Genomic DNA, 230,686 nt, shown 5'->3' with positions numbered 1-230,686 from the left:
CCATCAGCGCGTCCGCGTCCGCCATCTGCGGTACGCGGGCCGGGTTGACGAAGCTGGTCACCTCGACCCGCCGGGCTCCCGCGCGTACCGCCCGCCCGATGAGCTCGATCTTGTCGGCGGTGCCGAGCAGCGTCGCCTCGTTCTGCAGGCCGTCGCGGGGCGAGACCTCGACGATGTCGATCATGGGTGTCATCAGATGACGCCGGCGGTACGCAGCGACGCGATCGCGGCGTCGTCGAGTCCCAGCAGGTCGCGGTAGACGTCCTTGTTGTGCTCACCGAGCTCGGGGCCGACGTGCCGCACCCGGCCCGGGCTGTCAGAAAGCCTGGGTACGACGTTGTGCATGGCGAACTCGCCCAGGTCGGGGTGGGTCAGCCGGACGATCGCCTCGCGCGCGGCGAAGTGCGGGTCCTCGAGCATGTCCCTGGCCCGGAAGATGCGGCCCGCCGGAACGCCGTGGGTGTGCAGCCGCTCGAGCAGCTCGTCGGAGGCGTGCGTGGAGCTCCATTCGGCGACCAGGCCGTCGAGCTGCTCCATCCAGCGTCCCCGGGCGCCGTGGGTGGCGTACCTCTCGTCGGTGGCCAGCTCCACCTGCCCCATCGCCTCGGCGAGCCGGCGGAACACCGTGTCCTGGTTCGCCGCGATCAGCACCATCTCGCCGTCGGCCGTCGGGTAGACGTTGCTCGGGGACACGTTGGGAAGGGTCGTTCCGGTCCGCTCCCGCTGGTAGCCGGCGATCTGGTATTCGGGGACGAGGGACTCCATCATCGCCAGCACGGCCTCGTAGATGGCCGAGTCCACCACCTGGCCCCGGCCGGTGCGTCCGCGCTGGTGCAGCGCCACCAGGGTGCCCAGGCAGGCGAACGTCGCCGCCAGCGAGTCGCCCAGGGAGACGCCGGCGCGGGCCGGGGGGCGGTCGGGGTCGCCGGTCACGTAGCGGATTCCGCCCATCGCCTCACCGATCGAGCCGTATCCGGCGCGTGACGCGTACGGGCCCGTCTGCCCGTAGCCGGTGACGCGGGTGACGATCAGGCCGGGGTTGATCTCCCACAGCCGCTCCGGGGCCAACCCCCAGCGTTCCAGGGTGCCGGGGCGGAAGTTCTCGATCAGCACGTCCGCCCGGGCGATGAGCCGGCGGGCCAGGTCCTGGCCCCGCTCGGTCCGCAGGTCCGCGGTCACGGACTTCTTGTTCCGCGCCACCACCGGCCACCAGAGCGACTTTCCGTACGGCTTCTCGCGCCCCCATTGCCGCATGGGGTCACCCTGACCCGGGTCCTCGACCTTGATCACCTCGGCGCCGAAGTCGCCGAGGAGTTGACCACAGAACGGCCCCGCCAGCAGTTGGCCGAGCTCGATGACCCGGATGTCGTCAAGCGGCAGCGCGGTGCTCATACCGTCCCCCAGTCAGCCTCTGTTTGCATGCAATCGGTCAGCCCCGGATGGGGTTGCCGTGTGCTGTGCTGGGAAAATAGGCTTCGTCCCGCCCGGTGTCAATGCTCGGCAGGGTAATTGCATACAACCTGCCGCGTTGCTACGGTGCCGGGCATCATGAGTGACCCCACGCCGCCGCGGGAGGCCGACAACGGCCACGCCGCCGCCGATGCCTACCGGCGGATCCGCGAACAGATCCTGTCCGGGCGACGGGCGGCCGGCGAGTGGCTCCGTGAGGGCGAGCTGGCCGACTCGATCGGGGTGAGCCGGACGCCCGTGCGGGAGGCGCTCAGACGGCTGACGGCCGAGGGGCTGGTCCGCCACGAACGCAACCGTGGCGTGCAGGTCCAGACATGGAGCAGCCGCGATCTCGACGAGATCTTCAGCCTGCGGTCCGTGCTGGAGCCGTGGGGCTGCCGGCTGGCGGCGAGCGCCGGCACGGTCGACGTCGACGCGCTCGACGCGCTGGCCCACCGGATGGACGAGGTCGCGCCGGGCGGACGACCGAGCGACGTGGACGAGCTCACCGCGTTGAACAACCGGTTCCACCGGATGATCCTCGAGGCGTCCGGCAACAGCCGACTGGCCGGCGTCGTCTCCTCGGTGATCGAGATGCCGCTGGTCTGGCGGACCTTCTCCCGGTACAGCCCGGACGCGCTGCGCCGTAGCCTGGCGCACCACCACGAACTGGTGGCGGCCCTGGCCGCGCCCGACCCCGACTGGGCGGAGTCCGTCATGCTCAGCCACGTACGCGCGGCATGGCACTCCATTCGACTGCGAGACGGCTGCGACCAGGCACCTGGGCCCGAACTGCCGGACTAGCGCCAGCGACACGTCGGCCGAGTCGGTGACCGTGACGATCGCCTCGCCGGATCTGACGGCCGTGGGCGTGCCGGACAGTACGCCGGTCGACACCTCAGGCTCACGCTGGACGGCAGGCTGAGATACGTCGTACTAGTCTTCGCCGCATGGCCTTGAGACCGGACGAGTTCTACGACCACGCAGTCAGCGTCGCGGACGGCGAGCGCCGGCTTCCGTTGGCACGCATGACGGGGTGGGAGATAAGCCCGTTCGACCCGGACGGACTGCGCGTGGCGCCGTTGCGCCCGCCGGTGCTCCCGGAGCCCGCGCGACACGGCGAGGATCCGTCGGATTGCGGCTCCTGCCGGGACCGGGACGAAGGGATCTGGTTCAACGATCGCTGGCGGCTGGTCCGGATAGCGGGCGTGGGGGTGCCGTTGGCGCTCATGCTGCATCCGCGAGATCACTACGACATGGCGGATCTGCCTGACGACCTGGCCGCCGAACTGGGGCTGTTGAGCACCCGCATCGTCCGCCACATGCAGGCACTGCCGCACATCGCGCGGGCCCACGTCTACCGCGTCGGAGATGGTGGCGCCCACCTGCACGTCTGGTTCTTCGCCCGGCCCGAGGGACAGACCCAGTTGTACGGGTCGTGGCTGGTGATCTGGGACGACCTGCTGCCGGAGTATCCAGCGGACGTCGCAGAAGCCGACGCTGAAATCGTGGCAGACGCGTTGGTCGCGTGCCACGGCGGCCGGCGGTCGCCCACCGGCAGACCGGACCAGCTCCGCGGTGATCTCGATCCCGACATGGGTTTTGCAGGGCGACAGTAGTCGCGGACGCACCGGCTCACCCGGAGCCGGTGCACCCAAAGCGTGCCGCGGTGCCGGGGTCGGCTGTGGTTCTCGTGAACCGGCGGGCGAGGTGGGCGAAGGCGTTGGTGAGTTCGTCGGGGCCGATGACTTCGATGTCGGCGTCGTATCGGGCGATGGCGGCGGCCAGGCTGGGCCAGGACCAGGACCCGAGGGTGAGCCGGCAGCGGTCGGGGTCGATCTCCTCGACGAGCCCGTCGCGGGTGTGGCGGGCCACGGTGGTGGCGGGCAGGTCGAGGATCACCGTGCCCTGGCAGGGCCAGTTTCCCGAGGCGTCGCCGGAGCCGCGGAACGTGCTGGTGACGAACGTGGCGACGTCGCCTCCGGGCAGCGCGCGTGGGGTGAAGCGGGGCCCGTTGGGGCTGCGCAGGTCGATCCGGTCGGCGCGGAAGGTGCGCCAGTCCTCGCGGTCGAGGTCCCACGCGATGAGGTACCAGCGCCCGTCCCAGGTGATGACGTGGTGGGGTTCGGCGCGGCGCGGTGGTCTGTCCGCGCCGCCGGAACCGTAGCCGAAACGCACGATCTCGTGGGCGTGGACGGCGGCGCTGAGCGCCAGCAGCAGCTCGCCTTGGGCCGGTGCGGGTGGCCGGGTGGCGGGCCGTTCCACGGCGGTGACCCGCAGCGCGTCGACGCGGTGCCGTAGCCGGGCGGGCATGACCTGCCGGATGGTGTTGAGGGCCCGCTCGGCGGCTTCGGCGAGGCCGTTGCCGGGGGTGGTGGCGGAGATCTGCAGGGCGACGGTGAGGGCGACGGCCTGTTCGTCGTCGAACAGCAGCGGGGGTAGTTCGGTGCCGGCGCCGAGGCGGTAGCCGCCGTCGGGTCCCTTGACGGCGGCGATGGGGTAGCCGAGCTCGCGCAGCCGGTCGACGTCGCGGCGCACGGTGCGCAGGCTGATGCCGAGGCGGCCGGCCAGCACCGTGCCGGACCAGTCCCGGCGGGTCTGCAACAGAGACAGCAGGGTCAGCAGCCGGGCGGAGGTCTTCGGCACGATTCCGATCCTGCCAGCAGTAGGTGACACAACCTGGCACCTACTGCTGCGAATCTTGGTCCCGCACCGGCCACCACGGCGTAGCTACCACGTCACCGGCAGGCTGACATCAACGAGGAGTCGACACATGGCCATCTCCACGACCACCCACCTGAACTTCCGCGGCGACGCCCGCCAGGCGCTGGAGTTCTATCAATCCGTGTTCGGCGGCCAGCTCACGGCCATCGCGTACGGCGACTTCGGCATGCCGAAGGACCTGCCCGACGCCGACAAGATCGTCTTCGGTCAGGTCACGGCCGACAACGGCTTCAGCGTCATGGCCTACGACGTACCCGGCCAGGCGACCCCCGCCGCCGCGCCGGCCACCACCACCCGCGAGAACGGCATGACCCTGACCGGCGAGCGGTTCTTCGTGTCCGTGCGCGGCGACAGCACCGAGGAGGTCGGCGCGCTGTGGGACAAGCTCGCCGAGGGCGCCGACCTCATCGAGAAGTACGGCCCGTCGCAGTGGGCCCCGGGGTTCGGGATGCTGACCGACCGCTTCGGCGTCACCTGGATCCTCGACGTCGCCACCCCGTACGCCGGCTGACCGCACCGCGCCGGTCCGGTCCGAGGCGTCCGTCCAGGCCGCCTCGGACCACCCCTACGGCGTCAGCCCCCGCACGATCACTGCCTCGCCAGTCGGTCCGACTGGCGAGGCGATGATCGCGGGATGCGGGCTACTTCTTGACGATCTTGATCGTCGCCGTACGGTAGTTGTTGCGCTTGTTCTTCTTCGTCGGGTCGTAGTTGTTCTCGATGTTGCCGGCGCTGTCCACCGAGAACCAGCGGAACGTCGTCGTCTCGGTCACGTGGAACACCTGCCCCGGCTCGCGGAACGCGGTCGCCGCGTAGCGCGGCGACTGGAGGGTGGGCCGGCTGCCGTCCGTCGTGTAGTAGATGGTGGCCGGCTCGCTCGTCTCGAAGCGCACGTCGACGGGCCCGGAGTATCTCCCGGCGCCGGGGACGAGCCGGGCCGTCGGGTCCTTCTTGTCCTGGCCCCAGTCCGCCGCGACCCGGAACATCTCCATGATCCCGTTGGCGTACTCCATCGTCTCGGCGTGGCCGCTGACGAGCTCAGGATTTCCCACCCAGTCCGGCTGGAACGAACCGCCCTGCCAGTTTCCGGTGGCCGGGTTGTAGACGGAACCGCCGACCTCCCAGCCGTACGCGTAGATCCCGTAGGTGTGGTAAAGGTCCTCGCGCACGTTGCCGGCGGAGGAGTAGAGGACGTCGGACGAGCCGCCGACGTTCTCCGGCGTGACGACGGTCTCCCGGTGTGCCTTGACCTGCGACAGGATCCTGGCGGCCGACTGCCAGTAGAACGCCTCGTCACCGAGCGGCGGGCGCGGCGTGGTGATCCGGCCGTCCGCGATGTAGGCGCCGGGCTGCCAGAACAGCTGGCCGCCGTTGGAGTGCACCGACATCATGAACTTGATGTTCTTGTACTTCTCGACCAGCCAGATGATGTTCTTCGACTCGGGCTCGGAGAGCTTCTCCGGGCCCTGGTAGGTGCCGCTGGTGCACACCGTCGAGCCGCCGGCGTAGCCGTCGTGGCCCGACCCGACCCGGTAGTTGCGGTTCAGGTCGACGCCCCAGGAATTCCGCTGGCCCGGATCGGCGCTCGCGTCCGGGCAGTGGTTCGTCAGGTTCTTACGCTGCGAGGCGAAGTTGTAGAAGCTGTAGTTGGCGCCATCGGGGTTGTTGGAGAGGATGAAGAAGACGTCGGTGTTGTCGACGATCCGCTTCGTCTCCCGGTCCGACCTGTAGTTGTGCACCAGCCGCTCGGCCGACTCCAGGCTGGTCGTCGCCGGCACCCACTCGCGGGCGTGGTCCTGCGCCTGGATCAGGACACCGGGCTTCTTGCCGTCGCGGTGCTTGCCGATCCGCAGGACGGGGATCGTGGCCGGGCCCCGGGGCACCTCGCCCTCCGGTGCGCCGACACGCTTCTGGTCGAGGAAGTCCGTCAGCGCGACCGGGCCGGACGTCGGTGCGACGATGCCGGTGCCCGCGTTGGTGCGGTACGGGTGTGCCCGGTCGATGAGGCCCTGGGACCGCGTCCGCAGCGCCTGGGCCACCTGGGTGGCCGTGCTCGCCAGCGCACCGGAGGCGTCCTTGGCGAGCATGACGCGGACCGCCTTGCCCCCGACCTGCACCCCGAGCGGGAGGTTCGCCCCCGGCCGCTCCACGAACTCGACCGTGACGTCGTTGCCGCCCTGGTGACCCCAGGCCGCGGAGGTGACGACGACCGCCTCCTGCCCCGTGCCGCCGATTGTGGCCTGCGCCTTGCGCTGGTAGCCGTTCGTCTGGTTCGGCAGGTAGACGATCTCGGCGATGCTCGGGTACTGGCGGGCGATCTCCTTGGCGCGGCTGTAGAGCTGCTGCGGGTGCCGGTAGCCGTCGACGAAGTTCCACTTGTAGGACGGCTTCGCCGTCAGCGGCGGCGCGCCGTCCTCCAGCCAGTCGGAGACGCGGCCGGTGGTGACCCCGCCGGTGGAACTGGTGACCCGGATCTCGTGGGGACGCTTGTCGAGCTTGAACAGGTTCCGGTGGAACATGTACTGCCCGGAGTCCACGAACCGGCTCATCGTCCGCGCGTCGCCGAACGACGTTCCCTTGCCCCCGTCGTTTTCGAGCTGCATCCCGACGATCGGGTCCGCCTGCTGTCCCTCGGTGGTCCGTGCCTCGACGTAGAGGAAACCCTGGCCCTTCGTGGTGAACCAGTCGGCGCGGGCGATCCGTACCGTCGCGGCGTGGCTCGCCGGCTGGGCCGCCCGCGCGGCAGCGCCCTTGATGCCGCCGTCGGCCTGGTCGCTCCACTCGAAGCCCGCGTCGTCGCCGAGGACCTCGACGCCCAGCGCCTTCAGCTCGGTGATCTGCTCGGCGGTGACCACCGCCTCGCCTTCGATGCCGGTCGGCACTCGCTTGAGGCCGTGCTCGAGGTCGAAGCCGGCGGCGACCACCTTGTCCAGCATGTCGGCGCCGGCAAGCTTGATGTGTACGAGGCGTACCCGGTTCCGATCCTCCAGCGGGGACCGTCCGGAGCCGGCCGTGGCGGTCGACTCCGTGGGATCCGCGCCCGCGGGCCCGGTCCCCACGAGGACGCCCGCCACCAGGGCGGGCAGCGCGAGAAGCGCGATGCGCCCTTGTATGCGTCGCATTTCTCCCCTCCTTCTGCTTGCTACGTGTGATGGATGTGCTGGCCGGCCCTCGTGGAGGTCGCTGCCCGGTCGACGGCAGGCGGTCGGAGTTCGCGTACGTCGTGCCTGCGTACGGCGATGGTTGTCGTTACGAGAAGGGGTCGGAAGGGCCGCGCACGAGCTGAGTGCGGTGAGCGTATGGGGGGGTCCGGCAGCAGTGGATCGGTTGTCCTGAATTTGAGCATTCCTTGAGGCGGCGGCACCCGGCTCGACCTGGCTTTCGCCGTGTTCGAGGAGAACTTCGCGCAACCCGAGGCGGTCGCCGCCGGGCCGGACGCGGGCGCGTTCGGCCGGCTCTGGGACCGCCTGATCCAGATGACCGTGGAGTCCGCCGCGTTCGTGGAGATGGCGGTGGACGCCCGGCGCAACATGCCGGAGTACGCCGGCGCCACGCGTCTGCACTCCCTGGTGCGCGACACCCTCCCGCGCGCGCAGGCGGCCGGGCTGGTCGACCGCCGCATCACCGTGGACGACGTGCTGCTCGCGCATCGGATGATCTACGGCGTCATCGTCACCGCTGTGGATCCGGCCGAGGTCGGGCAGGCCGTGGGTCGGGCCTCGTGCCTGCTCCGGCAGAGTGCGTGAGACGGGGCCGACGCGGTCGCCCGACCACCTGGCGTGCGCGCCTACTGGCGTCGCCAACCTGATGCCGGCAAACGTCTTGACGGTTATGGATGTGAGCGTTAACACTAGGGTCCGTCAACGGTGGAGGTGGACGTGAACCCTGCGGACGGAGCCGGCGAGCACTACGTCGTCGGGGTCGACTTCGGGACCTTGTCCGGGCGGGCGCTGGTGGTCCGGGTCGGTGACGGCGCGGAGCTGGCGACCGCCGTGCACGAGTACCGCGACGGGGTCATCAGCGCGGCGCTCCCCGGAGGCCGGGCACTGCCGCCCGACTGGGCCCTGCAGAATCCCGACGACTACCGCGACGTGCTGCGCCACGCCGTGCCGGTGGCCGTCTCCGCCGCCGGGGTCGATCCTGCCGCGATCGTCGGCATCGGCATCGACTTCACCGCCTGCACGGTGCTGCCGACGTTGATCGACGGCACCCCGCTGTGTGAGGTGCCGCAGTTGCGCGACCGCCCGCACTCCTGGGTCAAGCTGTGGAAGCACCACGCCGCCCAGCCGCAGGCCGACCGGATCAACGCCCTGGCCCAGGCGCGTGCAGAGCCGTGGATCGGCCGCTACGGCGGCAGGATCTCCGCCGAGTGGCAGTTCGCCAAGGGCCTGCAGATCCTGGCGGAGGACCCCGAGGTCTACCACCGGGCCGAGCGGTTCATCGAGGCCGCGGACTGGATCGTCTGGCAGCTCAGCGGCGCCGAGACCCGCAACGCCAGCACTGCCGGATACAAGGGGATCCGGCAGGACGGCCGTTACCCGTCGGCGGATTTCCTGACCGCGCTCCACCCGGGCTTCGGCGACTTCGTGGCCAAGCTGGACGGCCCACTGCTGCCCCTCGGCGCCCGGGCCGGCACGCTCACCGCACGCGCGGCGGCCTGGACCGGCCTGCCGGCGGGGATCGCGGTGGCCGCCGGCAACATCGACGCGCACGTCACGGCCGCCGCCGCGCAGGCCGTGGAGCCCGGCCGGCTCGTGGTGATCATGGGTACCTCGACCTGCCACGTGGTCAACGCCGCGCACCCCGCCGAGGTGGCCGGGATGTGCGGCGTCGTCGACGGTGGCATCAGCCCCGGCGCGTGGGGTCACGAGGCCGGGCAGAGCGCGGTCGGCGACATCTTCGGCTGGTTCGTCGAGCACGCCGCCCCGGCGGGGGCGGACTCGCACGAACGCCTCACGGAGTTGGCCGCCCGCCAGCCGGTCGGCGCGCACGGACTTGTCGCGCTGGACTGGTGGAACGGCAACCGCTCGCCGCTGGTCAACCACGACCTCAGCGGGATGATCGTCGGGATGACCCTGGCGACCCGGCCGCAGGACGTCTACCGGGCACTGCTGGAGTCCACGGCGTACGGCACGCGAATGATCATCGACGCGTTCGACGAGGCCGGCGTGGCCGTGCACGACCTGGTGGTCGCCGGCGGTCTGACCCGCAACGAACTGCTGATGCAGATCTACGCCGACGTGACCAACCGGCCGTTGAGCATCATCGGCTCCGCGCAGGGGCCGGCGCTCGGGTCGGCGATCCACGCCGCCGTCGCCGCCGGCGCGTACCCCTCGATCCACGAGGCGTCGCGGGCGATGGGCCGGGTGCACGAGGCCGTCCACCGGCCGGATCCCGACCGGGCACGGGCGTACGACGCCCTCTACGCCGAATACCGGACGCTGCACGACCACTTCGGTCGCGGTGGCGACGACGTCATGCTCCGCCTGCGCGCGATCCGCAACGCCGCCCTGGAGGCCGGTGCCGCCAGCCACGAGACCGCTCTGGAGGTGCCCGCGTGAGCGCCGAGGTGACCCGGCTGATCGGCGAGCTGCGCGAAACGGTCGCCCGCCTGCACGCCGAACTGACCCGGTACCGCCTGGTGGCCTGGACGGCCGGCAACATCTCCGCGCGGGTCCCCGGCCGGGACCTCATGGTCATCAAGCCGAGCGGGGTCGGCTACGACGAACTCTCGGCGGACGCCATGGTGGTCTGCGACCTCGACGGCGTCCTCGTCGAGGGCGACCTCGCCCCGTCCAGCGACACCGCCGCCCACGCCTACGTCTACCGGGCGATGCCGCAGGTCGGCGGGGTCGTGCACACCCACAGCACCTACGCCACCGCCTGGGCGGCCCGGGGGGAGGCGATCCCGTGCCACCTGACCGCGCAGGCCGACGAGTTCGGCGGCGAGATTCCGGTGGGACCGTTCGCCCTGATCGGCGGCGACGACATCGGCAAGGGCATCGTCGCCACGCTCGCCGGGCACCGCTCGCCCGCGGTGCTGATGCGCAACCACGGCGTCTTCACCGTCGGTCGTGACGCCCGGGCGGCGGTCAAGGCCGCCGTCATGTGCGAGGACGTCGCCCGCACCGCGCACCTGGCCCACGCGCTCGGGCCGCCGGTGCCGATCGCGCAGGCCGACGTCGACGCCCTTCACCACCGCTACCAGGACGTCTACGGTCAGCGACCGGTCCGCCCGGCGGGTTCCTGACCGACCACCGGCCACCGGCCGCGCCCCGGCCGGCGGCACCACCGGGACACCGGTACGCACCACCCGCGTACGCCGCTCCGCGCACGTCGGCGGTTGGCGCGGTCACCCACCACCCCGAGCCAAGGAGATCCCGATGCGAAAGATGCGACCGCCCACCGCCGCGTGGCGCGCCACCGCGGTCCTCGCCAGCGTGTTGCTCGTCGGCAGCGTGGCAGCCTGCGGCAACAGCGACACCGGCGGGGCCGCCGACGGCAAGCTCACCCTGGGCTTCTCCCAGGTCGGTGCGGAGAGCGGCTGGCGTACCGCGAACACCACCTCCATCAAGGACTCCGCCGCCGCGGCCGGCATCGAGCTCAAGTTCGACGACGCGCAGCAGAAGCAGGAAAACCAGATCAAGGCGATCCGCAACTACATCCAGCAGAAGGTCGACGTGATCGCCTTCTCGCCGGTGGTGGAGTCCGGCTGGGACACCGTGCTCAAGGAGGCCAGGGACGCCGGCATCCCGGTGATCCTGACGGACCGCTCGGTCGACTCGGCCGACAGGTCCCTCTACAAGAGCTTCATCGGTTCGGACTTCGTCAAGGAGGGCCGGCTCGCCGGTGAGTGGCTGGTCGAGCAGAAGAAGACCGCGCCCGGTCCGGTGAGCATCGTCGAGTTGCAGGGCACCACCGGCGCGGCACCGGCCAACGACCGCAAGAAGGGCTTCGCCGAGGCGATCGCCGCCAACCCGAACCTGAAGATCGTCGCTTCCCAGTCGGGCGACTTCACCCGGGCCGGCGGCAAGCAGGTCATGGAGCAGTTCCTCAAGGCCAACCCGAAGATCGACGTGCTGTTCGCGCACAACGACGACATGGGCCTGGGTGCGCTCGAGGCGATCACGGCCGCCGGCAAGGTGCCCGGCCGGGACATCACCATCATCACCGTCGACGCCGTCAAGGACGGCATGCAGGCCCTCGCCGACGGCAAGTTCAACTTCATCGCGGAGTGCAGCCCACTGCTCGGCCCGCAGCTGATGGACCTGGCGAAGAAGGTCCACGCCGGCGAGGAGGTGCCGGCCCGCATCGAGACCGAGGAGACCACCTTCACGTCCGAGCAGGCCAAGGCGGCCCTGCCCAACCGCAAGTACTGACCGACGCCGGGGTCGCCGCGCTCGCGTGGCGGCCCCGGCCTGTCGCCCAGGGCACTTCCGCGTCGACAACCAGAAGAGGTCTGATGGGATGACGGGTAGCCGTCCGGTCCTGACGATGACCGGGATCAGCAAGTCCTTCCCCGGGGTGCGCGCACTCCACGACGTCGACTTCCGGCTCTTCCCCGGCGAGGTGCACGCCCTGATGGGCGAGAACGGCGCCGGCAAGTCGACCCTCATCAAGGTCCTGACCGGCGTCCACGGCACCGACGAGGGTGTGATCACCCTCGGCGACGAGCCGGTCTCCTTCACCGGGCCGATGCGGGCCACGGCCGCCGGGGTGAGCACCGTCTACCAGGAGGTCAACCTCTGCCCCAACCTGTCGGTGGCGGAGAACGTCTTCATCGGGCGCGAGCCCCGCCGGCTCGGCGCCGTACGCTGGGGCGAGGTGCGCCGCCGGGCGCGTACGCTCCTGGCCCGACTCGACCTCGACCTCGACGTCAGCGCGCCGCTCGGGACGTACTCCCTCGCCATCCAGCAGATGGTCGCCATCGCCCGCGCGATCGACATCCGGGCCCGGGTGCTGATCCTGGACGAGCCGACCTCCAGCCTCGACGCCGGTGAGGTCGCGCGGCTCTTCCGCATCATGCGCCAGCTACGCGACCAGGGCATCGCGATCCTCTTCGTGACCCACTTCCTCGATCAGGTCTACGGCATCGCCGACCGCGTCACGGTGCTGCGCAACGGCGGGCTCGTCGGCGAGTACCCGATCGCCGAGCTACCCCAGCTCACGCTCGTCGAGAAGATGATCGGCAAGGAACTCGACGTGCTCGACGGGATCGAGGAGCAATCCCGGCGGGACGGGACGGCCCCCGGACAGGGCGCCCCGCTGCTCGCCGTGTCGAACCTCGGCCGCTCGGGGGCCGTCGAGCCGTTCAGCCTCACCATCCACGCCGGGGAAGTGGTCGGCCTGGCCGGCCTGCTGGGCTCCGGGCGTACCGAGGTGGCCCGGCTGTTGTTCGGCGCCGACCGGGCCGACGGCGGGCAGGTCAGTGTGGACGGCGTCGCGACCGGCCTCCGCAACCCCGCCCAGGCCGTCGGCCACGGCATCGGTTTCTGCTCCGAGAACCGCCGCGCGGAGGGCATCGTCGCCGACCTGTCGGTACGCGAGAACATGATCCTCGCCATGCAGGCCGCGCGCGGCTGGCTGCGGCCCGTCCCACGCCGCCGCCAGGACGAGCTGGTCGAGAGATACATCAGGGCCCTCAGCATCCGGCCGTCCGACCCGGACGTGCCGGTGCGCAATCTCTCCGGCGGCAACCAGCAGAAGGTGCTCCTGGCCCGGTGGCTGATCACCGAGCCGCGGCTGCTGATCCTCGACGAACCCACCCGGGGCATCGACATCGGCGCGAAGACCGAGATCCAGAAGCTCGTGACGCGGTTGTCCGACGGCGGGACGGCCGTGCTGTTCATCTCCGCGGAACTGGAGGAGGTGCTGCGCCTCAGCCACCGGGTGGTCGTCATGCGTGACCGCCAACTGGTCGCGCAGCTCGCCAACGACGACAGCCTCGACGCCGACCGCGTCATGCGGACCATCGCCAGCGGGTCACACCGGGAGGAGGCAGCGCGATGAACGACACCATGGGCCGCTACCGGACGCTGCGCGCACACCGGCTGTTCTGGCCCGCCGCCGTGCTCGTCGCCCTGCTGGCCGCGAACACCGTCCACCGGCCCGGGTTCCTGTCCGTCGAGGTCGCCGACGGGCACCTGTACGGCACGCCGATCGACATCCTGCGGCTGAGCGCACCGCTGATCCTCGTGGCGCTGGGCATGACCGTGGTCATCTCGACCGGCGGCATCGACCTCTCGGTCGGCTCGTTGTGCGCGATCAGTGGCGCGATCGCCTGCTCGTACATCAGTCAGCAGCCCGACCAGAACAGCCCCCAGGTGGTGCTGACCGCGCTCGCGGCGGCGCTCGGGGTGGCGCTCGTGCTCGGCGCCTGGAACGGGGTGCTGGTCGCGGTGATCGGCATCCAGCCGATCATCGCCACGCTGATCCTGATGGTGGCCGGCCGGGGGCTCGCCCAGCTCATCACCGAGGGGCAGATCATCACGATCAACTCCGGCCCGTACCGGGCGATCGGGCTGGGTCACGTGTTGACCCTGCCGCTGGCCATCCTCATCGCCCTCGCCGCGGCCCTGCTCGTCGGCGCGTTCACGCGCCGCACCGCGCTCGGCATGATCATCGAGTCGGTGGGCGGTAACGCCGAGGCCAGCCGGCTGGCCGGCATCCGCTCCGGCCGGGTCGTCTTCCTCGCGTACGTGCTCAGCGCCGGCTGCGCCGCGGTCGCCGGCTTCATGATGACGGCCAACGTCTCCAGCGCCGACGGCAACGCCGCCGGCCTCTGGGTGGAGCTGGACGCCATCCTCGCGGTCGTCATCGGCGGCACGTCCCTCGCGGGTGGCCGGTTCTTCCTCGGCGGAACCATTCTCGGCGCGTTGATCATCCAGACCCTGACCACCACGGTGTACGCCATGAACATCTCACCGCAGACGGCGCTGTTGTTCAAAGCGGTCGTCGTGATCGCCGTCTGCCTCATCCAGGCCCCGGCCTTCCGGGCCCGCCTCACCCGTCGAGGCGGCGGTGCCCGGCCGCGCGGCGCCGCCGACAAGCCGAAGGCACAGGTGCCGGCATGACGACTGGACCGCTCACCGCCCGCCGTGGCGGGTTCCGGCTGCCCCGGCGGCAGGTGCCGGTGCTGGCCACGCTCGCGCTGCTCCTGGTCATGTACGGCGTCGGGGTGTCCCAGTACCAGGCGTTCTCCAACGTGCAGGTCATCTTCAACGTCTTCATCGACAACGGCTTCCTGCTCGTCGTGGCGGTGGGGATGACCTTCGTGATCCTCACCGGCGGCATCGACCTGTCGGTCGGCTCCGTCGTCGCCATGACGGCGATGGTGTCGGCCGCACTGCTCCAACAGGGCCTGCCGGCGGCGCTCGTGCTCGTCGTCGCGCTGCTCATCGGCCCGACGCTCGGCCTGCTGATGGGCTGCGCCATCCACTTCTTCGACATCCAGCCGTTCATCGTCACGCTCGCCGGGATGTTCTTCGCCCGGGGGATGTGCACGTTCATCTCCGGGTCGTCGATCCCGATCACCGACGGGTTCTGGACCAGGATGTCGCAGGAGCGGATCGGCGATCCCCGCGGCAACTTCGTCTCGATCAGCGTGCTCATCGCCTTCGTCGTGGTCGCCGTCGCCGCCTACACGCTCGCGTACACCCGGCTCGGGCGTGGCGTGTACGCCATCGGCGGCAACCCGCAGTCGGCGCTGCTGATGGGCCTGCCGGTGGGGCGTACCCGGATCGCCGTCTACACGATCAGTGGCCTCTGCTCCGCGATCGGCGGGATCCTGCTGTCGTTCTACACCCTCTCCGGTGCGCCCCTGATCGCCGTCGGCATGGAGCTGGACGTCATCGCCGCGGTCGTGATCGGGGGCACCGTCCTGACCGGTGGCGCCGGCTACGTCTTCGGCACGGTGCTCGGGGTGCTGGTCCTGGGTGTGATCCAGACGCTCATCACCTTCGACGGGAGCCTCAACTCCTGGTGGACCAGGATCGTGATCGGGGGCCTGCTCTTCGCGTTCATCCTCCTTCAGCGCCTCGTCGGAATCCGCTACACGTGACCGCCCCTCTCGCGGAAGGCATCCCCATGACAGCACGCACCGAACCCGAGATCTGGTTCCTCACCGGCAGCCAGGGCATGTACGGCGAGGAGACCCTGCGGCAGGTGGCCGAGCAGTCCCGTGTGATCGCGGGCGTGCTCGACGACTCACCGCAGATTCCCGCCCGGGTCCGTTGGAAGCCGGTGCTGACCAACAGCGGGGAGATCCTGCGGGTCTGCCGCGACGCCGCCGCACAGGGCGCGGTCGGGGTCGTCGCGTGGATGCACACCTTCTCCCCGGCGAAGATGTGGATCGCCGGCCTGGACGCGCTGCGTACGCCCCTGCTGCACCTGCACACCCAGGCCAACGTCCTGCTGCCGTGGGACGAGATCGACATGGACTTCATGAACCTCAACCAGGCCGCGCACGGCGACCGCGAGTTCGGGTACGTCCAGACCCGCCTCGGTGTCGCCCGCAAGACCGTCGCGGGGCACGTGCGGGACCCGCGCGTGATCTCCCGCGTCGGCGCCTGGTCGCGGGCCGCGCTCGGCTGGTCGGCGATGCGGTCGTTGCGGCTGGCCCGCTTCGGCGACAACATGCGCGACGTGGCGGTGACCGAGGGCGACAAGGTCGAGGCGGAGCTGCGCTACGGGGTCTCGGTCAACACCTACGGCGTCAACGACCTGGTCCAGGTGGTCGACGCGATAGCCGACGCGCAGGTCGACGACCTGGTCAAGGAGTACGACGACACCTACCGCGTCGTCGGCGAGCTACGTGCCGGGGGCGCGCGGCACGACTCGCTGCGGTACGCCGCCCGCCTGGAGCTCGGCATGCGGGCCTTCCTGGACGAGGGCGGGTTCCGGGCGTTCACCACGAACTTCGAGGATCTCGGCGGCCTGCGTCAATTGCCCGGCATCGCCGTGCAGCGGTTGATGGCGGACGGCTACGGCTTCGGCGGCGAGGGCGACTGGAAGACCTCCGTGCTGGTCCACACCCTCAAGGCGATGTCCGTGGGCGTCGACGGCGGGACGTCGTTCATGGAGGACTACACCTACGACCTCACCCCGGGTGAGGAGCTGGTGCTCGGCGCCCACATGCTCGAGGTCTGCCCGACGATCGCGGCGGGCGTGCCCGCGGTGGAGATCCACGCCCTGGACATCGGCGGGCGGGAGGACCCGGTCCGGCTCGTGTTCGACGCCGCACCCGGGCCGGCGGTGGTGCTCGGACTGGCCGACATGGGGGAGCGCTTCCGGCTCGTGGCCAACGAGATCGACGTGGTGCCGCCACCGCAGCCGCTGCGGCGGCTGCCGGTGGCCCGGGCCGTCTGGCGTCCACGACCGCACCTGCCCGGTTCGGCCGAGGCGTGGATCACCGCGGGTGCGCCGCACCACACCGTCCTGTCGCAGGCGGTGGGCGTGGCGGAGTTGCACGACCTGGCCGAGATGAGCCGGACCGAACTGGTCGTCATCGACGCCGACACCGAGCCCCGCCGTTTCGCCGACGAGATCCGCTGGAACCAGGCCTACTACCGGCTGGCCCGCGGATTCTGACCGCGTACGTCCCGGGCGTCCACGACGGGTGGCCCTGGCCGCCGCCCGCCCGCGCGTCGTCCGGTCGGCGGGCCGCTGCGTCGTCCCCGCACGGCCGTGCCGGGTTCGGCGCGGCGTAGACTGGCGGCGATCCAGCGCTGGTCACCTGGGATTCGGCCCGGCGCGGTGGCTGAACGAGAGGGATCGGCCCGGGCCGCTCCCGTCGACGTCGAGGGGCGCGCGGGCCCGAGATGTAGCGGGGGAGTGAAATGGCTGTCCACGGTCCGGCGATGACGGACGTCGCCCGGCTGGCCGGCGTCTCCCACCAGACGGTGTCGCGGGTGCTCAACGGGCACCCCAATGTGCGTGAGCAGACCCGGTTGCGGGTACGGGCGGCGATCGCCGAACTCGGCTACCGGCCCAACGGCGCGGCGCGGGCGTTGGTGACCGGCAGGTCGCAGGTCATCGGCGTGGTCGCGCAGAACACCACGCTGTACGGCCCGGCGTCGTTGCTGGCCGCGTTGGAGCAGACCGCCGCGGAGGAGGGCTTCGCGGTCAGTGTGGGCAGTGTGCGGGACCTGGACCATCGTTCCATCTCGGCCGCCGTGGAGCGGCACCTGTCGCACCGGGTCGCCGGCATCGTCGTCATCGCGCCGGTCGAGTCGGCCGGCGAGGCGCTGGAACGCCTGCCCAAGGACGTCCCGCTGGTCACCGTCGACGGCGATCCGCGCCGGCCGGTGCCCCTGGTGACGGTCGACCAGGCGGCTGGTGCCCGGGCGGCGACGCAGCACCTGCTGGATGCCGGGCACCGCACGGTCTGGCACGTGTCGGGGCCGGCCGACTGGTTTGACAGCGTCGGCCGGATCGAGGGCTGGCGGGAGGCGTTGTCGGCCGCCGGGGCGGAGCTTCCACCGCTGATGCCGGGGGACTGGTCCGCAGCCTCGGGATACCGGTGCGGGCAGATGTTGGCGCGGATGCCGGAGGTCACCGCGATCTTCACTGCCAACGACCATCTCGCGCTGGGCGTGCTGCGGGCGTTGCACGAGCTCGGTCGGCGCGTGCCGGACGAGATCAGCGTGGTCGGCTTCGACGACGTGCCGGAGGCGGCATACTTCATCCCGCCGCTGACCACCGTCCGACCGGACTTCGACGCGGTGGCCCGGGCGAGCCTTCAGCTGCTGCTGGCCCAGATCGAGACGGGCACCGCGGGGGCGCTGCGGCAGACCATCGCCCCGACCCTGGTCGCCCGCGACAGCGTCGCCCCGCCGCCCGGCCACTGACGGCTGCCGTCCCCGCCACTGACGGCTGCCGTCCCCGCCGCCCCGCTGCTGACGGCTGCCGTCCCGCCGCCCCGCCCGCCTCGCCGCGCGGCCCCGGTCCGCAGTGGAGGAGGCGCTCGCAGCTTCGCTCGCCGGGGGTTTCCGATACGAGACTGCGGCGCCGGTATTTCGGAGTAGGTGTTGACGTGCTCGGTGTGAGCGCTAACACTACCCGAAAAGGTGACAGCTGGCCCCGGCAGTCGACGGGGAGTCCGGAGAGGAGAAACCCGTGCGCAGGAAATTCCTGGCTGCTCTCGGCGGCGCGGTGCTGGCGCTGAGCCTGGCGGCGTGCAGTGGCGAGGGTGCAGGCAGTGGCGGTGACACCAGCGGAGAGAAGCCCGGCGATCTGACCATCGGTGTCGCGATGCCGACCCAGACCTCCGAGCGGTGGATCGCCGACGGCAAAGCGGTGAAGGAGAAGCTGGAGGCGAAGGGCTACAAGGTCGACCTCCAGTACGCGGGCGACGACATCCCGACGCAGTCCCAACAGGTCGACCAGATGATCACCCAGGGCGCGGACGTCCTGGTCATCGCGGCGATCGACGGCACGGCGCTCAGCGGCCAGTTGCAGGCCGCAGCCGACGCGAAGATCCCGGTCATCGCGTACGACCGGCTGATCCGCGGCAGCAAGAACGTCGACTTCTACGTCAGCTTCGACAACTACAAGGTCGGCGTCGCCCAGGGCACCGGGCTGCTGGTCGGTCTCGGCCTGCTGAACAAGGACGGCTCGAAGGGCGCCGCGAAGGGCCCGTTCAACGTCGAGCTCTTCGCCGGGTCGCTCGACGACAACAACACCCAGTACTTCTTCGGCGGCGCCATGGACACGCTGAAGCCGTTCGTCGACGCCGGAACCGTGAAGGTGAAGTCGCGACAGACCACCATCGAGCAGGTGGCGACCCTGCGGTGGCAGCAGGAGACCGCGCAGAAGCGGATGGAGGACCTGCTCACCTCCAGCTACAACGACGGCGCGCGGGTCGACGGGGTTCTGTCGCCGTACGACGGCATCTCCCGGGGCATCATCACCGCCCTGCAGAACGCCGGCTACGGCAAGGCGGGCAAGAAGCTCCCTGCGGTGACCGGCCAGGACGCCGAAATCGCCTCGATCAAGCTGATCAACGACGGCGTGCAGACCTGCACCGTCTTCAAGGACACCCGGCTGCTGGCCGAGCAGGCCGTGAACGCCTCCGAGGCGTTCCTGCAGGACAAGCAGCCGCAGGCCAACGACACGCAGACGTACAACAACGGGGTCAAGGTGGTGCCGTCGTACCTGCTGCCGATCGTGACCGTCTACAAGGACGAGATCAAGTCCGCACTGGTCGACTCGGGCTACTGGACGGCGGAAGAGGTCGCCGCCGGTCAGGCCAAGAACTGACCCGTCCGCCGGGCTCGGCACCACCGCCGGGCCCGGCGCCATGGGCACCGCGTCCGTACCTGACAGAGGACAGTGAGCATGGACGACACCATCCTCGAGATGCGTCGCATCACGATGACCTTCCCCGGGGTCACCGCGCTGGAGGACGTCACCCTCGCGGTGCGCCGGGGCGAGATCCACGCCATCTGTGGTGAGAACGGCGCCGGCAAGTCCACCCTGATGAAGGTGCTGTCCGGCGTCCACCCGTCCGGCTCGTACGGCGGCGAGATCCTGTTCGACGGCAGGCCGATGCAGTTTCGCGGCATCCGCGACAGCGAGGCCAACGGCATCGTCATCATCCATCAGGAACTCGCCCTGGTGCCGTACCTGTCGATCGCCGAGAACCTCTTCCTCGGCAACGAGCGTCGTGGCCGCAGCGGGCTGATCGACTGGAACCGGGCCAACGCCGACGCGGCCGACCTGCTGGCGTCCGTCGGGTTGCACGAGAACCCGGTCACCCCGGTCATCCAGCTGGGCGTGGGCAAGCAACAGCTCGTGGAGATCGCCAAGGCGCTGTCGAAGAAGGTGCGCCTGCTCATCCTGGACGAGCCGACCGCCGCCCTCAACGACGTCGACTCGGCTCACCTGCTCGACCTGTTGCGACAGCTCAAGGCCCGGGGGATCACCTGCATCATGATCTCCCACAAGCTCAACGAGATCACCGCCATCGCCGACTCGACCACGGTCATCCGGGACGGGCGTGCGGTGGAGACGCTCGACATGCGAGCCGACGACGTCACCCAGCAGCGCATCATCCGGGGGATGGTCGGGCGCGACCTGGACAGCTTCTACCCCGACCGGGTGTCGTCACCCGGCGAGGAGGTGCTCCGGATCGAGGACTGGTCGGTCCGGCACCCGACCCAGAACCGGCTGGTCGTCGAGGGCGTCGGCCTCCGCGTACGGGCCGGCGAGGTCGTCGGCATCGCGGGGCTGATGGGGGCCGGTCGGACCGAGCTGGCGATGAGCGTCTTCGGCCGGTCCTACGGCCGCGACATCGCTGGCCGGATGTTCGTGCACGGGCGGGAGGTCACCGCCCGTACCGTCGCCGAGGCGATCGACCACGGCATCGCCTACGTCACCGAGGACCGCAAGCGGTTCGGCCTCAACCTCATCGACGACGTCCGGCGCAACGTCTCCGCCGCCGCCCTGAGCCGGCTGGCCCGGTGGGGCTGGGTGAACGGCAACGAGGAGATCAGGGTCGCCGAGGCCAGCCGGCGGGAGATGAACATCAAGGCGCCCAGCGTCATGGCCCTGGTCGGCAAGCTCTCCGGCGGCAACCAGCAGAAGGTCGTGCTGTCGAAGTGGCTCTTCACCGACCCGGACGCGCTGATCCTGGACGAACCGACACGCGGGATCGACGTCGGGGCGAAGTACGAGATCTACACGATCATCAATCGGCTGGTGGCCGACGGTAAGGCGGTGATCATCATCTCTTCGGAACTGCCGGAGCTGCTCGGGATGTGTGACCGCATCTACACCCTCGCCGCGGGCCGGATCACCGGCGAGAAGCCGGTGGGCGAGGCGACCCAGGAGAGCCTCATGGAGCTGATGACCAAGGACAAGGAGCTCGTCGGATGACCAGCATCAAGACCCGCCCGACGACCCCGGACGGCGCGCCGGCCGCCGCTCTGCGCACCGGGACGAGCGACCTGCGGGCCCTGGTGCTCGACAACCTGCGGCAGAGCGGGATCTACGTCGCCCTGGTCGTCATCGTGGCGCTCTTCGCGATCCTGACCGACGGGGTGTCGCTGAGCCCCGGGAACATCACCAACATCGTCCTGCAGTACTCGTACATCCTGGTGCTCGCGATCGGGATGGTCATCCTGATCATCGGCGGGCACATCGACCTGTCGGTGGGGTCGGTGGTCGCGCTGACCGGCGCGGTCTCCGCCGTCCTGGTGATCCAGCAGGGCTACCCGTGGTGGGTCGGCATCCTGGCCGCACTGGCCGTCGGCGTCGCGGTCGGGGCCTGGCACGGCTTCTGGGTGGCGTACGCCGGCATCCCGGCCTTCATCGTGACCCTGGCCGGGATGCTGCTCTTCCGTGGCCTCACCCTGCGGGTGCTCGACAACATCTCGCTGTCGCCGTTCCCGGCCGAATACCAGCTCGTCGCGGCGGGATTCCTCAACGGACTGCTCGGCGGGCAGGGCTTCGACGCCTTCACGCTGCTGATCGGCGCCGTCGCCGTGGCCGGGTACGCGGTCAGCGGATTCCGTACCCGTGTCGCGCGTATCCGCTACCAGCAGCCCGTCGAGTCGTTCCCGCTCTTCGTCGCCCGGGTCGCCGTGGTCGGCGCGGTCATCATGTACTTCGCGTGGCAGTTGGCGCACGCCCGTGGGCTCCCGATCGTGCTGATCGTCCTGGCGGTCCTCGTCCTGGTCTACGGCCTGCTCACCCGGCGTACCGTCTTCGGCCGCCAGGTCTACGCAATCGGCGGCAACCTGTCGGCGGCGGCGCTGTCGGGGGTGAAGGTCCGCACCGTCAACTTCTGGATGTTCGTCAACATGGGTCTCCTGGCGGCGGTCGCCGGCGTCATCTACTCCTCGCGGTCCAACGGCGCGCAGCCCGCCGCCGGCAACATGTTCGAGCTGGACGCGATCGCTGCGGCCTTCATCGGCGGCGCGGCGGTCACCGGCGGGGTGGGCACGGTGGTGGGCGCGATGGTCGGTGGTCTGATCATGGCGGTGATGAGCAACGGCATGCAGTTGATGGGCGTCGACCAGTCGACACAGTCGGTGGTGAAGGGGCTCGTCCTGCTGGTCGCCGTGGCGTTCGATGTCTACAACAAGCGCCGTGCCGGCGCGGCGCGCTGAGCCGGCGGCCGCCCCGACGGTAGGGAGAAGTCGGGACACGGCTCGGTGGTCGGTCAGGGCAAGATCTCGACGTACCCGTCGGTTCCGTGCAGGCGAATTCGCTGCCCGTCCCGGATCAGCGTGGTCGCCTGCTGCACACCGACGACGGCGGGCAAGCCATACTCCCGGGCGAAAACCGCCCCGTGGGTCATGAGGCCACCGACCTCCGTCACCAGTCCGTCGACCGCGACGAAGAGGGGAGACCAGCTCGGGTCGGTGTACGTGGTGACCAGGATGTCGCCTGGTGCGAGATCGGCTGCGGCCAGGTCCAGGATGACGCGTGCTCGTCCCTCGACGATTCCGCCGGAGACCGGGAGACCGACCAGCGCGCCGGTCGGCACATCGTCGCGCCGGTACGCCCCGGCGACGCCCTCACCTTCCGACGTGAGCACCCGGGGCGGTGTGAGCGACTGATGCGACCTGAACGCGTCCTTCCGCCGGTGGATGAGCTGATCATCCGCCTGGTGCGTGCGCACGACGTCGTGAAGCTCCTGGAACGTGAGGTAGAAGATGTCCTCCTTCTCCGGGAGCACGTCGGCCTGCACGAGGCGCTCGGGTGGCCCGGGAGCCGTAGTGGCCGGTCACCACGTAGGTGCGGGTCGGCGACGTCTCCCCGCGCAGGGTCGCCACCACGTTGGTGATCACGGTCGGGACCGGGATCCGCGACGCCGGCTGCTGGAGGTACGACTGGAGTTCGACCGTCATCCGGCCGCCGGAGGCGGCGGCGTACGTCCGCATCCGTTCGTGGATCCAGTCCCGGGCCGCGCCGATGCCGCGCTCGGGGTCGTCCTGGCTGGAGAGGGTGTGCCGGGTGCCGAACGCGGCCAGCCGGCGGACGATCGCCTCGATCCGACGCTGGTCGACCGCGCCGAGCAGGTCGCGCAGCTCGCGGCCCGGAGGCTGCGGGCGGACGGGACGGCCGGGGCCGGGCGGGGTGGTGCCGCCGGCCACGGCCGGGTCGGCGAGCGCGGGTGCGGCAACGGCGGCGGGTACGGCAACGGTGGCGGCGGTGAGAAGGGTGCGGCGGGTGGGCCTCGTGGGCCGGGCGCCGCTGTCGTCAGTTCCCATGACCGCATCCTTGCCATCGACGATCGTGTTTGTCTATATCGTCCGACATGGATCCTGTATGGCTCTCGCCCTGCCCCTCACACCACGTCGGCCACCCGCGTCAGGTTGGTCCACTGCCACCCGCCGTCGCCGACGGGACGCGACAGCAGCTGGACGTTGCCGTTCGCCGCCGTGTAGGCGATGTGCCGCCGGGTGCCGCTCAGCCACGCCGACAGCAGGCTCCGACCCACCGGCGGCATACCGTCGACCCACACCTGCTGGGCCTGCCAGGTGTCACCGTCGCCGTGCAGTTCCCACAGCCCGCCGTCGAAGTCGGCGAAGACGACCAGCCAGGTCTCCGTGGCCCCTGGCGCGCCGGGCAGCCGCTGCACCGTCGACGCGCTGCACTCCGGCAGGCCGAGTTCCGCGGTGAGGGAGCGGGTGTGCCAGGCGTCGTCGTCGCCGACGGCGTACATCCGGATGTCCTGCCGGTGGTCGATGCCGAACACCCTGTGCCGTTCGCCGGCCCGGTGCATGCCCCACAGTGGGGACATCGTCAACGGCAACGGGTTCTCCGCCTGGGTGGCCCAGGTGAGGGAGATCTGCCCCCAGCCGTCCGGGCCCTCCCACAGCATCCGCAGGTGCTCCTCGGCGTCCCGGTAGACGATCACGTCGAGGCCGGTGACACCGTCGACGTACCCGAACGGGCTGCCGTCGGGGACGGCCGCCCCGGGGACCGACACGTCCTCCCAGATCCAGCCCTGGCCGGGCGCCTGGGACAGCCGCACCACCCGACCGTCGGTGGCGCCGTAGACGACCCGCTGGGTGTCGCCGTTGCGGTAGGCGTGCGGGTAGTACCGGATGGCGGGCGCGCCGCCGCTCTCCGTGGTGAGGTCGGCCCACCACCACTGGCCCTGGTCGTACCAGATCTGGAGCACATGGCCGTTGTCACCCGCGTAGACGTACGACGGGATGCCGTCGTGGGCGAAGAACGCCGACGGGGCCGTGCCCCGGCTCATCCGGGGCGCGCCCACCTCGGCGGTGAGCCGGCTCCACGTCCAGCCGTCGCCCCGTGGATGGTGCACCACGAGGTGCCGTTCGCAGTCGGAGTAGGCGACGTGGTCCACACCCGGGAGCACCTGCAGGCCGACGCCGTCGGTGAAGGGCAGCCGCCCGTACATGCTGAAGAAGCCGTTGCGGTCGTCGGACTTGGGCACCCGGTACCAGCTCGCGTTGCGGTGCATCACGTTGCCGCGCTTGCCGTGGTTGAGCCCGAACGCGTGGCCGATCTCGTGGGTGGCGACGTGCCGGAAGTCGGGCCCGTACCGGTCGACGTCGAAGTACCCGTGCGCGTCCCAACCGATCTTGCGGTTGAAGATGATCGGCAGTTGGCCGCCCTGCTCCGGCCAGCCGGGGGCGGCCCCCCATTTGGTCACGGCGTAGACCGTTCGGAACCAACCGGTGTCGTGGAAGACCGGGTCGTCGCCGACGGAGAAGAGGATGTCCGCCTCGGCCGGGTCGAGGACCGGGGTGAACTCGAACGGCCCGTGCCAGTTCTCGCCGACCACCGCGCGCCACTCGTCGAACGACACCTTGATCAGCTCGTGCTTCAGCTCGTCGGTGAAGTCGTCCCGGGCGAACGGCATCGCCATGTTGCCGAGGTGGTAGGTCAGGTTCGTGTGCCTGAAGTGGTGGCCCTCCAACACGAAACCCGCCGTGGTCGGCCGGTCCGGATTGCCGCAGCCGGGCGCGGTCAGGTGGGCGGCGGTGACGGCGTCGGGCCGCCCGGTCACCGGCAACTCGTGGAACGTCTGGTAGGCCCGCAGCGCCGCCCCCAGCCCGGCCGTGGGGGCGAAGCCCGCCTCGGTGAGCAGCGTGGACACCGCGTCCAGGGGCAGGTCCGCGACGTCCGGCCGGATCAGCGACACCGTGCCGTCCACCACGTCGCCCACGTACGCCGTGCCGTCGGTGGTCACGGCCACCGCGTACGGGGCGTGGCCGGTGGTGATCGGGTCCAGCGTCTGCGGCGCGTACGGGTTGACGGTGTCGATGAGCTGCACGCCCTTGTCGGTCGCCGCCCAGGCCCGGGACAGCCCCGGGACGGTCGCGAGATCGCGGACGCCGGCCGCGGTGCGTACGGAGCCGAGGCGCTGACCGGTGTCGGGGTCGTGCACACCGGCGAGCGGGTGGACCGTGCCGCCGCCGAGCGCGCCGACGTGGACCATCCCGTCGTGGGCGACGGCCACGGCGCCCGGTTGCAGGTGCGCGGGCACGATCGGCGCCACGGTCACCGTGCCGTCGGGACGGACCACCGCCAGCGCGTCGTCGGCCGGCACGAGACCCTTGACGTACAGCGTCGCGTAGACGGTGCCGTCGAGAGCGACCGCGAGGCGGATCGGTGCGGACGGCAGCGGCACGGTGCGCCGCTGCGTCGGGTCCGCCAACTCGATCACGTGCAGCCGCTTGTGTGCCCAGTCGGCGGTGTAGAGCAGGTCGGCCGCCGGATCCACGGCGATCGCGATCAGCCCGAAGCCGATCGGGATGTCGGTGACCGTCCCGGTGCGCAGGTCGCACCGGGAGACGCTGTAGCTCTGCACCCCCCGGTTCATCACGTACGCCTGTTCGCGTCCCGGGTGCCAGGCCACCGCCCGGGGCTCGTGGCCGACCGGCAGCGACGGGCGAACCGGGGCGAGGGTGCGCGGGTCGAGCACGTGCAGCCGACCGGCGCCGGACGCCGGGTAGTGGGTGACGAGCAGCGCCGTGCCGGTGCCCGTGAGGGCGTGCACCGAGCCGGGGTCCCCGGCGGTGCCCAGACCGACCTGGAGCTGTGGTGGTGGCGTGGGGCCGGGAAGCGTCATGACCGTCTCTCCACTGCGAGGAACTGTTTCGTAACCGACGGTAGACCACGTCCGTGACCTGCGGGTTCTTCGTCGTTGATCCGCCAGTACCGGCCTGCTGCCGGTTCGGGGTCAGCTCGGGGTGCCGCCGTGCCTCCGGGTCGTTGAGCACCGCCTCGCCCCTTGCCGAGACCCATTCGCGAGCGTAGGAAGAACACCACGCTCCATCACCACCGTTGAACCCGCACCGAACAACCGTCCAGTGTCGAAGGAGACGCGCGTGACCACACCCAGACGGCTCCGTCTCGCCGTGTCCGCGCTGGTGACCGCAGGCGCCGTCCTGCTCGGCGCGACCGCTTACGCGGCACCGCCCGCGGGTTCCGCACCCGGCGGGCAGGGGTCCTGCGACCCGATCGACCCGACGGCCTGCCTGCTGCCGTTCCCGAACGACTACTTCACCGTGCCGGACCGGAGCAGCCCTACCGGCAAGCGGGTGCGGTTCGCGGCCTCCGCGATGCCCGCCAACGTGACGGGAGCCCGGATCGACCCGACGGAATGGAACCGGCAGGACGGGTTCAGCCCCGGCTCGCCGATCCTGGTGCGCGTGCCCCGCCTCGACGCCGCAGCGACCGGGATCGCGCCGGTCACGGACATCGGCCGCTCGCTGGCGCCGGACGCGCCGATCGTGCTGCTCGACGCGCGGACCGGCAGGCGGACGCCGTACTGGGCCGAGCTCGACGCGCGCGCGGCCGACCAGCCGGAGCGGCAACTGCTGATCATCCGGCCGGCGGTGGCGCTGACCGAGGGCACCCGGTACGTCGTCGGCCTGCGCGGCCTGCGCGACGGCAACCGGGCGCTGATCCGGGCGCCGAAGACGTTCACGGCGTACGTGACCGGCGCCGGCCTGGACCGTCGGGACGCTCGCGTTCCACAGATGAAGCGGATCCTGGCCGACCTGGGCCGGGCCGGCGTCAAGCGGCACAGCCTCTACCTGGCCTGGGACTTCACCGTGGCCAGTCGGCACGGCCTGACCGGGCGGACGCTGGCGATGCGGGACGGCGCGTTCGCCGCCCTCGGGCGGGCCGCGCCGTCGTTCACCGTCACCCAGGTGACCGACTACGCACCGGAGCAGGATCCGCTTATCGCCCGGCAGGTGACCGGCACCATCGGCGTACCGTCCTATCTGACCGGCGACGGCCTGCCCGGCTCCCGGCTGCACTACGGGCCCGCTGACGGCGACGGGACACCACCGACGCCGGACGCCCTGCCCACGCCGTCCGGCGCGACGGTGGCGGCGGACTTCGTCTGCAACATCCCGCGCAGCGCCTCCGCCGCGAAACCGGCGCATCTCTCGCTCTACGGGCACGGCCTGCTCGGTCGGCCAACCGAGATCAACGCCGGCAACGTCAAGACGATGTCGCACACGTACGACTTCACCTTCTGCGCGACCAGCTGGATCGGCATGGCCGCCGCCGACATCTCCTACGTGGCCGGCGCCTTCACCGACCTTCGTGCCTTCCCCGCGGTGGTCGACCGGTTGCAGCAGAGCTACCTGAACTTCCTCTTCCTGGGCCGGACGATGATCCACCCGGGCGGGTTCGCCGCCCATCCGGCGTTCCGGGACGCCACCGGACGGTCGCTGATCGATGTGGCCGGCGGGCTGCACTACGACGGCAACAGCCAGGGCGGCATCAACGGTGGCGCACTCACGGCCATCGCCCAGGACTGGACCCGGTCGGTGCTCGGCGTGCCGGCGATGAACTACTCCACGCTGCTGCAACGCAGCGTCGCCTTCACCCCGTTCCAGGCGACCCTGGACCGCTACTACCGCGACAAGACCGACCAGCAACTGATTCTCGCGCTGCTGCAGATGCTGTGGGACCGGTCCGAGGCCAACGGGTACGCCCAGCACATGACCGACCGGCCGTTGCCTGGCACCCCGGCACACCAGGTGCTGATGCACGTGGCCTTCGGCGATCAGCAGGTTTCCCCCGCCGCGGCGGAGGTCCAGGCCCGCACCATCGGCGCCCGCCTGCACACTCCCGCGCTTGCCGACGGCTGGTCACCGGACGTGCGGCCGTACTGGGGCATCACGCCGATCCGCAGGTACCCGTACACCGGCTCGGCGATGGTGATCTGGAACAGCGGCGCGGCGTACGCGCCACCGCCGACCAACCTCGCCCCGGCCGGGCCGGAGTACGGCGACGATTCGCACGAGTTCCCGCGCGCCCAGGCCGGCGCCCAGAAACAGAAGGCGGTGTTCCTGCTCACCGGCAGGGTCATCGATGTCTGCGGGCGGGCGCCCTGCCCGTGACGCGGTAACCCGTCACGCGGAGCCCGCCGACCGCATTCTCGGAGGTGGTGACGAGCCATGGGATCAGCAGATCTGTGAGCATGGCCGACCCGACCACGTCGTCGACTGGCCGGACGACGAGGACGACGGCGGTCGGCTGCACTGGAAGACGCGCCGCCTCGCCGAGTGGGCCGCAGGGCGGCCGTTCGGTTCGCCGAGCTCGGGTTGCGCGACCGGGTGCAGGCGGTGGTGGTCGCCTACGAGACGGGCCTGGTCAGCCCCGGCTCGCCGGAGGACTGACCCGATCTCCCGGCGGGATGGCCCGATCCCGGAGGACCGCCCAATCCCCGGCCAGACGGCCCGGCCTCCGGCGCGATGGGTCGCGCCCTTCGCCTCCGCCCGCCCGGGACCTTCGGCCCTGCGGGCCGCGGCCTCCTGCGAGCAGGATGGGAAGCGGAGGCTCCCGTAGGGACATGGGCAGACAAGTCCGCCGCGGGGGCCGGGGATGGAGAACGATCATGAGCGAGCAGCGCTTCGCCGGACGGGTCGCGATCGTGACCGGAGCGGGATCGGGGATCGGCCAGGCGGTCGCCCGCCAGCTCGCGGTGGAGAGTGCCACAGTCATCGGCTGTGACGTCGACGCCGAGGGTCTCGCCACGACCGCCAAGCTGGTGGAGGAGGACGGCCACACCGCGACGATGGTCGTCGCCGACATCACGGCGCAGGCCGACATCGACCGGATCGTCGCCGCGCTGCCCGAGCAGCGCCTCGACCTGCTGGCCAACGTGGCGGGGGTGATGGACCACTTCCTGCCCGTCACGGAGCTGGACGACGCCACCTGGGACCGGGTCCTGGCGGTGAACCTCACCGGTCCGATGCGGCTCTGCCGGGCGGTGCTGCCGCTGATGACGGCGCGGGGCCGGGGCGCGATCGTCAACGTCGCCTCCATCGGTGGCCTCACCGGGGCGGTCGCCGGCAGCGCGTACGTCTCCTCTAAGCACGGGCTCGTCGGCCTGACCCGCTCGATCGCGAACCTGTACGCCGAGGACGGCATCCGGGCCAACGCGGTCTGCCCGGGCGGCGTCCAGACCAACATCGGCCGCAGCGCCGCGCCGATGGTGCCGTGGGCGTACCAGCGGCTGGAGCGCTCGTTCGGCCGGGTCACCCGGACGGCCACGCCTGCCGCGATCTCCACGCTCGTCTGCTGGCTGGGCTCCGACGAGGCGGTCAACGTCAACGGGGCGATCGTCGCCTCCGACGGGGGCTGGACCTCCTGATGCGGGGCCGCAGCGGACGCCGGCCGGACGCGCGGTGTCCGCTGCGCCCGGGTGAGCCGTGCACGCTGTGCCAGATCGACGTCACCGGCCCGCAGGACTGCCCCCTCGTCTACCTCGTCATGACCGACGACGAGCTGCGCCAGGGGGTCCAGGACGCCCGACGCGGGCCAGGGTCGACCCGGAGGACGACGACTACGCCGGACACGACCCGAAGCACAGCAGGGGCGACCAGGTCGGATCCGGCCTTCGACTCGCGTGCAGATGGGGCTGCCCGGACCGGCTTCCCGCAAGCAGGCCGCGACGAAGGGCGGCAAGCCGGCGGCCACCGGCGTGGCCGGATGGCTGGATACGCTGCCGGCCACGGCCGGGCGGCCGGGCGGCCGCCTTCGACACCGTCACCGGCACCGGGTTCTTCTCCGGCTCCGCCGCCAAGGGCATCCAGAAGCGGCTGCGCCGCCACCAGGTGGAGGTGGTCGCGTCTTCGTGGCGGACTTCAGGGCAGGCCAACTTCATCGAGACGGTGCCCGAACGCATCGAGGGCACGACGGCGACGGTGTCGGTGCTCGGGCGGCAGCTCACCGTCGAGGCGCACCCGAAGGTCGCGTCGGGCAGCACCGGCGCGTATCTCATGGTGCGACCCGAGACGATGCGGCTGAGCGCGGTGACCGACGGCGGTACCGGGCTCGGCGTGGTGCTGCGCTCGACGTTCCACGGGCCGAGCATCGACTACGAGGTGGAGACGACCGGCGGCACCATCACCGTGACGGAGCAGGGCATCGACCCGCGCGACGCGGTGGCCGAGGGCGCCGCCGTCGACGTCACGTTCGATCCGGGGCGGGCGTACCTGCTGACCCGGGACTGACCGGGCGGGGAACTGCCGGATTGGCGCGCTCAGGCGAATGGAAAACGCCGGAGCGCGCCAATCATCTTGTGTCGATATATGTCCTTGGCGGGCGTCGACTAGCGCCGTCCGCACCCCACGTCTCCGGGTCGAGGAAGGGCCGGGCCGTCAGGTCGGGGGCCTGCGGCTGGCGGCCGGAGGAATCGATCGAAGTAAGCGTCTTCACAGGACCGTGGCGAGCGCGTAGCCTTCCTGAAACGATTCATATTCGAGGACGCCTGCTCCACCCGGCGGGGACCCCCAAGAGGATGAGGACCAGGAATGATGCGCATGACGCGGCGTCGCGCCGCACCCTCCGCGCTTCTCGTGCTGCTGCTCGGCCTGACGCCGACGGTGGCGCCGGGCCCGGCCGCCGCCGCGCCGGCCGCCCCCGCGCTGGTGGTGACCGGGCTGAGCACCGAGCGGGCCGCCGAGCCGATCGGGCTGGACGTGGCACGACCCCGCCTCGGCTGGCGGATCGAGTCCACCGCCCGGGGCGTGGTCCAGGAGTCGTACCAGGTGCGCGTCGCCACCAGCGCGGACCGGCTGGGCGACGCCGACGTCTGGGACAGCGGCCGGGTCCGGTCCCGGGAGAACACCCTCGTCGCGTACGCCGGCCCGCAGGTGAGACCGCGCACCCGCTACGCCTGGCAGGTGCGGGTGTGGGACACCGCCGGGCGTGACTCCGGGTGGAGTGCCCCGGCGTCCTGGGAGACCGGCGTGGGCGGCGGCGCCGGCTGGGAGGCCGACTGGATCGGCATGCCCTCACCAACCGAGTCCTGGACCGACTACACGGTGCAGACGACGGTACGGCTGGAACGCGACGCCGCCGGGATCTTCCTGCGCGCCCGCGGGCCGGGCAACTCGTACATGTGGCAGTTCTCCATCGCCGGCGGCCGCGCCACGCTGCGCCCGCACGTGCGCGTCGGCGGCGCCTGGACCCTGCTCAAGGAGGTGCCGCTCGGCGCGGTCGTACCGGCCGACAAGCTGACCGCGCCGCACACCCTGCGCATCAGCGCGGCCGGTGACGCCATCACCACCTGGGTCGACGGCATCCAGGTCGACGTCACCCGCAGCACCGCGCACCGGGCCGGCTCGGTCGGCCTGCGCACCAACGGGGCGGAGACCGGCGTCTTCTCCGACTTCTCCGTGACCAGCGGCGGCGACACCCTCTTCGCGGCCCCGCTGACCGACGGCACGAACCCGTTCGGGGCGGGCACGGCCACCGCCGCCGGCCTGCGGATCGGTGGCGACACCGAGGCGATGCTCACCGCGCTCAACGCGAACCCGCTGCTGCGCCGGGGCTTCCGGGTCGACGGCACGGTCGCCCGGGCGCGGATCTACGCCACCGCGCTCGGTGTCTACGAGCTGTCGCTCAATGGTCAGCGGGTCGGCGACCACGAGCTGGCACCCGGCTGGACCGACTACGCCAAGCGGGTGCAGTACCAGACGTACGACGTGACCCGTCAGCTCCGCGCGGGCGACAACGCCATCGGCGCGCAGCTCGGCGACGGCTGGTACGCCGGCAGCATCGGCTGGTTCGGCAGCGGCATCTACGGCTCCCGCCCGCACCTGAGCGCCCAGCTCCGCATCGACTACACCGACGGGCGCAGCGCGACGGTCGACACCGACGGCTCGTGGCGCGTCACGCCCGGCCCGTTCCTGCAGAGCGACCTCATCCACGGCGAGACCTACGACGCGCGGCGGCTGCCGGCCGGCTGGGACCAGCCCGGCTTCGACGACTCCGGCTGGTCACCCGCCACCGTCGACGACGTCGGCGCCACCGACCGGATCGTCGCCCAGGTCGACCCGCCGGTGCGGGTCACCCAGGAGCTGCCGGCGAAGGCGCTGACCCAGCCCACCCCCGGGACCTGGATCTTCGACCTCGGCCAGAACATGGTGGGCAAGGCACGGCTGACCGTCGACGGGCCGGCCGGCAGCACGGTCCGCCTCCGGCACGCCGAGGTGCTCAACCCGGACGGCACCGCCTACACCGCCAACCTGCGCTCGGCGCGGGCCACCGACCACTACACGCTGCGCGGCGGCGGCGAGGTCTACGAGCCGAGCTTCACCTTCCACGGCTTCCGTTACGTCGAGCTGACCGGATACCCGGGCACGCCCGACCTCTCCACCGTCACCGGCCTGGTCATGCACACCGACGGCGAGCTGACCAGCGAGTTCGAGACCTCCAACGCGATGGTGAACAAGCTGCACAGCAACATCACCTGGGGGCAGCGCGGCAACTTCCTCTCCATCCCGACCGACACCCCGGCGCGGGACGAACGGCTCGGCTGGACCGGCGACATCAACGTCTTCGCCAACACCGCGACGTTCAACATGGAGAGCCTGACGTTCCTCACCAAGTGGCTGCAGGACCTGCGCGACGCCCAGGCCGCCAACGGCGCCTATCCCGACGTCGCACCCCGCGCCTGCTGCGGGGACGGCGCGACCGGCTGGGCCGACGCCGGCATCACCGTGCCGCACGCGCTCTGGCAGCGCTACGGCGACACCCGCGTGGTCGAGGAGCACTACCCGTCGATGGTGCGCTACGCGTCCTGGTTGGAGAGCGTCAGCTCGGGCCACCTGCGCACCAACGCCGGCCCGTACCTGGACTGGCTTAACCTCGACGACCCGACGCCCGCCGGCGTCGTCGGCACCGCGTACTACGCGTACAGCATCCGGTTGCTGGGCGAGATGGCCGCCGCCATCGGCAGGGACGCCGACGCGGCCCGCTACGCCGCGCTGTCGAAGGACATCGCGCAGGCGTTCGTCCGGGCGTACGTCTCGGCCGACGGCACGGTGCAGGGCGACAGCCAGACCGGGTACGTGCTGGCCATCGGCATGGGTCTGCTGCCGGACACCCTGCGGGGCAAGGCCGCCGACCAACTCGTCGACACCGTGCGACGGCGCGACTGGCACCTCTCCACCGGCTTCCTCGGCACCCCCGACCTGCTGCCCGCGCTGAGCGCCACCGGGCACCTGGACGTGGCCTACCGGCTGCTGCTCAACGACACCTACCCGTCGTGGGGCTACGAGATCGCCAAGGGCGCGACGACGATCTGGGAACGCTGGGACTCGATCAAGCCCGACGGCAGCTTCGGTGACGTGGGGATGAACTCCTTCAACCACTACGCCTACGGCGCGGTGGGTGACTGGATGTACCGGACGGTGGCCGGCATCCAACCCGACGCAGGCAACCCCGGCTACGCGCACCTCACCTTCGCCCCCCAGCCGGGCGGCGACCTGACCTCGGCCAAGGCGTCGTACCGCTCGGCCTACGGGACGATCGGCAGCGACTGGGACCTCGACGTGCGCGGGGACATGCGGCTGCGGCTCACCCTGCCGGCGAACACCACGGCGACGGTGCGCCTGCCGGCGCCCGGCCGCCACGCGGTCACCGAGGGCGGCCGGCCGGCCGAGCAGGCCGACGGGGTGCGGTTCGTCCGGATGGACGGCGCCGTCGCCGTCTACGAGATCGGCTCCGGTTCCTACTCCTTCGCCGTCGACCGGGTGCTCGGCGACCTGGGCGACGCCGACCAGGCCGTACGCGAGCTGGTGGCGCTCACCGGCGAACTCGCCGGTGCGGTGGGTCGGCCGGTGACCGAGTACCTGCGGGCGCGGCTCGCCCTGCTCGGCGCGCAGACGAGCGGGGCACGGACGGCGTACCTGGCGGGCAACTCCCGCTCCGCTGCCGGCGACGCGCACCGGGCTCTGGCGATCGCGGCCGACACCGCACGGTGGCTGCGGACCCAGGTGGCGGCGGGGCGCCTCGAACAGGCCCACGCCGAGAAGTTCACGGCGCTGCTCACCCGGATCGACAAGCGGCTCTCCACGGCGTCGTCGGCCCTGGTCGGCGCGGTGGTCACCCTCGACCTGCCGGTGGGGGAGCGGCTGCCCGGCGACGTCGTACGCGCTACGGTCCGGGTGGCCAACGGTGGCTCGTACCCGCTCACCGGCGTGACCTCCGACCTGCGGGCACCCGCCGGCTGGTCGGTGACACCGGTCGGCGGGCGGGCCACCACGGTCGCACCGGGCGGCACCGTCAGCCACCGCTACGACCTGCGGATCCCCGCCGGTCAGGCGCCGGCGACCGGGTCCGTCGACGGCTCGGTCAGCTACCGCCACCGGGGCGGCGTCGCCACGTTGCCGGTCGCGGGGACGCTCGTCGTGGCACCGGCCGTGCAGGTCGTGTCGGCGGCGCCGGTACCGGCCGACGTCGCGCCCGGCGCCGCGACGACCATCGGCACGGTGCTGCGCAACCGGGCCACCGTGCGGATGGCGGGGCAGCTCACCGTCACCGCGCCGGACGGCTGGCGGGTGACGCCGCCGACCAGCGGGTACGACCTGGCGCCGGGCGCGCAGGTCACCGTGTCGACAGTCCTCACCGCTCCGGTGTCGGTGACGCAGGCGCCGGTGGAGGTCACGGTCGCGACCGGCGACACGCCGGCCGAGCGGCGCACGGTCGCGGTCCCGGTGCGGTTCGACAACCCGCCGGCGGGCGCGTACGACCACGTCGACCTCGGTGATCCGGCGTCGGAGCAGGCGCACCGGCTCGCCGCCTCGCCCTATTCGGCGACCAGCGTCGAGGCGGGCCTCACCCGCCGGTACACCGACGTGACCCGTCCCGGCGGTTGGTTCGAGTTCGATCTCGCGGTGCGGCCCGGCGAACCCTTCGTGCTGCGCGCTCGTGAGACGTACGACCGGCCGCAGCTGAAGGACTACGAGGTGGTCGTGGACGGGGTGGTGGCACACACCCGCTCGTGGCGACGTACGGCGGAGGGGGCCGGCGCGGTCAGCCACCAGTTCGTCGTCGACCTGCCGGACGCCACCCGTGACGGGGTGGTGCGGGTACGGTTCCGCGACACCGGTGACGGCTACGACCCGTCGATCGCGGACGTCTGGTCCACGGCCGTCCCGGCGGCCTGATCCGTTCGCGTACCGACGAGGGGCCGGGCGGGCGACCGTCCGGCCCCTCGTCGCCGGGAGGCCGGTCGGTCAGCGCCGGGTCTGGTCGCTGGAGCGGCGGACGACCAGTTCCGGCTGGAACACCACGTGCCGGTGCTCGTGCGTGTCGCCGGCGTCGGCCTCCTCCAGCAGCAGCTTCGCCGCGGTGCGGCCGAGCTGGTCGCGGGGCTGGCGCACGGACGACAGCGGCACCGCGGCCGCGCCGGCGAACTCGATGTCGTCGTAGCCGACGATCGCCACGTCCGCCGGTACGCGCAGCCCGCGCGCCGTCAACTCCTGCAGGACGCCGAGGGCGATCAGGTCGTTGGCGCAGAAGACGGCGGTGGGGCGCTGCCGGGCGGGCAGCGCCAGCAGTTCCCCGGCGGCGCGCCGGCCGGCGGCGACGGTCAGGCCGGTGGTCACCGCCACCCGGAGGTCACCGCCGCCCCGTTCCTCCAGCGCCGCGGCGGCACCGGCGTGCCGATCGGCGACCTGGGGGATGGAGAGCGGGCCACCGAGGTAGGCGATGCGGTGGTGACCCTGGTCCAGCAGGTGGTCCATGGCGAGCCGGCCGCCGAGGACGTCGTCGACCGCCACCGAGCAGCGGTTGACCCGGCCCGTGCCCCGGTCCACCAGCACCACGGGAATGCCGCGGTCGATGAGCCTGTCCAGGTCGGGCTGGGGGCCGTGGTCGACCGGGGTGACGAGCACGCCGCGGACCCGCTGCTCCTCCAGCAGCTCCAGGTGGCGGCGCTCGCGCGCGCCGTTCCCGCCGCTGTTGCAGACCACGAGCATGGCGCCGGCGTCCTCGATCACCTGTTCCGCGCCGCGCACGACGTCGGTGAAGAACGGGTTGGCCACGTCCAGGACGACGATGGCGACCGTACGGCTGTGCCCGGCGCGCAGTTGCCGCGCGGAGTCGTTGCGGACGTAGCCGAGCGTGGTGATGGCGTCGAGCACCCGCTGGCGGGTGGCGGGGGCGACCATGTCGGGCCGGTTGAGCACGTTGCTCACCGTGCCGAGGGAGACGCCCGCGTGCCGGGCGACCTCCTTGATGTTCGCCGCTGCCATGGCCCCCTCGACGTTTCGTGCGACGGTCGCTTCCCCGCGCCCGGCGCGGTGCTCCCGTCGAGCCCGATACGCGGGGCGCGGGACGCTCGACCGGGCGCCCCCGGCAGTGTATAGCTGCTAAAACGTTTCATCCAGCCGATCAGTGCGCGCCTCGGCCACCGGCCCTGGCTTCGCGCCGGTCCCGGCCCCGGTGCGGCCCCGCCACTGGCCGCGGTGGTCTGGTTGCAAGATCGGTTGACGAATAGCCGGGCCGCGAGGCCCTGCCGGACCGGTGGCACGTCAACTGGTCACGGTCGGTGGTGCGCGGCGGCCGGGGCCCGCGCGGGACGCGGGATCGCATCGGTAACAGGTGAGAAATCGCGGCGGAACCCTTGACGCTCACGAAGGCCTGCCCCTACCGTCCATGCACGACTCATGAAACGATTCAGGAGGGGGTCGGATGGCCGCCGACGCACCGGGCACGCACGGCGCTCCGCTGCTGGCCCTCGACGGCGTGACGAAGTCCTTCGGGGCCGTCGCCGCGCTGCGCGGGGTGCGCCTGGCCCTGCACACCGGCGAGGCGCACGCCCTGGTCGGCGAGAACGGGGCGGGCAAGTCCACCCTGGTGAAGATCCTGGCCGGGGCCCACGCACCGGACTCCGGTGAGCTGACCCTGGACGGGCGACCGCTGCGGCTGCGCGGCCCCGCCGACGCCCGGGCCGCCGGCATCGCGGTCATCTACCAGGAGCCGACGCTCTTTCCGGACCTGTCCGTGGCGGAGAACATCTTCATGGGCCGGCAACCGCTGCGCGGCCTGCGACGCATCGACACCGCCACCATGAACCGCGACGCCGAAGGGCTGTTCCAGCGGCTGGGGGTCCGCATCGACCCGACCCGCCCCGCCCGTGGGCTCTCGATCGCCGACCAGCAGCTCGTCGAGATCGCCAAGGCGATCTCCTTCGACGCGCGCGTCCTGGTCATGGACGAGCCGACCGCCGCGCTCTCCGGTGTGGAGGTCGAGCGGCTCTTCGCGGTCGCCCGCTCACTCTGCGAGCGGGGTGCGGCCGTGCTGTTCATCTCGCACCGGTTCAACGAGGTCTTCGACCTGTGCCACCGGGTCACCGTGCTGCGCGACGGCGCCTGGGTCTCCAGCGACCGGGCCGACGACCTCACGGTCGACGAGGTGGTGCGGCGCATGGTGGGCCGCGACGTCTCCGCGCTCTACCCCAAGCGGCCCGCCGAGCTGCGGGAGACCCTGCTCGAGGTCCGTGGGCTGACCCGGGCCGGCGTCTTCGCCGACGTGTCGTTCTCGGTGCGGGGCGGGGAGATCGTCTCGCTCGCCGGGCTGGTCGGCGCCGGTCGCAGCGAGGTCGCCCGCGCCGTCTTCGGCGTCGACCGCTACGACGCGGGCGAGGTGCTGGTGGCCGGCCGGGCCGTCCCGGGGGGCAACCCGGGCCGCGCGATCGCCGCCGGCATGGCGCTGGTCCCCGAGGACCGGCGGCAGCAGGGGCTGGTCATGGAGCTGTCAGTGGAGCGCAACGCCACCCTGGCCCGCCGCCGGGCACTGAGCCGGCTGGGTCTGCTGCTGGGCGGGGCGGAGCGCGCCGAGGCCCGCCGCTGGACGCGGCGACTACAGGTGAAGGCCTCCCGGCTGGGCGCGCCCGTGGCGACCCTCTCCGGCGGCAACCAGCAGAAGGTCGTACTCGCCAAGTGGCTCGCCACCGAACCACGGGTCCTGATCATCGACGAGCCGACGCGCGGCATCGACGTCGGCACCAAGTCCGAGGTGCACCGGTTGCTCTCTGAGCTGGCCGGTGAGGGCCTGGCCATCCTCATGATCAGCAGCGAACTCCCCGAGGTGCTCGGCATGGCCGACCGGGTCCTGGTCATGCACGAGGGGCGGCTGGTCCGCGAGCTGTCCCGGGCCGAGGCGGACGAGACCGCCATCATGTTCGCCGCCACCGGCCAGGAAGCGATCGCATGAGCCGCACCGACGCCGACGCGCCCGGGCGGGCGCCCGCGACGGCACCGACCGAACCCGGCGGGCGCCGCCGTGGCCTCCTCGAGCGGCTGCTCGCCGTACGCGAGCTGAGCCTGCTGATCGCGCTCGGCCTGCTGGTCGCCGTGACCACCGTGCGCAACGACCGGTTCCTCAGCGGCCAGAGCGTCAAGGACCTGCTGCTGGGCTGCGCGATCCTGGTGATCCTGGCGGTCGGCCAGACCCTGGTCATCGTCACCCGCAACGTCGACCTCTCCGTCGGCTCGATCCTGGGCCTGGTCGCCTTCGCCACCGGCTCGCTGTTCCTCTCCGCACCCGGCACCCCGTGGCCCGTGGCGCTCGTGCTGGGTGTCGCGCTGGGCGCCCTGTGCGGGGCCGTCAACGGCGGCCTGATCGCGGTGGCCCGGGTGCCCGCCCTGGTCATCACCCTGGGCACCCTGTACGCCTTCCGAGGCGTCGACTACTACTGGGCGTCCGGCCGGCAGATCAACGCCGCCGACATGCCCCCGTCGTTCCTGCGACTGGGCAACCAGACGGTGCTCGGTGTGCCCGTGCTGTTCCTCGTCGCGCTCGTCGTCGTCGCCGCCGTCGGTTTCTACCTGCGCTCGTACCGCAGCGGCCGGGAGCTGTACGCGATCGGCTCCGAACCGGCCGCCGCCCGGCTCTCCGGCATCCCGGTCGGGCGGCGGGTCTTCGCCGTGTTCGTCGCCAACGGCGCCCTCGCCGGCCTCGCCGGCGTGCTGTACGCGGCCCGGTTCGGCACCCTCGACGCCGCCGCCGGCACCGGGCTGGAACTCCAGGTCGTTGCCGCGGCCGTGGTCGGCGGCGTGGCGATCTTCGGGGGCAGCGGCAGCGCCTGGGGCGCGGCGCTCGGCGCCGTGCTGCTGACCACGATCGGCAGCTCGCTCGCCGTCCTGCGCATCGACCCGTTCTGGCAGCAGGCCGCGGTCGGCGCACTCATCCTCGCCGCCATCGGGCTGGACCGGCTCCTGGCCCTGCGCGCGGCGGCCCGGCTCCGAGGGAGAAGCGCACATGGCGCATGACAGCCTGTACGCGGCGCCACCCGTCGCCGAGGCCGAGACCGGCCCGGGCCGCCTCGCCAACCTGCGCGGGCTGCTCGGTTCCTGGGACGCGGTGATCGTCGCCGCCCTCGTGGCGGTCGTGCTGGTCGCCAGCCTGGCCGTGGAGAACTTCGCCACCGGCCGCAACGCCCAGTTCCTGCTGCTCGATCTGGTGCCGATGGCGCTCATCGCGCTGCCGATGACCCTCATCGTGATCACCGGCGAGATCGACCTCTCGGTGGCCAGCATGGTCGGCCTGTGCAGCACCCTGATGGGGCAGCTCTGGCTCTCCAGTGGGCTCTCCCTGGAGCTGATCTGCGTCCTCGTGGTGGTGCTCGGCGCCGTGCTCGGCGCGGTGAACGGGCTCTTCGTCACCGGCTTCGGCCTGCCGTCGCTGGCGGTGACCATCGGCACGCTCGCCCTCTACCGGGGGCTGTCCTTCGTGGTGCTCGGCGACCAGGCGGTGGCGGACTTCCCGGCCGACTGGACCGCCGCCGTGGTGCGGAACATCCCCGGCACCCCGATCCCGGTCATGGTGGTCCCGCTGCTGCTGCTCGCGGTGATCTTCGGGGTCGTGCTGCACGCCACCGGGGCCGGTCGGGCGCTCTACGCCATGGGCAACAACGACCAGGCCGCGACCTTCACCGGCGTCTCGGTGGCCCGGACGAAGTTCTGGCTCTTCGTGGCCTCCGGTGCGGTGTGCGGGCTGGTCGGCATCTTCTGGACCCTGCGGTACGCCAGCGCCCGCGGCGACAACGCCACCGGGCTGGAACTGACAGTGGTGACCGCCGTGCTGCTCGGCGGCGTCTCGATCTTCGGCGGTCGGGGTGCGCTGCTCGGTGTGCTGGCCGGCGTCCTGCTCCTCGGTGTGCTGCGCAACTCGCTGCAACTCGCCGACGTCGACGCCAACGCGCTGACGATCGTGACCGGCACCCTGCTCATCGCGTCCGTCGTGCTGCCCAACGCCGTCGCGGACCTCCGCGCCCGGCTGCACCGCCGACGACAGCGGTACCGGCGTCGCTCAGTGACGTCCCCCGCGTCTCAACCACCCCCGGAAGGATGACGATGTCCGCGTACCGCAGAGGCCTCCGTGTCGGGGCCACCAGCCTCGCCGTCGCCGCACTGCTGCTCAGCGCCGCCTGCGGCGGCACCACCCGGGACGACGCCGGCGACGACGCCGGCGCCGGTGACCAGGCGAGCGGCGCCGCCAACCCCGATGCCGCCCTGAAGGAAGGGCTCAAGATCGCCTTCCTGCCCAAGGCGCTGAACAACCCCTACTTCACCGTCTCCGACAACGGCGGCAAGGAGGCGGTCACCGAGATCAAGGGCGAGTTCAAGGAGGTCGGCCCCTCCGAGGCCAGCGCCTCGTCCCAGGTCAGCTACATCAACACCCTGTCGCAGCAGGGCATGGACGTGATCGTCACCTCGGCCAACGACCCGAACGCGATCTGCGGTGCCCTGAACCAGGCGAAGGCGGCCGGCGCGAAGATCGTCACCTTCGACTCCGACACCAAGCCGGAGTGCCGCCAGATCTTCGTCAACCAGGTGACCGCCGAGGGCATCGCGGAGAACCAGGTCAAGCTCATCTCGCAGCAGATCGGCGGAGAGGGCGAGATCGCCATCCTCTCCGCGACCGCCAACGCGACCAACCAGAACGCCTGGATCGCGCTGATGAAGGAGCAGCTCAAGAAGCCCGAGTACAGCAAGATCAAGCTGGTCACCGTGGCGTACGGCAACGACGACGACCAGAAGTCGTTCCAGGAGACCCAGGGTCTGCTCCAGTCGTACCCCAACCTCAAGGGCATCGTCTCGCCCACCACTGTCGGCGTCGCGGCGGCCGGGCGCTACCTCAGCGGCTCCCAGTACAAGGGCAAGGTCAAGCTGACCGGGCTGGGCACCCCGAACCAGATGCGGCAGTACGTCAAGGACGGCACCGTCGACGCGTTCGCCCTGTGGAGCCCGGCCGACCTCGGCTACCTCGCGGCGTACGCCGGAGCGGCACTGGCCTCCGGCCAGATCACCGGCGCCGAGGGCGACAAGTTCAAGGCCGGCAAGCTCGGCGAGTACACCGTCGGCAAGGACGGGGTGGTCGTCCTCGGCCCGCCCACCGTCTTCGACAAGAACAACATCGACCAGTTCCAGTTCTGACCGCCCTCCCGGTCGGTGCCGGCGCGCGTCGCGCCGCACCGGCCGGGGGAGCCGACGGGAGAAACACCATGACGCAGCCCGACGCGCAGACCCTCGAGCGGGTCACGCGAGCCCTGCGCGGCCAGCGCATCGAGACCCCGTCCTGGGCGTACGCCAACTCCGGAACCCGGTTCAAGGTGTTCCCGCAGGAGGGTGTGCCACGCAATCCGTACGAGAAGATCGCCGACGCGGCGGTCGTGCACCAGCTCACCGGCATCGCGCCGACGGTGGCCCTGCACATCCCGTGGGACCGCGTCGCCGACTACGCCGACCTGGCCGCCTATGCCCGGGACCAGGGAGTCGGCCTGGGTGTGATCAACGCCAACGTCTTCCAGGACGACGACTACAAGCTGGGCAGCGTCACCAACCCGGATCCGAGCGTGCGCCGCAAGGCGGTGGACCACCTGCTCGAGTGTGTGGACATCATGGACCGCACCGGCTCGCGTGATCTGAAGCTCTGGTTCTCCGACGGCACGAACTACCCCGGCCAGGACGACATCCGCGCCCGGCAGGACCGGCTCGCGGTGGCCCTGCGGGAGGTCTACGACCGGCTCGGTGAGCACCAGCGGATGCTGCTGGAGTACAAGCTGTTCGAGCCGGCCTTCTACGCCACGGACGTGCCGGACTGGGGCACCGCGTACGCGCACTGCCTGGAGCTGGGCCGCAAGGCGCAGGTGGTCATCGACACGGGACACCACGCGCCGGGCACGAACATCGAGTTCATCGTGGCGATCCTGCTGCGCGCCGGCAAGCTCGGCGCCTTCGACTTCAACTCACGCTTCTACGCCGACGACGACCTGATGGTCGGCTCCGCCGACCCGTTCCAACTGTTCCGGATCATGCACGAGATCGTCCGCGGTGACGCGTTGGCACCGGAGGCCGGCATCGCGTTCATGCTCGACCAGTGCCACAACATCGAGCCGAAGATCCCGGCCATCATCCGCTCCGTGCTCAACGTGCAGGAGGCGACGGCCAAGGCACTGCTCGTCGACGCGGACGCGCTCGCCGCCGCGCAGCGGGCCGGCGACGTGCTGGCCGCCAACGCCGCGCTGATGGACGCGTACAACACCGACGTCCGGCCGTTGCTCGCCGAACTCCGTACGGACCTGGGCCTGGACCCGGATCCGATGGCCGCGTACGCCCGCTCCGGGTACTTCGACAAGATCCGGGCCGAACGCGCCGACGGCCAGCAGGCCGGCTGGGGCGCCTGAGCACCACCGAGAACCAGACTGAGGACGTGAAGACGATGCAACCCGAGGTTCAGGCGCTGATCGCGCGCAGCAACCGGCTCGGTGCCGACCCGACGACGACGAACTACGCGGGGGGCAACACCTCCGCCAAGGGTTCGGACACCGACCCCGTCACCGGCGGCCCCGTCGAGCTGCTCTGGGTCAAGGGCTCCGGCGGCGACCTCGGCACCCTCACCCCCTCGGGTCTGGCCGCGTTGCGGCTGGACCGGCTCCGCGCCCTCGTCGACGTCTATCCCGGCGTCGAGCGCGAGGACGAGATGGTCGCCGCGTTCGACTACTGCCTGCACGGTCGGGGCGGGGCCGCGCCGTCCATCGACACCGCGATGCATGCGCTCGTCGACGCCGCCCACGTCGACCACCTGCACCCCGACGCCGGCATCGCGATCGCCGCCGCCGCCGACGGACCGGAGCTGACCAAGGAGATCTTCGGCGACCGGGTGCTGTGGGTCGGTTGGCGGCGGCCCGGCTTCCAGCTCGGCCTGGACATCGCCGCCGTGGCGCGGGCGAACCCGCAGGCGATCGGCGTGATCCTCGGCGGGCACGGCGTCACCGCGTGGGGCGCGAGCGCCGACGAGTGCGAACGCCACTCGCTGGAGATCATCCGCTCGGCGCAGGCGTTCCTCGACGAGCGGGGCAGGGCGGAGCCGTTCGGCCCCGTCGTCAGCGGCTACGAGCCGCTGCCGGCCGACGAGCGGCGGAGCCGGGCGGCGGCGCTGTTCCCGGTGCTGCGTGGCCTCGCGTCCACCGACCGACCGCAGGTGGGTCACTTCACCGACAGCGACGTGGTGCTCGACTTCGTCGCGCGGGAGAAGCACCCCGCGCTCGCCGCCCTCGGCACCTCCTGCCCGGACCACTTCCTGCGCACCAAGGTCCGCCCGATGGTGCTCGACCTGCCGCCCAGCGCCCCGCTCGACGACGTGACCACCCGGCTCAGGGAGCTGCACGCCTCCTACCGGGACGACTACCGTGCCTACTACGAGCGACACGCCGGCCCGGACAGCCCACCGATGCGCGGCGCCGATCCGGCCGTCGTCCTGGTGCCGGGCGTGGGCATGTTCAGCTTCGGGCCCGACAAGCAGACCGCCCGCGTCGCCGGTGAGTTCTACGTCAACGCCGTCAATGTCATGCGCGGCGCGGAATCGGTGTCGAGGTACGCCCCGATCGACGAGGCCGAGAAGTTCCGGATCGAATACTGGGCCCTGGAGGAGGCGAAGCTCCAGCGCAGGCCGAAGCCGAAGCCCCTCGCCACCCGGATCGCCTTCGTCACCGGCGGTGGGTCCGGCATCGGCCGGGCGATCGCCCACCGGCTCGCCGCTGAGGGCGCCTGCGTCGTGGTCGCCGACCGCGACGCGCAGGCCGCCGCCGCCGTCGCCGCCCAGATCGGCACCACCGACGTGGCGGTCGCCGTCACCGCCGACGTCAGCGACGGTGCCGCCGTGGCCGCCGCCCTGCGCGCCGCGGTGCTCGCCTTCGGCGGTGTGGACCTGGTCGTGAACAACGCCGGGCTGTCACTGTCGAAGTCGCTGCTGGAGACGACCGAGGCGGACTGGGACGTCCAGCACGACGTGATGGCCAAGGGCTCCTTCCTCGTCTCGCGGGAGGCCGTGCGGGTGCTGCTGGCGCAGGGGATGGGTGGGGACATCGTCTACATCTCCAGCAAGAACTCCCTCTTCGCCGGCCCGAACAACGTGGCGTACGGCGCGGCCAAGGCCGACCAGGCGCACCAGGTCCGGCTGCTCGCCGCCGAACTGGGCGGCCACGGCATCCGGGTCAACGGCGTCAACCCGGACGGGGTGGTCCGGGGTTCCGGCATCTTCGCCGGCGGCTGGGGTGCCCGGCGGGCCGCCGTCTACGGCGTGCCGGAGGAGAAGCTAGGGGAGTTCTACGCCCAGCGCACGCTGCTCAAGCGCGAGGTGCTGCCGGAGCACGTGGCCAACGCCGTGTTCGTGCTGACCGGCGGCGAGCTGTCGCACACGACGGGGCTGCACGTGCCGGTGGACGCGGGCGTCGCCGCGGCCTTCCTCCGCTGAGCACGGCCGACCGACGATGAGGAGGACCTGGTGAGCGGGGCCGCGCACCTCGCCGCCGTGGACCTCGGCGCGTCCAGCGGCCGGGTCATGCTGGCCCGCGTCGAGCCGGGGCGACTGGAGCTGGCGCAGGCGCACCGGTTCGGCAACGAACCGGTGCGGGTGGCGGGCACCCTGCACTGGGACGTCCTGGCGCTGTACCGGGGCGTCCTCGACGGCCTGCGCGCCGCCGGCCCGGTCGCCAGCATCGGCATCGACACCTGGGCGGTGGACTACGGGCTGCTCGACGCGACGGGCGCGCTGCTCGGCAACCCGGTGCACTACCGCGACGGGCGTACCGACGGCGTCGGCGACCGGGTCGCCGAGCGACTGGGCCGCCAGCGGCTGTACGCCACGACCGGGGTGCAGCACCTGCCGTTCAACACCCTCTACCAGCTCGCCGCCGCCGCCGGCACGCCGCAACTGGACCTGGCGCACCGGCTGCTGCTGATCCCGGACCTCATCGCGTACTGGCTCACCGGCGAGATCGGCGCGGAGAGCACCAACGCCTCCACCACCCAGCTCTACGACCTGCGTCGCCGCGCGTGGGCGACCGACCTGATGGTCGATGCCGGAATCCGCCCCGAGTTGTTCGCGCCGCTGCGCGAGCCGGGCACCCGGATCGGCCCGGTCCGGCCCGAGCTGGGCCTGCCCGGCGAGCCCGCCGTGGTGGCGGTGGGGTCCCACGACACCGCCTCCGCCGTGGTGGGCGTGCCGGCGCAGGGCGAGCACTTCGCCTACATCTCCTGCGGCACCTGGTCGCTCGTCGGTGTCGAACTCGCCGCACCGGTGCTCAGCGAGGCGAGCCGGCGGGCGAACTTCACCAACGAGTCCGGCGTCGACGGCACGATCCGCTACCTGCGCAACGTGATGGGCCTGTGGCCACTGCAGGAGTCGTTGCGCACGTGGGGCACCGACGACCTGGCCACCCTGCTGCGCCACGCCGCCCGGGAGCCGGCCTTCCGCTCGGTCGTGGACCTGGACGACCCCGTGTTCCTGCCCCCCGGCGACCTGCCCGCGCGCATCGCGGACGCCTGCCGCCGTACCGGCGAGCCGGTGCCGGACACCCCCGCGGCCACGGTGCGGTGCATCCTCGACAGCCTCGCGTTGGCGCACCGGCGCGCGGTGCGACAGGCGCAGCTGCTGGCCGGCCGGCACGTCGACGCCGTGCATGTCGTCGGCGGCGGCGCCCGCAACGAACTCCTGTGCCAGCTCACCGCCGACGCCTGCGGCCTGCCGGTGCTCGCCGGGCCGGTCGAGGCCACCGCGTTGGGTAACGTTCTGGTGCAGGCCCGCGCCCTCGGTGTCGTCGGCGGCGACCTGCCGGCGCTGCGGGCCGTGCTGCGCGGGACCCAGCGGATCGTGCGCTACGAGCCACGGGGGGCCGAGACGGCGTGGCGGGCCGCCGACCGGCGGCTCGGACGGGAGGACCGAGGATGCGGATAGCCCTTTTCGTCACCTGCCTGGCCGACACCCTGTTCCCCGAGGCGGCCAAGGCGACGGTGCGGCTGCTGGAACGGCTCGGCCACGAGGTCGTCTTTCCGCGCGACCAGACCTGCTGCGGGCAGATGCACATCAACACCGGCTACCCGGACGAGGCGCTGCCGCTGGTGCGCCGGCACGTGCGGACCTTCGCACCGTACGACGTGGTGGTCGCCCCCTCCGGCTCGTGCGTCGGCGCCGTGCGCCACCAGCACGCGGCGGTGGCCCGTTCCGCCGGCGACGAGCGGCTGGCCAGCCGGGCCGACGAGGTCGCCCGGCGCACGTACGAGCTGTCGGAGCTGCTCGTCGACGTGCTCGGGGTGACCGACGTCGGCGCCTTCTATCCGCACCGGGTGACCTACCACCCGACCTGTCACTCGCTGCGGATGATCCGGGTGGGGGACAAGCCGCTGCGGCTGCTGCGGCAGGTCCGCGGCCTGGACCTGGTGGAGCTGCCGCAGGCCGAGGAGTGCTGCGGCTTCGGCGGCACGTTCGCCCTGAAGAACGCGGACACCTCGACGGCGATGCTGGCCGACAAGATGCGCCACGTGCTGGGCACCCGGGCCGACGTCTGCACCGCCGGCGACGCCTCCTGCCTGATGCACATCGGCGGCGGGCTGTCCCGCCTGCGGGCCGGGGTACGCACGGTGCACCTCGCGGAGATCCTGGCCAGCACCGAGCCGACCGGGGAACCGGTCGGGCCGGCACCGCGGCGGAGCGGTCGGGTGCGGGCGTGACGCGTACCTTCCTCGGCATGCCCGCCACCGCGCCGCGCGGCGTCGGGCACCTGCGCGGCGACGAGCCCTTCCCCGTCGCGGCCCGGCGGGGCCTGGCCGACGCCCAACTGCGCCGCAACCTCGGCCACGCCACCGCCACCATCCGCGCCAAGTCGGCGGCGGTCATCGGAGAGGTCCCCGACTGGCAGGAGCTGCGTGAGGCCGGCCGGGCCATCAAGGCCGACACGATGGCCCGGCTGCCCGAGCTGCTCGTGCAACTGGAGGCGGCGGTCACCGCCGCCGGCGGCACCGTGCACTGGGCCACCGACGCCGTCGAGGCCAACCGGATCGTCACCGACCTGGTCCGGGCCACCGGCAGCGACCGGGTCATGAAGGTCAAGTCGATGGCCACCCAGGAGATCGGCCTCAACGAGGCGCTGACGGCGGCGGGCATCGAACCGGTGGAGACCGACCTCGCCGAGCTGATCGTCCAGCTCGGGCGGGACAAGCCCAGCCACATCCTGGTGCCCGCCATCCACCGCAACCGCGCGGAGATCCGCGAGATATTCCTGCGCGAGATGCCCGGCGTCGACCCGGCGCTGACCGACGAGCCGGCCGTCCTGGCCGCCGCCGCCCGCCGTCACCTGCGCCGCACGTTCCTCAGCACCCGCGTCGCGGTCTCCGGGGCGAACTTCGCGGTGGCCGAGACCGGCACCCTGGCGGTGGTGGAGTCCGAGGGCAACGGCCGGATGTGCCTCACCCTGCCCGACACCCTGATCACGGTGATGGGCGTCGAGAAGGTCATCCCCACCTGGGCGGACCTCGAGGTCTTCCTGCAACTGCTGCCCCGGGCCTCCACCGGCGAGCGGATGAACCCCTACACCTCCATGTGGACCGGGGTCACGCCCGGCGACGGGCCGCGGGACTTCCACCTGGTGCTGCTGGACAACGGTCGCAGCGCCGTGCTCGCCGACGAGGTCGGTCGGCAGGCGCTGCACTGCATCCGCTGCTCCGCCTGCCTCAACGTCTGCCCCGTCTACGAGCGCACCGGCGGGCACGCGTACGGCTCGGTCTATCCCGGCCCGATCGGTGCCGTGCTGTCACCGCAGCTGACCGGCGTGGCGGACAACGCCTCGCTGCCCTTCGCCTCCTCGCTCTGCGGCGCGTGCTTCGACGCCTGCCCGGTGCTGATCGACATCCCGTCGATCCTGGTGCACCTGCGCGCCCGGGAGGTGGCGGCGTACCGCAGCGAACACCGGCTGCCGAGCGCCGAAGCGGTCGCCATGGCCGCCGCCGCGTACACCATGGACCACCGGCCGTTGTACGAGGCCGCGCAGCGCGCCTCGCGGGCCGCCCGCCTCGCCGGCAGGCGCGGCGGCGGACTTCCCCCGCCGCTGTCCGGCTGGACGGTCGGGCGCGACCTGCCGCAGCCGCCGCCGCAGACCTTCCGGGAATGGTGGGCGCGACGGTGACCTCCCGCGACGTGGTCCTCGGGCGCCTGCGCGCCGCTCTCGGCCCCGCCCCGGCCGCCCCCGCCGAGGTGGCGCGCGACTACCGTCCGGCCGGCGGCGGCGTCGACCTCGACGTGCTGGTGCGCCGGCTCACCGACTACCGGGCCACGGTGCACCGGTGCGCCGACGCCGAGGTGGCGCGGGTCGTCGACACGATCCTCGGCGGCCGGCGGGTCGTGGTCCCGCCGGGGCTGCCCCGGCACTGGCTGCCCGGGACCGTGGCGGCGCTCACCGACGACGACCTGCCGAGGCAGCAGCTCGCCGCGGTCGACGGGGTGGTCACCGCGGCGGCGGTGGCCGTCGTCGAGACCGGGACCGTCATCCTCGACGCGGGCGCGGACCAGGGGCGGCGGGTCATCACGCTCCTGCCCGACGTGCACGTGTGCGTGCTGCGTACCGACCAGGTCGTCGCCGGGGTTCCGGACGCCCTCGCGCGACTCGCCCCGGGCCGCCCGCTCACCTGGATCAGTGGCCCGTCCGCCACCAGCGACATCGAACTCGACCGGGTCGAGGGCGTGCACGGCCCACGGCACCTGCACGTGGTGCTCGTGCCCCGGTGAACCGCCGCGCGGGCGTCGGATCGAACCTCGCCGCTGCCGGGCGTCGGGGGAGCACCGGGTGGCCGACGGCGGCGGCTACCAAACAGGTCACGACGGCTTGACGTGATCTAGTTACTGACCTTCCGATCAGGTAGCGTCCCGTGTCACACCGTCTTCGCACCAATCCTGGCTGCCCACCACGACGGGGGGCGCCGAACCGGAGGGACACAGCCGTGAGGTTCCACAGCGCAGCCCGCAGGGCCGGCCTCATCGTGGCGATCACCGCCCTGTCGCTGAGCGCCGGATGCGCCAAGAAGGATGAGGGCGAGGTCCAGACGAGCGGGGTCAAGCTGGTCCAGGCGGGCAAGCTGACCGTCTGCACCCACCTGCCGTACCCGCCGTTCCAGTCGAAGGACGCCAGCGGCAAGGTGGTCGGGTTCGACGTCGACCTGATGGACCTGGTCGCCAAGGAACTGGGCGTCGAGCAGACGATCGTCGACACGCCGTTCGAGGGGATCAAGTCGGGCCAGGACCTCAACACGGGTAAGTGCGACGCGGCCGCCGCGGGCATGACGATCACCGAGGAACGGCAGAAGGTGATGGACTTCTCCGATCCCTACTTCGACGCCACGCAGGCGATGCTGGTCAAGACCGGCAAGCCCTACAAGTCGCTCGACGACCTCAAGGGCAAGAAGCTCGGCGTCCAGGCGGCTACCACGGGCCGTGACTACGCCCGCAAGTTCGAGAAGGAGAAGGGCCTCCAGCTCGTCGAGTTCGAGGACCTGGCCGCCCTTCAGCAGGCCGTCTCCAACGGCCAGGTGGAGGCCGCCATCAACGACCTGCCGGTCTGGACCGAATACCTCAAGGAGAACCCGGGCGGCTTCGTGGTCGCGGCCGAGTTCGACACCGGCGAGCAGTACGGGTTCTCGGTGAAGAAGGACGGCAACCCGGAGCTGCTGAAGAAGGCCAACGAGGCGCTGACCAAGGCCAAGCAGGACGGCACGTACGACACGATCTACGAGAAGTGGATCGGTAAGCGGCCGGCCGCGTGATTCACGGCGTATGACCGGAGGGCGCGCGCCGTGCGCCCTCCGGGTTGGCAACCTCGTGTAGCAAGGAGCACCGAACCCCGTGAAGCTGCGACGCCGCCAGCGAGAGCGGCTGTCCCTCTGGCTCCAGTACCTGGCCTTCATCGCCGTCATCGCGGTGGCGATCTACGCCGCGGACTGGGGCAGGCTGAGGGCGGCGTTCCTCCGCGTCGACATCATCGAGTCGATGTTCCCGACGATCATCACGGTCGCGCTGCGTAACACGGTGCTCTACACGCTGGGCGCCTTCGCCTTCGGCCTCGTCTTCGGCACCATCCTGGCGCTGATGCGGCTGTCCCGGGTGGCGCCGTACCGCTGGGTGGCGACGGCGTACATCGAGTTGTTCCGGGGCCTGCCCGCGCTGCTGGTGCTCTTCCTCGTCGGCTACGGCATCCCCATCGCCTTCCCGGAGCGGGAGATCCCGGGCGGCGTGTTCGGTTCGATCGCGATCGGTCTGGGGCTGACCGCCGCCGCCTACATGGCCGAGACCATCCGCGCCGGGATCCAGGCCGTGCCGAAGGGACAGCTCGAGGCGGCCCGCACGCTGGGCATGTCGCATTTCACGGCGATGCGCACCATCGTCATCCCGCAGGCGTTCCGGATCGTCATCCCGCCGCTGACGAACGAACTCATCCTGCTCACCAAGGACTCGTCGCTCGCCTACGTGCTCGGCGTGACGGCACAGACCATCGAGATCACGAAGTTCGGCCGGGACATGCTCAACGACCGGGTCAACGCCACCCCGCTGCTGGTGGCCGGCCTCGCCTACCTGGTCATCACGCTGCCCCTGTCCCAGGTGGTACGACGCCTCGAACTCCGCTACGCCAAGGCCCGGTGACCCAGATGAGCACGCCACCCCGACCCGCCGTCGAGATCCGCGACCTGCACAAGTCGTTCGGTCCGCTCGAAGTGCTCAGGGGCATCGACTTCGAGGTCGGCCACGGCGAGGTGGTCTGCGTGATCGGCCCGTCCGGGTCCGGCAAGTCCACGCTGCTGCGCTGCGTCAACCTGCTGGAGGAGCCGACCGCCGGCAGGATCTGGGTGGACGGCATCGAGATGACCGACCCGGACGTGGAGATCGACTCCGTACGGCGCGGTATCGGCATGGTCTTCCAGTCGTTCAACCTCTTCCCGCACCTGACCGTGCTGGACAACCTCACCATCGCCCAGCGTCGGGTGCTGCGCCGTGGCCGGGGCGAGGCGGAGCGGATCGCGCGCGACAACCTGGAGCGGGTCGGCCTGACCGACAAGGCCGCGGCGTTTCCCGCGCAGCTCTCCGGGGGGCAGCAGCAGCGGGCGGCGATCGCCCGGTCGCTGTCGATGGAGCCCAAGCTGATGCTCTTCGACGAGCCCACCTCCGCCCTCGACCCGGAGCTGGTCGGCGACGTCCTCACGGTCATGCGCAAACTGGCCGAGGACGGCATGACGATGATGGTGGTCACCCACGAGATGGCGTTCGCGCGGGACGTGGCCGACCGGGTCGTGTTCATGGACGGCGGCGTGGTGGTCGAGCAGGGCCCGCCGCAGGAGGTGCTCGGCGACCCGCAGCACGAGCGCACCCGCTCGTTCCTCTCCAGGGTGCTCGACCCGACCCATGTCGCGCAGCTCGGGCAGCCGGGCGAGCCCGCGCGGCCACCGGAGCCGCAGCGGTTGCCGGTCGACGACCGTCACCAGCTCTGACCCGGTCCGGTAGGGACGCCGCGCACGCACCGCACCACGGACCTGGTCCGTCGCGGGCTCGGCTAGCATGGCGGAGATCTGTGGCGGCTGAGACGAGGCGACATGCGGTGGCTCCAGCGGGTGCTGGGTAGGAAGCAGACCCAGCAGCAGGATCCGGGCCGGCAGGACGCGCTGCTCCACGACGTCCGGCACAGCTTCGGCACGGGCGCGCGGGCCGGCATCCCCGACCAGGTGGAGGCCGCCACGCGGCTGTTGGACAGCGACGACGGCCTGGTCGTGGCGGCGAGAATCGTTCACCAGTTCGCCGACGAGGCACACGCGGAACTCCTCGCCCAGGCGTTCGACCTCTACCAGCGCACCGGCGTCCGGGTCGTCGTCGACCGCCGGCACTATCGGCCTTCGTGGGAGTCGGCCGGGTCGGCGCTGCGCTGGCCGCTGTTCGCGTTGCCCTGCGGTTTCCACCCGTACGCGCAGGTGGCCGCCGCGGTCTCGGTGGTCGGCCTCCGGGCGTCCCGGTTCGTGCGGGTCACCGACCCGCGCCCGTTGCTGGCCCATGTGTTCGAGCTGCTCGACCTCACCGCCGTCGGCTGGCAGTTCGGTGGTGTCCGGGTGGACACCGACGCCGCGCTCCTGGCCGGCCGGCTGATCTCGACCGCCCGGGAGGTCCGCGTGGCCATGGAGGACCCGCCTCCGCTGCCGCCGTCGGCCCGGGACCTGATGCGGCGCAACAACACCCTCGACGTGCACGACCCCGGCAGCGGCCGGGTGGTCGGCGCGATCAACCTGGGCGCGGAGATGAGACCGGCCCTGTTGATCTGAGCGCAGGGCGGTCGGGCGCCTGCTCACGCTCCCCGCCCCCGGTGTCGGTAGCCGGGGAGGGAGGTCCTACGTGGTGGGCAGGGCCGCCAAGGGCTCGGCCACGTTGAGCCGCAGGGCGGCCGCGACGGCACCCAGGGCGCCGCCCTCGTCGCCGAACTGGGCCGTCACGACGTCCAGGAGACGCGGGTGGCGGGGGATCGCCAACTGGCCGATCGCCGCCCGCACCGGATCGAGGACCGTTTCGCCGGCATGGGCGAGGACGCCGCCGATGGCCACCTTGCCCGGGTCCAACTGCACCACCATCCCGGACAGGACCCGGCCGAGCAGCGTGGCGGCGTGCCGCACCACGGCCTCGACGGTCGGCTCCCCGGCGCGTGCCCGGGCCACCAGGTCGGACGGGTCCACGACGGTGACGCCACGGCGGGCGCACTGCTCGATGAGGGCCGAGGGGCGGATCAGCAGCTCGAGGCAGCCCCGACCGCCGCACGGGCAGGGGTCGCCGTCGGGTTCGACGCTGACGTGCCCGATCTCGCCGGCGGCGCCGTGCGCGCCGCGCGCGAGCCGGCCGTCGACGATGAGCCCGCCACCCACGCCGTCGCTCCAGCGGACGTAGATGGCGTCCCGCACGTCGCGGGTCGAGCCCCAGGTGCCTTCGGCCAGCGCGGCCAGGCGTGAGTTGTTGTCGGTGACGACGGCGACGCCGTACCGGTCCTGGATCCGGGTGCTGACCTGCTTCGCGGCCACCGAGGGGCTGCCGCCGGCCGGACCGCCCCGGCCGGCCACCAGGCCGGGCAGGCCGAGGCCGATCGCCTCCAGCGCGCGCAGGTCGATGTCGTGCTCGTGCACGAGGTCGTCGATCAGCTTGATCGCGGCGTTGGCGCGCCGGATTGGACCCGCGCTCAGCGTGACCGCGCGGCTGCCGCGGGCCAGGATGTCGTGGCTCAGGGTGGCGACGATGACGGTGATCGTCGCTCGGCCGAGGTCGATGCCGATGATCCGGCCGGCGGACGGGTTGAGGCTGACGGTGGTGGAGGGCCGCCCCCGGCCACGGTGGCCGGAGAGCGCCGGCTCGCGCTCGACCACCACACCGCGGGCGATGAGATCGCCGATGATGTCGAACAGCGTGGTGCGCGACAGCCCGGTGAGCCGGATCAGCTCGGCCCGGCTGAGCGGGCCGGCGCTGCGGAGCTGGGCCAGCAGGGCCTCGGTGTGCGCGAGCCGCACGCGTTGCATGGCATCCGGGCGTTCGATCACCGCACCATCATGACCGATCCCCGCCTTCCTGCCGCGTCGCGGCACGACGTACGGCGCCGGCCCGCGGTCAGGCGGCGCGGACGGTGACGGTCAGCGGTGCCTCGACCGGGGGCAGCCCGGCCGAGCGCACCGAGAGCGTCCCGGTGTACGTGCCCGGCGTGCCGAACGTGCGCCGGGACAGCACGGTGAACGCGCTGTTGACCCGCATCGCCGGGATGCTCGGCTCGTGGGTGGCGGTCGGCGTCAGCGTCTCCACCCGCCCGTCACTCCAGGTGACCGTGGCGGTCAGGTCGGCGGAACCGGCCCCGGGGGCGGTGACCGTCCAGGCGGCGCCGGCCGGTGCGCCGACGGTGGCGGTGGCCGACCGGCCGATCGCCTGCCGACGCCACGCCACGTCGGCGGTGGGGAAGAAGTTGACGCCCTGCAGCGTCAACCGGCCCCCGGCCACCGACAGGCGCGTGGTGAAGTCGGCGTAGTCCCGCTGCGCCTGCGGCGTCCAGCCCACCTCGGCGGTGGCGATCAGGCGCGGAAGGCTGTAGTACTGCGCCTGGCCGAGGCGGCGGATGAACTCGCCCCAGAGCGCCGATTCGACGCCGAGCACGCTGGTCTCGGCGATGTGGGGGATGAAGGTGCCAGGGTCCCAGTTGTAGTGCCGGTCCAGCCCGCAGGGCCCGCCGCAGGCCCAGGTGCCGCCGAGCGGCTGGCGGGAGTCCTGCTTCTGCGGCACGTACGTGTGGGAGGCGGGGGAGAGGACGACCTTGGCGCCGCGCCCGGTCACCGCGTTGGCCACCGCGGTGCGGTCGCCGTTCCAGTACTGCACCACGGCCCTGTCCTGTGGCAGGGCGGTGCCGGCGTACTCGTTCCAGCCGACCACGGTCTTGCCGAGCGAGGCGACCGTGGCGTTGAAGGCGTCGACCATCGTGGTGTAGTTCGCGTGGCTGGTGACATGGGCCTCGTCGCCGCCGATGTGCAGGTAGGGGCCGGGGGTCATGGCGGCGATCTGGGTCAGGACCTGCGTGACGAACTCGTACGTCGCCGGGCTGGCGGCGTCGAGCGTGGAGTAGCCGACGTTGCCGGTGCCGTTGGCCGGGGCGGTGCGCGCTCCGGCCGTCGGCTTCGGCGCGGCACCGGCGGTGTTCAACTGGGGGATGGCGTGCAGCGCCGCGTTTGTGTGCCCCGGCATGTCGATCTCCGGCACGACCGTCATGCCGTTCAGGCCGGCGTAGCGCACGATCTCGGCGTAGTCGGCCTTGGTGTAGAAGCCGGTGACGCCCAGTTCGGTGCCCATCAGTTGGCCGTTGTCGTCGTAGGTCATGGCGGTGCGTCCGCTGACCGAGGTGAGCAGGCCGTAGTCGATGCCCGCCGGGTTGTCCGCCGGGTTGTCGAGGGCGATCCGCCAGCCCTGGTCGTCGGTCAGGTGCAGGTGCAGGCGATTGATCTTGTACTGTGCCGCGGCGTCGATGTACGCCTTGACCTCGTGCACGGGGTAGAAGCTGCGGGCGACGTCGAGCATCATCCCGCGGTGGGCGAAGCGTGGGTGGTCGGAGACGGTCACCGCCGGCACTGTCCACGCGGCGTCGACGACGGTGTCGGATTCCACCCACTGGGGGAGGAGCTGCCGCAGTGTCTGCACCCCGTTGAGGGCCCCGTTCGCCGTGTCGGCGCTGATCTGGATCTTCGCGGTGGTGACGACCAGCCGGTACCCCTCGGCGGCCTGTCCGGCGGGTCCCTTGCCGGCGCCGACCTCGACGACGATGGGCGCGGGCGCGGAGCTGCTGGTCAGCACCGGCAGCGCGTACCCGGTGGCCGGCCGTAGCAGGCCGGCGAGGTAGGTCGCGGGCGCGGTCGCCTGCGGCCCGACCGTGACGACGGGCGTGTTCCGGTTCAGGGTGTACGGCGTGCCGCCGGTCTCCGTCAGCGACACCGGTCTGGGCAGTAGGCCCCGCGAGGGCGCGGGTGCCGGCGCGTTCCAGATCTCGAACTCGGAGATCGAGTAGCCGTAGGTCGCCCACCGTTGGTGCCCCTGCATGCGTACGTGGGACACCGGCTGCGCCGAGTTCACGGCGATGACGTCGGTACGGGGGCAGGTGTCGCGCTGGACGCGGGCGACGTCGGTCCAGGTGGTGCCGTTGGCGGAGGTCTGCAGGGTGAAGTCACGGGCGCACGCGTTGGGCCAGGCGAGCACGACGTGGTCGACCGTGGCGGGGGTCGCCAGCCGCACCTGCACCCAGTTGTCGTCCTGGTACTTCGACGACCATCGGGTGCCGCGGTCACCGTCGTTGACCCGCGCGGCGACGAAGTCGGCCCGATCGAGTTCCACGCTCGACGCGGTGGCGGTGCCGGTGCGGGCCAGGTTCACCGGCGCGGTTGCGGCGGCGGCCGGGGCGCGGGAGGGGACGGGGGCGACGAGCGTCGCGGCGATCAGCACGGCGACGTGCGCCGCGACGGTCCGGCGTTTCGATCGGGGGCGGGAGCGCGGAACCGGCATGGGACTCCTTCGTCCGTCGCCCGGTTCGCCGGGGCGACTGGGTTGCTCGATACGCCGCAGTCTGGCCGCGCCCTCCAATGCCGTCAATGGGTCGCACAAAAATTGCCGGGCCGGCGCCCGTGGGGCGGGGCGTTGTCCGCCCCGCCCCGGCTCGTAGGCTGTCGGAGTCGAGAGGTCCGACGTCTTACGAGCGCACTGCGACGACGGGGCAGTTCGGCTGGCTCGGCAAATTTAGTCCGAAGGGTTGACATGAATGGCCGGGTGCCGAAAGATTCCCTTACCTTGAGCGCCGCCTGCCGGGAAAGGGAGGCGCCCTATCCGACCTGGGCTACGGAGGGCCACCGTGCCGATAGACGTTCAGCCACCCCGGACCCGCGGGCCGGAAACCACCCGCGCGGCGTCGCCGCCGCGCCGCCACGTACCGCTGCCGGTGTGGAACGTGCTCGCCGTCGTGTTCGGCCTCGGCATCTGGACGGTGCTCGCCCGGGTCGGCGTCTCGGGCCTGCCCGGGCCGCAGGCGGTGGCCGTCCGCTTCGGTGAACTCGCGGCGGACGGCACCCTGCTCGACGACAGCCTCGCCAGCCTGCGCCGGGTGCTCATCGGATTCGCGCTCGGCAGCGCCCTCGCGGTGCCGGTCGGCTTCCTGATGGGCTGGTACCGCACGGCACGCGGCCTGATCGAGCCCTACGTGCAGTTCTTCCGCACGATTCCGCCCCTGGCCGTCATCCCGCTGGCCATCCTGCTCATGGGCATCGGGGAGACCCCGAAGATCTTCGTCATCTTCCTGGCCGCGTTCCTGTCCTGCGTCGTGTCGACGTTCCAGGGCGTGGTGAGCGTCGACTCCACGATGATCAACGCCGCCCGGGTGCTCGGCGCCAACGACGCCGTGGTGTTCCGCCGGGTCGTCGTCCCCGCCTCCACCCCGTTCATCCTGGTCGGCATGCGCGTCGGCCTCGGCGCGGCGTGGGCGACCCTGGTCGCGGCCGAGCTGATCGCCGCGCAGGAGGGCCTCGGCTACCGGATGCAGCAGGCACAGATCTACTACGACCTGCCGAGCATCTTCGTCGGCCTGATCACCATCGGCGTGCTCGGCCTGATCATGGACCGGCTGCTGCTCGCCACGGAGAAGCGCCTCACCGGATGGCAGGAACGCCGATGACCGAGAAGATCTCCTTCCGCTCGATCAGCCGCACCTTCGAGGTGGGCGGCAAGCCGTTCCACGCGCTGGAGAGCGTCGACCTGGACATCGCCGACCGCGAGTTCGTCACCGTGGTCGGGCCGTCCGGGTGCGGCAAGTCGACCCTGATGAACATCGCGGCCGGCCTGGTCGAACCCACCGGCGGTGAGGTGCTCGTCGACTCGCGGCCAGTACACGGGCCCAGCCCGGAGCGCGGCGTCATCTTCCAGCAGTACGCGCTCTTCCCCTGGCTGACCGTGCGCCAGAACGTCGAGTTCGGCCTCCGGATCGCCAAGGTCAACCGGGCCGAGCGGCGCCGCCGGGCACAGCACTTCATCGACCTGGTGGGCCTCACCGACTTCGCCGACGCGCTGCCCCGGATGCTCTCCGGCGGAATGCGGCAGCGCTGCGCGATCGCCCGCGCCTACGCCGTCGACCCGGGCATCCTGCTGATGGACGAACCCTTCGGCGCGCTCGACGCCCTCACCCGGGTGCAGTTGCAGGATCAACTGCTGGCCACCTGGGGCTCCGAGAAACGCACGGTCATGTTCATCACCCACGACGTCGACGAGGCGGTCTACCTCGCCAACCGCGTCGTCGTCATGGCGGCCAGGCCCGGCCGGGTGTACGAGGTCATCGACGTCGACCTGCCGTACCCGCGTACCGAGGCCGTCCGCCTCTCGCCGGAATTCTCCCAGATCCGCAACCGGGTCTGGCGCGCCGTCTACCACCAGACCTCTCCGGAAGGTGCATCGCTGTGAGCCCTCTGTCCCGTCGTACCCTGCTGGCCGGCCTCGTCGGCCTCGGCACCACCGCCGCGCTCACCGCCTGCGGCGACGACGAGCAGTCCGGAGCCGGCGGCTCCGGCGGCGGCGAAGCGGTGAAGCTGGGCTACATCGCCGACTTCACCGGCGCCAGCCTCATGGCGATCGCCGAGGACAAGAAGCTGTGGGCCCAGCACGGCCTGAAGCCGGACCTGAAGGTCTTCACCAACGGGCCCCTGCAGGTGCAGGCGCTCGGCGCCGGCGACCTCGACTTCGGCTACCTGGGTCCGGGCGCGATGTGGCTGCCCGCCTCCGGCAAGGCCCGGGTCATCGCCATCAACTCGCTCGGTTTCGCCGACCGGGTCATCGCGCAGCCGGGCATCACCTCCATCGCGGCGCTCAAGGGCAAGAAGGTCGGGGTGCCGGAGGGCACCTCCGGCGACATGATGGTGCGGCTGGCCCTGCGCCGCGCCGGGCTCTCCATCGATGACGTCCAGAAGGTCGCGATGGACGCCAGCACCGTGGTGACCGCGTTCGGTTCCGGTCAGATCGACGCGGCCGGCATCTGGTACCCGCTGATCGGCACCATCAAGAAGCGGGTGCCGGACCTGGCGGAGCTGGCCAGGAACGAGGACTTCTACCCGGACATCAGCTTCCCGTCCGCCTACGTCGGGCGCAGCGACGTGGTGACCGGCAAGCCGGACCTGGTGAAGAAGGTGCTGGCGGTGCTGCGGGCCGCCAACGACGAGCGGGCGGCCGACGTCGACCGGACGGTCGAGGTCACCGCGAAGTTCCTCAAGTCGGCGCCGGTCGACCAACTGCGCGCCGAGGCCACCAACGCCCGGTTCCTGCCGTCCGCCGAGCTCGCCGCCAAGTCCACCGACGGTACGGTCGCGGGCTGGCTGACCGGCCTGAACACCCTGTTCAAGGACCTCGGAAAGCTGCCGGACGTGGTCGATCCGAGCACCTACTACGACGCCGCCGCGTACGCGTCCTGAGCACCAGCCGTTCGAGAGAGGACCAACCCGTGCGGCCCAACATCGTCTTCATCATGGCCGACGACCACGCCGCGCACGCGGTGGGCGCCTACGGCAGCAAGATCAACGAGACGCCCCACATCGACCGCATCGCGGCCGGTGGCGCCCTGCTGGAGAACTGCTTCTGCACCAACTCGCTGTGCGCGCCCAGCCGGGCCACCATCCTGACCGGCACCTACAACCACGTCAACGGCGTGCAGACGTTGTCGACCGAGTTCGACAACCGGCAGCTCGTCTTCCCGGAACTGCTGCGCCGCGCGGGCTACCAGACGGCCCTGGTCGGCAAGTGGCACCTCGGGCACGGCCGGGCGCACGACCCCCGGGGCTTCGACTACTGGGAGGTCGTGCCCGGCCAGGGCCGCTACCGCGATCCCGTCTTCATCGGCATGGACGGCGCCGAGCGGGTCCGCCCGGGCTACTGCACCGACATCATCACCGACCTGGCCGTCGACTGGCTCGACCAGCGGGACCCGCAGCGCCCCTTCTGCCTGCTGGTCCACCACAAGGCACCGCACCGCAACTGGGAACCCGACGACAAGCACCGCGACATGTACGTCGACGACGTACCCGTGCCGGGCTCCTTCGACGACGACCACAGCGGGCACGCCGCCGCCGCCCGCGCCGCCCGGATGCGGGTGGACCGGGACCTGACCGCCGACGACATCAAGCAGATGCTGCCGCCGGACCTGGATCCCGACGAGGCGGCGCTCTGGACCTACCAGCGCTACATCAAGGACTACCTGCGCTGTGTCGCCAGCGTCGACGACAACGTCGGCCGCCTGCTCGACTACCTCGACGAGCACGGGCTGACCGACGACACCATCGTCGTGTACACGTCCGACCAGGGCTTCTTCCTCGGTGACCACGGCTGGTACGACAAGCGGTTCATGTACGAGGAGTCGCTGCGCATGCCGTTCCTGATCCGCTACCCGGCGGAGATCCCGGCCGGCCGCACCGCCGACGCGCTCGCCATGAACGTCGACTTCGCCCAGACGTTCCTCGACTACGCCGGTGTGCCGGCCGACCCGCGGATGCAGGGGCGCTCGCTGCGCCCGCTGCTGCGCGGCGAGGACGTCGGCGACTGGCGGCAGTCGGTGTACTACCGCTACTGGGAACACGACGACGACGAACACCACGTGTGGGCGCACTACGGCGTACGCACCCACGAGCACAAGCTGGTCTACTACTACGCCGACGGGCTCGGACTGCCCGGCACCTCCGCCACCGCGCAGGAGCCGGAGTGGGAGCTGTTCGACCTGCGCGCCGACCCGTGGGAGATGCGCAGCGTCTACGACGACCCGGCGTACGCGGGGGTCCGGGCGGCGCTCACCGAGGAACTCGCCCGGGTCCAGCGGGAATGCGGCGACGCCCCGTGGCAGCCCGCGACGCCGGTCTCCGGATGACGGACGGGCCACGGTCGGCGGCGGCCGGCGGCGACGAACGGCCGGGGCCGGCCGACCGCCGCTGGCCGCGCCGGGTCTACGGGGTGGGCACGGAACCGGACCCGAGGTTCAGCCTCGCCAACGAACGCACCTTCCTCGCGTGGCTGCGGACCGCGCTGGGCCTCATGGTGGCCGCCGCGGCGGTCAGGGCCTTCGGTGCGGACGGCTCGCGGTGGACGGCGGTCGTGCTGGCGGTGCTCGCCGTCGGGGTGGCCGTCGAGGCGTTCCCCCGCTGGGCCCGTAACGAGCGGGCCCTGCGCCTGCAACAGCCGTTGCCGTCCACCCCCGTCGCGGTCGTGTCGGCGGCGGGGGTGGTCGCGGCCGGCGTGACGATCGCCGTCGTGGTGCTGATCTGATGGCCGTGCCGCAGCCCGCCGACCGGGGCGCGCAGGCCGAACGCACCCTGCTCGCCTGGCTGCGTACCGCGCTGGCGACGGCGACCGTGCTGGTCGCCGTCGGTCGTGAGCTGGTGGCGCATCATCCGGTCGCGGCGGGCCTCGTGCTGGCCTGCACCCCGGTGGCCGCCGTGGTGGCGGCGCTGGCCCGACGCCGGTACCGCGCCGTCCGGCTGGACAACCACCTCGGCCACTGCGGGGGCGCCGGGCTGCTGGCCGCCGGCGGCGCGCTGGTCGTGGCGGGCGGCGCGGCGGTCCTCGCCTACGTTCTCACCGGCTAGCTAGCGGTCGCGCGCCCCGACCGGCGGCGCCGCAGCCGAAGGCCCTGGTGCCCGGCGGCGCCGCCGGGCCGGTGAGTCGGCCACGACATCAGCTCGAAAGCGTCGCGTGGGCGTCGCCTCCGCCGGCCCGGCGCCAATTCGGGTGGACTGAGGGCTTTCGCCGGGAACCCGCGCCAGTTCGTGGTAATACTTGATTGATTCCAGAACAGTGGTTAGGTTGATCACATGCCGCCGGACTTCGAGACCCAGCTCCGGGCGGCCTCGTTACGCGTGACGCGGCCCCGGTTGGCGGTGCTCGCCGCGCTGCGCGACCATCCGCACGTCGACACCGACACGGTGATCGCGCTGGTGCGGGCGGCGCAACCCACCGTCTCCCACCAGGCGGTCTACGACGTGCTGCGGGCGCTCACCGACGCCGGTCTGGTGCGGCGCATCCAGCCCTCCGGTGCGACCGCCCGCTACGAGACCCGGGTGGGGGACAACCACCACCATGTCGTGTGCCGCTCCTGTGGCGCGATCGCCGACGTCGACTGCGCCGTCGGCCACGCTCCCTGTCTCACCGCCTCCGACGACCAGGGCTTCGTGGTCGACGAGGCGGAGGTCGTCTACTGGGCCACCTGCGCCGACTGTGCGACCGCACGCAACTCCCAGTGATCCGCCAGTTCGAGAGGATTTAGATGAGCGACACCCAGGACAACGCCTTCTCCAGCGCCCAGGGCGTGGACAAGAAGGCGGCGGCCGGCTGCCCGGTAGCGCACGACTCCGTGACCGCGCACGGCAGCGAGAGCGAGAACCCGGCGATCGACTCGCCGACCCCGAAGACCGGAGGTCGTCCGCGCACCAACCGGGACTGGTGGCCCAACCAGATCGACCTCTCGGTGTTGCACGCCCACTCGTCGAAGGCCAATCCGCTGGGGGAGGGCTTCAGCTACGCCAGGGAGTTCGCCAAGCTCGACGTCGAGGCCCTCAAGCGGGACATCGTCGAGGTCCTGACCACCTCGCAGGACTGGTGGCCGGCCGACTTCGGCCACTACGGCGGCCTCATGATCCGGATGAGCTGGCACTCCGCCGGCACCTACCGCATCCACGACGGGCGCGGTGGCGCCGGCGACGGCGGGCAGCGCTTCGCCCCGCTCAACAGCTGGCCGGACAACGCCAACCTCGACAAGGCCCGCCGGCTGCTGTGGCCGGTCAAGCAGAAGTACGGCCAGCAGATCTCGTGGGCCGACCTGATCGTGCTCGCCGGCAACGTCTCCCTGGAGTCGATGGGCTTCAAGACCTTCGGCTTCGGCTTCGGTCGGGAGGACGTCTGGGAGCCCGAGGAGATCTTCTGGGGCCCGGAGGACACCTGGCTCGGCGACGAGCGTTACGTCTCCGAGAAGGAGATGGCGCCGGAGGTCGGCGCGACCGAGATGGGCCTGATCTACGTCAACCCGGAGGGCCCCAACGGTAATGCGGACCCGCTCGCGGCGGCCCACTTCATCCGCGAGACCTTCGCCCGGATGGCGATGAACGACGAGGAGACCGTCGCCCTCATCGCCGGTGGCCACACCTTCGGCAAGACCCACGGCGCCGGCGTCGCCGACAACCACGTGGGCCCCGAGCCCGAGGCCGCCCCGCTGGAGGCGCAGGGCCTGGGCTGGTTGAGCACCTACGGCAGCGGCAGGGGCGGGGACACGATCACCAGCGGTCTCGAGGTGACGTGGACCGACGTGCCGACGCAGTGGAGCAACCGCTTCTTCGAGATCCTCTTCGGCCACGAGTGGGAACTCGCCACGAGCCCCGGTGGTGCCAAGCAGTGGGTCGCCAAGGACGCCGAGGCGATCATCCCGGACGCCCACGACCCGTCGAAGAAGCACAAGCCGACGATGCTCACGACCGACCTGTCGCTGCGCGTCGACCCGGCGTACGAGAAGATCTCGCGGCGCTTCCTCGAGCACCCCGACGAGTTCGCGCTGGCGTTCGCGAAGGCCTGGTACAAGCTGCTGCACCGCGACATGGGTCCGGTCAGCCGCTTCCTCGGGCCGTGGGTCGCGGAGCCCCAGCTGTGGCAGGACCCGGTGCCGGCCGTCGACCACCCGCTCGTGGGTGACGCCGACGTCGCCGCCCTCAAGGCGAAGGTCCTCGAGACCGGCCTGACGACCGCGCAGCTCGTCTCCACCGCCTGGGCCTCGGCTGCCAGCTACCGCTCGACCGACAAGCGGGGGGGCGCCAACGGCGCGCGGATCCGGCTGGAGCCGCAGCGCGGCTGGGAGGTCAACCAGCCCGAGCAGCTCGCGACGGTCCTGGAGACCCTCGAGGGCATCCAGCGGGAGTTCAACGCCGCCGGCGGCGCGAAGATCTCGCTCGCGGACCTGATCGTGCTGGCCGGCTCGGCCGCCGTCGAGAAGGCGGCGCGCGACGCCGGCGTCGAGGTGAGCGTGCCGTTCCACCCGGGTCGCACGGACGCCAGCCAGGAGCAGACCGACGTCGAGTCCTTCCGGGTCCTCGAGCCGCGCGCCGACGGGTTCCGCAACTACCTGCGGGCGGGCGACAAGACCCAGCCGGAGGTGCTGCTCCTCGACCGGGCCTACATGCTCAACCTGACCGCGCCCGAGATGACCGTGCTCGTCGGCGGCCTGCGTTCCCTCGGGGCCAACGTCGGCGGTACGCCCCACGGCGTGCTCACCGACCGGCCCGGCGTGCTCACCAACGACTTCTTCGCCAACCTGCTCTCCCCGGGCACGCGGTGGAAGGCGTCGGAGTCCGACGAGCACGTGTACGAGATCCGGGACCTGGCCACCGACGAGGTGAAGTGGACGGCCACCGCGGTCGACCTGATCTTCGGCTCCAACTCCCAGCTCCGGGCCGTCGCGGAGGTCTACGCCAGCCAGGACGCGCGGGGCAGGTTCGTGGCCGACTTCGTCGCGGCCTGGACCAAGGTCATGGAACTCGACCGGTTCGATCTCGCCTGATCCGACGACGCACGACGGGCCCCGGTCGATCCGCCAGCGATCGACCGGGGCCCGTCGCGTGATCGGCGCCGACGCGGCCCGGCGAGCCGGCCCGCGCCGGCGCCCCGTACGGGCTGATTTCCCCCCAAGAGCCCGTGCGATGATTGCCCGATGGGGAAGCAGCAGGACGTCGGCGGGCCCGACCGTCACACCGGGTCAGGTGCCACCGCCCACCGCGCGAGCGGTGACGGCGTCGAGGCGAGGCTCGCCCTCGCGCTGGATCCCGCGACGCCACAGATGACCCTCATCGACCTGGCGTCCGACGCGTCGGTCGAGGTCCGTAAGGCGGTCGCGGCCCGGGCCGACGCACCCGCGCAGGCGCTGCGACCGCTGGCGCGCGACCACGATCGTCAGGTCCGGGAGGTCGTCGCGCGAAACCCCTCGACCTCCGTCGGCAACCTGCTGCGTCTGGTGAAGGACGCCGACCGGTGGGTCCGGTGGGCGGTCGCCGGCAACCCGGCCTGCGACGAGTCGGTCCGCCTGGTGATGGCGGAGACGACCGACAAGGAACTGCGCGGCCTGCTCGCGGAGTCGCGGGACCTGGAGCCGGAGCTGGCCGCCAGGCTGATCGAGGACGTCTCGCCCGAGGTGCGGGAGCGACTCGCCACCCACACCCACGACCCCGACGTGATCACCGCCCTGATGGCCGACCGCACCGCGCGCGTCCGCAAGGGGCTCGCCCGCAACCCGCGTACGACCGACGAGCAGCGCAGCGCGTTGTCGGAGGACCCGGTGGTCGACGTCCGGGTCGCGCTGGTCCGCGCGGTCGAGCTGGACGAGGCGGATCTGGAGCGCCTGCTGGACGACCGTTCGGTGCAGGTCCGACTGGCGATGGCGACGTCCGAGCACGTCCCGGAGCACATCCGGCAGGCCCTCGGGCGCGATTCCGACGAGATGGTCGCCGACGCGGCACGGGACCCCCGCCCCGGGTCCGGCAACTCCCCGGCGCGCCGGGCCTCGCACGTCGGTCACCGCCGGCCGGGGGCCGGCCCGGGTCGACCGGGCGGCCCCGCGCGCTGAGGCCGGCGGCACGCCTGCCATAGCCGGTCATCGACCGGGTGGTCCCGGCCCGGTGCCGCGGTGCGGCATCCGGACCGGGGACGCACGGTCTGCTCAGGCTGCCTTGACCCAGTCGAGGGTGAAGCGGGCGAAGTGGATGCCCCCGGCGTTGCCGACCTCGTACAGGTTGCCGATCTTTCCGTCGGAGAGCACGGCCATCGTCGAGTAGCCCGCGCCGCCCGGCTTGAGCAGTGCCCGGGCCGGCCAGCTTGCGCCGTCGTCGGTGGAGAGCCGGACGGTCAGGTCGTTGCGCGCGGTCGGGTGCGCGTTGTTGCTGAACAGCGCCGTACGGGTGCGCACCGGCGCCCCGTTAGCGCCCACCTGCGACGGGCGCAGGTAGGACAGCTCGTCGGCGTTGCAGAGCGGATCGGTCAGTGCCGCGCTGGCCGTCGCCGCGCCGAACGTGGCGCCGCCGTCGGTGGACGTGGCGTAGAACCGGCTGCGGGTGCCGTTGTGGCGCATGTTCTGCACGACCGCTCCGGTCCCGCGCTCGATCGCCTTGCTCTCGTTGATGTTTCCGCCGGCGGATCCGCCGCGTCGCCACGTCACGCCGTGGTCGTCGCTGTAGATGTTGCCGGCGTGGCTGGTGCCCGCCGCGTCCCGGTAGGCGATCGGCTGGACCAGGCGTCCGGTGCTGGTCTGGATGCCGTGACCGGAGGAGAAGAACACCTGCCGCCAGGCCGGATCCTTGATCGCCGGGTTCAGCTCCACCGGGGCGCTCCAGGTGGCGCCGTCGTCCCTGCTGGTGATGTACCGCAGGTGCATGCTGTTCGGGTCGTCCGCGGTGTTGAGACCGGAGCCGCCCGACCAGAAGCTGATGCCGGGCCTGGGGGAGTAGGTGAAGAAGCAGTAGAGGGTCCCGGTGGCGCGGTCCACCAGCATGCTGGGATCGCCCACCCCCTCGCTGGTGGTGGCGGGGGCGTGGATGACGCGAGGCTGTTCGAAGCTGCGCCCGCCGTCGGTGCTGCGGATCATGACGATCTGGATGTTGTTGGTGCCGCCGCCGAGGTCGTAGGAGCCGTCGATCCGTGCGTCGGCGACGGCGACGACGGTGCCGTTGTTGGTGACGGCCATGCCCGGGATGCGGACCGAGGCGGCGGTGCCGTCGTAGCGGCCACCTGCCCCGTTGAGGTTGCGGATGACGGTCTGCGTGCTCAGCAGCGTCGTGACGGTCATCTGCGGCGTCCCGGCGGCCATGTCGCACGAGGTGGTGCCCCGCAGCGTGGTGTCGAAGCCCGCGGCGGTGACCCGCAGGGTGTACGGGGTGCCGGCGCCGACCGTCCAGTAGTGCAGGAAGTTGCCGCCGGCGGCGACCGTGCGGGTCCACGGGGAACCGGTGCGTCCGGGCCACGCGACGGTGAAGTCCCGGGCGGCCGTCGTGCGGTTCTCCAGCGCGAGCTGGAGGCGACCGGCGGTGCAGTCGAAGCTGGTGAGGGCGCTCATGCCCGTGCCGCAGTGGAAGATCCCGGCGGAGGTGTCGTCCAGTCCGGTCGGGGTGGTCGTCCGGAGCGTGTACGGCGTGCCGGCCGTCAGGGTCCAGTACAGCTCGGTGCTGCCGCCGGCGGCGACCGTCCGGGTCCACGGGGAGTTGGTCCGGCCGGGCCAGGTGACCGTGAACGTCTGTGTCGTGGTGCTGCGGTTGTCGAGCTGCAGGTTGAGCCGGCCGGTCGTGCAGTCGGCGCCGACCGTCGCGCTCACACCGGCGGGGGCGGCGTGGGCCGGCGTGGCGGGCAGGAGCGTGGCCAGGCCGAGGACGGCCGCCACGGCGGCCAGCATTCGGCGCGGTATTGCTCGGGCAGAAGACACGGGGTTCCTTCCGGGGGGCGGGGCGGGGGATCGACATCCGACGCAGCCATAAGACGTCGGATGTCCGATCTCTCGACGCTAGGGCGTGCCGCGCCGGCCGTCAAGAGATCGATGGGTGGTCACGCGCCAACGCCGTCGCGGGTCGCGCGGAACGGTCCGGACGCGAGGGGCGTCGGCCCGGTGAATGGTCCGGGCCGCGGGAGGGACGGTCGCGATGGTCCGTGCCGCGGGAGGGACGGTCGCGATGGTCCGGGCCACGGGAGGGATCGGTCACGGGGGACGGTCACGGGTCGTCAGGCGCAAAGTGCGGCAGGCGCGGGGCGTCGACGCGACACAAAGGACGGCCTGCGCGCGAGGCGCGGTTGCGACACAAGGTGCGGCCTGGGCGCGGGACGCGATCGGGACACAAGGGACCGTCGGCGCGCGGGGCGTGGTCGGGACGCGAGTGGCGGTCTAGCGCGAGGAGAGGTCTGGCCTGGGGGCAAGTTCTGCCCAGGAGGTCCGGTCGCGGGGGATCCGACACAAAGGACGGTCCGGACCCGCGGGATGGCCCGGACACGCGGGACGGCGGACGCGAGGGACGGTCCGGCGAGCGGGGCGGGTGTCGGGGGCGGCCGGGCCGAGGGTCGGCGAGAGGGCCTCGACCGGTGGGCGGCGTGGCGTCGTCGAGGCCGAACCCCGTCGCCGGGGGGCGTACTCCTAAACGGGTGGACCCCCGTGCGGCGTCGGGCTCGGGCCGGCCTCGCGGCCGGCTCAGGGGCGTGCGACGCGTGCGATGCTCGCCCGGATGGGCGCGTAGTGATCGGCGATGGCGGAGCGCAGTTCCCCCGCGTCGCCGGCGACGACGGCGTCCACGATGGTCCGGTGTCGCTGGGCGGTGATCACCCGGTCCTCCGGCTCGGTGCGCAGCGTGGGGGCCACGATGGCCTGGACCTGCCAGAACGCCTCGGTCAGTTGGAGGATCAGGTCGTTGCCCAGCGGCTCCATCAGCTTCAGGTGGAACGCCCGGTCGACCTCGAGGAAGTCCTTGCCCTGGGCGGCCAGGTTCTCCATCTCGTCGGCGAGCGCGGAGAGCTGCGCCCGGTGCTCGTCGTCGAGGGCGCCGATGGCCTCGGCCGCGAGCCCCTGCTCCAGGGTCTGCCGGACGTCGACGACCTGCCCCAGCACGTGGTGGTCCTCCTCGCCGCTCAGCAGGCCGCGGAAGGTCAGGCTCTCCACGAGGGCGTTGAGGGACATGCGGCCGACGAAGGTCCCGTGGCCGTGTCGTACCTCGACGATGTCGAGGGCGGAGAGGATCTTGACCGCCTCGCGGACGCTGGAGCGGCTGGCACCCACCGCCTCGCACAGCTCCAGCTCGGTGGGCAGGAGATTGCCCGGCTTGAGGCGGTTGCGCAGGATGTATTCCTTGATCCGGGTCGCGACCTCCTGCCGGCGGGGACCTGGGCGCTCCGTGCCGCGTAGCGGACTCGCGTCAATGGTCGTCATCTGCCCCTTGCCCTTCCCTCACGGATCTGCGACGCTCAGCCTATCGCCATCAGACGTCAGACGTCATACCCGTAACATCGATTCCCCGGCGCGAGCGGTCACGCGAGCGCATCAAGAGCCTATGGAGGCATCTCCGTGAGCACCACCGGTAAGCCGTTGCGGAGCCGGCGCGTCCCCCCGCGCCGGGTCCGCTCTCTAGCCATCGCTTCCGCCGCAGTGAGCCTGACGCTCGGGCTGACGGCTTGCAGTGGCGGCCCCGCCTCGACCAACGCTGTCGGAGACGGTAAGGGAGGGAAATCGATCGAGACCACGTTGGCGTTCACCCTCTCCAGCGGGTTCGATCCCGCGAACGCCTCCTCGGCGGTCGCGACGGCGGTCAACCAGCACATCTTCGAAGGTCTCGTGGATCTTGACCCGGTTACCCGGGAACCCTACCGCGCGTTGGCCAAGGAAGACCCGACGGCCAGCGCCGACGGGCTCACGTACACCGTGTCGCTGCGCGACGGCGCGAAGTTCTCCGACGGCACCCCGGTCACCGCCGAGGACGTCGCCTGGTCCTTCACCCGGGTCCTCGAGCCGGCGGATCCCAAGGCCCCGCCGCTGATGCAGGGCTTCGTCTCGTTCATCGACTCGGTCAGCGCCAAGGACGCGGCGACCGTCGAGTTCAAGCTGAAGTACCCGTTCGCCCTGTTCGCCGAGCGGATCTCGGTCATCAAGATCCTGCCCAAGGCGAAGACCGCGGACGCTGCGGCGGCGAAGGCCTTCGACACGGCGCCGATCGGCTCCGGCCCGTTCAAGATGGACAGCGCGTCCAAGGAATCGGGCATCAAGCTCAGCAAGAACCCGAACTACGCCGGTCCCCGCCCCGCAAAGGTGGAGACGATGACGTGGAACACCACGAGCGAGGCGTCGGCCCGGGTGTCGGATCTGCAGGGCGGCCGGGTGCAGGCCATCGAGTCGGTGCCGTACCTGAACGTCGACTCGCTCAAGGACAAGTACACCGTCGACGTGAAGCAGGCCTTCAACCAGGTCTTCCTCATGTTCAACAACGCGGCGGCGCCGTTCGACGACACCCGGGTGCGGCAGGCGCTGCACTACGGCATCGACAAGGACGCGGTCATCAAGACGGCGCTCAACGGCTACGGCAGCCCGGCGACGAGCTACCTCGACGAGGGCAACAAGGACTACCAGAAGGCCGCCACGGTCTACGACTACAACCCCGAGAAGGCCAGGACGCTGCTCGCCGAGGCCGGGGTGAAGAACCTGACGTTCCAGCTCGACACCACGGACAACTCCGTGGTCAAGGACGTCGCGCCGCTGGTCATCGAGCAGTGGAAGAAGATCGGCGTCACCGCCAGCCTCAACACGGTGCCCTCCTCGGCCATCTACGGCGACATCGTTCCGAAGGACACCTTCCGGGTGCTGATGGCCACCGGGGATCCCAGCGTCTTCGGCGTCGACACCGACCTGCTGATGCGTTGGTTCTACTACGGCGAAACCTGGCCGGGGCAGCGTTACCGGTGGAGCGCGGCGGACCGCAAGGCCATGGGCGACCTGCTCGACAAGGCGGCGAAGACCTCCGACGAGGCGACCCGCAAGACGCTGTGGAAGCAGGCCCTGGACAAGGTGGCCGGCGAGGTTCCCCTGTACCCGATCCTGCACACCAAGGTCGTCACCGCGTACGACCCCGCGAAGCTCTCCGACTTCTCGGGCGCGGGGACCACCGGCCTGTACTTCCTGGGCTCCAGCCGAAAGGGCTGAGCCCCGCCTCGGGGGCCCCGGACCCCGGCCCCTACACGTCCCGCCCAGCCCTCCGTCCCTCGGGCCGGGCGGGACGTCCCGGCGCCCTCGACGAAAGAAAGACACCATGCTGAGCGTTCTGAGCCTGGTCGCGCGACGACTCCTGACCCTGATACCCCTCGTGCTGGGTATCACGATCTTCGTCTTCGTGATCATGCAGTTCTCACCGATCGATCCCGCGCTGTCCGTCCTCGGCGACCAGGCGACCCCCGGGCAGGTGGCCGCGTTCAAGGCCGCCAACGGGCTCGACGACCCGCTGCCCCTGCGGTACCTGCACTTCCTGGGCGACCTGCTCCGGGGCGATCTGGGGATGACCTTCCCGCCGTCCGTCCCGGTCGCCGACAAGATCGCCACCGCGCTGCCGCTGACGATCCAGCTGACGACCCTCGGAATCGTCGGCGCGCTGGTCATCGCGTTGGCCCTCGGCATCACCGCGGCGCTGTACCGGGACCGCTGGCCCGACCAGGTCATCCGGTTCGTGTCGATGGCCGGGATCGCCATGCCGTCGTTCTGGCTGGCCCTCCTGCTCATCCAGGAGCTGTCGGTCCGCCGCCCCGTCTTCCCGACCGGCGGGTACGTCAACCCCGGCGACTCGTTCTCGCTCTGGCTGCAGTCCCTCGCCATGCCCGCGCTGGCGCTCGCCGTGCCGGTCGGCTGCTCGCTGGCCCGAATCGTGCGGACATCGATGGTCGAGGAACTCGACAAGGACTACGTACGCACCGCCATCGGCGCCGGGCTGCCGCCCCGCGTGGTGGTCGGACGTAACGTGCTGCGCAACGCGCTCGTCAACCCGCTCACCGTGCTGGGCCTGCGGATCGGCTACCTGCTGGGGGGCACGGTCGTCATCGAGGCCATCTTCTCGCTGCCCGGTATGGGCACCCAGATCATGAGCGCGGTGCAGCAGAACGACACCGCCCTCGCACAGGGGACCGTGCTGACGATCGCCATCTGCTTCGTCTTCGTGAACATGGTCGTCGACATCCTCTACCTCTTCGCCAACCCTCGACTGCGCGGAGCACACTGATGCGTCGAACACTCACCGCCCGGCTGTCGGCTCCCGGCATCGCCTTCAAACGGCTCGGTGTCACGGCCCGGATCGCACTGAGCTTCGTCCTGCTCATCGTCCTGGTGGGCATCCTCGCGCCCCTGCTCCTGCGGCACGACCCCGCGCAGGCCGGGCTCGGTCCCGCGCTCACCGGCCCCAACGGCGACTACTGGTTCGGCCTGGACAAGCTCGGACGCGACGTGTTCTCGCGGCTGGTCGCCGGAACCCGACGCTCGTTGATCGTGGGCTTCGGCAGCGCCGGCATCGCCCTGGTGGTCGGCGCGATCCTGGGCGCGCTGGCGGGAACCAGCCGGCCCGCGGTCGACGAGGTGGTGATGCGTGGCCTCGACGTCGTCATGGCGTTCCCCACCATCGTGCTCTCCGCCCTGCTGATCATCTCCTTCGGCAAGAACAGCCTGCTGGTCCTCGTCGTCGCGATCGGCTTCGTCTTCGTCCCCTCGATCGCGCGTGTCGTCCGTGCCAACGTGCTCTCGCAGTACCGGGAGGACTACGTCGCCGCCGAACGGATCATCGGCGCCCGACGACCGCACATCCTCTGGCGGCACGTCCTGCGCAACTGCGCCGCCCCGATCCTCGTCTTCGTCACCGTCATGGTGGCCGACGCGATCGTGTTCGAGGCGTCCCTCTCCTTCATCGGGGGCGGGCTGGCCCCTCAGGAGGCGGCCTCCTCGTGGGGCTCGGTCATCGCCTTCGGCAAGGAGATGGTCCAGATCGGTGGCTGGTGGGCCACGTTCTTCCCCGGCCTGCTGATCCTGCTGACCGTGCTCGCCCTGAACGTGCTCTCCGAGGGCATGTCCGACGCCTGGGCCGCCCCGGCGGCGCGGCGCGCCACCGCGACGAAGGCCGGCGACGCACAGGAGGAGGCTCAGCCCGGCTCCGGTGAAATGGTGCAGCTGCCCGGCCTGGCCGAGGCCGCGCAGCGACTGCGCGAGCGCGCCCGTCCGCTCCCGCAGGGTGCGCCCGTCCTCGAGGTCCGGAACCTGTCGATCGGTTTCGAGGGACGCCACCGGGGCGTCGACATCGTCGACGACCTGACCTTCGATGTCCGCCCCGGTGAGGTGCTGGGCCTGGTGGGCGAGTCCGGCTCGGGCAAGTCCCTGACCTCACTCGCGGTGATGGGCCTGCTGCCGCAGGGCGCCCGGGTCCGCGGCGAGGTTCGCTTCGCGGGCACCGACCTGCTGACGGTGGGCACCAAACGTCGTCGTGCCCTGATGGGGCGCGAGATCGCGATGGTCTACCAGGACGCGCTCTCGGCCCTGAACCCCTCACTGCGCATCGGCCCTCAGCTCGCCCAGATGATCAGCCGTGGTGGCACCCGGTCCGCCGAGGAGCTGATGGAACTGGTGGGCCTGGACGCGCGGCGCACCCTGTCCGCGTACCCGCATGAGCTCTCCGGCGGGCAGCGGCAGCGTGTGGTGATCGCGATGGCGCTGTCCCGGGACCCGCGCCTGATCATCGCCGACGAGCCGACCACCGCCCTCGACGTCACGGTCCAGGCGCAGGTCATGGAGCTGCTGCTGCGGCTGCGCGGCCAGCTCGGCTTCGCCCTGATCCTGGTCAGCCACGACCTGGCACTTGTCAGCGACGTCGCGGACCGCGTCGTGGTGATGTACGGCGGGCAGATCGTCGAGAGCGGTGTCACCGCCGACGTGGTCGGGGCGCCGGCGCACCACTACGCCCGGGGTCTCCTCGGCTCCGTCCTCTCCCTCGAAGCCGGCGCGGAGCGGCTCACCCAGATCCGTGGTGTGGTGCCGTCACCGGCCGACTTCCCGGCGGGATGCCGGTTCGCTGACCGCTGCCCCATGGTGACCGAGGTGTGCCGGACGGAAACGCCCCGCCTGGAGGGCGTCGCCGCCCACCGGCACGCCTGTCACCACCCGGCCGTCACCGTCAGGGAAGAGGAGTTGGCCCGATGAGTGCGACAGCCCCGCGCGACCCGATCGTCGAGCTGCGCGACGTCCACGTGGTCCACCGCGCCCGCGGGGGCGGCATGTTCGGCCGCGAGCGGGTCTACGCCCTCACCGGCACGGACCTGACCGTGTGTGCCGGCGAGACCATCGGGGTCGTCGGTGAGTCCGGCTGCGGCAAGTCCACCATGGCCAAGGTGCTGGTGGGCCTGCAACGGCCGACGAGCGGCACGGTCGCCTTCGGCGGCAAGGACGTCTGGTCGATGAACGCGTCGGAACGACGGCAGCACATCGGTGCCGGCGTCGGCATGATCTTCCAGGATCCGGCCACCTCGCTGAACCGGCGGATGCCGGTCCGCGACATCCTGCGTGATCCGCTCGACGTGCACCGCCGCGGCACCCGCGAGGAGCGTGAGGAGCGGATCCAGGAGCTGATGGCCCTGGTGGGGCTGCCCCGGTCGGTCGCCGACGTGCTGCCGAGCCAGCTCTCCGGCGGCCAACGTCAGCGGGTGTCCATCGCGCGTGCCCTGGCCCTGGAACCGGGTCTGGTCATCGCCGACGAGCCCACCAGCGCCCTCGACGTGTCGGTGCGGGCGCAGATCCTCAACCTGCTCCTGGATCTCAAGGAGCGCCTGAACCTGGCCATGGTCTTCGTCTCACACGACATCCAGACGGTCAAGCGGATCAGTGACCGCGTGGTCACGATGTACCTCGGCCGGATCGTGGAGCAGACACCCGCCGCCGGGCTCCCCGAGGTCGCACAGCACCCGTACACCCGGGCGCTGTTCTCCGCCACGCCGGGGCTGCTCTCGCCGCTCGACCCGATCCCGCTCGTCGGCCCCGTGCCCCTTGCCACCCGGCCGCCCAGTGGCTGCCCGTTCCGTACGCGGTGCTGGAAGGCCACCGACGTGTGCGCCACCGAGATGCCGTCAGCCGAGGCGGGCGCCGGCGGTGCCGGCTCCCACGAGTTCCGGTGCCACCACCCCGTGCCGGCCGGATCCAGCAACGCAGAGCTGGTCGAACTGGCCAAGGCGGCGACGGGCCGTACCACCCCCCTACATGTCGAGGAGACAGCGTGACCACCCCAGCCCCGCCGATCACCGGAGTCGTGCCGCCGGTCGTCACCCCCCTGACCGAGGAGGGCACGGTCGACGTCCGCTCCCTGGAGCGGCTCGTCGAGCGGCTGCTGGCCGCCGGCGTCGACGGCATCTTCGCGCTCGGCAGCTCGGGCGAGACCGTCTTCCTCACCGACAGCCAGCGGGACCAGGCTCTCGAGACGATCGTGAAGACGGTCGGGGGCAGCGTGCCCGTCATCGCCGGCTGCATCGAGCCGACCACCGGTCGGGTCCTCGACCGCGCCGAGGCGTCGACGAAACTCGGCGCCGAGGGCCTGGTGGCGACCGCCCCCTTCTACGCCATCGTCGGCCCGCACGAGACCGAGCGGCACTTCCGGTCGATCGCCGCCGCCGTCCAGCTTCCCCTCTTCGCGTACGACATTCCCGTCTGCGTGCACACCAAGCTCTCCACGGACCTGCTGACCCGACTGGCGGTGGAGGGGGTCCTCGCGGGCGTCAAGGATTCCAGCGGGGACGACGTCGCCTTCCGTCAGCTGGCGTTGGCGATCGCGGAACGCGCGCCGGGCACCGGCTTCAGCCTGCTGACCGGGCACGAGGTGGTCGTGGACGCGATGATGCTCGCCGGCGCCGCCGGCTGCGTGCCCGGTCTGGGCAACGTGGACCCGGCGGGCTACGTGCGACTGCACCGGGCCTGCGTCGACGGCGACTGGGACACCGCCCGGCGCGAGCAGGACCGCCTGACCCGGCTGTTCCGCATCGTGGACGCGGCCGATCCCGCGACGGCGGCCGGAGCGACCAGGGGCGTGGGCGCGTTCAAGACCGCCCTGGCCCTGCTCGGTGTCATCGACAGCAACGCCGTGTCACTTCCGCTGCGGCCCCTCGACGCCGACGAGACGGCCCGCGTGCGTACCCACCTGGAAACGGCGGGGCTGCTCTGAGCATGGCCGAGGCAGACACGCCCCGAGCCGACGCCGACGAGACGGTCGCCGCGCTCGACATCGGGGGCACCAAGACGACCGCCGCCCTGGTGACACGGCGGGGGGTGGTGCTCGACCGGGTCACCGCCCCGACCCCCGGCCGGGCCGGCGCGACCGCCGTCCTCGACACCGCCGCCGACCTCGTGCGCCAACTGAGGGCGCGGGCGGCGGGAACGCGCGTCCGGGCCCTCGGGGTCGGCAGCGCCGGGGTCGTCGACAGCCGGACGGGCCGGGTGCTCTCGGCCACCGACGTGCTGACCGGCTGGGCCGGCACCGACCTGACCGGGCGGCTGCGACAACTGCTGGGTCTGCCCGTCGCCGTCGTCAACGACGTGCACGCGCACGCCCTCGGCGAGGCGCGCCACGGCGCCGCGACCGGGCACGACACGGTGCTCTACGTCGCCGTGGGCACCGGCGTCGGCGCCTCGTTCGTCGCCGGCGACCGCGTGCTCGCCGGCGCCCACAGCGCGGCCGGGCACGCCGGGCACCAGCCCTCCCCGTACGCCGGGTCGCTGCCCTGCACCTGCGGGGGACGGGGGCATCTCGAAGCGATCGCCGCCGGACCCGCCCTCGCCGGCGAGTACGCGCGCCGCAGCGGCCAGCCGGTCGCCGACCTGCGGGCCGTGGCCGCGCGCGCCGACGGCGGCGACGAGACGGCCAGGGAGGTCGTCCTGCTGGGCGGGGCCGCCGTCGGTTCGGCCGTCGGCGGGCTGGTCAACGTGCTCGACCCCCACGCCGTGGTGATCGGCGGCGGGGTCACCGGCCTCGGCGGGCCCTGGTGGGGGGCCCTCCGGGACGCCGTGCGCCGGGAGGCGTTGCCCGTCCTGGCCGACGTGCCCGTCCTGGCCTCGGCCCTCGGTGCGGACGCCCCACTGCTCGGCGCCGCCTCACTCGCCTGGAAGGACGCGGAATGAACGCGCTGATCGAGCGGCTCCGGCACCGCCTGGTGGTCTCCTGCCAGGCCTACCCCGGTGAGCCGATGCGCGACCCCGACACGATGCGTCGGGTCGCCCTCGCGGCCGTCGAGGGGGGAGCCGCCGGCATCCGCGCCCAGGGGCTGGCGGACATCGCGGCCATCCGGGACGCGGTCGACCTGCCGCTGATCGGGCTCTGGAAGGACGGGGACGACGACGTCTTCATCACCCCCACGCTCGAGCACGCGCTGGCCGTGGCCCGGGCCGGCGCGCACATCGTGGCGCTGGACGGCACCTGCCGACCGCGACCCGACGGCCGGAGCCTCGGCGACACCGTCGCCGCCGTCCACGAGCAGACCGGTGCCCTGGTGATGGCCGACTGCGCCACCCTGGAGGAGGGGATCGCCGCCGCCGGGGCCGGCGCCGACCTCGTCGGCACCACCCTGGCCGGCTACACGGCGTACACCAGCAAGCAACCCGGCCCGGACCTGGACCTGGTCGCGCGGCTCGCCCGCGCCGTCGACGTGCCGGTGGTCGCGGAGGGCCGGATCCACACCCCCGCGCAGGCGGCGCAGGCGCTGCGGGCCGGCGCGTTCGCGGTCGTGGTGGGCACCGCCATCACCCACCCCACTACCATCACCGGCTGGTTCGCCTCGGCGATGGCCGACGCCGGCTAGCCGGCGAGGCGGCCCCGGTGCCGCGGCGATCCGCTCCTGGGTCGCCGCGCCACCCGACCCACCGACACCCGACCATCCTGTTGTCACGGAGGCCATGCTGTGGCTCTGAGCGATCTCACCCTCGCCGACTGCTGGGCGTACCGGCCCGACCTGGCCGTCCCCGCCGACCTGGGTGCCTTCTGGGCGCGGACGCTGGGCGCCGACGAACCCGGCCCGGCGGTGTACGAGCCCGTCGACACCGGGCTCACCCAGATCCGCACCCACTCGGTCACCGTCCCCGGCTACGGCGGCGAGCCCGTGCACGGCTGGTTGCACCTGCCCGCGAACGCCACCGGCCCGCTGCCCTGCGTGGTCGAGTACCTCGGCTACGGCCGTGGTCGAGGGCTGCCCCACGAGAAGCTGTTCTGGGCCGCGGCGGGCTTCGCCCACCTAGTCATGGACACCCGGGGCCAGGGCTGGAGCGCGGCGCCCGGCGCCACCGCCGACCCGCACCGCTATCCGGCGGGCACCGTGCCCGGCTTCCTCACCCGCGGCGTCACCGACCCGGAGGACTTCTACTACCGCAGGCTGATCGCCGACGCCGTGCGCTTCGCCGGTGCCGCGCGGGAGCATCCCGCCGTCGACGCGCAGCGGGTCGCCGTCACCGGCGTCAGCCAGGGCGGCGGGCTCGCCCTGGCGGTGGCGGCGCTGTTCCCGGGCGTGGCGGCGGCCATGCCCGACGTGCCCTTCCTGTGCGACTTCCGGCGCGGCGTACAGGTCGCCTCCCGTGGCCCCTACGGCGAGATCGTCCAGTACCTCAAGCTGCACCGCGACCGGGTCGACCGGGTGTTCGACACGTTGTCCTACTTCGACGCCGCCGTGCTCGCGCCCCGCGCGAGCGCACCCGCGCTGTTCTCCATCGCGATGATGGACCAGGTCTGCCCGCCCTCGACCTGCTTCGCCGCCTACCACCGCTACGGCGGCGACAAGGAACTGCGGGTGTACGAGTTCAACGACCACGAGGGCGGCGAGGCCGAGCAGCAGCTCGAACAGCTGGCCTGGCTGCGTAAGGTCCTGGGCTGAGCCACGCGGCGCGAGCCGTGGCGGTGGACCCGGCCGCCGCGCGACTACGTGGCCGGGGCCTGCGTGACCCGGAACTGGCTGGCCGGCGCGGCGTCCCTCCCCGTGATGGGATGCCCGACGTCGCGCCGACCGGCACCGGCTTCACCCGGTGTCGAAGTCCGACGGGTCGTACGGCCGGTCGTAGAGATCAGGGAACGGGTCGTGGTCGACCGACAGCGGTGCCCGGGCCGCCCGCAGCAGCTGCGTGACCGCCTCGTCCGACACGCCGTGCACGCCGCCGGTCATGCTGACGTGCTCGAGCCTCGGCAGGCCGTGCAGGCCCGAGATGTCGGTAAGCGAGGTGCACCGGTCGAGCGTGACCCGGCGCAGGTGTCGTGCCCCCTCGAGGAAGTCGAGGTTCCAGATGCCGGCCCCGCTGAGGTCCAGCGTCTCGAGCGACCGGCACTCCCGCAGGGCGGCAGCCGTCCGCAGGTTGGTGGCACCGGTGACGCGCAGCTCGGCGAGGCGGGGCAGCGAGCCGATCAGCGCGATCGAGTCCAGCTCCGTCGCGCCGTCGACCGCGAGGTGCCGCAGGTCGCGCAGCGCAGCCAGCCGGGCGAGAGCCGCTGTGGTCGTACGGCCGGACAGGCGCACCGACGTCAGGCCCGGCGGTAGCTGCGGCAGCGCCGCGCCGTCGGCCAGCCGCAGTTCGAGGCGCCGCAGCCCGCCGCAGGTGGCGAGCCCGGTCGCGTCGGCGACCCCCGGGGCGGTCCGCGCCCGCAGGGTGCGCAGTTCCGGCAGATTGGTGCAGATGTCGAGCGAGGCGAGGTCGCAGTCCGTGACCGACAGGGTGGTGAGGGCCGACAGCCCGGCGAGCACGGCGAAGTCCGCCACCGCGAGGGCGCCGTCGAGGCAGAGGACCCGCAGCCCGGCGAGCCCGCCGACCGGCGTGAGGTCGGCGATCTCCGGGCACTCGTCGAGGTACAGCTCGCGCAGCGCCGGCAGGCCGGCGACGGCGGAGACCTCGGCGAGGTGCGGATTGCGGCTGAGGTTGAGCCGGCGGAGCCGGGTCAGGGTCGCGACGCCGGCCGCGGAGCGCAGACTCGGCAGCCGCTGGGCGTCGAGGTCGCGCAGTCCGCGCAGCGGCGAGATGAACGACAGATCGGGCCGGCCGAGGTCGGTCGTCACCCGGGCCGCACGCAGGGTGGGCACGGATGCGGCGGCGGTCACCTGCTCCTGGGTGCCCAGCGGCACCAGCCGTTGGGAGAGGTCGATCCTGCCCAGCACCCGGGCGGCGTAGGCGGACGGTTCGAAGTAGCCCCAGCTGTCGACGAACACCTGGGTGACCTCGCGACCGCGCGCCGACTGGCTGTGCCGCGCGATCGTGGCCAACGCCTCCGGCCCGCCGATCTGCGCCGCCGCGGCGACGCACGCCTCGACCACCGCCGCAGACATCCCGTCGTGGACGTCGAGCCACGGCAGCAGCGCCTCCCCGAGGCCGGGCAGCAGTTCGGCTTCCGCCACCGAGCGCGGTGGCAGCACCGCCGACACCGCCTGGCGTGCCGCGGCCGCGACGTCGGGATCGACCTGCCCGGCGGCGGTGACGCACTCCGCGACCAGCAGGAGGATCTCGCGGTGCGAGGCGGTGCCCGGCTCGGCCGCCGCCAGCAGCCGCCGGACCAGCCGCGTCGCGAAGTTTCGTTGCCCGGCCGTGCCGGCGGCGAAGGCGAGCACCCGGCGCCAGTCCTGGGACTCGACGTTGCGCAGCAGCCCTTCGACGTCGCCGCGGTAGCCGAACGCCCGGCCGGTCAGGAACTCCTGGATCGACCGGTGCACGAAGTGGCCCTGATTGTGACCGACGCGCTGGAACACCACGCTGCGGTCGAGGAAGTGGTCGAGCACCTCACCGCCCGACATGCGGACGGCGACCATGCCCCTCAGCTCGGCGTCGAGCACCTCCAGCGCCGTCGGCTCGGTGATGTTGGCGGCGATCCCCGTGTCGAACCCGCCGCGCAGCTCGATCAGCCGCGCCAACGGCCGGAGGCGGACCGTCGCCTTCGACCGGACGGTCATGAAGGCGGCGAGCGACTGCAACAGCAGCAGCTTCTCCCGGGCGGCGAGCTGGAACTCGCCCTGCGGCACCTGCTTGCCGCGCTCGCGGAGATCGACGAGGGTCGTGACCACCTGGTCGTACAGGTCGACGCGGCTGTCCGGCGCCGCGCCGGAGAGCCGGTTGGCGTACAGGGCGCTCAGCATCGCGCAGAGCAGCGGGGTCCTGCTCAGGTCGATGACGTTGCGGTTGGTGCGCAGGTCGGCCAGGAGGTGGTCGCGGCGCTCGACGTACTTGGCCCGGTCCTCGGGCGAGCTCGCGCTGAGCAACGCCGTGAACCACCGGCGTACGCACTCCCGGGCCTCGTCCGGCGTGGTCTCGAGAAGGCTGAGCTGCTGGAACCCGTGCGCCGCGAACCGCGCGTAGTCGATGTTGTCGGGTCGGGACGTGACGACGTAGTGGGCGGCGGGATGGGCGGCGACGACCTTCTCCATCCACGCCATGGTCGGGCTGACGTCGTGCGGCGCCAACTCGTCGAGCCCGTCGAAGACGACGAGGGCGCGGCCGGTGTCGAGCTTCTTCTGGATCCAACCGACCAGCTCCGCCCGGCCGCGGTGCGCCGAGGCCCGCACCATGCTCCCGTACGACGGGCCGGCGCCCCCGCTGTGCACGTGGCGCAGCTGGACGACGACCGGCACGCAGTCCTGCAGGTGCGAGAGCGTCGCGGGGAGCCGCTGCTCGGCCAGTGTGATCGCGAGCCACTGGGTGATCGTCGTCTTGCCCGATCCCGCGACGCCGGTGAGCAGGAGGCGGACGCCGTCGGTGCCGCGTGCCAGGGCGGCCTTGACGGCGCGGCCCAGCGTCGCGTCGACCTTCAGGGGGTCCCGGTCGGCGCTCTCGGGGCCGCCGGGGGTGCCCGACGGCGCGCGCGGCGGCGTCGACCGCAGCCGCATGTACGCGACGCGTACCGGCTGCCGACGCAGTTCGGCCGGCAGGTTGAGGCCGATCAGCTCGGAGTACTTGTATTCGGTGACGATGTCCGTGCGGTATGCGGCCTCCAGCCGGCTCTCCTCCGGCAACGCGTCGGCGCGGTACTGCGGCAGGACGATGTTGGCGATCGCCGCCTCGAGCATGAAGTCGAGCTTGCGAGTGGTGATGTAGGTTTCCCAGACCACCTCGCTGTCGAACCCGGGCAGGTCGCGGACCATGCCGACGACGTACGCGCACGCCTCGCGGAGGAAGATCTCGCCGTACCGGACGGCGGCGTCGCCGAGCTGCGCCCGCCGCCACGCGTGTCGTGCCGCCGGGCGGAGCTGGTCGTACAGGACCTCCTCGGTGACCGCGTCCCGGACGAATCCCTCCACTGTGGGATCGGCCGCCTTCAACGCCGCGACGACGCCCTCCACCGCGAGGTCGCGCTCCGCCTCGTCGAGCGAGGGGAACTCGACCGCCTCGATCCGTTCGAGGCGCAACGCTATGTGGTCGGCCGCCTCCTCGAGGCGTCGCGGCAGGGCCCGGGCGGCCCGGCTGTTCTGGTCGAGGCCCGTGATGGCGGAACTGATGTCGCGGATCGCGTCGATCCGGTCGGCCGAACTCGGAAACAGCAGCTTGAACGCGGAGAAGACGATCGAGTTCGCGAGACCGTCCTGACGCGGTGTGGTCACCAGTTCCCCCTCGCCGGATGGCGGCGTCTCCGTTGTACCAACCGGCCGCCACGCGGACAATCGGGCGACCGGCCCCGCGGTGCGCACACACCCGGTGCGGGAGATCGCCGGGCCTGTTGCGCCGTCTGGTGGCGCTGCGGTGGCGGGCCCCCGGGCGCAGGTCGAGATCGCGGGCCGCCCTGGAATACTCGCCCCATGCGCGGTCGACTCTCCAACCTGGTCCGAAGGCCGCGCCCGTCCGGCGGCAGGCGGGTGCGCTGGCTGCGCCGCATCGTCGGCGCGGCCGTCGTCGGCGCGGTGCTGCTGACCGGTGGCGTCGTGGTCAGCGTGCAGTGGATCCGTGGCGGCGCGCAGGGGCACGTCTTCGCCGAGCACGACGTTCCCGAGGCCCCCGTCGCACTGGTGCTGGGCACCAAGGTCCACCCCGACGGGACCCCCTCGCCGTTTCTCACCGCCCGTCTGGAGATCGCCCGCCGGCTGCTCGCCGCCGGCAAGGTGCGCGCGATCCTGCTCTCCGGCGACAACATGGACCCGGAGTACGACGAGCCGGGCGCGATGCGGCGCTGGCTGGTCGACAACGGCGTGCCGGCGCAGCGGGTGGTGCTGGACCACGCCGGCTTCGACACGTACGACTCGTGCGCCCGGGCGAAGCGGGTCTTCGGGGTGGACCGGGCGACCGTGGTGACCCAGTCCTTCCACCTGCCCCGGGCCGTGGCGGTGTGCCGGCGGCTCGGCGTGGACGCCAGCGGGGTCGGCGACGAGACGGCCCGCCGGTACGACAGGACGTGGCGGATCAGCTCCACCCGGGAGTACGGCGCCTGTGTGAAGGCCGCCGCGGACCTCCTGTCCGGTCGCGATCCGGCGCACCTCGGCCGCCGCGAGACCGGTGTGCGGGACGCGCTACTCGGCGCGTGAGGCCGGGCGGCAGCGGCTCCGATCGACGGCCGGCCGGCCGGTCCCGCACCCGCCGGCCGGTCCCGCACCCGCCGGCCGGTCCCGCACCCGCCGCAAGGGTGACCTGGGTCACTCGAAGCCGCCGCTGCGGGTCGGGTCCGACGCCTCGCGGCGCGTGCGGGCCGGCGCGGACCTGCGGCTCCGTCGGGTCTCGTCCCTTTCGTCCGGCCGCCTGGGTGCGGTGCCCCTGCGGAGCGGCCCCTGTCGTGTCGGTCACTACTGTTAGCGTGCCTCACGTTGGTCGATCGCGGCCGGTTTCTCACGAAATCTGGCTGATTCGCCGTTGCGGAGGGTGTTCCTGATGGGCTGGCTACCGGTGGGAGACTCCTACGAGATCTCCCTTGTGGACGGAAAGGTGGCGGCCCGGTCCGTCGGCCCGCGCGCCGGCGGCCGTCCACTCAAGACCCTGCCGAAGGCGCTGCGCGACGATCCCGAGGTGGACCGGCTGCGCCAGCTCGCCCAGTGGCTGGACCGGCACGCCGCCGAATGCCTGGCCCGGGTCGACGCCTGGGTGATGTCCTCGCTGCCGGTGCCGACCGGGCTGCTGGCCCGGATCTGGCCGGACCCGGCCTGGCGGGACGCGCTGCGCGACCTGGTGGTGCTCGGGGACGACCCGGCCGAGCCGGGCCTGCTGCGCGACGTCACCGACGCCGGCGACCTGCGCGTGGTCAACCTCGACGGGGAGACCGTCCGGCTCTCGCCGGCCACCGCCACGCTGCCCCACCCGGTACGCCTGCCCCACCTGGCCGACCTGCGCGAGTTCGCCGACGAGCTCGACGTCGCCCAGCGGGTCGAGCAACTGCACCGGGGCACCTGGGGCAAGCCCGCCGAGCTGAGGGACCGGGACACCACGGTCACCGACTTCCGTGGCACCACGGTCCCCAACCGGCTGGCCGCGCGGGCCGCCACCTTCGGCTTCCGGGTCTCCGGCTCTCAGGTCAGGTGCCGGGTGTGGGAGGGCGGCCACACGGTGGAGGCAGCCCTGTGGTTCAGCGAGGACTACTGGGACTCGGAGGCGACCCTCGGCGCGCTCTCCTGGTCGGTCGTGGAGGGGCCGACGCTGAGGTTGGCCGAGGTCGGGCCGGTGGCCTGGTCGGAAGGCATGCGAATGGCGACGGCCCTGTCCGGCGCCCTGACCGGCAAGGGGGAGAAGGCGTGACCGGGATGACGACGTCGGCGGGCGAGGAATCGGCCGAGAGCCTGCTGGCCGCCGGCGCGGTCCTGCCGACCGGCACGGCCGGGGCCGGGGACCGGGCGGTGCCCCTCACCGCCCGCACCTACCGGCACCCGGCCCTCGACGACCGGCCCGTGGTCCGCCTGGTCGATGCCGCACTGGGCGAGGGCGAGGACATCGCCGTCGGGTTCCTCGGCCTGGCGCCGGCTGCCGAGCCGGCCGTCGTCGGGCTGGGCCCGCGCCGCCCGCTGGCCTTCCCGGAGTGGGTGCTGGTGCACCATCCGGCCGACGGTCGGCACGCCCTGGTGGTGGTGCCGGAGCTGCAGAAGCTCGCCAAGCAGGTGCGGTCGCGGCCGAAGACCGCCCTGGACGGGCACCAGAGCGTCGCGGACCGGTTCGCCCGTACGCTGCCGCACTTCCTGCCGACGTTCTTCGAGCAGGCGGCGCGGGTGTTCCTGGCCGCCGGGCAGGACGCCTACGCGACGCAGCTGTTCAACAAGGCCCGCAAGGCGGAGGCGCAGCACGGCCTGCCGGTCGACCTGGAGCGGCTGGACGAGGTCTACGTGGAGTTCGCGGCGGCCAGGGTGGTCTCCGCGACCGCGCTGGCCGGCCACGCGAAGGAGTTGGCCGCCCAGCTGCCGGCCGACGAGGCGCTGGAGCGGTTCTGCCGGCTGGCGCTGCGGGCCGCGGCGGCCGGCGTGGTGCCGTCCACCCAGTCGGCCAACGCGGTGACCCGGCTGGTCAAGGCCGCCACCAAGGCCACCAAGGCCACCGGCGCCGCCGCCGTCGCCGACCGCGAGGCGGCCTACCTGACCGCGCTGCTCCGGCTGCCGGTGGCCGCCGAGGCGCCGGCCGGCTGGTGGAAGGCGCACCTGCCGGCGGTGACGGCGCTGGCCGGCCGCGACCCGGCGATCCGGGGCAGCCTGCTCGACCTGATGCCCACCGATCGGGACAACCTCGTCGCGTGGCTGGCCCTGCTGACCGACACCGGCGCGCTCGCCGGGCTGTCCGACCCGGACGTGCCGGAGCCGGCCCGCCCGCAGGACGGCTCCGTCGGCTGGCTGCGGCGCTTCCTGAGCCGGGCCAACTCGGGGCGCGGTCATGGGCGACTGCCGGAGCTGTACCCGCTCGTCGAGCGGATGGCCGACCGGCTGCGCGCGGAACTGACCGACAGCGGCGGGACCCTCACCGCCGACGGCGACCTGGACCTGCTCGACCTGCTGCTCGCCCTCGGCCTGCCGGTCGCCGCGCCGAAGGAGGACGACGTCCTGGATCTGGTGCACTGGGCCCGCGTCGAGGGGCAGCGGGATCTGCTCGCCGTCGCCGGCGACGACCGGTTCGCCAGGGCCCTGCGCCGGGGCCTCGACCAGCTCGACGACCAGCAGCAGGCCCAGCGCCGGCTGGTCGTGACGCCGGGCATCCGGCCACTGCTGAGCGACTGGCTGCGGGCCCGCATCCGGAACCGGTTCGCCGCCGGGCTGCCGTACCTGCCGGCGTCGGTGACCTGGCTGGGCAGGATCTCGGTCGAGGCGCTGCGCCTGGTGTCCGACAGCCTCGACGGGGCCGGGGACCCCGCTGGAGGTGGCGAGCTCAGGGCGGCTCTCGACACCGACCTCACCGAGCATGTCACCCGCAGCCTGCGCGGCGGGATCATCGAGGAGCTGGGCTGGCCGGACTGGGAGCAGGCCTGGCTGGAGGTGACCGGCGGTGACCGCCGGGTCGAGCTGACCAGGCAGGAGGCCTGGCCGTACCTGATCCTGGCCGGGCCGACGACGGTGCGTGTGCTCGGCGCCGAGGGCATCGTGCTCCGCCACGACCTGCGCATCCCGGCCCGCGACATGTGGGGCACGCCCGGCTACCACTACGTCGATGGCCAACTGCTGGTCTTCTGGCGTTCCCGGGAGTGCGACTACAACCTGCGCGGCTACTGGCACTCGTCGCCCGGCGAGCCGCAGCCCCTGCGCGGCCCTCACCACGGCGGCCAGGCGCGCGGCAACCGCATCACCCTGCCGCTGTCCGGCGGCGGACGGACCACCGGCGACGGCGTCCTGCACGCCGGCGACACCGCCGTCCCTGAGCAACTGCCGGTCATCACCGACGGGACCTCCCACTGGGTCTACCGTTCCGGCGAGGAGGGCGGCGGCCCCGCCTGGCGCGAGTACGACCCGCTGCGCAACACCCACGGCCGGTGCAGCCTGCCCCGGTTCCTGGCCGACCTCCCGGTCGGCGGCAGCCGCCTCCACGAGTCGGCGAGCTGGCTGCGGCCGGCCCTGTCCGACCGGGTCACCCCCGCCGCCGCGCCGGTGGACGGCCTGCTCGGCTGGCGGGTGGCGACCCTGCCGGACGGCTCGGTACGCGGCGAGGACCTGGCCGGCCGTGGCGTCACCGTGGGCCCGGGACAGGAGCCCATCGCGGCGGTGGTGCTGCCCGGCGACGACCGGCCGCGGGCCGTCCTCAGGGGGTTCGTCCTGGTCCACCCGGACGGTTCGGCGTCGGCCGCCGCCGAGGCGTCGGCCGATCGGGACCGGACCCCCACCGCGGTGCCGCTGCCGGGGCCGGAGTTCCTCGGCAACATGCTGCCCCGGGACCCGGCCGGCTCCACCGCCCTGCGCGGGACGGACCGGGCCACGGCCGCCGCGCTCTTCACGGCCGCCCTCGACGAGCGCCGCGCCGCCCTGGCCGAAGCGGCCGCCCAGGCGGCGTCGCGCTCCGGGCTGACGGCGGCCACGCAGGCCAGTACCGGCCTTCCCGCCACCGTCGCGGCAACCACGGGCGGCGCACGACCCGGCGTGGGGGCGTCCGCCACCGTCGACGAGGACGACAAGGACGCGCTGGTCGAGCTGATCCGCTCGACGTTGCCGGCGGTCAGCCACGACGCCGTGCTGACCGGGGTGGCCGGGGTGCTGCGGATGGCCGCCCGGGTGCGCACCGACCTGGACGCGGTGACCGAGCGGCTCACCAGGACGATGTCCGCCCCGAAGGCGGAGGCGCCGGCGGCCGTCGTGGCCGGGCCCACCGACGAGCAGCTCAAACTGGCGCTGAACGGGCTGCACCCGGCCTACGTGGCGAGCAGCTCGACCTACGTGTTCACCCAGCTGCACGCGCTCGCCGCCCAGCGCCGCGCCGCCACCGCGAGCGGACCCGCCGCCCGGCTGCACCTCGACGGGCCGTCGCTGCCGTCCGCCCTGGACTGGTGGCGCCTGCTCGGCTCCGTCTCCGCCGTCGCCTACCGGGCCGTCACGGCGGTCACCCCGGACGAACACCGGGAGACGCTGTGCGCCCTGCTCACCGAACTGGACCGGCTCGGCCTGAGCGCGCTGACCGAACCGGCGCGGTGGCGCCGGCTCACCCTGGACCTGCTCGACGGCGACCTGGTTAACCCCGACGGCACACGCCGGTACCCCCGGCCCGGGATCCTGCCGCTGCCCGACGGGGCGTTCATCGCCGTGTTCAACTCCATCAGCACGCCTACCGGCTACTCCTTCGAGGCGCTGCACCACGACCCGGCCGGCGTGTTCGCCGTGCCCGAGCCGTACACGGTTCGGTCCTCGGCGCCGGTCGGCGACGAACGGCCCGCCGGCTGGCTGGCCGCCTTCCTCACCGAGCGGGCCGAGCGCGGCCCGCTGCCCTGGCGGCCGGAGGCGGCCGACCAGTTCGCCGAGCTGACCGGCCTCACCCCCACCGCCGCGAAGCTGGTGCTGGCCGGCCTGCTGTCCGGCGACTCGATGAAGGCCGGGCCGGCCGAGGTGCGCAAGGCGCTCGGCATCAGGAAGGTCAGCGAGGTCAAACTGGCCTACGAGATGCTGTACGAGGCCAGCCCGGCGGTCCGGTTGGCAGCGGTCTCGGCGCTGCTGCCCGACGACCCGGCCCGGCTGTGGACCGATGGCCCGGACGTGGCCGCCGCCGCGGCGGTCTGGACCGCGGCCGTGGGACGCCGGGTGGCGGTGCCCGAGGAGCTGCTCGCCGAGGCGGTGCGCGCGGTCCGCACCGGCTGGGGGCCCACGAAGGCCCTGCCGGCGCTGCTCGACCCCGCCCGTTCGGCCGAGCTGACCACCGATCTGGCCTTCGAGGTCAAGGGCGACCGGGCCCGGCAGACCGACGGCCGGGCAACGGGTTTCACCGGTGTGGTGCTGCTCTCCACGGTCGCCCTGGCGGCCTGGGTCGCCCACCACACGCCGGCCGGCGACCCGTGCCGGGCGGCGCTGCCGGCCGCGCTGGCCGTGATCCGCGACCGGCTGACCAACCCCAACCTGCTGCTCGACCTCCACCACTACGTCTCCCTGGCCGCGTTCCGCCAGGTGGCGGGCACCGCCTCGGAGACCGGGCCGGGCTGGGAACGCTACGGCGCCATCGTCCTGGCCACCCAGTACAGCCAACCGTGGCCCGCGTTGCGCCCGGACCTGCTCGACGCCGACGGCACGGACCCGTACCTGCCGGCGTTGCGGTCGGACGCGGCCAAGCCGTACCCGATGGAGGTGGCGCTGCGCCTGGTCCGCGACGCGCGGTTCGCGGCGCTGCTCGGCGATCCGGGCGATCCGGCCGGCGGGGCTCGGTCCCCGGACGGGACCTGGTGGCCGCAGGACCCGACCCGGTCGGTGCCGGACCTGGTCGCGCAGGTGGCCGGGGAACACGGCCTGGGCGCCGACGCGGCGGCGGTGTACCTGATGCTGCTGGCCATGCCGGACCCGACCGACCGCGACACGGCGACGTGGACCGGCTGGAAGCCGGCCCGGCTGAAGGCGGCCCGCGCCGAACTGGCCGGCACCGAACTGGTCGTCGAGGCCAGCCGGTCCCGGGCCGGCCGGTCACTGTTCCTGCCCGGGCCGTGGCTGGAACGCGGCAGCGGGCAGGCGCCGATCGAGGGTTGGAAGACCGCCCTGTTCGACCTCGCACCCGACGGTACGGCCGGACTCGGTGTGACCGTGCCGTTCGCACCGGCCGCCGAGCTCTACCGGCGCGCCTGGCGACGCGTACGCGACGGCGACCGGCCCCGATTCGACAACCTGCCCACCCGCGGCACCCGCCGCTGACCCCCCCCCGAACCAGAGAGAGATCGAGGAACACCAGTGACCGTGACGGAACACGTCGGCCCCACCGTGGCGCCGGAGACCGCCGCCCAGGTCCTCTCCGCCGAACAGCGGTACGCCGACGAACTGGCCTTCCTGGCCGCGTACGACGACGGGGCCCGGCCGCCGGGCTGGGCGTTGACCCCGCGCGCCGTGGTCACCTTCATCCGGGGCAGCGACGGCGAGGCGTTGAAGCTGCCCGCCGACCGGCGCACCGGGGCCGGACTACCGGCCAGCATGACCATCCCGGCGAAGTTCGTCGGCGAACGGAGCCTGGTCGAGCGGTGCGTGGTCACCCTGGCCGGTGAGCGGGGGCTGCTGCTGGTCGGCGAGCCCGGCACCGCCAAGTCCATGCTGTCCGAGTTGCTGGCCGCCGCGGTCAGCGGCACCAGCGCGCTGACCGTGCAGGGCACCGCCGGCACCACCGAGGAGGCCCTGCGGTACGGCTGGAACTACGCGCTGCTGCTCGCCCAGGGGCCGACCCCGCAGGCCCTGGTCGACTCGCCGGTGCTGACCGCGATGCGCACCGGCCGGGTGGTCCGGGTCGAGGAGGTCACCCGCTGCCTGCCCGAGGTGCAGGACGCGCTGGTGTCCATCCTGTCCGACCGGCGGATGAACGTGCCGGAGCTGAGCGGCACGGAGGGCGACCTGATCCGCGCGGCGCCCGGGTTCACCGTGATCGCCACCGCCAACCTGCGGGACCGGGGCGTGTCGGAGATGTCCTCGGCCCTCAAGCGCCGGTTCAACTTCGAGACCGTCCACCCGATCGCGGACGCGCAGACCGAGACCGACCTGGTCCGCCGGCAGGCCACCGCCGCCGTGCAGCGCGCCGGTGCGGCGTACACGGTGGACGACGCGGTGCTCGACGCCCTGGTCACGGTGTTCCGTGACCTGCGTTCCGGCCGCTCGGGCGAGGGCTGGGACGTGGAACGGCCCGGCACGGTCATGTCCACCGCCGAGGCCGTGCAGGTGGCGGCGTCGCTCGGCCTGTCCGCCGCGTACCTGCCCGGTGGGGACGCGCTCGACCTGGTGCCCGGGCACCTGCTCGGCGTGGTCCGCAAGGACGACAAGGACGACCACGCCCGGCTGCTCGGCTACTGGGACGGCCCGGTGCGCCGCCGGGCCGAGGACGGCTCGGCGATGTGGCGCCGGCTCTGGGACCTGCGGGAGAGCCTGCGTTGATGACCTCCGCCAACACGTCGACCGAGGCGGTCCCGTCGGCCGTCGGCCCGTCGACTGTCGACCCGCGGGCCGTCGTCGACGCGCTCGCCGGTTGCCTCCGGCCGTACCTGATCGGGGTGCGGCACCACAGCCCGGCCCTGGCGGCGGCGGTACCGGCCCTGCTGGACGCCGCCGGGGCCGAGGTGGTCTGCGTCGAGCTGCCGGCCGATTTCCAGCGCTGGCTGCCGTACCTGTCGGACCCGGCCGCCCGGGCCCCGCTGGCCCTGGTCGGCAGTCACGGCGCCGACGGGCCGATGGGCTTCTACCCGTTCGCGGACTTCTCGCCCGAGCTGGCCGCCATCCGCTGGGCCCGGCAGCGCGGCGTCGAGGTGCTCTGCTGCGACCTGCCGCTGGCCGACCCCGGCTGGACCGCCGACCCGGTCGCCGGTGGCAAGCCCGAACCGGTCGCCGGTGACGAGCCCCGCCTGGACGCCGCCGGGCGGGGCCGGTCGGGCTACGCCGCCGCGCTTGGCGCCAGCGGCACCGGCCGCGACGGCGACGACCTGTGGGACCGGGTCGTCGAGGTACGTGCCCCGGGCTGCCCGCCCGAGGCGATCCGCCGGGCCGCCCTCGGCGTCGGCTGGGCGATGCGCGCCGACAGCGCTGGCGACGGCGTACCGGCCCGGGACCTGGCCCGCGAGCGGCACATGCGCCGGGTGCTGGCCGAGGCCGGCGCGGACGGTCGGCGGGTCGCCGCCGTCATCGGCGCCTTCCATGCCCCGGCCCTGCTCGACGCCCCGCCGACCGCCGACGTCGCCGCCGCGCCCGCGCGGCCCGGGACCGCTGCGGTCCGCTCCGCCACGACCCGGCCCGGAGCGCCCACCACCGGCGACGGGGGCGGTACGGCGGTCACCTCCCTGGTGCCGTACGCGTTCGACCTGCTCGACTCCCGGTCCGGCTACCCGGCCGGCATCCGCGACCCGCGCTGGCAGCAGTGCGTCTTCACCGCCGCCGGCGACCCGGAACAGATCAGGGCCGCCGCCGCCCGGGCCGTCACCGACCTGTGCCGGGAACTCCGGGCGGCCGGTCACACCGCCGGCACCGGCGAGGCCGCCGAGACGGTACGCCTGGCCGGCGACCTGGCCCGGCTGCGCAACCTGCCCGCCCCCGGCCGGGGCGAGGTGCTGGAGGCGGTGACCAGCGTGCTCGGCCAGGGCGAACTGCTCGGTCGCGGTCGGGCGCTGGCCAGGGCGCTGGAGACCGTGCTGGTCGGCGCCGAGCGGGGCCGGACCGCCCCCGGCACGCCCCGCTCCGGGCTCGGCCCGGCGGTCGAGGCGGAACTCGCCGCGCTGCGGCTGCCCGGCCCGGACAGCCCGAAGGCCCGCGAGGTCCGGCTGGACCCGCTGCGCACCGACCTGGACGGGCGGCGGGAGACCCTGCTGCAACGCCTGCAGGTCTGCGGCGTCGGCTACGGTGAGCCGATCGCGGTCGCCGGCACCGGCGACGGCGCCGCCCTGACCACCCGCTGGCAACTGGCCTGGACGCCGTCCGTGGCGGCCCGGCTGGACCTGGTCGGCGTGCGCGGCGTGACCGGGGCGCTGGCGGCGGCCGGCACCCTGCGGGAGCGGTTCCGGCGGGAGGCCGCCGACGGTGGGCCCACGGCCGCGCAGTTGCTCGCCGGGCTGCGCGACGCCGCCCGTTGCGACCTGCCCGAGCTGGTCACCGACCGGCTCGAGTCGGCCGCCGCGGTGCTGCCGGGCACCGGCACGCTGCCCGAACTGCTGGCCGCACTGGACCTGCTGGAGGCGCTGCGCCGGCAACACCTGCCCGGCACCACCCCCGACGGCCGGGTCCGGGCGGCCGAACTGGCCGTCGTGCTGCTCGACGCGGCGGTACGCGGGCTGCCCGGCCTGGCCGGCAGCGACGCCGCAGCCGACGCCGCCGCGCTGGTCGACCTCGCGGTGCGCGCCGGCGAGGATCGGATCGGCCTGCGCCTGGACGAGGCCCTCGGCCACCTGGCCCGGGCCGGCTCGCCGCTGATCCAGGGCGCCGCCCTGGCCGCCCAGGTGCTGCTCGACCTGACCGGGGTGGACGGTCTGGGCACCCGGGTGGCCGGGTGGATCGACGCGGCGACCGGGCCGGGCACCCGGCGGCACCTGCACCGGCTGCTCGGTGGCCTGCTCACCGCGGCGCACCCGCTGCTGCAGTCCGCCCCGGCCGCGCTGGACCCGCTGCTGGAGCGGATCGAGGGGCTCGCCGACACCGACTTCCTGGACCGGCTGCCGGCGTTGCGCGGCGGCTTCGACGTGCTCACCCCGGCGGCCCGGGACCGGCTGCTGCACACCGTCGCCGACCGGCTGGGCGACCGGGTCGATCTGGCCCTGTCCGCCCCGCCCGAGCTGCTGGCCCGCTGGACCGCCGCCGACCTGGCCGGCCGGGCGGCCCTGGTCGCCCGCAACATACCGCTCCCGGGCCCGCCGACCGGCGCCGCCCACGTCGAGGTGGGGTCGGGCCCGCCGACCGGCGCCGCCGACGCCGGATCCGGGCCGGCGACCGGGCTCACCCCCACGGACCGGTGGCGGCTGCTGCTCGGCCGTCAACCCGACCGGCTGCCGGCCGACGCCCGCCGCTACGCCCGTGCCCTCGACGAGCTGTACGGGGCGGGCCGGGGCGAGGGCGCCACCGACTTCGGCCAGGCGGCCGGCGGGGGGCAGGAAGCCTCCTTCCCGACCGCGCGCGAGTGGGCTGACGAACTCGAGGCGCTGTTCGGCACGGCGGTACGCGAGGAGGTCATCGCCCGGGCCGCCGAGAGCGGCCGTGCCGACGTGCTCGCCGAGCTGGACCCGGCCGCGGTGCGCCCCTCGATGGAGTTGCTGACCTCGGTGCTGTCACTGGCCGGTGGCCTGCCCGAGGAGCAGCTCCTCAGGCTGCGGCCACTGGTCCGTCGCCTGGTCGAGGAGCTGACCAGGCAGTTGGCCACGCAGGTGCGTCCGGCGCTCACCGGGCTGAGCAACCCGCGTCCGTCCCGCCGTCCCGGCGGTCGGATCAACCTCGCCCGTACGCTGCGGGCCAACCTGCGGCACACCCAGCGCCTCGACGACGGCCGGACGGTGGTGGTGCCGCAACGCCCGGTCTTCCACACCCGCACCCGTCGGGAGGCCGACTGGCGGCTGGTGCTGGTGGTCGACGTGTCCGGCTCGATGGAGGCGTCGGTGGCGTGGTCGGCGTTGACGGCCGCCGTACTGGCCGGGGTGCCCACCCTGTCCACCCACTTCCTGGCCTTCTCCACCCAGGTGGTCGACCTGACCGACCGGGTCGACGACCCGCTGTCGTTGCTGCTGGAGGTACGCGTCGGCGGCGGTACGCACATCGCCGCCGGGCTGGCCCACGCCCGCTCACTGGTGACCGTGCCGAGCCGCACCATCGTGGCGGTGGTCAGCGACTTCGAGGAGGGCTACCCGCTGGCCGGGCTGCTCGGCGAGGTCCGCACGCTGGCCGGTTCCGGGGTGCACCTGCTGGGTTGCGCCGCGTTGAACGACAGGGGAGTGCCCTGCTATTCGGTGCCGGTGGCCCAGCAGCTCGTCGCGGCGGGGATGCCGGTCGCCGCTCTCAGTCCGCTCGAACTCGCCCGCTGGGTGGGCGACCGCATCCGCGGAGGATCACGTTGACGGACAGCACACCCGCCGCCACGCACACCGACCGGCTGCCGCCGGTGCTGGCGGGAGTCGCCGCCGCGGCGGTGGCGGCCCTGCCACCCCGACTGCACCGGCGGCTGGACGCCACCGTCGAACGGGTGGCCGGCGTGCCGGTCGGCCGGGTCGACGGCGGGGCGTCGGTGGACTGCGGTGCCGAGGCTCTCGTCACCCTGGCGCCCGGCCCGACCGGCGCGGTCACCGACGGGGACCAGGCACGTTGTAGCTGCCTGTTGGCGCCCCGCTGCCTGCACCGGACCGCGGTCCTGCTCGCCTGCCCGGTCGCCGACCCGGCCATCCACGGCGCTCCGGCGGCGTCCACCGCCGCGTCGCCCACCCCGGGGGCTTCCGGGGGGCGGGGCCGTCGGAGCGGGAAGTCCGCGGCGACCGCCGGCGGCACGGCACCGACCAAGGCGCAACTGGCCGCGGCCGGCGCGCTGTGGCGGGCCGCCGCCGCGGTGCTCGCGGCCGGCGTGCCGGCCGCCGGCGCGGTCCTCCAGGCCGAGTTGCTGCGCGCGGCGCACAGCGCCCGGCTCGCCGGTCTGCCGAGGGCCGAGAGCGCCGCGCTGCGCGCGGTGCGTGGCCTGCGCGCGGACCGGGCACGACAGGCCGGCCACCGCCTGGCCGAGCTGGTCGAGGTGCTGCACGAACTGCTGTACGTGGCCGGTCGGCTCTCCGCCGCCGACTCCGACCCCGCGCTGGTGGGCGTCCTCCGGCGGCCCTACCAGCCGGACGGCGCGCTGGAGGTCCACGGCATCTGCCGGGAACCGGTGATCAGCGCGACCGGGTACGCCGGGGTGGTCACCCACCTGGTCGCCGCCGACGGGCGCCGGCTCTCCTTCGGCGACGTGAAGCCGGGCGGCCCGGAGCGGGCCCGGGACTGTGCCCGGGCGGTCACCGAGATGGGCGCGGTCGCGGTCAGTCACGCGGTGCTGGCCCGTGGCGGCCTGCGGATCAGCGGCACCACCGTCTCCCCGGACGGGCGGCTGGGTGCCGGCAAGGGGGTCCGGGCCACCCCGATCACCGGGTCGGGCTGGGCCGGCGGAACGTTGGCGGAATTGTTCGCGCGGCCGCTCGCCGAGGTGGTGACCGCCCAACTGGCCGCCGACGACCCGCAGGAACCGGGCCGGGCCGGGGCCGCGCTGGTCGGCGGTGACCTGATGGTCGTGGGTGCCGTCGGCGACCAGGTGCTGGCCCGTGAGCTGGCGCCCGCCGCCGACGCCGCGGCGGAGCGGGTGCCGGTGCCGGACGGTCCGGTGATCCGGCTGGCGCCGGCCGACTCCCACCCGATGCTGTCCCACGTGGCCAACCTGCGGCGGCTGGCCTCCTGGCCGGGCCTGCGGATCCGGGTGGTCGGCCGGCTGGACCCGGACCGGGCGGGCACGCTGCGCCCGCTCGCGGTCGGTCCGGTGCCCGGTGCCGCCGCGACGCTCCGGCTGCCGGCTGACTGGCACGGCCGGGCGGATCTCGGCTACGACGAGATCCAGGGCGGTCACCTGCCGCCGCGCGATCCGGGCGCGATGGTCGAGCCGATGCTCGCCGTCGGCGCCGACGCGGTGGCGGGCTCCCCGCTGTGGCGGGTCCGTCGGCTGGTGGAGCTGGCCGTCTCCGGCGGTCGTCGCGCCGTCGCCGAGGCGGCCCGCGGCGACGGCGCGGGGCTGGCCGGTCCGTTGCGTCGCGCCGGCTTCGCCACCGCCGCCGCGGTGGCCACCGCGCTCGCCGACGAGTCCGACCGGCGTGGCCGGGACGCGTTCGGCCGGCTGGCCGATCCCGACCCGGACCGGTACGCCTGGGCCTGGCTCGCCGTGACCGCCCACCTCGCCGCCGCCGAGCGGGAATTGGTCCGGTCGTCCTGGACCACCCCGTCCGTCGGCTGAGCCGCCGGCGGTCGCGCTGCGGGGCCGGCGGGCGACCGTGGCCGTCGCGCGGACCGCCCGCGTCGGCGCCCGTCCCGGGAATTCGGGTGGGCGCCGACGCGCGGGCCAGAGAACAGGGATGGGCGTGGCGCGATTTCGGCGCGTGGCGAGAGCGCGTGCCCGTTCGGGTATTCGAAGCCCGAATTCCCGAACGCTTTTCGACGCGCCATCGCGGAAAGATAAATCCGAAGTGGGATCGACAGCGGTGCTGGTTTGCGCTGATGTCCACAAAGGGACCGCGTCGCCGTGCGCGAGTCGGCTTCGCGCCGGCGGCTGCGCCGCGCCGATGGGCCCTCCGGCGTCGCCGCCCGGGTCTGTTCCACCCGATTGCACTGGTCGACGTGGTTGCCCGGTGATCTTGCGGCGGCGGGGCCGTTGTCGGGCACGGTCGCTGTGAGCGCGCCGCAATCGACGGTGGGGCGGCGTCGAAGGCCAGCGCGAGTTGCCTGCGGCCCCGGGGCCGGGGAGTTTCGCGGCGACGCCGTCCGGAAATCGAGGCAGCGCACGGAAGTCAATGGGCAAGCGGGCCTGATCGCGCCGCCCCGCCCCCTGTCATCGCCTGAATCGCCGGCGGCAGCCCCTATTCGACCCCTGTCTCCTGGTCGTGCGGCCTCCGGCGAGAAAGAGTGCGCGCGCGAGGGCGGCGACCGGCAGAGCCGGGCCGGTCGCACCTCGCACCTCGGCCGGCGCGCTCGTTCCTGTGGTATCCGAGGCCCACCGGCGACTCTCGCCTGAACCCTCGGCCCCGGGGGCGGTGTCGGTTCCGGACGGTCGCGCGGTCCGTCGCCCTGTCGGGCCCGGCCGGGTAGGTGGTCCGCCCGCGGGCGCGACACCGTGCCGGCGCCCGGTCCGACGTGCCGGGGTGCAGGTGGGGGAGCGTCGCGCGGCACCGGCCGCCGGCCCGACCCGTCCGGCCACCGGTGGGGCGTACGCGAACATTGCCGGATTGTTACGCCTTGACCGGCCGGAGCACTTGCGGATCATCTTCATATCGAAATAGGTTGCCGCCAACAACAAAAGCAGGTGAAGGTCCACGCTCCTCTTCCGGAGGCATTGATGACGTTGGCGAGGTGGTACGCATCATGAGCGACGTGCCGGTCCTCCTGGAGATGCACGCCATCACGAAGGAGTTTCCCGGCGTCAAGGCGCTTTCCGACGTCAACCTGGTGGTGCGCGCCGGCGAGATCCACGCCATCTGTGGCGAGAACGGTGCCGGCAAGTCCACGCTGATGAAGGTCCTCAGTGGGGTCTATCCGTACGGCACCTACGACGGCGAGATCATCTACCAGGGCGCGGAGACCCGCTTCTCCGACATCCGCGCGAGCGAGCAGGCCGGGATCGTGATCATCCACCAGGAGCTCGCGCTCATCCCGGGCATGTCGATCGCGGAGAACATCTTCCTCGGCAACGAGCCGCGCAAGCGGGGTGCGATCGACTGGAAGGCAGCGAACCGCAAGGCGCTGGACCTGATGGCCCGGGTCGGCCTCCGGGAGAACCCGGACACCCTGATCAAGGACATCGGGGTCGGCAAGCAGCAGCTCGTGGAGATCGCCAAGGCCTTCGCCAAGGACGTGAAGCTGCTCATCCTCGACGAGCCGACCGCGGCGCTGAACGAGGCCGACTCCCGGCACCTGCTGGACCTGCTGCGCGGCTTCCGGTCCCGGGGCATCACCTCGATCATGATCTCGCACAAGCTGAACGAGATCGCGGCGATCGCCGACCAGATCACCATCCTGCGCGACGGGCGCACGGTCGAGACCCTGGACGTGCAGTCGGACGGGGTCGACGAGGACCGCATCGTGCGGGGCATGGTCGGCCGCGAGTTGAGCAGCCGGTTCCCGGACCACACCCCGAAGATCGGCGAGGTCTTCTTCGAGGTGCGCGACTGGAACGTCCGGCACCCGATCTCCGCCGAGCGGCAGGTCTGCAAGAACGAGAGCTTCGTGGTGCGCCGCGGCGAGATCGTCGGCTTCGCCGGCCTGATGGGCGCGGGCCGCACGGAGCTGGCGATGAGCGTGTTCGGCCGCTCCTACGGGGTGTACGAGTCGGGCACGATCGTCAAGGACGGCAAGGAGATCGTGCTCAGGTCGGTGGCGGACGCGATCCGGCACGGGCTCGCGTACGTCAGTGAGGACCGCAAGGCGATCGGCCTCAACCTGCTCGACGACATCAAGGCGTCCACCGTGGCCGCCAAGCTGTCCAAGATCTCCCGTCGGGGCGTCCTCGACCAGGTCGCGGAGCACCGGGCCGCCGAGGCGTACCGCAAGGAGCTGCGGACCAAGGCCCCGACGGTCGACGAGAGCGTCTCCAAGCTCTCCGGCGGCAACCAGCAGAAGGTCGTCCTGGCGAAGTGGATGTTCACCGACCCCGACCTGCTGATCCTCGACGAGCCGACGCGCGGCATCGACGTGGGTGCCAAGTACGAGATCTACGGCATCATCCAGCGCCTCGCCGACCAGGGAAAGGGTGTCGTCGTCATCTCCTCGGAGCTGCCTGAGCTGATCGGGCTCTGCGACCGCATCTACACCGTGTTCGAAGGTGCCATCACGGGCGAGATCCCGCGCGCGGACGCGGACCCGGAAACCCTCATGAAGCAGATGACCTCGACGAAGAAGATGTTGACGCGATGAGTCGATTGAAGGACCTCCAGAAGAACCTGTTCGGGGGCACCACCTCCAACGCCCGCCAGTTCGGAATGATCTTCACGCTGGTGGCGATCGTCGTGCTGTTCCAGATCCTCACGGACGGCCTGACCCTGCGATCGGACAACCTGATCGCGCTGTTCCAGCAGAACTCGTACATCCTCATCCTGGCCATCGGCATGCTGATGGTGATCGTCGCCGGGCACATCGACCTGTCGGTCGGCTCGGTCGCGGCGTTCGCCGGCATCCTGGTGGCCAAGGCGATGGCCGACTGGTCGTTGCCCTGGCCCGTCGCCATCCTCTTCGGCCTCGCGATCGGCGCGGCCATCGGCGCCTGGCAGGGCTTCTGGGTGGCCTACGTCGGGGTGCCCGCGTTCATCGTCACCCTGGCGGGCATGCTGCTCTTCCGCGGCGGCAACCAGTTCATCGGCAACGCCGACACCATCCCGGTGCCCGAGGGGTTCCGGGTGATCGGCTCGGGGTTCCTGCCCGAGGTGGGCCCGAGCACCAGCTACAACAACCTGACGCTGCTGCTCGGCCTCGCGGCGTGCGCGGCGGTGGTGTGGCGTGAGCTGCAGGCGCGCCGGACGCGCCGGGAGATGGACGCCGCCCCGGCGCCGATGTGGATCTCGGTGCTGCGGATGGCCGTCATGGTCGGCGTGATCGTCTTCGCCTCGCTGCGCTTCGCCAGCGGCCGTGTCGGCACCAGTTTCCCGGTGTCGGGCGTCATCCTGGTCGCGCTGGTCCTGGCATACTCCTTCTACACCCGCAACACGGCCGGCGGCCGGCACATCTACGCGGTGGGCGGCAACTCGCGGGCCGCCGAGCTGTCCGGCGTGAAGCTCAAGCGGGTCAACTTCCTCGTCATGATGAACATGTCCGTGCTGGCCGCGCTGGCCGGCATGATCTTCGTGGCCCGCTCGGCGGCCTCCGGACCGCAGGACGGCAACGGCTGGGAGTTGGACGCGATCGCCGCCGTCTTCATCGGCGGCGCGGCCGTCTCCGGCGGCATCGGCACCATCAGCGGCTCGATCGTCGGTGGTCTCGTCATGGCCGTGCTCAACAACGGCCTGCAACTGCTGGGCGTCGGCACCGACCGCGTCCAGATCATCAAGGGCCTGGTCCTGCTGCTGGCCGTCGCGCTCGACGTCTACAACAAGAGCCAGGGGCGCTTCTCGGTCATCGGCAGCCTCACCCGTGCCGTCCGCCGGGACTCCGGTGCACCGCCCGGGGCGGGCGGCGGGCCCGCGACGACCTCGGTGCCCGGCCCACGGGGCGCCGACCTCACCTCCGTGTCATCTCACCAGAAGGGCAAGTAGCTCCCATGCGTAGTTTCCTCGGCAAGTCGATGGCCATCGGTGCCGTCGCGATGCTGGCTCTGACCGCGTGCGGCTCCGGCCGCGAGGAGGAGTCCGGCGGCTCCAGCGGCGACACCAAGGGTTTCGCGGCGAACTCCCTGATCGGCGTGGCGCTGCCGGCCAAGACCTCGGAGAACTGGGTCCTCGCCGGTGACCTCTTCACCAACGGCCTCAAGGAGGCCGGCTTCACCAGCGACGTGCAGTACGCCGGCGCGTCCACCACGGTCGCCGACCAGCAGGCGCAGATCACCGCGATGACCACCAAGGGTGCCAAGGTCATCATCATCGGCGCGACGGACGCCGCGCAGCTGTCGACCCAGGTCGCCGCGGCGCACGCGGCCGGCGCGAAGGTCATCGCGTACGACCGGCTGATCACCAACACGCCGGACCTCGACTACTACGTCGCGTTCGACAACTTCAAGGTCGGCCAGCTCCAGGGCCAGGCCCTGCTGGACGGCATGAAGGCCAAGAAGCCGACCGGCCCGTACAACATCGAGCTCTTCTCCGGCTCGCCGGACGACAACAACGCCGGCGTCTTCTTCAACGGCGCGATGGACGTGCTCAAGCCGGAGATCGACAAGGGCAACGTCGTCGTCGCCTCGAAGCAGACCGAGGTCAAGCAGACCGCCATCCAGGGTTGGAAGGCCGAGGGGGCGCAGGCCCGCATGGACCAGCTGCTGACCTCGACCTACGGCAGCAAGGAGCTGGACGGCGTCCTCTCCCCGAACGACACGCTGGCCCGCGCGATCATCACCTCGATCAAGGGCGCCGGCAAGCCGATCCCGGTCGTCACCGGCCAGGACTCCGAGGTCGAGTCGGTCAAGTCCATCATGGCCGGCGAGCAGTACATGACGATCAACAAGGACACCCGGAACCTGGTCAAGGAGACCATCAACATGGTCAAGGCGCTCCAGACCGGCGCCACCCCGCAGGTGAACGACAAGGAGTCCTACAACAACGGCAGCAAGGTCGTCGAGACGTACCTGCTCCCGCCGGTCGCCGTCACCAAGGCCAACGCCGCCGAAGCGTACGCGAACGACCCGAAGCTGTCGCCGCTCACCAAGTAGGTGCCGGTGCGGTAGTCGTTGACGACGGTGGGGTCTCGGAGAGCGCTTCCGGGACCCTTCGTCGTCGGGACGCCCCGTACGACGCGCGACCGACCCGGGAGGAGACCAGGCCGTGGCGACACCCGTGCGGTCCGCGACCTCCCGGGCCGGGCGCGACCCTGATCTCCCCCTGCCCCAGGCGCCCGGCGCCAGCCGCGAGGAGACCCGCCGGCAGAATCTCGGTGCCGTGCTGCGTTACGTGCACGTGCACGGCCCGACGTCCCGGGCCGAGCTGACCAGCCGGCTGGGCCTCAACCGCAGCACCATCGGCGCCCTCGCGGCCGACCTCGCCGCGGCCGGTCTCGTCACCGAAGAGGCACCCACCGGCACCCGTCGCGCCGGCCGGCCGTCACTCGTGGTGAGCCCCCGCTCCGGCGGGGTCTACGCGCACGCGCTGAGCATCGAGGCGTACCGGCTGCGGGCCGCCCGCATCGGCCTCGGTGGCCGCATCCTCGACCTGCGCGAGGCCTGCCGCCCCTGCGGCATGTCCGCGACCGACGCCGTCGCCCCGCTGGGTGGCCTCGTGCGCGACATGCGCCGCGCGGCCCGCGCGGACGCGCTGTTCGTCGGCGGCGCGGTCGCCGTCGCCGACACCACCCGCGAGCCCGATGGGAAGATCCGTGTCGGCGGCGCCGACCCGGTGTTCCGCGCGGCGCTCGCCACCGAGTTCGCCGGCGGCCCCGGCTTCGTCGCCGGCGACCTGGCCGACATCGCCGCCCTCGCCGAACACGTCCGGGGCGTCGCGGCCGGCGTCAACGACCTGATCTACCTGCACGGCGACCTGGGTGTCAGCGCCGGCATCATCATCGGTGGCCGGCTGTTCGCGGGCCACCGGGGGCACAGCGGCAAGGTCGGCCACATGGTGGTCAGGCCGGACGGGCTGCCCTGTGGGTGCGGCTCGCGCGGCTGCTGGGAGACCGAGATCGGCGAGGCCGCCCTGCTGCGGCACGCCGGCCGGGAGCCGGGGGAGCCTGGCGCGGTCGAGGAGGTCCTGCGCGCGGCGGCGCGCGGCGACCGGCGGGCCGTGGCGGCGGTGGAGCAGGTCGCCGGCTGGCTCGGCTTCGGCGTGGCGAACCTCGTCAACGTCATCGACCCGGCCACCGTCGTGTTCGGCGGTGCGCTGCGCGAGGTGTACGCCGCTGGCGCGGACATCGTCCACCGTCGCCTGCACGAACTGGCGCTGCCCACCTCCCGCGAACACGTGCGGCTGCGGGCGGCGGCGCTCGGCCGCGACGCCGCCCTGATCGGCGCCGCCGAACTCGCCTTCGACCGGTTGCTCGCCGACCCGCTCAACGCCGGGGCCGCCGGTTAGCCGGGTCGTGTCGGCGACTGCGCCCCACGGCCGGGCGGAGTCGCGGGTCGGCCCGCGTGGCGATAGCCTCATACGATCATTTTCCGGTCATCGCACCGGTGGTGACCGAGGACCGAGGAGTCGATCAGCGTGAACCCGCCGTCTCGTGCCATTCCTGTCCTTCGCGCCGCCGCGGTGGCGCTGACCGTGGGTGTCGTCGCGGCCGCGTCGGCCTGCACCACGTCGACGCCGCAGGCCGGGGACCCGACCGCTTCGTCGACGGCCCCGACGCGCGCCGACGGCACCGGCCCGACCACCGGCACGCCCACCGGCCCGGCAACGGGCGACGGGTCGTCGCCGAGCGCCCCACCCGCCGGCGCGAACCCGATCCTGCGGGGCGAGCGGCAGGTCGTGTTGCGGCCGATCGCCTCGTTCGAGTCGATCCTGGCGGTCGACGCCAAGGGCCGGCTGAACCTGACCGACGGCGGGAGCGACACCAGCCTGTTCGTGCTGGTGCCCGCCGCCGGCGACAGGCACCAGATCCGGACCGCGAAGGCGCAGCAGGACGGCGAGCCCGACTGCCTTGGCCTGCGCGACAACGGCAGCGCCCCGACGACGGTCGTGGCGACCGCCTGCGACGCCGGCCGGGCCGGTCAGTTGTTCGCCATCGCGCAGACGAAGAAGCGGGACGAGGGCCGCCCGACCTACACCATCGAGGGGGAGGGCGGGCTCTTCCTGCGCGCGACGGACCGGCAGGGCCTGACCGCCCAGCGGGTCGGCGGGAGCGACACCGGTGCCGCGCTCACCTTCGACTTCGTCGACAACGGCGTCGCCCCCGCCGGCCCCGGCGACTGAGCTCCGGCCGGCGGGCCGTCGGCGTCCTCCGGCGAGCGCTCAGCGCCGGAACAGCATCTCCGCCGGCCAGGCGTCGCCCGACGGGCACCGCAGCGTCCGCGGGGTCCTTTCCGAGCTGGACATGCTGAGGCACTTGCCGGTGGCCAGGTTGCGGTAGGCGACCACCGTGCCGGCCGGCGCCGGCCCGACGGCCGGGCGTGGCTGCGACACCCGCTGCCAGAGCTGGTGGTCGTTGGGGTTCAGGCACGGCAGGGTGTAGACTGCGCCCCCGTCGTTGCTGTCGAGGCAGAAAGCGGTCTGCTGGTCGACCAACCGGTACCACTCGGCGCTCGGCACGCTGTCCTCCGACAGCGGCTTGCCCTCGCGCCACTTCTGGCCGGACGCGCCGGTGCAGGCGGTGCCGAAGGCGTGTCCGCCCATGGGCGTGCCGTTCAGCGCCATCACCGGCTCGGTGTCGCTGTCCAGGCAGAGGCCGGTGGCCACGCTGCGCAGCGCGCTGGTGCCGGGACCGGAGGGCTTGGCCGGCGTGGACGCGGACGGCGTCGCGCTCCGGCTGGCCCGGCTCTGCGACTTTGCGGCGGTCGCGGTGGGGCTGGCGGCGGTGGCGGCGCGGGTGGTGGGGGCGGGCGCCGTCGGGCTCGGGCTCGGGCTCGCCGGGTCGCTGGTGCCGGAGAGCGCGACGTTCGTGGCCGGGCCGGTGGTGTAGACGTGGACGTCCCAGATCGAGTAGCCGTAGTCGCCCGCCCGGCTCGTGCCGTGCACGCGCAGGTACCGGCCGGTGCCGGAAACGGTGAGGTCCTGCGCCCCGCCCCGACCGGTAGTGGTGGACCAGACGCTGGTCCAGCTCGTGCCGTCGGCGGAGAGCTCGACCTGGAACGCCGTCGCGTGGGCGTTCTCCCACTCGATCGACACGCCACACACGTCGACCTGGTTGCCCAGGTCGACGCGGAGCCACTGCGGATCCCCGGCGGCACTGCTCCAACGGCTGGTGCTGTCGCCGTCGACCGCATTGGTCGCCGTGAAGCCGGCACCCACTTCGGAGGATGCGGTCACCGGACGGTTCAGCGCCGCGTCGGCGGTGCCGCAGACGGGCGGGTCGGCGGGCCAGAGTTTCGGCGCGACCAGGAACGCCACGACCAGCAGCGCGGCGAGCACCAGGAGCGCGGGCAGCAGGACGTAGCGCGACCCCGCTCGGCGGCGTACCGGAGCTGTCGCCGCCGGCGCCCGCCCGGACCCGTCCGCGGCGTCGCCCGGCGCACCGGACGGCGGCGCCGCCGAGGCCGCCACGACGGGCCCGGGGGCGGTCGGCCCGACCGGGGCGGATGCGGCCCCGGCCACGCCCGCTGCGGTCGCGCCGGTTGCGGCCGGGCCGGTTGTGGCCGCGCCGGCCCCGGCGGCGTTCGGCGGGAGCGCGGCGCTGACGGCCGGGCGCCGCGCGGAGCGGGCGGCGGCCGAGGTGGTCCGCGACCTCAGGGCGTCCGCGCTGAGCATGGCGGCGCCCAGCGCCACCGCGTGCTTCGGATGGGCATTGATCAGGATCGGCCGCCGCAGCGTGTCCCGCAGTACCTCGGTGACCCGTGGAATCTGCGACGAGCCGCCGACGAGCAGGACCGCGGTGAGGTCCTGCGGGGTGATGTCGGCGGACGTCAGGGCCCGCCGGAACGCCTCGACCGTGGCGTCGAGGGACGGGGTGATCGTCTTCTCGAACATGTCCCGGGTGACGGTCACGTGCCGAACGCCGTCGGGCAGGGGCACCGTGACCTCCGCCTGCAGGCGCGTGGACAGTGCCTCCTTCGCCAGGACGCACTCGCGCAGTATCGCGGCCAGCAGCGCGGCGGTACCGGGGTCGGCCGGATCCAGCCTGGTCACGGCCCCGCCCAGTTGGCGGTTGACGTTCTCCAGGATCGCCTGGTCGAAGTCTGCGCCGCCGAGCCATTCGATGCCCTCCGGGGTGCCGACGATCTCGAGCCCGTCGGCGCCGTTGCGCACGATCGCGCTGTCGAACGTCCCCCCACCCAGGTCGTAGACGGCGAGCAGACCGTCCGGGGGCAGCGGCTTGGTGGAACAGTAGTAGGTCGCCGCGGCCACCGGCTCCGTGACGGTGTCGACCGTCGTGCCGCCGGTGTGCGGGGCCGCCTCGCCGGCGTGCGGGTCACGCGGTCGGGGCAGGCCCGCCAGGGGCGCGACGGCGGCGAACTGCTCGCGCCGGTAGGGGCCCCACACGGCCGGGTGGGTCAGCACGACGTGATCCGGCGGCCCGCCCCGCGCCTTGCTCACGGTGTCCGTGATCGAGCGGAGCAGGGCGGCCATCAGAGCCGTGGGGGAGTGGGGCGCGCCGGCGAGCAACACCGGGGTGGGGTCGCCGAGGCGCCGCTTGAACTCCCGCGCGACCCGGCTGGAGTCCCGCAGACCGAGGCGGTCGGCGACCTCCCCGGTCAGCAGCACGCCGTTCTCGTCGAGGTACGCGGCCGAGGGGGTAACCACCGCCTGCCCACCGAGTCGTACCATGTCCAGGGCGCCGGCTTGCGCCACCGCCGCGGCGGCGAAACTCGTGCCCAAGTCGACGCCGACGCCGTACATCCGATCCTCCTCGTCCCGACCGTCACGGTCGGCCATTGCGGTCGAGGACACAATGGAAGCCTCCCCAGGGAGCACATTACGTCGGCGCGGCGGCGGTTCGGAACGACGGGTGCTGTTGTATGGGAGGCCGGCCATGGGGACGACGCCGGCCGACATGGCGATGATGAATGTCCGGCTGCCAGCGGGCGCGGACGGCGGGTCGGTGCCGGCCGGGCCGTTCACCGTCCTGGCCAGATCGCTGTCCTCGGGTGCGCCGCCCGCCGCTGACCGGCCGGACGACCGCCTGGGCGGGTACCGGCCGGTCGTGCGGGAGCTGCTGCGCGACCTCGGCGGTGCCCACGGGGCGCGGTACGCGGCGTTGTGGCTGCCCGGGACCGGTGATGCCCGATGGACCCCCGTCGTCGCCTGGCAGGCGCCGGGGCGGGCCCCGGCGGTAACGGCACCGGCCCGGGTCGACGACCCCGAGCTGCTGCTGACCCTGCCCGGCGTCGCCGCGGCGGTGGACGTGACCGACGGCGGGGTGCGGTACGGCGTGCTGGTGCTGGCCGACCGGGAACAGCCCGGTCACCGTCCGGCGCCGGTGACCCTGCTGGGCGAGACCGCGCTCTGCATCGGGCTGCTGCTGCGGCTGGCCCGGTCCCGCGCCGCGGAAGCCGCCGCGCGGGACCGGGCTGATCGGGCGCTCCGGCAGGCGGACATGGTCCGGCTGGAGCTGTCCGCGGTGCAGGCCGTGGAACGCGACCGGCTCGCCACGGCCGTGACGGCGACGCCGGGGCGGCAGATCCAGGTGCTCCTGGCCCACACCCGCGCCCTGGCGGACGCGCTGGCCGACGACCCGGCCGAGGCCGCGCCGATCGCCGCCACGATCCGGGCCCGCCTGCAGGAGCTGATCGAGGGCTTCCGGGCGGTGGTCCGCGGCGTGTACCCGCAGGTCCTGCGCGGTAGCGGGGTCGCCGCCGCGTTGGCGGAGGTGGTCGCGTCGCTGCCGGTGCCGGTGGTCTTCCACGGGCAGCTCGGCCGGCGTCAGGGCTGGGAGATCGAGTCCAGCCTGTACCAGGCGACGGCCTCGGCCGTGACGGCGCTCAGCGTGGGAGGCGCCGGCCCCGTCGGCGTCGAGCTGTCCCGGGAGGGCGACGTGCTGGTGATCCGGGCGCGGCGGGCCGAGGCCGACGCGGTCCGCGTCGCCACACTCCTACGGCACGACTCCCGGCGCCTGGCCGCGCTCGGCGGGCGGCTCACGGTCGGCCGGGCACCGGAGCGCGCGACGACAGTGGTGGACATCCGGTTGCCGGAGCGGCTCGGCGCGGACTGGCCGAAGCCGGCCCACCCCGCGACGCCGGCACCGCCCGATCCGCCCGATCCGCCCGATCCGTCCGCAGGTGATGCCGTGGCCGGTGTCCCGGTACGCCGCCTGCTCGGCCGGCTCGCCGGCCGCCGGGACGCGTCCGCGTACGGCGTGCCGGTGCGGGCCGCCCTCGAACGGCAGGACCACAGTGCCCGCGTGCTGGTGCTGGGGGCGCAGGCGGCGCAGTTGGTGCGGGTGCTGTGCGCGCTGCCGGAGGAACCCGGCTGGACGCCCCCGGCCGCGCTGGACGCGGTACCCACCTGCTACGAGCACGGGCCGCACCGGCGGATCACGCTGGAGCCGGTGCGCGGTGCCCCGCCCTGGCGGCCGGTACGGATCCCCGACTGGTCCGGCACCGCGTGGCCAGACGTGGCGGCCGGCCTCCACCGGCTCCTGGTCGAGACCCCGGCGGACGCGCTGCGCGGACTGCGGCTGTTGCCCTGCCGTGACCGTGTCGACGTCGGCCTCGCGGTGCGGTTGCGCCGCTGGTCGGACGAGGCGCACGGGCTGCCGGACGCGGTCCTGCTCGCGCTGGGCGGCCCGGCCAGCGCCGCGGAGTCGGAGTTCCTCACGGTGCTGCGGGGCCCGGGCCGGGGCGACGAGTTCGCTCCGGTGGTGGTCTGCGCGATGCGCGAGGGCACCGCCGCGAGCCGTGGGTCGCGAGAGTGGCTGGGCGCGATGAGCGACGCGGTCGTGGACTGGCATCCCGCCGCCGGCGGCGGTCACGGCGCCGCCGAGGCGCTGCGGACCCGGCTGCCGGCGTCGACGGGGGTGCTGGCCGCCCGATGGGCGCTGCGGGCCCTGCTGGCCTGCCAGGCCGCCGGGCAGGTGGACGACGAGATCGCGCACGCGGTGGAGGCTGCCGCGGCGGGCGCCTACCAGGTGGCGGAGCTGGATCTGTCGCAGGCGTTGTGGGGCCGGCGGATCAGGCTGCCCCGGGGGCACGACGAGGCCCTGCGGCTGCTCGGCGCGCACGAACCGGACGTCCGGTCCCGGGTCGGTCTGGCCGGTGACGCCGACGCCGGGCAGGTGAGGCGGGCCGTCGGCCGGGCGCTCGCGTTCTGGCGGGCGCAGTCCCTGTCGCCCGGCGCGGGACCGGAGGCGCGCGGCGCGTACGCGTTGCTCGTCCGCACCTGCGAGCGGCTGCTCACCGGCGGCGGCTGACCCACCGCTGGCCCGTGCGGGCGGGCGGCTCAGATCGTGACGAACCCGGTGACCCGGGTGCCCTCGCCCGGGCTCGACCGGACGCTCAGCGTGCCGCCGACCGCCGCCAGGCGGGCCGCGAGGTGGTGCAGGGGCATCCGCCCGCCCGTGTCGAATCCCGGCCCGGTGTCGGCCACCTCGAAGCCCAGACCCGCCGCGGAGCTGCGCAGCGTCAGGGTGACCTCGGCCCCGGGGGCGTGCTTGTGCGCGTTGCTGATCGCCTCCAGGCAGGCCAGGTAGACGGTGGCCTCCACCTCGGGTGGGTACCGCCGACCGGCCAGCAGCGGATCGACGTCGAGGACGATCGTCTCCAGCGCACCCAGCCGGGCCGTCAGCGCGGCCACCAGCCCGTGGTCGGCCAGGGGAAGCGCCAGCAACCCGGTCGCGGTGGTGTGCAGGACCTCCTCGGTGCTGGCGAGCAGCTGCCGCAGCCGGTCGAGGTGGTGGGCCGCCTCGGCCGTTCTGCCGACGCCGAGCTGGTGCTCGACCACGGCCAGCGACATCTGTAGGGCCACCAGGTGAGGCTGGGCCCCGTCGTGCAGGTCGCGTTCCAGCTGGAAGCGCTGCCGCTCGATCTCGCCGGCTGCCCGTGAGCGGGCGTCGGCGAGTCGGGTGGCGCTGCGGCCGACCAGCTTCCCGGCCTCGGCGGCGCGGAGCTGGGCCTGGATGTCCGCCAGCAGCAGCCGGACCACCGTCCGCAACTCGGGCCACCGGTGCAGCCGCTCGCCGGCGACCGCCGGCTGGACGGACACGTCGGCGAGGAACCGCTGGTCGTCGCCGAGCCCGGTGTCGGGGTCGCTCCGGCCCGCGGTCGCCCGGTCGTCATCCGGGGCGGCCCGTCGCTCGTCCCCGCCGGGCCGGTCCGGGCCGGCACGGTCGGGCCGGCCCCAGTGGTATCGCCGTACGCGGTCCCGGGTCGCCGTCGCGTCCGGGTCGCCGGTCGGCGGGAGGGGCAGCCGCAGGCAGAGGGTGACCGACTCGGCGTCGAGGCACTCGCCGAGCGCCCGGGCCAGGGTCGCGGCCTGCGCACCCGGCAGCGCCGTTCCCGGCAGACCGTGCACCGCCTCGACGACCCGCGCCACGGCCTGCGCCGGGGACGCCTCGCCGGTCGGTTCCGTGCAGCGGGGCATCGGGCCACCATACGTGCCGGTGGCGTCCCGGGCCCGGATCGGGTGACCCCGTTCCCGAGGTCGACGGGGGTGGTCCATCATGTGCTGACCCTCGAGGAGGCTGCCATGTCCGTCCCGCATCAGGTGCCGCCCCCGGCACCGCCGAGCGCGCCCGCGCGCGGCGGCGTCGACGCGCCCGCCGCCGGCCGGCTGCGACCCCGGGTCTGGGTCGCGGTGGTGCTGCTCGGCCTGGTCGGCCAGATGGCCTGGACGGTCGAGAACATCTACCTCAACCTCTTCGTCTACGACACGATCACCGACGATCCGACCGTGATCGCCACGATGGTCGCCGCCAGTGCGGCCACCGCGACGCTGGCCACCCTGCTGCTGGGGGCGTTCTCGGACCGCACCGGGCGGCGCCGGGAGCTGGTGGCGGGCGGCTACCTGCTCTGGGGTGTCTGCACCGCCGCGTTCGGCTTCCTCACCGTGGGCGCGGTGGATGACGTCGCGCCGGTGGCGGGCGTCGTGCTGCTCACCGTGCTCGCGGTGATCCTGCTGGACTGCCTGATGTCGTTCCTCGGCTCGGGCGCCAACGACGCGGCGTTCCAGGCGTGGGTGACCGACGTGACCCGCCCGGCCAACCGTGGCCGGGTGGAGGCGGTGCTGGCGACCATGCCGCTGCTCGCCATGCTGGTGATCTTCGGCGGGTTCGACGGGTTGGCCCGCGCCGGCGACTGGCGCGCCTTCTTCCTGATCATCGGGGCGGTGATGGCCGTGGCCGGCGTCGCGGCCTGGTTCCTGGTCGCGGAGAGCCCCACGCTGGTCCGCAACGACGCCGGCTACCTGCGCTCCGTGGTCCACGGCCTGCGGCCGTCCGTGATGCGCGCCAACCCGGGCCTCTACCTGGCCCTGGCCGCCTGGTCGGTCTGGGGCGTCTCGACGCAGGTCTTCCTGCCGTACCTGGTCATCTACCTGCAGCGCTACCTCGAGGTCGAGGGGTACGCCGTGGTGCTCGCCGTCGTGCTGCTGACCGCGTCGGTCGTCAGCGTGCTCTCCGGCCGGGTGATCGACCGGGTGGGCAAGGTCCGGTTCCTGCTGCCGGCCGCGACGGTCTACGGCACCGGGCTGCTGCTGATGTTCCTGGCGCGCGGCACGCTGCCGGTGATCGGTGCCGGGATCGTGATGATGTCCGGCTTCATGCTGGTGCTGGCGCCGCTGGGCGCGTTGGTGCGCGACCACACGCCGCCGCGGCGGGCCGGCCACGTGCAGGGGCTGCGGATGGTGTTCGCCATCCTGATCCCGATGCTGATCGGCCCGTACCTCGGCGCTGCGGTGATCAGCAACGCCGACGAGACGTACCAGGACCTCGGGGTGGTCAAGCAGGTGCCGACGCCCGGCATCTTCCTGATGGCGCTGGCCGTGCTGGCGTTCATCGTCGTGCCGGTGCTGGCGCTGCGCCGCCGGGGTGGGAGGGTCGGAAGATGACGTTGACGACCGAGTGGGGCGAGACCCTCGACCCCGAGCGGGTGCTGCCGGAATATCCCCGCCCGCAGCTGGTCCGCGACAGCTACCTCAACCTCAACGGCCGGTGGGCGTACGCGATCACCGACGACGCCCGGGAGCCGGCGCGGTACGACGGCGAGATCCTGGTGCCGTTCTCCCCGGAGGCGCCGCTGTCGGGGGTCGGGCGGCAGCTGCTGCCCGGCCAGACCCTCTGGTACCGCCGCGTCCTGCGGCTGCCCGAGGGCTTCCACCGGCCCGGCCACCGGGTGCTGCTGCACTTCGGCGCGGTGGACCAGAGCTGTTCGGTCCTGCTCAACGGGGTGCCGGTCGGGGGGCGCACCGGCGGCTACCTGCCGGTGGGCTGCGACATCACCGACGCGCTGCGCGACGGCGAGAACGTGCTGGTCGTCTCCGTGCGCGACGACAGCGACACGCGTCAGCACGCGCGCGGCAAGCAGAAACTGCGCCGGGGCGGCATCTGGTACACCGCCCAGTCGGGGATCTGGCAGACCGTCTGGGCCGAGAGCGTGCCCGCGGTCCACGTGCGGCGGCTCACCCTCACGCCCGACCTGGCCGAGGGCTGCGTCGAGGTGACCGTGCACGCGAGCGAGGCCGGGGGCGACGCGGAGATCCGGGTGCTGGCCGACGGCGCGGTGGTCGCCGAGGCGCGCGCCGCCGCCGGCACCGCGGTGCGCGTGCCACTGCCCGAGGTGCGTCCCTGGACCCCCGAGGACCCTTTCCTGTACGACGTGACCGTCGCGCACGGCGACGACCGGGTACGCGGCTACGTGGGCATGCGCTCCTTCGGGGTCGGGCCGGACGCCGACGGGGTGCCGAGGCTGCTGCTCAACGGGCGGCCGTACTTCCACGCCGGGGTGCTCGACCAGGGCTACTGGCCGGACGGCCTCTACACCGCGCCGTCGGACGCGGCGATGGTCGCCGACATCGCCGCGATGAAGCGGCTCGGCTTCACCATGCTGCGCAAACACATCAAGATCGAGCCGCTGCGCTGGTACCACCACTGCGACCGGCTGGGCATCCTGGTCTGGCAGGACATGGTCAACGGTGGCGGCCCGTACCGCCCGGTGGTCATCACCGCGCCGGTGCTGACGCCGCTGCGGCTGCCCGACCGGGGCCGGTGGCGGCGCTGGTTCGGCCGCGCCGACGCGGCCGGGCGCGACGAGTTCCGCGCCGAGGCGCGCGAGACCGTCGAGCACCTGCGCAACGTGGTGAGCATCGCCGTCTGGGTGCCGTTCAACGAGGGATGGGGGCAGTTCGACGCCGCCGAGGTAGCCCGGGAGGTGGCCGCCCTCGACCCGACCCGTACCGTCGACCACGCCAGCGGCTGGCACGACCAGGGCGGCGGCGACCTGCGCAGCCTGCACGTCTACTTCCGCCGCTTCCGCGCGCCCCGCGCCGCCGCCTCGGACGGGGACCGGCGGGCCCTGGTGCTCTCCGAGTACGGCGGCTACACCCTGCGCGTCGACGGGCACACCTTCGGGCCTGCCGAGTTCGGATACAAGCGGTACCGCACCGGTGCGGAGCTGGCCGGGGCGTTCACCCGGCTGCACGACGAGCAGATCGTGCCCGCCATCGCGGCCGGCCTCGCGGCCACCGTCTACACCCAGCTCTCCGACGTGGAGGACGAACTCAACGGCCTGTTCAGCTACGACCGGCGGGTGCTCAAGCTGCCCGAGGAGGTGCTCCGGCGGGTGAACGACCGGCTGCGGCTCTGAGCCGGGCGCCGTCGCCGGGCAACGCCGTCGCCGGGCGCCGCCCCCGGCCCGGCGGCGCTACCAGCGGTTGCGCGCCTCCTCGGCCCAGCCGACCAGGCCGTCCAGGTCGACCCGCTCGCCGTCGTCGGCCGCCGCCCAGCCGGTGAAGTGCCCGAAGCACTGGTGCGTCTCGCTGCCGAGCACCCCGAAGTTGGTCCGGGCGACCTTCTCGTGGAACGGGTGGAACTGCACCGCCACCCGCTCGCCGCTGATGTGCCACGGCCGCAGCCAGTCGGCGCGGTCGTACTCCCAGCGCAGCTCGTCGCCGATCTTGTGCAGCCGGCCGTCCACGAAGAGGCCGTTCTCGGTGGAGCCGGTGCCGTCGGTCCACTTGCCGCCGAGCTGGATGGCCCGCCCCGGCCCGCTGCCCGCGGCCCAGTTCCAGCGGACCGCGTACGGCCACTTGCCGCGGCCGTGGTCGAGGACCGCGAAGGAGTCCGTCTCGGCGACCGGGTGCTGCACCCCGTCCACCCGCAGGGTGCCGCGCACCGGGCGGCCGACGTCCTTGACCGTGTACTGGAACCGCCGGGTGCTCCAGGGCACCACCACGGCGAGCGACTCGTGCCCCGCCGGCAGCGGCACCACGAGGTCGACCTCCACACCGGGGGCGCTGGCGCGGATGGTGGTCCGCTCCGCCGTCTGGTCGATGTCGATCGAGAGCCCGCCACCGTGGGCGCGCACGGCACCGACCCCGCTGACGGGTGGGAAGACCGTGCCCCGGGCGAGGGGGACCACCGCGCCCCGGTCGATCTCGACCTTCGTCGCGCGGTCCAGCACGTAGAGGCCGTGCACGCCCGCGTAGTCCAGCGACGAGGCGACGAGGCCGACGATGTGGGTCGGGGTGACGATGCCCCAGTACTCCCAGCGCTTGTTGCGGCCCCAGCCGCGCAGGTTGGCCCGGTGCACCGGGTGGCGGCTCCAGCCCACCGCGTCGGGCCGGAGCCGTCCGCCCGGCAGGCACAGGTCGATCGGCTCGGTGATCTCGTTCTCGTGCGTCACGCGGCGAGGGTATCGCCGGCTCCCGGTGCCACCGGCGGCGCACCCGCCGCCGCGAGCCGGTCAGCTCCCCGGCGTACGCCCGGCGAACTGCTCTGGGGCACGCATGTGCCACGCGTCGGTGACCAGCTCGGTCAGGCGCGCGACGTCCACCCGCGCCAGCCGCAGCATGACCAGTGGAAGACCGTCGTACCCCGGCGTGGTGAAGAAGACGTCGGGCTCACCGAGGAGCAACGCCTGCTTCTCCGCCTCGTCGCCCACGTACAGCACCGCGACGTCGGTGCGGATCAGGCGCGGCTCACCCGGTCTGCGCTCCGGATAGGACCAGATGAATCCCTTGCCGCCGACCCGGAAGTCGAAGCCCTCGCTGTCGATCTCGACCACGTCCGGCAGGGCCAGTGCCAGCCGGCGGACGTCCTCGGCGTCAGCCATCGAATCCGCTCCGGGCCGTCTTGTCGCGCATGCGGGCAGGATAGTGCTTCGCGGCCTCGTGTTGGTCGGCTCGTCCGCGCTGAGCGTGGCGTACCGCCGCACCGTCGCTCGCCAGGTCGTTGCCGAAGCCGCTCTCGGCCCCCGCCGAGCGGCGGCGCTACCCCGGGCCGGCCCGCAACGGTGGTATCAAGGACCGACGCCAGCCGAGGAGGGGCAGTGCAGAGCTTCGCCCGCACGTTCGTCCGCAATCTCGGGCTCTTCGTCCTGCTCGGGGCGGCGGGGCCGATCCTGCTCGTCTGCGGAGCCGTGGGCCTCAGCGGCTCCGGTGCCGCCGGTGGGGCCGAGCGGGGTGTTCCGCTGGTCTTCGTCGTCGTCGGGCTGGTCGCCACCGTCGCGATGGGCGTCGCCGCGTTCCTCTTCACCCGCAGACAGCTCGGGGTGATCACCGACCGTGACCAGGTGTCCACGGCGCACCACTGGGACGACGACACGCTCGTCCTGTGGACCCCCCGCGCCCGGATCCCGACCCAGGGCGGCCGGCTGGGCACGGCGGAGGTGTGCGAGGCGACGCTCGCCTCGTACGGCGAGGACTGGGAGGCGACCTACCAGAGCTACGGCCGCGACCTCGACCCCGACGAGCCGAAGCCGCGCCTCCGGCTCCGGCTGCGGGTCCACCCGGACGGCGGCGAGCCGTTCGAGTCGACGCACACCTGGCGGGTGCCGTCGCTGTGCCTGGCGGCGGTCACCGTGGGTCGGCTCGTCGTCGTCGCCCATCCCACGGTCGCCGAGGGGTTCGACATCGACTGGCCGCGCAGCGCCCTGCTGTCGGGTGTCCGGACCTTCCGGCTGTCGGGCCTCGACGGCCGGCTCGTCGCGCTGACCGGGCGCCCCGATCTCCTACTGGAGCTGTGGCGGATCACCGGGGTCCACGGCCGGATCGGGATGGCCGGCGACACCATCGATCTGCGCCGCGTCGAGCCCGCCGTGGCGACCCGGCTACAGCACCTGGTCGAGCGGGCCGCCGGTGGGCGGCCGACGCCCGAGGCGACGCCGGTGGCGGAGCAGCGGGCCAGGTGGGTGGTCGACCGGCTGCCCGGGGAGAGGGGGGCGTTCGGCGGCGTGCCGCGCCGGTGGGCCCGCGCCGGCGGGCACCTCGCCCGGGGCCGGTTCCTGCAACTGCGGGCCACGACGACCTTCCAGCACGCCGGCCCGGTGCTGGAGACCGTCCTGCGCGTCTTTCCCGCCGACGACGCCGCCCCCGTCGACGTCGCCAAGAGACTGACGGTGCCGCTGACCTACCTCGCGGTGCTGCACCACACGCGGCAGCTCGTCCTGCGGGTCGGCCCCGACCGTCGCCCGTACGAGATCGACTGGGAGCGCAGCGCCCTCGCCGCCGGAGTGAGCCCGGCCGTCGTGATCGCCCCCGACGGCCGGCGGTTCGACCTGACCGGCCGGTTCGACACCCTGCTGGCGATCATGCGGCTGCTCGTGGTGCGCGGGGTGGGCGTCCCCGGCCCTATCCTGGATCTCCGCGACCGTCGACCCGCCACGGCGGCGACCCAGGTCATGGAGGTGGTCGGCGCGGCGGAACCCGACCACAGCCCGCGGCCCGGTTTCCCGGTGCCGTGAGCCGCGGACGACCGGGAACCGACGACCGCTGCCCGCCCGGCGGTTCCGGACAGCCGACAGGAGTGCCGGTGCGCCGTCAGCCGCTCGTCATCGCCGTCGCCCAACCACGGATCACGGCGTACGACGTCGTCGCGAACGCGCTCGCGCACGCCGACGCGGTGCGGGCCGCGCACGCGCGGGTGGTGGTCTTCCCCGAACTCTCGCTGACCGGCTACGAGCTGACCGCGCCCGCGATCACCGCCGGCGACCCGAGGCTGGCGCCGCTCGTCGCGGCGTGTGCCGAGACGGGGTCGACGGCGCTGGTCGGCGCGCCGGTCGAGGACGAAGCGGGTCGGGAGCACATCGCGATGCTGGCCGTCGACGACGCCGGCGCGCGCGTGGTCTACCGGAAGGTGCACGTGCACCGCTCCGAGGAGCGGTTCAGCCCCGGCGCGGGGCCGGTGGTGCTCCAGGTGGACGGCTGGCGCCTCGGCCTGGCGATCTGCCGCGACACCCGCTTCGCGGCGCACGACGCGGCCACCGCCGCGCTGGGCATGGACGTCTACGTCGCCGCTGTCGTCGACCACGCCCGCGACGCCCACGTGCCGGCCGAGCGGGCCCGGCGGGTGGGTGCCGCTCGGGGCGTGTGGGTCGCCACGGCGAGTTTCGCCGGCCCCACCGGCGAGGGGTTCGCCCGCACGGCCGGCCACTCGGCGGTGTGGGCCCCCGACGGCGCGATCCTCGCGCAGGCGGGGCCCGACGCCGGGCAGAGCGTCTCGGCCACGCTGCGCGACGCGGGGCAGAGCGTCTCGGCCATGCCGCGCGACGCGGGGCAGAGCGTGGCGGCCACGCTGCGCGACGCCGGGTCCTGACGGACGGCTCCGGGGGCCGGGGCGGTAGGACGCGCGGCGTCACCCGTCGCGGCCGGCCGCGCCCGACGTCGCTTTGCCAGTGGGGTCGCTGAAGGTGCTGACGCCGGGGACCAGCAGGGTGACGGCGCTGGCCGCGGCGGTCAGGACGGCCGCCGCGAGCAGGGTGGGCCGGACGCCGAACGCCGCCACCGCCGGCCCGGTGAGGGCGTAGCCGACCGGCAGCAGGGCGAAGGCGCTGAGCTGATCCAGGGCGAGGGTCTTGCCGAGCACCTCGGTGGGGATCGCGCGTTGCAGGGCGGACAGCCAGTAGATGAAGTAGATCTCCACGACGAACCCGCCGACGGCGAAGCAGATCGCCGTGACCGGTAACGGCAGGGCGAGGGCGAGGCTGGCGGGCAGCGCGGCGTAACTGGTCAGGGCGAGCATGCTGACCGTGCCGGGCCGCCGGGGTCGCCACCGCCCCGCCAGGGCGATGGCCGGCAGGGCGCCGCCGGCGGCGGCGGCGAGGACGAGCCCGTAGGCGAGTTCGCCACCGAGGCGTTCCGCGGCGACCAGCGGAAGCAGCGTGAGGCTGGGTGCGGTGCCGGCGAAGAGCTGGACCGCCACGGCAGCCATGACGGCGGCGACCCAGGGGCGGTGCCGGACGGTGGCGATACCCGCCGCGGCGTCGGCCAGGACGCCGCTCGGGGCCCGGGTGCCGGCGGCGGCGTCGGGTATGCCCAGCACCGCGAGGGCCCCGGTCGCGAACAGCAGGGCGGCCAGGCCCAACGCGGCGTGGATGCCGATGGCCGTGACGACCGCGGCACCGGCGAGCGCGCCGAGCAGGGTCGCGGAGCGCTGCACCGCGGAGACCATGGCGTTGCCGCGTTCCAGCAGGTCGGCGGGGAGCAGCGCCGGGACCATCGATCGCATGGCCGGTCGGGACAGCGACTCGGCCACCCCGGACAGGGCGGTGACGATGCCGAGCGCGGCCAGGGGCAGGTCGTCGAGGGCGAGCAGCGTGCCGACGACGATGCCGGTGCGCAGCACGTCGGCGGTGAACAGGATCCGGGGGCGCGAGACCCGGTCGGCGAGGATGCCGCCGGCGAGCAGGCAGAGCACCAGGGCGATCGCCCGGCCGGCGAAGATGACGGCGATGGTGCCGACGCCGGCACCGCGCTGTACGGCGTACAACGCGAACGCGACCGGCAGGATCTGGTCGGCGACCGCGCCGGCGGACTGGCTGGCCCACACCCGCACGAACCGTGGATGCGCGCTGAGCTTCGCCACGGTGGCGGTGGCGGGTCCGGCGGGTGCGCTCATGGTGCGGGGTGCGCCCGGCGGCGTCCGGTGACCGCGGGGTCGCCGGGGGGTGCCGGGTCGGCGGGTGACCGGTGCGCGCTGGCGGCGAGGCCGGTCGGTGGCGGGTGCTGCGGCAGGGCTGGTGGGGCGCCGCCGCCGGGCGCGGGATTGCCGGCGGAGAGCAGGTACGTGGCGAACTCGTGATCCGGGTCCACACCGAGCATCGCCTCGACGCGGCTGTCGTGGAACGCCACGGTCTGGAACGGCGCCAGGCCCAGCGCGGTGCAGGTCAGCGCGAAGGTCTGACCGTAGTGGCCGGCGTCGAACATCCACAGCCGGTAGGCCCGGGGATGCCGGTACTTCCAGGACAGGCGGGCGGCGACGGTGGTGGTGAGGCAGGTGAAGGCCCCCTGGTAGGAGGGCTCCTGCTCGTAGACCAGGCCGGCGATGCGTTGCCGGTCGACGGTGGCGTCGAGCAACTCCAGGCGGTGCACCTGCGGCGCGTAGTGGTAGAGGCCGGGCGGCACCCCGCTGACGTCGAAGACGGCCACGTAGCACTCGACCTCGTGCCGGCCACCTGCGGAGGCGCTGATACGTCCCTGTTGTGGGCCGAAGGCGCCGCCGTCGAGGACGCGCTGGGGCGCGAAGGTGCAGGCCAGGACGGTGGCGAGCGCGTCGACACCGACCGGGGTGCCGGCGAAGGCCCGGTGGGTGCGCCGGGCGGCGAACACCTCCTCGACGGGCGTACGCAGCGGCAGGGTGCGTCGGGGCAGGTGTACGGCCGGTGCGTGCGGATACCGCTTGAACGGCGCGGGAGGCTCGCCGTCGGCGGCGATCTGCACGGCGGTGGCATCCCGGTGCGGCGAGTCCACGAGGTAGTTGGCGTCGCGGGCCTCGGTGTGCAGGCGGGCGGCGATCGGCCCCCAGTGCTGCCACACGGGTGGGGTGTCGACGTCGTCGGTGTCGGCGACGAGGATGCCGGCGTCGCGGAGCTGCTGGACCGCCCGGGTGGCGGCGTCGGCGGCGTCGCCGCCGAAGTGGGCGGCGACCTTCTCGACGTCGGTGAAGTCGTCCAGGAGCTGCAGCAGACTCAGCAGGTCGGGGGTGACGCGCAGCCAGCGGCGTTCACCGGGCAGGGCGATCATCAGCGCATCGCGGTCCCAGCGACAGATGAGCTGGTCGCGGCGGCGTACCCGCATCGCGGTGTCCCTTCGACGACGACGCACGACGGACAGGACGGTGCCGGACCCGCACGCGGGTCCGGCACCGGGCTCGTCAGACGGCCCCGTGGTTCAGCACTACCTCGTTCGTCTCGACGATCACGATGTCGAAGGCCATGGCGGGTACCTCCTTTCCGGATTGGTGGGTCGGTGTGCCCCAGGACGTGACCGTCTCCGCAATCGAGAAGGGCGTTCGGGGGAATTCCAGTGCCACGAAAGCGAATTCCGGGACAGGTCCCGGGAAGCTCTCCCTCGTGGCAATAGAGAAGGTAGCGAATGCGCGGACCTCCTGCCAAGGGTTCGGCAACCATTTATTTCCTGTCGTACAGCGGGATTCGATGCGAATTCGAGGAGCCCGCGAGGGGTGGTGCCGCAGCCGCCAAAGCGGGCGCACGGCCGGCGTTTGAGCAGGTGAAGCGCGTGCGGCCCGCGTCCGACGGGACGAATTACCGCCCGGTGGGTTGAAGGGTGGACGGTATCCTACGCATCGGTGATAATCATTGCGTATTGTGTGCGCCGCCAGCGTGTCAGCGCCCCGTCCGCGCATTCCTCGGGCGCGTCGGGTGCCGGCGTGGCACCCCGATTCGGGGAATGCCGGCCGCGTTGTGGGCTGCCGAGAGTGGGCGCAGAACTGTGCCGGCCCGGGCTCCCGCGCGGCCCGTCCGGCGCGCAGCAGGGCGCCGGCCGACCCGGGTGGAGGTCGGGTCGGCCGGCGCTGCGGGCGTGCAGGAGGGGTCAGGCGGCCCCGACGGCGACCGGCTCGGGGGCGGCAGCCGGAGCGGGAACGGGTACGGACGCGGGAACCGCGACGGGAGCCGGCGTGGCGTCGGGCAGGTACCTGCCGAGCTTGCGGATCCGCCTGGCGTTGTTCTCCAGGACGTCGATCGACGGCAGGTCGGTGCCGACCCGCACGGTCGTCGGGCGCGCGGCGGCGGTGTGGATGTTGTGCAGCAGCGTGTGGAACGAGCGGGGGAAGAGCGAACTGATGAACCGCGACTGCTGCCGGCCGCGCCGGATGCTGGCGATCGGCTTCGACCAGTCGATCTGGCCGGGCCGGAACCGGTGCTGGCGGATCAGTTCGGCGCGGAACGTCGCCCACGACACCAGCTTCAGCCCGAACCGCTCGGCGATCTCCTGGCTGGTCACGGGGGTCACCGGGTAGCTGATCACCCGCGGCGCGGGCGACAGCGCGTTGGCCACCACCGACCGGGCCAGCACGTCACCGGCCACGACCGGGCTGGTGACCTCCGAGTCCCAGATCATGCCGAGCTGGAGGATGTGCGAGATCATGTTCCAGAACGAGTACTCCATGCCGGGGTCCTTGTACCCGGTGTCCGGGCCGCCCAGCGCGAACGGCGCCTGGTAGATGTGGATCGGCACGCCGTCGTTGTTCGCCCGCAGGCTGAGGTGCTTGACGACCCACTTCATCCGGCTGTAGCCGGTGTAGAAGAAGCTGTTGCGGTAGAAGTCGCGTCGCTGCTGGTAGACCTCGCTGCCGACCGAGCCGATGACGTGCAGGGTCTTGAACCGCTCGCGCATGCAGAACTCGGCGAGCCGGAGCGTCGGCAGGACCTTCTCCTGCCGGTAGCGGGAGTAGGGGTAGTCGTGAGTGGTCGCCCCCGCGGCGTCGATGACCACGTCCACCTCGGTGAGCAACTCGTCGTGCTCTGCGGGGGCGAGACCCATCGCCGGCTCCAGGTAGCTGCCCTCCAGGACGGACAGCTTCGCGGTGTCGGGCAGCTCCATCTTGTACTTGCGCAACTGCCGGGCGATCCGCTCCTCGCCGGACTTGTCGCCCTTGCGGCGCACCAGGGCGTAGACCGTCGCCACCCGGGGGTCGCCGAGAAGCTCGCGCAGCATGTGCATGCCGACGAACCCGTTCGCACCCAGCAGGAGCACGTTCCTTGGCTCGTCGTCGCCGCGTCGGGGAAGTCTCCGCGCGACCGCTCGCGGGTCCTCGGAGTAGCGCAGCGAGATCCGGTCGGGATTGCCGGTCGAGAGCGCGACGCGGTCGCTGTGGTGTCTTAGGGAAATGTGCATCGGTCCGCCTTTGCCTGATGGGTGAGGGGCGTGGAGCCAGAACGGACCGGGCGCGGGGCGCTAGGCCACGCGCCGGTCCAGGTGCTGCCAGTACCGCTCCCGCAGCTCCCGCCGGAGCAGCTTTCCGCTGGGATTGCGAGGCAGGTGGTCGACGAACTCGAAGCTCGCCGGGATCTTGAAGTCGGCGATCCGCCCCCGCAGGAACGACGTGAGATCGCGGGCGGTCGCGGGCTGGTCGGGGTGGGCCACCACGAAGCAGCGCACGACCTCGCCCCAGTGCTCGTGCGGCACGGCGACGGCGGCGGCCTCCACCACTCCCGGGTACGCGCAGACCGCGTTCTCGATCTCCGCCGGGTAGACGTTCTCGCCGGCCACGATGATCGTGTCCTTGATCCGGTCGCGGACGAACAGGAAGCCCTCGTCGTCCAGGTAACCGGCGTCGCCGGTGTGCAGCCAGCCGTCCACCAGGGTCTCGGCGGTGGCCTCGGGCAGGCCCCGGTAGCCGATCATGTGGGCGGGGGTACGCAGACAGATCTCGCCGACCTCGAACGGTGGCAGGACCCGGCCCGCGTCGTCGACGATGCGCACGCCGAACCCGGGGTAGGGCCGGCCCGCCGCCTGCATCCGCGCCCCGCCGACGACGTGCTGCTCCGGCGGCAGGCAGACCGCGGTGTTCCCGCTCTCGGAGAGCCCGTAGATCTGCGCGAACTCGCAGCCGAACATCTCCAGGCTGCGTTCGAGCAGCGCCTCCGAGATCGGTGAGCCGCCGTAGACGATCTTGCGTAGCGAGACGAAGTCCGCGCGCTTCGGCCGGGGCGGCGCGAGCATCATCTGCAACTGGGCCGGCACGACACACGCGGTGGTGACGCGGTGGCGCCGGATGAGGCGGACGGCCTCGTGCCCGGCGAACACCCGGACCGACACGTTGGTGACGCCGGCGCTGAACCCCTGGATCGACCACCACAACCCGCCGATGTGGAACCCGGGGATGCCGATCAGGCTCACGTCGTCCGGCCGCCAGTCGATCCAGTCCAGGCCCTCGGAGGCGAGCGCGTCGCGTACCGCGAAGAAGCTGCGGTGGGCCAGCACGACCCCCTTGGGGTTGCCGGTCGTACCGCTGGTGTACACCTGGGCCAGCGGTTGCTCGGCGGTCCAGGACGGGGCCAGGTCGCCGTCGTCGCCGGCCTGCCAGGCGGCGAAACCGGCCAGCGACACCACCTCGCGCAGCTCGGGCAGATCCGGCCGCAGGGTGTCGACGGTGGCCAGGAGGTCCTCGTCGCAGACGAGCACGGTGCTGCCGGAGTCGCGCAGGATGTGCCGGATCTCGCCGGCGCGCAGCCGCCAGTTGACGGGCACCAGCACGGTGCCGGTCTTCGCGCAGGCGAACAGGACGTCGTAGTAGTGCTCGGACTCCTTGCCGAGGTACGCGACGCGGTCCCCGGCCGTGACCCCGGCGCGCCGCAGGGCGTGCGCGGTGCGGTTGCTGGACCGGTGCAGCTGCGCGTAGCTGACCGAGCGGTCCTGGCAGTGCACCGCCGGATGGTCCGGCCGCCGCCCGGCGTGGAAGGCGATGACGTCGTGCACCGTGCGCAGGTGCGGGTGGTACGCCGTCACCGGCCCGCCCCGTCCGCGACACCCGGCGTCTGTTCGAGGAACCGCACGATGGCCGGGCCGGACGCGAGCGCCGGCAGCAGGTTCGGGTCGATCTCGATGCCGAAGGCCTTCTCGAGCGCCATCATGAGCTGGATCTGACGCAGCGAGGTCCAGCCCGCGACGGTGTCCGGGTCCAGGCGCTCGGGCAACTCGTCCGGTGCGACACCGAACACCGAGGCGACCACCTCGCGGACGCGGGTCTGCAACATCAGCTACTCCTTGGCTGTCTCGCCGGGACCCCGCCCCGGGGCGAAGAACCGTCGCGTGATGCGGGAAACGGTGCGCAGGTCGTCCGTGCTCACGTCGTCGAGGGAGATCTCCGTGCCCAGCTCCGCCTCGATCAGGTAGAGCAGTTCGACGAGGTGCATCGAGTTCAGGACACCGCTCTCCACGAGGTCGTCGTCGACCCCGACCGGGTCGGCGTCCGGGCATCTGGCGCGCAGGAACGCGGTGAGGAACTCCGGCGGCGTGACGGTCGTGAGCATCAGCTCTCCTCGGGGCGCGTCGGTGCGGGGAGGATGGTCGTGGCGATCCGGGCCGCCGTGGGCTCGCCGGCGCAGCGGTGCTCGGCCACGGCTTGCCCGGTGGGCAGGCCGGTCGGGACGAGCCGGTTGGTGCGCAGCGCGACGGCCGGGTCGCGCAGCAGCGGGTTTGCCCCGCGCACGGCGGCGGCGAACAGCGCGAAGACCGGGTCGATGACCTTGGTCGTGCCGTCGGCGTCCTCGACCTCGACCCAGGCGTGGACCAGGTCGAGCATGCCGACCACCCAGCCGATCCTGGTCACCGCCGGCAGGCCGGCGGCGACGCAGCGCCGGGCCAGGTACCGGCTCGCCGAGTCGCAGCTCGCCACCCCGTGCGTGGTCACCAGGTCGACGTCGTTGCGCAGGGCGGCGGGCAGCTTGACCCAGCGCAGCCGCATGGCGGCGAACTCGGCGACGATCGCGCGCAACTCCGGGCAACGCAGCTCGGCCTGTTCGCCGCGGGTGTGCACGGTGGCGGTGACGGCCAGCTCCGACGCCGTACGCACGACCGTGTCCCCGCCGACGTCGCCCGGCGCGGCGGGTTCGACACTCAGGTCGTGCAGTGCGCCGCCGAGGCGTTCGGGGCGCGGCAGGGCCAGCGTGCTGGTCGGCTGCGGGCCGCAACCGTCGGCGGCGCACGCGACGCGCAGCGCGAACCGGGAGGCGCGGGGCGCCAGCAGCTGCTCCGTCGACGAGCGCATCCACCGCAGCGAGTAGGCGAACGCCTGCTCCGGCACGGTCGTGCCGGTGCCCGAGTGCAGGGCCAGGTTGAACAGGTCACGCGAGTCGAAGCGTTCCGCGCCGGCCGGGCCGCTGGCCTGGAGCCCCCGGTCGAGCAGCGTGGACAGGGTGTCGTCGTCGCAGCCGAGGACCTGCCGCGCCGTGGCGCGGTCGGTGTCGCCGACGCGGTGCTGCGGCGGGACCGCGAACAGCGTGTCGAGGGCGCGGGACAGGCCGGCCGCGGTCATGACCGCGCCGGGGCGTCGCGCCACATCGTCCGGATCCGGCTGCCGGTGCTCAGCACGTACTCGTCCACCGAGGTCCAGCCGAGCATCTCGTTGATCTGCACCTGCTCCGGGCCGGCCGAGGTCTCCAGGTAGCCCGGCAGGCCGAGGGCCTCGGCCCGGGCCTGGCCGGCGCGGATGAGGACGTAGCCGACGCCGACCGAGTCGGTGCGCCGGCCCAGCACCGCGAACCACACGTGCGGGCTGCGGGGACGCAGCCGGTCCAACGCGTTGGAGATCCGTACGGCGTGCGCGACGGCCCGTGGCCCGGCCAGCAGGCACGCCCCCGCCCGCAGGGCCCAGCCCCACCAGGGCGTGGTGCGTTCGTCGCCGTAGAGGACCAGGATCCCGTCGAGCCGGTCGCCGCGGTACGCGGCGAGCGTGATGCCCGAGCTCATGAGCTGGGCGATCACCAGTTCGGCCAGGTACAGCGCGGTCAGCGCCGCGTTCCGCCGCCAGCGGGGGAGCGAACCGGCGGCAGCCCAGATGGCGCCGTCCTCGTACGCCCGGGCCAGCAGCCGCGCGCCCGCCCACACGGCACGCCATTCGAGGTCCCGGACATCGAGTCCGGGCGCCGCCCGGGTAGTTGCCTGACTGTTCACATCCCACCCCGAGTCCAACAAGGAATCCCGTTGACCTGGGTCAACCTATTTGGCGCGGGTAACCGGCCAGTAATGAAATGGCCTCTTTCGATATGTGCCCGGTGGCGGTGGCGGAGAGCGCGGCGCACCCCGGCGACCGGGCCGCTCCCTTCCCCCGGCCCGCCCCGGGTGGGAGACTGAGCCGTGCCGCGTGACGACGTCGGGAGCCCACCGCGGCACCACCGCGTCGAGTCGGTGCCGGCGTGATCGCCGGCCACTGGGAGGTCGTCGTGGTCGGCGGCCGGATCGCCGGCGCGTCCACCGCCTGGGCCCTCGCGCCGTACGCGGAGCGCATCCTCGTCCTGGACGCCTCGCGACCCACCGCGTTCTGGCCGCAGCAGTCCACCTGGGACCGCGCCGGCAACCTGGCCTGGGCGGAGCTCGGCCTGCTGGAGACGGTCCTGGCCTGCGGCGCGCCGCGCACCTACGGCGACACCCAGCGCATCGGCGACGACGTCGTCGAGCGGGTCTACCCGCGCGAGGACGAGCACTCGTACCGGATGAGCCTGCCCCGCGAGGTGCTGGACCCGGCGCTGCTGGCCGCCGCGCAGAGCCGGGGCAACGTCACGGTGTGCCGTCCGGCCCGGGTGCGGGCGATCACGATCGACGGGGGGCGGGTACGCGGGGCGACAGTCCGGCACGACGCCATCGACAGCCGGCTCACCTGTGACCTGCTGGTGCTGGCCGACGGCCGGCTGTCGCGCAACGCGCAGCGGGTGGGGGCGAGCGCCTACCGGGTCGTCGAGTCACCGTGGTTCGCGCTGCTGGCGTACTACGAGAACCTGCCGCTGCCCACCGACCGCTCGTACTTCTCGTTGCAGGACCGCAGCGTCCTCATCTCGACGCCGTGCGGCGACATGCGGTGGTGCGTCGCGCTGGACCTGCACCAGAGCCTGATCGACGAGACGGGCCGGCATCCGGGGCGCGCGTACGAGCGGATGGTGCGCGACGACCCGCACCTCCGTCCGGCCGTCGCCGCCGGCCGCCGGAGCACGCCGATCGGCGGGGCCGGCCGGCTGCGGATGCTGCGCCGGCCGATGAGCGGGCCGGGCTGGTGCCTGGTCGGCGACGCCGGTTACCACCTGGACCCGGTGACCGCCCAGGGCACCCGGGCCGCCCTGGTCACGGCCCGGATCCTCCGCGACCGGGTCGCGGACGCCGGCCGGGCCGCGGGCGCGGACCTGACGGGCCTCACCGGCGAGCGGGACGCCGCCCTCGACGCGGACTGGGCCTACACCGAGCGGATCGTGCGCGGCTGAGCGGCCCCGCGGCCGGCGTCGGCGCGGCGCGGGGACTAGCCGGTCGGCCGGCTGCCGTTGACGGTGACCCGCTGGCCGTAGCGCGAGTGCGGGTAGTAGTCCCACACCGCGTGGTGCTGGGTGCAGCGGTTGTCCCAGAACACCAACGTGTTCGGCGTCCAGCGGACCCGGCAGCTCAGGACCGGCTGCGCCACCAGGCCGAAGAGCAGGTCGAGCACCGCCCGGCTCTCCGGCCGGGAGAGCTGCACGATGTGCGAGGTGAAACCGGCGTTGACGAAGAGCAGCCGGCGGCCGGTCTCCGGGTGCCGCACCACCACCGGGTGCTCGCTCTTCGGCACCACGTACTCGGGCGGCGGGGTGTGCCCCTGCCAGGGGATCAGGCCGTCGTGGATCGCGGTGAGACCGTCGAGCAGGGCCCGCATCGGTGGGGAGAGCATCTCGTACGCCAGGTGCATGTTGGCCCAGAGGGTGTCGCCGCCGACGCCGATCTCCGGCGTCCTCGTGACGTAGAGCATCGAGCCCAGCGACGGCTCGGCCTCGGCGGTGCCGTCGCTGTGCCAGTCCTCGCCGGCCACGAACCGCGAGTTCCGGTCGGCGCTGACCTCGAGGATGGCGGGATCGCCGCCGTCGAGGTCGGCCAGGGGCTGGCGGCGCAGCTCGCCGAAGTGCCCGGCGAAGCGCTTGTGGTCCTCGGCGCTGAGCACCTGGTCGCGGAAGACCAGCACGTGGTGCTCGAGAAAGGCCCGCCGGACCTCGGCCACCTGCTCGTGCGACAGGTCGGTGGCGAGGTCGAGGCCGCCGACCTCCGCGCCGATGACCGGGGAGATCGGTCGGACGGTGATGGTGTCGTACTTCGCCGGCCCGCGGGTCGTCAGGCGCTCGACGGCGGCAAGGACGTGCTCTTCCATCTCGTAACCTCCTGGGTTCGGTGTCACAGCCCCCGCGCCAACAGGTCGGCCACGATCAGCCGCCCGAAGGCGAGGTTGCCGTGGATCGGGTCGTCCGGCTCGCAGAACGCGGCCCGCTGCCGGCCCGTGCCGTCGGTGGCCCGGGCCCGCACGTCCACGAGTTCCACGCCGAGCGCGTCGAGCGCGCGGCGGATCGTCTCCTGGGCCGCCGCGAAGACCAGCGGGTCGGACATGCCCGGCACCCGTTGCGGGGGCAGCACCGCGAGGACGCGCAGCCCCAGGCCGAGGGCGTGGCGGTAGAAGGCGAGCGCGCCGCGGGCCATGGCGCGCACGATGCCGTCGAACAGCTCGCTGGTGAGGAAGCCCGCGGGGAAGGCGCCGTCGCCGGCCCGGTAGATCCGCCAGTTCGCGCCGGTGGCGAAGAAGTGGACGCTGAGACCGAACGTCGAGACCAGCGGGACGCGGAGCTGACCGAGGTCCGTCACCGCCAGCTCGGCCAGGAACCCGCGGTGGCGTTCCTGCACGGCGGCGTCGCGGAACACCAGCGCGCCGTCGCGTACGTCGTGGAAACCGACGTTGAAGTCGCGCCCCGAGCCGACCGGGCCGCCGACGAAGGGCACCCCGGCCGCCGTCGCGGCCCGCCCGATCGGCCCGGCGTGCGAGTCGCCCAGCAGCAGGAACCTAGCCGGCGCGGTACCGGTCGAGGACGGCGTCGTCACAGTAGAGGTCACCCCCATCGGCGGCGTCGGCGACGCGGCGCCCGGGCACCGGCGCGGCGGGATCCGCCGCCCCGGTCCCGCCGCGTGCCCGGTCGAGGGCGTCGAAGAAGTGGCGCATGACGAAGGCGACCCCCGCCGGCGTCACGGCGCGCAGGTTCGGCGCGAAGAACACCCCCCGGAACGGCACGGCGGTGATCAGCTCGTACGAGGGGAAGTAGTCGACGTGCTCGTGTTCCTGGGCGAGCTGGCCCGCCGCGGCCCGCAGCACCGACTTGGAGTACGTGGTGGCGCTCAGCGCGTGCGCCCCGGTCGCCGTCGCGGTCAGCGGCACCGGCGACACGGTCAGCAGGACGCGTAGCCGGGGGTTGGCGGCCCGCAGCAGCGCGACGACGGCGTCGAGGTCCCGGTGCACCTCGGCGACAGTGAAGTTGTGGAAGGCGTGCCGCCCGGCGTCGAACGTGCCCCGGACGGTGCCCGGGCAGACCGGGTGGACGGTGCCGGTGATCCGGTCCCGCCAGGCCTCGGTCAGACCGAGGGTGAAGATGAGACAACCCGCCTCGGCGATCGCCGCCCGCATCGCCGTCAGCGTCGAGTGGCGCGCGGCCAGGGCGGTACGCGCCGAGGCGTACCCGTCGGGTTCGACCGACGGTCGGTACGCGTCGAAGAACCGCTCGCCCTCGCGCCAGAGATCGTCGGGGCCGGGGCCGTCCACCAGGGCCCACGTCAGCCACTGCCGCAGGGTGGCCGCCGTGTAGATGGCGCCCGTGCGGAACGAGAACGCGCCGTAGTGGCGGGCCCGGCGCTCGGCCTCGGTGAGCCCCGGCGGGGGCAGCTCCGCCTCGCGCCAGTTCATCCCCTCGTCGAGCAGGGCGGGACCGAGGTGCCGGGCGAAGCAGGAGCCGGCGGTGAGGACCGGATCGTCCGCGTCGATGGCGAACTTCGGCGTCCACACCTCCTCGATGGCCAGCATCTCCGGCTCGGCGACGGCGGTGCGCCAGAACGACCGGGGCGGCAGCGACCGGTACGGGTTCATCGCGCCGCCGCCCCGGCAGCCCGGCAGGTCCAGCGTCGTCGCACGGTCAGCTCACCGCCTCGTTGATGGTCTCGGCCACGCCTCGGGCGTGCGGCGCCGCGACGATGCCGTAGTGGGTGGTGTCGACGAGCTGCCACGCGAGCCCGGCCAGGTGCGTGCGCCACCGCCGGGCCTGCTCCGGCGGCGGGCCGAGCGCCGGCAGGCCGGCCGTCGGGCGGCCCGCCAACCAGAGCCGGGCGGGCGTGCCGGCCAGCCGGGGCAGGGCGTGCCCCGCCATGCTCGCCAGGTTGGCCCGGCAGCGGCGCGCCAGCGCGTCCGCGTACGCCGACGCCGCGCCGCCCGCCCCCGTCGCCGCCCCCAGCTCGTGGGCGAAGAGCGCGGCGAGCCGGTCCTCGTCGTACGCCCCGAGGACCGGCGCCGCGTCCGGCGGTGGCGGGTCGATCAGGTAGAGCTCGTCCGCCGGCTGGCCGGTGGCCTCCGCCTCCGCCGCCATCCCGAGCGCCACCCAGGCCCCGAACGACCACCCGGCGAGCCGCCAGCGCCACTCGTCGCGGGGGAACCGGGCCCGCAGCGCGGCGTGGTAGCGCGTTGCGCGCTCGGCGAGTGACCAGTCCGGCCACCCCGGGCGGGTCAGGGCGGGGTCGGCGATCACGCAGACGGTGAGCCGCGGGTCGAGCGCCGACACCAGCGACCGGTACGCCTGGACGTCGCCGCCGACGGGATGGACCAGGCAGAGCACGGTGCGTCCCCGGCCGGCCTGCCAGACCTGCACCGCCACGGCCGGCCCGGCGGGCTCGGCGACGCGGACCGGCTCGCCGAGCAGCCCCAGCATCTCGGTCAGGCTCACCCGGTGGCTGAGCTGCGACAGGCTGAGGCTGACGCCGAAGTGCTCCTTGGCCTCATCGATGAGGTCCAGCAGCAGCAGCGAGTCGGCGCCCAGGTCGTAGAGGGACGCGGCCGGGTCGATCGTCTCGGTGCCCAGCCGGTCACGCAGCCACCCGCCGACCCGCTCGGCGGCCGACGGTGCCGGCACGACGGGGTCGTCGTCCCGCGGCCCGGCCGGCGGCGCGTAGAACTCCCGCGCCCGATCCAGCGCCGTGGTGCAGACGAGCAGGTGCGGCAGCCGCAGCCGCAGGGCCTGCGCCAGGAGCCGCCGCCCCTCGTCCACCTGGAGGCCGACCGCCAGGTGTGCCCGGTGCCGGGCGTCGGTGGGCAGGGCGTCGCGGGCCATGCCCACCTCGCGCCAGACGTCCCAGTCCACACAGATGCGCGCCGTGCTGTCGGCGTCGGTCGCCCGGTGCCGGGCGAACCCGGCCAGCAGCCCGTTGGTGGCGGCGTAGTCGAGTTGCCCGACGCCGCCGAGTTGCGCCGACATCGACGAGCAGTAGAGGACGAACGCGGGGCGGTGGGAGGCGATCAGGCGCTCGACGAGCAGCGCGCCGTGGGTGCGGCCCGCCGTGGCGGCCCGCATCGCGGCGGCGTCCCGCCGGCTGATCAACCCGCCGGCCGCGACCCCCGCGGCGTGCACCACCCCGTCGATCCGGCCGGTCAGGGCGTCGAGCCGGGCCACCAGTTCGTCCGGGCCGGTCTCGGCCAGGTCCGCCTCGACGAGGTCGACGCGGTCGCTCCATGGCGTCAGCGCGGCCGGCAGCGACCCGTGCCGCGACAGCAGGATCACCCGGCAGTCGCCCTGCTCCAGCAGCCACGCCGCGATGCTGCGCCCGATGCCGCCGGTGCCGCCCAGGACCACGTGGACGGCGGGTCCGGGCGGCAGCGGCGGCGGTGCCGGTGTGGCCGGCGGGTGGACCGGCAGGAGCGCCTGCTCCCACCAGTAGCCGTCGCGCAGCGCGAGTCGCCGTGGCGGTGGGGTCTCCTGCGCCAGCAGCGCCGCCAGCGCCGGCGCCCAGTCCGCCGCATCCGGGCCGGGCAGGTCCAACCAGTGGCCCGCGACGGCGTCCTCCTGGGGCGCCACCTCGCACACCCCGGCGAGCAGGCCCAGCTCCGGCCGGTGCACGTCGCCGACGACGGGTTGCGCCTGCCGCGACAGCCACCAGGCCCGCAGCCGGGGCCGCCGCGGCAGCCCGGCGAGGGCCCCCAGCAGCGCCGCCGGGGCGTCGACGCAGGCCCGGTAGGAGTGGGCCAGGGTGTCCGCGCCGACCGGTCCCTCGACGGCCAGCGGCAGCGCGTGCACCCACTCGACGCCCCGGTCGGCGCCGGCCGACGCGTCCCGGGCCGCCCCGGCGGGTCGGGACGCCGCCAGCGCCTCGATCAGCAGGGTCAGCGAGGCGGGGTCCACCGGGTCGACCTCGTAGCTGTCCGGCCCGAGCCGGGCGAAGCCGTCCGCCGCGGTGACGGCCACGACCCGCTCGTGGGAGGCCGCGAACGCGCGCAGCAGGGCCGGCGACGGTGCGCCCGCCGTCATGACCACCAACGTCTCCGGGCGGCGGGCCGTGGCGTGCAGCCCCGCGTGCCGCCAGCGCACCCAGTGCGGTTGGTGCAGCCACTCGGACTCGGGCAGCCGGGCCGGCCACGGCTGATCGGCCGGCCCGCCCGGCGACGGCGTGGTCCCGTTGGCCGCCGACGCTGCGCCGTGCGGCGACGCTGCGCCGTGCGGCGACGGCGGTCCCGCGACGCGGGCGAAGTCGTGGTCGACGAGCGCGAACGCCGGCGGGGGGAAGTCCCAGGGCGGCTGCGCCGGCCCGGCCGGCCAGCGGATCGGGCACCCGGCCAGCCAGGCGGCGGCCAGCTCGGCCGGCGGCGGCGTACCGGCCGGGCCGGTGATCCCCGTGACCTCGACGGGCATGGCGTCGACGGGGGTGACCTCGACGGGCGTCGCGGTGCGCAGCCAGGCCACGGCGGCGGCCACGTCGGCGCAGCCGGCGGCGGCCCGCCAGCGGCCCGGCGACCGGCCGGCCTGCAGGTGACGCAGCACCTGGCGGTAGGCCTCGGGTCGGGCCGTGAGGTAGTCGGCGATCCGCTCCGCGTCGAGGCGCAGGGCGGCGGCGCTGCCGCTGGCGAGCACCACCACCGGTACGCCGGGGCGCGGCGGCACCCCCGGCCCGGCGCCGGCCGGCTCGGCCGCCTCGCAGACCAGATGGGCGTTGGTGCCGCCGATGCCGAAGCTGCTCACCGCCGCCACGCGCGGCCGGTCGACCGGCCAGGGCCGGGACTTCGGGGGGACGTAGAACGGGGTCGGATCGGGGCCCAGCCGCGGGTTGAGCCGGCGGAAGTCGACGTTCGGCGGGATCAGCCCGTGGTGCACGGCCAACGCCGCGCGTACCAGGCCGACGACCCCGGCCGCCGCGCCGAGGTGACCGATCTGGCTCTTCACCGAGGCCAGCGCGGTCCGGCCGGACTCGGTGAGGTCGAACGCCTGGCGCAGCGCCGCCACCTCCACCGGGTCGCCCAGCTCCGTGCCGGTGCCGTGCGCCTCCACGTAGCCCAGGTCGCCGCCGACCCGGCCGCTGCGGCGCAGCGCGGCCCGGATCACCTCGCGCTGGCCGGCGACCGAGGGAGCGGCGAAACCGAGCTTCTGCGCGCCGTCGTTGGTGACGGCCGATCCGGTGATCACCGCGTAGACGGTGTCGCCGTCGCGCCGGGCCAGCCGCAGGGGCTTGAGCACCACCACGCCCACCCCGCTGGCGCCGACGGTGCCGCCGGCGTCGTCGCTGAACGGCCGGCAGTGCCCGTCCGGGGAGAAGATGTGCTGGGGCTGGTAGCGGTAGCCGGCGCCCAGCAGCGGGTCCACCAGCACGCCGCCGACCAGCATCACGTCGCTGTCGCCCTGGCGCAGCAGCCCCGCCGCGACGTGCACCCCCACCAACGAGCTGGCGCAGGCCGCCTGCACGGTGAAGGCCGGCCCGGTCAGGCCCAGGTGGTAGGCGACCTTCGTGGCGAGGAAGTCCTTCTCGTGGTGCAGGGCCAGCTGGAACGGGTCCGGCAGCCGTGCCGGGTCGGCCTCGCGCAGCATCGTCTGGAAGTAGGTGTTCTCGCCGCAGCTCGCGAGCAGGCCGACCCGTCGGCCGGCGGGATCGGCGATGCCGGCGTGCGCCAACGCCTCGACACAGCTCATCAGCAGGTGCCGCTGCTGCGGATCCATCAGCCGCGCCTCGGCCCGGCTGATGCCGAAGTGCCCGGGGTCGAAGCCGAGCGGCCCGGCCAGCTGGGCGCGCGCGCCGACGAGACCGTCGGCGGCGTCGAAGTGCGCGATGCCCCGCTCGCCGGCCTCCACCATCGCCCAGAAGGCGGCCAGGTCGTCGGCGCCGGGCAACCGGACGGCCATCCCCACCACGGCGACCGGCTCGTCCGCCGGGCCCGCGGCGGCCCCGTCCCGTCGCGCCGCCAGCTCCGCCGCCCGGTGTGCCGGCCCGTCCGCCGGTGGCGTCGCCGCCGTCGGGCGGCTCGGCACCGGCGCGCCGGTGCCGGCCCCCTGCGCGCCGAGGAACCGGGCGAGGCGGCGGATGGTGACGTGCTCGAACAGGTCGGGGATGCTCAGCGGCAGCCCCTCGGCAACGCAGCGCAGGTGGAAGCGCATCAGGTCGAGGCTGCCGGCCCCCAGGTCGGAGAAGCGCCGGTCCGGTTCGACCGGCACCGCGACCACCTGCGCGAAGAGCCCCGCCAGCCGCGCCTCCAGCGCCGACATGACCGGTGCCGGCGCGGCGCCTCCCGGCCGCAGCTCCTCGCCCGGCGCGCTCGACGCGCGGCGGCGGTCCAGCTTCCCGCTGGCCGTACGCGGCAGCTCCGCCAGCCACCGGAACCGGTCCACCCGCACGTACCCGGGCAGCAGCCGCGCGAGGTGGGCGGTCAGCTCCTCCGGCGTGGGCGCACCGGCCCGGAACTCCAGGCAGGCGACCAGGTGCGGGTGCTCGTGCACCACCACGGCGTTGACGACCGCCGGGTGCGTCAGCAGCGCCGCCTCGACCTGGCCCAGCTCCAGCCGGTACCCGCTCACCTTCACCTGCTGGTCGTCACGACCCAGGTAGTGCAGCAGTCCGTCCCGGTCGAACCGGGCCTGGTCGCCGCTGCGGAAGAACCAGCCGAGCCCGGGCAACTCGACGAAGCGGGCCCGGTCGAGCGCCGTATCGTCGAGATAGCAGGGCGCCACCAGCTCCCCGCCGATCAACAGCCGCCCCGGGCAGCCCGGCGGCACCACCTCGTCGGCGGAGTCCACCACCCGCAACCAGGTGTTGGCGACGGGCCGGCCGATGGCGGGGCGGGTCGGCCAGGTGGCCGGGTCCCCGTCGAGGCAGAGGCCGCTGACCACGTGGGTCTCCGTCGGTCCGTAGTGGTTGAACAGGCGCGCGCCGGGCAGCCCCGCGAACCAGCGGCGGATGCTGTCGGTGCAGACGAGCTGCTCGCCGGCGGTGACGACCTCCCGCAACCGCGACGGATAGCGGCCGAGGCGCACCCCGTGCTCGGCCAGCAGTTGCAGGGCGACGTACGGCAGGAAGATCCGCTCGATGCCGGCGGCGTCGAGGTGTTCCAGCAGCGCCGGCATGTCCTGCCGCCGGCCGGGCCGGGGCAGGTGCAGGGTGCCGCCGCCGCAGAGCGTGCCGAAGATCTCCTGGAAGGAGACGTCGAAGGAGAGCATGGAGAACTGCACGGTCGCCGCCCGGCCCGCCAGGCCGCCGGCCCCGGCCTGCCAGCGCAGGAGGTTGACCAGCAGGGCGTCGCCGACCTGGACCCCCTTCGGAGTCCCGGTCGAGCCCGAGGTGAACAGCGTGTACAGCGGGCGGCCGGCGTACGTCGGGGCAACCGGCGTGCTCGACCGGGACAGGAGCACACGGTGGCGCGGGTGGCCGCCCCCGTCGATGGCGTCGAGTGCGGGCTCGTCGCCGGGCGCCAGCAGCACGCACAGCGGGTCGACCTGGCCCAGGACGTGGCGCAGCAACGCCGGTGGGTAGGACCGGTCCAGCGGCACGACGGTCAGGTTGAGCCGGGCCGCGGCCAGCAGCGCCACCACGTGTTCCACCGACGGCTCGAAGAACAGGGCGACGTGCTGCGGGCCGTCGGTCGGCACCGGATGGCGTCGCGCCAGCTCGGCGGCGAGCGACGAGGCGTACCCGTCGAGGTCGGCGTAGCTGAGCTTGCGCTCCCCGGCGACCAGCGCGGTGGCGGCCGGCTCCGCCCGGGCCCGTGCCGCGAAGCACTCGGCCACCGTCGCCGGCGGCCCGGCGCCGGACGCCGCCGACGGGAGGGCCAGCGGGGTACGCGGGCCCCGGCCGGGCTCGGGCAGGCTTCTGCGGTGCGGCCGCACCAGCTCGGCCAGCGTGCACGTGCCGGTGCCGGTCACCGCGTCCAGGCCACGCCGGAACAACTCGGCCGCCGCGGCCACGTCGGCGGCGTCGAAGTGCTCGTCGGCGTACTCCCAGAGACAGTCGAGCCCGGACTCGTGCTCGACGACCGAGAGGGTCAGCGGGCACTTGGCGTCGGTCGGCGCCAGCCACACCGGGCGGGACGCGCAGCCGGGCAGCGCCAGCGCCGAGAAGTCGGTGTTGTCGAGGACGAAGAGGAAGTCGAACAGCGGCGCGTCGGCGTCGAAATCGTGGTCGGCGACGGCGTGTGCGAGCGCCACGTCCCGGGCGTCGAGCACCACGCGTACGGCGTCGGCCTGTCGCCGCAGCTGCGCGCGCAACTCCTCCCGCGGTGCGAGCGCCAGGGGCAGCAGCACGGTGTTGGCGAACATGCCGACGCTGGCGGCGAAGTCGCGTACGGGGCGGTTCGCCACCGGGCTGGCGACGCGCGGATGGGTGCGGCCGGTCACCCCGTGCACCGCCCAGCCGAAGAGCGTCAGCAGCAGCGGGAAGCGGGTCAGGCCCAGCTCGGCGCAGAGCCGGTCGAGGGCGGCGCGGCGTACCGGGTCGATCGTGGTCCGCAGCAGGTGGTCCCCGGCGCCGCCCCGCCGTCGGATCGGTCGCAGCGGCGCGGAGATCTCCTCCACGGCGGCGTAGTGCTCGCGCAGGGCGTCGCGTTGCGCCCGGTAGGCCGGGTGGGCGAACCAGTCGGCCTGCCACCGGGCGTAGTCCAGCGGGGTCGGCGCGTCCTCGCCGGCGGGCGCGGCCCCGCCGTCCAGCGCCGCCGCGTACCCGGCCGACAGGTCGCGCAACAGCACGTCTAGCGACCAGCCGTCGACCGCGATGTGGTGCAGGTGCAGCAGCAGCACCCCGCCGCCGTCGCCGGCCAGCCAGTACGCCCGCAGCAGGCGCGGCTGCCCGAGGTCGAACGGGACGGCGAAGAGGGCGCGGGCGCGCTCGCGCCACCCGGCCGCGTCGGGGTCGGCCTCGGGCTCGCCCCACGGGTCGTAGGGCTCGCCCACCTCCTGGCGCAGCCCCTCGGGCGCGCCCCGGAACGCGGTACGCAGCGCCGCGTGACGCGCCACCACCCGGCGCAGCGCCGTGCGTAGCGCGCCGGCGTCGACCCGGCCGGTCAGCTCGAAGGCGAGCCCCACGTGGTAGGCGGTGGACGCGGGCGAGCGTTGCCGCAGCAGCCAGAGCCGCTGCTGTTCGGAGGTGGCGGGGGCGCTGCGGGCACCGGCCGGGGGAGCCGGCACCGGATACGGCGCACCGGTCGTGCTGCGGGCCGTCCCGATCGCCGCGGCCAACTCGGCGAGGTCGCCGCCCAGCACCACCGCCTGCGGCACCTCGCCGCCCCAGCGCCGCTGGATCTCGAAGCGCAGCCGCAGCGCCTTGAGCGAATCGCCGCCGCTGGCGATCCACCGGTCCGTCGGCCGCAGGTCGGGTACGCCCAGCACCTCGCCCGCCAGCCCGAGCACGGCGCGCTGCCACGCCGTGACGGGCGCCCCGGCGGGGTCACCGTCACGCCCGTCGTGTGGGTGCGGGCCGTCGCGCCAGGGCGGGTCGTCGCGGCGCAGCAGCGCGTCGCGGTCCACCTTGCCGTTGGCGGTCAGCGGCAGCGCCTCGACCCGGTGCACCCGCTGCGGGCGCAGGTACGCCGGCAGGGTCGCGCCCAGGTGCCTGTCGAACTGCGCGAACGTCAGGCCGTCGGCGGTCACCACGTACGCCAGCAGCTCGTTCGTCCCGTGCGTCGGGTCACGTCGGGTGTCCACGTACGCCTGCCGGACCCCCGGGTGGGCGAGGATCTGCCGCTCCACCTCGCCGGGCTCCACCCGGAAGCCGCGCACCTTGACCTGCCGGTCGACCCGGCCGACGTACTCGACGCGGCCGGCGGTGTCGGCGCGCACGAGGTCGCCGGTGCGGTAGTGGCGCTCGGTGGCGCCGTCCAACCAGGGCAGCCGGACGAACCGGTCGGCGGTCTGCTCGGGCAGGTTGCGGTAGCCGACGGCCAGCGCCTCGCCCGCGAGGTGGAGCTCCGCGACCTCGCCCGGGGCGGCGAGGCGGGCGCCGTCGACCACCAGGTGCGCGTCGGTGCCCGGCAGCACCCGGCCGATCGGCACCACCTCCGCGTCGAAGTCGCGGGGGATCGGATGGCACAGGGCGAACGTGGTCGCCTCGGTGGGCCCGTAGACGTTGTGCAGCCGGGTGCGGCTGGCGGGGTTGTCGCGGTACCAGCGGCGGATCAGCCGGGCGTTGAGCTGCTCGCCGCCGACCAGCACCCGGTCGACCCCGGCGAAGCAGTGCGGCAGCTCGCCGACCACCGCGTTGAACAGCGCCACCGTGATGAAGAGCGTGTCGATCCGCTCCCGGCGCAGCGCGGCGTCGAGCAGCCGCGGCGTCGCCACCGTCTCGTCGTCGAGCACGACACAGCAGCTGCCGGTCAGCAGCGGCACCCAGACCTCGAAGCTGATCGCGTCGAACGCCGGGTTGGCGAGGCTCGCGTAGCGCGTGGCCGCGTCCAGCTCGAGGTAGCCGGGCCGGGCCAGCCGCAGGATGCCCGCGTCGCGCACCTGCACGCCCTTCGGGCGGCCCGTGGTGCCCGAGGTGTAGAAGACGAACGCGACGGGGGTGTCCCCCGCTGGCGGTTGCGCGTCCGCGCCGGCCGGGGCGGGTGGTGCGTCCGGTTGTCCGGCGGCGACGGGTGGGACGGGCACCGGCAGCAGCGCGGCCACCGGCAGCGGCCGGACCCCGTCGGGAAGCCCGCCGGGCACGTCGCCGCCGTGGACCACCGCCACGGCGGCCGAGTCGCGCAGCATGTGCCCCCGGCGCTCGGGCGGGCTCTGCCGGTCCAGCGGCACCACGGTCGCGCCGAGGCGCAGGATTCCGAGCATGACGCAGACCAACTGCCAGCCGCGGGGCAGGTGCACCGCGACGGCCTGCCCGGGGCGGGCCCCGGCCCGGTGGAGGGACCGGGCGACCGCGGCGCTGGCGGCGTCCAGCTCGGCATAGCTGAGGCGCCGCTCGCCGTCGGCCACCGCGTCGGCGTCGGGGGTGCGGCGGGCCTGGGCGAGCACCGCGTCGGCGAGGCCGGTACGGGGTGCCATCACGCCTCCCGTCCGGCCGGCGTGGTCGCGCCCGCCGCCCGGAGCCGGTCCACCTCGGCGCGCAGCAGCGCGGCGACCCGCAGCACCACCGCGCTCTCCAGGATGTCCCAGTGGTCGCAGTGGACCCGATCCAGCAGGAAGTCGGCGTCGCCGCGTCGCCGCCAGAAGGCGCGTACCTCGCGCAGGAAGGCCTCGTCGCGCCCGGCGGTGGCCTGCAACAGCACCAGTCGGGCCGGCGAACCGGGGGCCGGGTAGTCGCGCATGGTCGAGCGGTTGTGGTTGTAGACGCGGTGGTACTGCGCGATCTGCTCGTCGTCGATGCCCGGGTACATCCCGTTGAACTTGACCAGCTTGTCGCGGAACTCGGCCATGTCCACCGGCTCGATGCCGCCCCGGTGGTCGGGGTCGTCGGTGCCGAGGGTGTCCAGCAGGACCACGCTCACCCCGGTATGCCCGGCGAGGGCCAGCCGGCGGCCCATCTCGTACGCGACCAGCCCGCCGTACGAGAGGCCGGTGAGCACCACCGGACCGTCGAGCAGGTGCGCGACCTGCCGCAGGTACGCCTGCGCCATCGCCTCGACCGTGGGCAGGAACTCCTCGCCCGGGTTCACCCCCGGGGACTGGATGCCGTACACGCCGAGGGACTCCGGCAGGGCCTTGGCCAGCGACAGGTAGCAGAACGCGGTGCCGCCGGCCGGGTGCACGCAGATCACCCGGCCGGTGCCGTCGCCCGCGCGGAACTCGATGAGGTTGCTCGGCGGCCGGCCGGACGCGCCCCGCCGCAGCCGGCCGCCGAGCGCCTCGATCGTCGGGTGCAGCATGATCTCGTGCACGGGCAGGGGCTCGCCGAACGCCTCGCCGATCGCATGGGCCAGCTTGATCGCCGAGATCGACGTGCCGCCCACGTCGAAGAAGCGGTCGGTGATGCCGATCTCCGGACGTAGCAGCAGCCGCTTCCAGATTTGGTAGAGGGTCAGCTCGATCTGGTCGCGCGGGCTGGCCAGGTTGACCTGCCAGGGCGCCCCGGCCCGGGCCAGCCGCAGCAACTCGGCCCGGTCGAGCTTGCCGTTGCCGGTCAGCGGCAGCCGGGGCAGCTCCACGAAGGACGACGGGATCATGTAGCCGGGCAGTCGCCGCGACAGCGCCTCGCGCCACTCGCTCGCCAGTAGCGGCGCCGCCCCGCCCCGACCGACCCCGGCGACGAGGCTCGGCTCGCCGGTGGCGTCGGCGTCGACGAGCACCGCCGCCTCGCGGACGTCCGGCCGGTCCCGCAGGGCGGCCTCGATCTCGCCCAGCTCGATCCGGAAGCCCCGGATCTTGACCTGGTTGTCGCGGCGGCCCAGGTATTCGATGTTCCCGTCCGGCAGCAGCCGGGCCAGGTCGCCCGTGCGGTAGACGCGTTCCCCCGGCACGAACGGGTCGGGAACGAACCGTTCGGCGGTCGCCGCCGGTCGGTGCAGGTAGCCGCGGGCGACGCCGACGCCCCCGATGTGGATCTCGCCGGTCACCCCGACCGGAACCGGCTCCAGCCGGTCGTCGAGCAGGTAGACGCGGGTGTTGGCCAGCGGCCGGCCGATGGGGCACCGCCGGGCCGTCGGCTGCGGGTCGAGGTAGGCGGTGCTGTAGACGGTGGTCTCGGTCGGCCCGTACCCGTTGAGGATCCGCAGGCCGGGCAGGGCCTGTTCGATGCGGTGCAGGGCCAGCTCCGGCAACGGCTCGACGCCGACCAGCAGGTGGCGCAGCGCGAGCCCGGCCAGCCGGCCCGCCGGGTCCTCGTCGATCCACCGGACGAAGGCCGGCGGCAGGTAGGCCTGCGCGACGCGGTGCTCGCGCAGCCAGCCCAGCAGCGCCGCCGGGTCGCCGCGCACGTCGTCGGGCACGAGGTGCAGCGCCCCGCCCGTGGCCAGCGGCAGGAAGATCTCCTGCACCGAGACGTCGAAGCCGACGCTCGACCAGAGCGCCGCCGCCTGACCGTCGGCGGCGCCGAGGCGCGACACCCAGTGCGTGATCAGGTTCGTGACACCGCCGTGGGCGACCGCGACGCCCTTGGGGCGGCCCGTCGAGCCCGACGTGTAGATCACGTACGCCAGGTTGGCGGGGTGCACGACGACGCTGGTCGGGCCGTCGTGGCGTCCCTCCGCCTCGACGGCGGCCAGGTCGCCCTCGCCGAGCACCAACGCCGGGGCGGCGTCCGCGATCATGGCGGCGAGCCGCTGCGGCGGCAGGGCCGGATCCAGTGGCAGGTAGGCGGCCCCGGCCTTGAGGACGCCCAGGATGGCGACGATCAGCCCCGCCGAGCGGCGCGCGTGCAGCCCCACCACCTGGTCGGGCCGTACGCCCCGGGCGATCAGGGCGTGCGCCAGGCGGTTGGCCCGCCGGTCGAGGGTGGCGTGGTCGAGCCGCTCGTGGCCGTCGGCCACGGCGAGCCGGTCGGGGTGCCGCCGCGCCTGCGCCGCGATGCGCGCCACCACGTCCGCCGGCCCGGTCAGCGGCCGTGCGGTGCGGTTCCACTCGACCACCGTGCGGTGCCGTTGCGCCGCGTCGAGCAGCGGCAGCGCACCGACCGGCGTGGACGGGTCGGCCGCGATCCGGCTGAGCAGGTGGACGAAGTGCCCGGCCAGCCGGGCGATCGTGGCGGCGTCGAAGAGGTCGGTGTCGTACTCGAAGAGGACGTGCAGCTCGTCGGCGTGCTCGAGCACCTCGACCGACAGGTCGAACTTCGCCGCGCCGGTGCTGCTGGACCGGGGCCGCAGCACCAGACCCGGCAGCCCGACCCGGCCGCGCGGAATGTTCTGCAGCACCAGCATCACCTGGAACAGCGGCGAGTAGCTGCTGTGCCGTTCCGGGTTGAGCGCGTCCACGAGCTGCTCGAACGGCAGGTCGGGATGGGCGTACGCGTCGAGCAGGTGCCGGCGGACGTCGGCCAGCAACGCCGCGAAGGACTGCTCCGCCGCCAGCCGGTTGCGGATCACCACGGTGTTGACGAAGTGGCCGATCAGGCCCTCCACGTCGCGGTGGTTGCGGTTGGCGAACGGGGTACCGACGCAGACGTCGTCCTGCCCGCTGTAGCGCCACAGCAGCACCGACAGGGCGGCCATGAGCGTCATGAAGAGCGTGGCGTCGCCCGCCCGGCCGACCTCCCGCAACCCCCGCAGCACCGCCGCGTCCACGGTCGTGGCGTGATGGTCGCCGCGGTAGCGCTGCACCGCCGGCCGGGGCCGGTCGGTCGGCAGGGCCAGCAGCGCGGGCGCGCCGGCCAGCGTCCGCGTCCAGTAGTCGAGCTGGCGGTCCAGCTCGCCGCCGTCGAGCTGCCGGCGCTGCCACAGCACGTAGTCCGGGTACTGCACCGGCAACGCCGCGAGTGCGGGGGCGTCGCCCCGCACGCGCGCGGCGTAGCACGCGGCGACCTCGCCGATCAGGAGGCCGACGGACCAGCCGTCGGCCACCATGTGGTGCACGGTGAGCAGCCAGCGGTGCTCGTCGGCGGCCAACCGGAGCAGGTGGCCGCGGACCAGCGGGCCGGTGGCCAGGTCGAACGGCGCCCGCGCCTCGGCCTCGGTGACCTCGTCGGCGCGGCGCGACCGCTGCGCGGCCGGCAGTGCGGTGAGGTCCGTGACCGGCAGGGCGACCGGCCCGGCCGGGCGCACGAGCTGGCGGGGTTCCCCGTCGACCAGGGCGAAGACGGTACGCAACGCCTCGTGCCGGCGGACCACCTCGGTCAGGGCGTGGGCCAGCGCCGACACGTCCAGGGCGCCCGTGACGTCGAACGCCACCGGGTTGTTGTAGAAGGGATTGCCGGGGGAGAGCTGGTCCAGGAACCAGAGCTGCCGCTGGGCGTACGCGACCGGCACCGGCGCGTCGGGCCGCGCCCGGCGGGGGATGGCGTCCGGGTCGGCGCCGGTCAGGATCGCGACCAGCTCCTGCTTGTGGGCTGTGATGTCGGCCAGCAGGTCGGGGGTGAGGACCTCGCGGGCGCCCGTGAGGCGCAGCCGGTCGCCGTCGACCCGCAACCCCACCGCGTGCCGGTTCAGCGTGTCGAGCAACTCGAAGGCGTTCACAGCTCCACCGTTATCGTGTCGGGGGCCGTGGCGCCGGGCTCGGGCGGGGCCGTTCCCGGACGGCCGCCACCGAGCAGCGCGTAGACCAGCCGGTGCGAGGTTTCCAGGTCGAACAGGGCCGCCAGCGCTGCGGTGTCCAGCGAGCCGATCCCGCACAGGCCGAGACCCAGGTCGGGGGCGGCCATCGTCAGCAACTGGGCCATGGCGCCCGCCTCGATGGCGGTGAAGGTCCCGCTCTGCTCCTGGTACAGGGGCTCGATGGCCGCGCGCTGCGCCACCAGGAAGAGCGCGAAGGCGGCGCTGTCGTAGACCGGCCGGTTGACGAAGTAGTCGAAGGCGTCCGGGCTCAGCTCGCGGTCGCGGCCGAGCGCCACCAGCCGGTGCGCCGCCGGGTCGTGGTAGTACGCCCCACCCGGCACGCCGCTGATGCGCCCCGCCTTGACCAGCACGTACGTCTGCACGGCGTAGGTGCCGCCGGCCGAGCCGTACTGGAATCGGCCCCGCCCGTCGGCTTCCCGCTCGGCGAGGGTGGCCAGCAGCCGGCCGAACGCCCCGGCCGGCAGCGGTTGCGCGTCGAACCGCCGCAGCGAGCGGTGCGCGGCGTAGCGCCGCACGTACGCCGGGTCGACCGGCGCGGCCAGCGCGACCGCCGGGGTGCCGGCCGGGAGGGCGCGGCGGCCCCGCCCGGCCGTCGTGAACGCGGCGCGGTCGGCCGGGTCCTCGACCACCGTGGCGGCCTGCCGCGCGGTCGCGACGACGGCCCGCTCGGCGGTGTGCTCGCGGAACATCCGCAGCAGGTCGGCGAGGGTCGGCTGGCGCATCAGCCGGGCCAGCTTCGGCCGGAACCCCAGCGAGCCGGCGAGGGCGTTGGCGATCCGCACGATGTCGATCGAGGTGGCGCCGAGCAGCAGCAGGTTGGCGTCGGGTGCGACGGCGGGCAGGTCGAGGATCTCGGCGACGATCTCCGCGAGCTGCTTCTCGGCCGGGTCGGCGAGCACCGGCGCCTCGCCGGTGGGGACCGCCGTCGGTGCGGGATCGGGGAGCTGAGCCCGGTCGACCTTGCCGTTGGCCGACAGCGGCAGCGCGTCGAGCAGGGTGAACGACGCCGGCACCATGTACGCCGGCAGCCGCCGCTCCAGGTACGCGACCAGCGCGGCCGGTTCGGGCGCGGTACCCGCGGGCACCACGTACGCGGCCAGCCGCTTGTCGCCCTGCGCATCGCCGAGCAGCCGCAGCGCGGCGGCGCGCACCGCCGGGTGGGCCTCCAACGCCGCCTCGATCTCGCCCAGCTCGATCCGGTAGCCGTGCACCTTGACCTGACCGTCCTCGCGGCCGAGGAACTCGATCGTGCCGTCGGGCCGCAGCCGGCCCAGGTCCCCGGTGCGGTAGAGCCGCGCGCCGGTGACCGGGTGCGCGACGAAACTGGCCGCCGTCGCCGCCTCGTCGCGCCAGTAGCCCAGGGCCAGCCCGGCGCCGCTGATGTAGAGGTCGCCGGTGGCCCAGGTGGGCCGGGGACGCAGTGCCTCGTCCAGCACGTGGACTCCCTGGTGGTCCAGCGCCCGGCCGTAGGGGATGCTGCGCCAGGCCGGATCGACCTCGTCGACCGGATGGTGGATGGACCAGATCGACGCCTCGGTGGCGCCGCCGAGGCTCTCCACCCGGATCGCGGGCAGCGCCCCGCGCAGCCGGTCGGGGAGGGTGAGCGGGATCCAGTCCCCGGAGAGCATGGCCAGCCGCAGCGACGCCGGCAGCGGGTTACCGGCGTCGGCGTGGTCGAGCAGGAGCCCGGCCAGGGCCGGCACCGAGTTCCACACGCTGACCCGGTGGGCGTGGGACACGTCCCGCCAGTGGGCCGGGTCGCGGGCCAGTTCCGGGTCGAGCGTCACGACCGCCGCGCCGGCCGCGAGCGCGCCGAAGATGTCGAAGACGGAGAGGTCGAAGCTGAGCGCGCTGACGGCCAGGACCCGGTCGGCGGGCCCGACGCCGAAGCGCCCGATGACGTCGAGGAGCGTGTTCACCGCGCCCCGATGGTCGATCGTCACACCCTTCGGCGTGCCGGTGGACCCGGACGTGTAGATCACGTACGCGACGTCGGCCTCGGTCAGCTCGACCGGCCGGAGCGCCGGCCCGCCCGGGCCGACGGTGTTCGCGTCCACCACCAGGCGCTCGACGCCGTCGGGCAGCGCCACCCCGTCGGATCCCACCAGGACCAGTCCCGCCCCGGCGCGCTGGAGCACCCGGTCCACCCGCTCGGCCGGCCAGTCCGGGTCGAGCGGCAGGTACGCGCCCCCGGCGTGCAGCACGGCGAGGGTGGCGACGACCTGCCGCCAACCCCGGTCGAGCAGCACCCCGACGAGCCGGCCGGGCCGTACGCCCCGCTCCTGGAGCCGCCCGGCCAGCCGCCGCGCCTCGACGCCCAGCGTGGCGTGGTCCAGCCGCCGGTCCGGGGCGAGCACCGCCGGCGCCGTCGGGGTCGCCAGGGCCTGCCGGTCCACCAACTCGTGCAGGAGCCCCCGGTCGGCCGGCGGGGCCGCCGGCACCGGCGGCGCGAGCGGCCCGTCCAGGGTGGTGTGCCAGGCGTCCGGCTCCTCCAGCCGGCGGAGCAGCGTCCGGTACGCCGCGAACATCTCGGCGACCAGGCCCGCGGGGAAGAGCTCGTCGATGCTGTCCCAGTTGACGTGCAGCCGACCGCCGGCCTCCAGCACCGTGTGGTCGATCCACACCTGCGGGGTCTGGGTGATGCCGTGCACGACCTCGCCGCCGAGCGCCGCCGCGAGGCCGCTGTCGCCGACCTCGGGTGCGGCCTCGGCCAGCGTGCTGTTGAAGACGACCGGCAGGGCGGCGTGCCGGGTGCCGCGGGCGCGGGCGAGTTCGCGGTTGACCCGTACGCCGCTGACCGCCGAATGGTCGATGTCCTGCCAGAGCTGCTCCTGCACGGCGCGGGCGCGGGTCACGAAGTCGACGCCGGCGGCCGCGTCGACCTCCAGCAGCACCAGCGAGGTGAAGTCGCCCAGCACGGCGTTGATGCCCGGATGCAGCGGCAGCCGGTTGAACAGCGGCAGGCTCAGCGTGAACCGCCGCTGGCGGCTCCACCGGGCCAGCACCTGCGCGAACGCGGTCACCAGCAGCACCGACGGGGTGACGCCGTGCCGGCCGGCCGTCGCCTTGAGCCGGCTCCAGCGCTCGGCCGGCAGCACCTCGTCGTAGCGCGTGAATCGGGGCCGCGCGACGCTCTCCGGCTGGCGTTCCAGGGGCAGCCCGGGGGCGGGGGCCAGCGTGGTGACCCGCTTGCGCCAGTAGTCGAGTGCCCGCTCGTGGCGCGGCGTGCGCCGCAGCGCCCGTTCGGCCAGCACGTAGTCGCGGAAGGTCACCGCGAGCGGCGGCAGGTCGGCGTCCGGCTCGGCGTAGAGGACCGCCAGCTCGTGTTCCAGGATCTGCCCGCTGGCCGCGTCGAGGATCAGCGCGTCGAGGCCGACGTGCAGGCGCACCTCCCCGTCGAGCAGGGTCACCGCGAACTCGAACAGCGGCCAGCGGCTCGCGTCGAACAACCTGTGCGACATCCGTTCCCGGGTCTCGCCCAGCCGGCGGCGCACGGTCTGCGGGTCGAGCCCGCGCAGGTCCTGCCGTGGCAGCGCATAGCGCGGCACGCTCCGCAGCACCCGCTGGGTGCCGTCGTGGAAGACGGCGCGGAGCATGTCGTGGCGGTTGATCAGCCGGTGCAGCGCGCGGGTGAAGCGTTCCTCGTCGAAGTCGCGCAGCCGCAGTTCGCTGTAGCCGTGCGCCCCGACCCCGCCGAGTTCGATGGTGGACCCGCGTCCCACCCAGTAGGCCTCCTGGATGTCGGTGAGCGGGAACGGCTCGTGCCGGCCGGCCGGGTCGGCGACGAGCGGCGGGAGGGCGTCGACGGCGACGGCGCCGGGGGCCGCCAGCTCGGCCGCCAGGTCCGCCAAAACCGGCTTCCGGAAGAGGGTACGCAGCGACAGTCGCGCCGACATCCGCTCGTTGATCGCGTGGACGAGCCGGGTCGCCAGCAGTGAGTGGCCGCCCAGCGCGAAGAAGTCGTCACGCGCGCCCACCCGGTCGCGGCGCAGCACCTCGGCCCAGATGGCGGCCATCCGGGCCTCCCGCTCGTCACGCGGCGCGACGTAGGAGGTGGCGACGTCGGCCTGCTCCGGCGCGCGCAGGGCCCGCCGGTCCAGCTTGCCGTTGGCGGTCAGCGGCAGCCGCTCCAGCACCACCCAGCGGGTCGGCACCAGGTGCTCGGGCAACCGGCGGCGCAGTTGCTCGCGGGCCGCCTCGGCGGTGACGTCGCCGACCAGGTAGCCGACCAGGTGCGGGTCGCCGGGGGTGTCCTCGCGCAGCAGGACGGCCGCCTCGCGCATGCCGGGAACGTGCCGCAGGGCGCTCTCCACCTCGCCCGGCTCGACCCGGAAGCCGCGCACCTTGACCTGGTCGTCGGCCCGTCCCACGAACTCGATGGTCCCGTCGGCGCGGCGGCGGGCCAGGTCGCCGCTGCGGTACATCCGCTGGCCGGGCCCGGCGAACGGATCGGGCAGGAACCGTGCGGCGGTCGCCGCCGGCTGGTTGAGGTAGCCGCGCGCCAGGCCGGCGCCGCCGATGTGCAGCTCGCCGAGCACACCGGCCGGCACCGGTTCGCCCCGCTCGTCGAGCACGTAGAGGCGGGCGTTGGCGATGGGCCGGCCGATGGGCGGCAGCGCCGGCCAGTGGGCCGCGGCCGGGGTGGCCATGGCGAACTGGCTGACCACGTGGGTCTCGGTCGGGCCGTACTGGTTGTAGAGGTACCGCCCACCCAGCCCGGCGACCAGGGCGCGGAGGCGGTCGTCGACCCGCAGCGCCTCGCCGGCGGTGACGATCTCGCAGCCGGGCGCGAGCGGGGTCGCGGCGGTGGTGAGGCCCGCCATCTGGTGCAGCACGGCCGCCGGCAGGAACGCCCGCCGCACCCCCTCCTCGGCGAGGAGGTCCCGCAGCCGGCCCAGGTCCCTGCCGCGTTCCGCGTCGATCAGGACCAGCGTGCCGCCCTGGCAGAGGGTGCTCCAGATCTCCTGCGCGGAGACGTCGAAGCCGATCGACGCGAACTGGAGCACCCGCCCCGGCGCGGGGCTGCCCGGCGCGGCGTAGCGGAGCTGCCAGTCGATCAGGTTGTCCAGGCACCGCCAGGTCTGGGCCACGCCCTTGGGCCGGCCGGTGGAGCCGGAGGTGTGGATGACGTAGGCGAGGTGGTCGGGGTGGGTGCCGGGGTCGGGGTCGGTGGTGGGTTTCCGGGCCCAGTGTGGGGTGTCGGTGTCGAGGTCGATCAGCGGTGCGGTGGTGAGGTTGTCGAGGGCGGCGCGGGTCGGGCCGTGGGTGAGGACGGCGACCGGGGCGCCGTCGGCCAGCAGGTGGGCCAGGCGTTCGGCGGGGTGGGCCGGGTCCAGGGGAAGGTACGCCCCGCCGGCCCGGGCGACGGCCAGCAGCGCGACGATCAGCTCCGGCGACCTGCGCAGGCAGACCGCGACGAGGGTGTCGGGGCCGACGCCGTGCTCGCGCAGGTGGTGGGCGAGTTGGTTGGCGCGCGCGTCGAGGTCGCGGTAGGTGAGCGCGGTTCCCTCGAACGTCACGGCGACCGCGTCGGGGGTCGCGGCGACCCGCTGCGCGAAGCGGTCGACCACGCCCCGCTCCACCGGGGACGGCGCGGCCTGGCGCAGCGCCTGCTCCCGTTCCCGCTCGTCGAGCAGGGTGAGCTGGTCGACCGGCTGGTCGGGGTGTGCGACGAGTTGGGTGAGGACGTGGCGCAGGTAGGCGATGTGCCGCTGGGCGGTGGCGGTGTCGAACAGGGCGGTGGCGTATTCGAGGCTGCCGGTGATGCGGCCGTCGTGCTCGGCGAGCGCGAGCGTGAGGTCGAACTTGGCCGTGGTGTGGGGCGGCGGCAGGGCGGTGACCCGCAGGCCCGGGAGGGTCAGCTCGCCGTCGTCGGTGTTCTGCCAGGCGAACATGACCTGGAAGAGGGGGGTGTGGGCGAGGTTGCGGGTGGGGTTGGTGGCTTCGACGACTTGTTCGAAGGGGAGGTCCTGGTGGTCGAGGGTGGTGAGGGTGAGGTCGCGGATGCGGTGTAGGAGTTGGGTGGTGGTGGGGTTGTCGGTGAGGTCGATGCGTAGGGCGAGGGTGTTGACGAAGAAGCCGATGAGGTTTTCGAGTTCGGCGCGGCGGCGGTTGGCGGTGGGGGTGCCGATGATGAGGTCGTGGTGGCCGGTGAGGCGGGACAGGACGATGGCCCAGGCGGTGAGGAGGGTCATGTAGAGGGTGGTGCCGTGTTGGGTGGTGAGGGTTTTGAGGGTGGTGGTGAGGTGGGTGTCGATGGTGATGGGGAGGTGGGCGCCGTGGTGGTTTTGTTCGGTGGGGCGGGGTCGGTCGGTGGGTAGGTGGAGCAGGGTGGGTGCGTCGGCGAGGGTGTGTCGCCAGTGGGTTTCCTGGCGTTGTGCGGTGCCGTCGGTGAGCCATTGGCGTTGCCAGGCGGCGTAGTCGGCGTACTGCACGGGCAGTGGTGGCAGCGGGTCGGGGTGGCCGTGGTGGTGCGCGGCGTAGAGCACCCCGAGTTCCCGCACGAGGACGCCGAAGGACCAGCCGTCGGAGACCACGTGGTGCATCGTGACGAGCAGGACGTGCCGGTCGGGGGCGAGGGCGACCAGGCGGCCCCGGATCAGCGGGCCGGCGGTCAGGTCGAACGGGGCCGTGAACTCCTCGTCCTGGAGCCGGGCCAGTGAGGTGGCGGCGTCGGACGCCCCGGTGAGGTCGTGCGTGTGCAGGGTGAAGCCGGCCCCGGGCGCATCGACGTGCTGGTGGACGTCGGAGCCGGCGGGGACGAGGCGGGTACGCAGGGCCTCGTGCCGGGCGACCAGGGCGTCCAGGGCGGCCCGCAGCGCGTCCCGGTCGAGCCAGCCGGCCAGCTCCAGGGCCAGCGGCATGTGGTACGTGTGGCCGAGACCGCCGAGCCGCTCCAGGAACCACAGCCGTCGCTGCGCGAAGGAGGGCTCCAGCGCACCGGTCCGGTCGACCGGGCGGATCGGCGGCAGCACGTCGCGGCCGTCCGGCGTCAAACGGGCGACGAAGGCGGTCAGGACCGGCGCCGCGAAGAGCGCCGCCGGGGAGACCTCCCGCCCCAGCACCTGCCGGATCCGGGCGACCAGCCGCATGGCGAGCAGCGAGTGGCCGCCCAGCGCGAAGAAATCGTCGTGCCGGCCGACCCGCTCGACCCCCAGCACCTCCGCCCAGACGCCGGCGACCATGGTCTCCAGCAGGCCGACCGGCTCGACGTGCCCGCGCCGGCCGAAGGCCTCCCCGTCCGGTGCCGGCAGCGCCATCCGGTCGAGCTTGCCGTTGGGCGTCAGCGGCCACGCGGTCAGCCGGACGTACGCGGCGGGCACCATGTGCTCCGGCAGTTCGTCGGCGAGCCGGTCCCGCAGCCGCGCGGCGTCCGGCGCCCGTCCCGCCCCGTCCAGCACGTACGCGACGAGCCGCTGGTCGCCGCCGGCGTCCGGGCGCGCCACGACGACCGCCTCCCGCACGCCCTCGACGGCCGCCAACCGGGCCTCGATCTCGCCCAGTTCGACGCGGAAGCCCCGGATCTTCACCTGGAAGTCGTCGCGGCCCAGGAACTCCAGTTCCCCGCCCGGCAGCCGGCGACCCAGGTCGCCGGTGCGGTAGAGCCGCTCGCCCGGCACGAACGGGTTGGCCCGGAAGCGCCGTGCGGTCAGCTCGGGCCGGTTCAGGTAGCCGCGCGCCACGCCCGCGCCACCGATGTGGATCTCGCCGAGGGCCCCGTCCGGTACCGGCTCGCCCCCGGCGTCGAGCAGGTAGACACGCACGTTCGGCAGCGGCCGGCCGATCGGCAGGCAGGTCGCCCCGGCGAGGCCGTCCACGGGAAGCAGGTGGCAGGTGCTGTCGACGGCCGCCTCGGTCACCCCGTACGCGTTGACGATCCGCACCCGCGGGCCGCACAGCGCCCGGAGCTGCACTGCGTTCGCGACGGTCCAGGCGTCCGAGCCGCAGACCACCGTCTCCAACCCGGCGAGGTTCCCGCCGGTGGACTCCAGGTGCGCCAGCAGCGGGTTGAGCACCGCCGGCACGAAGTCGGCGAAGTCCACGTCGTGGCGGCGCAGCAGGTCGTACAGGCCCGCACTGTCCAGCAGCAGCGGGCGCGGGCAGAGCACCAGCCGCCCGCCGAAGCCGAGGGACCGCACCACGTCGGCGGTGAAGACGTCGAAGGAGAAGCTCGCCATCTGCAGGTGCGTCAGGCCGGGACGCAGGTCGAAGAGGTGCTCCCAGGCGGCGGCGACCGCCACCACCTGCCGGTGCTCCACCAGCACCCCGTTCGCAGTGCCGGAGGTGCCGGACGTGTAGATGACGTACGCCAGGTGGTGCGCGCCCAACCCGTCGACGACCGGGTCGGTCGCCGGCAGCCCCGCCCAGGCCGCCGCGTCGAGGTCCAGGTCGACCACGGCAGTGTCGAGCCCGGCGAGCGCGGCGTGCAGCCGCGCGCGGGCCGGGCCGTGGGTCAGCGCCACCACCGGCGTGCTGTCGCGCAGCATGGCGGCGAGCCGCTCGACCGGGTAGGCCGGGTCCAGCGGGAGGTAGGCGGCGCCCGCCTTGAGGACCGCCAGCAGGCCCACCACCGTCTCCAGCGACCGTTCGACGCAGATCGCCACCAACCGGTCCGGCCCGACGCCCCTGGCCCGCAGGTGGTGGGCCAGCCGGTTGGCCCGCGCGTTCAGCTCGCCGTAGCTGAGCCGCTCGTCGCCGAGGACGAGAGCCACCGCGTCCGGGTCGCGGGCGGCCCGCGCCTCGACGAGGTGGTGCACGCAGCGCCCCGGCGGGTACGCCACCGTGGCGTCGTTGCCCTCCTCGACGAGCCGGCGGCGCTCGGCGTCCGGCAGCACGTCGAGCCCGCCCGCCGGCGCGTCCGGCGTGCCCTCCAGCGCGTCGGTCAGCGTCTCCAGCGCGCGGTGGACCATCGCGCAGACCCGCTCCGGCGCCACCCCGGCGGCGACGGCGACGGTCAGCACGACGTCGTCGCGCAGGTCGTCGACGTCCAGCGCGATCGGGTAGTTGCCGCGTTCCTCGGCTGCCACGAAGGTCAGCGCGTCGCCGCCGGGGTCCGGCGCGGGGGCGTCCGACTCGGCCAGCACCTCGGCGTGGCGGTAGTTGAGCAGGGCGGTGAAGAGCGGTGCCGGCGGTGCCACCCCGCTGCACGACTGCGCCAGCGCCAGCGACGCGTGCTCGTGCCGGATCAGCCCGGTCAGCGACCGGTGGGTGCGCAGCACGCAGTCCGCGGCGCCCGTGTCGCCGAGGGTGACCCGCAGGGGAAGCGTGTTGAGGAAGGGGCCGAGGATCCGGTCGCTGCCCGCGCCGGCGTCCATCCGGCCGGAGAGCACGGTGCCGAAGACCACGTCGCGCTGGCCGCCGGCCCGGGCCAGCACCTGGGCCCAGGCGACATGGAAGAGGCTGGTCATCCCGACCTGGAGCACCTGGGCGCGTCGCCGCAGCCGCCGCGTGAGCGCCGGACCGAGCCGCAACCGGGCGTCGCGCATGGTGTGGCCGTCGCCGTGGATGTCCCGCAGGCCGAAGGGCACGGTGGGGGTGTCGACGCCGGCGAGCATCCGACGGAAGAAGCTCTCCTGTTCGGCCCGGTCCGCGCCGCGCCGGATCCGCGCCACGAAGTCGCGGAAGGGCAGCGGCGGCGGCAGCCGGTCGCCCGCACCGGCCAGGTACGCGCGGACCTCGGCCCGTAGCTGCTTGAGTGAGGTGTTGTCGTCGACGATGTGGTGGATCAGCTCCACGGCCAGCCACCCGCCGTCGCGCGGGTCTTGGGCGACCAGCAGCCGCAGCAGCGGGGCCTGGTCCAGCGGCAGGCGGGCGTACTGCCGGTCGACGTGTTCGCGTAGCTGGCGGAGCGGGTCGCCGCCGGTCGGGTCGAGGGTGACCTCCTGCACCGGCAGGGGCGCGCGGCGCCACACCACCTGCACCGGCTCGTTGATGCCGTGCCACACCACGGCGGTACGCAGCACGTCGTGCCGGGCGACCACCGCCTCCAGCGCGGTGCGGTAGCGGTCCAACCGGCCCCGGTCGGCGAAGCGCAGGACGGTGGTGACCAGGTAGGGGTCGCGGTCGCGGGCCATCAGGTGGTGGAAGAGCATCCCCTCCTGCACCGGGGCCAGGGGGTAGATGTCCTGCACGTTCGGCGCCCCGCCGGGCACCGTGGCGACGACCGCGTCGATCTCCGGCTGGCTCAGCTCCACCAGCGGCAGCAGGTCCGGGGTGATCCGGTGGCAGCCGGCCGGGATGGGTTGAGCCGTCACGTCGGCCCGCTCCGCGTCGGCACCCACCGCGGCGGCCAGATCGGCCAGGACCGGCGAGGCGAAGAGCGCGCGTACGTCGGCGGGCAGGCCCCGGCGGCGCATCCGCTCCAGCACCCGCAGGGCCAGCAGCGAATGCCCGCCCAGCGCGAAGAAGTTGTCGTGCCGGCCGACCCGCTCGACGCCGAGCACCTCGGCCCAGATGGCGGCGAGGGCGGTCTCCGTCGCGCCGACCGGCTCGGCGTAGAGCCGGGTGGCGAAGGCCGTCCCGTCGGGGGCGGGCAGCGCGTGGCGGTCCAGCTTGCCGTTGGGCGTGAGCGGCCACTCGGCGACCCGCACGTACGCGGCCGGGACCATGTGCTCCGGCAGCACACCGGCCAGCCGGGTCCGCAGCGCCTCGGCGGTCAGCCGGCGCACCGACGCCGTGTAGTAGCCGACCAGGCGCGGCTCGCCCGTGGCGTCCGCCGCGACCGTCACCACCGCGTCGCGTACGCCGGGACAGGCGGCCAGCCGGGCCTCGACCTCGCCCAGCTCGACGCGGTAGCCACGGACCTGCACCTGGGAGTCGTTGCGGCCCAGGTACTCGAGACCGCCGTCGGCGCGGTGGCGCACGAGGTCCCCGGTGGCGTAGAGCCGGTCCCCGGCGACGAAGGGGCTGGGCCGGAAGCGCTCCGCCGTCAGCGCGGGCCGGTTGAGGTAGCCGCGTGCCACCCCCGCCCCGCCGACGTGCAGCTCGCCGACCACCCCGGGCGGCACCGGTTCGCCCCGCGCGTCGAGCACGTATGGCCGCAGGTCCCCGAGGGGTCGCCCGATCGGGCTCACCCCCGGCCGTTCGGCGTCGGCCGGGGTCAGCGGCCGGTGGGTCACGTGCACGGTGGTCTCGGTGATGCCGTACATGTTGACCAGCTCGGTGCGCCCGTTGCGCGCGTCCGCGTACCACGTCCGCAGCATCGTCGGGTCCAGCGCCTCGCCGCCGAAGACCACCGTACGCAGCCGGTGCGCCCCCGCGCTGTCGGCCTGCGCGGCGATCAGGCCCCGGAACGCGCTGGGGGTCTGGTTGAGCACCGTCACGCCCTCGTCGCAGAGCAGCCGGTGGAAGTCGGCGGGGGAACGGCCGATCGGCTGGGGCACGATCACCAGCCGGCCGCCGTGCAGCAACGCCCCCCAGATCTCCCACACCGAGAAGTCGAACGCGAAGGAGTGGAAGAGGCTCCACACGTCCGTCGGACCGAAGCCGAACGACTCCGCCGTGGCGGAGAAGAGCCGCGCCACGTTGGCGTGCGTGACCATGACGCCCTTGGGGCGGCCGGTGGAGCCGGAGGTGTGGATGACGTAGGCGAGGTGGTCGGGGTGGGTGCCGGGGTCGGGGTCGGTGGTGGGTTTCCGGGCCCAGTGTGGGGTGTCGGTGTCGAGGTCGATCAGCGGTGCGGTGGTGAGGCCGTCGAGGGCGGCGCGGGTCGGGCCGTGGGTGAGGACGGCGACCGGGGCGGTGTCCCGGAGCAGCTCGCCCCGGCGCTCGGCGGGATGGGCGGGATCCAGCGGGACGTACGCGCCGCCGGCCCTGAGGACGGCCAGCAGCGCGACGATCAGTTCGGGCGAGCGGTCCAGGCAGACCGCGACGAGGGTGTCGGGGCCGACGCCGCGCTCGCGCAGGTGGTGGGCGAGTCGGTTGGCGCGCGCGTCGAGGTCGCGGTAGGTCAGTGTGGTCGCCCCGCACGTCACGGCGACCGCGTCGGGGGCGGCGGCGACCCGCTGGGCGAACAGCGCGGGGATCGTCCGTCGCACCGGGTACGCGGCAGCGCCGTTCCAGGACGCCAGGAGTTCGCGACGCTCCGCCGGGTCGAGCAGGGTGAGCTGGTCGACCGGCTGGTCGGGGTGTGCGACGAGTTGGGTGAGGACGTGGCGCAGGTAGGCGATGTGCCGCTCGGCGGTGGCGGTGTCGAACAGGGCGGTGGCGTATTCCAGGCTGCCGGTGATGCGGCCGTCGCGCTCGGCCAGCGAGAGGGTGAGGTCGAACTTCGCGCTGTTCCACGGGCTGCGCAGGGTGCTCACGTCGACGCCGGGCAGGTCCAGCTCCACGTCGTCGGTGTTCTGCCAGGCGAACATGACCTGGAAGAGGGGGGTGTGGGCGAGGTTGCGGGTGGGGTTGGTGGCTTCGACGACTTGTTCGAAGGGGAGGTCCTGGTGGTCGAGGGTGGTGAGGGTGAGGTCGCGGATGCGGTGTAGGAGTTGGGTGGTGGTGGGGTTGTCGGTGAGGTCGATGCGTAGGGCGAGGGTGTTGACGAAGAAGCCGATGAGGTTTTCGAGTTCGGCGCGGCGGCGGTTGGCGGTGGGGGTGCCGATGATGAGGTCGTGGTGGCCGGTGAGGCGGGACAGGACGATGGCCCAGGCGGTGAGGAGGGTCATGTAGAGGGTGGTGCCGTGTTGGGTGGTGAGGGTTTTGAGGGTGGTGGTGAGGTGGGTGTCGATGGTGATGGGTAGGTGGTTGCCGTGGTGGTTTTGTTCGGTGGGGCGGGGTCGGTCGGTGGGTAGTGGCAGGAGGGTGGGTGCGTTGGTGAGGGTGTGTCGCCAGTGGGTTTCCTGGCGTTGTGCGGTGCCGTCGGTGAGCCATCGGCGTTGCCAGGCGGCGTAGTCGGCGTATTGGATGGGCAGGGGTGGCAGGGGGTCGGGTCGGCCCTCGTGGTGTGCGGTGTAGAGCGTTCCCAGTTCGCGGGTGAGGACGCCGATGGACCAGCCGTCGGAGACGATGTGGTGCATCGTGACGAGCAGGACGTGCCGGTCGGGGGCGAGGGTGATCAGGCGGCCCCGGATCAGGGGACCGGTGCTCAGGTCGAACGGTGCGGTGCTCTCCTCCTGCTGCAGGCGGGCCAGTCGGGCGTCGGCGTCGGGCGCGCCGGTCAGATCCTCGTGGCGCAGGGCGAACCCGCCCGGCGGGTCGATGCGCTGGCCCACGTCCTCCCCGTCGGCGACGATGCGGGTGCGCAGCACCTCGTGCCGGGCGACCAGCGCGTCCAGGGCCGCCCGCAGCGCATCCCGGTCGAGCCGGCCGTCGAGCTGGAGGGCGAGGGGCATGTGGTAGGCGTGGCCGAGCCGGCCGAGGCGTTCCAGGACCCACAACCGCTGCTGCGCGAAGGAGAGCGGCAGCAGACCGCGGCGGTCCGGCAGGCGCTCGATCTCGGCGGGTGTCCGTGCCGGGGGGACCCGATCGCGGGACGAGACACGCATCGGGTGATCTTCCGGCAAGATGTGCCCCCTCGAGTCCACGCCCGTCCGTCACGCCGGATGACATCGGCCGGCGTGGATCTACAGTAGACGACTCGGTAGGTCGAGACCAGGGACGGACGTACCGGGCCGGGCGGCTGGGTCGGACCCGCCGCTCAGGCTTTCGGCCAACCCCTCGGCGAGCCGCCCGTACGCCTCCCGGAGCACCCGCGGCGCATCGGCCGGGGCGGCCCGGTGCGCCTGCGCCAGGGCGTACGCGCGCACCAGGGCGGCCGGGAAGGTGCCGGCGTACGCCACCTGGTCGGCCACCGCCAGGGCGTCCGCCAGCGCGTCGGCGTTCGCGACGGCGTTGGCGTCGGCGAACGCCTCGGCGTTGGCCCCGGTGCTCAGGTCGGCGTAGTGCTCGGCGAACCCGACCACCTCGTCGGGCCCGAAACCGTTGGCGGTCGCGTAGGTGTGCGCGTCGGCGTACGCGACCGCCCGGGCCTGCGCGTACGGGTAGGCGGCCCGGTACAGCTCCCGCAGGACGGGCCGCAGCGCGCCGCGCCACTCGTCCGGCCCGACCCGCCCCCCGGCCAGCGCCCGGCGGAGCAGCTCACCCACCGGGCCGTCGGATCGCCCGACGGACGCCAGCCCCAGCAGGTGCGCGTGCCACCGGTACACGACCCGGAACGGCACCCGGCCGGCGAGCCGGTCCAGCGCGACGCCCACCCGCCGCCCGGCCCCCGACGCGGCCGGGTCGTGGCCCTCGGCGAGCGCGGCGAGCACCGCCTTCAGCCAGGCCGGCGGCTGCGGCGCGGCGCTCATCCGTCCCACCGCGACGGCCCCGACCGGTCCATGCCGGCGAGCAGGTCGTCGACGTCGTCGTCGGTCAACGCGTCGAGACCCGCCGCGCCGTTCCCCGCCACCGCGACCCGGGCACCCGTCCCGGCCCCGGCGGCGCCGAGGGCCGCGGCCAGCCCGGCCACGGTGGGGTCGTCGAAGAGGGCCCGGACCGGAAGATCGACCCCGTACGTCGTGAGGATCCGGGCCATCAGCTGGGTGGCCTTCACGGAGTGCCCGCCCAGCACGAAGAAGTTGTCGGCGACCCCGACCGGGCCGGGCAGGCCCAGCAGGTCCGCCACCGCCCCCGCCAGTTCCCGCTCCAGCGGGGTGCGCGGGGCCACCGGCGCCTGGCCCGGCCCGGCGTTTCGCGGCGGCGGTGGCAGGGCGCGCAGGTCCAGCTTGCCGCGGGAGGTCCGGGGCACCTCGGGCAGCGCCACGAGGACCGCCGGCACCATGTGCGCGGGCAGGAACCGGCGCGCGTGGTCGGACAGCCCCTCCGGGGGGTCGGTCGCGGCCGGATCGACGACGACGTAACCGACCAGCCGCACGCCGTCGTGCTCCACGTCGGAGACGGTCGTCACGACGGCGTCGCGGACCTGCGGGTGGCCACGCAGCACCGCCTCGACCTCCGCCGTCTCGACCCGGAACCCCCGCACCTTCACCTGCCGGTCCGCCCGCCCCAGCGGCTCGATCCGCCCGGTGGGTGACCACCGGCCCAGGTCCCCGCTGCGGTACAGCCGTCCGCCGGGGGTGAACGGGTCGGGCACGAAGCGCTCGGCGGTCCAACCGGGTGCCCCGGCGTAACCGCGCCCGACCCCCGCGCCGCCGATGCAGATCTCGCCGACCACCCCCGGCGGCACCGGCCGCAGCCACCGGTCCAGCACGTGGACCCGGCTGCCGGCGACGGCCGGGCCGAGGTCCGGCGGCGCCGACCCGCACCCGACCTCCGCCCCGGTCGAGTAGACGGTCGTCTCCGTCGGACCGTAGAGGTTCCACAGGCGGGTGCCCGGCTGCGCCAGGGCGTCGGCGAGCGCCCGGGGCAGCGCCTCCCCGCCGCTGAGGCGCAGCCGCACCCCCGCCGGCACCCCACCGGCCGCGACCAGCATCCGCCAGGTCGTCGGCGTCGCCTGCAACATCGTGATCCCGGCCGCCACGAGCAGCCGGCGCAACCGGTTGCCGTCGATGACGTCGTCGTCGCCGGCGACCACCACCGACGCCCCGCACAGCGGCGCCAGGAGCAGGTCGAGCAGGGCGATGTCGAACGCGAACGGGCTCACCGAGAGGACCCGGTCGGCCGGCCCCAGCGGGACCATCGCGCGCAACGCGTGCAACAGGTGCGCCACCGCGCCCTGGGTGACGGTGACCGCCTTCGGCCGGCCGGTGGACCCCGAGGTGAACAGCACGTACGCCGCCGCCGTCGCCGGCACCGCAACCGGCGGCACCGGCCGCGGTGGCGGGCCGGCCGGCTCCGCGGCGGCCAGGTCCAGCAGGGTCACCGCCGTCGCCAGTTCGGCCAGTAGCGGCGCGCCGACGGTGGCGCTGTCGGTGACGACCACCCGCACCCCGGCGTCGGCGAGCATCCCGCGCAGCCGCCCCGGCGGATGGGTCGGATCGAGTGGCAGGTACGCCGCCCCGACCCACCAGACGCCCAGCAGCGCGGGGAGCGGTCGGGCCCCCCGGGGCAGGACGATGCCGACGGTCTCCTGGACCCGTACGCCGAGCCCGCGCAGCCCGGCGGCGATCCGGCCGGCGAGCGCGTGCAGCGCGGCCCCGGTCAGGGTGGCGTCGTCGCCCCGGATCAGCACCCGCTCGCCGGCGTCGATGCCGGCGACGAGGGCCGTCGCGGTGTCCACCGGCGGTGAGGTCGACCCGGGCCGGGCGCACGGCCACACCCGGGTGACGAGGTCCGCCTCCGCCGGGGAGAGGAGGTCGACGTCGCTGACGCGGGTCTGCGGCGTGCTCGCCAGCGCGGTCAGGATCGCGGCCAGGGCGCCGGCGAACCGGCCCGCGCTGGTGGGGGTGAACAGGTCGGTGAGGTACCGCAGGCGCACCGTCAGCTCGCCCGGCCCGGCGACGGCGGCCAGCTCCAGCTCGAACTTGCCGGTGCCGGTGGGCACCAGCTCCGGCCGCCAGCGCAGCGCCCCCCGCTCCAGCGGTGCCACGGCCTCGTCCACCGTGCACATCACCTGCACCAGCGGCGCCCGGGCGGGGTGCCGCGGCGGCCGGCACAGCTCGACCACCCGCGCGAACGGCAGGTCCTGGTGGGCCTGGGCGCGCGCGGTGGCGGCGTGCAGCCGGTCGAGCAGTTCCGCAAGCGTCGGGTCGCCGTGCAGCACGGCCCGGATCGCGACGGTGTTGGCGAACAGGCCCGGCATCGGCTCGGTCTCGATCCGGGTGCGCCCGGCCACGGGCACACCGACCAGCAGCTCGTCCGCGCCGCTCAGCCGGGACAGCAGGGCGGCGTACGCCGTCAGCAGCACCGTGAACAGGGTGCTGTCCCGCGCGGCGGCCAGGCGGCGCAGCGCCCCGGCCAGGTCCCCGGCCACGGGCACCGCCACCTCGGCGGCGGCCGGCGACAGCCGGTCGGGGTACGGGTGGTCGACCGGGAGCGGCAGCTCCGACGGGGCCCCGGCCAGCTCGGCCGGCCAGAAGCGTTCCGCCTCGGCGTGGCCGCCCGCGTCGGCGTGCTCCCGCTCCCAGAGGGCGAAGTCCGCGTACTGCAGGGGCGGCTCGGCGGAGCCGGGCGCCCGGCCGGCCCGCAGCGCCTCGTAGTCGGCGCAGAGTTCGTCGAGGAGCAGCCGGACCGACCAGCCGTCGACGATCGCGTGGTGCGCCACCAGCGCCAGGACGTGCCGGTGTGGGGCGAGACGCAGCAGCCGGACCCGGGCCAGCGGGCCACGTTCGAGCGGCAACGGGGTGCGGGCGTGCTCCCGCAGCGCGGCGCGGGCCGCCGCCTCCCGGCCGGCCTCGGGAAGCCGCTCCAGGGACACGGTCTCCAGGCCGGCCGGGCGGGCGTCGTCGTCGATCAGCTGGATCGGCCGCCCGCCGTTGGCCCGGAACGTGGTGCGCAGGATCTCGTGCCGCTCGACGACCGCCGCCCAGGCGCCGTCGAGCGCGGCGGCGTCCAGCGGCCCGTCCAGCCACACGGCGAACCCCACGTGGTAGGTCGGCTGGCCCGGATCGAGCTGGTCGAGCAGCCACATCCGCCGCTGCGCGGCCGAGGCCGGGAACTCGAAGACGGCCATCTCAGCGCTCCTGCCCGTCGACGGCGACGACCCGCAGCTCGGCGGTGTACCGGCCGTCGGGGCCGGTGAGCCAGAGCTGGTCCGGTGCCGGCAGCATCTCCACCACACCCACCTTCGCGTCGTCGCCGGCGTGCCGGCGGGCCCGGCGGACCGACCGGGACACCAGGTCGACCGAGGCGAGGCTGGTCAGGTCGGCGTGGACCGGTTTCCGCTCACCCGCGCAGCGCAGGAAGACGTGTCGCGGCAGGCCGTGGGCGCCGGCCCAGGCCCGCGCCTGCCGGTACCGCAGCGCCTCGTCGCGGGTGTCGGCGAAGGCGAGCTCGGCGGCGGTGAACGTCCACGCCTCGCGGCTGACCACGAGGGAGTCGATGGTGACCCGGGGCTGGTGCGCCGCCGGGGGCAGGATGCGGAAGAGCTGGGACAGCCCGGCACCGACCACGTCGCCGAGAACGTGCATCAGGTCGACGTCGAACCGCCCGTCGCGCGAGCGCACCCGCAACTCGCCGCCGACGGTGACCAGGTCGCACTCGCCGACACGCACGCTGCGGCGCGGGTCGTGCCCGAACGAGTCGTGCGCGAACACCAGCCGGGTGTCGGCGTCTCCGGTGAGTCCGTTGCTCTGCCTCGTCGGCACGCCACCCTCCTGGCCGGTCTCGGCGGGATAGACCGCTGCGGCGCCCACGTCCCGGACCAGCGCGGCGCGCAGCGCGTCCACCTCGGGGTGGTAGGCCACCCAGGTGGCGTAGCGCAGGGTGTTGACGCCCGGGTGCAGCTCGCCCAGGACCCACTCGTCGCCGGCCCGCATCAGGTCCGGGCTGTGCTGGCGCGCGGTCGGCCAACCGGGCCGTCCCGGCGGGAAGGCGGCGGCCATCGCCGGGGCCAGCTCCGCCGCGGTGAGCCGGATCCGCCGGCCCGCCGGCAGCGCCAGCACGTCGGCCCAGCGCCGGTGCAGCGCGGCGGTCAGCAGCGCGGTCAGCCGCTGCGGCGGGTGGAACAGCGCCTCGCCGGCCAGCAGCCAGAAGTCGGCCAACGGCACCACGTCGGTGCCCAGCTCGGCGGCCCGGCGCTGGTAGATCTGCGTGCAGAGACGCCGGTAGAGCGTCGCGCCGGCGGCGGTGAACCAGCGCGCGCCGTCCAGCACCAGGGCGAGCGCGTCGCGGATGCCGTCCAGGCTCGCCTCGCCGACGCCGACCGTGCCCGCGCGCAGGCACTCCTCGTAGACGGGGGTGCGCCCGGCGTACATGGTCCCGGCGCGTCGGGTGGCGGGGACGCCGGCCAGCCGGGTGAACGTGGCCTCCAGCTCCGCCATCGCGCCGGTCAGCCGGTCGGCGTCACCGGCCGCGGCGGCGAGCGCGTCCCGGGCGGCGCAGAGTTCGTCCAGCGCGGCGAGCGCGGGCCCGCGTACGGCGTCGTCGGTGACCCGGGCCAGCCGGGCCCGCGCGCTGCGTTCGGGCCGGGTGTCGTGCGGCGCCACCTCCGGCTGCCAGGCGATCCGGTGGGCCCCCGCCAGGGTTTCCAGCACCTCGTGCACCTCGCGCGCCGACCGCGGTCCCGAACGCGGGTCGGCCAGCACGGCCGCGGCGACCTCGTGCGCGTCGCGGACCCCGTCGCAGGCCCGCAGCACCGCCGCCTCGGCGTCACCCAGCGGCACCGGCGGGGCGAGCGGCACCCGCAGCGTCGTGCCGGCGAGGTCCAGGAAGGGCATGAGCCGGGGTACGAGCCACGGTCGCAGCCGGGCCGCGTGCGGCGCCAGCACCGCGGCGACCGCCCACCCCTCCAGGTAGACAGTCCGCGCGGCGAGGAGCGCCGGCGGATCGGCGGGCTCCACCCGCACGTCGGCGCCCGGCTCGATCCGCGCCCAGCCGACCGGTCCGAAGAACCCGATTGTGTCGTTCTTCGCGCAGTAGCGCTGCAGGTAGCTGGTGACCAGCGCCTCGTGCTGGCGGTGCCGGGTGTTGCGGGTCGGGTTATCGGGGCCCCGGCGCAGCAACGCGTCGACGCCGGTGCGCAGCGCGTGCGGGTTCTGCCAGGCCACCGCCTCGCGGAAGCGGGGGTGCTCCGCCACCGCGTGCAGCGCGACCGTGAGCCGGCCGACCGCGTCCGGGAAGGCCGCCGCGTACGCCGCCTCGGCGGGTGCGATGCCGGCCGGGTCCCCGCCGGCCCGCGCCGCCACCACCCGATCCGCGGCGGCGGCCAGCTCCGCGTCGCCCAGCGGGGCCAGCAGGTCGAGCGGGAGTCCCGCGCCGCGCAGGCAGACGGTCCGCCACAGTGCCCACCCGTCGGTCAGCCGGGCCAGGTGCGCGGGCCGGTCCGGCGCTCCTTGCCGGGGGATCCGGTCGCGCCGGCGCAGCGCCGGACCGGCCGCCCTGCGCTCGCCCGGCCCCACCCCGGTCGTCGCCCGCTCGCCCGACCCCGCCCGCTCGCCCGACCCCGCCCCGGTCGCCGCGACGATCGCCGCCGCCGTGGCGGCCAGCGTCGGCGCCCGGTAGAACGACCCCACGCCCAACTCCACCTCGAACGCCTCGCGGAGGCGGAACATCAGCCGGGTGGCCGTCAACGAGTTACCGCCGAGGGCGAAGAAGCTGCTCCGGCGCCCGATGCCCGCCGGCGGGGGCCTGCCGGGCAGCAGCCGGGACCACAGCTCGGCCAACCGTTGCTCGGTCGGCGAGGCGGGCCCGGCGACGTCCGGATCCGTCTCGGCCGGGTCGGGCGCCGGCAGCGCCGCCCGGTCCACCTTCCCGTACGCGGTCAGCGGCAGCCGGTCGAGCACGACGAACCGGGCCGGCACCAGGTAGGCCGGCAGCCGGGCGGCGGCGTGGTCACGCAGGGCCGCCGGGGTCGGGGCCACCGGGCCGGCCGGCGTGACGTAGCCGACCAGGTGGCGGCCCGGCCCGTCGCCGCGGGCGCACACCGCCGCCGCGGCGACCTCCGGGTGCGACCTGAGCGCGGCCTCCACCTCGCCCGGCTCGACCCGGAAACCCCGGATCTTCACCTGGTCGTCGCGGCGGCCGAGGAACTCCAGCACCCCGTCGGCACGCCACCGGACGACGTCTCCGCTGCGGTAGAGGCGCCCGCCGGGCACCTGCGGATCCGGCACGAACGCCCGGGCGGTCGCCGCCGGCTCGCCGAGGTAGCCGCGCGCCAGCCCGTCACCGCCGGTGTACAACTCGCCGGGCACCCCGACCGGCACCGGCCGGCCGGCGGCGTCCAGCACGTGCACGGTGCTCTGCGGCACGGGGCGGCCGATCGGCACCCGCTCGCCCACCGGTGCGGGGCCGCTCATCAGGTGGCAACTGGTCAACGTCGTGTTCTCGGTCGGCCCGTACGCGTTGACCAGCGGCAGCCCGCCGCGCGCGGCGAGCACGGCGCGGACCGCGCCCGGATCGGCGACGTCGCCGCCGGTGAGCAGCTGCCGGACGCCCGCCAGCGCCGTGACGTCCTCCTCGGCGAGCTGCCGGAAGACCCCGGCGGTGAGGAAGGCGACCGTGACCCCGCCGGTACGCATCAGCGCCCCCAGCCCGGTGAGGTCCAGCGGGTCCGGCGGCGCGACCACCGCCGTGGCGCCGGTCAGCAGCGCGCCCCAGATCTCCCAGGTGGACGCGTCGAACGCGGTCGGGGCGAACTGGAGCACCCGCTCGCCCGGGCCGAGGGTGGCGAAGCCCGGGCCCGACACCAACCGCAGCACGCCCCGGTGGGTGATCCCCACCCCCTTGGGCGCCCCGGTCGAGCCGGAGGTGTGCAGGACGGCGGCGAGCTGCAACGGGTGGGCCCGTCCCGGCGGCGGGCCGGCCGGCGCCGGATCACCGGCCGCGTCGACGTCCAGCACCCGTACCGGGCCCAGGTCGGGCAGGTCGGCGGCGCGATCGGCGGTGGTCAGCAGCAGGCGGGCCCCGCGGGCGGCGAGGAGGCCGGCGGTCCGGGCCGGCGGGGCGGCCGGGTCCACCGGAAGGTAGGCGCCACCGGCCTTGAGCACCCCCAGCAGGGCCCGGACAAGGGGCTCGCCACGGTCGAGCAGCACGGCGACGGGGATCTCCCCGGTGACGCCGTGCCGGCGCAGCCTCCAGGCCAGCCGGTCGCTGGCCCCGTCCAGCTCGGCGTAGCCGACCGCGCGGCCGCCGACCACCAGCGCGGTGGCGTTTGGGTCGTCGGCCACGCGGGCCGCGAAGACCTCGGGAATGGACGCGTCGCGCGGGTAGGCCCGCCGGGTGGCGTTCCAGGCGGCGCGCAGCGGTGCCTCCCCGGCCGCGCCGAGGTGCAGGTCGGCCAGGCGGGCGTCCGGCCGCTGCGCCAGCTCGCGCACGGTGTCGTGCAGGTGCGCGAGGATCCGTCGCGCCGAGGCGGTCAGCAGCCGGCTGTCGTCCCACGTCACACCCAGGCGCAGCTCCGGCTCGTCGAAGGCGTGCACGGTCAGCGGATAGCCGGGCATGCGGTGCACCCGCGCCGAACGCCGGGCCGCCTCCGGGCCGCCCTCGGCCAGGGCGGTGGCGAGCCGCTGCCGCTCGAACACCACCAGGCTGTCCAGCAGCGGGGTGTCGGCGGTCAGGCCGGCCTGGTCGAGGATGGCGTGAAGTGGCGTGAGCTGGTGCTCGCGGAGGCGTCGGATCCGCTGCGCCACGTCGGCGAGGAACCGCCGCACCGTCCAGCGTGGCGTGAGCCGGATGCGCAGCGGCACCGTGTTGAGCAGCAGGCCCACGATGTGCTCGGCGTCCGGGACGCTGGCGTACCGGCAGGATCTGGTGACCGCGAAGGTGACGTCGTCGACCCCGCCGTAGCCGCCGCGCAGCAGCGCCCAGGCCGCGTGGACCACGGCGGCGACGCCGACGCCCGCGTCGGCAGCGGCGGCGCGCACCCGGTCGGAGTCCGCCCGGGTCAGGGGGACCTCGTGCGCGGCCGGCACGCCGGGTGCGGCCGGGTCCGCGTCGAGGCGACCGGGCAGTGCCCGGGGCAGCGGGGCGCCGGTGAGTTGTCCCTTCCAGAAGGCCTCGCCGGTGCTCGTCTCGCGGCTTTCCCACCACCGCACGAAGTCGGCGAAGGGCGGCCGGTACGGCGGGTCCGGCACCCGGCCGGCGCGGCGGGCGGCATAGTCGGCGAGGACCTCGTCGAGCAGCATCCGGGTGGAGCGACCGTCGAGGATCGCGTGGTGGAAGGTGACCACGACGTGGTGGTCGGCGAGCGTGGTGACCCGGAGCAGGGGCGCCCGGCCGACGTCGAAGGGCTCGTGCCGGTCGGCGGGCAGGAAGCCGTCGAGTGTCGCCTCCCGCCACCGCAGGTCCGGCGCCACGTCGGGCCGGACGACCTGCACCACGCCGTGGTCGCCGTCGACCTCGAAGGCCGTCCGCAGCACCGCGTGCCGGCGGGTCGCGGCCCGCCACGCCGCGCCGAACGCCTCCCGGTCCGGCGTACCGTCCCACCTGATCGTGACCTGCTGGACGTCCACCCCGCCGGCGGGCTGCCGGAGGGTCTGCAGCACCATCCCGCGTTGCACGGAGAGGGCCGGATACCGCTGGGGACTGTCGTTCATGCGCCCTCGTCGTCAGGTGCGGTGGCGTCAGCCGGCGGCGGCGTGCTCGTCCATCCAGTGACGCAACGACAGCGGTCGCATGTCCGTCCACACCTCGTCGATGTGGGCGAGGCACTCGCCGCGCGATCCGGTGGTGCCCTCGCGCCGCCAGCCCGCGGGCAGCTCCCGATCGTCCCACCAGATGGAGAACTGTTCCTCGTCGTTCACGACCACGGCATACGTCCGGGTGTCGTCGTCACCGGTCATCGGGCCCTCCCTCGTCGGGGAAGGATTTCAGCCCCGTCGATTCCGTGTCAAGGAGTCCGTCGATCTCCCGTCGCCCGGGTGGCCCGGCCCCGCCCCGGTGGAGGATCCGTCGGCGGAACGCTTCCGAGCTGATGTCGTAGCCGATTCAACCGGCGGTGTCCGCGCGCAGCACGACGCGGTCGGTGGTCCGCTGCTCGATGTACGCGAGATCGGCGTCCCACCCGAGCCCCGGCGCGGTGGGCACGTCGACGAGCCCGTCGGTGCTGACGATCGGGCGGGTGGTGACGTCGCGGGCGTAGTACCTGTCGGAGCCGGAGACGTCCGACGGCAGCGTGAAGCCGGCGAGGGCGCTCAGCGCGACGTTGGCGGCCCGCCCGATGCCGAACTCGTGCATGCCGCCGCACCAGACCGGGACACCGTGCTCGCGCGCGAGGTCGTGGGCGCGTACGGCCTGGGTCAGGCCACCCATCCGCGAGACCTTGACGTTGAGGACCCGCACCGCGTCCAGGCGCAGCGCGGTGACGAGGTCGTCCACCTCCTCGACGGACTCGTCGAGGCACACGGGGGTGGCGATGCGTTGCTGCAGGGCGGCGTGCGCGACGAGCGCCCGTGGCGCGAACGGCTGCTCGATCATCAACAGGCCCAGCTCGTCGAGTTGCGCGAGGACGGCCCGGTGCTCCGCGACGTCCTCGTAGGCGCCGTTGGCGTCGACGTGCAGCGGCACGTCAGGGTGGGCCGCGCGGACGGCCCGCACCGGCGTGACGTCCCACCCGGGGGCGATCTTCAGCTTGATCCTGCGGTAGCCCTCGTCGACCCGCAGCCGGACCTGGGCGAGGAGATCGTCGACGGTGGGTTCGATGCCCAGGGACACGCCGGCCTCGACGGTGCGGCGCCGCCCGCCCAGCGCCCGCGCGAGGGGAACGCCTCCGACGGCCGACCAGAGGGCCCAGGCGGCGACGTCGAAACCGGCGCGGGCGAAGTGGTTGCCCCGGACCCGGCCGAGGGCGGCGGCCAGGTCCGCCGGGTGCTCCCAGTCGGTGCCGAGGACCAGCGGCGCGAGGTGGTCGCGGGCCACGGCCCAGCAGCTCTCGACGGTCTCGGCGCAGTAGAACGGGCCGCTCGGTGAGGCGATCTCACCCCACCCCACGGCGCCGTCGGTGTCGGTGAGCACGACCAGGATGTGCTCCAGTTCGCGTTTGGCGTGCGAGCTGGTCTGGAACCTGCGCACGAGCGGCAGGCGTACCCGGCGCAGCTCCACCGCCTCGACCCGGGTCACGCCGTCACCTCCGTGCGTGCGGCCCCGCCGGGTCGACGGCCCTGCGCCGGCCGGCGGCCCCGGGCCGGCCCGGGGGTGGACGGTTCGCGGTGCTTCGGGGCGGTCATGGCTGCTCCGGGTAGAGGTCGAGTTCGGCGGCGAGGGCGTCGCGCTCGCGCAGGCGGCGGCCGGCCCCCTTCGCGCTGGCGATGGTCAGGGTGGCGAGCAGGTGCAGCGCGAGCACCACCGAGGTGGGGGAGTTGGCGTACGAGGCGCTGCCGGTGCCCACGACGATGCGGGCGGCCGCGCTGGCGGCCAGCGGCGCGTCCTCGGCGTCGGTGACGAGGACCAACCGGCCGCCGTGCCGCACGTAGGCGGCGGCGACGTCGATCGTCTCGCGTCGGTAGCGGGCCATGCAGACGGCCACGAGCAGGTCACCCTGGCGGATGTCGCTGAGCACGTCGAGTGCGCGCAGCGCCGCGCCGTCGACGAGGTGTACGCCGGAGAGCCCGGCGCTGAGGTCGGAGGCGAGCAGGGAGGCGAAGCTGAGCGACTTGCCGTGGCCGAGCAGGTATCGCCGGCGGGCCGACACGATGAGCGCCGCGGCCTGCTCGATGGCGTCGTGCTCGGCGGCCCAGGCGAGCGCGGTGGCGAACTCGGTGCGCTGCTGCTCCAGGACGCGCTGCTTGAGCACCTGGGCGGACCTGCGCTGGACGTTGCGGTCGAAGCGCTCGGCGGGCGTCGATCTCTTCGGGGTCATACCGGATCCTGGGTGAAGAGGTAGCTGACCCGGTCGGGGGCGTCCACGCGCCGGGCGACGCCGACCAGCCGCCCGCCTTCGGCGAACCGGTCGCTCAGCTCCCGGCGCAGTCGAGCCCGGTCGCCGGGCCGTGCGGCGGCGGTACGGTCGTCGGCGGGCGCGTCCACGGCCACGTTTCCGGTGGCGTCCCGGGCCCCGTGCAAGGGGGGACCGGCGGGCGCCGGGGCGGCGGTCCCGGCGCGGTCGAGGTCCCATCGGACGAGGACCCGGTCGCTGGCGCCGTCGTCGTAGAAGTCGGGCAGGAACCGGATCCCGGTGGCGCCCAGCACGGCGAGGTTGAAGTGGGCGTTGCGTAGCGCGTACGGGTCGAAGGTCCACCGCATGGTGTGCGCGCCCGTGCGGCGTGCGGCGTCGGCCTGGGCGCGCTTGAGCAGGCGGCCGACGCCGCGTCCCTGCGCCCGCGCGTCGACGACGGTGGCCTGCGAGTAGTGGTAGAGCTGGCCCCGTTCCACGGCGGCGAAGCCGTAGCAGAAGCCGACGAGGCGGCCGGTCTCGTCGAACGCGCCGAGCACGGTGCCGGCGTTCTCGTGCAGCGCGGCCAGGAGGCGGGGGCTGACCGCGTGCTCGGGGCCGGCGTAGCCGAAGACGGCGCGGTAGAGGGCCGACCCCGCCGACCACTCGGCGAGCCCGGCGAGCCCACGCACCACGATCCCGCGGGTGGCACCGGTCATCGCGGCTCCCCTCCCTGGAAGATAGCGATCATATGTCGCAGATTCTGCCGCCGTGATGCCGCATTGACAAGGGGCACCATCAAACATAGCGTCCGGATATGTCGACATCACCCGCAGCGCCCGACCCCGCGCTCGACGCCCTGCGCCGCTACACGCTGCACGAGTCGCCGACCGGTGACCGGGGGGCGCTGGCCGCCCTGGCCGACGTGCTCGACGCCGACGCCGCCCGGGCCGGCTTCCACACCGTCCGGGTGCCGCACCCGAGCGGCGACCATCTGGTCTGGACCCTTCCGGCGCGCGGCGTCGGGGGCGACGCGGTGCTGCTGCTGACCCACTACGACACGGTCTGGCCCGTCGGCACGCTGGCCGGCATGCCCTGGTCCGTCGATGGCGACACCGTGCGCGGCCCTGGCGTGTACGACACGAAGGCCGGGATCGTCGCGCTGCTCGCGGCGGCGGCCCGCGTCGAGCGCTCGCAACTGCCGCACCCGGAGATCAGGGTCCTCGTCGTCGCCGACGAGGAGATCGGCTCGCCCACCGCCACCGGGCTGGTCCGGGACGAGGCGAGCCGGGCCCGCGCGGTGCTGGGCCTGGAACCGCCGCACCCCGGCGGCGACCTCAAGACCGGCCGGCGCGGCAGCACCCGGGTCCGCGTCGAGGTGACCGGGGTCGAGGCGCACGCGGCGCTCGACCCGGACGCCGGGGTCAACGCCATCGACGAGCTCGTCGACCAGCTCGTGCGGGTCCGCGCCCTCGTCGCCGACCGGCCGGTCCTGCTCAACGCCGGCGCGATCACCGGCGGGGGACGGACCAATGTGGTGCCCGGCGAGGCGCGCGCCGACCTCGGGCTGCGCTTCGCCGACCCGGAGCACGAGGAGGCGGTGCTCGCCGCCCTGCGGTCCCTACGCCCGGTCCGCGACCGTGCCGGGCTGACCTGCCGGCTGCTCTCGCACCGGCCCACCTGGCGCCCGGACGAGGCGGGGGCGCGCCTGCTCGGGCGCATCGTGGGCATCGCCGCGGGGCTCGGGCAGCGCGTCGCCGGCCGCCCGGCCGACGGCGCCGCCGACACCAACACGACGGGTGCGGCCGGTCGGCCCACGATCGACGGGCTGGCCCCGCCCGGCGGTGGCGCGCACGCCCGGCAGGAGTGGGTCTCGACGGCCGGCCTGCACGCCCGCACCGACCTGCTGGCCGCCCTGCTCACCGGGCTGCACGTCGCGGGCCAGGCGGGCGGGGAGGCCGCCTGAGCCCGCCGCCGGCCGGGCGGTGCCGGGTCGGCATTGTGACGATGCGCTTGCGGACAGTTACCGAGCGGTCGAGGGTCTAGCCACACCCACCCTTCGCAGCACGACGCATCCGAGGAGCCCCATGCAGCCGTTCGACCTGACCAGTGGCGACCAGATCCTCAACCTCAACGCGACCGCCAACAACGTCAACGGGATGAGCCTCTCCGTACGCACGGATCACGGCACGCGGGTGCAGGCGTGGCGGCCCGCGCCCACCGTCACCGGGGACGGGCGGTTCTTCTGCCACGGGTACGCGCTGGGCACCTTCGGCGCACACAACTACACGGTGTGGGGCGGCTTCCTGCCCCAGGTGCTGGCCGACGAGTACCAGGCCCTCGGGCGCATCGACCTGGCGCGCAACGTCGCGTCCCGCGACGTCCTCGTCTGGTGGCTGGGCAGCTCGGACGCGTACCACTCCGCCGTCGTGGAGCAGCCGGTGACCCTGCCCAGCGGCGTCCTGGACCAGACGCAGACGGTCGTCAGCTCGAAGACCGGCACCGGCGCGTTGTGGAAGGGCCTCATGGTCGAGGACGTCAAGCAGCAGTACCGCTCCGCGGCGTACATCGGGATCTATCGCCGAAACGCGTGAGCCGGCGCCGGGCGGTCGGACCCCGCGGGACGCCGACCGGTCGGCGACGGACCGCCCCGCCGGGCCCACCGGGCGGGGCGGGCACGACGGTCAGCGTGACCTGACCCGCCGTGCCCGGCCCAGCGCGAGCAGCGCCACGGCGACCAGCACCAGCCCGAGCGCCCCGGCCACCGCGACGGGGGCGGCCAGGTCGCGCAGGCGCGCCGCCCGCGAGCCGTCGGCCCCGGCGGGCGGCGTCGGCGTGGCGGGCGGCGCGGTGGACGCCACCGTGCCCGCCGGGAAGTAGCGCAGGACACGGGGCGTCGTCCCCGGCGGTTGGCTGGTGGTTTCGGACACGGTGAGCAGCGACCGCCCGTCGCGGTCGTAGGTGACCGACTCGCCCTGCGGCTCGTCGGGCAGCGCGGTGACCCGTGGCGTGCCGCCGGTCAGCGCGGCGACCACCTCGCCGTCGGCGACGTCGAACTCGTACGCGTCGGCGTAGGTGCGCAGCACCACCCGGCGGCCGTCCGGGGCGGTGGCGGCGCCGGTGACCGCCGTGGCGCCGAGCGCGCCGAACGGGTTGCTCGTCGTGGAGGCCGGCAGGCGGACCTGTCCCACCCTCTCCAGCGGCACCGTCGCGCCCGCCCGCAGGACCGCGCCGGGGACGTACAGGGTGGCCGAGTACTTGGTCACGACCACCGGCCGGCCGTCGCCGGTGACGAGCAGGGCCTCGGCGTCGTGCGGGCCGTCCGGATACGCCATCCGGTACAGCACCGGCCGGTCGGCCCCGGGCGGCAGTTTCCACACCCCGATCGTCTCCCGGGAGCGGCCGTTGTCGCCGATGTCCGCCACCCAGACCGTGCCGTCGTCGCCGACGGCGAGATCCTCGGTGTCGCGGGGGCGCGACGGATAGGACACCGTCCGGACGACGGAGCACTCGCGGTCGAGGAAGAAGATCCGGCGGCGGGCCTCGTCGTCGGCGCCGTCGTTGACGACGACGTAGCCGTCGTCCGTGGCGACCATGCCGGAGATCTCGGTCAGCCGGGCGTCGCGAACCTCGCAGACCGGCGTCGCGGGGACCGCGGTGGGCGACGGTTCCGCCGCCGTGCCCGGTGTCGCCGCCGCCGGGACGACGCAGGCGACGAGCGCCGCCGCCACGAGCCGCAGGCGCCGGGAGCTGCTGTCGCCTCGTCGCATCACCGGCGATCCTCTCACGGCCCGGGACGCCGCGACCGGCGCCCGTCCGGGGCGGGCAGTGCGGATCAGCCGCCGCCGTCGTACGCTGCCGCGATGACCGCATCCCGCATCCTGGTGTACGGGGTGTACGGCGCCGGCAAGTCCACCGTCGCGGCGCGGCTGGCCGAGCTTCTCGCGGTGCCGTGGTACCCGGTCGACGACCTGGTCTGGCGGCCCGGCTGGGTCGAGGTGCCGGTGGCGGAGCAGCGCAGCCGGATCGAGGCGCTCTGCCGGCGCGAGCGCTGGATCCTCGACGGGGCGTACCACGGGTGGCGCGATGTGGTCCTGGCCCGCGCGGACCTGGTCGTCGGCCTCGACTACCCGCGCCGGCTCTCCTTCTGGCGCCTGCTGCGCCGCACCGTCGGGCGGCTGGTGACGGGGGAGGAGATCTGCAACGGCAACCGCGAGACGCTGGGCAGCGTCCTGTCCCGGGAGTCGATCCTGTTCTGGCACATCGCCGCGTTCGGTGGGGTGCGGCGGCGGATGCGGGCCTGGCAGGCCGACCCGGCCGGGCCGCCGGTGGTGCTGTTCCGCTCCCCGGCGGACCTGGACCGCTGGCTGGCCGAGCTGTCCCGACGGTGAGCACGCTCCTGACCGTCGTGCTCGCGCGGCGCTGATCCCGGCCGTCGCGGTAGGCCACGCGCACCCTCTGGCCACCCGCCGTGCCCCCGCCGGTCCCCACGACCTGCCAGGAGCACGACGGCGGTGACACCCGCTGCCCGGGCGGTTGAAGGAGGCCCACCGGCAACGGGGGCCGCCCTGCCCATGGTGGCGGCGGACGGCCCCCCGTGCGGGGACGAGCCGGTCAGGCGATCGAGGCGGGGAACCTCTCCCACACCCGGTGGGCGGCCAGGAGCTGCCGCACGGCGGTGAGGACCTCGGCCCCGGAGTCGCCCGTGACGACGCCGGGCGTGCCGGTGACCCCCGCCTGCCGCAGCACGTCCGCGCCGGCACCCCACGCGCCGATCGCCTTGGCGTGCCGCCAGCACTCCTCGACCAGCAGCAGCACGCGCGGGTCGACGGTGCTGGAGTTGGCCGCGCCCGCCTTGGCGTCGCGCGCCGGCAACGCGTCCGGTGCGGGCGCCGGGGCCCCGGCCAGCAGGAGCACGTCGAACTCGACGGAACGGCCCGTGGCGAAGGTCCGCTGCACGGACAGGTCGCCCACCGTGCCGCCGTGCGGGGCGATCAGCAGCGGCACCATGCCGGCGGCGAGGACCGCCCGGCGCACCTCGCCGACATCGTCGAGGCCGGCGCCCGGGTCGACGACGATGCCGACCGTGCGGCCGTCGGCCGGCCACTGCCTGCCCACCTGCGACAGTGCGGGACTGGGCGCGGCGTCGGCGAGCGGCACGGTCGGCTCCGGGGCGGGCAGCCCCAGCCCGGTGGCCACCTGCGCGCACAGCACCGGGTCGATGTTGGCGAGGCACTGCAACTGGCGTTCCCGGATCGCCTGGTGGTAGCACTTGCCGAGCTCGAAGGTGTAGGCGCGCACGATGTGCTCCCTCTCGACCGGCGACATGCTCAGCCAGAACAGGCGCACCTGGCTGAAGTGGTCGTCGAACGAGGCCGGGCTGGCGCGTACCTTGGGCGCCTGCGCGACCGTGACCGGCACGTCGACGAACGCGTCGTCCTCGTCGCCGGCGGGGAAGGGATTGCCGCCGTCGAGCGAGTTCGGCCGGTACGGGGCGACCCCCGCGTGCACGGCCTGCTGGTGGAAGCCGTCGCGCAGCATGTCGTTGACCGGCGCGTGCGGGCGGTTGATCGGGATCTGCGAGAAGTTCGGGCCACCCAACCGGGTGAGCTGCGTGTCGACGTACGAGAAGAGCCGGCCCTGCAACAGCGGATCGTTCGTGACGTCGATGCCCGGCGGCAGGTGGCCGACGTGGAAGGCGACCTGCTCGGTCTCGGCGAAGAAGTTCGTCGGCGTCCGGTCGAGCGTCAGTTTCCCGACCGGCTGCACCGGCGCCAGCTCCTCCGGCACGATCTTCGTCGGGTCGAGCAGGTCGATCCCGGCGAAGGTCTCCTCGGGGGTGTCGGGGAAGACCTGCAGACCCAGCTCCCACTCGGGGAAGGCGCCGGCCTCGATGGCGTCGTAGAGGTCCCGGCGGTGGAAGTCCGGGTCCACGCCGCCGAGCAGTTGCGCCTCCTCCCAGGTCAGGGAGTGCACACCCAGCTTGGGCTTCCAGTGGAACTTGGCCAGCGCCGTCTCGCCGGCCGCGTTGACGAGCCGGAAGGTGTGGACGCCGAAGCCCTCCATCATCCGGTACGAGCGCGGGATGCCCCGGTCGGACATGTTCCACATGGTGTGGTGCTGCGCCTCGGTGTGCAGGGACACGAAGTCCCAGAAGGTGTCGTGCGCGCTCTGGGCCTGCGGGATCTCCCGGTCGGGGTGCGGCTTGCCGGCGTGGATGATGTCCGGGAACTTGATCGCGTCCTGGATGAAGAAGACCGGCATGTTGTTGGCGACCAGGTCGAAGGTGCCCTCCTCGGTGTAGAACTTCGTCGCGAAGCCACGGGTGTCGCGCACCGTGTCGGCGGAACCGCGCGAGCCGAGGACCGTGGAGAAGCGCACGAAGACGTCGGTCGTCGTGCCCTTCGCCAGGAAGCCGGCCTTCGTCACGCCTTCGGCCGTGCCGTAGGCCTCGAAGACGCCGTGCGCGCCGGCGCCGCGTGCGTGCACCACGCGCTCGGGGATGCGCTCGTGGTCGAAGTGCGTGATCTTCTCGCGTAGGTGGTGGTCCTGGAGCAGGACGGGACCGCGCGGCCCGGCCTTCAGCGAATGGTCGGTGTCGCGCAGCCGCGCCCCCTGTGACGTGGTGAGGAAGGCGCCCTGCTGGCCGTTCGCCGTCGTCGGGGCGCCGGTCGGTGCGCCGGTCGGCGTACGGGTCTGCGGTGCGCCCTGTTCGGGCTTCGGCGGCAACGGGTCGCGTGGCGTCGTCGGCTCCTCCACCGTCGGCGGGGCACTGCCCGGCGCGCCGGGCACGTCCGGGGTCAGCGCGTCGGTCACCTTCCCGGCTGCGGTCTCCACGACATCCCTGACCGCCTTGGCGGGCTTGCTGACATCCATCTGACGGGTTCCTCCACGAAACGGTGTTTGAGCAGTCAATACAGCCCCTACCCCCAGACGTGCGGGAGAAACGGGGGAGACGAAGACGGGTCCGCCGGGCCCGGCCCGGGAGTGCCGTCCCCCCGGGGCGCGCGCGGCGGTTCGACGCGGTGGAGGTCTGGCAGAGCGGCGCCGGTGGCCGTATGCTCGCGGCGATGACGACTTCCTCTCTCACCAGAATGGGGGCCCGGTTCTCGCAAGGTGAGTGCTGATGCGCTCACCAGCCGCGAATCCGGCTACTCGTTCGTCCTCCTGGCTGCGCGTGCGCGAGTTCGCCGTGCCGCCCTCCATGATCCAGCTCGCCACCGCCCGCCGCGCCGTCGGGGACTGGGCCGGGGCGTGCGCCGCCGCCCGTGTCGACGTCGACGTCGACCTGCGCTCCGTGGCCCGTGACCACGGCCGCGAACTCACCGACCGGCTCCGCACCGACCTTCGTCACCTCGCTCCCGACCTGCTGCGCTGGCACCTGCCGAGGATCGCGCCCGACGGGCTGCTGCGCCCCGGCCTGACCATTTCGTTGGCCCGGTACGACCCGGGGCGACACCCGGATGGCCCCGTGCACCTCGTGGTCCGTACGCCACCGGCCTGGGCCGACGGCGGGCAGCGCTTCAGCCTGGCGCTGTGGGACGGGTCCCGCTCCGGGACCGCCACCCGCCGCCACCCGCACCCCCACCCGGACCGCCGGTTCCGCCTCGACCTGCACCGCCACCTCTGGGATGCGCGGCGGGCCGCGGAACTGCGGGTCCGCGCGGGCGCGGACCGGCCCACCACGGACGCCCCGGAGCCGTCGGAGGCGGCGGGCCGGCGGCGGGGCTGGGCGGTGCACCGGTGGGCCGCCGAGGCGGCCCTCCTGCTCGCCGCCGAGGGCCGCGGCAGCGGCCCGGTCGACGTGCGGATCGGCACCCGGCGCCGGCTGCGCATCGAGGTGCCGCCGGCCGGCGGCGGGCCACCCGAGGTGCGGGTCGCCCTCTCGCCCGCCCGAGGCCGCGCCGACGGGCGCCGCGGGGCGACGTGCCCCGGCGGGGCCATGCCGGTGCTGCCCGACGCCGCGACCTGGGAGTCACCCGACCTGGAACTGCTCCGCAGTGGACTGATCGACGTCGACCGGCTGCACCCGCTGGTCGCGTCGGCCCTGGCCCCCGGCCGTCGCCCGGACACCGCGACCCGGCCGACGGACCTGGCGGGACAGGTGCGCCCGGTGCGGTGCCGGGGCGCCACGCACCGGATCGGCCTGGCCGACGGGACACTCGTCGCGCTGGACCACGACCCGGCCGAGATCCGCCGGGAGGAGCTCCTCGCCGCGCTGACCGGCACCCCGCTGCCGTGCCTGCGGGCCATCGACGAGGCGCACCGCCACCCGGAGAGCCTCCCCGACATCCGGGCCCGGCTTGACCACGGTGACACCGCCGGCGCGCTCGCTCTCGTCGAGGCCCTGCTGGGACCCGACGCGCTCGTGCGCGCCGGCGCGCTGCGGGACGAACTCGAGACGGCCGCGCAGGCGCGGGTCACGTACGGGCTGTTCCGGACGGGACTGGCCGGTCTCGGTCCGGGGCCGGCCGTCGCGCAGCCCCGCCGTACCCGCGACCGCCGCTCGCGCCCCCGCCACGGCATCGCCCGCTGACCGGGAGCCTCGGCTCCGCACCCCCTCGCCTCACCCACCACGAGCAGACACAGGTGATCACCATGCCCCTTGCCACCGTCACTCCCGTCGACCGGACCCCCGGCTCGCAGCTCGACGTCGCCGCCGAGCTGATCGCCCTGCTGCGCGACACCGGCACCGAACCCCGCCCCGACACGCAGTTGGAGGCGCTGACCCTGGCCGTCGCCGCCGACCTGCCCGTACTGCTGTGGGGCGAGCCGGGGATCGGCAAGACCGCGGCCCTCACCCAGCTCGCCACGGAGCTGGACCTGCCGTTGACGACAGTCGTGGCCAGCGTCCACGAACCGTCCGACTTCTCGGGGCTGCCGGTGCTCGGCGCCGATCCCGCCACGCAGGGCGTCCCGATGGCTCCGCCGGACTGGGCCGTGCGCCTGGTCCGGACCGGCCGTGGGCTGTTGTTCCTCGACGAACTCTCCACCGCCCCGCCAGCGGTCCAGGCCGCCCTGCTGCGCCTCGTGCTGGAGCGGCGGGTCGGCGCGCTGCGGCTCCCGCCCGGTATCCGGATCGTGGCCGCCGCGAACCCGCGTTCCTCGGCGGCCGACGGCTGGGAGCTGAGCCCGCCACTGGCGAACCGCTTCGTGCACCTCCAGTGGACCCACGACCACGAGGTCGTGGTGCGCGGCCTGGGCGGCACCTGGCCCCGCAGCATGCTGCCCCGGCTGCAGCCGCGGCGGTTGCCGGAGGCCGTCGCCTTCGCCCGGCGCGCGGTGTGCGGGCTGCTGGCCGCCCGCCCCGCGCTCGTGCACCGACTGCCCGGCAACGATACCCGCCGGGGCGGGCCGTGGCCCTCGCCCCGCAGCTGGGAGATGGCGCTGCGCCTGACGGCCTTCGCGACCGCCGCCGGCACCTCCCGCGAGGTGCTGTCCATGCTCGTGCGCGGCACGGTGGGCGACGGCCCGGGGCTGGAACTGCTCGCCAGCATGGATCGGATGGACCTGCCCGATCCCGAGACGTTGCTGGCCGACCCGGCGGCTGCCGTCCTGCCCGAGCGGGGCGACCTGCGCCAGGTCGTGCTCGACGGCGTGGTGGAGGCCGTGCGGGGCCGCCCGGAGCGGTCCCGCTGGGACGCGGCGTGGGCGCTGCTGGTCAAGGCGCTGGAGACCGGCCCCCCGGACCTGGTGGTCGTCCCCGCGAGCACGCTGGCCGCCCTGCGGCGTGAGGACTGGGACGTGCCGGCGGCCATCGACCGCCTCGCCGGGGCGGTGTCCGTGTCCCGAAGGGCGGACCAGGCGCGGGCCGCGACCGCCGCGGGCGACGGCAGGTGAGCCGGGGCACGCTGGACCGCGAGAAGCTCTTCGCCGCCCGGCTGCACGCCGTGCGGGTCCGCCCCTACCTGGCGTCGGCGCTGTTCGCCCTGCACGTGGTGCCGTCGCGGCGGGTGCCGACGATGGCGGTGGACCGGCACTGGCGCTGCTACGCCTCCCCGGTCTTCGTGGACCGCACCCCGCTGGCGGAACTCGCCGGGGTGTGGGTGCACGAGGTCTCGCACCTGCTGCGCGACCACCACGGGCGCAGTGACCGGGTCGCGCGGGAACGGGGGCTGACGGGGCCGGGGGAGCGGCTGCGGATGAACATCGCCGCGGACTGCGAGATCAACGACGACGTGTTCGGCGACGGGCTCGCCCGGCCCGAGGGCGTCGTCGACCCGGCGACGCTGGGGCTGCCCGAGGGGGAGCTGATGGAGGACTACCTGCGCCAGTTCCGGCTCGGGCCGCGTACGCAGGGGTGGGCCTGGCTGGACTGCGGCAGCGGCGCCGACGGGGCGCAGCGGGAGTGGGACCTGGGCGCGGACGGCGCGCACGGCCTCAGCGCGCAGGAACGCGACGCGGTGCGGTTCCGGGTCGCGCAGGGCATCATCGGGCGTCCCGGGAACGCCCCGAAGGGCTGGCGGCGGTGGGCGCAGGAGGCGTTCCACCCGCCCCAGCCGTGGCGGGACCTGCTGGGGGCGGCGATCCGCTCGGCGGCCTCCGGGCCGGGCGCGGGCGAGGACTACACGTACGGCCGGCCGGCGCGGCGCTCCGCCGGGGTGCCCGGCGTCGTCCTGCCGAGCCTGCGGCGCAGGCCGCCTCGGGTCTGCGTGGTCGTCGACACCTCCGGGTCCGTCAGCGACGCCGAGCTGGGCGGCGCGCTGCTCGAGGTGGCGGCGATCGCCCGCGCCGTGGGCGGCCGGCGTGACCTCGTCAGCGTGCTGTCGTGCGACGCGGCGGCCCGGGCCGTGCACGCGCTGTGCCGCGCCGAGGAGATCCCGCTGGTCGGTGGGGGCGGGACCGACCTGCGTACGGGATTCGCCGCGGCGCTGCGGGCCCGGCCCCGCCCGGACGTCGTCGTGGTCCTGACCGACGGGCAGACGCCCTGGCCGGTCGCGAAGCCGTCCTGTCGCACTGTGGTCGGGCTGTTTCCCCGCCTGCGCACGCGGCAGTGGGACGAGAGCGATCCCGGGTACGTGCCGGACTCACCGCCCGAGTGGGCGCGGGTGGTGGTGCTCGGGTCCTCCGGCGACGACAGTGGGTCCTAGGGTCTCGGCCGCGGCGGCCCGTGCGGGTGGTCGGTGAATCGGCTACGACATCAGCTCGAAAGCGTCTCGCGCGCACCTCACCGCCGGCCGGGGCACCCGGCGGTGTACGCCAGCGTCGCCCACGGGCCCGGCCACCGTGCCGCCGTCGACGGCGGCACGGTGGCTCGTCACCGGCCCTGCACCTCGGCGGCGAACTCGCTCAGCGCGATCCGGTTCGGCAGGCCCGTCTTGCCGAGCAGGCTGGACACGTGCCGCTCCACCGTGCGTGGAGAGAGGTGCAACCGCCCGGCGATCTCCCGGTTGCTCAACCGCCCGACCAGCAGCCGGAGCACCTCGAACTCCCGCACCGTCACACCCACCGACCGCAGCCCCGAGGGGATGTCGCCGGCACCCGAGCGGCGCTGCGCCACGCGTACGCCCGCCTGGCGCAGCAGCGCGCGGCAGGCACTGGCGACGGCCGGCACGTCGCCGCGGTGGAAGTGCTCCTCGGCGGCGCGCAGCCACAACACCGGCGCCCCCCAGCCGTCGGCGAGGGCCGACTCGCAGACCAGACGCAACGCGAGGTGCCGGCCCATCGCGTACGGCGCACCGGCGCGCATCGCCTCGGCCGCCGCCTGGGCCGCCTCCTCCGGCCGCCCCGCCCGGCCGAGCAGCACCGCCTTCGCGAACAGCGCGAACTGGAGGTCCCAGCGCAGCCGGCTCGCCGAGTCGCTCTGCACCGCCTCGTAGGCCGACCAGCCGGCCTCGCCGGACATCACCTGCAGCAGCAGGTGCAGGCCGTGCCGGCCGGAGAGGTGGAAGACCGTGGGGCTCTGCTCCTCGGCGGCGAACGCGCGGGCCAGCTCGTCGAGGGCGCGGGGCCGGTCCTCCTCCAGCAGCGCGCAGAACGCCCTGGCCAGCCCGTGCACCCGGGGGGCGTGCAGCGCCTGGTCGCCGTCCCACCGGCGGAACTCGCCCAGCGCGTGCTCCATCTCCCGGCGGCGGCCCCGGTGCCCCGCCAGCACCGCGTCGACCAGCAGCACGTACTGGGTGGTCTCCAGCAGCTTCAGCCGGGTGGTCGCGGCCAGCACCTGGTGCACGAGGGCGGTCGCGGTGTCGAAGTCGCCCCGCAGCACCGCGTGCAGGGCCAGGCTCGCCTCCGCCTGGTGGCGGGCCGTCACCGCGCCGGCCTGGGAGGCCCGGTCCCGGGCCTGTTCGAGGCGGTCGAGGCTGGCGTCGCGCAGCGCGTCGTCGTTGCCGAGCCGGATCAGCGCGTGGATCTCCCAGATCGGCAACCGGTGTTCCGCGGCGATCGCCAGGGCCCGCTCCAGGCACCGCGTCGCCTCCGCCGGATCGCGGTGCCGGATCAGCGCGCCGAGAAGCTGCCAGGCCTGGCACGCCACCACCGGCAGCGGGACGGTCTCGGCGACGGTCGCCGCCCGGTGCGCCAGCGCCTCCGCCGTCGCGAGCTGGTCCTGCCCGGCGGTGTCCAGCACCAGGTGGGCGGCGACCACGTCGATCGGGGCGGTGTCCTCCGCGGCGGCGTCCGGGCCGAGCAGCGACCGCGCCTGCTCCACCTGCGCCATGCCCTCGGCCGAGCGGCCGGCGACCGTCGCGGCCCAGGCCAGCCGGGTGTGTAGCTGCGCGCGCCGGCGTGGATCCACCCCACCGATCTGGTCGAGGGTGCTCACCGACGCGAGTGCACGCTCGACCAGTCCCGCCTCCGCCAGGGCGTGCAGCAGGGCCTCGAGGGCGGCCGCGCGTGCCCCGGGATCCTTGCCGAGCAGGCCGATCGCGCGATCCAGCAGGCCGACGGCGGTGGTGGCGCCGCCCTGCGCGATGGCCCGCCGCCCCGCCTCGGTGAACAACCGGCCGGCCGTCTCCGGGCTGTCGGCCTCCAGGTGCAGGGTGGCCGACACCTGGCACCACTCGCCGGGCAGGCCGGGGAAGACCGCCTCCACCGCGTCGGCCATCCGCCGGGCGAGCCGGGTCCGCTCGGCGGGGGCGAGGAGGCTGAGCAGCGCCTCCCGGGTGAGCCGGTGCCGGAAGGCGTACCAGTCGGTGAGCTGGTCGTCCACGGTGACCAGCCGCCCGGCCACGTCACCGCACAGGTGGTCGAGCACCGTACGGTCGCCGAGCCCGGTGGCCGCCTGCACCACGGCCAGCGGGAACCGCTGCCCCAGCAACGCACCCATCGAGAGCAGCTCGCGGGCCTGCGGGCCGAGCTGCTCGACCCCCTGCGCCATGCCCCGCGCCAGGGTGCCCGGCAGGACGGCGGGCAGTTCCTCGGACATCCGCCAGCCCTCGGGGCCGCCGATGAGCAGGGCGCTGTCGACCATGCCGGCGACCAGTTCCTCGATCAGGAACGGATTGCCGGCGCTGCTCGTCGAGACGAGCGCGTGCGCCGCCGCCGGCACCCGCTCCGGGTCGGTGTCGAGGCAGGCGCCGACCATCTGCCGCAGCCCGTCGTCGTCGAGGCGGCCCAGCTCGATGAGGGTGCACTGGCCACGCTGGGCGGCCGAGCGGGCGATGGACGACGCCGCGCAGGGCTCGGCCCGGACCACCCCCAGCAGCAGGGTCGGTTGCAGGGCGAGGTTGTCGATCAGGTATTCCAGCACGGTCAACGTCTCCGTGTCGGCGTCCTGGAGGTCGTCGAGCAGCAGCAGGCAGCCCCGGCCGGCGCCGGCCACCCCCGTCAACCGGAGGACGGCCTCCGCGAGGATCACCAGGGAGGCGTTCTCCTGGTCGGCCGGCGGCCGACCCCAGTCGGGGACGAGCCGGCCGAGGATCGGGCCGTACGGCCCGAGCACGGTGGGGTCGACCGGCCCGGACCGGAGCAGCGACAGCAGCGCCTCGGTGAGGGGCCGCAGCGGCACCGCCGTGCCGATCGTGCTGCCCCGGCCCCGCATCACGCGCATGCCCGCCCCGGTCGCCAGCTCCGCGACCCGTGAGGCGAGGCGGGACTTGCCGACGCCGCTCTCGCCGACCACGAACACCGCGCCGCCCAGCCCGGCCCGGGCCGACTCGATGCTGTTCAGCACCGCGCGGAGTTCGGCGTCCCGACCGATGAACTTCGAGGAGCGGTACACACTGCGCACGCTATCCGAGGAGGGCCGGCCGCACCCAACGCGGTGCTGCCGACACCCGCTCGGGGGCGGCTACCGCCGGATCACAGTGGACGTTCCGGACAGCAGGTCGTCAGCGGGGCGGCCTCGGCCACCGCGCCGCCGTCACCGACGAGGCTGCCGATCACCATGCCCACGGGCACGACCAGACCGGCCAGGGCGGCTGCGCGGAGGCCGAACGTCATGACGGGCTGCAGCCACGTCGACCCGGCCGGGTCGTCGACCGGCACGGCGGAGTCGGTCTCGTCGGCAGGGCGCGGGGAGATCTGCTTCTCGGACAACTGTCATTCCTCCTGTTGGTGTTGCTCGTGAGGATTTCCCGGAGCTGACCGCTCCATCGGAGATCGTCGTCGCCCGTCCGGGCGTCCGCCACCGGGCGGGCACGGTCGGGGGGTCGGCTCCAGCAGCAGCACCGACGGCACCGGCCCGGCTCCCGAGAGCCGGAGCAGCCCGTACCCGATGCCGGCGAGGCCGCTGAGCAGGCCGGGGGTGGGCACCCCACCCGGGGTCCCGCAGGACGCCCCGTACCGCTCGACGGCGTCGAGCACCCGGCCGGCGTGGCGCCGCGCCACGCACCCGTCGCCGTCGAGGAGGCCGGCCACCTCGGCGACGCCCAGCTCGCCGTGGCAGAGGCTGAGGTCGTCGAGCAGGGCGCGGTCGGTGAGCAGGCGCGCCGCCTCGTCGGGCGGGGTGTCGGCGCCGCGGACGTGATCGGCGAGCGCCAGGCCGGCCGCGCCGTGGCACCAGCCGTACCCGGCCTGTCCGGCCTCGGCCCGGTCGGGGACATCACCCAGCGCGCGCCGGGCCGCCCGCGCGTACCGGGCGCCGCCGGTGCGGGCGTGGCGGTCCAGCGCCCAGCCGATGCCGGCCAGCCCGTCGGCGAAGCCCACCCGGGTCGGCAGGCCGTCGCGCTCGACGGCGTCGACGAGCCGGTCGGCCCAGCCCCGGGCGAGTGACGCCGCCGGCGCGTCGCCCAGTTCCGCGTCGACCGCGGTCATGGCGGCGAGGCAGCCCGCACCCCCGTCGGCCCAGGTGAGGGCCGGGGAATCCGCGCTGGCGGCGGCGGCCAGCGCGACCGCCGCGCGGGCCTGCCCGGCGAGCTCGGCGTCGGCCAGCAGGGTGGACAGCCGGGCGAGTGCGTACGCGATGCCGCCGAGGCCGGACAGCCCGCCCGGGCCGACCGCGGCCACCAGGTCCGGGCGCGCGTCGAGCAGCCGGAACAGCCCGGGTACGCCGGCGACGGCCCGGCGCGCCAGTTCGGCGTGGCGCGCGGTGCCGGTGACGGCGGCGAGCTGGCCGAGGAACAGCGCGACGCCGAGGTGCCCGTGGGCCAGCCCCGCCCCCATCGGTAGGACGAGCCACTGCCGGTCGTCGACCAGTTCCAGGCCGAGCCAGTTCGTCCGCCGCCCGTCGGTCACGCCCCGGTCCTGGATGTCGTCGGCCAGCGCGCACGCCGCGGCGAGCAGGCGTTCCGGCGACGCGTCGATGCCGGTGACCGGCCGGTGTGCCGGTGTGCCGGTGTGCCGCCCGTCGACCGGGCGGCGGGTCGCCAGCGTCGCCGCGACGATCCACTCCTGGTGTCGACGGTCGGCCTCGTCCAGCGCGGCGATCTTGTCCAACGCGGCGTCGAGCCCGGTGCGGGCCAGCGGCACGGGCAGCGCCTCGCCGCCACCGGCCGCGCGTACGGTCCGGCTGCCCGGCGTGCCCTCGAACAGCGGGACGTCGCCCGCCCACAGCGCGGCGGCCTCGTGGCCCGGGAGCTGGGCGAGGAACGGGTGCGCGCGCACGCTCGACCAGAGGATCCCGAACGCGAGGTCCCGCTCCAGCGCGTCGCCGAGCACGTCCGGGTGGGTGGTTCCGGTGAGCAGGGCATGGTATGCCGAGGTGGGACGGGCGATGAGTCGCACCGGGACGTCGGCGCAGGCGGCGACCAGTGCGGTGAACTCCGGCCGGTGCGCCCGGATCACCTCGTACGCGAGCCGGAACCCCGCCTGCAACGCGGGCTCGTGGGCGCCGGGGTCGACGACGGTGTCGCCGAGGCGCGGGCGGTTGCGTCCACCGACGAAGTCCACCGCCCCACGGACCAACCGCATCCGGTCGGTGCCCGGCTCCGCCCAGTCGAGGGCGCTGGCGGGCGCCGTTCCGCCCTCGTCTCCGCCGACGCCGGACAGGTCCATCGTGCCCTGGTCGCCCACGACGACCACGGGCACCAGACCGGTGCGGTGCACCGAGGCGGTCAGCACGTCGGCGGCCGGGTCGCCGGTGCTCACCGGCTCGCCGAGCGGGGGATGGAAGAGCGTCTCGGTGTCCACCACGACGGGGGTGTCGCCGGCGGCGATCAGATTCTCGTAGTGCATGTCGGTGGCGTGCAGGGCGTGCAGCAGCGCGAGCAGGGCGCCCTGCCGCCGGTAGAACACGTCCGCCTGAGCCGGGTGACGCAGGGCCCCCGCGTCGACGTACTCCGACCAGCCGTAGCCCGGCCGGGTCAGGGCGGCGACCCCGCGCAGCCCCAGCCCCGGCGTGTGCTGATCCAGCCAGTCGACGAACCCGGTGAAGCGGGCCTGGCAGGCCAGGTCCCGTGGCTTGTAGACGACGCGCCGGCCGTCCGCGAAGCGCAGCACGGCGGTCGTCCGGCCACCGGCGTGGGGGTCACCCAGGTCATCGCGCACGGCGACGAGCGGGCCGGGGTCGCCGGCGCCGAGCAGGGCCGCGACCAGGTCGTCGCGATCGGCGACGAACCGGCCCAGGAGTTCGGTCCCGGACCGGGCGGCCGTCGTGCCGGCCTGCGCGAGCAGGCGGGCCAGCACGGGCTGGCGCTGCATCAACTCGGCCAGGCCGGTGGGGTCGCAGAGCTGCGCCACGAAGTCGGCGAAGCGGGCCTGCCCGTCGGCGCCGGTGAGCCGGCCGGCCGCCCGGCGGCGGTGCAGCTCGGTGACCAGCGTGCGGGCCGCGACGGCGAGCAGGCGGCGGCCCAGGGCGGCGGCGAACTGGCCGGTGAGGGCGGCCAGGTCGACGACCCGGTCCGTCGCGAGTGGCCCGGCGTCGGTGCGGAACCGGGCGACGGCGACGTCGACGAACGGCCGCAGCGGCGCGGAGAGGGCGGCCCGCCAGTCCGCCGGATCGGCCGGCGGGCGGGGCGTGGCGGCGGCCAGCGCCGCCTCGACGGTCCGCGCCCAGTCCGGGCGGGTGGTGCGGGCGGCGAGCGCGTCCCGGTCCTCGGCCAGCAGGTCGCGCAGTCCCGCCTCGTCCAGGCCTACCTCGGCGAGCCGGGCCGCCAGGCCCGCCCCGTGCCCGGCCCGCCACCGGGCCAGCCGCCGGTCGAGGTCGTCGTCGCCCGTGCCGGGCGGGGTGTCGGTCAGGTTCCGCCGCGCCCCGCGGCCCGCCCGGCCGGCTGCGCGTTCGCGCAGCGTGAGCCCCGGCGCCCACCAGTGCGGGGACAGCCGCACGCCGCGGGCGTGATCGGCGGTGCCGGCCGGGAGAGTCGAGGTCACCGTTGCAAGGTGCCAGAGCCGGACGCGGAGTTCATGCGTGGAAACTACCCACATTCGTGTTCCCGGCGCTGGCGGCGCGGCTGGCGGTCGACCCGGCGGAGCCCGGCGACGGCGGCCCGGGCGGCCTCCGGGGGCCGCTCTTCGACCGACGCGCAGCGTTCCCATCCTAGTCACCATCAGTGATCAATTGAACGGCCAGAGTGACGTGGGCGCGAAAATGGGTGCCGCTCACGCATGTGGGCGGGTGCCGGCGCCGATGAGTCTCGGACGACTGTTCTACCCGGGGCGGCGCGATGAACGGAGCCATGGATGGAGTTTCGGGTACTGGGGCCGGTGGGGGCCTGGCGCGGCGACGCGGAGGTGGCGCTGGACGGGGCCAAGCAGCGGACCGTGCTGGCGGCGCTGCTGCTCGCCGAGGGGCGTACGGTGCCCGACACCCGGCTGTGCGAGCTGCTCTGGGGGGAGCACCCGCCGGCCACCTTCGCCGCCCAGCTCTACAACTACGTCTCGCGGCTGCGTAAGTACCTGGGCGCCGAGGTGGACATCGTGCGGCAGTGGTCGGGTTACCAGATCCGGATCGGTGCCGCCCGGCTCGACCTCGACGAGTTCGAGCGCCTGACGGAGGCCGGGCGGGAGGCGCTGCGCGACGGTCTGCACGCCGAGGCCGCCGAGCGGCTGCACGCCGCCGTGTCGCTGTGGCGGGGCGCCGCACTGTCCAACGTGACCCCGCACCTCGCCGCGGCCGAGTCGCACCGGATGGCGGAGCTGCGGATGGCGGTCCTGGAGAGCCGGATCGAGGCCGACCTGCTGCTGGGCCGCCACGTCCGGCTGATCCCCGAGGTCACCCGGCTCGTCGCCCGCCACCCGCTGCACGAGGGGCTGCGGGCCCAGCTCATGACGGCCCTGCTGCGCTGCGACCGGCAGGCCGACGCGCTGGCCGCCTACCACGAGGGTCGCCGGGTACTCGCCGACGAACTGGGCGTCGACCCGGGACCGTTGCTCACCGAGGCCTACCGGAAGATCCTCGCCGGTCCCGCGTCGCCGGCTCCGGCCGCCGTCGCGGAGCCGAGCTGGCACGGCGTGCGGCCCGCGATGCTCCCGCCCGGCGTCGGTGACTTCGCCGGGCGGGAGGGGGAACTGGGCGGGCTGCTGCGGGTGCTGACCGCCGGACCGGCGGCCCGCCCGCCGGTCGCCGTGGTCACCGGGATGGCCGGCGTGGGCAAGAGCACGCTCGCCCTGCACGCCGCCCACCTCTGTCGGGCCGCGTTCCCCGACGGCCAGCTCTACGCCGACCTCGGCGGCCCGCGGGGCAACGCCGTCGAGCCGTACGACGTGCTCGGCTGGTTCCTGCGCAGCCTCGGCCACGCCGAGTCGGGCATCCCGAAGGGGCTCGGCGAGCGGGTCCGGCTCTACCGCAGCCAGCTCGCCGGCCGGCGGCTGCTGGTCATGCTCGACGGCGCGGCGGACTACGCGCAGGTGTGCCCGCTGCTGCCCGGCGACCCCGGCTGCCAGGTGGTCGTCACCAGCCGGGTCCGGCTGCCCGAGCTGGCCGGCGCGACGTCGATCGAGGTCGGCACCCTGGACCGGGAACAGGCACTCGGACTGCTCGGCCGCATCGTCGGGGCCGACCGGATCGCGGGGGAGGCCGAGGCCGCCAACCGGATCGTCGAGTCGTGCGGCCGGCTCTCGCTCGGCGTCCGGGTCGCCGGATCCCGGCTCCTGGCCCGCCCGCACTGGTCGCTGGGATACCTGGCGGACCGGCTCGCCGACGAGCGGTACCGGCTCGACGAGCTGCGGCTGGGCTCGATGGACGTCCGGGAACGGCTGGACAGCAGCTACCACCAACTGGCCGACCTGGGCCAGCTCGCCCTGCGCCGGCTGTCGTTGCTGCGCGCGCCGGCCTTCCCGAGCTGGTGCACCGCCGAGGTGCTGGGCGTGTCCCGGCACACCGGTGAGGAGGTGGGGGAGAAGCTGGTCGACGCGCGGCTGCTGGAGATCGTCGAGTCCGACGGTGGCCGGCGGCAGCGGTACCGCTTCCACGGCCTGGTGCGCGTCTTCGCCCGGGAGAAGGCCGACCAGGCGGACCGGGTGCTGATGGCCGGCGCCGGCGCGCTGAGCGCGGTGGGGAACTGAACTGGCGCCACCGCGCTGCCTGGCCGGCGTGGCGCGGCTCGCCCGGAGCGCGCGGGGGCGGGCCACGACCGGGAGACGGTGACCGGGCCGGGTTGTAGAGAAGATATAGCCGCCCGTCGCACGGTGGCCGGGTGAACGCCCTGACAACCGCCGACTACGCGACGGCAGCCCCCGTCGACGTGGAGCACGTCGCCCCCGACACGGTCGTGGCCCGCGTCCGCCCCGACCCCGACGACCCGGTCTTCGCCGGCCACTACCCGGGATTCCCGCTGCTGCCCGGGGTGCACATCTTCGAGTTCGTGCACCGGGCGGTCCGCGCCGTGGCCCCCGAGCTGGTGCTGGACGAGATCGTCAGCTGCCGTTTCCTGCTGCCCTTCCGGGGCGAGGACGAACTGGTCGTGACGATCCACCGTACCGACGAACTGTGGCGCGGCGAGGTCGCGGTGGCGGCCGTGCCGGTCGCCGAGGTGCTGCTGCGCTACCGGAGCGAGGAGTGACGACCATGATGGACATCGAGGAGATCAGACGGATCATCCCCCACCGGCCACCGATGCTGCTGGTCGACCGGGTCACCGAGCTGGTGCCCCGGCGGCGGCTGGTGGGTTCGCTCACCGTCACCGGTGACCGGCCGCTGCCGATGTCGCTGCTCCTGGAGTCCTGGGGGCAGGCGGCGCTGGTGCTGATCCGCCACGACCGGCCCATGCCGGACGTGCTCACCGGCGGGGTGCCGGTCGCCGGGGTGTTCGAGCACATCCGGTTCGGCCGGCCGGTGCAGCCGGGGGAGACGGTGGAGCACCACGTGACCATGAACCGGCTGGTCGCCGACACCGCCTTCGTCACCGGCGAGAGCGTCGTCGGGTCCACCGTGGTGCTGCGGGTGGGCCGGCTGGTCGGGGCGATGCGGACGGTGCAGTCGCTGCGCGCGTCCCTCGACGCGGCGGCCCGGGCACCGCGGCCGGACCCGGGCTCGCAGGCGGACCCGCGATCCCCGGCGCAGCTGGCCGCCCCGGTGGCGCGGTGAGCGCCGGGGGGCGCCCGGTCGCCCTGGTCACGGGCGGTTCGCGGGGCATCGGCCGGGCGGTGGTGCACCAGCTCGTCCGGGACGGTTACGACGTGGCCATGTGCTACCAGTCCAGCAGGGACGCCGCCGACGAGGTGGTCGCGCAGGCGGCCCTCGCCGGCGGGCGCGTGCTGGCCATGACGGTCGACGTCGCCGACCTCGTGGCCGTCCGGGAGTTCGTGTCGACCGCCGAGCGGGAGCTGGGCGACGTCGACGCGGTGGTGAGCGTCGCCGGCATCATCCGCGACAAGCCGCTGGCCCTGATGGCCGACGCCGACTGGCGCTCGGTGATGGGGGTGAACCTGGACGGCACCTACCACCTCTGCCGCGCCGTGGTACGCCGGATGATGCGTCGGCGTGCCGGGTCGATCGTCACCGTCTCGTCGGTGTCCGGCGTGGCCGGCAACGCGTTGCAGACCAACTACTCCGCCTCCAAGGCCGGGGTCATCGGCTTCACGAAGGCGCTGGCGAAGGAGGTCGGCCGGTACGGCATCCGGGCGAACGTGGTCGCGCCGGGCTACATCGACACCGACATGATCGCGGCCCTCTCCGGCGAGCTGGGCGCCATCGCCCGGGACCGGGTGGCCCTGGGCCGGCTCGGACGCAGCGAGGAGATCGCCGAGGTCGTCTCGTTCCTGCTGTCGTCGCGCGCGTCGTACCTGACCGGGCAGGTGATCACCGTGGATGGTGGCCTGGCGATGTGACGGGCCGCCGGCTGCGGCCGGAGACGGCCCTCGGATACCAGGGGCCCAGCAACCGGGTCAGGAAGTCGGTGCGGTACGCGTCCGCACCGATCAGGATCCGGGTCCGGTTGCGGGCCACCCCGCGCAGGATGGTCCGGGCCGCGTGCTCCGGCGTGAGGGTGACCGACCGCTCGAAGCCCTCCCGGACCGCCTGGTAGTCGCGCAACCCGTCGTTGCGCGCGTTGCGCAGGATGTTCGTCCTGATCAGGCCGGGATACACGCAGCTGACCCCGACCGGCACCCCGTCGGCGCGCAGCTCCTGCGTCACCGCCTCCGTGAAGCCCCGGACGGCGAACTTGGCGGCGTTGTACCCGCTCTGCATCGGCGCGCCGGCCAGCCCCAGCACGCTGGAGACGTTGACCAGGTGCCCGTGCGAGGCGGTCAGCAGCGGCAGGAACGCCCGGGTGCCGTGCACGACGCCCCAGAAGTCGACGTTCATCACCCACTCGAGGTCCTCCCAGGCGCCGTCGGTGACCGAGGCGAGCAGGGTGACCCCCGCGTTGTTGACGACCAGGTCGACGCGGCCGAAGTCGGCGTCGACCCGCTCGGCGTGCGCCAGCACCGCGGCCCGGTCCGTGACGTCCAGCCGGTAGCCGCGCGCCCCGCGCCCGGCAGCCGCGCAGCGCCGCACGGTCTCCCAGAGCCCCTCGTCGTCCACGTCGGAGAGGGCGAGCCGGGCACCCCGGGCGGCCAGCTCGACGGCGAGCGCGCGGCCGAGGCCGGAGCCGGCTCCGGTGACCACCGCCACCCGGTCGGTGAAGTCTCTCATCATGGACCCTTCCGCTCGGCCTTCGGGCCTCGACGGTCCGCGCCCGACGCAGGTTTTCCCCGGAGGCTATGGCTTTCCTATGCGGCGTCGATATGTAGAGAAGCTATAGGCGGTTGCCCGAGCCTCTCTCCCGGCAGACCTCGACGCGGCTGCCGGCCGCGTTGACGAAGGGAGAACGATGTCGAACATCTTCGGTTCGGCGATCACCGGGCTCGGCGCCTACCGGCCCACCCGCGTGGTCACCAACCCGGACATCGCGCTGCGCACGGAGGTGACCCCGGAGTGGATCGAGGAGCGCACCGGGATCAAGACCCGACACGCCGCCGGCCCGGGGGAGACCGTGCCGGTGATGTCGGCCGCGGCCGGCGCGAAGGCGCTGGCGATGGCGAACGTCGACCCGTCCGAGGTCGACCTGCTCATCCTGGCGACCGCCACCAAGCGGGACCGGATCCCGGGCGGTGCGCCGGAGGTCGCCCACCGCATCGGCATCCCGGCCACCGGCGCGTTCGACCTGAACGCCGCCTGCGCGGGCTTCGCCTACTCCGTGTCGGTCGCGTCGAACGCGGTCCGCCTCGGCGAGGCACGCAACGTGCTGGTCGTCGGCGCCGAGCACCTCACCGAGTTCATCGACCCCGAGGACCCGGCGACCTACGTCATCTTCGGCGACGGCGCGGGGGCCGCGGTGATCTCCCGCTCCGAGCGCCAGGACATCGGCCCCGTGGTGTGGGGCAGCGACGGCCGCCGGGCCCCCATCCTGGGCACCAAGTGGGGCAGGGACGGCAACGAGTACGCCTCGATGAACGGACCGCTGGTCTACCGATGGTCCACCAAGAACATTCCCCCGGTCGCCCGGGACGTCTGCGCCCGCGCCGGGATCGACCTGTCGGAGATCGACTGGTTCGTGCCGCACCAGGCGAACCTGCGGATCATCGAGCAGCTCGCCGAGATCCTGGAGATCCCGGAGGAGAAGGTCGCCCGGGACGTGGTCGACACGGGAAACACCTCGGCGGCCTCGGTGCCGCTGGCCCTGAGCCGGCTGCACGAGAGCGGCCGGACCAAGCCCGGCGACAAGGCGCTGCTGCTCGGCTTCGGCGCCGGCCTCGCGTACGCCGGCCAGATTGTCCGGATGCCCTGAACACCCCCCTCGAAAGGACACTGACATGACAGTTGACCAGGTGGCCGCCGACATCGAGCAGCTGACCCGCAAGCTGATGACCGACGACCCGCAGCGGCCGATCGCCGCCGACGACACCTTCGTGGAGCTGGGCCTCGACTCGCTCAAGCTGGTCGACCTGCTCGGCGCGGCGGAGGTCCACTTCGACATCGAGGTCCCGGACGAGGAGGTCGGCAACTTCGTCCGCGTCCGGGACCTCACCGACTTCGTGCTCGCCGCCAAGTGAGCGCCGGCGACGGGGACACCCGGGAGCTGTCCGTCGGTCAGGCCGCGCAGTGGGCGCTGTACCGGCTCGCGCCCGCAAGCTCGACCAGCAACGTGGTGACGGCCACGCTGGCCGCGCCGGCCTTCGACCTCGACGTGCTGCGGGCCGCCCTCGTCGCCGTGCAGGATCGGCACGACCTGCTCCGGTCCCGGTTCACCGAGACCGGTGCGGGGCCGGTGCGGCTGGTCGACCCAGTCGGCGCGGGCGCCGTCGAGGTACGCGACGTCGGCGACGTGGACGACGACGCCCTGCGTACGTTGGTCCGCGTCGTCGGCGAGCAGCCGCTCCGGCTCGAACGTGACGGCCCGCTGCGGGCGGTGCTGCTGCGCCGCCGGGCGGACTGCGCGCTGGTGCTGGTGATCCACCACATCGCCACCGACGGGCTCTCCCAGTGGCTGATCTGGCGGGACCTCGGCGAGGCGTACCGGATGGTGCGGGGCGGGGCCGCCGTCGACTGGCCGACGCGGCCGGACTACGACGAGTTCGTGGCCCGTGAACAGGCGCTGCTGGCCGGCCCCCGCCGCGCCGAGCTGGCCGAGCACTGGGCCCGCACCTGTGCCGGGGCCACCGCCGCCACCCTGCCCACCGACCGGCCCCGCCCCGCGGCCCGCTCCTACCGGGGCGCGTCCGTCGCCCGCACCCTGTCGAACGAGGTCGCCGGGCAGGTCCGCGCCACGGCGGCCGCCCTGGCGGTGACCCCGTTCGGCGTCCTGCTCGGCGTCTTCGAGGCGCTGCTGCACCGCTGCACGGGGCAGGGCGAGTTCACCATCGGTTGCCCGGTCTCCCTGCGGCGGGGGCGCGCGCTGCGGGAGGTGGTCGGGATGCTGGTGAACCCGGTCGTGCTGCGGTCGTCGTTCGTCGCCGGCACCACCTTCGCGCAGGCGATCACCGACGCGAAACGCCAGCTCGCCGAGGGCGTGGCGCGGGCCGGCTACCCGTTCGCCCTGGTCCAGGCGGCCCGCCGGGACCGGGACCCGCTGGTGCGGGTCACCATCACCCTGCTCACCCGCCAGCACGACGACACGCTCTCCGACACCAGCAACGGCTTCGTCGGACACCGGACCAACCAGGTGGTGGTGCCCTATGACGAGGGGCAGTTCGACCTCGCCGTGACGATCCACCAGTTGCCGGACCTGTCCCTGCGCACCGAGTTCAACTACGACACGGACCTGCTCGACCGCGCCACCGTCGAGCGGCTCTTCGACCAGTACCTGGTCCTGCTCGACGCCGCCTGCGCCGAGCCGGCCGCGACGGTCGACGACGCCTGCCTGGCGGGCGACACCGAACAGCGGATGCTGCTCGAACTCGGCATGAGCTGAGCACCTCCACGACCCGGCGCCCGTCATCGACGCGGCGCCGGCGACACAGCGCCCGCACGCGGCTGCGGGCGACCTTCCGTCAGCCCGGAGAGGGGGTTGAAATGGATCAGGGAATTCTCTCCACGGTGGGCAACACGCCCCTGGTGCGCCTGGACCGGTTGTTTCCCGAGTTTCCCGCCCGGGCGTACGCGAAACTCGAACAGTTCAATCCGGGTGGGAGCATCAAGGACCGGGCCGCGCTGAACATGCTGCGCGGAAAGATCGAATCCGGTGAACTGGTGCCGGGCCGTTCCGTGGTGGTGGAGTCCAGCTCCGGCAACCTCGCCATCGGACTGGCCCAGATCTGCGCGTACGTCGGCATCCGGTTCATCTGCGTGGTGGACCCGAAGACCACCCGGCAGAACCTGGCGGTGCTGGCCGCGTACCAGGCCGAGATCGACATGGTCGAGCAGCCCGACCCGGTGACCGGCGAATACCTCGCGGTGCGGCGGCGTCGGGTGCGCGAGCTGGTCGAGACGGTGCCGGGTGCGTACCGCCCGGACCAGTACACGAACCCGCTCAACGCCCTGGCCCAGCGGCAGACCATGGCCGAGATCATGACCGAGCTGGACGGCCGGGTCGACTACCTGTTCTGCTCCACCGGCACCTGCGGCACCCTGGTCGGCTGCGCCGACTACCTGCGCGAGAACGGCCACCCGACCCGGATCGTCGCGGTCGACGCCGTCGGCAGCGCGATCTTCGGCCACCCGCCCGCCCCCCGGCTGATCCCCGGGCACGGCGCCTCGGTGGTGCCCCCGCTGGCCGCCGCCGCCAGCCCGGACGAGGTGCTGCACGTCTCCGACCTCGACTGCGTGGTCGGGTGCCGGCTGCTGGCCGTGCGGGAGGCCATCCTCGCCGGCGGGTCGTCCGGGGCGACGGTGGCCGCGCTGCGCCGCCGGATGGCGGACCTGCCCGCCGGGAGCACCAGCGTCCTGATCTTCCCGGACAACGGCGACCGCTACCTCGACACCATCTACTCCGACCGTTGGGTGACCGAACAGTTCGGCGAGGTCAGCCACCTGTGGAAGGGCGACAAATGCTGATCATCGGTCACGCCGTGGTCCGGGACGTGCTCGACGGCGACGAGGCGGGCGTCATCGACCTCGTCCGGCGGGCGTACCTGCTGCACGAGCAGGGCCGCACGAGCGTGCCGCACTCGGTCTTCCTGCGCTTCCCCGACGACGCCCGCAACCGGATCATCGGCCTGCCCGCGTACCTCGGCGCCGACCCGCCGGCCGCCGGCATGAAGTGGATCTCCTCCTTTCCGGCGAACATCGAGCGTGGCCTGGACCGGGCCAGCGCCGCCATCGTGCTCAATTCGCTGGACACCGGCCAGCCCGACGCGGTCATCGAGGGCTCGGTCATCTCCGCCCGGCGGACCGCGGCCGGCGCCGCCCTCGCGGCGCGGTTGCTCACCGCCGGCCGCGCCCCCGACGGCCTGGCCCTGATCGGCTGTGGACTGATCAACCAGCAGGTGCTGCGCTTCCTGACTGCGGCCCTGGCACCGCCGGCCTCGCTCGTGCTGCACGACGTCGACCCGCGCCGGGCCGAGGCGTTCGCCGCCGCCGCGGCGGCCCTGCTGCCGGCCACCACGGTGCGGGTGGTCACCGACGCCCGACAGGCTCTGGCCGCCCACCGGCTGGTCTCGATCGCCACCACCGCCAGCGAACCGCACCTGGAGCTGACCGCCTGCCAGCCGGCGGCCGTGGTGCTGCACCTGTCGCTGCGCGACCTGCACCCCCGGGCGGTCCTGGCGGCCCGCAACGTCGTCGACGACCCCGACCACGTGTGCCGCGAGCGCACCTCGCTGCACCTGGCCGAGCAGCTCACCGGCGGCCGGGACTTCATCCACACCACCATCGGCCGGCTGGCCGGCGGCGCGGCGCTGCCCCCCGCCGACGTGCCCGGCCCGGTGGTGGTCTCGCCGTTCGGGCTGGGCGTGCTGGACATCGCCCTGGCCCGACACGTCCGCGACGAGGCGGCCCGGCGCGGCCTCGGCGTGCGGATCGACGACTTCACACCCGTACCGGCCGCCGCCGTGGCGACCGCGCAACCCACGAGGGAGAGAACATGAGCGACGACGACCGCAGCTACCTGGTGGTGCTCAACGACGAGGAGCAGTACTCGATCTGGTGGAGCGGCCGGGCGCTGCCGGCCGGCTGGCGGGCCGAGGGCACCGAGGGCACCAAGGACCAGTGCCTCAGCCGGATCAACGAGCTCTGGACCGACATGCGGCCGAAGAGCCTGCGCCTGCGGATGGACGGCGCGTCCGTCTGACGGGCCCGCCGGAGGCCCGACCCCCGGCCGTCCGCGCTCAACCCCCACCCCGGAGGAGCACCATGAGCACCCCTTCGTCCACCCTGCCGGCCGCCGCCGCGGGCACGGCCCACCCCGTCGTGCTGCCGGAACTGATCGCCCGTCAGGCCGCGGCGACGCCCGACGCGACCGCGGTGCTCGCCGGCGACGTACGGGTCGGCTACGCCGAACTCGACCGGCGCGCCAACCAGCTCGCCCGGTATCTGCTCGGGCTGGGCGTCGGCCCGGAGTCGACGGTCGGCGTGCACCTGCGCCGGGGGGTCGACCTGGTGGTCGCCCTCCTCGGGGTGTGGCGGGCCGGCGGCGCGTACCTGCCGCTGGACCCGGCGCACCCGGTGGACCGGCGGCGGTGGATCGTCGCCGACACCGGGGTGGACGTGGTGCTCACCCAGGCCGACCTGCGCGACGACGGCCTGGCCGGGCCGTCCCACCTGGTCTGCCTGGACGCCGAGGAGTCCCGGATCGCCGCCGGGCCGGCCACCGCGCCGCCGGTGCGCGTCGGGCCCGACAACGCCGCGTACGTCATCTACACCTCCGGCTCCACCGGCCGACCCAAGGGTGTGGTCGTCACCCACGGCGCGATCGGCAACCGGGTGGCCTGGACGGTCCGGCAGCACGGCCTGTCGCCGGGGGACCGGGTGTTGCAGAAGACCGCGCTGAGCTTCGACGCCGCCGGCTGGGAGTTCTTCGCCCCGCTGATCTGCGGTGCGACGGTGGCGCTCGCGCCCGACGGCGCCGAACGCGATCCGGCCGCCCTGGTCGCGGCGGTGCGGCGCACCGGGGCGACGGTGCTGCAGGGCGTCCCGTCGGTGCTGCGGCTGGTCACGGAGGAACCGGACTGGCCGAGGTGCACCTCGCTGCGGCTGGTCTTCTCCGCCGGCGAGCCGCTGCACGCCGAGCTGTGCCGGCGGCTGGCGGTGGTGCCGGGGGTGCGGGTGTGGAACACCTACGGCCCGACCGAGTGCGCCATCGACGTCACCGCCCAGCCGGTCGACCCCGACCAGCGCACCGGCCCGGTGCCGATCGGCCGGCCGCTGGACAACCTCCGTCTCCAGGTGCTCGACGCCAACCGGCGGCCGGTGCCGATCGGCGTCGTCGGCGAGCTGCACGTCGGCGGGGCGGGCCTCGGCCGCGGTTACCTCAACCGGCCCGACCTGACCGCCGAGCGGTTCGTGCCGGACGAGTACGGGCCACCGGGCGCCCGGCTCTACCGCACCGGCGACCAGGTCCGCTGGCGCTCCGACCGGAGCCTGGAGTTCGTCGGCCGCACCGACGACCAGCTGAAGATCAACGGGGTGCGGATCGAACCGGGCGAGGTGGAGGCCGCGCTGGCCGCCCATCCCGACGTCCGGCGGGCGGTGGTCGTCGGCTTCGCCGAACCCGGCGGCCGTCCCCGGCTGGCCGCGTACGTCGCCAGCCGTCGCCCGCTGAGCACCGCGCAGCTGCGCTCCTTCCTGGCCGGCCGGCTGCCCGACGCCCTGGTGCCGGCCGTGTTCGTGCCGGTGGCGCAGTTCCCGTTGACCACCGGCGGCAAGGTCGACCGGGCCGCGCTGCCGCCGGTCGAGACCGCCGGGGGCACCACCTACCTGGCCCCGCGCACCGACGCCGAGCGCCTGGTCGCCCGGCTGTGGGAGGAGTTGCTCGACGTCGACCGGGTGGGAGCGCACGACGACCTCTTCCAGCTCGGCGGGTCGTCGCTGGTGACCATCCGGCTCGCCAGCCGGCTCGCCGCCGAGGCGGGCGTGCGGATCGAGCTGCGGGAGCTGCTCGCCGCCAGCACCGTCGAGGCGCAGGCCGCCCTGCTCAGCGGCGCCGCCCCCGTCGCGGCGGCGGTGGTCCCCGTGCCCCGGACCGCACCGCTGCCGCTTTCCCCGGCCCAGCGGCGGCTGTGGCTGCTGGACCAGCTGCACCCGGGCAGCCCCGAGTGGGTCGTGCCGCTCTACCTGCGCCTGCCCGGCTCGCTGCCGCCCGAGACCGTGCGCGCGGCGCTGAGCGCACTCGAGGCCCGGCACGAGGCGCTGCGCACCCGCTACCCGACCCGCGACGGCGAGCCGCACCAGCGCATCGACCCGCCCGGCCCGGTGGACCTCACTATCCGCGACGCCGCCGAGGCCCCCCTCGTCGACCTCGTCGACGCGCAACTCGGCCATGGTTTCGACCTGCGCGCCGGGCCGCTGTGGCGGGCCACCCTGGTCACCTCGGCCGGGGCGGACCACCTGCTGCTGGTGGCGCTGCACCACATCGCCTCCGACGCCACCACCGCCGCGGTCCTCGAGCGGGACCTGCGGGAACTCTGCGCCGCCGCCGTCGCCGGGCGCAGGCCCGACCTGCCGGAGCTGACGGTGCACTACGCCGACTACGCGGCCTGGCAGCACCGGCAGCTCACCGACGAGCGGGTCGAGCGGGAACTCGGCTTCTGGCGCGCACAACTGGCCGGCGTGCCCGCGCTGACCCTTCCGCTGGACCGGCCGCGCCCGGCCGAGCGCGACCCGCGCGGCGCGCACGTCCAGTTCGAGGTGCCGGCGGAGCTGGCGGCGCGGCTGACCGAGCTGGGCCGGCGCTGCTCGGCCACCCCGTTCATGACCATGCTGGCGGGCTTCGCCGCGCTGCTGGCCCGCCACAGCGGACAGTGGGACGTGGCCGTCGGCGCGCCCACCTCCGGCCGCCGGCCGGCCGAGGCGGAACAGATCGCCGGGGTCTTCCTCAACCCCGTGGTGGTGCGCTGCACCCTCGACCCGGCCGCCCCCTTCGAGGCGGCCCTGCGCGCGGTGCGGTCCCGGACCCTGGCCGCCCTCGCCCACCAGGACCTGCCCTTCGAGCGGGTGGTCGACGACCTCGCCGACCTGCGGGACCTCTCCCGCACCCCGCTCTACCAGGTGATGCTCAACGTCCAGGAGGGCGGCATCACCGGCCAGTCGAGCGACGACGAGGACCTGCTGGACGCCCTGCGCCGGGCGGCCCGGGTCGCCAAGACCGACCTCACCATGCACGTCTGGCCCGGCCCCGACGGTGCCCTGGCCGGCAGCCTCGAATACGCCACGACCCTGTTCGACGAGCGGACCGTCCGGTCGATGGCCGACCGCTTCCTGCGGCTGCTCGCCGCGGTGGTGGCCGCACCGCAGACCCCCCTCGACGACCTCGACCTGATCGCGCCGGCCGAACGCCACCAACTCCTGCACGAGGTGCACGGGCCGACCGTGCCCCGCGCCGCCGCCACCGTCTGCGACCTCTTCGAGGCCCAGCGGCACCGGAGCCCGGACGCGGTGGCGCTGCGTCACGGCGAGGGCACCACCACCTACGCGACGCTCGACGAGCGGGCCAACCAGTTCGCCCACCACCTGCGGCGCTCCGGCGTCGTCCGGGGCGCGGTGGTGGCCGTGCTGCTGGACCGGGGCGTCGACCTCGTCGCGGCGATCCTCGGGATCTGGAAGGCGGGGGCGGCCGTGCTGCCGCTCGACCCGTCGTACCCGGCCGGGCGGATCGGGCACATGCTCGCCACCGCCGGCGTGCGCCTGGGCGTCACCCGGTCCGCGTACGCCCCCAGGTTCACCGTCCCCACCCTGCACGTCGACACCCACCGGCTGATGGTCTGCGCCGGCCCCACCGACCGGCCGGACCGGGACACCGATCCGCTGGAGCCGGCCTACGTGCTGTTCACCTCCGGCTCGACGGGCCGCCCCAAGGGCGTCGTCCTGCCGCACCGCGCGATCTCCAACTTCCTCGCCTGCGCCGTCGAGACCGAGGCCCGAGGGGAGCGGGGCACGCGGGCCGGGCGGGGCGACGGCGCACCGCTGTTCACCACCATCGCCTTCGACCTGTCCATCCCCAACCTGTTCAGCCCGCTGGTGTCGGGCCAGACCGTGACCCTGCTGCCCGCCGACCTCGACATCGCCGAGCTGGGCGACCTGCTGGTCAAGTCCGGCCCGTTCGACCGGTTCATCATGACCCCGCCGCACCTGGAGCTGCTGACCGAGCAGCTCGACGACGAACAGGCCGGCCAGCTCGCCGGGCTGATCTGGACGGCCGGGGCGGCGCTGCGCGGCGACATCGCCAACCGGTGGCTCGACCGGCTCGGGCCGGGCGGGCTCACCAACAGCTACGGGCCGACCGAGACCACCGTGATCATGACCGCCCACCCGGTGCGTACCCGGCAGAGCGCCGACATCGTGCCGATCGGCCGGGCGATGGCCAACACCACCGTGCGGGTCCTCGACGACACGCTGCGGCTGCTGCCCGTCGGGGTGGTCGGCGAACTGCACATCGGCGGGGACTGCCTGGCCACCGGCTACGCCGGCCGGCCGGACCTGACGGCGGAGAGGTTCGTGCCCGACCCGTACGGGCCGCCGGGCAGCCGGCTGTACCGCAGCGGGGACCTGGTGCGGCTGCGCCCGGACGGGGTGCTGGACTTCGTCGGCCGCACCGACGACCAGGTCAAGGTGCGCGGCTACCGCGTCGAGCTCGGCGAGGTCCGCGCGGTCGTCGAGGAGCATCCCGGGGTGACCCGTTGCGTGGTCGTCGTCCACGAGGACCGGCTGGTCGCCTTCCACCTGGGCGAGGCACCCGACCTGGCCGCGCACTGCGCGCGGCTGCTGCCCGACTACCTGATGCCGAGCCTGCTCGTGCCGGTGGCCGAGATCCCGCTCAACGCCAACGGCAAGGTGGACCGGGCGGCCCTGCTCGGCCTGCTCTCGCACGCGGTGTCGGCGGGGGCCGCCGGCGCCGGAAACGCCTTCGTCGCCCCGCGCACGGTCGTCGAGGAGCGCCTCTGCGCGATCTGGAGCGACCTGCTGGGCGTGCCCGTCGGCGTGCGGCACAACTTCTTCGCCATGGGTGGGCACTCCGTGCTCGCGGGCCGGCTGGTGGCCGTCCTGCGGGAGGAGTTCGACCTCGATCTGTCGCTGCGGATCGTCTTCGCGCACCCGACCGTCGAGGCGATGGCGGGTGCGGTGGAGGACCTCATCCGGGCCGAAGTGGACGCGCTCTCCGACGCCGACCTGACCGAAGACCTGCGCCAGACCAAGGAGCACCAGGCATGACCTCGACCGCGAACCAGCCGAACCTGCGTGAGTCGCTCGTCCAACGCCGGCTGGCGGGCAGGGCCGCCGGTCGACGCGGCGCGATCCCGGCCGTCGACCGCTCGGGCGACCTGCCGCTCTCCTTCGGCCAGCAGCAGATGTGGTTCCTCAACCGGATGGACACCACCAGCCCGGAATACCTGGTCTCCTCGGCGCTGCGCCTGCGCGGCCCGCTGGACCGGGCCGCGCTGGCGCGGGCGTGGGACGCGCTGATCGCCCGGCACGAGATCCTGCGCACCCGCTACGCGCTGGCCGACCTGACGCCGGTGCAGGTCATCGACGAGCCCCACCCGCAGGAGCTGCCGCTGGTCGACCTGACCGCCGTGCCGCAGGCCGATCGGGACGACCGGGCCACCGAGCTGACGGCCGAGCTGGCCGCCATCGGCTTCGACCTGGCGACCGAGTGGCCGGTCCGGGCGACGCTGCTGCGGCTCGGCCCCGCCGAGCACCTGCTGGTGCTGGTGATCCACCACATCGCCTGCGACGCGCCCTCCATGGCGGTGCTCCTCGGTGACCTGGCCGAGCTGTACGGCGCGGCCGTGCGGGGCGAGGCCTCGCCGCTGGCGCCGCCGGCCGTGCGGTTCGCCGACTTCGCCGCCTGGCAGCGCGACCGGCTGCGCAGCGAGGTGCTGCAACGGCACCTCGAGCACTGGCGCGACCACCTCGCCGGTATCGCGCCGCTGGAACTACCCGCCGACCGGCCCCGCCCCCGGGTACGCGACTGGCGGGGCGCGTCGGTCCCGTTCGCGCTCCCCGCCGACGTCTCCGCCGCGCTGCGGGAGATCGCCCGCGGCGCGGAGACCACCCTCTTCGTCACCCTGCTGGCCGCCTTCCAGGCGCTGCTGTCGCGCCACACCGGCCGCACCGACATCCCCGTGGGCAGCGTGACGTCCGTACGCGACCGCGCCGAGCTGCGCGACCTCGTCGGGTACGGGATCGACAACCTGGTCCTGCGGGGCACCTGGACGGGCGACCCGACCTTCGCCGAGTTGCTGCGTGCCACCGGCGTCACCGTGCGGGACGCCTTCGCGCACGCGGACGTGCCCTTCGCGCTGCTTGTCGACGAGTGCGAACCGGAACGGGACCTGTCGCGCACCCCGCTCTACCAGGTCGCCTTCACCCTGGGCGACGACGCCCCCGCCGGCGCCTGGCCGGCCGGCCTCGCCGCCGAGACCCACTGGCCGCCGACCCGCGTCGCCAAGGTCGACCTGCAGCTACACGTCGTCGAGGGCGCCGACGGCCGGCTGCGCGGGCACCTGGAGTACGCGACCGCGCTGTTCGACGCGGCCACGGTGCGGCGGCTGGCGGGGCACCTCGGCCGGCTGCTGGCGCACGTCGCCGCCGACCCGGGCGCCCGGATCTCCGAGCTGCGCATCCTCGACGACGTCGAGCTGGCCGCGGCGACCCCCGCCCCGACCCGACCCGCCGCCACGGTGACCGGCACCGTGCCGGGCGCCTTCGCCGCCACCGCCGCCGCGCACCCCGACTCGACGGCCGTCGTGGCCGGCGCGCGACGCCTGACGTACGCCGAACTGGACGCCACCGCCAACCGGCTGGCGCACCACCTGCGGGCCGTCGGCGCCGGCCCGGAACGGCTGGTCGCGGTCTGCCTGGACCGCGACGCGCAACTCGTCGGCACCCTGCTGGGCGTGCTGAAGGCCGGCTCGGCGTACCTGCCGGTGGAGCCGGGCGTCCCCGCCGAGCGACGCGATTTCATGCTGGCCGACGCGGGCGCGCGGATCGTGGTGACCACCGAGGCGCACCGGGCGGGCTTCGCCGACTTCGACGGCGTCGTGGTGGTGCTCGACGACCCCGCGCACGCCGGGGAGATCGCCGGCCGCCCCGGCACCGACCCGGGCGTCGCCGTCGACCCCGACAACCTCGTCTACGTCATCTACACCTCCGGGTCGACGGGCCGCCCGAAGGGCGTCTTCCTGACCCACGCCAACGTGCTGCGCCTGATGACCGTGGCGCGCGACGACCTGGGCGCGGGCCCCGCCGACGTGTGGCCGCTGCTGCACTCGTACGCCTTCGACGTGTCGGTGTGGGAGCTGTGGGGCGCGCTGCTGCACGGCGGCCGGCTGGTGGTGGTGCCCCGCGAGGTCACCCGCTCCCCGGCAGACCTGCTCGACCTGCTGGTCGAGGAGCAGGTCACGGTGCTCAACCAGACCCCGACGGCGTTCCGCGGCCTGGTCGGGTCGGCCCGCGACGGCGACCCGCGCATCGACCGGCTCGCGCTGCGCGCGGTCGTCTTCGCCGGGGAGAAGCTGGAGTACGCCGACCTCGGCCCCTGGGTGGCCCGCCGTGGACTGGCCGCGCCCCGGCTGCTGAACCTCTACGGGATCACCGAGATCACCGTGCACGCCACCTGGCACGAGGTGGGCCCGGACGACCTGGCCGGCACCGGAAACCCGATCGGCGTCCCGCTGGCCGACCTGAGCATCCACCTGCTCGACGGGCACGGCAACCCGGTGCCGGTCGGCGTGACCGGCGAGATCCACGTCGGCGGCCCCGGCGTCGCCCGGGGCTACCTCAACCGCCCCGGGCTGACCGCCGAGCGGTTCGTGCCCGACCCGTCCGGCCCGCCCGGCGCCCGCCGGTACCGCAGCGGCGACCTGGCCCGCCGCCGCGCCGACGGCAGCCTGGAGTTCGTCGGCCGGATCGACGACCAGGTCAAGATCCGGGGCTACCGGGTCGAGCTGGGCGAGATCGAGGCCGCCATCTCGGCCCTGCCGGGGGTACGCGAGGCCGTGGTCGTCGTGCGCGAGGACGCCCCCGGCGACCGGCGGCTGGTGGCGTACTCGGTCGTCGACGGGCAGGTGGAACTGCCCCGGCCGGGGCAGGTGCGCGCGGCGCTGGCCCGCACCCTGCCCGAGTACATGATCCCGGCGGCGTTCGTGCCGCTGGCCCGGCTGCCGCTGACCGTCAACGGCAAGCTCGACAAGCGGGCGCTGCCGGCGCCCGAGCGCGCGGTGACCGCCACCGAGCGGCCCTACCTGGCGCCGCGTACCGAGGTGGAGGAGCGGCTCGCCGCGATCTGGGCGGAGCTGCTCGGGCTGGAACGCGTCGGCGTCGAGGACGGCTTCTTCGACGTCGGCGGCGACTCGATCCGTGCCGTGGCGCTGGCCGCCGCCATCCGCGCCGCCGGGCTCGACGTGCAGGTGCGCGACCTCTTCGAGCGTCGCAGCATCGCCGAGCTGGCGGAGTTCCTCACGGGCCGTCCCGCGCCGGCCGCCCCGCAGCCGGCCGTCGAGGCGTTCGCGTTGATCACCGAGGGCGACCGGGCGGCGCTGCCCGACGGCGTCGTCGACGCGTACCCGTGCACCCAGGTGCAGCTCGGCATGCTCGCGGAGATGCTCGCCGACGAGCGCCACCACTACCTCAACGCCACCACCTACCGGGTCCCCGACCGGGGCGAGTTCTCGTTCGACGCGTTCCGGCAGGCCGCGGCGCTGCTGGTGCGGCGCCACGAGGTGCTGCGCACGTCGTTCGACCTGACCGGCTACTCGGTGCCGATGCAGCTCGTGCACGCCACCGCCGAGATGCCGGTCGGCATGGACTTCGCGCGCGCCGCCGACCGGGCCGGCCTGGAACGCGAACTGCGGGAGTTCATCGCCGCCGAGCGGGCCGACATGTTCGACCTGGGCCGGCCGGCGCTGTTCCGGCTGCACGCGCGGGTCTGCGCGGACGGCAGCTGGTGGCTCACCCTCACCGAGTGCCACCCGATCATGGACGGCTGGAGCTACCACTCGTTGATGATGGAGCTGGTCGGCGCGTACCACCGCATCCGCGACGGGCTGCCGGTCGAGCCGCGCCCCACCCCGCCGGTGCGATTCGCCGACGCGGTCGCCGCCGAGCTGAGCGCCACCGGGGACGGACCGGACCGGGTGTTCTGGCACGGGCGGCTCGCCGGCGCGGACCGGTTCGCCCTGCCCGAGGGCTGGGGCGACCCGAGTGCCGCCGACGGCGCGCAGTACGACCACTGGGTGCCGCTGCACGACCTGGAGCCGGGCCTGCGGGCGCTGGCCCGTGAGACCGGCGTGCCGTTCAAGTCGGTGATGCTGGCCGCGCACCTGAAGGTGATGAGCCAGCTCACCGGCTCGGCCTCCTTCTTCACCGGCCTGGTGTCCAACATCCGCCCCGAGGTGGCCGGCGCGGACCGGGTCTACGGGATGCACCTGAACACGGTGCCGTTCGTGCACGACGCGGGGGCACGGACCTGGCGGGAGCTGATCGGGCGGACGTTCGCCGGGGAGCTGGAACTGTGGCCGCACCGCCGGTACCCGCTGCCGGTGCTCCAGCGCGAGGTCGGCGCCGGCACCCGGATGTTGGACGTCCGGTTCAGCTTCCACGACTTCCACCAGATCGACACCGACGAGATCGACTACGCCGACTCGATCGACGACAGTCCGAACGAGTTCCCGCTGGGCGTGATCAGCCGGCTCGGCTTCATCACCCTGGAGGCCAACCTGCGCCACCTCGGCATGGCGCAGGTCGCCCGCCTGGGTGGCATGTACCGGGCGGTGTTGGAGGCGATGGTCGCCGATGTGGATGGTGACGCGTCGGTGGTGTGTCTGCCGGCGGGTGAGGTGTCGGTGCTGTTGGCCGACGGGGTGCGGCCGGTGGAGCCGGTGTCGGGGTCGGTGCTGGACGAGTTCGAGGCGCGGGTGGCGGAGACGCCGTCGGCGGAGGCGGTGTCGGTACCGGGCGGCGCGGGGATCGACTTCGCGGAGCTGGACGCCCGCGCCGGGCGGGTCGCCCGGTGGTTGGCCGCCCGCGGTGTGGGTGCCGGTGCGGTGGTGGGTGTGCTGCTGGACCGTGGGGTGGAGCTGGTGGCGTCGTTGTTGGGGGTGTGGAAGGCGGGCGCGGCGTTCGTGCCGGTGGATCCGTCGTACCCGCCGGGTCGTATCGCCGCGATGCTCGCCGATGCGGGCGCCCGGGTCGCGGTCACCTCGCACCGGTACGCCGACCGGTTCGCTCCGGTCGGTGTGGAGGTGGTGCGGGTTGAGGACATCGGGGAGAGTGACGCGCCCCTGCCCGTCCGCGTCACTGATCTCGACGAGTTGGCGTATGTGATTTTTACGTCGGGGTCGACGGGGCGGCCTAAGGGTGTGCAGGTGTCGCATCGGGGTTTGGCGAATCATGTGCGGTGGGCGGCGGGTGTGTTGGCGTCGCGTGGTGCGGGTGGTTGTGCGGTGTTCTCGTCGGTGGCTTTTGATTTGCAGGTGCCGAATCTGTGGGCGCCGTTGGTGGCGGGTCAGCGGGTGGTTTTGGTGGGTCAGGATGTGGATCTGGCCGAGTTGGGTGTGGTGTTGGCGTCTTCGGGGCCGTTCAGTTTTTTGAAGTTGACGCCGGGTCATTTGGAGGTTTTGGGTCGGCAGTTGTCGGATGAGGCGTTGGCGTCGTTGGCGGCGGTGGTGGTGGTTGCTGGTGAGGCGTTGCCGGCGGCGTTGGCGAACCGGTGGTTGACGCTGTTGGGTCCGGGTGGGTTGGTCAACGAGTACGGGCCGACCGAGGCGAGTGTGGGTACCTGCATCTTCCCGGTGGTGGCCGAGCAGTCGGGTCCGGTGGTGCCGATCGGTCAGGCGTTGCCGGGTGTGTCGATGTATGTGTTGAATCGGGATCTGCATTTGTCGCCGGTGGGTGTGGTCGGTGAGTTGTATGTGGGTGGTGTGGGTGTGGCCCGTGGTTATGCGGGTCAGCCGGGGTTGACGGCGGAGCGGTTCGTGCCGGATCCGTTCGCCGGTGCCGGAACCGGGGCGGGTGCACGTTCCGGTGCCGGGGTCGGGGCGCGGATGTATCGGACGGGGGATCTGGTGCGCCGGATGCCCGATGGTGCGGTGGAGTTCGTCGGCCGCGTCGACCACCAGGTGAAGATCCGTGGCTACCGCATCGAGCTGGGCGAGATCGAGTCGGTCGTCGAGGGCGCCGACGGGGTCGGCGACGCGGTCGCCCTGGTCGGCGAGTCGGACCGGCTGGTGGTGTTCTACCGGCCGGCCGAGCCGGCCACGGAGCTGGCGGACCGGATCCGGCAGCGGTGCGTGGAGCATCTGCCGGAGTACATGATCCCGGCGGAGTTCGTCGCGGTGGAGGCGATCCCGCTCAACGCCAACGGCAAGGTCGACCGGGGCGCGTTGTGGGACGTGGCGGTGCCGGTGCGGCGGGCGCACGTCGCCCCGGCGACCGAGTTGGAGGCCGCGCTGGCCGGGATCTGGGGCCGGGTGCTGCACCTGGAGCAGGTCAGCACCGACGCCAGCTTCTTCGACCTCGGCGGACACTCCATCAGCGCCATCGCGCTCGTGGGCGCCCTGCGCGGCGCCGGGCACGCGGTCTCCGTACGCGACGTCTTCGTGCACCGCACGGTCGCCGCCCTGGCGGCGCACCTCACCGCCGGCGACAGCGAGGTGGCACCCGCGTTCCGGGCGGTCGCCCCGTTCGCCCTGATCGACGACGCCGACCGGGCCGCCCTGCCCGCCGGCCTCGCCGACGCGTACCCGTGCGCGCAGGTGCAGCTCGCCATGCTGGTGGTCACCCTCTCCGACGCCGACCGGAACACCTACCACAACGTCTCGGCGTTCCCGATCCGCGACGAGCGCGCCTTCGACGGCGACGCGCTGCGCCGGGCCGTGCAGACCGTGGTGGACCGGCACGAGATCCTGCGTACGTCGTTCGACCTGACCGGCTACTCGGTGCCGATGCAACTCGTGCACGCCGAGGTGCCCGTCGACGTCACCGTGCTCGACCTGGGCGACGGCACGGACGAGGAGGCCGAGCACCGGCTGCGGGCGCACCTGGCGGCCGAGCGGGCCCGCCCGTTCACCCCCGACCAGGTCCCGCAGATGCGCATCGCCGGGGCCGCCGGCCGCAACGGCACGTGGTGGTTCGTGCTGACCATGTCGCACGGCATCCTCGAGGGCTGGAGCCACCACTCGCTGCTGATGGAGATCCTCGACAGCTACCGCAGCCTGCGGGACGCGGGCGTACCGGCTGCCTTCGAGGCGCCCCCGGTGCGGTACGCGGACTTCGTGGCCGGCGAGATCGAGGCGCTGGCGTCGCCCGCGGACCGCGACTACTGGCAGGGCGTCGTCGCACGGCCGGTCTTCGAGCTGCCAGCCGGCTGGGGCGAGGACGAGTCCGTCCCCGCGTACGAGTGCGGCACCCAGGTGCCGCTGCACGACCTGATGGCCGACCTGCGGGAGCTGGCCAGCCGCACCGACACGTCCCTGAAGAGCGTGCTGCTCGCCGCGCACCTGAAGGTGATCAGCCAGCTCACCGACGAGCCGGTGTTCACCAGCGGTCTGGTCAGCCACGGCCGTCCCGAGGTGACCGGCGCGGACCGGGTCTACGGGATGCACCTGAACACGCTGCCGTTCGTGCACGACGCGAGCGCGCGGACCTGGCGCGAGCTGATCCGCGGCACGTACGCCGGGGAGCTGGAGCTGTGGCCGCACCGCCGGTACCCGCTGCCGGCCGTGCAGCGCCTCGGCGACGGACGCCGGCCGATCGAGATGCTCTTCAACTACCTCGACTTCGCGCAGGTCGACACCGAACGGGTCGACTTCGACGACGCCATCTACGAGGCCAGCGGCGAGTTCGGCCTGCACGTCTCCACGCTCGGCGGCGTCCTCAACATCCTGGCCCGGCCGCACCAGGTCAGCTACCCCAACGTCCTGCGCCTCGGTGGCATGTACCGGGCGGTGTTGGAGGCGATGGTCGCCGACGTGGACGGTGACGCGTCGGTGGTGTGTCTGCCGGCGGGTGAGGTGTCGGTGGTGCTGGCCGACGGGGCGTCGGCGGTGGCGCCGGTGTCGCGTTCGGTGCTGGCGGAGTTCGAGGCGCGGGTGGCCGAGGCGCCGTCGGCGGAGGCCGTGTCGGTGCCGGGCGGCCCGGGGGCGGGCTTCGCCGAGCTGGACGCCCACGCGGCGGCGGTCGGGCGGCGCCTGGCCGCCCGGGGTGTGGGTGCCGGCGCGGTGGTGGGTGTGCTGCTGGACCGTGGTGTGGAGCTGGTGGCGTCGATGTTGGGGGTGTGGAAGGCGGGTGCGGCGTTCGTGCCGGTGGACCCGTCGTACCCGCCGGGCCGCATCGCCGCGATGCTCGCCGACGCCGGTGCCGGGGTCGCGATCACCTCCGGCCGGTACGCCGACCGGTTCGCCGGCGCCGGGGTCGACGTGCTCCGGGCGGACGAGACCCTGGACGACGGCGTCGAGGAGGCCACGGCCGACGGTGCCGCGCGCGCGGCCCTGCCCGGGCCGATCAACCTGGACGAACTGGCGTACGTGATTTTCACGTCGGGGTCGACGGGTCGGCCGAAGGGTGTGCAGGTGACGCACCGGGGGTTGGCGAATCATGTGCGGTGGGCGGCGGGTGAGTTGGCGTCGCGTGGTGCGGGTGGTTGTGCGGTGTTCTCGTCGGTGGCGTTCGACTTGCAGGTGCCGAATCTGTGGGCGCCGTTGGTGGCGGGTCAGCGGGTGGTGATGGTGGGTCAGGATGTGGATCTGGCCGAGTTGGGTGTGGTGTTGGCGTCCTCGGGGCCGTTCAGTTTCTTGAAGTTGACGCCGGGTCATCTGGAGATTCTTGGTCGGCAGTTGTCGGATGAGGCGTTGGCGTCGTTGGCGGCGGTGGTGGTGGTCGCTGGTGAGGCGTTGCCGGCGGCGTTGGCGAACCGGTGGTTGACGCTGTTGGGTCCGGGTGGTCTGGTCAACGAGTACGGGCCGACCGAGGCGAGTGTGGGTACCTGCATCTTCCCGGTCGTGGCCGAGCAGCCGGGTCCGGTGGTGCCGATCGGTCGGGCGTTGCCGGGCATGACGATGTACGTGTTGAACCGGGACCTGCACCTGTCCCCGGTGGGTGCGGTCGGCGAGCTGTACGTCGGTGGCGTGGGCGTGGCCCGGGGCTACGCGGGCCAGCCGGCGCTGACGGCCGAGCGGTTCCTGCCGGACCCGTTCGCCGCAGCCGGAGACGAGGCCGGCGCCGGTGTCGGGGCGCGGATGTACCGCACCGGGGATCTGGTGCGCCGGACGCCCGACGGGGCGGTGGAGTTCGTCGGCCGGATCGACCACCAGGTGAAGATCCGCGGCTACCGGATCGAACTCGGCGAGATCGAGTCGGTCCTGGAGGGCACCGACGGCGTCGGCGACGCGGTCGCCCTGGTCTCGGGCTCGGCCGCCGAGGGCGACGCCCGGCTGGTGGCCTTCTACCGGCCGACCCTGCCGGCGACCCCCGGTCTGCTCGACCGGGTGCGGCAGCGGTGCGCGGAACAGCTGCCGGAGTACATGATCCCGGCCGAGTTCGTCGCCGTGGAGGCGATCCCGCTCAACGCCAACGGCAAGGTCGACCGGGCCGCCCTCTGGGACGCCGCGGTGCCGGTCGAGCGGGCGCACGTCGCCCCGGCCACCGAGCTGGAGGAGCGGCTGGCCGGCATCTGGGGCCAGGTGCTCAACCTCGAACAGGTCAGCACCCAGGACAGCTTCTTCGACCTCGGCGGCGACTCGCTGCGCGCGGTCGCCCTGGTCGGCGCGCTGCGCGCGGCCGGCTTCGGGGTGGCCGTGCGCGACGTCTTCGTGCACCGCACCGTCGCCGCCCTGGCGGCGCACCTCTGCGCCAAGGACACCGCCCCGGCGGCGCCGGCCTTCCAGGCCGTCGCGCCCTTCTCCCTGCTGGCCGCCGCCGACCGGGTCGCCCTGCCCGCCGGCCTCGTGGACGCCTACCCGGCCGGGCAGGCGCAGGTCGGCATGGCCGTGGAGATCCAGAAGGACCCCGGCAAATCGCTCTACCACATCGTCCGGTGCTTGCGGGTCAACGGTGGCCGGTCCTTCTCGGCCGACGCGCTGCGCTCCGCCGTGCGGGACGTGGTCGGCCGGCACGAGACCCTGCGTACCTCCTTCGACCTGACCGGCTACTCGGTGCCGATGCAGCTCGTGCACGCCGAGGCGCCGGTCGACGTGCGGGTCACGGAGCTGACCGGCGGGGACGCCGAGGCCCGGCTGCGGGCGTACGTCGACGCCGAGCGGGCCCGCCCGTTCGAGCTGGACCAGGCGGCGCCGCTGCTGCGGGTCGCCGCGCACCACGCCGGCGGGCCGGGCTGGTGGCTCACCGTCGCCGTCAGCCACCTGGTCACCGGCGGCTGGGACCTGAACAGCCTGCTCGTCGAGTTGATCGGCTGTTACGAGCGGCGCAGCGCCGGCATGGTGCCCGAGTCGCCGGAGCCGAGCGCCGTCCGGTACGCCGACTTCGTCGCCGCCGAACTGGCGGCGCTGGACGCCGGCGAGGACGAGGCGTACTGGCGCGGGATCGTCGACGGGTACGCGGGCTTCACCGCGCCGGACGGCTGGGGCCGCAGCGGTGGCCCTCGGGAGAGCCTGCGCACCCGGGTCAGCTACCAGGACCTGGAGCCGAAGCTACGCGCGCTCGCGTCGGCCCTCGACGTGTCGCCCAAGGCGGTGCTGCACGCCGCGCACCTGAAGGTGATGGGCCAGCTCACCGACCAGGAGCGCTTCTACACGGGCCTGGTGTGTGACGCGCGTCCGGAGGTGCGGGGCGCGGAGCGGGTGCACGGCATGTACATCAACGTGTTGCCGTTCGCGTACGCCGGTGGCGCGGGCACGTGGCGGGAGCTGGTGCGGTCGGTGTTCGACCGGGAGGTGGAGCTGTGGCCGCACCGGCGGTATCCGCTGCCGGCGGTGGCGCGGCTGGCCGGCGCCGGGTCCCGCCTGATCGACGTCGTCTTCGACTACACCGAGTTCCGCCGGGCCGGGGCGGTCGCCGACGAGTCCGTCGACTTCGAGGCGATCGCCGGTGAGGGCGGCACCGAGTTCGCCCTCCAGGTGACCGCCGCCGCCGGGTTCCTCGACCTGGTCGCCGACAGCCACACCTTCGACTCGGCCGCGCTGGCCCGGGTCGGGGCCATGTTCCGCCAGGTGCTCACGGCGATGGTGGCCGACCCGGACGGCGACGCCGTCGCCGCCCGGCTGCCGGCCGCCGAACGCCACGAGATCGAACGCTGGTCGGTCGGCGACCCCGCCGAGGTCGGCGGCTACGCGCCGGCGGCGTTCGAGGCACAGGCGGCGCGGCGCCCGGACGCCGTGGCGCTGACCCACGACGGCACCCGGATCGGCTACGGCGAGCTCAACGGCCGCGCGAACGGGTTGGCGCGTCACCTGCGGGAGCTGGGGGTTGTCCCGGAGGTCCTGGTGGGGGTGTGTGCGCACCGGTCGGTGGAGCAGGTCGTGGCGATGCTGGCGGTGCACAAGGCCGGCGGGGTGTATCTGCCGTTGGATCCGTCGTACCCGGCGGAGCGGTTGGCGTTCATGCTCGCCGACGCGGCGGCCCCGGTGCTGCTGACCACCGCCGAGCTGCGCGGCCAGCTCCCGGCGGCCGAGGCGGTCACCGTGCTGCTGGACGACCCTGCCGCCTGGGCCGGCCAGCCGGCCACCGACCCCGCGCCGCACGTCGACGCGGACAGCGGCTGCTACGTCATCTACACCTCCGGCTCGACGGGGCGACCCAAGGGCGTCGTCGTGCCGCACCGGGGGATGGTCAACCGCTCCGCGTACGCCGGCCGGCGGATCAACCGCCTCGACGAGCGGGCGGTGCTGCTGCAGAAGACCGAGATCGGTTTCGACGTCTCCCCGGCCGAGGTGTACGCGGCCCTGTCGGCGGGCGCCCGGATCGTGGTGGCCCGCCCCGGTGGGCACCGCGACCCCGCGTACCTGCGGGAGCTGATCGTCCGCGAGGGCGTCACCGCTGTCGAGCTGGTGCCGAGCATGCTGTCGGCGCTGCTGGCCGAGGGCATCGGCCGCTGCCGGTCGCTGCGGTCGGTGGCGGTGGGCGGCGAGGAGATCGCCGTCGACGTGGCGCGGGCGTTCCTGGCCGCGCTGCCCGGCTGCGAGCTGCACAACACGTACGGCCCGGCCGAGACCACCGTCGACGTCACGAGCTGGCTCTGCACGACCGAGGCCCTGGCGGGGCTGACCCGGGTGCCGCTGGGCACCCCGTTCGCCAACCTCACCGTCCGGGTGCTCGACGCGCACCTGCAACCGGTGCCGGTCGGGGTGCGTGGTGAGCTGTGCGTCGGCGGGGCCGGGCTCGCCCGGGGCTACCTCGGCGCGTCGGGGTTGACCGCCGAGCGGTTCGTGCCCGACCCGTACGGTCCGGCCGGGTCGCGGCTCTACCGCACCGGGGACGCGGCGGCGTGGCGGGCCGACGGGAGCCTCGACTTCCTCGGCCGCATCGACGCGCAGGTGAAGTTGCACGGCGTGCGGATCGAGCTGGGCGAGATCGAGTCGGCCCTGCGGGCCTGCCCCGGCGTGACCGACGCGGTCGCCGCCGTCCGCGAGCAGGACGGGCGGCGTACCCTCGTCGGCTACCTCGTCGCCGACGGCGGCTCCGCGCCCACCCCAGGTGAGCTGCGTGAGCGGCTGCTGGTGGCGTTGCCCGAGGCCATCGTCCCGGCCGCCTACGTCACGGTCGACGCCATCCCCGTGGACCCGCACGGCAAGGTGGACCGCCGGCAACTGCCGGCACCCGACGCGCGGTGCTACGCCCGGGGCCGCTACGAGCGGCCCAACGGCCCGGTGGAGTCGGCCATGGCCGGTGTCTGGTCGTGGGTGCTCGACCTCGACCGGGTCAGCGTCACCGAGAGCTTCTTCGACCTGGGTGGCGACTCGATGACCGCGGTGACCCTGGTCGGGTCGCTGCGCGCCGCCGGCCACGACGTCACGGTGCGGGACATCTTCGCCCACCGCACGATCCGCCGCCTGGTCACCGCCCTCGCCGAGGCCGACACCGCCAAGGAGGGGGCCTTCCGCCCCGTCGAGCCGTACGCGCTGATCGGTGCCGCCGACCGGGCCGCGCTGCCGGCCGGGCTGGTGGACGCGTACCCGGCGACGCAGGCGCAGGTCGGCATGGCCGTGGAGATCCAGAAGGACCCCGGCCGGTCGCTGTACCACGTGGTGCAGTCGATCCGGGTCGACGACGGCCGGCCGTTCGCCGCCGACGCCCTCCAGGCGACGGTCGACGCGCTGGTCGCCCGGCACGAGACGCTACGCACCTCGGTCGACCTGACCGGCTACTCGGTGCCGATGCAGCTGGTGCGGGCGAGCACCGCCGTGCCGGTCGCCGTGCAGCCGGCCGCCGGCCACACGGAGCACCTGGCCGCTGAGCGGCGTACCCCCTTCGACCTGGAGTCGGACGCGCCGCTGCTACGGGTCACCGCGCACGCCGACGACGGCGGGCCCTGGTGGCTGACCCTCGCGCTGAGCCACCTGGTGACCGGCGGCTGGGACCTCAACGCCCTGCTCGCCGAGCTGCTCGGCGAGTACGCGCGCCGCAGCCGCGGCGAAACGCCGACGCAGGTCGAGCCCCCCGCCGTCCGGTACGCCGACCACGTGGCCGGCGAGCTGGCGGCGCTGCGCTCGCCGGAGACCGCCGAGCACTGGCGGGCGGTGGTGACCGGCCGGCCGAAGCTGACCCTCCCGGACACCTTCGGCGACCGCTCCGGCGCGGCGGCGGTCTGCCGGTACACGGTGGACGTGCACGACCTGGACGCGGCGGTCCGCCGGCTCGCCAGCGACACCGGCACCTCGGTCAAGGCGGTGCTGCACGCCGCGCACCTGACGGTGATGGCCCAGCTCACCGCCGAGCCAACCTTCTACACAGGCCTGGTGTGTGACGCGCGCCCGGAGGTGCGGGGCGCGGAGCGGGTGCACGGGATGTACATCAACGTGCTGCCGTTCCCGCACGCCCGGGGCGCGGGCACGTGGCGGGAGCTGGTGCGGTCGGTGTTCGACGGTGAGGTGGAGCTGTGGCCGCACCGGCGGTATCCGCTGCCGGCGGTGGCGCGGCTGGCCGGCGCCGGGTCCCGCCCCATCGACGTCGTCTTCGGCTACGTCGAGGCCCGGCCCGACGGCGGCGGGGCGGTCGAGGCACCCGGCGCCGACCCGGTCGAGGTCGGCGGGCCCGGGGCCACCGAGTTCGGCCTCTCGGTCGGGGCCGGCGGCGGCACCCTCCGCCTGGTCAGCGACAGCCGGAGCGCCGACCCGGCCGCCCTGCTGCGGATCGGGGCGATGTTCCGCGAGGTGCTGACGGCGATGGTCACCGAACCGGGTGGGGACGCGGCCACGCCGTGCCTGCCGGCCGGGGAGCGGGCGGAACTCGCCCGGTTCGCCCGGGGGGACACCGTCGAGGTCGGCGGATACCTGCCGGCGGCGTTCGAGGCGCAGGCGGCGCGGCGCCCCGACGCCGTGGCCATCACGGCCGAGGGCGTGTCCTTCTCGTACGGGCAGCTCAACGGCCGGGCGAACGGGTTGGCGCGTCACCTGCGGGAGCTGGCGGTTGTCCCGGAGGTCCTGGTGGGGGTGTGTGCGCACCGGTCGGTGGAGCAGGTCGTGGCGATGCTGGCGGTGCACAAGGCCGGCGGGGTGTATCTGCCGTTGGATCCGTCGTACCCGGCGGAGCGGTTGGCGTTCATGCTCGCCGACGCGGCGGCCCCGGTGCTGCTGACCACCGCCGAGCTGCGGGCGCAACTGCCACCGGTCGACGCCACGGTGGTGCTGCTGGACGACCCGGACGCCTGGGCCGGCCAGCCGCCGACCGACCCGCAGCCGCTCACCGACCCGGACAACGGCGGCCTCGTCATCTACACCTCCGGCTCCACCGGCCGCCCCAAGGGCTCGCTGCTGTCGCACCGGTCCCTGGTCAACCGCACCGACCACGTCGGCGCGCGGATCTACCGGCTGGACGCCGACGCCGTCGTGCTCCAGAAGACCGAGATCGGTTTCGACGTCTCCCCGGCCGAGGTCTACGCGGCCCTGTCGGCGGGCGCCCGGATCGTGGTGGCCCGCCCCGGCGGGCACCGCGACCCCGCGTACCTGCGGGAGCTGATCGCCCGCGAGGGCGTCACCACCGTCCACTTCGTGCCGGCCATGCTTGTGGCCCTGCTGGCCGAGGGGCTGGCCGGGTGCCGGTCGCTGCGGTCGGTGGCGGTGGGCGGCGAGGAGATCGCCGTCGACGTGGCGCGGGCGTTCCTGGCCGCGCTGCCCGGCTGCGAGCTGCACAACACGTACGGCCCGGCCGAGGCCACCGTCGACGTGAGCAGCTGGCGGTGCACCCCCGACGCCCTGGCCGGGCTGACCCGGGTGCCGCTCGGCACGCCGCATCCGAACCTGCGCCTGCACGTCCTGGACGACCGGCTCGAACTCGTGCCGGTCGGGGTGCCCGGCGAGCTGTGCGTCGGCGGGGTCGGGCTCGCCCGGGGCTATCTGGGCCGGCCCGGACCGACCGCCGAGCGGTTCGTGCCGGACCCGTACGGCCCGCCCGGGTCGCGGCTCTACCGCACCGGGGACGCGGCGGCGTGGCGGCCGGACGGCACCGTGGACTTCCTGGGCCGGCTCGACGCGCAGGTCAAGCTGCACGGCGTACGGATCGAGCTGGGCGAGATCGAGTCGGCCCTGCGGGCCTGCCCCGGCGTGACCGACGCGGTCGCCGCCGTCCGCGAGCGCGACGGTCGACGCACCCTCGTCGGGTACGTGCTGGCCGGCGACGCGCCGACCCCGGCCGCGCTGCGCGAGCGGCTGCTGGCGGTGCTGCCCGAGGCGATGGTCCCGGCCGCCTACGTCACAGTCGACGCCATCCCGAAGGACCCGAACGGCAAGGTCGACCGGCGGCGGCTGCCGGACCCCGACGCCGGCTCGTACGCCGTCGGGACCTACCAGGCGCCGGCCGGCGACGCGGAGGCGGAGATCGCCGCGATCTGGGCGCGGGTGCTCGGCGTCGCGCGGGTCGGCGTCACCGACAGCTTCTTCGACCTGGGCGGTGACTCGATGCTCGCGGTCACCCTGGTCGGCACCCTGCGGGCCGCCGGGCACCCGGCCAGCGTGCGGGACGTCTTCGCGCACCGCACCGTCCGCCGGCTGGCCGCCGCGCTGACCGACGTGGACACCGAGGTCTTCCGGCCGGTCGCGCCGTACGCGCTGATCGGTGCCGCCGACCGGGCGAAGGTGCCCGGCGGCGTGGTGGACGCCTACCCGGCGTCGCGCACCCAGCTCGGCATGCTGGTGGAGTCGGCCGTCAGCGGCGACCGCGCGGTCTACCACAGCGTCCTGGCCCACCAGGTCCGCGACGGGCGGCCGTTCGACGCCGAGGCGCTGCGCGGCGCGGTCCGGGCCGTCGTCGCCCGGCACGAGATCCTGCGCACCTCGTTCGACCTGGTCACCTACTCCGTGCCGATGCAGCTCGTGCACGCCGACGCCGCACCCGACGTGCGCGTCGAGGACGGCCGCGGCGTGCCGGCGACGCGGCACGCCGCGCTCTTCGCGGAGTTCGTCGCCGCCGAGCGGGCCCGCCCGTTCGACGTCTCCGTCGCGCCGCTGCTGCGCGTCACGGCGCACCTGGAGGGCGACGAGAGCTGGTGGTTCACCTTCACCATCAGCCACGTCGTCACCGAGGGCTGGAGCAGCGCCCGGCTGGTCGCCGAGGTGCTCGACGGCTACGCCGAGCGGGCCGACGGCCGCCCTCCACGACCGGCCGGACCGCCGGCCGTGCGCTACGCCGACTTCATCGCCGCCGAACTGGCCGCGCTGGAATCGGCCGCCGACCGGGAGCACTGGCGCTCGGTGTGGGATGGGCGTGCCCCACTCACCCTGCCCGCCGGTTGGGGCGACCCGGCCGCACCGGACGCCACGGCCGACGCGACCGTGGACTTCACCGACCTGGACGAGGCGCTGCGTGCCCTGGCCCGCGACGGTGACGTGTCGGTGAAGGCGGTGCTGCACGCCGCGCACCTGAAGGTGCTCAGCCAGCTCACCGGCGAGCCCGAATTCCACGCCGGCCTGGTCTGCGACGCCCGCCCCGAGGTGCTCGGCGCCGACGAGGTGCACGGCATGTACCTCAACACGGTGCCGTTCGGCTACGACCGGTCCGCCCGTAGCTGGCGGGACCTCGTCGCCGCGGTGTTCGACCGGGAGGTCGCGCTGTGGCCGCACCGGCGCTTCCCGCTCGCCGAGATGCAGCGCGAGGCCGGGCACCGGCTGCTGCACGTCCTGTTCAACTACCAGGACTTCACCCGCGCATCGCGGGGCGACGGGTCCGCTCCGGTGGTCACCGGCGCCGCCGGGGAGGGCGCCACCGAGTTCGACCTCTCCTGCTTCGCCCAGCGGGGCCGCTACGCGCTCTCCGCCCGGGCGGGGCTGGTCAGCCAGGCCAACCTGGACCGGATCGCCGGCATGTACCGGGCGGTGCTGGAGGCGATGATCGCCGACCCCGACGGCGACTGCCAGGCGCTCTGCGTGCCGGGCGGCGAACGGGAGCGACTGCTCGGCGTCACCGACCCGGGTGTCGACGAGCCGGTGACCGGCACCGTGCTCGAGCTGTTCCAGGCCCAACTGGCCCGGGACCCACTGGCGGTGGCGGTGGTGGCCGGGGCCGTCGAGCTGACGTACGCCCAGCTCGACGCCGCCGCCAACCGGCTCGCGCACCACCTGCGCGCGGCCGGCGCCGGCCGGGAGACAGTGGTCGGTGTCTGCCTCGACCGGGACGACGCGGACCTGGTGCCCGCGCTGCTCGGCGTGCTCAAGGCCGGGGCGGCGTACCTGCCGCTGGACCCGGCGCAGCCCGCCGAGCGGATCGGCTACCTGCTGGCCGACGCCGGGGTGCGGACCGTGGTGACGACCTCGGCGCAGGCGGAGCTGCTGTCCGGCTTCGACGGGCTGCGGGTGCTGCTGGACGCCGGCGAGTTGGCCGGGCGGCCGGAGACCGATCCGGGGATCGCCCGCGACCCCGACGACCTGGTGTACGTCATCTACACCTCCGGCTCGACCGGCCGACCCAAGGGCGTCTGCGTGAGCGACGCCAACGTGCTGCGGCTGCTCGACGCCGCCCAGGAGCACTACGCGGTGGACGAGACCGACGTGTGGGCGCTGTTCCACTCGTACGCCTTCGACGTCTCCGTCTGGGAGCTGTGGGGTGCGCTGCTGCACGGCAGCCGGCTGGTGCTGGTGCCCCGCGAGGTGACCCGGGTGCCGCAGGACCTGCTGGACCTGCTGGTGGCGCGGCGGGTCACCCTGCTGGCGCAGACCCCGACGGCGTTGCGCGGGCTGGTCCGGCTCGCCGCCGAGGACGCCCCCGGCATCCGGGACCTGTCGCTGCGCGCGGTGGTCGTCGCGGGGGAGAGGCTCGACTTCGCCGACCTCGCGCCGTGGGCGGCGCGCCTGGGGCTGGCCCGGGTGGCGCTGGTCAACATGTACGGGATCACCGAGACCACCGTCTACTCCACCTACCACCGGATCACCCGCGCCGACCTCGCGCCGGGGGTGGGCAGCCGGATCGGCCGGCCCCTGTCCGGGGTGCGGATGTACGTCCTCGACGGCTACGGCCACCCGGCGCCCATCGGGGTGCCCGGCGAGGTCCACCTGGCCGGGCACGGGGTGACCCGGGGCTACCTGCACCAGCCCGAGCTGACCGCCCGGCGGTTCCTGCCCGACCCGTACGGCCCGGCCGGCAGCCGGATGTACCGCACCGGTGACCTGGCCGCCCGGCTGCCCGACGGCAGCGTGGAGTTCCTCGGCCGCCTCGACGACCAGGTGAAGCTGCGGGGCTACCGGATCGAGCCGGGCGAGATCGAGACGGCGCTGACCGCCGTGCCGGGCGTCGCGGAGGCGGTCGTCGTGCTGCGCGCCGACGAGCCGGCCGACCCGCGGCTGACCGCGTACCTGGTGGCCGGCGACGGGCCCGCGCCGCAGGCCGCGTCGCTGCGCGCCTCGCTGGCGCGCGTCCTGCCCGAGTACATGGTCCCGTCGGCGTTCGTGCTGCTCGACGAGTTGCCGCGCAACAACAGCGGCAAGCTGGACCGGCGGGCGCTGCCCGCGCCGACGACCGGCGAGCCGATCTCCGGCCGGGACCTCGTCGCCCCGGCCGGGCCGCTGGAGGAGCGGGTCGTCCGGATCTGGGCCGACGTGCTGGGCCTGCCGGCGGTCGGCGTCCGCGACGGTTTCTTCGACCTCGGCGGGCACTCCATCACGGCGCTGGTGCTGGCCGGCACGATGCGCGCGGCCGGGCTGGACGTGACGGTCGCGGACATCTTCCGGCACCCGGACGTGCGGGCGCTGTGCGAGGTGCTGGCCGGCCGGGACGCGCCGGAGCCGGCCGCCCGCCCCGTCGCGCCCTTCGAGCTGGTGGCCGCCGCCGACCGGCCGCTGCTGCCCGAGGGGCTGGACGACGCGTACCCGCTGTCGCGGGTGCAGCTCGGGATGCTGCTGGAGATGCTGGCCGACAACGGCCAGAACCACTACCACAACGTGGTGTCGTTCCTGGTCCCCGACGAGGAACCCTTCGACCTGGCGACGCTGCGGGCCGCCGTCGGCGAGGTGGCGGCCCGGCACGACGTGCTGCGCACCTCGGTCGACACCGCCGGTTACTCCGTGCCCATGCAGCTGGTGCACCGGGCGGTCGACGTCCCCGTCGGCACGCGCGACCTGCGCGGGCTGGCCGAGGCGGACCGGACGGCCCTGGTGCGCCGGCTCGTCGGCGAGGAGTACCAGGAGCTGTTCGACGTCGAGCGGGCGCCGCTGCTGCGGTTCACCGTCTGCCTGGAGACCGACCGGAGCTGGCGGCTGGTGCTCACCATCTGCCACGTGATCATCGAGGGGTGGAGCCTGCACGCCCTGGTGACGGAGGTCCTGGACACCTACCACGCGCGACGGGCGGGCGCGCGGTCCGACGTCGCCGCCCCGCCCGGGGTACGGTTCGCCGACTTCGTCGCCGGCGAGCTGCGCGCGCTGGCCTCCGAGACCGACCGGCGCTACTGGCAGGACGTGGTCGAGCGCCAGCCCCGGTTCCGGCTCCCCGCCGCGTGGGCGCCGCCGGCGCCGGCCGGCCGGGAGCCGTACACCGAGGTGGTGTCCTACGCGGACCTGGAGCCTCGGCTGCGGGCCCTGGCCTCGGCGACTGGGGTGGCGCTCAAGGCGGTGCTGCACGCCGCGCACCTGAAGGTGCTCAGCCAGCTCACCGACGAGCCGGCCTTCTACAGCGGGCTGGTCTGCCACACCCGGCCCGACGTGGTGGGCAGCGAGCGGGTCTACGCCATGTCGCTGAACACCCTGCCGTTCCCGCACGACCGCCGGGCGACGAGCTGGCGGGAACTGGTGCGGCGGGTGCACGCCCGCGAGGCCGAGCTGTGGCCGCACCGGCGCTACCCGGCGCCGGCGATCCGCACCCCCGGCGCCCGCCTCACCGACGTCTACTTCAGCTACCTCGACTTCACCGAGGTGGACGGCGGGCGCACCGCGCCCGTGCGGCGCATCGGCGCGAGCACCTCCGAGTTCGCGCTCGCCGTCGCCGCGGGGGCCGGCCGGCTCGAACTGAGCACCGACAGCCACGCCATGGGCCGCGGCGACGCCGCCCGGCTGGCCGGCATGTACCGGCTGGTGCTGGAGGCAATGGTGGCCGACCCCGACGGCGACCCCCGTGCGGTGTACCTGCCCGCCGGGGAGCGGCACGACGTGCTGGTGGGCTGGAACGCCTCCGCCACGCCGGGGTGCGCCGACCTGGTGCCGGCCCGGGTGGCGGCGTGGGCCGCGGCGACCCCCGACGCCGAGGCCGTCGACGGTACGACCTACGCCCAGCTGGACGCGGTGGCCAACCGGATCGGCCACCGCCTGCGGGCCGCCGGGGTCGGCCCGGAGCGGGTCGTCGGGGTGCTGCTGGAGCGGGGCGCCGACCTCGTCGCCGCCCTGCTCGGGGTGTGGCGGGCCGGCGGCGCGTACCTGCCGATCGACCCGGCGCACCCGGCCGAGCGGGTCGCCGCGATGCTCGCCGACGCCGGGGCGACGGTGGTGCTGACCTCGGCCGGCCACGCCGACCGGTTCGCCGGGGTGGAGCTGGTGCTGCTCGACCGCGACGCCGAGCGGATCGCCGCGCTGCCCGCCGACGCGCCGACCGGCCGCCCCGACCCGGACCACCTCGCGTACGTCATCTTCACCTCCGGCTCGACCGGCCGGCCCAACGGGGTGCAGATCAGCCACCGTGGCCTCGCCAACTATCTCGGCTGGGCGGCGGAGGAACTCGTCGCCGACCGCACCGGCGGCGCCGCGCTCTTCTCGTCGGTCGCGTACGACCTGGTGGTGACCAGCATCTGGGCGCCGCTGGTGACCGGGCAGCGGCTGTGGCTGCTGCCGCCCGACGCCGGCCTGGACGAGCTGGGCCCCAGGTTGGCCGACGCCGGCCCGTTCAGCTTCGTGAAGCTGACCCCCGGGCACCTCGACCTGCTGACCCGCCAGCTCGACGCGGACCGGGCCGCCGCCCTGACGCCACTGCTCGTGGTGGGGGGCGAGGCGCTGACCCGCCGGGTCTGCGACCGCTGGCACGCGCTCGCGCCGCACACCGTGCTGCTCAACGAGTACGGGCCGACGGAGGCGACCGTGGCGGTCAGCCGGTACCCCGTCACCGGGCCGCTGCCGGCCGACGTCGCGCCGATCGGCCGGCCGCTGGGCGGGATGCGGACCTACGTCCTCGACGCCGACCTGCAACCGGTGCCCGTCGGCGTGGTCGGCCACGTACACCTCGGCGGTCCCGGTCTCGCCCGGGGCTACGCCGGCCGGCCGGCCCTGACCGCCGACCGGTTCGTGCCCGACCCGTTCGACGCGGCCGGCGGCCGGCTGTACCGCACCGGCGACCTGGGCCGCTGGTTGCCCGACGGGCAGCTCGACCTGCTGGGCCGGGTCGACGACCAGGTGAAGATCCGCGGTCACCGGGTCGAGCCCGGGGAGGTGCGGGCGGTGCTGGTCGGGCATCCCGCCGTGCGGGACGCGGTGGTCACCGTCGAGGCGACCGGCCCGGGTGGGCCCCGGCTGGTGGCGTACCACGTCGGCGCCGCGCCGGACCTCGCCGAGCACTGTGCCCGGTGGCTGCCGGGCCACCTGGTCCCGAGCGCCTTCGTGCCGGTGCCGGCCATCCCGCTCAACGCCAACGGCAAGGTCGACCGCCGGGCGCTGCCCCCGGTCGACCCGGCCGGGCCGGCCGAGAACACCCCGCCCCGCCCCGGACCCGAGCGGCTGATCGCCGACATCTGGGCCGGGGTCCTGGAGATCGACCGGGTCGGCCGGCACGACCGGTTCTTCGCCCTGGGCGGGCACTCGCTGCTGGTCGTACCGGTGGTCACGGCGGCCCGGCGGGCCGGTGTCGCGCTGACGCTGCGCGCGGCGATGCGCGATCAGACCCTGGCCGAGCTGGCGGCCTCGCTCACCCCGGCCGACCCGACGGCGGCCGTCGCCGCGCCGGCACCGGCGCTACGGCCCGGCGCGGCACGGAGGGCGGCGGTGCTGCCGCAGATCGAACCGATGCTCGCCGCCCACCGGGTGCCCGGCGCGTCGCTGGCGCTGCTCGTCGACGGCGAACTGGCGGAGGTCCGTGCCGCCGGGCACCGGGTGGCCGGCGGCGACACACCGGTGACCCCGGCGACCATCTTCCAGGTCGGTTCGGTCAGCAAGCTGGTCACCGCGGTGGGCGCGCTGGCGTTGGTCGGGCGGGGGCTACTCCAGCTCGACACGGACGTCAACGCGTACCTGAAGGGCTGGCAGCTGCCCGCCGGCCGGCCGGTGAGCCTGCGGCAACTGCTCAGCCACGTGGCCGGGTTGACCCCGACGGGCAGCGCCGGGCACCCGCGCGGCGGCCCCGTGCCGACCCTGTCGGACGTGCTGCGTGGCCGGGGCGTGCCCACCGGCCCGGTCCGGGCGCTCGACGCGCCGGACCCGGTCGCGGTGGAGCGCAACAGCCACTTCGTGGTGGTGCAGCAGCTCATGGAGGACGTCACCGCGACGTCCTTCGCCGACCTGATGGCCGAGCTGGTCTTCGACCCGGCGGGGATGACCGGCAGCAGCTTCGACCAGGGCTTCCCGGAGACGTCCGGCCGGCCGGTGGCCGTCGGGCACGACCAGCACTGCGAGGCGCTGCCCGGCGGCTGGCAGGTGCGCCCGGACCTGGCGGCGGCCGGGCTCTGGAGCACCGCGGCCGACCTGGCCCGGCTGGTCGGCGAGATCCAGGTCGCCCACCGGGGCGGCCCGGCCCTGCTGAGCCGGGAGCTGGCGGTGGCGCAACTGACCACCGGGGCCGGCGGGTTCTTCGGGCTCGGCTGCCTGGTCGACCGCGTCGATCGGCCCACCGGGGCGCGGGTGGAGTTCACCCACCGGGGACGCACCGCCGGCTACCGGGCGCTGGCCGCCGGCCGGGTCCCCGACGGGTCCGGGCTGGTGCTGCTGACCAACGGCGACGCGGGAGACGACGTCCTGTCGCTGCTGGCGTCCGACACCGCACTGACGGAGGAGATGTGATGACGACCGCATCGAGCATTCCCGCGACGGTCACCGAGCCACCGGCCCGGCACGTGCGGCACCTGGTGTCGATCCGCGACCTGACCGACGACGACCTCTACTCGATCGTGGCGCGGGGGGCGCGGTTCGCGGCCGGCGAGACCGCCGACTCACTGGCCGGGCGGGTGGTCGGCACCTATTTCGTGAAGACGTCGACCCGGACGCGGACCGCGTTCACCGTCGCCGCGCTGCGCCTCGGCGCGAAGACCATCCAGTACGGGCCGGGCGACCTCCAGGTCAACACCGGGGAGTCCAGCGCGGACACCGGACGGGTGCTGTCGGGCATGCTGGACGTGCTGGTGGCGCGCACCGCCGCCGACCCGGCGGAGATGCGCGACTGGTCGCGGCAGCACCGGATGGCCGTCATCAACGCGATGAGCGCCGAGGAGCACCCCACGCAGGCGCTGGCCGACCTGACCACCCTGCTGCGGCGCTTCGGCCGCATCGAACGCCTGCGGCTGCTCTACCTCGGCGAGGCGAACAACACCGCGACCGCGCTGGCCCTGGCGATGACCCGTTTCCCGGGCGTGGAGCTGGAGTTGCGCACCCCGGCGGGGTACGGCCTGCCGGCGGGGATCGCGGCGGTCGCGCAGGCGCAGGCGCGACGCTGCGGGGCCCACCTCGTCGAGCGGCACGACATGAGCGGCCTGCCGGGCGACGTGGACGCCATCTACACCACCCGCTGGCAGACCACCGGCACCAGCAAGCCCGACCCCGACTGGCGGGCGCACTTCGCCCCGTTCCAGGTGGACCGGGAGCTGTGGCGGCGCAGCCCGCACGCGGTCTTCCTGCACGACCTCCCGGCGCACCGGGGGGAGGAGGTGACCGCGGAGGTGCTCGACGGGCCGGCCAGCATCGCCTTCCAGCAGGCGGAGAACAAGCTCTACAGCGCGATGGCCGTGCTCGACTGGTGTCAGGCCGCGCCCGCCGGGCAGCCGGCGTGAGCGCGGTCGGGCACCCGGCGGCCACGTCCCGGTCGGGCCGCCTGACCGGCAACCGTGACTTCCTGCTGCTCTGGGTCGGCTCCGGCGTCTCCGCGCTGGGTTCCCGGGCCACCTCGATCAGCTACACCCTGCTGGTCTTCTGGTCCACCGGATCGGCCACGGCCGCGAGCCTGGTCACCTTCGCCGCGCTGCTGCCCAACCTGGTCACCCAGTTGCCGGCCGGAGCGTTGGTGGACCGTTGGGACCGCCGCCGGACGATGGTGCTCTGCAACGTGGGCCGGATCGTCGCGATCGCCAGCGTGGCGGTCGCGGTCGCCCGCGACGCCGTGTGGCTGCCGCACCTGATGGCGGTCGCGTTCGTGGAGGCCAGCCTGGGCATCTGCTACGCGTTGGCCGAGCGCGCCGCCGTGTTCAACGTGGTGCCGGCCGACCGGTACGGGGCCGCGACGGCGGCCAACGAGTCGCGGGCCAACGCGGCCAGCATCCTCGGCCAGCCCGCCGGCACCCTGCTGTACGCGCTGACCCGTTGGGCGCCGTTCGGCTTCGCCGTGCTGATGCACCTCGTCTCGCTGGTCACCCTGCTGTTCGTCCGGCGCAGCCTGCAGGCGCCGAAGGCACGGGCCGAGGAACAAGGCGGTCTGCTCGCCCGGGTGCGGGAGGGCTTCGCCTTCATCTGGGGCCAGCTGTACCTGCGCCGCGCCCTGGGCCTCTACGCGGCGAGCAACATCCTGTTCCAGGTGCTGGGTCTGGGGCTGGTGGTCATCGTCCGGGCCGAGGGCGGTTCGCCGCCCACGGTCGGGATGCTGCTGGTGGTGAACAGCGTCTTCGGCATGGCCGGCGCGATGACCAGCAACTTCTATCTTGGCCGGTGGGGGATCCGCCGGATCATCATGGGCGTCAACATCGCCTGGGCGGTGCTGATGCCGCTGGTCGGGCTGGCCCCGGGGCTCGTCGTCCTCGGCGCGATCTTCGCGTTGATCCACTACGCCGCCGGCATCGGCAACGTGGCCGGGATGCTCTACGTGTTGCAGTCCGCGCCGGATCACCTGCGCGGGCGGGCCGGCTCGATCGTCATGCTGCTCACCTCGGGGGCCAACTCGCTGGGGGCGCTGTTCGCCGGTTTCCTGCTGGACTCGACGGACATCACGACGGCCATGCTGATCGTGGGCGGGGCGATGGGGGTGATCGCGGTGCTCGCGGTGCTCGGTTTCGGCGGTCGCACCGCCGCCGCCAGGGAGCGGGCGGATGCGGAGCAGGCGGATGCCGAGCGGGCGGATGCCGAGCCGGCCGCGGCGGAGCCGGCGGACGAGGCGCGGACCGGGGCGGAGCCGGCGGTGGGTGGGGCGCGCAACGGGTGAGCCGGGCACCCGCGCCGCCGGCCGGCGATATCGACAAAATATAGCGACCCGTCCGAGGCTGGGACGGATCGCACAGCCTCAGACGGTGGGGAGCCCCTGGAATGACCGAGCACGCGAGCTGGAAGCCGTTGGAGATCACCCCGGAGAGCGCCGGCTGCGCACCGAGCGCCGAGGGCCTGGCCGGACACCTTCGCGAGCTGGACCTGGCGGAGCTGCTCACCGCCGAGAAGGCGCTGGTCTTCCGGGGCTTCGGGGTCCGGCCGGACACCCTGGATCCGGTGATGGACCTGCTGCTGCCCAGGCGACTGGCCTACGTGCACGGCAACTCGCCGCGCACCAAGGTGGGGCGCAACGTCTACACGTCCACCGAGTACCCGGCCCGGTACACCATCTCCATGCACAACGAGCTGTCGTACGCCGCGCAGTGGCCGGCCCGGCTGCTCTTCTTCTGCCAGATCGCGGCCGAGACCGGCGGCGCCACCCCGGTCGTCGACGCCGAGCTGTGGTTGCAGTCGCTGGACCCGCGGTTGCGCGCCGACTTCGCCGGTGGCCTGCGCTACCAGCAGAACCTGCACGACGGCCTGGGGCTGGGCAAGAGCTGGCGGGAGACGTTCGAGACCGACAGCCGCGACGAGGTCGAGCAGTTCCTCGCCGGCGCCGGCGCCACCTGGGAGTGGACCGCCGACGGGCTGCGGGTGGTCCAGCTCCGGCCGGCGACCCTGCGGCATCCGGTCACCGGCGCCGAGGTCTGGTTCAACCAGGCCGACCAGTGGCATCCGGCCGGGCTGGACGACGAGATCGCCCGGGTGATGACGCAGGTGATGGGGCCGGACGAGCTGCCGCAGTCGGTGACCTTCGCCGACGGTTCCCCGATCCCCGACGAGTACGTCGCGCAGATCCGTGACCGGGGCCTGGCGGCCGCGGTCGACGTCGACTGGCGGGTCGGCGACCTGCTGCTGATCGACAACATCCTCACCGCGCACGGCCGGCGCCCGTACACGGGTGATCGGCGGGTGCTGGTGGCCATGTCGGACTGACCCGACACCGCAGGACCCGCACAGTGGAGGGCACATCATGACCGTAACGGACGCCGAGGCTACGCCGTCGCCTCTCGCGGAGCTGGACCAGGAGCGCTACGCGCAGTTCCGGGTCTCCTTCGACGCGGTGACGGACTTCGGCCGGCGGCTGCTGGCGGGCCGGCTGGCCGCCGCGGGCGTCCTGCCGGTCGCCGGGAGAACCGCGGGCCGCGAGGAGATCCTGGCCCGGCTCGCGGTGGCGCCCGGGTACGAGCGGCTCGCCGACGCCCTGCTCGACATGCTGGCGCGCGCGGGGCTGCTGCGCGGCGACGGTGGCCGGCTCGCCGTGTCGGATCGCGTCGCCGGGCTCGCCGGTGACGACGCGGTCGACCTCTCGGCTGCGGCGCTGCGGCGGGAGCACCCGGAGATCGCCGGGTACGTGCCGCTGCTGGTCGCCTGCCAGCAGCGGCTGGTCGACGTGGTGCGGGGCGACGCGCCGGCCAACGAGGTCCTCTTCCCGGGCGGCTCGACGGACCTGGTCTCCGCGATCTACCAGGACAACGTCCAGCTCGACTTCTTCAACCGGCTCTGTGCGGCGGCGGTGCACGGGCATGTCCAGCGGTTCCTGCGCCGCTATCCCCGGTCGGTGGCCCAGGTGATGGAGGTGGGGGCGGGCACCGGTGGCACCACCGGGCCCGTGCTGGACGCCCTGGCGGACCGGGCCGAGCGGCTGCGGTACCTCTACACCGACGTGGGGCCGGGGTTCCTGCGGCTGGGGCGGCGGTGCTTCGGCGCCGGCCGGCCCCACGTGGACTTCGCCCGCTACAACGTGGAGGGCGCGCCGGGGGAGCAGGGCTTCGAGCCGGGTTCGATGCACGTCGTGCTGGCCAGCAACGTCCTGCACGCCACGATGCGGATCTCCGTGGCGCTGCGGCACTGCCACGCACTGCTGCGGCCGGGCGGCATCCTGGTGATCAACGAGATGACCAGCCGGCTCGACTACAACACGCTGACCTTCGCCCTGGCCGAGGGGTGGTGGCGGCACGCCGACGACGAGCCGCGGCTGCCGGCGTCGCCGCTGCTGGACGTGGCGGGCTGGCGGGTCGCCCTGACCCGGGCCGGTTTCGTCGACGTGCGGGCGCACGCGGTGCCCGGGCTCGACGCCGACGAGCAGGCGCAGACGGTGTTCGTGGCGACGGCCGCGGGTGCGTGCGAGGCGTCCCGCTGAGGCCAGGGTCAGCCGCCCGCGTCCGCGACCCCGTTGGATATTACCGGTACCCCTAAATTTACCGGCAAGATCTTTCGCTCGTAGATATTCGGTGATATCAATCTCGCACTCGATTCTTCTACCCCCGGAGTGCGACGTGCGGAGAACCCGTCTCGTTTCCCTCGCCCTGAGCCTCGCCACGGCTCTCGGCGTCAGCCTCACCCTGGCCGCGCCCGCCCAGGCCGCGCCCGCCGACAACTACGTGGCGCTCGGCGACTCGTACGCCTCGGGCGTCGGTGCCGGCAGCTACACCAGCGAGAGCGGTTCCTGCCAGCGCAGCACCAAGGCGTACCCGGCGCTGTACGCGACCAACGTCAAGCCCGCGTCGTACCGCTCGGTGGCCTGCTCCGGGGCCACCACCACGAGCGTCATCAGCACGCAGCTCTCGGCGCTCAGCGCCAGCACCACCCTGGTCAGCGTGACGGTCGGCGGCAACGACGTCGGGTTCGCCAACATCATGACCACCTGCGTGCTGCAGGGCTCCACCAAGTGCGTGGCCGCCGTGCAGGCCGCCCAGGACAAGGCCCGCGCCGAGCTGCCCGGCCTGCTGCGCAACGTCTACAACGGGATCCGGGACCGGGCGCCCTCGGCCCGGGTGGTGGTCGTCGGCTACCCGGTCTTCTACCAGCTCGGCACCACCTGCGTCGGGCTGAGCGTCGCCTCGCGTACGAAGATCAACGAGGGCATCAACCTGGTCGACAACCTGACCCGCACCGCCGCCGTCGCCGCCGGATTCACCTTCGCCGACGTGCGTTCGAGCTTCGTCGGGCACCAGCTGTGCAGCGGCGGCGAGAAGTGGTTGCACGCCCTCAACTTCGCCACCATCGGCGTCTCGTACCACCCCACGGCGGCCGGCCAGTCCGGCGGCTACTACCCGGTCTTCCGCTCCGCAGCGGACTGACCGGCGCGCCCGCGTACCGCGACGGCCCGCCACCCCTCGGGGGTCGCGGGCCCTCGCGGTACGCGCCGCGCACGGTCCCGGCCACGCCTCAGCGGTCCGGGCTGCCGGCGGGCGCCATCACCCGCAGCGCGTTGGCGGCCAGGCCGATCCGGATCGGTGTACGGCCGCACAGCTCGCCGTCGACCTCGACGCGCGCCGGTCGGTCGGTCTCCAGCCACAGCTCCCCGACGGCGAGGAACGGCTCGTCGCCGACGGAGCGCCGGTGCCCGGTCGCCGCGTTGCGGGCGGTGTCGCGCAGCAGTCCCCGGCGGTTCGCGCCGCCGACCGGGTACGCGACCAGCAGCCGGTCGTCGGCGTCGGCGTCGGCGGCGATGGGGCGGCCGGCGTGGAAGCCGCCGTTGGCCACGTACACCTGGTGGGTGACGAACTCGTGCCGGGTGGCCCCGGCGCGGACGGTGACGCGCAGCGGCCGGTGTCGCGCCAGCAGGGCCAGCGCGGTCAGCGGGTACGCCAGCCGGCCGGTGGCCCGCTTGAGCCGGGGCGGCGTGCGGCGCATGATGTCGGCGGAGAGGCCCACACCGACGTGGTTGGTGAAGGGCAGGTCGCCGGCGAGGCCGAGATCGACGTCGATCACGGTGCCGCCGGCCAGCACCTCGACGGCCCGGTCGAGTTCGAGCGGGACGCCGACGGTGCGTGCGAAGTTGTTGGTGGTGCCCAGCGGCAGCAGGCCGAGCGCCATGTCCCGGTGGGCGAGCACCCGCGCGGCGGCGCTGAGGGTGCCGTCGCCGCCGCCGGCCACGAGCAGGTCGGGCCCGCGTGCGACGGCTGCGGCGAGGGCGCGTTCGAGCTGGCCGGGCTCGTCGACGGGGTGGTCGGCGAGCAGCCGGAAGCCGGCCGTCGTCAGTCTGTGCCGGGCCTGCTCGTGCAGTTGGCGGCCCCGGCGGGAGCGGGCGTTGACCACGAGGACGGCCCGCCGGTCCCGCCGGATGGCCGCGCCCAGTTCCTGCTTCGTCCGCATGGACCCCGACCCTAGCGCCCTGCCCGCCGGCGGCCCGGC

Annotated in this window: 136 protein-coding genes and 1 pseudogene (1 of these 137 cut by a window edge); 91 read left to right on the top strand and 46 right to left on the bottom strand. The window is 73.9% G+C overall.

The features are described from left to right. Window positions 1-184, bottom strand: partial view of a hydroxymethylglutaryl-CoA lyase gene (locus ACQ452_RS17365; RefSeq protein WP_433385766.1) — the 5' end (the start) only. Its footprint begins 707 nt before the window's first position; only the first 184 of its 891 coding nucleotides appear in the window; it begins with the start codon at window positions 182-184; the stop codon falls past the left edge of the window. A gap of 8 nt (window positions 185-192) precedes the next feature. After that, window positions 193-1,392, bottom strand: a complete 1,200-nt coding sequence (locus ACQ452_RS17360; RefSeq protein ID WP_433385759.1) for a CaiB/BaiF CoA transferase family protein — start codon at window positions 1,390-1,392, stop codon at window positions 193-195. A gap of 156 nt (window positions 1,393-1,548) precedes the next feature. Between ACQ452_RS17360 and ACQ452_RS17355 the strand changes: the two genes are divergently transcribed. Continuing rightward, window positions 1,549-2,253 (top strand): GntR family transcriptional regulator, encoded by a 705-nt coding sequence (locus tag ACQ452_RS17355; protein WP_433385756.1) that lies wholly within the window; start codon window positions 1,549-1,551, stop codon window positions 2,251-2,253. Window positions 2,254-2,399: 146 nt separating this feature from the next. Next, window positions 2,400-3,068 (top strand): hypothetical protein, encoded by a 669-nt coding sequence (locus ACQ452_RS17350; RefSeq protein WP_433385753.1) that lies wholly within the window; start codon window positions 2,400-2,402, stop codon window positions 3,066-3,068. A gap of 16 nt (window positions 3,069-3,084) precedes the next feature. On the opposite strand, the gene ACQ452_RS17345 is transcribed toward ACQ452_RS17350, so the two are convergent. Beyond that, the gene (locus ACQ452_RS17345) at window positions 3,085-4,095 is read right to left on the bottom strand and encodes a helix-turn-helix transcriptional regulator (RefSeq protein ID WP_433385750.1); all 1,011 of its coding nucleotides are present in this window, start codon (window positions 4,093-4,095) and stop codon (window positions 3,085-3,087) included. 127 nt (window positions 4,096-4,222) lie between these two features. Between ACQ452_RS17345 and ACQ452_RS17340 the strand changes: the two genes are divergently transcribed. Further along, entirely contained in the window at window positions 4,223-4,684 is a 462-nt protein-coding gene (locus ACQ452_RS17340) for a VOC family protein (protein WP_433385747.1), read from the top strand. A 130-nt stretch (window positions 4,685-4,814) separates the two neighbouring features. Here the strand turns inward: ACQ452_RS17340 and ACQ452_RS17335 are convergent, their stop codons facing one another. Next, window positions 4,815-7,295, bottom strand: a complete 2,481-nt coding sequence (locus ACQ452_RS17335; RefSeq protein ID WP_433385744.1) for a M14 family metallopeptidase — start codon at window positions 7,293-7,295, stop codon at window positions 4,815-4,817. 264 nt (window positions 7,296-7,559) lie between these two features. Between ACQ452_RS17335 and ACQ452_RS17330 the strand changes: the two genes are divergently transcribed. The 12 genes from ACQ452_RS17330 (at window position 7,560) to mmsB (ACQ452_RS17275) (ending at window position 22,283) form a co-directional block, all read left to right on the top strand. Further along, window positions 7,560-7,919 (top strand): hypothetical protein, encoded by a 360-nt coding sequence (locus tag ACQ452_RS17330; protein WP_433385741.1) that lies wholly within the window; start codon window positions 7,560-7,562, stop codon window positions 7,917-7,919. Window positions 7,920-8,051: 132 nt separating this feature from the next. After that, complete coding sequence (araB, locus tag ACQ452_RS17325) at window positions 8,052-9,734, top strand: ribulokinase (protein ID WP_433385739.1); 1,683 nt, start codon at window positions 8,052-8,054, stop codon at window positions 9,732-9,734. Next, entirely contained in the window at window positions 9,731-10,423 is a 693-nt protein-coding gene (locus ACQ452_RS17320; RefSeq protein ID WP_433385736.1) for an L-ribulose-5-phosphate 4-epimerase, read from the top strand. Before araB ends, ACQ452_RS17320 begins: the two co-directional genes overlap by 4 nt. A 133-nt stretch (window positions 10,424-10,556) precedes the next feature. Continuing rightward, complete coding sequence (locus tag ACQ452_RS17315; RefSeq protein WP_433385733.1) at window positions 10,557-11,552, top strand: ABC transporter substrate-binding protein; 996 nt, start codon at window positions 10,557-10,559, stop codon at window positions 11,550-11,552. An 88-nt stretch (window positions 11,553-11,640) separates the two neighbouring features. Beyond that, window positions 11,641-13,182: a sugar ABC transporter ATP-binding protein gene (locus ACQ452_RS17310; RefSeq protein ID WP_433385730.1), complete on the top strand. Its 1,542-nt coding sequence runs from the start codon at window positions 11,641-11,643 to the stop codon at window positions 13,180-13,182. After that, the gene (locus ACQ452_RS17305) at window positions 13,179-14,246 is read left to right on the top strand and encodes an ABC transporter permease (protein WP_433385727.1); all 1,068 of its coding nucleotides are present in this window, start codon (window positions 13,179-13,181) and stop codon (window positions 14,244-14,246) included. Before ACQ452_RS17310 ends, ACQ452_RS17305 begins: the two co-directional genes overlap by 4 nt. Continuing rightward, window positions 14,243-15,232 (top strand): galactofuranose ABC transporter, permease protein YjfF, encoded by a 990-nt coding sequence (gene yjfF, locus ACQ452_RS17300; RefSeq protein ID WP_433385724.1) that lies wholly within the window; start codon window positions 14,243-14,245, stop codon window positions 15,230-15,232. Before ACQ452_RS17305 ends, yjfF begins: the two co-directional genes overlap by 4 nt. Before the next feature lie 26 nt (window positions 15,233-15,258). Beyond that, the gene (araA, locus tag ACQ452_RS17295; protein WP_433385721.1) at window positions 15,259-16,761 is read left to right on the top strand and encodes an L-arabinose isomerase; all 1,503 of its coding nucleotides are present in this window, start codon (window positions 15,259-15,261) and stop codon (window positions 16,759-16,761) included. Window positions 16,762-17,030: 269 nt separating this feature from the next. Next, on the top strand, window positions 17,031-18,020 hold the full coding sequence (locus tag ACQ452_RS17290; RefSeq protein WP_433385718.1) for a LacI family DNA-binding transcriptional regulator: 990 nt from the start codon (window positions 17,031-17,033) through the stop codon (window positions 18,018-18,020). A gap of 268 nt (window positions 18,021-18,288) precedes the next feature. Beyond that, entirely contained in the window at window positions 18,289-19,431 is a 1,143-nt protein-coding gene (gene chvE / locus ACQ452_RS17285; protein ID WP_433385715.1) for a multiple monosaccharide ABC transporter substrate-binding protein, read from the top strand. A gap of 78 nt (window positions 19,432-19,509) precedes the next feature. Then, window positions 19,510-21,048, top strand: coding sequence for a multiple monosaccharide ABC transporter ATP-binding protein (gene mmsA / locus ACQ452_RS17280; RefSeq protein WP_433385712.1), 1,539 nt, complete (start codon window positions 19,510-19,512; stop codon window positions 21,046-21,048). Further along, complete coding sequence (gene mmsB / locus ACQ452_RS17275; RefSeq protein ID WP_433385709.1) at window positions 21,045-22,283, top strand: multiple monosaccharide ABC transporter permease; 1,239 nt, start codon at window positions 21,045-21,047, stop codon at window positions 22,281-22,283. The genes mmsA (ACQ452_RS17280) and mmsB (ACQ452_RS17275) overlap by 4 nt, the downstream gene beginning before the upstream one ends. 53 nt (window positions 22,284-22,336) lie before the next feature. Here mmsB (ACQ452_RS17275) and ACQ452_RS17270 read toward each other — a convergent pair whose 3' ends face one another. The 3 genes from ACQ452_RS17270 to ACQ452_RS17260 all read right to left on the bottom strand — a co-directional run bounded on the left by ACQ452_RS17270 (window position 22,337) and on the right by ACQ452_RS17260 (window position 26,227). Further along, the gene (locus tag ACQ452_RS17270) at window positions 22,337-22,798 is read right to left on the bottom strand and encodes a PEP-utilizing enzyme (RefSeq protein ID WP_433385706.1); all 462 of its coding nucleotides are present in this window, start codon (window positions 22,796-22,798) and stop codon (window positions 22,337-22,339) included. Next, window positions 22,776-23,390, bottom strand: coding sequence for a hypothetical protein (locus ACQ452_RS17265; protein ID WP_433385703.1), 615 nt, complete (start codon window positions 23,388-23,390; stop codon window positions 22,776-22,778). The genes ACQ452_RS17270 and ACQ452_RS17265 overlap by 23 nt, the downstream gene beginning before the upstream one ends. 77 nt (window positions 23,391-23,467) lie before the next feature. Further along, window positions 23,468-26,227: a matrixin family metalloprotease gene (locus ACQ452_RS17260; protein ID WP_433385700.1), complete on the bottom strand. Its 2,760-nt coding sequence runs from the start codon at window positions 26,225-26,227 to the stop codon at window positions 23,468-23,470. Between the two features lie 259 nt (window positions 26,228-26,486). Between ACQ452_RS17260 and ACQ452_RS17255 the strand changes: the two genes are divergently transcribed. From ACQ452_RS17255 to ACQ452_RS17235, 5 genes and pseudogenes are all read left to right on the top strand, one after another. Further along, on the top strand, window positions 26,487-28,520 hold the full coding sequence (locus tag ACQ452_RS17255) for a hypothetical protein (protein ID WP_433385697.1): 2,034 nt from the start codon (window positions 26,487-26,489) through the stop codon (window positions 28,518-28,520). Window positions 28,521-29,017: 497 nt separating this feature from the next. Next, window positions 29,018-29,776 (top strand): SDR family NAD(P)-dependent oxidoreductase, encoded by a 759-nt coding sequence (locus ACQ452_RS17250; protein WP_433385694.1) that lies wholly within the window; start codon window positions 29,018-29,020, stop codon window positions 29,774-29,776. Beyond that, window positions 29,776-29,889: pseudogene (locus ACQ452_RS17245) on the top strand (DUF6767 domain-containing protein); the annotation flags it as partial. The gene ACQ452_RS17250 and the pseudogene ACQ452_RS17245, both read left to right, overlap by 1 nt. A gap of 356 nt (window positions 29,890-30,245) precedes the next feature. After that, on the top strand, window positions 30,246-30,638 hold the full coding sequence (locus ACQ452_RS17240) for a TOBE domain-containing protein (protein WP_433385691.1): 393 nt from the start codon (window positions 30,246-30,248) through the stop codon (window positions 30,636-30,638). A gap of 309 nt (window positions 30,639-30,947) precedes the next feature. Beyond that, window positions 30,948-35,582 (top strand): family 78 glycoside hydrolase catalytic domain, encoded by a 4,635-nt coding sequence (locus ACQ452_RS17235; RefSeq protein ID WP_433385688.1) that lies wholly within the window; start codon window positions 30,948-30,950, stop codon window positions 35,580-35,582. Window positions 35,583-35,651: 69 nt separating this feature from the next. Here the strand turns inward: ACQ452_RS17235 and ACQ452_RS17230 are convergent, their stop codons facing one another. Then, a complete protein-coding gene (locus tag ACQ452_RS17230; RefSeq protein ID WP_433385685.1) occupies window positions 35,652-36,671 on the bottom strand; it encodes a LacI family DNA-binding transcriptional regulator in 1,020 nt (339 codons plus the stop codon). A 439-nt stretch (window positions 36,672-37,110) separates the two neighbouring features. Between ACQ452_RS17230 and ACQ452_RS17225 the strand changes: the two genes are divergently transcribed. The 14 genes from ACQ452_RS17225 to ACQ452_RS17160 all read left to right on the top strand — a co-directional run bounded on the left by ACQ452_RS17225 (window position 37,111) and on the right by ACQ452_RS17160 (window position 53,048). Further along, a complete protein-coding gene (locus ACQ452_RS17225; RefSeq protein ID WP_433385682.1) occupies window positions 37,111-38,634 on the top strand; it encodes a sugar ABC transporter ATP-binding protein in 1,524 nt (507 codons plus the stop codon). After that, window positions 38,631-39,692, top strand: a complete 1,062-nt coding sequence (locus tag ACQ452_RS17220; protein ID WP_433385679.1) for an ABC transporter permease — start codon at window positions 38,631-38,633, stop codon at window positions 39,690-39,692. Before ACQ452_RS17225 ends, ACQ452_RS17220 begins: the two co-directional genes overlap by 4 nt. Next, the gene (locus ACQ452_RS17215) at window positions 39,682-40,773 is read left to right on the top strand and encodes an ABC transporter permease (protein ID WP_433385676.1); all 1,092 of its coding nucleotides are present in this window, start codon (window positions 39,682-39,684) and stop codon (window positions 40,771-40,773) included. The genes ACQ452_RS17220 and ACQ452_RS17215 overlap by 11 nt, the downstream gene beginning before the upstream one ends. Before the next feature lie 2 nt (window positions 40,774-40,775). Continuing rightward, the gene (gene rhaS / locus ACQ452_RS17210) at window positions 40,776-41,858 is read left to right on the top strand and encodes a rhamnose ABC transporter substrate-binding protein (RefSeq protein ID WP_433385673.1); all 1,083 of its coding nucleotides are present in this window, start codon (window positions 40,776-40,778) and stop codon (window positions 41,856-41,858) included. A 68-nt stretch (window positions 41,859-41,926) separates the two neighbouring features. Further along, on the top strand, window positions 41,927-43,108 hold the full coding sequence (rhaI, locus tag ACQ452_RS17205) for an L-rhamnose isomerase (protein WP_433385670.1): 1,182 nt from the start codon (window positions 41,927-41,929) through the stop codon (window positions 43,106-43,108). 35 nt (window positions 43,109-43,143) lie between these two features. After that, window positions 43,144-45,177 carry a bifunctional aldolase/short-chain dehydrogenase gene (locus tag ACQ452_RS17200; RefSeq protein WP_433394195.1) on the top strand — a complete coding sequence of 678 codons (2,034 nt, stop codon included), beginning with the start codon at window positions 43,144-43,146 and terminating at the stop codon, window positions 45,175-45,177. Between the two features lie 30 nt (window positions 45,178-45,207). After that, window positions 45,208-46,659 carry a rhamnulokinase gene (locus ACQ452_RS17195; RefSeq protein ID WP_433385667.1) on the top strand — a complete coding sequence of 484 codons (1,452 nt, stop codon included), beginning with the start codon at window positions 45,208-45,210 and terminating at the stop codon, window positions 46,657-46,659. Further along, entirely contained in the window at window positions 46,650-47,432 is a 783-nt protein-coding gene (locus ACQ452_RS17190) for a (Fe-S)-binding protein (protein WP_433385664.1), read from the top strand. The genes ACQ452_RS17195 and ACQ452_RS17190 overlap by 10 nt, the downstream gene beginning before the upstream one ends. Window positions 47,433-47,449: 17 nt before the next feature. Beyond that, the gene (locus ACQ452_RS17185; RefSeq protein WP_433394193.1) at window positions 47,450-48,883 is read left to right on the top strand and encodes a lactate utilization protein B; all 1,434 of its coding nucleotides are present in this window, start codon (window positions 47,450-47,452) and stop codon (window positions 48,881-48,883) included. Further along, on the top strand, window positions 48,865-49,482 hold the full coding sequence (locus tag ACQ452_RS17180) for a LutC/YkgG family protein (RefSeq protein ID WP_433385661.1): 618 nt from the start codon (window positions 48,865-48,867) through the stop codon (window positions 49,480-49,482). The genes ACQ452_RS17185 and ACQ452_RS17180 overlap by 19 nt, the downstream gene beginning before the upstream one ends. Window positions 49,483-49,694: 212 nt before the next feature. After that, complete coding sequence (locus ACQ452_RS17175; protein ID WP_433385658.1) at window positions 49,695-50,513, top strand: basic amino acid ABC transporter substrate-binding protein; 819 nt, start codon at window positions 49,695-49,697, stop codon at window positions 50,511-50,513. 79 nt (window positions 50,514-50,592) lie between these two features. Further along, window positions 50,593-51,387 carry an amino acid ABC transporter permease gene (locus ACQ452_RS17170; protein WP_433385655.1) on the top strand — a complete coding sequence of 265 codons (795 nt, stop codon included), beginning with the start codon at window positions 50,593-50,595 and terminating at the stop codon, window positions 51,385-51,387. A gap of 5 nt (window positions 51,388-51,392) precedes the next feature. Further along, window positions 51,393-52,229, top strand: coding sequence for an amino acid ABC transporter ATP-binding protein (locus ACQ452_RS17165; protein ID WP_433385652.1), 837 nt, complete (start codon window positions 51,393-51,395; stop codon window positions 52,227-52,229). Between the two features lie 102 nt (window positions 52,230-52,331). Further along, a complete protein-coding gene (locus tag ACQ452_RS17160; RefSeq protein WP_433385649.1) occupies window positions 52,332-53,048 on the top strand; it encodes a hypothetical protein in 717 nt (238 codons plus the stop codon). A gap of 66 nt (window positions 53,049-53,114) precedes the next feature. Here ACQ452_RS17160 and ACQ452_RS17155 read toward each other — a convergent pair whose 3' ends face one another. Both ACQ452_RS17155 and ACQ452_RS17150 read right to left on the bottom strand, forming a co-directional pair. Next, window positions 53,115-54,302 (bottom strand): ROK family protein, encoded by a 1,188-nt coding sequence (locus tag ACQ452_RS17155; RefSeq protein WP_433385646.1) that lies wholly within the window; start codon window positions 54,300-54,302, stop codon window positions 53,115-53,117. Window positions 54,303-54,369: 67 nt separating this feature from the next. After that, window positions 54,370-56,790, bottom strand: a complete 2,421-nt coding sequence (locus tag ACQ452_RS17150; RefSeq protein WP_433385643.1) for a family 20 glycosylhydrolase — start codon at window positions 56,788-56,790, stop codon at window positions 54,370-54,372. 343 nt (window positions 56,791-57,133) lie between these two features. Here ACQ452_RS17150 and ACQ452_RS17145 point away from each other — a divergent pair, with 343 nt between their 5' ends. The 9 genes from ACQ452_RS17145 (at window position 57,134) to ACQ452_RS17105 (ending at window position 65,899) form a co-directional block, all read left to right on the top strand. Beyond that, window positions 57,134-57,949, top strand: a complete 816-nt coding sequence (locus tag ACQ452_RS17145) for an ABC transporter permease (RefSeq protein WP_433385640.1) — start codon at window positions 57,134-57,136, stop codon at window positions 57,947-57,949. After that, the gene (locus ACQ452_RS17140; protein WP_433385637.1) at window positions 57,946-58,728 is read left to right on the top strand and encodes an ABC transporter ATP-binding protein; all 783 of its coding nucleotides are present in this window, start codon (window positions 57,946-57,948) and stop codon (window positions 58,726-58,728) included. Before ACQ452_RS17145 ends, ACQ452_RS17140 begins: the two co-directional genes overlap by 4 nt. Next, window positions 58,725-59,729 carry an aliphatic sulfonate ABC transporter substrate-binding protein gene (locus ACQ452_RS17135; RefSeq protein WP_433385634.1) on the top strand — a complete coding sequence of 335 codons (1,005 nt, stop codon included), beginning with the start codon at window positions 58,725-58,727 and terminating at the stop codon, window positions 59,727-59,729. Before ACQ452_RS17140 ends, ACQ452_RS17135 begins: the two co-directional genes overlap by 4 nt. Window positions 59,730-59,758: 29 nt before the next feature. Then, on the top strand, window positions 59,759-61,171 hold the full coding sequence (locus ACQ452_RS17130; protein ID WP_433385631.1) for a sulfatase family protein: 1,413 nt from the start codon (window positions 59,759-59,761) through the stop codon (window positions 61,169-61,171). Then, entirely contained in the window at window positions 61,168-61,566 is a 399-nt protein-coding gene (locus ACQ452_RS17125; RefSeq protein ID WP_433385628.1) for a YidH family protein, read from the top strand. The genes ACQ452_RS17130 and ACQ452_RS17125 overlap by 4 nt, the downstream gene beginning before the upstream one ends. Next, the gene (locus ACQ452_RS17120; protein ID WP_433385625.1) at window positions 61,566-61,886 is read left to right on the top strand and encodes a DUF202 domain-containing protein; all 321 of its coding nucleotides are present in this window, start codon (window positions 61,566-61,568) and stop codon (window positions 61,884-61,886) included. Before ACQ452_RS17125 ends, ACQ452_RS17120 begins: the two co-directional genes overlap by 1 nt. Before the next feature lie 225 nt (window positions 61,887-62,111). Next, a complete protein-coding gene (locus tag ACQ452_RS17115) occupies window positions 62,112-62,540 on the top strand; it encodes a Fur family transcriptional regulator (RefSeq protein WP_433385622.1) in 429 nt (142 codons plus the stop codon). Window positions 62,541-62,563: 23 nt separating this feature from the next. Further along, window positions 62,564-64,840, top strand: a complete 2,277-nt coding sequence (katG, locus tag ACQ452_RS17110) for a catalase/peroxidase HPI (RefSeq protein WP_433385619.1) — start codon at window positions 62,564-62,566, stop codon at window positions 64,838-64,840. 150 nt (window positions 64,841-64,990) lie between these two features. Next, window positions 64,991-65,899, top strand: a complete 909-nt coding sequence (locus ACQ452_RS17105; protein WP_433385616.1) for a hypothetical protein — start codon at window positions 64,991-64,993, stop codon at window positions 65,897-65,899. A gap of 93 nt (window positions 65,900-65,992) precedes the next feature. Here the strand turns inward: ACQ452_RS17105 and ACQ452_RS17100 are convergent, their stop codons facing one another. Then, entirely contained in the window at window positions 65,993-67,702 is a 1,710-nt protein-coding gene (locus tag ACQ452_RS17100; RefSeq protein WP_433385613.1) for an exo-alpha-sialidase, read from the bottom strand. A gap of 795 nt (window positions 67,703-68,497) precedes the next feature. After that, window positions 68,498-69,229: a FadR/GntR family transcriptional regulator gene (locus tag ACQ452_RS17095; RefSeq protein ID WP_433385610.1), complete on the bottom strand. Its 732-nt coding sequence runs from the start codon at window positions 69,227-69,229 to the stop codon at window positions 68,498-68,500. A gap of 312 nt (window positions 69,230-69,541) precedes the next feature. Here ACQ452_RS17095 and ACQ452_RS17090 point away from each other — a divergent pair, with 312 nt between their 5' ends. From ACQ452_RS17090 to ACQ452_RS17055, 8 genes are all read left to right on the top strand, one after another. Continuing rightward, window positions 69,542-70,990, top strand: a complete 1,449-nt coding sequence (locus ACQ452_RS17090) for an ABC transporter substrate-binding protein (protein ID WP_433385607.1) — start codon at window positions 69,542-69,544, stop codon at window positions 70,988-70,990. Window positions 70,991-71,096: 106 nt separating this feature from the next. Next, window positions 71,097-72,053 (top strand): ABC transporter permease, encoded by a 957-nt coding sequence (locus tag ACQ452_RS17085; protein WP_433385604.1) that lies wholly within the window; start codon window positions 71,097-71,099, stop codon window positions 72,051-72,053. After that, complete coding sequence (locus ACQ452_RS17080) at window positions 72,053-74,011, top strand: dipeptide/oligopeptide/nickel ABC transporter permease/ATP-binding protein (RefSeq protein WP_433385601.1); 1,959 nt, start codon at window positions 72,053-72,055, stop codon at window positions 74,009-74,011. Before ACQ452_RS17085 ends, ACQ452_RS17080 begins: the two co-directional genes overlap by 1 nt. Continuing rightward, a complete protein-coding gene (locus ACQ452_RS17075; RefSeq protein WP_433385598.1) occupies window positions 74,008-75,081 on the top strand; it encodes an oligopeptide/dipeptide ABC transporter ATP-binding protein in 1,074 nt (357 codons plus the stop codon). The genes ACQ452_RS17080 and ACQ452_RS17075 overlap by 4 nt, the downstream gene beginning before the upstream one ends. Then, on the top strand, window positions 75,078-76,016 hold the full coding sequence (locus ACQ452_RS17070; protein WP_433385595.1) for a dihydrodipicolinate synthase family protein: 939 nt from the start codon (window positions 75,078-75,080) through the stop codon (window positions 76,014-76,016). Before ACQ452_RS17075 ends, ACQ452_RS17070 begins: the two co-directional genes overlap by 4 nt. A 2-nt stretch (window positions 76,017-76,018) precedes the next feature. Further along, the gene (locus tag ACQ452_RS17065; protein ID WP_433385592.1) at window positions 76,019-76,969 is read left to right on the top strand and encodes an ROK family protein; all 951 of its coding nucleotides are present in this window, start codon (window positions 76,019-76,021) and stop codon (window positions 76,967-76,969) included. Beyond that, window positions 76,966-77,646, top strand: coding sequence for an N-acetylmannosamine-6-phosphate 2-epimerase (locus ACQ452_RS17060; RefSeq protein WP_433385589.1), 681 nt, complete (start codon window positions 76,966-76,968; stop codon window positions 77,644-77,646). Before ACQ452_RS17065 ends, ACQ452_RS17060 begins: the two co-directional genes overlap by 4 nt. Window positions 77,647-77,745: 99 nt before the next feature. Next, window positions 77,746-78,708 carry an acetylxylan esterase gene (locus ACQ452_RS17055; protein ID WP_433385586.1) on the top strand — a complete coding sequence of 321 codons (963 nt, stop codon included), beginning with the start codon at window positions 77,746-77,748 and terminating at the stop codon, window positions 78,706-78,708. Window positions 78,709-78,849: 141 nt separating this feature from the next. On the opposite strand, the gene ACQ452_RS17050 is transcribed toward ACQ452_RS17055, so the two are convergent. After that, window positions 78,850-82,401, bottom strand: coding sequence for an NACHT domain-containing protein (locus ACQ452_RS17050; protein ID WP_433385583.1), 3,552 nt, complete (start codon window positions 82,399-82,401; stop codon window positions 78,850-78,852). Between the two features lie 195 nt (window positions 82,402-82,596). Between ACQ452_RS17050 and ACQ452_RS17045 the strand changes: the two genes are divergently transcribed. The 11 genes from ACQ452_RS17045 to ACQ452_RS16995 all read left to right on the top strand — a co-directional run bounded on the left by ACQ452_RS17045 (window position 82,597) and on the right by ACQ452_RS16995 (window position 103,616). Beyond that, a complete protein-coding gene (locus tag ACQ452_RS17045; RefSeq protein ID WP_433385580.1) occupies window positions 82,597-83,316 on the top strand; it encodes a SanA/YdcF family protein in 720 nt (239 codons plus the stop codon). Between the two features lie 340 nt (window positions 83,317-83,656). Then, window positions 83,657-84,514: a DUF4132 domain-containing protein gene (locus ACQ452_RS17040; RefSeq protein WP_433385577.1), complete on the top strand. Its 858-nt coding sequence runs from the start codon at window positions 83,657-83,659 to the stop codon at window positions 84,512-84,514. Beyond that, complete coding sequence (locus tag ACQ452_RS17035) at window positions 84,511-89,559, top strand: hypothetical protein (RefSeq protein ID WP_433385574.1); 5,049 nt, start codon at window positions 84,511-84,513, stop codon at window positions 89,557-89,559. Before ACQ452_RS17040 ends, ACQ452_RS17035 begins: the two co-directional genes overlap by 4 nt. 36 nt (window positions 89,560-89,595) lie before the next feature. Continuing rightward, complete coding sequence (locus ACQ452_RS17030) at window positions 89,596-90,777, top strand: ATP-binding protein (RefSeq protein ID WP_433385571.1); 1,182 nt, start codon at window positions 89,596-89,598, stop codon at window positions 90,775-90,777. Beyond that, a complete protein-coding gene (locus ACQ452_RS17025) occupies window positions 90,777-94,424 on the top strand; it encodes a vWA domain-containing protein (RefSeq protein ID WP_433385568.1) in 3,648 nt (1,215 codons plus the stop codon). The genes ACQ452_RS17030 and ACQ452_RS17025 overlap by 1 nt, the downstream gene beginning before the upstream one ends. Next, a complete protein-coding gene (locus ACQ452_RS17020; RefSeq protein ID WP_433385565.1) occupies window positions 94,421-96,325 on the top strand; it encodes a hypothetical protein in 1,905 nt (634 codons plus the stop codon). Before ACQ452_RS17025 ends, ACQ452_RS17020 begins: the two co-directional genes overlap by 4 nt. Before the next feature lie 1,121 nt (window positions 96,326-97,446). After that, window positions 97,447-98,994, top strand: coding sequence for a multiple monosaccharide ABC transporter ATP-binding protein (mmsA, locus tag ACQ452_RS17015; protein ID WP_433385562.1), 1,548 nt, complete (start codon window positions 97,447-97,449; stop codon window positions 98,992-98,994). Then, window positions 98,991-100,325 (top strand): multiple monosaccharide ABC transporter permease, encoded by a 1,335-nt coding sequence (gene mmsB, locus ACQ452_RS17010; protein WP_433385559.1) that lies wholly within the window; start codon window positions 98,991-98,993, stop codon window positions 100,323-100,325. The genes mmsA (ACQ452_RS17015) and mmsB (ACQ452_RS17010) overlap by 4 nt, the downstream gene beginning before the upstream one ends. A gap of 5 nt (window positions 100,326-100,330) precedes the next feature. Continuing rightward, a complete protein-coding gene (locus ACQ452_RS17005) occupies window positions 100,331-101,431 on the top strand; it encodes a substrate-binding domain-containing protein (RefSeq protein WP_433385556.1) in 1,101 nt (366 codons plus the stop codon). Window positions 101,432-101,543: 112 nt separating this feature from the next. Further along, window positions 101,544-102,782 (top strand): ROK family protein, encoded by a 1,239-nt coding sequence (locus ACQ452_RS17000; RefSeq protein WP_433385553.1) that lies wholly within the window; start codon window positions 101,544-101,546, stop codon window positions 102,780-102,782. A gap of 129 nt (window positions 102,783-102,911) precedes the next feature. After that, window positions 102,912-103,616, top strand: a complete 705-nt coding sequence (locus tag ACQ452_RS16995) for a hypothetical protein (RefSeq protein WP_433385550.1) — start codon at window positions 102,912-102,914, stop codon at window positions 103,614-103,616. A gap of 39 nt (window positions 103,617-103,655) precedes the next feature. On the opposite strand, the gene ACQ452_RS16990 is transcribed toward ACQ452_RS16995, so the two are convergent. Beyond that, complete coding sequence (locus ACQ452_RS16990; RefSeq protein ID WP_433385547.1) at window positions 103,656-106,232, bottom strand: Hsp70 family protein; 2,577 nt, start codon at window positions 106,230-106,232, stop codon at window positions 103,656-103,658. A gap of 97 nt (window positions 106,233-106,329) precedes the next feature. Between ACQ452_RS16990 and ACQ452_RS16985 the strand changes: the two genes are divergently transcribed. Continuing rightward, entirely contained in the window at window positions 106,330-108,705 is a 2,376-nt protein-coding gene (locus ACQ452_RS16985) for a hypothetical protein (protein ID WP_433385544.1), read from the top strand. Window positions 108,706-108,734: 29 nt separating this feature from the next. Here ACQ452_RS16985 and ACQ452_RS16980 read toward each other — a convergent pair whose 3' ends face one another. Then, complete coding sequence (locus ACQ452_RS16980; protein WP_433385541.1) at window positions 108,735-109,874, bottom strand: sensor histidine kinase; 1,140 nt, start codon at window positions 109,872-109,874, stop codon at window positions 108,735-108,737. Between the two features lie 105 nt (window positions 109,875-109,979). Between ACQ452_RS16980 and ACQ452_RS16975 the strand changes: the two genes are divergently transcribed. Then, window positions 109,980-111,338 carry an MFS transporter gene (locus ACQ452_RS16975; protein ID WP_433385538.1) on the top strand — a complete coding sequence of 453 codons (1,359 nt, stop codon included), beginning with the start codon at window positions 109,980-109,982 and terminating at the stop codon, window positions 111,336-111,338. Beyond that, on the top strand, window positions 111,335-113,092 hold the full coding sequence (locus tag ACQ452_RS16970) for a glycoside hydrolase family 2 protein (RefSeq protein ID WP_433385535.1): 1,758 nt from the start codon (window positions 111,335-111,337) through the stop codon (window positions 113,090-113,092). Before ACQ452_RS16975 ends, ACQ452_RS16970 begins: the two co-directional genes overlap by 4 nt. Before the next feature lie 57 nt (window positions 113,093-113,149). Here ACQ452_RS16970 and ACQ452_RS16965 read toward each other — a convergent pair whose 3' ends face one another. Together ACQ452_RS16965 and ACQ452_RS16960 are read right to left on the bottom strand one after the other, a co-directional pair. Beyond that, window positions 113,150-114,130: a DUF2804 domain-containing protein gene (locus ACQ452_RS16965; RefSeq protein WP_433385532.1), complete on the bottom strand. Its 981-nt coding sequence runs from the start codon at window positions 114,128-114,130 to the stop codon at window positions 113,150-113,152. Window positions 114,131-114,190: 60 nt separating this feature from the next. After that, entirely contained in the window at window positions 114,191-114,559 is a 369-nt protein-coding gene (locus ACQ452_RS16960; protein WP_433385529.1) for an MmcQ/YjbR family DNA-binding protein, read from the bottom strand. Between the two features lie 216 nt (window positions 114,560-114,775). Between ACQ452_RS16960 and ACQ452_RS16955 the strand changes: the two genes are divergently transcribed. Next, a complete protein-coding gene (locus ACQ452_RS16955; RefSeq protein WP_433385526.1) occupies window positions 114,776-116,188 on the top strand; it encodes a hypothetical protein in 1,413 nt (470 codons plus the stop codon). 62 nt (window positions 116,189-116,250) lie between these two features. Then, entirely contained in the window at window positions 116,251-117,039 is a 789-nt protein-coding gene (locus ACQ452_RS16950; RefSeq protein ID WP_433385523.1) for a carbon-nitrogen hydrolase family protein, read from the top strand. 39 nt (window positions 117,040-117,078) lie between these two features. Here the strand turns inward: ACQ452_RS16950 and ACQ452_RS16945 are convergent, their stop codons facing one another. The 9 genes from ACQ452_RS16945 to ACQ452_RS16905 all read right to left on the bottom strand — a co-directional run bounded on the left by ACQ452_RS16945 (window position 117,079) and on the right by ACQ452_RS16905 (window position 125,294). Further along, window positions 117,079-118,341: an MFS transporter gene (locus ACQ452_RS16945; RefSeq protein WP_433385520.1), complete on the bottom strand. Its 1,263-nt coding sequence runs from the start codon at window positions 118,339-118,341 to the stop codon at window positions 117,079-117,081. Beyond that, window positions 118,338-119,546 carry a SagB/ThcOx family dehydrogenase gene (locus tag ACQ452_RS16940; RefSeq protein WP_433385517.1) on the bottom strand — a complete coding sequence of 403 codons (1,209 nt, stop codon included), beginning with the start codon at window positions 119,544-119,546 and terminating at the stop codon, window positions 118,338-118,340. The genes ACQ452_RS16945 and ACQ452_RS16940 overlap by 4 nt, the downstream gene beginning before the upstream one ends. 49 nt (window positions 119,547-119,595) lie before the next feature. After that, entirely contained in the window at window positions 119,596-119,754 is a 159-nt protein-coding gene (locus ACQ452_RS16935; RefSeq protein WP_433385514.1) for a hypothetical protein, read from the bottom strand. Window positions 119,755-120,275: 521 nt separating this feature from the next. Next, window positions 120,276-121,580, bottom strand: a complete 1,305-nt coding sequence (locus ACQ452_RS16930) for an SDR family oxidoreductase (RefSeq protein WP_433385511.1) — start codon at window positions 121,578-121,580, stop codon at window positions 120,276-120,278. 60 nt (window positions 121,581-121,640) lie between these two features. Then, window positions 121,641-123,194 (bottom strand): long-chain-fatty-acid--CoA ligase, encoded by a 1,554-nt coding sequence (locus ACQ452_RS16925; protein ID WP_433385508.1) that lies wholly within the window; start codon window positions 123,192-123,194, stop codon window positions 121,641-121,643. Beyond that, window positions 123,191-123,442 carry an acyl carrier protein gene (locus ACQ452_RS16920; RefSeq protein WP_433385505.1) on the bottom strand — a complete coding sequence of 84 codons (252 nt, stop codon included), beginning with the start codon at window positions 123,440-123,442 and terminating at the stop codon, window positions 123,191-123,193. The genes ACQ452_RS16925 and ACQ452_RS16920 overlap by 4 nt, the downstream gene beginning before the upstream one ends. Before the next feature lie 3 nt (window positions 123,443-123,445). Next, entirely contained in the window at window positions 123,446-123,718 is a 273-nt protein-coding gene (locus ACQ452_RS16915) for an acyl carrier protein (RefSeq protein ID WP_433385502.1), read from the bottom strand. Continuing rightward, window positions 123,718-124,722, bottom strand: a complete 1,005-nt coding sequence (locus ACQ452_RS16910) for a hypothetical protein (protein WP_433385499.1) — start codon at window positions 124,720-124,722, stop codon at window positions 123,718-123,720. The genes ACQ452_RS16915 and ACQ452_RS16910 overlap by 1 nt, the downstream gene beginning before the upstream one ends. Beyond that, window positions 124,719-125,294 (bottom strand): hypothetical protein, encoded by a 576-nt coding sequence (locus ACQ452_RS16905; RefSeq protein ID WP_433385496.1) that lies wholly within the window; start codon window positions 125,292-125,294, stop codon window positions 124,719-124,721. The genes ACQ452_RS16910 and ACQ452_RS16905 overlap by 4 nt, the downstream gene beginning before the upstream one ends. Before the next feature lie 308 nt (window positions 125,295-125,602). Here ACQ452_RS16905 and ACQ452_RS16900 point away from each other — a divergent pair, with 308 nt between their 5' ends. Further along, window positions 125,603-126,658, top strand: coding sequence for an FAD-dependent monooxygenase (locus ACQ452_RS16900; RefSeq protein ID WP_433385493.1), 1,056 nt, complete (start codon window positions 125,603-125,605; stop codon window positions 126,656-126,658). Window positions 126,659-126,693: 35 nt separating this feature from the next. Here the strand turns inward: ACQ452_RS16900 and ACQ452_RS16895 are convergent, their stop codons facing one another. The 13 genes from ACQ452_RS16895 to ACQ452_RS16835 form a co-directional block, all read right to left on the bottom strand. After that, window positions 126,694-127,566 (bottom strand): TauD/TfdA dioxygenase family protein, encoded by an 873-nt coding sequence (locus tag ACQ452_RS16895; RefSeq protein WP_433385490.1) that lies wholly within the window; start codon window positions 127,564-127,566, stop codon window positions 126,694-126,696. A gap of 23 nt (window positions 127,567-127,589) precedes the next feature. Further along, the gene (locus ACQ452_RS16890; protein ID WP_433385487.1) at window positions 127,590-128,285 is read right to left on the bottom strand and encodes a hypothetical protein; all 696 of its coding nucleotides are present in this window, start codon (window positions 128,283-128,285) and stop codon (window positions 127,590-127,592) included. Further along, window positions 128,248-129,318 (bottom strand): GSCFA domain-containing protein, encoded by a 1,071-nt coding sequence (locus ACQ452_RS16885; protein ID WP_433385484.1) that lies wholly within the window; start codon window positions 129,316-129,318, stop codon window positions 128,248-128,250. Before ACQ452_RS16885 ends, ACQ452_RS16890 begins: the two co-directional genes overlap by 38 nt. A 46-nt stretch (window positions 129,319-129,364) precedes the next feature. Next, window positions 129,365-138,715 (bottom strand): amino acid adenylation domain-containing protein, encoded by a 9,351-nt coding sequence (locus ACQ452_RS16880; protein ID WP_433385481.1) that lies wholly within the window; start codon window positions 138,713-138,715, stop codon window positions 129,365-129,367. Continuing rightward, the gene (locus ACQ452_RS16875; protein ID WP_433385478.1) at window positions 138,715-142,773 is read right to left on the bottom strand and encodes an amino acid adenylation domain-containing protein; all 4,059 of its coding nucleotides are present in this window, start codon (window positions 142,771-142,773) and stop codon (window positions 138,715-138,717) included. Before ACQ452_RS16875 ends, ACQ452_RS16880 begins: the two co-directional genes overlap by 1 nt. Further along, the gene (locus ACQ452_RS16870; RefSeq protein ID WP_433385475.1) at window positions 142,770-156,347 is read right to left on the bottom strand and encodes an amino acid adenylation domain-containing protein; all 13,578 of its coding nucleotides are present in this window, start codon (window positions 156,345-156,347) and stop codon (window positions 142,770-142,772) included. The genes ACQ452_RS16875 and ACQ452_RS16870 overlap by 4 nt, the downstream gene beginning before the upstream one ends. A 78-nt stretch (window positions 156,348-156,425) precedes the next feature. Continuing rightward, window positions 156,426-157,151: a hypothetical protein gene (locus tag ACQ452_RS16865; protein ID WP_433385472.1), complete on the bottom strand. Its 726-nt coding sequence runs from the start codon at window positions 157,149-157,151 to the stop codon at window positions 156,426-156,428. Then, window positions 157,148-160,414: a non-ribosomal peptide synthetase gene (locus ACQ452_RS16860; protein ID WP_433385469.1), complete on the bottom strand. Its 3,267-nt coding sequence runs from the start codon at window positions 160,412-160,414 to the stop codon at window positions 157,148-157,150. The genes ACQ452_RS16865 and ACQ452_RS16860 overlap by 4 nt, the downstream gene beginning before the upstream one ends. 1 nt (window position 160,415) lies before the next feature. Next, window positions 160,416-165,935: a non-ribosomal peptide synthetase gene (locus ACQ452_RS16855; protein WP_433385466.1), complete on the bottom strand. Its 5,520-nt coding sequence runs from the start codon at window positions 165,933-165,935 to the stop codon at window positions 160,416-160,418. Between the two features lie 27 nt (window positions 165,936-165,962). Further along, window positions 165,963-166,181, bottom strand: a complete 219-nt coding sequence (locus ACQ452_RS16850; protein ID WP_433385463.1) for an MbtH family protein — start codon at window positions 166,179-166,181, stop codon at window positions 165,963-165,965. A 145-nt stretch (window positions 166,182-166,326) separates the two neighbouring features. Next, window positions 166,327-167,457 carry an o-succinylbenzoate synthase gene (gene menC, locus ACQ452_RS16845; protein ID WP_433385460.1) on the bottom strand — a complete coding sequence of 377 codons (1,131 nt, stop codon included), beginning with the start codon at window positions 167,455-167,457 and terminating at the stop codon, window positions 166,327-166,329. A 103-nt stretch (window positions 167,458-167,560) separates the two neighbouring features. After that, the gene (locus ACQ452_RS16840; protein ID WP_433385457.1) at window positions 167,561-168,196 is read right to left on the bottom strand and encodes a MurR/RpiR family transcriptional regulator; all 636 of its coding nucleotides are present in this window, start codon (window positions 168,194-168,196) and stop codon (window positions 167,561-167,563) included. After that, complete coding sequence (locus ACQ452_RS16835; RefSeq protein ID WP_433385454.1) at window positions 168,193-168,927, bottom strand: GNAT family N-acetyltransferase; 735 nt, start codon at window positions 168,925-168,927, stop codon at window positions 168,193-168,195. Before ACQ452_RS16835 ends, ACQ452_RS16840 begins: the two co-directional genes overlap by 4 nt. 98 nt (window positions 168,928-169,025) lie before the next feature. On the opposite strand from ACQ452_RS16835, the gene ACQ452_RS16830 reads away from it, so the two are divergent. Both ACQ452_RS16830 and ACQ452_RS16825 read left to right on the top strand, forming a co-directional pair. Beyond that, window positions 169,026-170,174: a M20/M25/M40 family metallo-hydrolase gene (locus ACQ452_RS16830; RefSeq protein ID WP_433385451.1), complete on the top strand. Its 1,149-nt coding sequence runs from the start codon at window positions 169,026-169,028 to the stop codon at window positions 170,172-170,174. Window positions 170,175-170,295: 121 nt separating this feature from the next. Beyond that, entirely contained in the window at window positions 170,296-170,802 is a 507-nt protein-coding gene (locus ACQ452_RS16825) for a hypothetical protein (protein WP_433385448.1), read from the top strand. 90 nt (window positions 170,803-170,892) lie between these two features. Here the strand turns inward: ACQ452_RS16825 and ACQ452_RS16820 are convergent, their stop codons facing one another. Continuing rightward, entirely contained in the window at window positions 170,893-171,978 is a 1,086-nt protein-coding gene (locus ACQ452_RS16820; RefSeq protein ID WP_433385445.1) for a hypothetical protein, read from the bottom strand. 93 nt (window positions 171,979-172,071) lie between these two features. On the opposite strand from ACQ452_RS16820, the gene ACQ452_RS16815 reads away from it, so the two are divergent. Next, on the top strand, window positions 172,072-172,599 hold the full coding sequence (locus tag ACQ452_RS16815) for an adenylate kinase (RefSeq protein ID WP_433385442.1): 528 nt from the start codon (window positions 172,072-172,074) through the stop codon (window positions 172,597-172,599). Window positions 172,600-172,822: 223 nt separating this feature from the next. Here ACQ452_RS16815 and ACQ452_RS16810 read toward each other — a convergent pair whose 3' ends face one another. Further along, the gene (locus ACQ452_RS16810; protein WP_433385439.1) at window positions 172,823-175,084 is read right to left on the bottom strand and encodes a catalase; all 2,262 of its coding nucleotides are present in this window, start codon (window positions 175,082-175,084) and stop codon (window positions 172,823-172,825) included. A 250-nt stretch (window positions 175,085-175,334) separates the two neighbouring features. Here ACQ452_RS16810 and ACQ452_RS16805 point away from each other — a divergent pair, with 250 nt between their 5' ends. The 3 genes from ACQ452_RS16805 to ACQ452_RS16795 all read left to right on the top strand — a co-directional run bounded on the left by ACQ452_RS16805 (window position 175,335) and on the right by ACQ452_RS16795 (window position 179,298). After that, a complete protein-coding gene (locus ACQ452_RS16805) occupies window positions 175,335-176,744 on the top strand; it encodes a hypothetical protein (protein WP_433385436.1) in 1,410 nt (469 codons plus the stop codon). A gap of 62 nt (window positions 176,745-176,806) precedes the next feature. Beyond that, window positions 176,807-178,048: an AAA family ATPase gene (locus tag ACQ452_RS16800; RefSeq protein WP_433385434.1), complete on the top strand. Its 1,242-nt coding sequence runs from the start codon at window positions 176,807-176,809 to the stop codon at window positions 178,046-178,048. Continuing rightward, a complete protein-coding gene (locus ACQ452_RS16795) occupies window positions 178,045-179,298 on the top strand; it encodes a vWA domain-containing protein (protein ID WP_433385431.1) in 1,254 nt (417 codons plus the stop codon). The genes ACQ452_RS16800 and ACQ452_RS16795 overlap by 4 nt, the downstream gene beginning before the upstream one ends. Before the next feature lie 167 nt (window positions 179,299-179,465). On the opposite strand, the gene ACQ452_RS16790 is transcribed toward ACQ452_RS16795, so the two are convergent. The 3 genes from ACQ452_RS16790 to lanM all read right to left on the bottom strand — a co-directional run bounded on the left by ACQ452_RS16790 (window position 179,466) and on the right by lanM (window position 185,893). Continuing rightward, window positions 179,466-182,366 carry an ATP-binding protein gene (locus tag ACQ452_RS16790; protein WP_433385428.1) on the bottom strand — a complete coding sequence of 967 codons (2,901 nt, stop codon included), beginning with the start codon at window positions 182,364-182,366 and terminating at the stop codon, window positions 179,466-179,468. An 80-nt stretch (window positions 182,367-182,446) separates the two neighbouring features. Then, the gene (locus ACQ452_RS16785; protein WP_433385426.1) at window positions 182,447-182,683 is read right to left on the bottom strand and encodes a hypothetical protein; all 237 of its coding nucleotides are present in this window, start codon (window positions 182,681-182,683) and stop codon (window positions 182,447-182,449) included. A 3-nt stretch (window positions 182,684-182,686) separates the two neighbouring features. Beyond that, a complete protein-coding gene (gene lanM, locus ACQ452_RS16780) occupies window positions 182,687-185,893 on the bottom strand; it encodes a type 2 lanthipeptide synthetase LanM (protein WP_433385423.1) in 3,207 nt (1,068 codons plus the stop codon). Window positions 185,894-186,202: 309 nt separating this feature from the next. Between lanM and ACQ452_RS16775 the strand changes: the two genes are divergently transcribed. From ACQ452_RS16775 to ACQ452_RS16760, 4 genes are all read left to right on the top strand, one after another. Then, the gene (locus ACQ452_RS16775) at window positions 186,203-188,026 is read left to right on the top strand and encodes a BTAD domain-containing putative transcriptional regulator (protein ID WP_433385420.1); all 1,824 of its coding nucleotides are present in this window, start codon (window positions 186,203-186,205) and stop codon (window positions 188,024-188,026) included. Window positions 188,027-188,157: 131 nt separating this feature from the next. After that, the gene (locus tag ACQ452_RS16770) at window positions 188,158-188,523 is read left to right on the top strand and encodes an ApeI family dehydratase (RefSeq protein ID WP_433385417.1); all 366 of its coding nucleotides are present in this window, start codon (window positions 188,158-188,160) and stop codon (window positions 188,521-188,523) included. A 5-nt stretch (window positions 188,524-188,528) separates the two neighbouring features. Then, complete coding sequence (locus ACQ452_RS16765) at window positions 188,529-189,047, top strand: 3-hydroxyacyl-ACP dehydratase FabZ family protein (RefSeq protein ID WP_433385414.1); 519 nt, start codon at window positions 188,529-188,531, stop codon at window positions 189,045-189,047. Then, window positions 189,044-189,790 (top strand): SDR family oxidoreductase, encoded by a 747-nt coding sequence (locus ACQ452_RS16760; RefSeq protein ID WP_433385411.1) that lies wholly within the window; start codon window positions 189,044-189,046, stop codon window positions 189,788-189,790. The genes ACQ452_RS16765 and ACQ452_RS16760 overlap by 4 nt, the downstream gene beginning before the upstream one ends. Here ACQ452_RS16760 and ACQ452_RS16755 read toward each other — a convergent pair. Then, window positions 189,762-190,601, bottom strand: a complete 840-nt coding sequence (locus tag ACQ452_RS16755) for an SDR family NAD(P)-dependent oxidoreductase (RefSeq protein ID WP_433385408.1) — start codon at window positions 190,599-190,601, stop codon at window positions 189,762-189,764. The genes ACQ452_RS16760 and ACQ452_RS16755 overlap by 29 nt on opposite strands. A gap of 175 nt (window positions 190,602-190,776) precedes the next feature. Between ACQ452_RS16755 and ACQ452_RS16750 the strand changes: the two genes are divergently transcribed. The 13 genes from ACQ452_RS16750 to ACQ452_RS16690 all read left to right on the top strand — a co-directional run bounded on the left by ACQ452_RS16750 (window position 190,777) and on the right by ACQ452_RS16690 (window position 229,629). After that, window positions 190,777-191,733, top strand: coding sequence for a beta-ketoacyl-ACP synthase III (locus tag ACQ452_RS16750; protein WP_433385405.1), 957 nt, complete (start codon window positions 190,777-190,779; stop codon window positions 191,731-191,733). Between the two features lie 25 nt (window positions 191,734-191,758). Then, window positions 191,759-191,998 (top strand): acyl carrier protein, encoded by a 240-nt coding sequence (locus tag ACQ452_RS16745; RefSeq protein WP_433385402.1) that lies wholly within the window; start codon window positions 191,759-191,761, stop codon window positions 191,996-191,998. Then, window positions 191,995-193,356, top strand: coding sequence for a condensation domain-containing protein (locus ACQ452_RS16740; RefSeq protein ID WP_433385399.1), 1,362 nt, complete (start codon window positions 191,995-191,997; stop codon window positions 193,354-193,356). The genes ACQ452_RS16745 and ACQ452_RS16740 overlap by 4 nt, the downstream gene beginning before the upstream one ends. 101 nt (window positions 193,357-193,457) lie before the next feature. Further along, window positions 193,458-194,438, top strand: coding sequence for a 2,3-diaminopropionate biosynthesis protein SbnA (gene sbnA, locus ACQ452_RS16735; RefSeq protein ID WP_433385396.1), 981 nt, complete (start codon window positions 193,458-193,460; stop codon window positions 194,436-194,438). After that, entirely contained in the window at window positions 194,432-195,469 is a 1,038-nt protein-coding gene (sbnB, locus tag ACQ452_RS16730) for a 2,3-diaminopropionate biosynthesis protein SbnB (RefSeq protein WP_433385393.1), read from the top strand. Before sbnA ends, sbnB begins: the two co-directional genes overlap by 7 nt. Further along, window positions 195,466-195,672: an MbtH family protein gene (locus ACQ452_RS16725; RefSeq protein WP_433385390.1), complete on the top strand. Its 207-nt coding sequence runs from the start codon at window positions 195,466-195,468 to the stop codon at window positions 195,670-195,672. The genes sbnB and ACQ452_RS16725 overlap by 4 nt, the downstream gene beginning before the upstream one ends. 62 nt (window positions 195,673-195,734) lie before the next feature. Continuing rightward, entirely contained in the window at window positions 195,735-200,747 is a 5,013-nt protein-coding gene (locus tag ACQ452_RS16720) for an amino acid adenylation domain-containing protein (protein WP_433385387.1), read from the top strand. After that, window positions 200,744-224,104 (top strand): non-ribosomal peptide synthase/polyketide synthase, encoded by a 23,361-nt coding sequence (locus tag ACQ452_RS16715; protein ID WP_433385384.1) that lies wholly within the window; start codon window positions 200,744-200,746, stop codon window positions 224,102-224,104. The genes ACQ452_RS16720 and ACQ452_RS16715 overlap by 4 nt, the downstream gene beginning before the upstream one ends. Continuing rightward, on the top strand, window positions 224,104-225,087 hold the full coding sequence (locus ACQ452_RS16710) for an ornithine carbamoyltransferase (RefSeq protein WP_433385381.1): 984 nt from the start codon (window positions 224,104-224,106) through the stop codon (window positions 225,085-225,087). Before ACQ452_RS16715 ends, ACQ452_RS16710 begins: the two co-directional genes overlap by 1 nt. Further along, window positions 225,084-226,445: an MFS transporter gene (locus ACQ452_RS16705; RefSeq protein WP_433385378.1), complete on the top strand. Its 1,362-nt coding sequence runs from the start codon at window positions 225,084-225,086 to the stop codon at window positions 226,443-226,445. Before ACQ452_RS16710 ends, ACQ452_RS16705 begins: the two co-directional genes overlap by 4 nt. Window positions 226,446-226,546: 101 nt before the next feature. Next, window positions 226,547-227,482, top strand: a complete 936-nt coding sequence (locus tag ACQ452_RS16700; RefSeq protein ID WP_433385375.1) for a TauD/TfdA family dioxygenase — start codon at window positions 226,547-226,549, stop codon at window positions 227,480-227,482. 37 nt (window positions 227,483-227,519) lie between these two features. Next, on the top strand, window positions 227,520-228,689 hold the full coding sequence (locus ACQ452_RS16695) for a class I SAM-dependent methyltransferase (protein ID WP_433385372.1): 1,170 nt from the start codon (window positions 227,520-227,522) through the stop codon (window positions 228,687-228,689). A 136-nt stretch (window positions 228,690-228,825) separates the two neighbouring features. Beyond that, window positions 228,826-229,629, top strand: coding sequence for an SGNH/GDSL hydrolase family protein (locus ACQ452_RS16690; RefSeq protein WP_433385370.1), 804 nt, complete (start codon window positions 228,826-228,828; stop codon window positions 229,627-229,629). Window positions 229,630-229,717: 88 nt separating this feature from the next. On the opposite strand, the gene ACQ452_RS16685 is transcribed toward ACQ452_RS16690, so the two are convergent. After that, window positions 229,718-230,647: a diacylglycerol/lipid kinase family protein gene (locus tag ACQ452_RS16685; protein WP_433385367.1), complete on the bottom strand. Its 930-nt coding sequence runs from the start codon at window positions 230,645-230,647 to the stop codon at window positions 229,718-229,720. Window positions 230,648-230,686 lie beyond the last annotated feature (39 nt).

It is taken from the genome of Micromonospora sp. KLBMP9576, assembly GCF_050941805.1.
Lineage (GTDB): Bacteria > Actinomycetota > Actinomycetes > Mycobacteriales > Micromonosporaceae > Micromonospora.
This window is presented reverse-complemented; position numbering and strand designations above follow the sequence as displayed.

Bases quoted from the DNA above. Each gene is read 5' to 3' on its own strand.
- ACQ452_RS17360 (WP_433385759.1), bottom strand. From the start codon at position 1,392: ATGAGCACCGCGCTGCCGCTTGACGACATCCGGGTCATCGAGCTCGGC.
- ACQ452_RS17355 (WP_433385756.1), top strand. From the start codon at position 1,549: ATGAGTGACCCCACGCCGCCGCGGGAGGCCGACAACGGCCACGCCGCC.
- ACQ452_RS17350 (WP_433385753.1), top strand. From the start codon at position 2,400: ATGGCCTTGAGACCGGACGAGTTCTACGACCACGCAGTCAGCGTCGCG.
- ACQ452_RS17340 (WP_433385747.1), top strand. From the start codon at position 4,223: ATGGCCATCTCCACGACCACCCACCTGAACTTCCGCGGCGACGCCCGC.
- ACQ452_RS17335 (WP_433385744.1), bottom strand. From the start codon at position 7,295: ATGCGACGCATACAAGGGCGCATCGCGCTTCTCGCGCTGCCCGCCCTG.
- ACQ452_RS17315 (WP_433385733.1), top strand. From the start codon at position 10,557: ATGCGAAAGATGCGACCGCCCACCGCCGCGTGGCGCGCCACCGCGGTC.
- ACQ452_RS17310 (WP_433385730.1), top strand. From the start codon at position 11,641: ATGACGGGTAGCCGTCCGGTCCTGACGATGACCGGGATCAGCAAGTCC.
- ACQ452_RS17305 (WP_433385727.1), top strand. From the start codon at position 13,179: ATGAACGACACCATGGGCCGCTACCGGACGCTGCGCGCACACCGGCTG.
- yjfF (WP_433385724.1), top strand. From the start codon at position 14,243: ATGACGACTGGACCGCTCACCGCCCGCCGTGGCGGGTTCCGGCTGCCC.
- araA (WP_433385721.1), top strand. From the start codon at position 15,259: ATGACAGCACGCACCGAACCCGAGATCTGGTTCCTCACCGGCAGCCAG.
- ACQ452_RS17290 (WP_433385718.1), top strand. From the start codon at position 17,031: ATGACGGACGTCGCCCGGCTGGCCGGCGTCTCCCACCAGACGGTGTCG.
- mmsA (WP_433385712.1), top strand. From the start codon at position 19,510: ATGGACGACACCATCCTCGAGATGCGTCGCATCACGATGACCTTCCCC.
- mmsB (WP_433385709.1), top strand. From the start codon at position 21,045: ATGACCAGCATCAAGACCCGCCCGACGACCCCGGACGGCGCGCCGGCC.
- ACQ452_RS17265 (WP_433385703.1), bottom strand. From the start codon at position 23,390: ATGGGAACTGACGACAGCGGCGCCCGGCCCACGAGGCCCACCCGCCGC.
- ACQ452_RS17260 (WP_433385700.1), bottom strand. From the start codon at position 26,227: ATGACGCTTCCCGGCCCCACGCCACCACCACAGCTCCAGGTCGGTCTG.
- ACQ452_RS17250 (WP_433385694.1), top strand. From the start codon at position 29,018: ATGAGCGAGCAGCGCTTCGCCGGACGGGTCGCGATCGTGACCGGAGCG.
- ACQ452_RS17235 (WP_433385688.1), top strand. From the start codon at position 30,948: ATGACGCGGCGTCGCGCCGCACCCTCCGCGCTTCTCGTGCTGCTGCTC.
- ACQ452_RS17230 (WP_433385685.1), bottom strand. From the start codon at position 36,671: ATGGCAGCGGCGAACATCAAGGAGGTCGCCCGGCACGCGGGCGTCTCC.
- ACQ452_RS17225 (WP_433385682.1), top strand. From the start codon at position 37,111: ATGGCCGCCGACGCACCGGGCACGCACGGCGCTCCGCTGCTGGCCCTC.
- ACQ452_RS17220 (WP_433385679.1), top strand. From the start codon at position 38,631: ATGAGCCGCACCGACGCCGACGCGCCCGGGCGGGCGCCCGCGACGGCA.
- ACQ452_RS17215 (WP_433385676.1), top strand. From the start codon at position 39,682: ATGGCGCATGACAGCCTGTACGCGGCGCCACCCGTCGCCGAGGCCGAG.
- rhaS (WP_433385673.1), top strand. From the start codon at position 40,776: ATGTCCGCGTACCGCAGAGGCCTCCGTGTCGGGGCCACCAGCCTCGCC.
- rhaI (WP_433385670.1), top strand. From the start codon at position 41,927: ATGACGCAGCCCGACGCGCAGACCCTCGAGCGGGTCACGCGAGCCCTG.
- ACQ452_RS17200 (WP_433394195.1), top strand. From the start codon at position 43,144: ATGCAACCCGAGGTTCAGGCGCTGATCGCGCGCAGCAACCGGCTCGGT.
- ACQ452_RS17190 (WP_433385664.1), top strand. From the start codon at position 46,650: ATGCGGATAGCCCTTTTCGTCACCTGCCTGGCCGACACCCTGTTCCCC.
- ACQ452_RS17185 (WP_433394193.1), top strand. From the start codon at position 47,450: ATGCCCGCCACCGCGCCGCGCGGCGTCGGGCACCTGCGCGGCGACGAG.
- ACQ452_RS17180 (WP_433385661.1), top strand. From the start codon at position 48,865: ATGGTGGGCGCGACGGTGACCTCCCGCGACGTGGTCCTCGGGCGCCTG.
- ACQ452_RS17165 (WP_433385652.1), top strand. From the start codon at position 51,393: ATGAGCACGCCACCCCGACCCGCCGTCGAGATCCGCGACCTGCACAAG.
- ACQ452_RS17160 (WP_433385649.1), top strand. From the start codon at position 52,332: ATGCGGTGGCTCCAGCGGGTGCTGGGTAGGAAGCAGACCCAGCAGCAG.
- ACQ452_RS17150 (WP_433385643.1), bottom strand. From the start codon at position 56,790: ATGCCGGTTCCGCGCTCCCGCCCCCGATCGAAACGCCGGACCGTCGCG.
- ACQ452_RS17140 (WP_433385637.1), top strand. From the start codon at position 57,946: ATGACCGAGAAGATCTCCTTCCGCTCGATCAGCCGCACCTTCGAGGTG.
- ACQ452_RS17125 (WP_433385628.1), top strand. From the start codon at position 61,168: ATGACGGACGGGCCACGGTCGGCGGCGGCCGGCGGCGACGAACGGCCG.
- ACQ452_RS17120 (WP_433385625.1), top strand. From the start codon at position 61,566: ATGGCCGTGCCGCAGCCCGCCGACCGGGGCGCGCAGGCCGAACGCACC.
- ACQ452_RS17115 (WP_433385622.1), top strand. From the start codon at position 62,112: ATGCCGCCGGACTTCGAGACCCAGCTCCGGGCGGCCTCGTTACGCGTG.
- katG (WP_433385619.1), top strand. From the start codon at position 62,564: ATGAGCGACACCCAGGACAACGCCTTCTCCAGCGCCCAGGGCGTGGAC.
- ACQ452_RS17105 (WP_433385616.1), top strand. From the start codon at position 64,991: ATGGGGAAGCAGCAGGACGTCGGCGGGCCCGACCGTCACACCGGGTCA.
- ACQ452_RS17095 (WP_433385610.1), bottom strand. From the start codon at position 69,229: ATGACGACCATTGACGCGAGTCCGCTACGCGGCACGGAGCGCCCAGGT.
- ACQ452_RS17085 (WP_433385604.1), top strand. From the start codon at position 71,097: ATGCTGAGCGTTCTGAGCCTGGTCGCGCGACGACTCCTGACCCTGATA.
- ACQ452_RS17080 (WP_433385601.1), top strand. From the start codon at position 72,053: ATGCGTCGAACACTCACCGCCCGGCTGTCGGCTCCCGGCATCGCCTTC.
- ACQ452_RS17075 (WP_433385598.1), top strand. From the start codon at position 74,008: ATGAGTGCGACAGCCCCGCGCGACCCGATCGTCGAGCTGCGCGACGTC.
- ACQ452_RS17065 (WP_433385592.1), top strand. From the start codon at position 76,019: ATGGCCGAGGCAGACACGCCCCGAGCCGACGCCGACGAGACGGTCGCC.
- ACQ452_RS17060 (WP_433385589.1), top strand. From the start codon at position 76,966: ATGAACGCGCTGATCGAGCGGCTCCGGCACCGCCTGGTGGTCTCCTGC.
- ACQ452_RS17045 (WP_433385580.1), top strand. From the start codon at position 82,597: ATGCGCGGTCGACTCTCCAACCTGGTCCGAAGGCCGCGCCCGTCCGGC.
- ACQ452_RS17040 (WP_433385577.1), top strand. From the start codon at position 83,657: ATGGGCTGGCTACCGGTGGGAGACTCCTACGAGATCTCCCTTGTGGAC.
- ACQ452_RS17025 (WP_433385568.1), top strand. From the start codon at position 90,777: ATGACCTCCGCCAACACGTCGACCGAGGCGGTCCCGTCGGCCGTCGGC.
- mmsA (WP_433385562.1), top strand. From the start codon at position 97,447: ATGAGCGACGTGCCGGTCCTCCTGGAGATGCACGCCATCACGAAGGAG.
- mmsB (WP_433385559.1), top strand. From the start codon at position 98,991: ATGAGTCGATTGAAGGACCTCCAGAAGAACCTGTTCGGGGGCACCACC.
- ACQ452_RS17005 (WP_433385556.1), top strand. From the start codon at position 100,331: ATGCGTAGTTTCCTCGGCAAGTCGATGGCCATCGGTGCCGTCGCGATG.
- ACQ452_RS16990 (WP_433385547.1), bottom strand. From the start codon at position 106,232: ATGGCCGACCGTGACGGTCGGGACGAGGAGGATCGGATGTACGGCGTC.
- ACQ452_RS16985 (WP_433385544.1), top strand. From the start codon at position 106,330: ATGGGGACGACGCCGGCCGACATGGCGATGATGAATGTCCGGCTGCCA.
- ACQ452_RS16980 (WP_433385541.1), bottom strand. From the start codon at position 109,874: ATGCCCCGCTGCACGGAACCGACCGGCGAGGCGTCCCCGGCGCAGGCC.
- ACQ452_RS16975 (WP_433385538.1), top strand. From the start codon at position 109,980: ATGTCCGTCCCGCATCAGGTGCCGCCCCCGGCACCGCCGAGCGCGCCC.
- ACQ452_RS16970 (WP_433385535.1), top strand. From the start codon at position 111,335: ATGACGTTGACGACCGAGTGGGGCGAGACCCTCGACCCCGAGCGGGTG.
- ACQ452_RS16960 (WP_433385529.1), bottom strand. From the start codon at position 114,559: ATGGCTGACGCCGAGGACGTCCGCCGGCTGGCACTGGCCCTGCCGGAC.
- ACQ452_RS16945 (WP_433385520.1), bottom strand. From the start codon at position 118,341: ATGAGCGCACCCGCCGGACCCGCCACCGCCACCGTGGCGAAGCTCAGC.
- ACQ452_RS16930 (WP_433385511.1), bottom strand. From the start codon at position 121,580: ATGCACATTTCCCTAAGACACCACAGCGACCGCGTCGCGCTCTCGACC.
- ACQ452_RS16920 (WP_433385505.1), bottom strand. From the start codon at position 123,442: ATGTTGCAGACCCGCGTCCGCGAGGTGGTCGCCTCGGTGTTCGGTGTC.
- ACQ452_RS16915 (WP_433385502.1), bottom strand. From the start codon at position 123,718: ATGCTCACGACCGTCACGCCGCCGGAGTTCCTCACCGCGTTCCTGCGC.
- ACQ452_RS16910 (WP_433385499.1), bottom strand. From the start codon at position 124,722: ATGACCGCGGCCGGCCTGTCCCGCGCCCTCGACACGCTGTTCGCGGTC.
- ACQ452_RS16895 (WP_433385490.1), bottom strand. From the start codon at position 127,566: ATGGAAGAGCACGTCCTTGCCGCCGTCGAGCGCCTGACGACCCGCGGG.
- ACQ452_RS16885 (WP_433385484.1), bottom strand. From the start codon at position 129,318: ATGAACCCGTACCGGTCGCTGCCGCCCCGGTCGTTCTGGCGCACCGCC.
- ACQ452_RS16880 (WP_433385481.1), bottom strand. From the start codon at position 138,715: ATGGCACCCCGTACCGGCCTCGCCGACGCGGTGCTCGCCCAGGCCCGC.
- ACQ452_RS16870 (WP_433385475.1), bottom strand. From the start codon at position 156,347: ATGCGTGTCTCGTCCCGCGATCGGGTCCCCCCGGCACGGACACCCGCC.
- ACQ452_RS16865 (WP_433385472.1), bottom strand. From the start codon at position 157,151: ATGAGCGCCGCGCCGCAGCCGCCGGCCTGGCTGAAGGCGGTGCTCGCC.
- ACQ452_RS16860 (WP_433385469.1), bottom strand. From the start codon at position 160,414: ATGGCCGTCTTCGAGTTCCCGGCCTCGGCCGCGCAGCGGCGGATGTGG.
- ACQ452_RS16855 (WP_433385466.1), bottom strand. From the start codon at position 165,935: ATGAACGACAGTCCCCAGCGGTATCCGGCCCTCTCCGTGCAACGCGGG.
- ACQ452_RS16850 (WP_433385463.1), bottom strand. From the start codon at position 166,181: ATGACCGGTGACGACGACACCCGGACGTATGCCGTGGTCGTGAACGAC.
- ACQ452_RS16840 (WP_433385457.1), bottom strand. From the start codon at position 168,196: ATGACCCCGAAGAGATCGACGCCCGCCGAGCGCTTCGACCGCAACGTC.
- ACQ452_RS16835 (WP_433385454.1), bottom strand. From the start codon at position 168,927: ATGACCGGTGCCACCCGCGGGATCGTGGTGCGTGGGCTCGCCGGGCTC.
- ACQ452_RS16830 (WP_433385451.1), top strand. From the start codon at position 169,026: ATGTCGACATCACCCGCAGCGCCCGACCCCGCGCTCGACGCCCTGCGC.
- ACQ452_RS16825 (WP_433385448.1), top strand. From the start codon at position 170,296: ATGCAGCCGTTCGACCTGACCAGTGGCGACCAGATCCTCAACCTCAAC.
- ACQ452_RS16820 (WP_433385445.1), bottom strand. From the start codon at position 171,978: ATGCGACGAGGCGACAGCAGCTCCCGGCGCCTGCGGCTCGTGGCGGCG.
- ACQ452_RS16815 (WP_433385442.1), top strand. From the start codon at position 172,072: ATGACCGCATCCCGCATCCTGGTGTACGGGGTGTACGGCGCCGGCAAG.
- ACQ452_RS16810 (WP_433385439.1), bottom strand. From the start codon at position 175,084: ATGGATGTCAGCAAGCCCGCCAAGGCGGTCAGGGATGTCGTGGAGACC.
- ACQ452_RS16805 (WP_433385436.1), top strand. From the start codon at position 175,335: ATGCGCTCACCAGCCGCGAATCCGGCTACTCGTTCGTCCTCCTGGCTG.
- ACQ452_RS16800 (WP_433385434.1), top strand. From the start codon at position 176,807: ATGCCCCTTGCCACCGTCACTCCCGTCGACCGGACCCCCGGCTCGCAG.
- ACQ452_RS16775 (WP_433385420.1), top strand. From the start codon at position 186,203: ATGGAGTTTCGGGTACTGGGGCCGGTGGGGGCCTGGCGCGGCGACGCG.
- ACQ452_RS16765 (WP_433385414.1), top strand. From the start codon at position 188,529: ATGATGGACATCGAGGAGATCAGACGGATCATCCCCCACCGGCCACCG.
- ACQ452_RS16755 (WP_433385408.1), bottom strand. From the start codon at position 190,601: ATGATGAGAGACTTCACCGACCGGGTGGCGGTGGTCACCGGAGCCGGC.
- ACQ452_RS16750 (WP_433385405.1), top strand. From the start codon at position 190,777: ATGTCGAACATCTTCGGTTCGGCGATCACCGGGCTCGGCGCCTACCGG.
- ACQ452_RS16745 (WP_433385402.1), top strand. From the start codon at position 191,759: ATGACAGTTGACCAGGTGGCCGCCGACATCGAGCAGCTGACCCGCAAG.
- sbnA (WP_433385396.1), top strand. From the start codon at position 193,458: ATGGATCAGGGAATTCTCTCCACGGTGGGCAACACGCCCCTGGTGCGC.
- sbnB (WP_433385393.1), top strand. From the start codon at position 194,432: ATGCTGATCATCGGTCACGCCGTGGTCCGGGACGTGCTCGACGGCGAC.
- ACQ452_RS16725 (WP_433385390.1), top strand. From the start codon at position 195,466: ATGAGCGACGACGACCGCAGCTACCTGGTGGTGCTCAACGACGAGGAG.
- ACQ452_RS16720 (WP_433385387.1), top strand. From the start codon at position 195,735: ATGAGCACCCCTTCGTCCACCCTGCCGGCCGCCGCCGCGGGCACGGCC.
- ACQ452_RS16715 (WP_433385384.1), top strand. From the start codon at position 200,744: ATGACCTCGACCGCGAACCAGCCGAACCTGCGTGAGTCGCTCGTCCAA.
- ACQ452_RS16710 (WP_433385381.1), top strand. From the start codon at position 224,104: ATGACGACCGCATCGAGCATTCCCGCGACGGTCACCGAGCCACCGGCC.
- ACQ452_RS16700 (WP_433385375.1), top strand. From the start codon at position 226,547: ATGACCGAGCACGCGAGCTGGAAGCCGTTGGAGATCACCCCGGAGAGC.
- ACQ452_RS16695 (WP_433385372.1), top strand. From the start codon at position 227,520: ATGACCGTAACGGACGCCGAGGCTACGCCGTCGCCTCTCGCGGAGCTG.
- ACQ452_RS16685 (WP_433385367.1), bottom strand. From the start codon at position 230,647: ATGCGGACGAAGCAGGAACTGGGCGCGGCCATCCGGCGGGACCGGCGG.